Origin of the sequence: Derxia lacustris, from assembly GCF_002105195.1 — a bacterium.
Classification (GTDB): Bacteria; Pseudomonadota; Gammaproteobacteria; order Burkholderiales; family Burkholderiaceae_E; genus Derxia; species Derxia lacustris.
Window position 1 is genome coordinate 1 of the sequence record NZ_MUHU01000050.1, and the last position, 218,156, is coordinate 218,156.

The 218,156-nt window shown below is 69.4% G+C and carries 185 protein-coding genes, 2 tRNA genes and 2 pseudogenes; 99 read left to right on the forward strand and 90 right to left on the reverse strand.

Features of this window, described 5'->3' with window-relative positions; translation table 11 throughout:
- Positions 1-229 precede the first annotated feature (229 nt).
- The 4 genes from cysS to tilS all read left to right on the forward strand — a co-directional run bounded on the left by cysS (position 230) and on the right by tilS (position 4,711).
- Positions 230-1,606, forward strand: coding sequence for a cysteine--tRNA ligase (gene cysS, locus B9P64_RS21655; RefSeq protein WP_085318181.1), 1,377 nt, complete (start codon positions 230-232; stop codon positions 1,604-1,606).
- Positions 1,591-2,316 carry a DNA-3-methyladenine glycosylase family protein gene (locus B9P64_RS21660; protein ID WP_085318182.1) on the forward strand — a complete coding sequence of 242 codons (726 nt, stop codon included), beginning with the start codon at positions 1,591-1,593 and terminating at the stop codon, positions 2,314-2,316. The genes cysS and B9P64_RS21660 overlap by 16 nt, the downstream gene beginning before the upstream one ends.
- A 39-nt stretch (positions 2,317-2,355) precedes the next feature.
- Positions 2,356-3,324, forward strand: a complete 969-nt coding sequence (locus B9P64_RS21665; RefSeq protein WP_085318183.1) for an acetyl-CoA carboxylase carboxyltransferase subunit alpha — start codon at positions 2,356-2,358, stop codon at positions 3,322-3,324.
- 88 nt (positions 3,325-3,412) lie between these two features.
- Entirely contained in the window at positions 3,413-4,711 is a 1,299-nt protein-coding gene (tilS, locus tag B9P64_RS21670; RefSeq protein ID WP_176256926.1) for a tRNA lysidine(34) synthetase TilS, read from the forward strand.
- 18 nt (positions 4,712-4,729) lie between these two features.
- Here the strand turns inward: tilS and B9P64_RS21675 are convergent, their stop codons facing one another.
- The 4 genes from B9P64_RS21675 to ompR all read right to left on the reverse strand — a co-directional run bounded on the left by B9P64_RS21675 (position 4,730) and on the right by ompR (position 8,256).
- Entirely contained in the window at positions 4,730-5,254 is a 525-nt protein-coding gene (locus B9P64_RS21675; RefSeq protein ID WP_085318185.1) for a carboxymuconolactone decarboxylase family protein, read from the reverse strand.
- 99 nt (positions 5,255-5,353) lie between these two features.
- Positions 5,354-5,902 carry a peroxiredoxin gene (locus B9P64_RS21680; RefSeq protein WP_085318186.1) on the reverse strand — a complete coding sequence of 183 codons (549 nt, stop codon included), beginning with the start codon at positions 5,900-5,902 and terminating at the stop codon, positions 5,354-5,356.
- Between the two features lie 168 nt (positions 5,903-6,070).
- Complete coding sequence (locus tag B9P64_RS21685) at positions 6,071-7,429, reverse strand: ATP-binding protein (RefSeq protein ID WP_085318187.1); 1,359 nt, start codon at positions 7,427-7,429, stop codon at positions 6,071-6,073.
- Positions 7,430-7,524: 95 nt separating this feature from the next.
- Positions 7,525-8,256 carry an osmolarity response regulator transcription factor OmpR gene (gene ompR / locus B9P64_RS21690; protein ID WP_085318188.1) on the reverse strand — a complete coding sequence of 244 codons (732 nt, stop codon included), beginning with the start codon at positions 8,254-8,256 and terminating at the stop codon, positions 7,525-7,527.
- A gap of 179 nt (positions 8,257-8,435) precedes the next feature.
- Between ompR and B9P64_RS21695 the strand changes: the two genes are divergently transcribed.
- From B9P64_RS21695 to B9P64_RS21710, 4 genes are read left to right on the forward strand one after another with little or no spacing between them, the layout of a single operon-like run.
- On the forward strand, positions 8,436-8,819 hold the full coding sequence (locus B9P64_RS21695) for a hypothetical protein (RefSeq protein WP_085318189.1): 384 nt from the start codon (positions 8,436-8,438) through the stop codon (positions 8,817-8,819).
- Between the two features lie 27 nt (positions 8,820-8,846).
- A complete protein-coding gene (gene tsaB / locus B9P64_RS21700) occupies positions 8,847-9,566 on the forward strand; it encodes a tRNA (adenosine(37)-N6)-threonylcarbamoyltransferase complex dimerization subunit type 1 TsaB (RefSeq protein WP_085318190.1) in 720 nt (239 codons plus the stop codon).
- 8 nt (positions 9,567-9,574) lie between these two features.
- Positions 9,575-10,042 (forward strand): ribosomal protein S18-alanine N-acetyltransferase, encoded by a 468-nt coding sequence (gene rimI / locus B9P64_RS21705; protein ID WP_085318191.1) that lies wholly within the window; start codon positions 9,575-9,577, stop codon positions 10,040-10,042.
- Positions 10,039-10,896 carry a uracil-DNA glycosylase gene (locus B9P64_RS21710; RefSeq protein WP_085318319.1) on the forward strand — a complete coding sequence of 286 codons (858 nt, stop codon included), beginning with the start codon at positions 10,039-10,041 and terminating at the stop codon, positions 10,894-10,896. Before rimI ends, B9P64_RS21710 begins: the two co-directional genes overlap by 4 nt.
- 27 nt (positions 10,897-10,923) lie before the next feature.
- Here the strand turns inward: B9P64_RS21710 and lplT are convergent, their stop codons facing one another.
- Positions 10,924-12,240 carry a lysophospholipid transporter LplT gene (gene lplT, locus B9P64_RS21715; protein ID WP_085318192.1) on the reverse strand — a complete coding sequence of 439 codons (1,317 nt, stop codon included), beginning with the start codon at positions 12,238-12,240 and terminating at the stop codon, positions 10,924-10,926.
- A gap of 252 nt (positions 12,241-12,492) precedes the next feature.
- On the opposite strand from lplT, the gene alr reads away from it, so the two are divergent.
- From alr to B9P64_RS25905, 3 genes are all read left to right on the forward strand, one after another.
- Positions 12,493-13,572 carry an alanine racemase gene (gene alr, locus B9P64_RS21720; protein ID WP_085318193.1) on the forward strand — a complete coding sequence of 360 codons (1,080 nt, stop codon included), beginning with the start codon at positions 12,493-12,495 and terminating at the stop codon, positions 13,570-13,572.
- The gene (radA, locus tag B9P64_RS21725; RefSeq protein WP_085318194.1) at positions 13,572-14,987 is read left to right on the forward strand and encodes a DNA repair protein RadA; all 1,416 of its coding nucleotides are present in this window, start codon (positions 13,572-13,574) and stop codon (positions 14,985-14,987) included. Before alr ends, radA begins: the two co-directional genes overlap by 1 nt.
- Positions 14,988-15,054: 67 nt before the next feature.
- Positions 15,055-15,666 (forward strand): urease accessory protein UreE, encoded by a 612-nt coding sequence (locus B9P64_RS25905; protein ID WP_085318195.1) that lies wholly within the window; start codon positions 15,055-15,057, stop codon positions 15,664-15,666.
- A gap of 8 nt (positions 15,667-15,674) precedes the next feature.
- Here B9P64_RS25905 and dkgB read toward each other — a convergent pair whose 3' ends face one another.
- Together dkgB and B9P64_RS21740 are read right to left on the reverse strand one after the other, a co-directional pair.
- Complete coding sequence (gene dkgB / locus B9P64_RS21735) at positions 15,675-16,487, reverse strand: 2,5-didehydrogluconate reductase DkgB (protein WP_085318196.1); 813 nt, start codon at positions 16,485-16,487, stop codon at positions 15,675-15,677.
- A gap of 35 nt (positions 16,488-16,522) precedes the next feature.
- Complete coding sequence (locus B9P64_RS21740) at positions 16,523-17,725, reverse strand: MFS transporter (protein WP_085318197.1); 1,203 nt, start codon at positions 17,723-17,725, stop codon at positions 16,523-16,525.
- A 126-nt stretch (positions 17,726-17,851) separates the two neighbouring features.
- Here B9P64_RS21740 and B9P64_RS21745 point away from each other — a divergent pair, with 126 nt between their 5' ends.
- Positions 17,852-18,745: a LysR family transcriptional regulator gene (locus B9P64_RS21745; RefSeq protein WP_085318198.1), complete on the forward strand. Its 894-nt coding sequence runs from the start codon at positions 17,852-17,854 to the stop codon at positions 18,743-18,745.
- Between the two features lie 6 nt (positions 18,746-18,751).
- Here the strand turns inward: B9P64_RS21745 and B9P64_RS21750 are convergent, their stop codons facing one another.
- On the reverse strand, positions 18,752-19,759 hold the full coding sequence (locus B9P64_RS21750; protein WP_085318199.1) for an adenosine deaminase: 1,008 nt from the start codon (positions 19,757-19,759) through the stop codon (positions 18,752-18,754).
- 169 nt (positions 19,760-19,928) lie between these two features.
- On the opposite strand from B9P64_RS21750, the gene B9P64_RS21755 reads away from it, so the two are divergent.
- Complete coding sequence (locus B9P64_RS21755; RefSeq protein ID WP_176256927.1) at positions 19,929-21,047, forward strand: alpha/beta fold hydrolase; 1,119 nt, start codon at positions 19,929-19,931, stop codon at positions 21,045-21,047.
- On the opposite strand, the gene B9P64_RS21760 is transcribed toward B9P64_RS21755, so the two are convergent.
- Positions 21,037-23,433, reverse strand: coding sequence for a Tex family protein (locus B9P64_RS21760; protein WP_085318200.1), 2,397 nt, complete (start codon positions 23,431-23,433; stop codon positions 21,037-21,039). The two genes, B9P64_RS21755 and B9P64_RS21760, sit on opposite strands and share 11 nt — an antisense overlap.
- 48 nt (positions 23,434-23,481) lie before the next feature.
- Between B9P64_RS21760 and B9P64_RS24740 the strand changes: the two genes are divergently transcribed.
- Positions 23,482-24,186 (forward strand): hypothetical protein, encoded by a 705-nt coding sequence (locus B9P64_RS24740; RefSeq protein ID WP_139826463.1) that lies wholly within the window; start codon positions 23,482-23,484, stop codon positions 24,184-24,186.
- A 10-nt stretch (positions 24,187-24,196) separates the two neighbouring features.
- Here B9P64_RS24740 and B9P64_RS21775 read toward each other — a convergent pair whose 3' ends face one another.
- The gene (locus B9P64_RS21775; protein WP_085318203.1) at positions 24,197-25,006 is read right to left on the reverse strand and encodes a PP2C family protein-serine/threonine phosphatase; all 810 of its coding nucleotides are present in this window, start codon (positions 25,004-25,006) and stop codon (positions 24,197-24,199) included.
- Between the two features lie 115 nt (positions 25,007-25,121).
- Between B9P64_RS21775 and B9P64_RS24745 the strand changes: the two genes are divergently transcribed.
- Positions 25,122-25,325: a YdcH family protein gene (locus tag B9P64_RS24745; protein WP_139826464.1), complete on the forward strand. Its 204-nt coding sequence runs from the start codon at positions 25,122-25,124 to the stop codon at positions 25,323-25,325.
- A 110-nt stretch (positions 25,326-25,435) separates the two neighbouring features.
- Entirely contained in the window at positions 25,436-27,586 is a 2,151-nt protein-coding gene (locus B9P64_RS21785) for an ATP-dependent DNA helicase (protein ID WP_085318204.1), read from the forward strand.
- A gap of 61 nt (positions 27,587-27,647) precedes the next feature.
- Here the strand turns inward: B9P64_RS21785 and B9P64_RS21790 are convergent, their stop codons facing one another.
- A complete protein-coding gene (locus B9P64_RS21790; protein ID WP_085318322.1) occupies positions 27,648-28,433 on the reverse strand; it encodes an outer membrane protein assembly factor BamD in 786 nt (261 codons plus the stop codon).
- A 107-nt stretch (positions 28,434-28,540) separates the two neighbouring features.
- On the opposite strand from B9P64_RS21790, the gene B9P64_RS21795 reads away from it, so the two are divergent.
- From B9P64_RS21795 to B9P64_RS21840, 9 genes are all read left to right on the forward strand, one after another.
- A complete protein-coding gene (locus B9P64_RS21795; RefSeq protein WP_085318205.1) occupies positions 28,541-29,593 on the forward strand; it encodes an RluA family pseudouridine synthase in 1,053 nt (350 codons plus the stop codon).
- On the forward strand, positions 29,586-30,371 hold the full coding sequence (gene pgeF / locus B9P64_RS21800) for a peptidoglycan editing factor PgeF (RefSeq protein WP_085318206.1): 786 nt from the start codon (positions 29,586-29,588) through the stop codon (positions 30,369-30,371). Before B9P64_RS21795 ends, pgeF begins: the two co-directional genes overlap by 8 nt.
- Before the next feature lie 315 nt (positions 30,372-30,686).
- Positions 30,687-32,525 carry a class I poly(R)-hydroxyalkanoic acid synthase gene (gene phaC / locus B9P64_RS21810; protein ID WP_085318208.1) on the forward strand — a complete coding sequence of 613 codons (1,839 nt, stop codon included), beginning with the start codon at positions 30,687-30,689 and terminating at the stop codon, positions 32,523-32,525.
- A gap of 94 nt (positions 32,526-32,619) precedes the next feature.
- Positions 32,620-33,357 (forward strand): acetoacetyl-CoA reductase, encoded by a 738-nt coding sequence (gene phbB, locus B9P64_RS21815; protein WP_085318209.1) that lies wholly within the window; start codon positions 32,620-32,622, stop codon positions 33,355-33,357.
- A gap of 109 nt (positions 33,358-33,466) precedes the next feature.
- Positions 33,467-34,030: a polyhydroxyalkanoate synthesis repressor PhaR gene (gene phaR / locus B9P64_RS21820; protein ID WP_085318210.1), complete on the forward strand. Its 564-nt coding sequence runs from the start codon at positions 33,467-33,469 to the stop codon at positions 34,028-34,030.
- Between the two features lie 129 nt (positions 34,031-34,159).
- Positions 34,160-35,527, forward strand: a complete 1,368-nt coding sequence (rimO, locus tag B9P64_RS21825) for a 30S ribosomal protein S12 methylthiotransferase RimO (RefSeq protein WP_085318211.1) — start codon at positions 34,160-34,162, stop codon at positions 35,525-35,527.
- Between the two features lie 172 nt (positions 35,528-35,699).
- The gene (locus B9P64_RS21830; protein WP_139826465.1) at positions 35,700-36,551 is read left to right on the forward strand and encodes a ferritin-like domain-containing protein; all 852 of its coding nucleotides are present in this window, start codon (positions 35,700-35,702) and stop codon (positions 36,549-36,551) included.
- 223 nt (positions 36,552-36,774) lie between these two features.
- Positions 36,775-37,956 carry a beta-ketothiolase BktB gene (gene bktB, locus B9P64_RS21835; protein ID WP_085318213.1) on the forward strand — a complete coding sequence of 394 codons (1,182 nt, stop codon included), beginning with the start codon at positions 36,775-36,777 and terminating at the stop codon, positions 37,954-37,956.
- Between the two features lie 73 nt (positions 37,957-38,029).
- Positions 38,030-39,256, forward strand: coding sequence for a cystathionine beta-lyase (locus tag B9P64_RS21840; protein WP_085318214.1), 1,227 nt, complete (start codon positions 38,030-38,032; stop codon positions 39,254-39,256).
- A gap of 10 nt (positions 39,257-39,266) precedes the next feature.
- Here the strand turns inward: B9P64_RS21840 and B9P64_RS21845 are convergent, their stop codons facing one another.
- The 6 genes from B9P64_RS21845 to mfd form a co-directional block, all read right to left on the reverse strand.
- The gene (locus B9P64_RS21845; RefSeq protein WP_085318215.1) at positions 39,267-39,971 is read right to left on the reverse strand and encodes a hypothetical protein; all 705 of its coding nucleotides are present in this window, start codon (positions 39,969-39,971) and stop codon (positions 39,267-39,269) included.
- On the reverse strand, positions 39,968-40,165 hold the full coding sequence (locus B9P64_RS21850; RefSeq protein WP_085318216.1) for a hypothetical protein: 198 nt from the start codon (positions 40,163-40,165) through the stop codon (positions 39,968-39,970). The genes B9P64_RS21845 and B9P64_RS21850 overlap by 4 nt, the downstream gene beginning before the upstream one ends.
- Before the next feature lie 89 nt (positions 40,166-40,254).
- On the reverse strand, positions 40,255-40,629 hold the full coding sequence (locus B9P64_RS21855; protein WP_085318217.1) for a DUF4870 family protein: 375 nt from the start codon (positions 40,627-40,629) through the stop codon (positions 40,255-40,257).
- Between the two features lie 23 nt (positions 40,630-40,652).
- The gene (gene serB / locus B9P64_RS21860) at positions 40,653-41,510 is read right to left on the reverse strand and encodes a phosphoserine phosphatase SerB (RefSeq protein WP_085318218.1); all 858 of its coding nucleotides are present in this window, start codon (positions 41,508-41,510) and stop codon (positions 40,653-40,655) included.
- 36 nt (positions 41,511-41,546) lie between these two features.
- The gene (locus B9P64_RS21865) at positions 41,547-42,455 is read right to left on the reverse strand and encodes a DNA ligase (protein WP_085318219.1); all 909 of its coding nucleotides are present in this window, start codon (positions 42,453-42,455) and stop codon (positions 41,547-41,549) included.
- A gap of 39 nt (positions 42,456-42,494) precedes the next feature.
- A complete protein-coding gene (gene mfd, locus B9P64_RS21870; protein ID WP_085318220.1) occupies positions 42,495-45,989 on the reverse strand; it encodes a transcription-repair coupling factor in 3,495 nt (1,164 codons plus the stop codon).
- A 269-nt stretch (positions 45,990-46,258) separates the two neighbouring features.
- Here mfd and ispD point away from each other — a divergent pair, with 269 nt between their 5' ends.
- From ispD to B9P64_RS21910, 8 genes are all read left to right on the forward strand, one after another.
- Positions 46,259-46,954 (forward strand): 2-C-methyl-D-erythritol 4-phosphate cytidylyltransferase, encoded by a 696-nt coding sequence (gene ispD, locus B9P64_RS21875; RefSeq protein WP_085318221.1) that lies wholly within the window; start codon positions 46,259-46,261, stop codon positions 46,952-46,954.
- Positions 46,951-47,463, forward strand: coding sequence for a 2-C-methyl-D-erythritol 2,4-cyclodiphosphate synthase (gene ispF, locus B9P64_RS21880; protein WP_085318222.1), 513 nt, complete (start codon positions 46,951-46,953; stop codon positions 47,461-47,463). The genes ispD and ispF overlap by 4 nt, the downstream gene beginning before the upstream one ends.
- A gap of 352 nt (positions 47,464-47,815) precedes the next feature.
- Positions 47,816-48,403 (forward strand): pilus assembly FimT family protein, encoded by a 588-nt coding sequence (locus B9P64_RS21885; RefSeq protein ID WP_176256928.1) that lies wholly within the window; start codon positions 47,816-47,818, stop codon positions 48,401-48,403.
- Positions 48,403-48,999, forward strand: coding sequence for a type IV pilus modification protein PilV (gene pilV / locus B9P64_RS21890; protein WP_085318224.1), 597 nt, complete (start codon positions 48,403-48,405; stop codon positions 48,997-48,999). Before B9P64_RS21885 ends, pilV begins: the two co-directional genes overlap by 1 nt.
- On the forward strand, positions 48,996-49,904 hold the full coding sequence (locus tag B9P64_RS21895; RefSeq protein WP_139826466.1) for a PilW family protein: 909 nt from the start codon (positions 48,996-48,998) through the stop codon (positions 49,902-49,904). Before pilV ends, B9P64_RS21895 begins: the two co-directional genes overlap by 4 nt.
- A complete protein-coding gene (locus B9P64_RS21900; RefSeq protein WP_176256929.1) occupies positions 49,879-50,550 on the forward strand; it encodes a pilus assembly PilX family protein in 672 nt (223 codons plus the stop codon). Before B9P64_RS21895 ends, B9P64_RS21900 begins: the two co-directional genes overlap by 26 nt.
- 19 nt (positions 50,551-50,569) lie before the next feature.
- Positions 50,570-54,460, forward strand: coding sequence for a pilus assembly protein (locus B9P64_RS21905; protein WP_085318227.1), 3,891 nt, complete (start codon positions 50,570-50,572; stop codon positions 54,458-54,460).
- A 35-nt stretch (positions 54,461-54,495) separates the two neighbouring features.
- A complete protein-coding gene (locus tag B9P64_RS21910) occupies positions 54,496-54,930 on the forward strand; it encodes a type IV pilin protein (RefSeq protein WP_085318323.1) in 435 nt (144 codons plus the stop codon).
- A gap of 27 nt (positions 54,931-54,957) precedes the next feature.
- On the opposite strand, the gene B9P64_RS21915 is transcribed toward B9P64_RS21910, so the two are convergent.
- From B9P64_RS21915 to hppD (B9P64_RS21955), 9 genes are all read right to left on the reverse strand, one after another.
- A complete protein-coding gene (locus B9P64_RS21915) occupies positions 54,958-56,346 on the reverse strand; it encodes an MFS transporter (protein WP_235840099.1) in 1,389 nt (462 codons plus the stop codon).
- A gap of 172 nt (positions 56,347-56,518) precedes the next feature.
- Positions 56,519-57,595: a 4-hydroxyphenylpyruvate dioxygenase gene (gene hppD / locus B9P64_RS21920; protein ID WP_085318229.1), complete on the reverse strand. Its 1,077-nt coding sequence runs from the start codon at positions 57,593-57,595 to the stop codon at positions 56,519-56,521.
- A 31-nt stretch (positions 57,596-57,626) separates the two neighbouring features.
- Positions 57,627-58,151 carry a gamma carbonic anhydrase family protein gene (locus B9P64_RS21925; RefSeq protein ID WP_085318230.1) on the reverse strand — a complete coding sequence of 175 codons (525 nt, stop codon included), beginning with the start codon at positions 58,149-58,151 and terminating at the stop codon, positions 57,627-57,629.
- A gap of 10 nt (positions 58,152-58,161) precedes the next feature.
- The gene (locus B9P64_RS21930) at positions 58,162-59,319 is read right to left on the reverse strand and encodes a CaiB/BaiF CoA transferase family protein (RefSeq protein WP_085318231.1); all 1,158 of its coding nucleotides are present in this window, start codon (positions 59,317-59,319) and stop codon (positions 58,162-58,164) included.
- Between the two features lie 4 nt (positions 59,320-59,323).
- A complete protein-coding gene (locus B9P64_RS21935; RefSeq protein WP_085318232.1) occupies positions 59,324-60,271 on the reverse strand; it encodes a hydroxymethylglutaryl-CoA lyase in 948 nt (315 codons plus the stop codon).
- Between the two features lie 122 nt (positions 60,272-60,393).
- Positions 60,394-61,041 carry a maleylacetoacetate isomerase gene (gene maiA, locus B9P64_RS21940; RefSeq protein WP_085318324.1) on the reverse strand — a complete coding sequence of 216 codons (648 nt, stop codon included), beginning with the start codon at positions 61,039-61,041 and terminating at the stop codon, positions 60,394-60,396.
- Positions 61,038-62,369: a fumarylacetoacetase gene (gene fahA / locus B9P64_RS21945; RefSeq protein WP_085318233.1), complete on the reverse strand. Its 1,332-nt coding sequence runs from the start codon at positions 62,367-62,369 to the stop codon at positions 61,038-61,040. The genes maiA and fahA overlap by 4 nt, the downstream gene beginning before the upstream one ends.
- A gap of 57 nt (positions 62,370-62,426) precedes the next feature.
- Positions 62,427-62,972, reverse strand: coding sequence for a VOC family protein (locus B9P64_RS21950; RefSeq protein WP_085318234.1), 546 nt, complete (start codon positions 62,970-62,972; stop codon positions 62,427-62,429).
- A 53-nt stretch (positions 62,973-63,025) separates the two neighbouring features.
- Positions 63,026-64,060 carry a 4-hydroxyphenylpyruvate dioxygenase gene (gene hppD, locus B9P64_RS21955; protein WP_085318235.1) on the reverse strand — a complete coding sequence of 345 codons (1,035 nt, stop codon included), beginning with the start codon at positions 64,058-64,060 and terminating at the stop codon, positions 63,026-63,028.
- Between the two features lie 139 nt (positions 64,061-64,199).
- Between hppD (B9P64_RS21955) and B9P64_RS21960 the strand changes: the two genes are divergently transcribed.
- The gene (locus tag B9P64_RS21960) at positions 64,200-65,090 is read left to right on the forward strand and encodes a LysR family transcriptional regulator (RefSeq protein WP_085318236.1); all 891 of its coding nucleotides are present in this window, start codon (positions 64,200-64,202) and stop codon (positions 65,088-65,090) included.
- On the opposite strand, the gene B9P64_RS21965 is transcribed toward B9P64_RS21960, so the two are convergent.
- A complete protein-coding gene (locus tag B9P64_RS21965) occupies positions 65,087-66,004 on the reverse strand; it encodes a LysR family transcriptional regulator (RefSeq protein WP_085318237.1) in 918 nt (305 codons plus the stop codon). The two genes, B9P64_RS21960 and B9P64_RS21965, sit on opposite strands and share 4 nt — an antisense overlap.
- A 208-nt stretch (positions 66,005-66,212) precedes the next feature.
- On the opposite strand from B9P64_RS21965, the gene B9P64_RS21970 reads away from it, so the two are divergent.
- Together B9P64_RS21970 and B9P64_RS21975 are read left to right on the forward strand one after the other, a co-directional pair.
- A complete protein-coding gene (locus B9P64_RS21970) occupies positions 66,213-67,349 on the forward strand; it encodes a porin (RefSeq protein WP_176256930.1) in 1,137 nt (378 codons plus the stop codon).
- 20 nt (positions 67,350-67,369) lie between these two features.
- Positions 67,370-68,347 carry a 2-dehydropantoate 2-reductase gene (locus tag B9P64_RS21975; protein WP_085318239.1) on the forward strand — a complete coding sequence of 326 codons (978 nt, stop codon included), beginning with the start codon at positions 67,370-67,372 and terminating at the stop codon, positions 68,345-68,347.
- On the opposite strand, the gene B9P64_RS21980 is transcribed toward B9P64_RS21975, so the two are convergent.
- Genes B9P64_RS21980 through B9P64_RS22020 form a run of 9 tightly spaced genes read right to left on the reverse strand, consistent with a single transcriptional unit; the run spans position 68,332 to position 79,087 of the window.
- Positions 68,332-69,696, reverse strand: coding sequence for a VpsF family polysaccharide biosynthesis protein (locus B9P64_RS21980; protein WP_085318240.1), 1,365 nt, complete (start codon positions 69,694-69,696; stop codon positions 68,332-68,334). The two genes, B9P64_RS21975 and B9P64_RS21980, sit on opposite strands and share 16 nt — an antisense overlap.
- Before the next feature lie 17 nt (positions 69,697-69,713).
- On the reverse strand, positions 69,714-70,871 hold the full coding sequence (locus tag B9P64_RS21985; protein WP_085318241.1) for a glycoside hydrolase family 5 protein: 1,158 nt from the start codon (positions 70,869-70,871) through the stop codon (positions 69,714-69,716).
- On the reverse strand, positions 70,868-72,355 hold the full coding sequence (locus B9P64_RS21990) for a GumC family protein (RefSeq protein ID WP_085318242.1): 1,488 nt from the start codon (positions 72,353-72,355) through the stop codon (positions 70,868-70,870). Before B9P64_RS21990 ends, B9P64_RS21985 begins: the two co-directional genes overlap by 4 nt.
- Complete coding sequence (locus tag B9P64_RS21995; protein WP_085318243.1) at positions 72,352-73,068, reverse strand: polysaccharide biosynthesis/export family protein; 717 nt, start codon at positions 73,066-73,068, stop codon at positions 72,352-72,354. The genes B9P64_RS21990 and B9P64_RS21995 overlap by 4 nt, the downstream gene beginning before the upstream one ends.
- A gap of 21 nt (positions 73,069-73,089) precedes the next feature.
- Complete coding sequence (locus B9P64_RS22000) at positions 73,090-74,223, reverse strand: glycosyltransferase (RefSeq protein ID WP_085318244.1); 1,134 nt, start codon at positions 74,221-74,223, stop codon at positions 73,090-73,092.
- 8 nt (positions 74,224-74,231) lie between these two features.
- On the reverse strand, positions 74,232-75,416 hold the full coding sequence (locus tag B9P64_RS28295; RefSeq protein ID WP_085318245.1) for a glycosyltransferase: 1,185 nt from the start codon (positions 75,414-75,416) through the stop codon (positions 74,232-74,234).
- Positions 75,413-76,852, reverse strand: coding sequence for an oligosaccharide flippase family protein (locus B9P64_RS22010; RefSeq protein ID WP_085318246.1), 1,440 nt, complete (start codon positions 76,850-76,852; stop codon positions 75,413-75,415). Before B9P64_RS22010 ends, B9P64_RS28295 begins: the two co-directional genes overlap by 4 nt.
- A 3-nt stretch (positions 76,853-76,855) precedes the next feature.
- The gene (locus tag B9P64_RS22015) at positions 76,856-78,388 is read right to left on the reverse strand and encodes a glucosamine inositolphosphorylceramide transferase family protein (RefSeq protein WP_085318247.1); all 1,533 of its coding nucleotides are present in this window, start codon (positions 78,386-78,388) and stop codon (positions 76,856-76,858) included.
- Positions 78,389-78,397: 9 nt separating this feature from the next.
- On the reverse strand, positions 78,398-79,087 hold the full coding sequence (locus B9P64_RS22020) for a P-loop NTPase family protein (protein ID WP_139826469.1): 690 nt from the start codon (positions 79,085-79,087) through the stop codon (positions 78,398-78,400).
- A 521-nt stretch (positions 79,088-79,608) separates the two neighbouring features.
- Here B9P64_RS22020 and B9P64_RS22025 point away from each other — a divergent pair.
- The 5 genes from B9P64_RS22025 to B9P64_RS22045 all read left to right on the forward strand — a co-directional run bounded on the left by B9P64_RS22025 (position 79,609) and on the right by B9P64_RS22045 (position 81,583).
- A tRNA-Leu gene (locus B9P64_RS22025) sits at positions 79,609-79,697 on the forward strand.
- 40 nt (positions 79,698-79,737) lie between these two features.
- Entirely contained in the window at positions 79,738-80,217 is a 480-nt protein-coding gene (locus B9P64_RS22030; RefSeq protein ID WP_085318249.1) for a Crp/Fnr family transcriptional regulator, read from the forward strand.
- A 73-nt stretch (positions 80,218-80,290) separates the two neighbouring features.
- Positions 80,291-80,380: transfer RNA gene (locus tag B9P64_RS22035), tRNA-Ser, on the forward strand.
- 202 nt (positions 80,381-80,582) lie between these two features.
- Positions 80,583-81,215, forward strand: coding sequence for a BRCT domain-containing protein (locus B9P64_RS22040; protein WP_085318250.1), 633 nt, complete (start codon positions 80,583-80,585; stop codon positions 81,213-81,215).
- Positions 81,179-81,583: a hypothetical protein gene (locus B9P64_RS22045; protein ID WP_217808735.1), complete on the forward strand. Its 405-nt coding sequence runs from the start codon at positions 81,179-81,181 to the stop codon at positions 81,581-81,583. The genes B9P64_RS22040 and B9P64_RS22045 overlap by 37 nt, the downstream gene beginning before the upstream one ends.
- Positions 81,584-81,653: 70 nt before the next feature.
- Here the strand turns inward: B9P64_RS22045 and B9P64_RS22050 are convergent, their stop codons facing one another.
- The 4 genes from B9P64_RS22050 to B9P64_RS22065 are packed head-to-tail and all read right to left on the reverse strand — an operon-like array spanning position 81,654 to position 86,247.
- A complete protein-coding gene (locus B9P64_RS22050) occupies positions 81,654-83,243 on the reverse strand; it encodes a GMC family oxidoreductase (RefSeq protein ID WP_085317009.1) in 1,590 nt (529 codons plus the stop codon).
- 13 nt (positions 83,244-83,256) lie between these two features.
- Positions 83,257-83,850, reverse strand: coding sequence for a gluconate 2-dehydrogenase subunit 3 family protein (locus B9P64_RS22055; RefSeq protein WP_085317010.1), 594 nt, complete (start codon positions 83,848-83,850; stop codon positions 83,257-83,259).
- Between the two features lie 25 nt (positions 83,851-83,875).
- Positions 83,876-84,754, reverse strand: coding sequence for a transporter (locus B9P64_RS22060; protein WP_085317011.1), 879 nt, complete (start codon positions 84,752-84,754; stop codon positions 83,876-83,878).
- Positions 84,755-84,783: 29 nt separating this feature from the next.
- Positions 84,784-86,247, reverse strand: a complete 1,464-nt coding sequence (locus B9P64_RS22065) for a benzaldehyde dehydrogenase (protein ID WP_085317012.1) — start codon at positions 86,245-86,247, stop codon at positions 84,784-84,786.
- Positions 86,248-86,563: 316 nt separating this feature from the next.
- On the opposite strand from B9P64_RS22065, the gene B9P64_RS22070 reads away from it, so the two are divergent.
- Positions 86,564-88,468, forward strand: a complete 1,905-nt coding sequence (locus B9P64_RS22070) for a sigma-54-dependent Fis family transcriptional regulator (RefSeq protein ID WP_085317013.1) — start codon at positions 86,564-86,566, stop codon at positions 88,466-88,468.
- A 46-nt stretch (positions 88,469-88,514) separates the two neighbouring features.
- Here the strand turns inward: B9P64_RS22070 and B9P64_RS22075 are convergent, their stop codons facing one another.
- The 9 genes from B9P64_RS22075 to B9P64_RS22115 form a co-directional block, all read right to left on the reverse strand.
- Positions 88,515-89,720 carry a benzoate/H(+) symporter BenE family transporter gene (locus B9P64_RS22075; RefSeq protein WP_085317014.1) on the reverse strand — a complete coding sequence of 402 codons (1,206 nt, stop codon included), beginning with the start codon at positions 89,718-89,720 and terminating at the stop codon, positions 88,515-88,517.
- An 11-nt stretch (positions 89,721-89,731) separates the two neighbouring features.
- Entirely contained in the window at positions 89,732-91,063 is a 1,332-nt protein-coding gene (locus B9P64_RS22080; protein ID WP_085317015.1) for an MFS transporter, read from the reverse strand.
- 44 nt (positions 91,064-91,107) lie between these two features.
- On the reverse strand, positions 91,108-91,884 hold the full coding sequence (locus tag B9P64_RS22085; protein ID WP_085317016.1) for a 1,6-dihydroxycyclohexa-2,4-diene-1-carboxylate dehydrogenase: 777 nt from the start codon (positions 91,882-91,884) through the stop codon (positions 91,108-91,110).
- 54 nt (positions 91,885-91,938) lie between these two features.
- Positions 91,939-92,946, reverse strand: coding sequence for a benzoate 1,2-dioxygenase electron transfer component BenC (benC, locus tag B9P64_RS22090; RefSeq protein WP_085317017.1), 1,008 nt, complete (start codon positions 92,944-92,946; stop codon positions 91,939-91,941).
- A gap of 52 nt (positions 92,947-92,998) precedes the next feature.
- A complete protein-coding gene (gene benB / locus B9P64_RS22095; protein WP_085317018.1) occupies positions 92,999-93,487 on the reverse strand; it encodes a benzoate 1,2-dioxygenase small subunit in 489 nt (162 codons plus the stop codon).
- A gap of 8 nt (positions 93,488-93,495) precedes the next feature.
- Positions 93,496-94,848, reverse strand: coding sequence for a benzoate 1,2-dioxygenase large subunit (gene benA / locus B9P64_RS22100; protein ID WP_085317019.1), 1,353 nt, complete (start codon positions 94,846-94,848; stop codon positions 93,496-93,498).
- Positions 94,849-94,874: 26 nt separating this feature from the next.
- Entirely contained in the window at positions 94,875-95,774 is a 900-nt protein-coding gene (gene catA, locus B9P64_RS22105; RefSeq protein ID WP_085317020.1) for a catechol 1,2-dioxygenase, read from the reverse strand.
- A 61-nt stretch (positions 95,775-95,835) separates the two neighbouring features.
- Positions 95,836-96,126 (reverse strand): muconolactone Delta-isomerase, encoded by a 291-nt coding sequence (catC, locus tag B9P64_RS22110; protein WP_085317021.1) that lies wholly within the window; start codon positions 96,124-96,126, stop codon positions 95,836-95,838.
- Between the two features lie 56 nt (positions 96,127-96,182).
- Positions 96,183-97,310, reverse strand: a complete 1,128-nt coding sequence (locus B9P64_RS22115; RefSeq protein WP_085317022.1) for a muconate/chloromuconate family cycloisomerase — start codon at positions 97,308-97,310, stop codon at positions 96,183-96,185.
- Between the two features lie 100 nt (positions 97,311-97,410).
- Between B9P64_RS22115 and B9P64_RS22120 the strand changes: the two genes are divergently transcribed.
- Entirely contained in the window at positions 97,411-98,337 is a 927-nt protein-coding gene (locus tag B9P64_RS22120) for a LysR family transcriptional regulator (protein ID WP_085317023.1), read from the forward strand.
- 43 nt (positions 98,338-98,380) lie between these two features.
- Here B9P64_RS22120 and B9P64_RS22125 read toward each other — a convergent pair whose 3' ends face one another.
- The 9 genes from B9P64_RS22125 to B9P64_RS22165 form a co-directional block, all read right to left on the reverse strand.
- Entirely contained in the window at positions 98,381-99,115 is a 735-nt protein-coding gene (locus tag B9P64_RS22125; RefSeq protein ID WP_085317024.1) for an ABC transporter ATP-binding protein, read from the reverse strand.
- Entirely contained in the window at positions 99,112-99,897 is a 786-nt protein-coding gene (locus B9P64_RS22130) for an ABC transporter ATP-binding protein (protein WP_085317025.1), read from the reverse strand. The genes B9P64_RS22125 and B9P64_RS22130 overlap by 4 nt, the downstream gene beginning before the upstream one ends.
- Positions 99,894-100,928, reverse strand: coding sequence for a branched-chain amino acid ABC transporter permease (locus tag B9P64_RS22135; protein ID WP_085317026.1), 1,035 nt, complete (start codon positions 100,926-100,928; stop codon positions 99,894-99,896). Before B9P64_RS22135 ends, B9P64_RS22130 begins: the two co-directional genes overlap by 4 nt.
- Positions 100,929-100,939: 11 nt before the next feature.
- Positions 100,940-101,818 (reverse strand): branched-chain amino acid ABC transporter permease, encoded by an 879-nt coding sequence (locus tag B9P64_RS22140; RefSeq protein ID WP_085317027.1) that lies wholly within the window; start codon positions 101,816-101,818, stop codon positions 100,940-100,942.
- A gap of 11 nt (positions 101,819-101,829) precedes the next feature.
- Positions 101,830-103,020 (reverse strand): ABC transporter substrate-binding protein, encoded by a 1,191-nt coding sequence (locus B9P64_RS22145; RefSeq protein ID WP_085317028.1) that lies wholly within the window; start codon positions 103,018-103,020, stop codon positions 101,830-101,832.
- Between the two features lie 80 nt (positions 103,021-103,100).
- Positions 103,101-103,955 (reverse strand): alpha/beta fold hydrolase, encoded by an 855-nt coding sequence (locus B9P64_RS22150; protein WP_085317029.1) that lies wholly within the window; start codon positions 103,953-103,955, stop codon positions 103,101-103,103.
- Positions 103,936-105,531 carry a benzoate-CoA ligase family protein gene (locus B9P64_RS22155; RefSeq protein WP_085317030.1) on the reverse strand — a complete coding sequence of 532 codons (1,596 nt, stop codon included), beginning with the start codon at positions 105,529-105,531 and terminating at the stop codon, positions 103,936-103,938. Before B9P64_RS22155 ends, B9P64_RS22150 begins: the two co-directional genes overlap by 20 nt.
- A gap of 121 nt (positions 105,532-105,652) precedes the next feature.
- Positions 105,653-107,218, reverse strand: a complete 1,566-nt coding sequence (locus B9P64_RS22160) for a 3,4-dehydroadipyl-CoA semialdehyde dehydrogenase (RefSeq protein WP_085317031.1) — start codon at positions 107,216-107,218, stop codon at positions 105,653-105,655.
- A gap of 6 nt (positions 107,219-107,224) precedes the next feature.
- A complete protein-coding gene (locus tag B9P64_RS22165) occupies positions 107,225-107,692 on the reverse strand; it encodes a 4-hydroxylaminobenzoate lyase (protein WP_085317032.1) in 468 nt (155 codons plus the stop codon).
- A gap of 163 nt (positions 107,693-107,855) precedes the next feature.
- On the opposite strand from B9P64_RS22165, the gene B9P64_RS22170 reads away from it, so the two are divergent.
- The 9 genes from B9P64_RS22170 (at position 107,856) to B9P64_RS22210 (ending at position 118,087) form a co-directional block, all read left to right on the forward strand.
- Complete coding sequence (locus tag B9P64_RS22170; protein ID WP_085317042.1) at positions 107,856-108,815, forward strand: helix-turn-helix transcriptional regulator; 960 nt, start codon at positions 107,856-107,858, stop codon at positions 108,813-108,815.
- A 314-nt stretch (positions 108,816-109,129) separates the two neighbouring features.
- The gene (boxC, locus tag B9P64_RS22175) at positions 109,130-110,785 is read left to right on the forward strand and encodes a 2,3-epoxybenzoyl-CoA dihydrolase (protein WP_085317033.1); all 1,656 of its coding nucleotides are present in this window, start codon (positions 109,130-109,132) and stop codon (positions 110,783-110,785) included.
- 25 nt (positions 110,786-110,810) lie between these two features.
- A complete protein-coding gene (gene boxB / locus B9P64_RS22180) occupies positions 110,811-112,241 on the forward strand; it encodes a benzoyl-CoA 2,3-epoxidase subunit BoxB (protein WP_085317034.1) in 1,431 nt (476 codons plus the stop codon).
- A 33-nt stretch (positions 112,242-112,274) separates the two neighbouring features.
- On the forward strand, positions 112,275-113,495 hold the full coding sequence (gene boxA, locus B9P64_RS22185; protein ID WP_085317035.1) for a benzoyl-CoA 2,3-epoxidase subunit BoxA: 1,221 nt from the start codon (positions 112,275-112,277) through the stop codon (positions 113,493-113,495).
- Positions 113,496-113,497: 2 nt separating this feature from the next.
- Positions 113,498-114,292: an enoyl-CoA hydratase-related protein gene (locus B9P64_RS22190; RefSeq protein WP_085317036.1), complete on the forward strand. Its 795-nt coding sequence runs from the start codon at positions 113,498-113,500 to the stop codon at positions 114,290-114,292.
- Positions 114,289-115,815: a 3-hydroxyacyl-CoA dehydrogenase gene (locus B9P64_RS22195; RefSeq protein WP_085317037.1), complete on the forward strand. Its 1,527-nt coding sequence runs from the start codon at positions 114,289-114,291 to the stop codon at positions 115,813-115,815. The genes B9P64_RS22190 and B9P64_RS22195 overlap by 4 nt, the downstream gene beginning before the upstream one ends.
- On the forward strand, positions 115,812-116,618 hold the full coding sequence (locus B9P64_RS22200) for an enoyl-CoA hydratase/isomerase family protein (RefSeq protein ID WP_085317038.1): 807 nt from the start codon (positions 115,812-115,814) through the stop codon (positions 116,616-116,618). Before B9P64_RS22195 ends, B9P64_RS22200 begins: the two co-directional genes overlap by 4 nt.
- The gene (locus B9P64_RS22205; protein WP_085317039.1) at positions 116,615-117,058 is read left to right on the forward strand and encodes a MaoC family dehydratase; all 444 of its coding nucleotides are present in this window, start codon (positions 116,615-116,617) and stop codon (positions 117,056-117,058) included. Before B9P64_RS22200 ends, B9P64_RS22205 begins: the two co-directional genes overlap by 4 nt.
- A 15-nt stretch (positions 117,059-117,073) precedes the next feature.
- Complete coding sequence (locus B9P64_RS22210; protein ID WP_085317040.1) at positions 117,074-118,087, forward strand: zinc-dependent alcohol dehydrogenase family protein; 1,014 nt, start codon at positions 117,074-117,076, stop codon at positions 118,085-118,087.
- On the opposite strand, the gene B9P64_RS22215 is transcribed toward B9P64_RS22210, so the two are convergent.
- Positions 118,084-118,995 carry a helix-turn-helix transcriptional regulator gene (locus tag B9P64_RS22215; RefSeq protein WP_085317041.1) on the reverse strand — a complete coding sequence of 304 codons (912 nt, stop codon included), beginning with the start codon at positions 118,993-118,995 and terminating at the stop codon, positions 118,084-118,086. The genes B9P64_RS22210 and B9P64_RS22215 overlap by 4 nt on opposite strands.
- 127 nt (positions 118,996-119,122) lie before the next feature.
- Between B9P64_RS22215 and B9P64_RS22220 the strand changes: the two genes are divergently transcribed.
- The 11 genes from B9P64_RS22220 (at position 119,123) to B9P64_RS22270 (ending at position 132,784) form a co-directional block, all read left to right on the forward strand.
- Positions 119,123-120,238: an ABC transporter substrate-binding protein gene (locus tag B9P64_RS22220; protein WP_235840089.1), complete on the forward strand. Its 1,116-nt coding sequence runs from the start codon at positions 119,123-119,125 to the stop codon at positions 120,236-120,238.
- Complete coding sequence (locus B9P64_RS22225) at positions 120,238-122,121, forward strand: feruloyl-CoA synthase (RefSeq protein ID WP_085318252.1); 1,884 nt, start codon at positions 120,238-120,240, stop codon at positions 122,119-122,121. The genes B9P64_RS22220 and B9P64_RS22225 overlap by 1 nt, the downstream gene beginning before the upstream one ends.
- Entirely contained in the window at positions 122,118-123,068 is a 951-nt protein-coding gene (locus B9P64_RS22230; protein WP_085318253.1) for a 3-hydroxyacyl-CoA dehydrogenase NAD-binding domain-containing protein, read from the forward strand. The genes B9P64_RS22225 and B9P64_RS22230 overlap by 4 nt, the downstream gene beginning before the upstream one ends.
- Positions 123,069-123,117: 49 nt before the next feature.
- Entirely contained in the window at positions 123,118-124,053 is a 936-nt protein-coding gene (locus B9P64_RS22235) for a BKACE family enzyme (RefSeq protein ID WP_085318254.1), read from the forward strand.
- A gap of 51 nt (positions 124,054-124,104) precedes the next feature.
- Complete coding sequence (locus tag B9P64_RS22240; protein WP_407919701.1) at positions 124,105-124,863, forward strand: crotonase/enoyl-CoA hydratase family protein; 759 nt, start codon at positions 124,105-124,107, stop codon at positions 124,861-124,863.
- Positions 124,864-125,901 carry a branched-chain amino acid ABC transporter permease gene (locus B9P64_RS22245; RefSeq protein WP_085318256.1) on the forward strand — a complete coding sequence of 346 codons (1,038 nt, stop codon included), beginning with the start codon at positions 124,864-124,866 and terminating at the stop codon, positions 125,899-125,901.
- A 1-nt stretch (position 125,902) separates the two neighbouring features.
- A complete protein-coding gene (locus tag B9P64_RS22250; RefSeq protein ID WP_085318257.1) occupies positions 125,903-127,684 on the forward strand; it encodes a branched-chain amino acid ABC transporter ATP-binding protein/permease in 1,782 nt (593 codons plus the stop codon).
- Positions 127,685-127,694: 10 nt separating this feature from the next.
- On the forward strand, positions 127,695-128,531 hold the full coding sequence (locus B9P64_RS22255; protein ID WP_085318258.1) for an ABC transporter ATP-binding protein: 837 nt from the start codon (positions 127,695-127,697) through the stop codon (positions 128,529-128,531).
- Positions 128,518-130,284, forward strand: a complete 1,767-nt coding sequence (locus B9P64_RS22260) for an acyl-CoA dehydrogenase family protein (protein ID WP_085318259.1) — start codon at positions 128,518-128,520, stop codon at positions 130,282-130,284. The genes B9P64_RS22255 and B9P64_RS22260 overlap by 14 nt, the downstream gene beginning before the upstream one ends.
- 144 nt (positions 130,285-130,428) lie before the next feature.
- The gene (locus tag B9P64_RS22265; RefSeq protein WP_085318260.1) at positions 130,429-131,568 is read left to right on the forward strand and encodes a porin; all 1,140 of its coding nucleotides are present in this window, start codon (positions 130,429-130,431) and stop codon (positions 131,566-131,568) included.
- A gap of 358 nt (positions 131,569-131,926) precedes the next feature.
- Positions 131,927-132,784 (forward strand): SDR family NAD(P)-dependent oxidoreductase, encoded by an 858-nt coding sequence (locus tag B9P64_RS22270; protein ID WP_085318326.1) that lies wholly within the window; start codon positions 131,927-131,929, stop codon positions 132,782-132,784.
- A 76-nt stretch (positions 132,785-132,860) separates the two neighbouring features.
- On the opposite strand, the gene B9P64_RS22275 is transcribed toward B9P64_RS22270, so the two are convergent.
- The 3 genes and pseudogenes from B9P64_RS22275 to B9P64_RS22285 form a co-directional block, all read right to left on the reverse strand.
- Complete coding sequence (locus B9P64_RS22275; protein WP_235840091.1) at positions 132,861-133,394, reverse strand: winged helix-turn-helix transcriptional regulator; 534 nt, start codon at positions 133,392-133,394, stop codon at positions 132,861-132,863.
- Positions 133,378-133,944: pseudogene (locus B9P64_RS22280) on the reverse strand (SDR family NAD(P)-dependent oxidoreductase); the annotation flags it as partial. The pseudogene B9P64_RS22280 and the gene B9P64_RS22275, both read right to left, overlap by 17 nt.
- Positions 133,945-133,954: 10 nt before the next feature.
- Entirely contained in the window at positions 133,955-134,923 is a 969-nt protein-coding gene (locus B9P64_RS22285) for an FAD-dependent monooxygenase (protein WP_235840093.1), read from the reverse strand.
- On the opposite strand from B9P64_RS22285, the pseudogene B9P64_RS22290 reads away from it, so the two are divergent.
- From B9P64_RS22290 to B9P64_RS22355, 14 genes and pseudogenes are all read left to right on the forward strand, one after another.
- Positions 134,847-135,065: pseudogene (locus B9P64_RS22290) on the forward strand (aldehyde dehydrogenase family protein); the annotation flags it as partial. The gene B9P64_RS22285 and the pseudogene B9P64_RS22290 sit on opposite strands and share 77 nt — an antisense overlap.
- A gap of 620 nt (positions 135,066-135,685) precedes the next feature.
- Positions 135,686-136,018 (forward strand): 2Fe-2S iron-sulfur cluster-binding protein, encoded by a 333-nt coding sequence (locus tag B9P64_RS22295; RefSeq protein WP_085318262.1) that lies wholly within the window; start codon positions 135,686-135,688, stop codon positions 136,016-136,018.
- 3 nt (positions 136,019-136,021) lie between these two features.
- Positions 136,022-136,282, forward strand: a complete 261-nt coding sequence (locus B9P64_RS22300; protein WP_085318263.1) for a phenol hydroxylase subunit — start codon at positions 136,022-136,024, stop codon at positions 136,280-136,282.
- A gap of 31 nt (positions 136,283-136,313) precedes the next feature.
- Entirely contained in the window at positions 136,314-137,309 is a 996-nt protein-coding gene (locus tag B9P64_RS22305) for an aromatic/alkene monooxygenase hydroxylase subunit beta (protein ID WP_085318264.1), read from the forward strand.
- Positions 137,310-137,319: 10 nt separating this feature from the next.
- Positions 137,320-137,589: an MmoB/DmpM family protein gene (locus B9P64_RS22310; protein ID WP_085318265.1), complete on the forward strand. Its 270-nt coding sequence runs from the start codon at positions 137,320-137,322 to the stop codon at positions 137,587-137,589.
- Between the two features lie 30 nt (positions 137,590-137,619).
- The gene (locus B9P64_RS22315; protein WP_085318266.1) at positions 137,620-139,167 is read left to right on the forward strand and encodes a YHS domain-containing protein; all 1,548 of its coding nucleotides are present in this window, start codon (positions 137,620-137,622) and stop codon (positions 139,165-139,167) included.
- A 12-nt stretch (positions 139,168-139,179) separates the two neighbouring features.
- Entirely contained in the window at positions 139,180-139,539 is a 360-nt protein-coding gene (locus B9P64_RS22320) for a phenol hydroxylase subunit P4 (protein ID WP_085318267.1), read from the forward strand.
- A 13-nt stretch (positions 139,540-139,552) separates the two neighbouring features.
- The gene (locus B9P64_RS22325) at positions 139,553-140,617 is read left to right on the forward strand and encodes an NADH:ubiquinone reductase (Na(+)-transporting) subunit F (RefSeq protein ID WP_085318268.1); all 1,065 of its coding nucleotides are present in this window, start codon (positions 139,553-139,555) and stop codon (positions 140,615-140,617) included.
- Between the two features lie 139 nt (positions 140,618-140,756).
- On the forward strand, positions 140,757-141,680 hold the full coding sequence (locus B9P64_RS22330) for an acetaldehyde dehydrogenase (acetylating) (RefSeq protein ID WP_085318269.1): 924 nt from the start codon (positions 140,757-140,759) through the stop codon (positions 141,678-141,680).
- Positions 141,680-142,732, forward strand: a complete 1,053-nt coding sequence (gene dmpG / locus B9P64_RS22335; protein WP_085318270.1) for a 4-hydroxy-2-oxovalerate aldolase — start codon at positions 141,680-141,682, stop codon at positions 142,730-142,732. Before B9P64_RS22330 ends, dmpG begins: the two co-directional genes overlap by 1 nt.
- Before the next feature lie 30 nt (positions 142,733-142,762).
- Positions 142,763-143,695, forward strand: coding sequence for a catechol 2,3-dioxygenase (locus B9P64_RS22340; RefSeq protein WP_085318271.1), 933 nt, complete (start codon positions 142,763-142,765; stop codon positions 143,693-143,695).
- Positions 143,692-144,462, forward strand: a complete 771-nt coding sequence (locus tag B9P64_RS22345) for an SDR family NAD(P)-dependent oxidoreductase (RefSeq protein WP_085318272.1) — start codon at positions 143,692-143,694, stop codon at positions 144,460-144,462. Before B9P64_RS22340 ends, B9P64_RS22345 begins: the two co-directional genes overlap by 4 nt.
- Positions 144,463-144,485: 23 nt before the next feature.
- Positions 144,486-144,911, forward strand: a complete 426-nt coding sequence (locus B9P64_RS22350) for a tautomerase family protein (protein ID WP_085318273.1) — start codon at positions 144,486-144,488, stop codon at positions 144,909-144,911.
- Positions 144,908-145,339 carry a GlcG/HbpS family heme-binding protein gene (locus B9P64_RS22355; protein WP_139826471.1) on the forward strand — a complete coding sequence of 144 codons (432 nt, stop codon included), beginning with the start codon at positions 144,908-144,910 and terminating at the stop codon, positions 145,337-145,339. The genes B9P64_RS22350 and B9P64_RS22355 overlap by 4 nt, the downstream gene beginning before the upstream one ends.
- 9 nt (positions 145,340-145,348) lie before the next feature.
- On the opposite strand, the gene B9P64_RS22360 is transcribed toward B9P64_RS22355, so the two are convergent.
- Complete coding sequence (locus tag B9P64_RS22360) at positions 145,349-146,533, reverse strand: MFS transporter (protein ID WP_235840094.1); 1,185 nt, start codon at positions 146,531-146,533, stop codon at positions 145,349-145,351.
- The gene (locus B9P64_RS22365) at positions 146,534-147,652 is read right to left on the reverse strand and encodes an alpha/beta hydrolase (protein WP_235840095.1); all 1,119 of its coding nucleotides are present in this window, start codon (positions 147,650-147,652) and stop codon (positions 146,534-146,536) included.
- Between the two features lie 181 nt (positions 147,653-147,833).
- Here B9P64_RS22365 and B9P64_RS22370 point away from each other — a divergent pair, with 181 nt between their 5' ends.
- Entirely contained in the window at positions 147,834-148,721 is an 888-nt protein-coding gene (locus B9P64_RS22370; protein WP_085318275.1) for a LysR family transcriptional regulator, read from the forward strand.
- Positions 148,722-148,743: 22 nt separating this feature from the next.
- Here the strand turns inward: B9P64_RS22370 and B9P64_RS22375 are convergent, their stop codons facing one another.
- From B9P64_RS22375 to B9P64_RS22385, 3 genes are read right to left on the reverse strand one after another with little or no spacing between them, the layout of a single operon-like run.
- The gene (locus tag B9P64_RS22375; RefSeq protein WP_085318276.1) at positions 148,744-151,023 is read right to left on the reverse strand and encodes a xanthine dehydrogenase family protein molybdopterin-binding subunit; all 2,280 of its coding nucleotides are present in this window, start codon (positions 151,021-151,023) and stop codon (positions 148,744-148,746) included.
- The gene (locus tag B9P64_RS22380; protein WP_085318277.1) at positions 151,020-151,493 is read right to left on the reverse strand and encodes a (2Fe-2S)-binding protein; all 474 of its coding nucleotides are present in this window, start codon (positions 151,491-151,493) and stop codon (positions 151,020-151,022) included. Before B9P64_RS22380 ends, B9P64_RS22375 begins: the two co-directional genes overlap by 4 nt.
- Positions 151,490-152,539: an AraC family transcriptional regulator gene (locus B9P64_RS22385; protein ID WP_085318278.1), complete on the reverse strand. Its 1,050-nt coding sequence runs from the start codon at positions 152,537-152,539 to the stop codon at positions 151,490-151,492. Before B9P64_RS22385 ends, B9P64_RS22380 begins: the two co-directional genes overlap by 4 nt.
- A gap of 128 nt (positions 152,540-152,667) precedes the next feature.
- Between B9P64_RS22385 and B9P64_RS22390 the strand changes: the two genes are divergently transcribed.
- The 3 genes from B9P64_RS22390 to B9P64_RS22400 all read left to right on the forward strand — a co-directional run bounded on the left by B9P64_RS22390 (position 152,668) and on the right by B9P64_RS22400 (position 155,194).
- The gene (locus tag B9P64_RS22390) at positions 152,668-153,702 is read left to right on the forward strand and encodes a zinc-binding dehydrogenase (protein ID WP_139826473.1); all 1,035 of its coding nucleotides are present in this window, start codon (positions 152,668-152,670) and stop codon (positions 153,700-153,702) included.
- Positions 153,702-154,709: an XdhC family protein gene (locus tag B9P64_RS22395; RefSeq protein ID WP_085318279.1), complete on the forward strand. Its 1,008-nt coding sequence runs from the start codon at positions 153,702-153,704 to the stop codon at positions 154,707-154,709. Before B9P64_RS22390 ends, B9P64_RS22395 begins: the two co-directional genes overlap by 1 nt.
- A 122-nt stretch (positions 154,710-154,831) precedes the next feature.
- Positions 154,832-155,194, forward strand: coding sequence for a cyclophilin-like fold protein (locus tag B9P64_RS22400; protein WP_085318280.1), 363 nt, complete (start codon positions 154,832-154,834; stop codon positions 155,192-155,194).
- A gap of 17 nt (positions 155,195-155,211) precedes the next feature.
- Here the strand turns inward: B9P64_RS22400 and B9P64_RS22405 are convergent, their stop codons facing one another.
- Together B9P64_RS22405 and B9P64_RS22410 are read right to left on the reverse strand one after the other, a co-directional pair.
- Complete coding sequence (locus B9P64_RS22405) at positions 155,212-155,952, reverse strand: carboxymuconolactone decarboxylase family protein (RefSeq protein ID WP_085318281.1); 741 nt, start codon at positions 155,950-155,952, stop codon at positions 155,212-155,214.
- Positions 155,949-156,503 carry a flavodoxin family protein gene (locus tag B9P64_RS22410; protein WP_085318282.1) on the reverse strand — a complete coding sequence of 185 codons (555 nt, stop codon included), beginning with the start codon at positions 156,501-156,503 and terminating at the stop codon, positions 155,949-155,951. Before B9P64_RS22410 ends, B9P64_RS22405 begins: the two co-directional genes overlap by 4 nt.
- A 140-nt stretch (positions 156,504-156,643) precedes the next feature.
- Here B9P64_RS22410 and B9P64_RS22415 point away from each other — a divergent pair, with 140 nt between their 5' ends.
- Both B9P64_RS22415 and B9P64_RS22420 read left to right on the forward strand, forming a co-directional pair.
- Positions 156,644-157,600 (forward strand): LysR family transcriptional regulator, encoded by a 957-nt coding sequence (locus B9P64_RS22415; RefSeq protein ID WP_085318283.1) that lies wholly within the window; start codon positions 156,644-156,646, stop codon positions 157,598-157,600.
- Between the two features lie 46 nt (positions 157,601-157,646).
- Positions 157,647-158,471, forward strand: a complete 825-nt coding sequence (locus B9P64_RS22420) for a methyltransferase domain-containing protein (RefSeq protein WP_176256932.1) — start codon at positions 157,647-157,649, stop codon at positions 158,469-158,471.
- Between the two features lie 19 nt (positions 158,472-158,490).
- Here the strand turns inward: B9P64_RS22420 and B9P64_RS22425 are convergent, their stop codons facing one another.
- On the reverse strand, positions 158,491-159,405 hold the full coding sequence (locus tag B9P64_RS22425) for a LysR substrate-binding domain-containing protein (protein ID WP_085318285.1): 915 nt from the start codon (positions 159,403-159,405) through the stop codon (positions 158,491-158,493).
- 277 nt (positions 159,406-159,682) lie between these two features.
- On the opposite strand from B9P64_RS22425, the gene B9P64_RS22430 reads away from it, so the two are divergent.
- The 8 genes from B9P64_RS22430 (at position 159,683) to dmpH (ending at position 171,268) form a co-directional block, all read left to right on the forward strand.
- Positions 159,683-161,371 carry a DUF1302 domain-containing protein gene (locus tag B9P64_RS22430; RefSeq protein ID WP_085318286.1) on the forward strand — a complete coding sequence of 563 codons (1,689 nt, stop codon included), beginning with the start codon at positions 159,683-159,685 and terminating at the stop codon, positions 161,369-161,371.
- Between the two features lie 23 nt (positions 161,372-161,394).
- Positions 161,395-162,744, forward strand: coding sequence for a DUF1329 domain-containing protein (locus tag B9P64_RS22435; protein ID WP_085318287.1), 1,350 nt, complete (start codon positions 161,395-161,397; stop codon positions 162,742-162,744).
- Between the two features lie 20 nt (positions 162,745-162,764).
- The gene (locus B9P64_RS22440) at positions 162,765-163,853 is read left to right on the forward strand and encodes a WD40/YVTN/BNR-like repeat-containing protein (RefSeq protein WP_085318288.1); all 1,089 of its coding nucleotides are present in this window, start codon (positions 162,765-162,767) and stop codon (positions 163,851-163,853) included.
- Positions 163,850-166,306, forward strand: a complete 2,457-nt coding sequence (locus B9P64_RS22445) for an efflux RND transporter permease subunit (RefSeq protein WP_085318289.1) — start codon at positions 163,850-163,852, stop codon at positions 166,304-166,306. The genes B9P64_RS22440 and B9P64_RS22445 overlap by 4 nt, the downstream gene beginning before the upstream one ends.
- A gap of 73 nt (positions 166,307-166,379) precedes the next feature.
- The gene (locus tag B9P64_RS22450; protein ID WP_085318290.1) at positions 166,380-168,059 is read left to right on the forward strand and encodes a sigma-54-dependent Fis family transcriptional regulator; all 1,680 of its coding nucleotides are present in this window, start codon (positions 166,380-166,382) and stop codon (positions 168,057-168,059) included.
- 148 nt (positions 168,060-168,207) lie between these two features.
- Positions 168,208-169,668 (forward strand): 2-hydroxymuconic semialdehyde dehydrogenase, encoded by a 1,461-nt coding sequence (locus B9P64_RS22455; RefSeq protein WP_085318291.1) that lies wholly within the window; start codon positions 168,208-168,210, stop codon positions 169,666-169,668.
- 5 nt (positions 169,669-169,673) lie between these two features.
- Positions 169,674-170,471, forward strand: coding sequence for a 2-oxopent-4-enoate hydratase (gene dmpE / locus B9P64_RS22460; protein ID WP_085318292.1), 798 nt, complete (start codon positions 169,674-169,676; stop codon positions 170,469-170,471).
- A 2-nt stretch (positions 170,472-170,473) separates the two neighbouring features.
- On the forward strand, positions 170,474-171,268 hold the full coding sequence (gene dmpH, locus B9P64_RS22465; protein ID WP_217808738.1) for a 2-oxo-3-hexenedioate decarboxylase: 795 nt from the start codon (positions 170,474-170,476) through the stop codon (positions 171,266-171,268).
- An 8-nt stretch (positions 171,269-171,276) separates the two neighbouring features.
- On the opposite strand, the gene B9P64_RS22470 is transcribed toward dmpH, so the two are convergent.
- The 5 genes from B9P64_RS22470 to B9P64_RS22490 all read right to left on the reverse strand — a co-directional run bounded on the left by B9P64_RS22470 (position 171,277) and on the right by B9P64_RS22490 (position 178,153).
- Entirely contained in the window at positions 171,277-172,464 is a 1,188-nt protein-coding gene (locus B9P64_RS22470) for an acetyl-CoA C-acyltransferase (RefSeq protein WP_085318294.1), read from the reverse strand.
- Between the two features lie 10 nt (positions 172,465-172,474).
- Entirely contained in the window at positions 172,475-173,182 is a 708-nt protein-coding gene (locus B9P64_RS22475) for an SDR family oxidoreductase (protein ID WP_085318295.1), read from the reverse strand.
- Between the two features lie 53 nt (positions 173,183-173,235).
- On the reverse strand, positions 173,236-176,340 hold the full coding sequence (locus tag B9P64_RS22480; RefSeq protein ID WP_085318296.1) for an efflux RND transporter permease subunit: 3,105 nt from the start codon (positions 176,338-176,340) through the stop codon (positions 173,236-173,238).
- A complete protein-coding gene (locus tag B9P64_RS22485; protein WP_235840097.1) occupies positions 176,337-177,440 on the reverse strand; it encodes an efflux RND transporter periplasmic adaptor subunit in 1,104 nt (367 codons plus the stop codon). Before B9P64_RS22485 ends, B9P64_RS22480 begins: the two co-directional genes overlap by 4 nt.
- Positions 177,441-177,520: 80 nt before the next feature.
- Positions 177,521-178,153: a TetR/AcrR family transcriptional regulator gene (locus B9P64_RS22490; protein WP_085318298.1), complete on the reverse strand. Its 633-nt coding sequence runs from the start codon at positions 178,151-178,153 to the stop codon at positions 177,521-177,523.
- 86 nt (positions 178,154-178,239) lie between these two features.
- On the opposite strand from B9P64_RS22490, the gene B9P64_RS22495 reads away from it, so the two are divergent.
- Positions 178,240-179,685 carry an efflux transporter outer membrane subunit gene (locus B9P64_RS22495; RefSeq protein ID WP_085318299.1) on the forward strand — a complete coding sequence of 482 codons (1,446 nt, stop codon included), beginning with the start codon at positions 178,240-178,242 and terminating at the stop codon, positions 179,683-179,685.
- A gap of 30 nt (positions 179,686-179,715) precedes the next feature.
- Here the strand turns inward: B9P64_RS22495 and B9P64_RS22500 are convergent, their stop codons facing one another.
- From B9P64_RS22500 to B9P64_RS22540, 9 genes are all read right to left on the reverse strand, one after another.
- Complete coding sequence (locus B9P64_RS22500; protein ID WP_085318300.1) at positions 179,716-180,369, reverse strand: PEP-CTERM sorting domain-containing protein; 654 nt, start codon at positions 180,367-180,369, stop codon at positions 179,716-179,718.
- 37 nt (positions 180,370-180,406) lie between these two features.
- Positions 180,407-182,140, reverse strand: a complete 1,734-nt coding sequence (locus tag B9P64_RS22505) for a ShlB/FhaC/HecB family hemolysin secretion/activation protein (RefSeq protein ID WP_176256933.1) — start codon at positions 182,138-182,140, stop codon at positions 180,407-180,409.
- A gap of 36 nt (positions 182,141-182,176) precedes the next feature.
- A complete protein-coding gene (locus B9P64_RS22510) occupies positions 182,177-185,503 on the reverse strand; it encodes a filamentous hemagglutinin N-terminal domain-containing protein (RefSeq protein WP_176256934.1) in 3,327 nt (1,108 codons plus the stop codon).
- A gap of 149 nt (positions 185,504-185,652) precedes the next feature.
- The gene (gene modA / locus B9P64_RS22515; protein WP_085318303.1) at positions 185,653-186,507 is read right to left on the reverse strand and encodes a molybdate ABC transporter substrate-binding protein; all 855 of its coding nucleotides are present in this window, start codon (positions 186,505-186,507) and stop codon (positions 185,653-185,655) included.
- A gap of 578 nt (positions 186,508-187,085) precedes the next feature.
- Positions 187,086-190,415 (reverse strand): DEAD/DEAH box helicase, encoded by a 3,330-nt coding sequence (locus B9P64_RS22520; protein ID WP_085318304.1) that lies wholly within the window; start codon positions 190,413-190,415, stop codon positions 187,086-187,088.
- A gap of 8 nt (positions 190,416-190,423) precedes the next feature.
- The gene (locus B9P64_RS22525; RefSeq protein ID WP_085318305.1) at positions 190,424-192,142 is read right to left on the reverse strand and encodes an EH signature domain-containing protein; all 1,719 of its coding nucleotides are present in this window, start codon (positions 192,140-192,142) and stop codon (positions 190,424-190,426) included.
- Complete coding sequence (locus B9P64_RS22530) at positions 192,121-192,879, reverse strand: OmpA family protein (RefSeq protein ID WP_085318306.1); 759 nt, start codon at positions 192,877-192,879, stop codon at positions 192,121-192,123. The genes B9P64_RS22525 and B9P64_RS22530 overlap by 22 nt, the downstream gene beginning before the upstream one ends.
- 17 nt (positions 192,880-192,896) lie before the next feature.
- On the reverse strand, positions 192,897-194,705 hold the full coding sequence (zorA, locus tag B9P64_RS22535; RefSeq protein ID WP_085318307.1) for an anti-phage ZorAB system protein ZorA: 1,809 nt from the start codon (positions 194,703-194,705) through the stop codon (positions 192,897-192,899).
- A gap of 336 nt (positions 194,706-195,041) precedes the next feature.
- Positions 195,042-202,916 carry a type I secretion C-terminal target domain-containing protein gene (locus B9P64_RS22540; RefSeq protein ID WP_085318308.1) on the reverse strand — a complete coding sequence of 2,625 codons (7,875 nt, stop codon included), beginning with the start codon at positions 202,914-202,916 and terminating at the stop codon, positions 195,042-195,044.
- Between the two features lie 509 nt (positions 202,917-203,425).
- Between B9P64_RS22540 and B9P64_RS22545 the strand changes: the two genes are divergently transcribed.
- Complete coding sequence (locus B9P64_RS22545) at positions 203,426-203,731, forward strand: PsiF family protein (RefSeq protein ID WP_085318309.1); 306 nt, start codon at positions 203,426-203,428, stop codon at positions 203,729-203,731.
- A 10-nt stretch (positions 203,732-203,741) separates the two neighbouring features.
- On the opposite strand, the gene B9P64_RS22550 is transcribed toward B9P64_RS22545, so the two are convergent.
- On the reverse strand, positions 203,742-204,167 hold the full coding sequence (locus tag B9P64_RS22550) for a hypothetical protein (protein ID WP_139826475.1): 426 nt from the start codon (positions 204,165-204,167) through the stop codon (positions 203,742-203,744).
- A gap of 169 nt (positions 204,168-204,336) precedes the next feature.
- On the opposite strand from B9P64_RS22550, the gene B9P64_RS22555 reads away from it, so the two are divergent.
- Entirely contained in the window at positions 204,337-206,907 is a 2,571-nt protein-coding gene (locus B9P64_RS22555) for an ABC transporter permease (protein ID WP_139826476.1), read from the forward strand.
- A 21-nt stretch (positions 206,908-206,928) separates the two neighbouring features.
- Here the strand turns inward: B9P64_RS22555 and B9P64_RS22560 are convergent, their stop codons facing one another.
- The gene (locus B9P64_RS22560; protein WP_085318312.1) at positions 206,929-207,288 is read right to left on the reverse strand and encodes a hypothetical protein; all 360 of its coding nucleotides are present in this window, start codon (positions 207,286-207,288) and stop codon (positions 206,929-206,931) included.
- A gap of 99 nt (positions 207,289-207,387) precedes the next feature.
- Between B9P64_RS22560 and B9P64_RS22565 the strand changes: the two genes are divergently transcribed.
- Complete coding sequence (locus tag B9P64_RS22565) at positions 207,388-209,283, forward strand: AI-2E family transporter (RefSeq protein ID WP_085318313.1); 1,896 nt, start codon at positions 207,388-207,390, stop codon at positions 209,281-209,283.
- On the opposite strand, the gene B9P64_RS22570 is transcribed toward B9P64_RS22565, so the two are convergent.
- Entirely contained in the window at positions 209,262-209,990 is a 729-nt protein-coding gene (locus tag B9P64_RS22570) for a glutathione S-transferase (protein WP_085318314.1), read from the reverse strand. The two genes, B9P64_RS22565 and B9P64_RS22570, sit on opposite strands and share 22 nt — an antisense overlap.
- A gap of 233 nt (positions 209,991-210,223) precedes the next feature.
- On the opposite strand from B9P64_RS22570, the gene rmuC reads away from it, so the two are divergent.
- Complete coding sequence (rmuC, locus tag B9P64_RS22575; RefSeq protein WP_085318315.1) at positions 210,224-211,534, forward strand: DNA recombination protein RmuC; 1,311 nt, start codon at positions 210,224-210,226, stop codon at positions 211,532-211,534.
- 68 nt (positions 211,535-211,602) lie between these two features.
- Positions 211,603-214,254 (forward strand): cation-translocating P-type ATPase, encoded by a 2,652-nt coding sequence (locus B9P64_RS22580; protein ID WP_085318316.1) that lies wholly within the window; start codon positions 211,603-211,605, stop codon positions 214,252-214,254.
- A 142-nt stretch (positions 214,255-214,396) separates the two neighbouring features.
- Here the strand turns inward: B9P64_RS22580 and B9P64_RS25910 are convergent, their stop codons facing one another.
- Complete coding sequence (locus B9P64_RS25910; protein ID WP_176256935.1) at positions 214,397-214,543, reverse strand: hypothetical protein; 147 nt, start codon at positions 214,541-214,543, stop codon at positions 214,397-214,399.
- 136 nt (positions 214,544-214,679) lie between these two features.
- On the opposite strand from B9P64_RS25910, the gene B9P64_RS24750 reads away from it, so the two are divergent.
- Positions 214,680-215,465 (forward strand): hypothetical protein, encoded by a 786-nt coding sequence (locus tag B9P64_RS24750; protein WP_139826477.1) that lies wholly within the window; start codon positions 214,680-214,682, stop codon positions 215,463-215,465.
- Between the two features lie 130 nt (positions 215,466-215,595).
- Entirely contained in the window at positions 215,596-216,123 is a 528-nt protein-coding gene (locus B9P64_RS24755) for a hypothetical protein (protein ID WP_139826478.1), read from the forward strand.
- 265 nt (positions 216,124-216,388) lie between these two features.
- Here B9P64_RS24755 and B9P64_RS22585 read toward each other — a convergent pair whose 3' ends face one another.
- Positions 216,389-217,180, reverse strand: coding sequence for a class I SAM-dependent methyltransferase (locus B9P64_RS22585; RefSeq protein ID WP_085318317.1), 792 nt, complete (start codon positions 217,178-217,180; stop codon positions 216,389-216,391).
- 118 nt (positions 217,181-217,298) lie between these two features.
- A partial coding sequence (locus tag B9P64_RS22590; protein ID WP_085318318.1) for a coiled-coil domain-containing protein occupies positions 217,299-218,156 on the reverse strand: 858 nt, incomplete at its 5' end.

Sequence of the window (218,156 nt, forward strand, 5' to 3'; positions counted from 1 at the left end):
GGTTCGCCCTGGGGGCGCTGCTATACTTCGCGGCTTTCGCCCGATTCTAGCAACCCGCCCGAAGCGGTCCCGCCCGACGGAAATCCCCGCTTGCAGCAGGGCGTCGCGGCTGCGGTGGCCGAGCTGCACGGACGGGTCCGGAGCCCGGACCCGGCGGCTTTCGGCACTTGCCCGATCGGTCCCAAACTCCCATCGGCGGCGTCTCGCACCGCTGCCCACAGCACCCAACATGCTCCAGATCTTCAACACGCTGTCCCGGCGCAAGGAAATGTTCCGGCCCATCGTCGAAGGCGAAGTGCGCATGTATGTGTGCGGCATGACCATCTACGACTACTGCCACATCGGGCATGCGCGGATGATGCTGGCCTTCGACGTGATCCAGCGCTGGCTGCGCGCGTCGGGCTATCGCGTCACCTACGTGCGCAACATCACCGACGTGGACGACAAGATCATCCGGCGCGCGGTCGAGAACGGCGAAACCATCGGTTCGCTCACGTCGCGCTTCATCGATGCGCTGCACGAGGACTCGGCCGCGCTCGGCATCCAGCAGCCCGATGTCGAGCCGCGCGCCACCGACCACATCCCGCAGATGCTCGCGATGATCGGCACGCTGCAACAGCGCGGCCATGCCTATCAGGCCGGCTCGGGCGACATGAACTATGCGGTGCGCAGCTTCGACGGCTACGGAAAGCTCTCGGGCAAGTCGCTCGACGAGTTGCGTGCCGGCGAGCGCGTTGCGGTCGACGCCGACAAGCAGGATCCGCTCGATTTCGCCCTGTGGAAGCGCGCCAAGCCCGAGGAGCCGCCCGAGGCCAAATGGGAATCGCCCTGGGGCAGTGGTCGGCCGGGCTGGCACATCGAGTGCTCGGCCATGGCCTGCGCCGTGCTCGGCGACACCTTCGACATTCACGGCGGCGGCGCCGACCTCCAGTTCCCGCATCACGAGAACGAGATCGCGCAGTCGGAGGGCGCCAACGGCGTCACCTTCGCCAACTACTGGCTGCACAACGGCTTCGTCAATGTCAACGACGAGAAGATGTCGAAGTCGCTCGGCAACTTCTTCACCATCCGCGACGTGCTCAAGACGGTCGATGCGGAAGTGCTGCGCTTCTTCCTGCTGCGCACGCACTACCGCAGCCAGTTCAACTTCGCCGACACGCTGATCGACGACGCCAGGGCCGGGCTCGGCCGGCTCTACACGGCGCTCGGTGCGGTCGCGGCCGATGCCGAGCCGCTCGACTGGAACGACGCCTTCGCCCAGCGTTTCCGCGAGGCGATGGACGACGACTTCAACACGCCGGTCGCGGTCGCGACGCTGTTCGAGCTGGCGTCGGAAGTGAACCGCACCGGCAGTGCGGTGCTGGCGCGCCAGCTCAAGCAGCTGGCTGGCGTGCTCGGCATCGGCCAGCGCGAGCCGCGCGAATTCTTCCAGGGCGGCGCGGTCGCCGATGACGAGGCGGCAGAGATCGAGGCGGCCATCGCGGCGCGCATCGCGGCCAAGAAGGCGCGCGACTTTGCCGCCGCCGACCGCATCCGCGACGAGCTCAAGGCGCGCGGCATCCTCCTCGAAGACAGCCCGCAGGGAAGCACATGGCGACGCGCGTGAAGGCGACGGACGGTTCGGTCAAGTCGGTCGCGCTCAAGCGCTCCAAGATCATCGAGGCGGTCGAAACCGTCGCGCTGGTCACGCCGGTGGGCGTGGCGCCGGCCTACTGGGACGAGGCGCGCGAGGCGCTGATCGACCGCGACCGGATCATGCGCAAGCTGATTCCGCAGTACGCGGGCCTGCACCTCAGCTCGCGCGGCGAGCCCTTCACCACGCTGGCGCGGGCCATCGTCGGTCAGCAGATTTCGACCAAGTCGGCCGATGCGATCTGGGGCCGCTTCAGTGTCGCCTGCGGTGAAGTGGCGCCCGAACGCGTCGCGGCAATGACGCCCGAGGCGCTGGCCGGCTGCGGCCTGAGCAAGCGCAAGACCGACTACTTGCGCGACCTGGCGCTGCACTTTGCCGACGGCCAGATCCATGCGCACGACTGGCATGCGATGGACGACGAAGCCATCATCGGCGAGCTCACGTCCATCCGCGGCATCGGCCGCTGGACCGCCGAGATGTTCCTGATCTTCAACCTGATGCGCCCGAACGTCTTTCCCATCGACGATCTCGGGCTGCTCAAGGCCATCGGGCTGCACTACTTCAGCGGCGAGCCGGTCACGCGCAGCGAGGCGCGTGAAGTGGCCGCCAACTGGGAGCCGTGGCGTACCGTCGCCACCTGGTATCTGTGGCGCAGCCTCGATCCGATTCCGGTTGAATACTAATGAATTCGCAATTGCGAATCGTTGAATGAAAGGGGCCGTGTGAAAGCGACTTTTCTCGAATTCGAACAATCGGTTTCCGAGCTGGAAACCAAGATCGAAGAATTGCGGTTCGTGCAGAACGATTCCGCCGTCGATATCTCGGAAGAAATCCGCCGACTGCAAAAGAAGTCGGAAGGATTGACCAAGGAAATCTACAGCAAGCTCACGCCGTGGCAGGTTTCGCAGGTGGCGCGCCATCCGCAGCGGCCGTACACGCTCGATTACATCCGCGAAATCTTTACCGATTTCCACGAACTGCACGGCGACCGCAGCTTTGCCGACGACAAGTCGATCGTGGGCGGGTTGGCGCGCTTCAACGGCCAGTCGGTGATGGTGCTGGGGCATCAGAAGGGCCGTGACGTCAAGGAGCGCACGCTGCGCAACTTCGGCATGCCCAAGCCCGAGGGCTATCGCAAGGCGCTGCGGCTGATGCGTCTGGCCGAGAAATTCAATCTGCCGATCTTCACTTTCGTCGATACGCCGGGGGCTTATCCGGGTATCGATGCGGAAGAGCGCGGCCAATCCGAAGCCATTGGCCACAATCTCTATGCCATGGCCGAATTGCAGGTGCCGATCATCACCACCATCATCGGTGAAGGCGGTTCAGGCGGCGCGCTGGCGATTGCCATGGGCGACAGCGTGTTGATGCTGCAATTCGCCACCTATTCGGTCATTTCGCCCGAAGGTTGCGCATCCATTCTCTGGAAGAGCGCCGACAAGGCGCCCGAAGCGGCCGAAACCCTGGGCATTACCGCGCATCGCCTGAAGGCGCTCGGCCTGATCGACAAGATCGTCAACGAGCCGCTTGGCGGTGCGCATCGCGATCCGCAGGCGATGGCGCAATTGCTCAAGCGCGCGCTGGCTGATGCGTTGCGGCAATTCCAGGGCGTGAAGGTGAAAGACCTGCTCGCCGTGCGCCACGAACGCATCATGGGTTATGGAAAGTTCAAGGAAACCGGCGGCGTCTGATCCGCCCTCAGGCGCGCTCGGCGGCCGGGAGGGTGCCGGCGCGCTGCCCAGAGCCGTCGCTGCCGAGTGCGCGCGACGGCTTTTGTTTTTGCGCGAGCGCGGTGTCGCGGTGGCCTGCTCGGGCGGACGCGATTCGGCGGCGCTGCTGCATGCGCTGGCCGGGCCTGCGCGCGAGCATGGCTTCCGGCTGATCTGCCTGCATGTCGATCACGGCTTGCAGGAGCAGTCGGCGGGCTGGGTCGGGCAGGTGGCGCAGCTCGCGGCGGGGCTCGGCGTCGAGTTCGATCATCGTCGGGTGACGGTCGGCAGCACGCGCGGGCAGGGCCTGGAAGCGGCGGCGCGCAGCGCGCGCTATGCGGCGCTGCAAGCGATGTGCGCTGCGCATGGCGTGGGCGTGCTGGCGGTCGGGCATCACGCGCTCGATCAGGCCGAAACGCTGCTGATGCGGCTGCTGCGCGGCAGCGGTCCGCGCGGTCTGGCCGGCATGCGCGACTGGCGCGATCCGGCTGCCGACCGTCCGGCGCACTGGCGGCCGATGCTGGCGCTGCATCCGCAGGCGATAGCCGCCTATGCCGCCGCCCATGCCATCGCGCATGTCGACGATCCGACCAATGCGCTGCACGACCAGCTGCGCAATGCGCTGCGGCATCGGGTGCTGGCGCCGCTGCTCGACATCGCGCCGCATGCGCTCGACACGCTCGGTCGCAGCGCCCGGCTGCTCGGTGCCGCCGATGCCAGCCTCGAAAACCTCATCGCCGCCGATCTGGCCGCCTGCCGGCTGCCCGATGCCAGTGCGCCGACGCTCAGCCTGACCGCGCTGGCGGCGCTCGACAGTTACCGGCGTGGCAGCGTGCTCCAGCGCTGGCTCGAAGCGGCCGGCTGCGCGCCACCGCCCGAAGCCTGGCTCGATCAGGCCTGGCGCCAGCTGTCGCAGGCCGCCGCCGACAGCGCACCCGATCTGCGCTGGCAACAGCACCAGCTGCTGCGGCATCGCGACCGCGTCGCCTGTCTGCCGGCCTTCGAGCCGCCCGCAGCCGAAGCGCAACTGCGCTGGGACGGCGAACCGAGCTGGACGCTGCCGCAATGGCGCGGCGCCTGGCAGTTCGTGCCGGCAGCGGTCGGCATTCCGGGTGCGCTGCTCAGAACGGCGCCGTTGCGCGCCGTGGCGCGTTCGGGCGGCGAGCGGCTGCGCATCGATCCGCGCCGCCCGAGCCGCTCGCTGCGGCAGTGGTATCAGTCGCTCGACGTGCCGCCCTGGCAGCGGCAGCGCGCGCCGCTGCTCTGGCTGGGCCGCACGCTGCTGCATGTGCCCGGCGTGGGCAGCGCCTGTGAACCGGTCACAAGCGGCGACGACTGCTGGCAGCTCGGCTGGCGCAGCGACGCGTGAATCGCGCGCCGGCTGCGCTCAGAGCCCTTCGGCTGCCAGCACCTGCGCGGCGGCATTCACCACGGCGGCGATGCGGCCCACGTCCTTCAGCTGCTGCATGGTCAGACCGTTCTCGCGCAGCAGTTCGTAGTGGCTCTTGATGCAGAAATGGCACTTGCCCACCACCGACGCCGCCAGCGCGAACAGCTCGAAATTGACCTTGGTCGTGCCGCCATGCGAGGCGTAGGCGTTCATGCGCAGCTGGGCCGGCGAGCCTTGCAGCTCCTTGTCGCCGGTGAATTCGGCGAACGGGTAATAGGCGTTGTTCATGCCCATGAGCGCCGCCGCCGTGAGCGCGCCGTTCAGCTCGGCTTCGGGCAGCGCGCCCGAGGTGCGGATCGCGTCGGTGATGAACTTCGACTTGGCTGCGAATGCCGCCGCCAGTGCCGCGCCGACCGCCTGCTCGGGCGCGAGCGACGAACGCGCGATCACGCCGTCCAGATTCAGGCGAATGTCCTTCGCATAATCGGGAATGGCAGCCTTGATCGATGTCAGAAATTCCATTGCTATCTCCTATCGGGCGCAGATTAAAAAACCCGCCGGGGGCGGGTTGCGCGGCGAGCGACCACGGGATCGCTCGCAACGGGCTGGCGGTAAAGCCGATTACAGCGTGGCGCCGCCGACGCCGCGGTTGCAGGGGCAGAGCTCGTCGGTTTGCAGGCCGTCGAGCAAGCGCAGGATTTCTTCCGGCGAACGACCGACGTTCAGGCTGTTGACCGAAACGTGCTGGATGGTGTTGTCCGGATCGACGATGAAGGTGGCGCGCAGGGCGACGCCAGCCGACTTTTCACGCACGCCGAGTTGGTCGACCAGCGAGCCGGTCACGTCGGCGAACTGGTAGTGACCCAGCTTGTCGAGGTCCTTGTGCTCACGGCGCCAGGCCAGCTTGCAGAACTCGTTGTCGGTCGAGCCGCCGAGCAGCACGGCGTCGCGGTCGGCGAAGTCGGCAGCCAGCTTGTTGAAGCCGACGATTTCGGTCGGGCACACGAAGGTGAAGTCCTTCGGGTAGAAATAAATGATCTTCCACTTGCCGGCGAAGCTGGCTTCGGTGATCTCTTCAAACGCCGACACACCGTTTTCTTCGTGGTGATTGAAGCCGGGCTTGACGCCAACAACGCTGAAAGCTTCGAGTTTGTCGCCAACGGTTTTCATGGGCAGATCCTGATGATGTGGAAAAGGTGGCAAGACCGATGGCCTTGCCGGACTGCGGCCGCGCGCACCACTCAATCAGTGCCGCAGCGACGCGATGGCCGAATACTAAGCTATCGAAACACCTTGTCTAATTGATTTTGCATAAATCGCTCATAGAGCGTCGAGCCATCAGGCGGCGTCGTCTTCGGCGCCCTTGCGTGGCGGCTTGCGCGTCGCCGGCTCGCTGCCGATCGGCAGTTCGACCGTGATGGCCAGCCCACCTTGCGGCCGGTTCACCACCCGCCAGGCGCCGCCCATGCGCTGAATCACGCGCTCGACGATCGCCAGCCCAAGCCCGGCGCCGGTCGCTTCGGTGCGCGCGATCTCGCCGCGCGTGAACGGCCGCTTGATGCGCTCCAGATCCTCTTCCGCCACGCCCGGGCCGCTGTCGACCACTTCGAGCACCGCCATCTGCCCTTGTCGACGCAGCCAGACCTCGATCTGCGCCGGAGCATCGTCGCGCCGGCCGTACTTGCGCGCGTTGTCCACCAGATTGGCGACCAGACGTGTCAGATCGGTTTCATGGCCCATCACGATCACGTCCGGCGCGACATGCGGCTCGACCTGCGCGCCTTGCCGGGCGACCAGTTCGGCCTGGCCCAGCACGATGCTGCTCAGGTCGACCGGTGCGGCGCTGCCCGCCTTTTGCGGCCGGGCAAAGTCGAGAAACTGCGCCACGATCTTGTCCATCTGCATGATGTCGGCGGCCATCGCATCGCGCGTGTCGGCGCTGATCGGCGCCATCTCGATTTCGAGCGTGAGCCGCGCGAGTGGCGTGCGCAGGTCGTGCGAGATGCCGGCCAGGATCAGCGTGCGATCGGCCTCGATGCGCTGCAGGTCGTCGACCATGCGGTTGAAGCTGTCGTTCAGTTCGCGGATTTCGCGCAGATTGCTGCGACCGAGCGGCCGTGGGCGCTTGCCGTGCGACAGCTCGCGCACCGCACGGGTGAGCCGGGCGATTGGCTGATTGACCAGTCCGACGATGACCGCCGCGCCGGCCAGCGACAGCACCAGCGCCACGGCGGCCCAGAACGCCCATTGCACGCCCGGAAAACGCTCGATGCGGTCACGCGCCAGCACGACCCAGTAGTCGTCCTGGTCGATGGAAAAGCTCACCCAGAAACCCTGCACACCGTTGACCCGGCCGGCGATGTGCGTCGCCGGCCCGAGCTGCTCGACCATGTAGCGCTCAAGTCCGTCGAAGATGGGCTCGCGCGGCAGCGGCTCGATGACATCGTCGGGCTCGACGGCGTAGATGCGGATCGATTCGTTGTCGGCCAGATCGGCGAGCAGGGCGCCGCGATGCTTGGGCGCGGAATGCAGCACCGCCGCCCGCGTGATGTTGACGATGGAGGTGAGGTGCTGGCCAAGCTGCTCGATACGCGGTTCCAGCTCGATCGAGCGCAGCGTGAGCACCCAGGCCGTCAGGCTGAGCGTAAGCAGCAGGCCGATCAGCACGAAAGTGCGCCAGAACAGCCCGCCCGGCATGAGCGCCCGGAATCGGACGCGAAACGCGCGAATCAAGATCGATCAGCCTCGCTGCGGGGGCCGATCGACGATCAGGCAGATGGCCCGGGCCGGACTCATTCCTTGCCTTCCGGCACGAACACATAGCCCAGACCCCAGACGGTCTGGATGTACTTCGGCTTCGACGGATCGGGTTCGATGATCTTGCGCAGCCGCGAGATCTGCACGTCGAGGCTGCGGTCGAAGACTTCGTATTCGCGGCCGCGCGCCAGCTCCATGAGCTTTTCGCGCGACAGCGGAATCTTGGGATGACGCGCAAACACCTTCAGCACCGAGAACTCGCCGGTGGTGAGCTCGATCGGCACCTCGGTGTCGCCGGTCTTCTTCTTGAGCGCGCGGGTGGCGAGGTTGAGCGTGAAGTCGCCGAACACCACGGTGATGTCTTCCTGCGTCGGCGCGCCGGGCACTTCGGGCGGACCGCGCCGGCGCAGCACCGCATTGATGCGGGCCAGCAGTTCGCGTGGATTGAAGGGCTTGGGCAGGTAATCGTCGGCGCCCATTTCGAGACCGATGATGCGGTCCACATCCTCGGCCTTGGCGGTGAGCATGATGATCGGCGTCTTGTCGCCGGCACCGCGCAGGCGCCGGCAGATGGCCAGACCGTCCTCGCCGGGGAGCATCAGGTCGAGCACCAGCAGATCGAAGCGCTCGCGCATCCAGAGCTTGTTCATTGCCGTGGCGTCGGCCGCGACAAATACATTGAAGCCTTGCTCGGTCAGGTAGCGGCGGAGAAGGTCACGGAGTCGTTCGTCGTCGTCGACGACCAGCACGCGCTGGGACAAGGCCATATCGCCATCCTTTCTAGGTTTAGTCGCCCGATCCTACAAAGATAGCGATGCAGGTACGGGCAGGGGACAGTCAATCTGACAGGCTGTTACATGGCTTACCCGACTTGTGCCAGGGCTGGGAAAGGCCCCGCAAGTCGTCGGATAAACTCAAGCCATCGCAATTTTTCTCTCCTTTCGACATGAGCGACATGCAGGACTGCGAAGCTGTGACGGGCGGCGGATCGAAGGCGGGCGGCAGCGTCCGGGGGGTGATCGGCGCCGCAGTGGTCGCAATGATGCCGCTTGCCTCGGTTGGCGCCCAGCCGCCGGCGGATGCACGTCCCTGGGCCCAGGGCGAGCGCAGTGCGCTCCCGTCGGCAGCGGAGGCGATTGCGGCCCATGGCAGCAAGCTGATGCAGCGCACGCCGGGCAACCGGGTCGAAGGCGGCGAGCGTTCGGGATGGCGCCACGGCGATGCGATCGAGCCGCAGGCCCGGCCCACGCACGATTCGCTCAGCATCGAAGACCGGGCAATGCTCCGCCTTCACATCCGCGAACAGGGGCAGGCGGTCTACAAGCGCTGAGCGGGGCTCGCCTAGAATGGCGGGCTGATGTCCGACCACTCAACTTCCATCATTCTTGCGCTCGATACCTCGGGGCCCGTCACGGGTGTCGCGTTGCTCGCCGCCCACCGCCTGCGCGAACTCCAGCTTCCCGGCGGTCCCGAGGCTTCGCGGCAACTGCTGCCGCAGATCGTCGCCCTGCTGGCCGACGAAGCGCTTGCCCTCGATGCAGTCGACGCCATCGCCTACGGCGCCGGACCGGGCGCCTTCACCGGCATCCGCACTTCCGCCGCCGTGGCACAGGGTTTGGGCTTCGTGCTCGACGTCGATGTGCTGCCGGTCGGCACGCTCGATGCGCTGGCGAGTTCGGTCGCCGTCGGCGATCGGCGCTGGCTGCTCACCGTCATCGATGCGCGCATGGGCGAGCTCTATGCCGCGCTGTACCGGGCAACGCCCGGCGCAGGCGGCTGGCAGACGGTGCTCGATCCCTTCGTCGCCGCGGCTGATCGCGTGCTCGCCGAAATCGCCGACGCGATCGATCAACGCTGGGACGAGCTGGCCGTCGTGGGCGCAACCACGTTGTTGCCCGGGCTGTCGCCGCTGGCGCAAATTCATCCGGCATTGGGCGTGACGGCCGGTGCCATTGCCCGTCTGGCACGACAGATGCTGGCGGGCGGCCGCCGCTTCGCGCCCGAGTTTGCGCTGCCGGTGTATGTGCGCAACAAAGTCGCGCAGACGCTGGCCGAACGTTTCCCGCCGCAATCCTGAGATTTCGCATGGCCGCCGATCCGACCACCGTTCTGCCCGTGCTACGCGCGATGACCGAGGATGATGTGCCCGCCGTCATGCGCATCGAGAAGCAGGCCTATCCGTTTCCGTGGACCGCCGGCAATTTCGTCGACTCGATCCGCAATGGCTATCGCGCCGGCGTGGCCTGTCTCGGCGCCGATCCGATCGGCTATGTGGTGCTGCTGCCGGCGCTCGACGAGGCGCATCTGCTCAACATCACCATCGCGCCCGAGCACCAGCGTCAGGGTCTGGGTGGCTGGCTGCTGGAGCGCAGCATCGAGTTGGCGCGCGACGCCGGTGCCGCTTGCATGATTCTTGAAGTGCGGCCGTCCAACCTGCCGGCTCGGGCGCTCTACGACAAGCGCGGCTTTGCACAGATCGGCCTGCGCAAGGGCTACTACCCGAACGGCACCTTCCGCCGCGAAGACGCGATCGTGATGAGGCTGTGCTGGTGAGCGGCGATCCGCGCCGCGCCCGGCTGTTGGCGGAGCTGGGCATCGATGAATGGCAGCCGCGGGCGGTGCCGGCGAGCTTGGCGGCAGCGGTTCCGGTCGCGGCGGAGCTGGAGGTCTATGCGCCACCAGCGCCAGCCGAGCCTGTTGACGTCAGCGTCGCGGCGCAGGCCGATGCGATCGAGCCACCGCTGCCGGCCAGCGATCTGCCTGCCGACTTGCCTCCCGAGCCGCCGACCGTCGCCCCAGCCTCGGCCAGCGCGCAACGGCGCGCCGCCATCGCCGTCATGGACTGGTCGGCACTCGAAGCCGACGCCGCCGGCTGCACCGCCTGCTCGCTGTGCTCGACGCGCAAGAACGTGGTGTTCGGCGTCGGCACCCGACCGGCGCGGCTGCTGGTCATCGGCGAGGCACCCGGCGCCGACGAGGATGCGACCGGCACGCCCTTCGTCGGCCAGGCTGGCAAGCTGCTCGATTCGATGCTCGGCGCCATCGGCCTCGACCGCGCGCGCGACGTGTACATCGCCAACGTGCTCAAGTGCCGGCCGCCGCGCAACCGCGATCCACTGCCCGAGGAAGTGCAGGCCTGCTCGATGTATCTGGCGCGGCAGGCCGAGCTGCTGGCGCCGGCGGCGGTGCTGCTGGTGGGGCGGTTTGCCGCCCAGGCCATGCTCGGCAGCGATGCGCCAGTCGGCCAGATGCGCGGTCGCGTGCATCGGCTCGATCTGGGTGGGCGCCGCGTGCCGGCGGTCGTCAGCTACCACCCGGCCTATCTGCTGCGCAGCCCCGGCGAAAAGGCCAAGGCCTGGGCCGACCTGTGCCGCGCGGTCGAGGCGCTCAAGCAGGTCGGCGACTGACGCAGATGCGTCAGCGGCGCGATCCGCTCAGGAATGCCCGTCGGGGATCAGCGCCATCGCATCGTGCTCGCGCTGATTCTGCTGATGGCGCCGGATCACCATTTGCATGGCGGCGGCGACAAACAGCCCGAACACCGTGATGACCACGGTCACCGGCAGATCGAGCTTCACCAGCGCGGCATAGACGCAAAGCATGGTCAGCACACCGAGGTTTTCGTTGAAGTTCTGCACCGCGATGGAATGGCCGGCGCTCATCAGCACATGGCCGCGATGCTGGAGCAGCGCATTCATGGGCACGACGAAATAGCCGGCCATCACGCCGACCGCGAGCAGCAGCGCGCTGGAGATGACCAGCGCCCATTCGAAGGTCATGCCGCCGACGGTCCAGCCGCCGGCCGGCAGGATGCTGCGGTTGATGAGCGACAGCGCGATCACGCCAAAGCCCATCGCCGTGCCGACCGGCAGCACGCAGAGCGACTTGCGCAGCGGCACCCGCGCCGCCGCCCAGGCCGCGCCGAGCGCAATGCCCACCGCCACCACCGATTGCAGCATCGCGCCCTGCGACAGGTTGAGCCCGAGCGCCGACTCGGCCCAGGCCAGCACGATGAATTGCAGCGTCGCGCCAGCGGCCCAGAACAGCGTCGTCACCGCGAGCGAGATCTGCCCGAGCTTGTCGGCCCAGAGCACGCGGTTGCAATGCGCGAAATCGGCGATGAGCTTGAACGGATTGGTGTGCTGGCGTGGATAGCGCGCACCGGTATCGGGAATGCCGAAGTTGATCGCGGCGGCGGCCAGATACAGGAAGGCGACCACGCAGATCGCCGATTCGGCCGGCGAGTCGATGCCGGTATCGACGCCGGGCAGATCGAATGCGAGCAGCAGCGTGGAGATCTTGACCGACACCAGCGCGCCACCGACCACCACGCCGAGGATGATCGAGCTGACCGTCGTGCCCTCGATCCAGCCGTTGGCGGCCACCAGTTTTTCGGGTGGCAGCAGCTCGGTGAGGATGCCGTACTTGGCCGGCGAGTAGGCCGCTGCGCCCAGCCCCACCAGCGCGTAGGCGGCCAGCGGGTGGGCGCCGAAGAACATCGTGGCGCAGCCGGCGATCTTGATCATGTTGGTCCACAGCATGACCCGGCCCTTTGGGCGTGAATCGGCAAAGGCGCCGACGAAGGCCGCGAGCACCACATAGCTGAGGACGAAGGAGAACTTGAGCAGCGGGGTCATCCAGTCCGGCGACTCGGCCTCGCGCAGCAGCGCGATGGCCGCGATGAGCAGGGCATTGTCGGCAAGCGAACTGCAGAACTGCGCCGCCATGATGGTGTAGAAGCCACGCTTCATGAGGCGGAGTCGGGGGGAGAAAAGCGGAGGGCGCGCTGCAAGAGACGGGTCGGTATCGGGAGCGGTTGGAGCTGGGTTTGAGACCGGGCAGGGCGGCGTCGCGGCGTTATAGCACGAATGATGCGGCGTTCCGGACGGCGGCCGGCGCCGTTCCAGCATGCGCTGGCGGGCTCGGAAAATGCCTGAGGGACGGGGTCTAGAATCGGTTCCGCCTCACCTCCGACAACGCCGCTCGCACACGAAAACTCCTCCATGCCGCGTCCCATTCTTGCCACCGTCGACCCGGCTGCGGTCGCGCACAACCTGGCCCGCGTGCGGCAATGCGCGCCGCAATCGCGCGCCTGGGCCGTCGTCAAGGCCGATGCCTACGGGCACGGCATCGAAGCCGTCTACCCGGCGCTGGCCACGGCCGACGGCTTTGCCCTGCTCGAGATTGCCGAGGCGGCCCGGGTGCGCGCCTGCGGCTGGACCGGCCCGATCCTGCTGCTCGAAGGCTTCTTCGATGCCGCCGATCTGGCTGCCGTGCTGGAGCTGAAGCTCACGCCGGTCATCCATGACGATGCGCAGATCGATTTCCTTCTCGGCGCGCGGCCGGCGGCGCCGGTCGATGTGTTCGTCAAGTTCAATACCGGCATGAACCGGCTCGGCTATGCCGACGGTCGCGGCCGCAAGGCGGTCGAGCGGCTGCGCGCGGCCGGCAGCATCGGCACGGTCGGGCTGATGATGCATTTCCCAGAAGCCGATCTGCCCGACGGCGTCGTCGGTCCGCTGGCCCGTTTCGAGCGCGAGACCGCCGGGCTGCCGGGGCCGCGTTCGCTGGCCAATTCGGCGTCGGTGCTGCTGCATCCGGCCACGCATGCCGACTGGGTGCGGCCGGGCATCCTGCTCTACGGCGGTTCGCCGACTGGCGACCGCGACGGCCCGGCCTTCGATCTGCGGCCGGCGATGGAGCTGACCAGCGAGCTGATCGCGGTGCAGCAACTGGCGCCGGGCGAGGCGGTCGGCTATGGCCAGCGCTTCGTCGCGCAGCGGCCGACGCGCATCGGCATCGTGGCCTGCGGCTATGCCGACGGCTATCCGCGCCATGCGCCTGACGGCACGCCGGTGCTGATCGGCGGCGAGCGTTGCGCGCTTGCCGGCCGGGTGTCGATGGACATGCTGACGGTCGACATCACCGATGTGCCGCAAGCCGGCATCGGCAGCCGCGTGGAGCTGTTCGGTCGCGCGCTGCCGGTGGACGAGGTGGCGCGGCATTGCGGAACCATCGGCTATGAATTGATGTGCGCCGTCGCGCCGCGCGTGGCGCGGCGTGTGATTGCCGGAGGCAGCTGATGGCCAAGGCGCCGACCAAGCCCGGCAAGAGCCAGTACGTCTGCACCGAGTGCGGCGGCGTCGCGCCCAAATGGACCGGCCAGTGCCCGCATTGCCACGCCTGGAATTCGCTGAGCGAAGTGCCGGTCGAGGCGCCGGGCGCCAACCGCTTCGGCGGGCGCGGTCGGGCCGAAGGGCTGGTCGAGCCGGCGGCGGTGCAGCCGCTCGGCGCCATCGACGCGGTGGAAATGCCGCGCTTCTCCACCGGCAGCGAGGAGTTCGACCGGGTGCTCGGTGGCGGACTGGTGCCGGGCGGCGTGGTGCTGATCGGCGGCGATCCGGGCATCGGCAAGTCGACATTGCTGCTGCAGGCGCTCGCCTTCGTCAATGCCAACGGCCGGCGCGCGCTCTACATCAGCGGCGAGGAGAGCGGGGCGCAGATTGCGCTGCGCGCGCGCCGGCTCGGGCTGCTGGAAAGCACGGCCGGCGCGATGGAACTGCCGGTCGCATCCGAGATTCAGCTCGAGCGCATCGAGGCGACGATCGCTGCCCAGCGCGCCGAAGTGGTGGTGGTCGACTCGATCCAGACGCTGTTTTCCGAGGCGCTGAGCTCGGCGCCGGGCTCGGTGGCCCAGGTGCGCGAATGCTCGGCCCAGCTCACGCGCATGGCCAAGCGCGACGGCATCACCGTGGTGCTGGTCGGCCATGTGACCAAGGACGGCTCGCTGGCCGGGCCGCGCGTGCTGGAGCACATCGTCGACACGGTGCTGTATTTCGAGGGCGACACGCATTCGAGCTTTCGCCTCGTGCGCGCGTTCAAGAACCGCTTTGGCGCGGTGAATGAGCTGGGCGTGTTCGCGATGACCGATCGCGGCCTGCGCGGCGTGAGCAATCCGTCGGCGCTGTTTTTGAGCACGCACGACAAGCCGGTGCCGGGGTCCTGCGTGCTGGTCACGCAGGAGGGCACGCGGCCGCTGCTGGTCGAGATTCAGGCGCTGGTCGACAGCACGCATTCGCCGGCGCCGCGCCGGCTGTCGGTCGGGCTGGAGCAGAACCGGCTGGCGATGCTGCTTGCGGTGCTGCATCGGCATGCGGGCATTGCCGCCTTCGACCAGGATGTGTTCGTCAATGCGGTCGGCGGCGTCAAGATCAGCGAGCCGGCGGCCGATCTTGCGGTGCTCGCGGCGATCCATTCGTCGCTGCGCAACAAGCCGCTGCCGCGCGGGCTGGTGGTGTTCGGCGAGGTCGGGCTGGCCGGCGAAATCCGCCCGGCGCCGCGTGGCCAGGAGCGGCTGCGCGAGGCGGCCAAGCTCGGCTTCTCGATTGCGGTCATCCCCAAGGGCAATGCGCCCAAGGATGCGCGCGGCAAGTTCGAGGGGCTGGAAGTGCGCGCGGTCGACCGGCTCGACCAGGCGCTCGATGCGCTGCACGACTGAGCGCCGCGCCGCTTGAAACCGCCGGCCCGCGCCGCAACCTGAACGCATTCATCCAGAAAGAAGCCCCATGAGCGACACGATCAGCATCAAGAAGATTCTCGGCGGCAATGCGCGCCCGGCCGGCATCCTGCTCAAGCGGGCGCTGCCCATCGATCTCACGTCGGCCCAGCGCGCGACGCCGCAGCTCATAGTCGAGACGACTGCCGGCACGGTGGAACTGGCGCTCGAAGCGCCGGTGGCGGTCGGTGATGTGCTGCTCGACAGTCGCGGCGCGTTCTGGCTGGTCGGCGCGGCCGAGGAGGACGTGATCGCCATCGCCGGCCCGGCGCCGGCGCTGGCCCGACTGGCGGCGGCGCTCGGTGGCGAGCATGTGCCGCTGGCCGTCACCGACGACGGTCTGCTGATCCTGCCCGGCGTGGCGCCCGAGGCCTGGCTGGCCGGCTTTGGCGTGACCGCCAGCGCTGCCCGCGCCGCCTTCCGGCCCGAGGCGCCGGCGCCGATGAATCCGGTGCATGTGCATGACGAGCATTGCGGTTGCGGGCACGACCATGGGCACGATCACGCAGGGCATGACCACGGCCATGCCCATGCCCATGCCGATCACGGCCACCACGACCATGGTCACGAGCATCACGACCACGGGCACAAGCATCACGACCACGGCCACAAGCACGGCTGAGCCGGCGCTCAGTCCCAGACCGGCGCGAGACCCTCGGGATTGGTGAGGCGCTCGCCCCGGTCGAGGGCTGCGATGCTTGCCATGTCGGCATCGGTCAGCGCCAGTTGCTGCGCCAACAGATTGCTCGCGAGGTTCTCGCGCTTCGTCGACGACGGGATCACCGCATAGCCCAGTTGCAACGCCCAGGCCAGCACCACCTGTGCCGGCGTTGCGCCATGAGCTTCGGCAATCGCCAGGATGGCCGGCTCCTTCAGCGCCTTGCCGTAGGCCAGCGTCATGTATGACGTGATGTGGATGCCCTGGCTGCGTGCAAAGTCCACCAGCTTGCGGTTCTGCAGCACCGGATGCAGCTCGATCTGGTTGGTCGCGATGGCATCGGCGCCGACGGCGGCAATCGCCTCGCGCAGCAGCGCGATGTTGAAGTTGGACACGCCGATCAGCCGCGTCAGCCCTTCGGCCTTCGCCTGCGCCAGCGCACCCATGAACTCGGCCACTGGCACCGCATTGCCCGGTGATGGCCAGTGGATGAGCGTCAGGTCCACCTGGTCGGTCCTCAGCTTGGCGAGGCTGTCCTTCAGGCTCGGGATGAGCTTGTCGCCAGCGTAGTTGGCGGTCCAGATCTTGGTGGTGAGGAAGAGATCGGCCCGGGGCACGCCGCTGTCGGCAATGGCCTGGCCAACCTCGGCCTCGTTTCCGTAAATCTGCGCGGTGTCGATCAGGCGATAGCCGAGGTCGAGGCCGTTGCGCACCGAGTCGATGACGACCTGACCCGTGAGGCGGAAGCTGCCGAGGCCGAACGGCGGAATGAGGCTGGCTTGCATGGCATTTCCTTGCTGGTGGACGAGAGAAAAGGCGTTCAGTCGCGGGCCGGCATGAGGCGGGACCCGAGCGGAGCGGTGTCGCGGCGCCGGTCGAGCGCGCCGCTCCAGTACGTGAGGGCCAGTGCGAGCAGCACTGCGAGCGCGCCGATCCACGGCGTATGCATGAGCCCGAGGTGGGCCACGATCAGCCCGCCGACCCAGGCGGCGCCGGCGATCCCCAGGTTGAAGGCGGCGATGTTCAGCCCGGAGGCCACGTCCACGGCCTGCGGCGTGAAGCGCCCGGCCTGCTTCACCACATAGACCTGAAGCCCGGGCACGTTGCCGAAGGCCACCGCGCCCCAGGCCATCACGGTGATGAGCGCCAGCCACTTGTGCGGCGCGCTGAAGTTGAGCGCCAGCAGCACCGTCGCCAGCAGGCCGAAGATGATCTTGAGCGCCGGAATCGGCCCGAGCCGGTCGGCCAGCCGGCCGCCCCACAGATTGCCGGCCGCCACCGACACGCCGTACACCAGCATCACCCAGCCCACCGCGCCGGTGCTGAAGCCCGACACCTCGGTGAGGATGGGCGCGAGGAAGGTGAACGGAATGAAGCTGCCGCCGTAGCCGATGGCGGTCTTGGCGTACACCAGCAGCAGGCGCGGCTCGACCAGCACCCTGGCTTGCTGCGCGAGCGATGCCGGCGCGGCGTGGCGGATGTTGGCCGGCACGAACACCCAGCTGCCGACAAAGGCCAGCACTCCGAGTGCCGACACCGCCAGGAAGGTCTCGCGCCAGCCGAAGTGCTGGCCGATGAAAGTGCCGAGCGGCACGCCGGTGACGAGCGCCACCGTCAGCCCGGTAAACATGGTGGCGATCGCGCTGGCGGCTTTCTCCTTCGGCACCAGGCCGGTGGCGAGGGTTGAGCCGATCGAGAAGAACACGCCGTGCGCCAGGCCGGTAAGCACGCGCGCCGCGATCAGCGAGGCGTAGCCCGGTGCCTGCCAGGCCAGCAGGTTGCCGAGGGTGAACAGCGCCATCAGGCCGAGCAGCAACTGCTTGCGCGGCAGCCGGCCGGTGAGTGCGGTGAGCAGGGGCGCGCCGACCGCCACGCCAAGCGCATACAGGCTGACCAGCAGGCCCGCCGACGGCAGGCTGATGCCGAGGTCGGTGGCAACGGTGGGCAGCAGGCCGACGATCACGAACTCGGTCGTGCCGATGGCAAAGGCGCTGAGCGTCAACGCAAAGAGGGCGAGAGGCATGTCGAACTCCGAAGGAATGCGGCGGAGTGTGGGATGCGCTCTCTTGCAGAAACAGACGGTTGTCGGCAGATGACTCTTGCGTCAGAGTCAACAGTCAGCCAGTGCCGACGAGCTCCGATCTCCGCGATGAAAACCACGCTCGATGAATTGCAGGCCCTTGTTGCGGTGATCGATGCCGGCTCCATCACCGCCGCCGCGGCGCGGTTGAACCAGACCGTCTCGGGCGTCAGCCGTGCGCTTGGCCGGCTGGAGAACAAGCTCGATGCCACGTTGCTGCGCCGCACCACGCGACGGCTCGAACTGACCGAGGAGGGGAGCGCCTTCCTGGCCCATGCACGCACCATCCTCGCTGCGGTGGATGCGGCCGAGGAGCAGATGGCAGCGCGCCGCGAACAGCCCGCCGGCCGGCTGCGCGTGAATGCGGCGACGCCCTTCATGCTGCACAGCGTGGTGCCGCTGGTGCCGGCGTTCCGGCGCGCCTATCCGCGGATCGCGCTCGAACTCGATACCGATGAGCTCAACATCGACTTGCTCGAACGCCAGACCGACATCGCCATCCGCATCGGGCCGCTGCGCAATTCCACGCTGCATGCACGGCCGCTGGGCACCAGCCGGCTGCGCGTGCTGGCCAGTCCGGGCTATCTCGCCGAGCGCGGAACGCCGTTGACCGTGGCGAGTCTGGCCGACCATGTGCTGCTGGGCTTTACCCAGCCCGAGTCGCTCAACCGCTGGCCCTTGCGCAGCGAGCAGGGCGACGAATGGCCAGTGGCGCCGGCCATTCTGGCGTCGAGTGGCGAGACGCTGCGCCAGCTGGCCTTGCAGGACGCCGGCATCGTCTGCCTGTCCGATTTCATGACGGCTGCCGACCGCGAGCGCGGCGCACTGGTGCAGCTGCTGGGGCCCGACACCGCCGATGTGCGGCAGCCGATCAACGCCGTGTACTACCGCAACACCCAGCTCGCGGCGCGGATTGCCTGCTTTCTGGACTTTGTGGCCGAGCGGCTGGCCGCCATGCGCTGAAGCGCGTCAGCCGGCCGCCAGCAGCGCGTCGATGCGCGCGAGATGCGGCTGCTTCTCGGCCTCGGGCAGGAAGGCGGCCTCGATGGAATTGCGCGCCAGCTGCGCCACCTCGGCGCGCGTCAGGCCGAGCGCCGCGGCGGTCTGGCGATAGTTCTCCAGCACATAGCCGCCGAAATAGGCCGGGTCGTCGGAGTTGACCGTGACCGCCACGCCCTGGTCGAGCATGGTCTTGAGGTTGTGCTCGGCCAGCGTCCTGAACACGCAGAGCTTGACGTTGGACAGCGGGCAGACGGTGAGCGGCATGCGCTCGGCCACCAGCCGGGCCATCAGCGCCGGGTCTTCCAGGCTGCGCACGCCGTGGTCGATGCGGCTCACCTTGAGCAGATCGAGCGCCTCGTACACGTAGGCCGGCGGGCCTTCCTCGCCGGCATGGGCGACGGTCAGATAGCCGAGCTCGCGGGCGCGCGCGAACACGCGCTCGAACTTGCTCGGCGGATGGCCGACCTCGCTCGAATCGAGGCCGACGGCGGTGATCCAGTCGCGCCAGGGCGTGGCGGCCTCCAGCGTGGCGAAGGCGTCTTCCTCGCTCAGGTGGCGCAGAAAGCACATGACGAGCCGCGAACTGATGCCGAACCGGGCGGCGGCGGCGTCGAGCGCGCGCTTGAGGCCGGGCATGAACACCTCGAAGCCGATGCCGCGCGCGGTATGGGTCTGCGGATCGAAGAACAGCTCGGTGTGCACCACGCCGTCGGCCTGGGCGCGTTCGAGATAGGCCCAGGTCATGTCGTAGAAGTCCTGCTCGTCGCGCAGCACGTCGGCGCCGGCGTAGTAGATGTCGAGGAAGGACTGGAGATCGCTGAAGTCGTAGGCGGCACGCAGCGCCTCGACGCTCGGGTACTTGAGCGCGACGCCGTGCTTGCCGGCGAGGCGGAACACGGTCTCCGGTTCGAGCGAACCCTCGATGTGCAGATGCAGTTCGGCCTTGGGCAGGGCGCGCAGGAAGTCGTCGTTCATGGCTGGCTCGCGGAAGAGAAGGGCGGCGAAAGCGCGAAGTTTGCTTGAGCCGGACTGCGCATGGGCATCGGCCGACCGGCGTGCGCTGTCATCGATCGATACCGATGCCGCCTCGGCAGCTTGCGATGATGCGCTGCAACACCGCTCCTCCCTTCATAACGAGAACGCCATGCACGACTCACTCCTGCCGCACACCTTCAGCGCGCTGTCGATGACGGCGCACAGCTTTCACCGGCTGGCCGCGAGCCGCTGGGCCTGCGCCGAGCCGCAGGCGCGGCTGATCTGCGCCCACGGCCTCACGCGCAACCGGCACGACTTCGAGCCGCTGGCGCGCGCGCTGCAAGCCGAGATCGAGGTGCTGAGCTTCGATTTCAGCGGCCGGGGCGACAGCGACCGGCTGGCCGCGCCGAGCGATTACGGCTTTGCCCAGTACGAGATGGATGCGCTGGCGGTGCTGTCGGCGATCGAGCATCGCGCGGCGGCCTGGCCCACGGCGCAGCGGTCGCACGGCCCCGAGCCGCAGGCGCGGGTGCGCCATCACAAGCCCAACTGGTGGCAGCGGCTGCTCGGCTTTCGGCCGCCGCTGGTGCTGGGCGGCGAGGAGGCGCCCGAGCCGGCGCGTCATCCGCGCGGCCGGCTGCCGACGGTCTGGCTCGGCACCTCGATGGGCGGCCTGGTGGGCCTGATGCTGGCGGCGCGCGCCAACACGCCGATCGATGCGCTGGTGCTCAACGACGTGGGCCCGATGGTGCCGTGGACCGGCATCTCGCGGCTGGCCAGCTATGTGGGCCGGCACACGCGCTTCGACACCCAGGAAGAGGTCGAGGCGCATCTGCGCGACGTCTGCCGTGACTTCGGCCCGCTCACCGACGAGCAGTGGGCGACGCTCGCCGCCACCAGCGCCGAGGCCGACGGCAAGGGCGGCCATGCGCTGCGCTACGACCCGGCCATCGCGCGCGGGCTGGCGCTGGGCGGCGGGCTGTTCGGCCGTACCGGCCTGCGCTGGTGGGAGGGCGTCGACCTCTGGCATCTGTGGGAGCAGGTGCATTGCCCGGTGCTGGTGCTGCGCGGCGCCGAGTCGGACATCCTGCCCGAGGCGGTCGCGCGCGAGATGCAGCGGCGCAAGCCGCAGACGCGCGTCGTGGAGTTCGCCGGCGTGGGCCATGCGCCGGCGCTGGTCGATGCGGCGCAGATCGCCGAGGTGCGCCGCTTTGTGCTGGAGCAGGCGGCGCGGGCGCCGGCGCGCGCCGAGCCGCCGCTCGGTCAGCTGCGGCCGCTCAGCGCTTGAGCTTGGCGAAGGCCGCCGCCATCGCCGAACCGGCCGCCGGGCCGGCATCGCGCGAGCTGCGCTGTTGCGCGCCCGGGCCATCGCGGCGTGCGCCGCCGCCGTTGCGCGAACCGCGATCCTCGCCACGCGCGCCACCGGCCGCCGGCTTGGCGCCGATCTCGTCATCCAGCCGCATCGTCAGCGCGATGCGCTTGCGCGGCAGGTCCACTTCCATGACCTTCACGCGCACGATGTCGCCGGCCTTCACCACCTCGCGCGGGTCCTTGATGAACTTGCTCGACATGGCCGAGATGTGCACCAGCCCGTCCTGGTGCACGCCGATGTCGACGAAGGCGCCGAAGGCCGCCACGTTGGTGACGGTGCCCTCCAGCACCATGCCCGGCTGAAGGTCGCGCAGGTCTTCCACGCCTTCGCGGAACTCGGCCACCTTGAACGAGCCGCGCGGATCGCGGCCCGGCTTTTCCAGCTCGGTGAAGATGTCCTTCACCGTCGGCAGGCCGAAGCGCTCATCCACGAACTGCTCGGGCCGCAAGCCCGCCAGCGCCGCGCCCTGGCCCATCACCTCGCGCAGGCTTTTCTGGATGCGCGCGAGGATGCGTTCGACCACCGGATAGGCCTCGGGATGCACGGCCGACGCGTCGAGCGGCTGCTCGCCGTCGGTCACGCGCAGAAAGCCCGCCGCCTGCTCGAAGGTCTTGGCGCCGAGCCGCGACACTTCCTTGAGCGCGGCGCGGCTGCGGAACGGGCCGTGCTGCTCGCGGTGCGCCACGATGTTGCGTGCCACGGTCTGGTCGAGGCCGGACACATAGGCCAGCAGCGGCGCGCTCGCGGTGTTCACGTCCACGCCGACCGCGTTCACGCAATCCTCCACGACGGCGTCGAGCTTTTCGCCGAGCTGGCGCTGGTTCACGTCGTGCTGGTACTGGCCCACGCCGATGGCCTTGGGCTCGATCTTGACGAGTTCGGCCAGCGGGTCCTGCAGCCGCCGCGCGATGGAGACGGCACCGCGCAGGCTCACGTCCAGCTCCGGAAATTCCTTCGCCGCGAATTCCGACGCCGAGTAGACCGACGCACCGGCCTCGCTCACGACCACGCGCGTCAGATGCAGCTCGGGCAGCTTGGCGATGAGTTCATCGGCCAGCTTCACCGTCTCGCGCGAGGCGGTGCCGTTGCCGATCGCGATCAGCTCGGCGTTGAAGCGCCTGGCGAGCGCGGCGACGCTTGCGAGCGCGCCGTTCCAGTCGCGGCGCGGCTCGTGCGGATAGATGGTGTCGGTGGCCAGCAGCTTGCCGGTCGCATCGACGACCGCGACCTTGCAGCCGGTGCGCAGGCCCGGGTCGAGCCCGATGGTCGCGCGCATGCCGGCCGGCGCGGCCAGCAGCAGGTCCTTGAGGTTCTGACCGAACACGCGGATGGCCTCGGCGTCGGCCTTCTCGCGCAGTTCGCCGAGCAGTTCGGTTTCGAGGCCGGGTTGCAGCTTCACGCGCCAGGCCCAGCGCACGACGCTCGCCAGCCAGGCGTCGCCCGGGCGCACCGTGGCCGCGCGCCGTACGCCGACCACCGCCGCGACGATGGTTTCGCAGGGATGCGGCTGCTTGGCTTCGACCAGCGCCTCGGCCGCATCGTCGAGCGTGAGCGCAATGCCCAGCAGCCCGGCCTGCCGGCCGCGAAAGATGGCGAGCGCGCGGTGCGAGGGCACGGTGCGCCAGGTTTCGGCGTAGTCGAAGTAGTCGCGGAACTTGTCGGCGGCGGTGGCGTCCTCGGCGCGCTTGGCTTCGACCACCTTCGAGCGCACCACGCCTTCGGTGCGCAGCTTGTCGCGCAGGCGGGCGAGCAGGTCGGCGTTCTCGGCAAATTCCTCGGCCAGGATGTCGCGCGCGCCGTCGAGCGCGGCCTTGGCGTCGGCGACCGCCTCGGTGATGAAGGCGGCGGCCTCGGCTTGCGGATCGAGCGTCGGGTCGGCAAACAGCTTGCGCGCCAGCGGTTCCAGGCCGTTCTCGCGCGCGATCTGCGCCCGCGTGCGACGCTTGACCTTGTAGGGCAGGTAGAGGTCTTCGAGCGTCTGCTTGGTATCGGCGGCGGCGATGGCGGCCGTGAGTTCCGGCGTCAGCTTGCCCTGCTCATTGATGCTCGCCAGCACGGCGGCGCGGCGGTCTTCCAGCTCGCGCAGATAGACCAGACGCTCGGCCAGCAGGCGCAATTGCGTGTCGTCGAGCCCGCCGGTCACTTCCTTGCGATAGCGCGCGATGAAGGGAACGGTGGCGCCTTCGTCCAGCAGGCCGATCGCCGCCCGGGCCTGTTCAGGTCGCGCGCCAAGCTCGATTGCAAGCTGGGCGATAATCCGCGCCTCGGTCTGTTCCGGTCTGCGATCTTGTTCCTGAGCCATCCAATACCTCTTTCCCGTCGGGCTGCTGCAAAGGGCGCGCATTGTGCCATGGCGGTTTTGGCCGTTTTTGCGCTCGTTTCCCCTGCGCAGGCGGCCGCCGAAGGCGATCCGATCCAGGCCCCGGCCACGGTCGTGAGCCGCGATTTCCCGCCCAACAGCTTTGGCGGCGAAGGCCGCATCGCCGCCGCGCGCGCCGCGGTCGAGCAGGCCCGGCACAGCGTCGCCTGGGCTGTCTACGACGCCGAAGTCGCCTGCCACCGCCGCTTCCTCGTCTCGAACTGCCTGCGCGACGTCAAGCTGCGCGCCCGCAGCGCCTATGGCGAATTGCGCGAGGTGGAGCTGGGCGCCGTCCGCACCGAGCGCGAGGCCGCCGACCGTGATCGCCAGCAGGCGCGCGACCGTGCCGCCGCCGAGGCCCTGGCCGGCAGCGAAACCGCCCGCGTCCGGGCCGAGCAGGATCAGGCCGATCTGGCGCGGCGCCAGGCCGAATCCGAACGCGCCCGGACCGAATTCGACGCTGCCGCGCCGGCGCGCGAACGCAATGCCGATGCCGAACTGCGCCGCCGCGCCGAGCGCGAGGCCGCGCGCGACAAGGCCATCGCCGAGCAGGCCGCGCAGCGCGCCGCCGCCCAGCGCGACTACGAGCGCAAGCAGACCGAGGCCCGCGCCCGGCAGGAAGAAATGGCGCGCCGCCGCGCCGAGCGTCAGGGCAATGCCAGCCCGGCACCCGCCGCCTCAGACGCGCAGCAGTGAGCGAGTCGATTCAGGCAGCGTCGTTTTCCAGCAACTTCACGATGGCAAAGGTGCAGTTGTCACCCTTGCCGCGGGCTCGGTAGCGCGCGTGCTCGATCAGCGATTCGGACGCTTCTCGGGCCGATCCGGCGGTGACCATCTGGCCGAGTTCCTCGTCGGAAAAGTAATGCCAGAGCCCGTCGGTGCAGAGCAGAAAACTGTCGCCGGCGGCAATGTCGCGGGTTTCTCCGAAATCGATGACCGGCGGCTTTTCGGTGCCGAGCGCACTTGTCAGTACGTGCCCCATGCGATGGTGGGCCGCGCCTTCGCGATCGAGTTTTCCAATCCGGATCAAGTGCTCGACATAGGAATGATCGGTGGTGCGGAATTCGAGCTTCGATCCCTTGAAGTAGTACAGGCGCGAATCGCCGACATGGGCCCAACTCACCAAATCGGGCTGGATCACCATTGCGGCGAAAGTGCTGTGCGGTTCTTTCTCGGCGGTGGCGCCCGTCAGCTGAATGACGGTATGCGCTTCGCGGATGATTTCGGCGAGAAGATCGGGAACCGACTGATGCGCCGGATTGAAGTCGTCGAAAAGCGTGCGCGAGGTGGAAAGCACTTGCTCTGCCGCCAGCGCACCGCCGGTGCGCCCGCCCATGCCGTCGGCCACCACGGCCAGCGCGCAGCCCGAGGCACGGCGGCTGGTGAACACGCCGGCCCGATCCTGCTGCTCGCGCCGATCGCCGATATGCTGGCCGATGCACGCCGACAACAGAAAACGCGCCGAACCCAGTCGTGACGGAAGATGTTGCGGCGTGGTGCGACGCAGCGAAGGCATTACGCTTTCCTCACCGGGCACAATTGCGGAGTTGGACGGATATTGTCGGGGCGCCATCATTGGCACAGCGTTTCCAGCATGGCAGTCAATCAAATACACGAACCGGAGGCCGGTCTTGGCAAAAGATCTGGATGCAATCGCGAAGCAAATCATCGAATTGCAAATCGAGCACCGCGATCTCGACGATGTGATCACGCGGCTTTGCGCTACGCCGGTCCAGGATGAACTTCAAATTCGTCGCCTGAAGAAGAGAAAACTGCAAATCAAGGATCAGATCACCTGGTTGCAGATCCAGTTGACGCCGGACATTCCAGCATAGCGATGCCCGGTCGCGCGTGATTTCGCTCACTAGGCGTTGCGACGATTAAAACGTGATTCGACCGCTTTTCAAACAATCGCTTCGCCCGTAAGGGGTATAGCCACCGCCGACTGGAAAACTCCCTGGTGACCGATTCGGAACTTCCTCCCAGCGAAACCGCTCCGCCGCCTGTCGTGTCGCCCGGCGCGCACGATGCGGAGGTCGAGCGGCTGTTCGCCGCCGACGGTCCAGTCGCGCAGGCCGCAGGTGGTTATCGGCCGCGTGCGGCACAACTGGAGCTGGCCAAGGCGATCGCCGAGGCGATCGCGCAGCGCGGCGCGCTGGTGGCCGAGGCCGGCACTGGCACCGGCAAGACCTTCGCCTATCTGGCGCCGGCGCTGCTGTGGGGCGGCAAGGTCATCGTGTCGACCGGCACCAAGACCTTGCAGGACCAGCTCTATCACCGCGACCTGCCGGCGGTGCGCAAGGCGCTCAACGTGCCGGTGACGGTGGCGCTGCTCAAGGGGCGCGCCAACTATGTGTGCCACCACCATGCCCGGCGCGCGCTCGACAGCGGCCAGTTCGGCACCCGCGAGGAAGTCGCGCAGCTGCGCCGCATCCGCAGCTTCATGCTCACCACGCTCACCGGCGACAAGGCCGAACTGGCGTCCGTGCCCGAAGGCTCGCCGGTCTGGGCCCAGGTCACCTCCACGCGCGACAACTGCATCGGCACCGAATGCGCCGATCACAAGGACTGCTTCGTGATGAAGGCGCGCCGCGAGGCGCAGCAGGCCGATGTGATCGTCGTCAACCATCACCTGTTCTTCGCCGACCTGATGCTGCGCGACGAAGGCATCAACGAGCTGCTGCCGGCGGCCAACACGGTCATCTTCGACGAGGCGCATCAGCTGCCCGATACCGCGACGCTGTTCTTCGGCGAGTCGCTCGGCAGCTCGCAATTGCTGGAGCTGTGCCGCGACACGGTCGTCGAGGGGCTGGCGTCGGCGCGCGACGCGGCGCGCTGGCCCGAGCTGGTGGCGCCGCTCGAAAAGGCGGTGCGCGATCTGCGCCTGAGCCTGCCCGGACCGACCGGTGGCCAGACCCGCGCCGCATTCAAGCTGGCCGCGAGCCAGGTGGCGGTCGCGTCGCCGTTCTGGCCGGCGCTCGACGAGCTGAGCCGCCAGCTCAGGAACGTGTGCGCTGCGCTCGACGATCAGGCGGTGCGCAGCGAGGAGCTGGAAGCGCTGGCGCGGCGCGCCAACGAGCATGCCGCCCGGCTCGCGCAATGGCGCAGCGAAGCCGGCCTGCCCGCTGAGCCGCCCGAAGACGAGAGCGAAGCGCCGACCGCCGTGCTGCCGCTCGAAGGCGGCGAGGCCGCTTCCGACGACCCCGACGACGCGGCCGACGACGACAAGCGCAGCAACTGGGTCTGCTGGATCGACGTGTTCGCGTCGAGCATCCAGCTGCACCGCTCGCCGCTGTCGGTGGCGCGCATCTTCCGGCGCGAGCGCGAGGGCTCGCAGCGCGCCTGGATCTTCACCAGCGCCACGCTCGCGGTGAAGCGCGACTTCAGCCATTTCACGCGCCGCATGGGTCTCGACGACGCGCGCGCCGAATCCTGGCCAAGCCCGTTCGACTATCCGAACCAGGGCCTGCTCTATGCGCCGCCCGGTCTGCCCGAGCCGCAGCATCCCAATTACATCGAGGCGGTGGTCGAGGCTGCCTGGCCGCTGATCGAGGCGGCGGGCGGGCGCGCCTTCTTGCTCTGCACCACGCTGCGCGCGGTCGACAAGGCGGCCGATCTGCTGCGCATCCGGCTGGAGGAGGCGCGCATCCGGCTGCTCAAACAGGGCGACCTGTCGCGCGGCGAGCTGCTCGAGACTTTCCGCAAGTCGGAGCGCGCGCTGCTGATCGGCAGCCAGAGCTTCTGGGAAGGCATCGATGTGCGCGGCGATGCGCTGTCGCTGGTCATCATCGACAAGCTGCCGTTCGCGCCGCCCGACGATCCGGTGCTGGCGGCGCGACTGGCCAAGCTCACCGCCGACGGCGGCAACGCCTTCGCGCACTGGCAGCTGCCAGAGGCGGTCATCACGCTCAAGCAGGGCGCCGGCCGACTGATCCGCAGCGAAACCGATTGCGGCGTGCTGATGATTTGCGACCCGCGGCTCATCTCGAAGCCCTATGGCAAGCGCATCTGGCAGAGCCTGCCGCCGTTCCGTCGCACCCGGGTGCGCGACGAGGCCATCGGCTTCCTGCGCGACTGCCTCGCGCCACGCGGCTGACAACAAAAAAGCCGCGCCATGACAGCAGCGGCTTTTTCGGGGGTGGCTCAGGCGCGACGCCTTACCAGAACTGCCACCAGCGCTTGTCCGGCGTCGGCAGGCCGTTCTTCAGATACAGGCTGTTCGGGAAGTTCTGCGCCAGCACGCGGCCCACGTCGTCGCGCTGCTGTTCCATGCCGAGTCGCTCGTAGGACGCGAACATGAGATAGAGCGCCTCCTCGTTCGACAGCGTGGTCTGGAAGTCGCTGATCGCGGTCTGCGCGCGGTTGAGCGCCGCCACATAGGCACCGCGCCGGTAGTAGTAGCGCGCCACATGCAGCTCATAGGCCGCCATCGCATTGACCAGCCAGCGCATGCGCGCGCGGCCATCGTCGGAGTAGCGCGAGTCGGGATAGCGCTCGACCAGTTCGCGGAAGGCGTCGAAGGAATCGTGCAGTGCCTTGGTGTCGCGCTCGGTCGGATCCTGGCGCGAGATGCGGCTGAGGAAGCCGCTGCCGTCATTGAAATTGACCAGCCCGCGCAGATAGAACATGTAATCGGCGTTGGGATGGTTGGGGTACTGCTTGACGAAGCGGTCGATGGTCGCGAGCGACTGGGCGATGTCGCCGCTTTTCCACTGCGCATAGGCCTGATCCATCATCGACTGCTGCGCAATGCGCCCGAAGGGATAGCGCGACTGGATCTGGTCGTACTTCTTGCTCGCTGCATCCCAGGCGCCGCCGCTCAGGTCTTCCTTGGCGTCGGCATACAATTCCTCGGCGCTCTGGTTTTTCTTGGGTGTGCTGCCGCAGGCGCCCAGGCCCGCAATCATCGCGACAACCAATACCGCCCGCGCCGCGCTGCGCATCCAGATTGCCTGCCGCGCCTTGTCGGACCGGCTTGCGCCGCCCCGCGTGATCCGCTCCGCCATTCGAGTACAACCCGTTCAACAAAAGCGCCGAGTATAGAGGACCGATGGTGATCAATTTCGGCACGGCTAGCGCCGCAATTCCGGGCCCCGACGATGCCGAAAGCGACGACGACCAGGTCTGGTCGGCCAGCGCCCACGGCGTCGCGCCGCTCATTGCGCTTGCCCCCATGGACGCCGCCGGCGAGCGCATCGACCGCATCGCCGCCCAGCTGTTCTCCCAGCATTCGCGTGCCCGCATCCAGGCCTGGATCGAGGACGGCCGCCTGTCCATCGACGGCAAGCCGGCCAATGCCCGCAGCAAGCTGCGCGGCGGCGAGCAGCTCAGCCTCGATCCGGCGCCCGATCCGGCGTCGATGGCCTTTTTGCCCGAGCCGATCGACTTTCCGGTGCTGTACGAGGACGCGACGGTCATCGTCATCGACAAGCCGGCCGGGCTGGTCGTGCATCCGGCGGTCGGCAACTGGTCGGGCACGCTGCTCAATGGACTGCTGCACCGCTATCCCGAGCTGCGCGCGCTGCCGCGCGGTGGCATCGTCCACCGGCTCGACAAGGACACGTCGGGGCTGATGGTGGTGGCGCGCACGCCCGAGGCCCAGACCGATCTGGTGCGCCAGTTGCAGGCGCGCAGCGTGTCGCGGCGCTATCTGGCGCTGTGCTGGGGCCGACCGGCCAGCCGCAGCGTCGATGCCGCCATCGGCCGCGATCCGCGCGAACGCACGCGCATGGCCGTGGTGTCGCACGGCAAGCCGGCGGTCACGCACATCAACTGCGTCGCCACGGTCGATTTCGACGCGGCCGGCGGGCCGGTCAGCCTGATCGAATGCCGGCTCGAAACCGGTCGCACGCATCAGATCCGCGTGCATGCGTCGCATATCGGCTTTGCGCTCATCGGCGACCCGGCCTACGGCAATCCGCGCCGCACCCGGCTCGACCGCGAACTGCTGCCGCATCAGGCGCTGCATGCCTGGCGGCTCGCCTTCGATCATCCGGCCGACCAGTCGCGGCCTGAACTCCACACCGCGCCCCCGGCCGACTTCGTCGCGCTGGCCGAGCGTCTGGGCCTTGCTTCGGCGCTCGCCGCCCTCGGCGATGACTGAGCACAGCGCGCCGCCGCTGCTGCATCCCGACTGGCCGCTGCCTGACCGTGTGCGCGCCTGCTGCACCACGCGGATCGGCGGCGTCAGTACCGGCGCCTATGGCGGTGCGGACGGGCAGGGCGGACTCAACCTCGGTACGCATGTCGGCGATGCCCCGGCGGCGGTGGCGGCCAACCGCCAGACCGTGACCAGGCTCGCACTCGACGGTGCGCAGCCGGTCTGGCTGGAGCAGGTACACGGCACCGAGGTGATCGAACTGGACGGCAGCAGGCCGGCAGCGCCGCCGCGCGCCGACGGCGTGTGGACGCGGCGTCCCGGTCTCGCCTGCACGATCATGACTGCCGACTGCCTGCCGGTGCTCATCGCCGACCGTCAGGGGCGTGCGGTCGGCGCGGCGCATGCCGGCTGGCGCGGGCTGGCAGACGGTGTGCTTCAGGCCACCGTCGCCGGCATGCGGGCAGGCCTTGCGCCGTTGTCGCTCGATCTCGTCGCCTGGATCGGTCCGCACATCGGCCAGCCGGCCTTCGAGGTCGGCGGAGAGGTGCGCGAAATCTTTCTGGACCGCATGGCGGATTGCGATGCCGCATTCGTGCCCGGCATCGGCGGACGCTGGCACGCCGATCTCGCCGCGCTCGCGACCCGGGCGCTGAGGGAGGCCGGCGTGACCGTCGTGCTGCGCGACAAGGCTTGCACCGTGCGCGACAAAGAACATTTCTATTCGTACCGGCGCGATGGAACGACTGGACGGATCGCGAGCTTCATTTGGCTGGCGACTTGATCTTTCTCACGCGCCGGCTTCGTCATTCTGGTTAGTGTCCGCCTCGCGACTTCGGCGTGCCTGTTGCAAACGCCGATGTGGACCGCCAAAGATATACATGAATATCCCGAGTGGCAGCGCGCCATAAAAGACGAAAGTCAGTACCCCACCGACTACCGACGTGGTGATTGCTTCCGCACTCCCCATCAGGAGCGTTACGAATAACCATGCAATTGCAATGATGTACATTTATCTTGGAATGACTCTTGTTCCGCACATGCCGCCGGCCATCCTGCGCAGCAGCTAATTCGCGTAGTACAACACGGAGACGACCGCATGGCCAACCCGCACACCGCTTCCTCCGAAGCCACGCCCAAGGCATCCACTTCCGCTTTTGGCGCATTTCCCGCCAATCCCTTCAAATTCGATGCGGCAGCCATGACGGCGCCATGGTCGCAATTCACGCAAATGGTCGGCAGCGCCGGCACGCCCGGCGGCCCGGCCGCCCAGGACTGGCTCAAGAAACTCATCGAGCCGTCCAAGCTGGCGGAAATCCAGTCCGATTACATGCGCGAGCTGGGCGAGCTGATGCGCGCCAACTGGCCCGCCGGCAATGCTGAAAACACTGCTGCGCCCAAGGGAAAACCCGTCGCCGACCGCCGTTTCCAGGCGCCCGAGTGGAACGACGGCGGAACCTACGAAATGCTGTCGCGCATCTACATGCTCAATGCGCGCACGCTCACCCGGCTGGCAGAAGCCGTCGATGCCGAGCCGCGCGTCAAGCGCCGCATCAGTTTTGCGGTCAGCCAATGGGTCGATGCAATGTCGCCAGCCAATTTCCTCGTGACCAATCCGGAAGCGCAGCGAAAGTTGGTGGAAACGCGCGGTGAAAGCCTGCGGTCAGGAATTGCGAATCTGATTGGCGATGTTTCAAAGGGTCGCATTTCAATGACCGACGAATCCAAATTCGAGGTCGGCGTCAATGTGGCGACCACTCAGGGCTCGGTGGTATTCGAATCCGAGCTGTTCCAGCTGATTCAATACACGCCGCTCACCGGAGAAATCGACAAGCGTCCGCTTCTCATGGTGCCGCCCTGCATCAACAAGTTCTACATTCTCGATCTGCAACCCGAGAATTCGATTGTCCGTTACATGCTTGAGCAGGGTCATCCCGTATTCATGCTCAGCTGGCGCAATCCCACCAAGGAATGCGGCAACTGGTCCTGGGCTGATTACGTGGAGCGCGGCGTGATTTCCGCGATCGAGACCACGGCGGCAATTGCGGCCGAAACCACCGGTGCCGACAAGATCAATCTGCTGGGCTTTTGCGTCGGCGGCACCTTGTCGGCGTCGGCGGTGGCGGTGCTGGCCGCGCGTGGCAGGCAGCCGGTGGCCAGCCTCACGCTGCTGACCACGCTGCTCGATTTCTCCGATTCGGGCGTGCTCGATGTGTTCATCGATCCGGCCATCGTCGCGCTGCGCGAGGAGCGCATCGGCAAGGGCGGGCTGCTGCCGGCCTCCGATCTCGCCACCACCTTCAATTTCCTGCGCCCCAACGATCTGGTCTGGCCCTACATCGTCGGCAACTATCTCAAGGGCGAAAAGCCGCCGGCCTTCGACCTGCTGTACTGGAACAGCGACAGCACCAACCTGCCGGGCCCGATGTACTGCTGGTATTTGCGCAACACCTATCTCGAAAACAAGATCCGGATCCCGAATGCCACGTCGGTCGGCGACACACCGCTCGATCTCGGCAAGATCAAGCTCCCGGTCTATTTCTACGGCTCGCGCGAGGACCACATCGTTCCCTGGGAATCGGCCTATGTGTCGATGAACGTGCTCGGCGGCATCGATCGCCCGCGCTCCTGCTTCGTGCTTGGCGCTTCCGGCCATATCGCGGGCGTCATCAATCCGGCGTCGAAGAACAAGCGCAACTACTGGGTGCACGAAGGCGTCGGTTTCGGCGGCAAGGGCAAGCGCGGCGATTTCCCCGCCACGCCCCAGGAGTGGTTCGACGGCGCGACCTCGGTGGTCGGCAGCTGGTGGCCAAACTGGTCCACCTGGCTCGACCAGTTCGGCGGCGGCAAGGTCGCCGCACCGGCAGCGCTCGGCAGCCGCAGCTACACCCCTCTCGAACCCGCCCCGGGCAGCTACGTCAAGGTCCGCGTCGTCTGACCGCACCGACCACTGCTCTCAACCCCGCCTCGCGCGCCTGCCATCTACCCAACCCGGGCAGGCCGCGAAGGAACATCCACCACAGGAGATGAAAATGGCTCAGAAACTCGCTTACGTGACCGGCGGCATGGGTGGTATCGGCACCGCGATGTGCCAGCGCCTCGCGACCAACGGCTTCAAGGTCATCGCCGGCTGCGGCCCGAGCCGCAACTTCGAGGAATGGCTCAGCGAGCAGCGCAAGCTCGGCTACGACTTTTATGCGTCGGTCGGCAATGTGAGCGACTGGCAATCGACGGTCGAAGCCTTCGAGAAGGTGAAGGCCGAGCACGGTCCGGTCGACGTGCTGGTGAACAACGCCGGCATCACGCGTGACGGCGTGTTCCGCAAGATGACGCTCGACGATTGGGCGGCCGTCATCGACACCAACCTGAACAGCGTGTTCAACGTGACCAAGCAGGTCATCGGCGACATGATCGATCGCGGCTGGGGCCGGATCATCAACATCTCGTCGATCAACGGCGAGAAGGGCCAGTTCGGCCAGACCAACTACTCGGCTGCCAAGGCCGGCATGCACGGCTTCACGATGGCGCTGGCGCAGGAAGTGGCCAACAAGGGCGTCACGGTCAACACGGTTTCGCCGGGCTATATCGGCACCGACATGGTCCGCGCAATTCGCCCCGATGTGCTCGAAAAGATCGTCAGCACCATTCCGGTCAAGCGTCTTGGCGCGCCCGAGGAAATCGCCTCGATCGTCGCCTGGCTTGCATCTGATGAAAGCGGTTTTGCCACCGGCGCCGATTTTTCGCTCAACGGCGGTTTGCACATGGGCTGAAGCGGCATAGTTCGCTCAGGCTGGGCGCTCGCCAAAGAGGGGCGGGCGCCTTTTTGCATTCAGGCATATCTGCTTTCGGCCAGACTGGCCGGCTTCAAACGAGGACACCATGGCGGCAAACGGCATGCGCATGATCAAGAAGTACCCGAACCGGCGCTTGTACGACACCGAGACCAGCACCTACATCACGCTTGCAGACGTGAAGCAACTGGTTCTCGATCACGAAACCTTCCAGGTCATCGACGCCAAGTCTTCGGAAGACCTGACGCGCAGCATCCTGCTCCAGATCATCCTGGAAGAAGAATCGGGCGGACTGCCGATGTTTTCGGCCGAAATGCTGGCCAACGTGATCCGTTTCTACGGCCACGCAATGCAGGGAATGATGGGTTCGTATCTGGAAAAGAATATCCAGGCGTTCATCGAAATCCAGGCCAAGCTGCAAGAGCAATCGAAGGCACTCATCGACAACAAGGCATTCGCGCCCGAGGTCTGGACGCAATTCATGAATGTGCAGGCGCCGATGATGCAAGGGATGATGACCAACTACATCGAGCAGTCGAAAAACCTTTTCGTGCAGATGCAGGATCAGATGCAGCAGCAGGCGCGCACCATGTTCAGCGCGTTTCCGTTTCCGGGCCAGCAGCCCGGCGGCAAGCCTGACGAAACCGATTGATTGCGGGCCGCGATTCGGTCTCGCCTAGAATCGCGGCTTTCCAACCTGGTCGGCAGTGCAGTCCCGCCGGCCCGGCAAACCCGCACAAATGAATACGCGCTCGCCCAACGGCGGGCGCGTTTTGCTTTCATGGCCCAAGAAAACCCTGCTGATCGCCCCGTCAATGCCACGCCGCGCGTGGGCTTCGTTTCGCTCGGCTGCCCCAAGGCGCTGAGCGATTCGGAGCAGATCCTCACGCAGTTGCGCGCCGAGGGTTACGACACCGCGCCCGACTACCAGAGCGCCGACCTCGTCATCGTCAACACCTGCGGCTTCATCGACGCGGCGGTGCAGGAATCGCTCGACGCCATCGGCGAGGCGCTCGACGCCAATGGCAAGGTGATCGTCACCGGCTGCCTCGGCGGCAAGAAGGACGCGGGCGGCGACGAGATGGTGGCCAAGGTCCATCCCAAGGTGCTGGCCGTGACCGGCCCGCATGCCACGACCGAGGTGATGAACGCGGTGCATCTGCACCTGCCCAGGCCGCACGATCCGCATACCGATCTGGTGCCGCCGCAGGGCGTGCGGCTGACGCCGCGCCATTACGCCTATCTGAAGATCAGCGAGGGCTGCAATCACCGGTGCAGCTTCTGCATCATCCCGAGCCTGCGCGGCGATCTGGTCTCGCGCGACATCGGCGACGTGATGCGCGAGGCCGAGGCGCTGAAGAACGCCGGCGTTAAGGAGCTGCTGGTCATCTCGCAGGACACCTCGGCCTATGGCGTGGACCTGAAATACCGCGCCGGCTTCGTCAACGGCCGGCCGGTGCGCACGCGCATGACCGAGCTGGTGCAGGAGCTGGCCCAGCTCGACCTGTGGGTACGGTTGCATTACGTGTATCCGTATCCGCATGTGGACGAGGTGATTCCGCTGATGGCTGAGGGCAAGCTGCTGCCCTATCTCGACGTGCCGCTCCAGCACTCGCACCCCGATGTGCTCAAGCGCATGAAGCGGCCGGCGTCGGGCGAGAGCAATCTCGACCGCATCCGCGCCTGGCGCGCGATCGCGCCCGACATCACGCTGCGCTCGACCTTCATCGTCGGCTTTCCGGGCGAGACCGAGGAGCACTTCGCGCATCTGCTCGACTTTCTGCGCGAGGCCGAGCTGGACCGCGTCGGCTGCTTCGCCTACTCGCCGGTGGACGGGGCGGCGGCCAATGCGCTCGACGGCGCCGTGCCCGAGGAAGTGAAGCAGGAGCGGCTCGCGCGCTTCATGGAAGTGCAGGCGGCGATCTCGCAGCGCCGGCTCAGGAAGAAGGTCGGCCGCACGCTCAAGGTGTTGATCGACGAGGTGAACCAGGACGGCGGCGTCGGGCGTTCCTCGGCCGATGCGCCCGAGATCGACGGCGTGGTCTACGTCGCACCGGCCGACAAGCCCTGGAAGCGCTACAAGGCCGGCGACATCGTCAGCGTGAAGATCGAAGGCGCCGACGAGCACGACCTCTGGGGCTCGGTCTGACGCGGTCCACCGCCGCGTTACCGCCAGCGCTCGTTTGTAAGCGCCCCTGGCGCGAAAGCCGATCGCGCCCGGGCGCGCGCTAGCTTGGGCCTCCGTTCAATTCCGAGGGCGAGCAGGCGAGCCAGCTGAATCCCGTCCGGCGCCGCAGCGTCGCCCTTGCATGGAGGCATGCATGGCCGCTGAGCTGGCAACCGCAGACGCGCCCGCGCTCGATTCATCCCTGCCCTGGCACTGGGCCGACCTCGACTGGCGGACGCTCGATGCGCCGCGCGCGCATGACGAGACGCTGGTGGCGCTGATTGCCGCCGCGTCCTTCGTCGAGAGCACGACCGCCGTCTACACCCGCAATCTCGTCGAGCATTTCGGCGATCAGCCCGAGGTGCGCGACTGGCTCGATGCGCACTGGCGCGACGAGGAATTGCAGCACGGCGCCGCGCTGCGCGCCTTTGTCTGCCGCGCCTGGCCCGACTTCGACTGGCCGGCCGCTTACGCCGACTTCCGCGCCGACTATCTGCAACGCTGCACGATGGACGAGCTCAATCCCGATCCGGTGCTGGAGCTGGTGGCGCGCTGCGTGGTCGAGACCGGTACCGCGACGCTCTACCGCGCGCTGCGCGAACTGGCGCTGGAGCGCGACGAGCCGCTGCTGGCCGATCTGGCTGGCCGGATCATGCGCGACGAGGTGCGGCACTTCCGCCATTTCTATCGCTTCTTCGAGCGGCGCATTGCCGTCGAGCCGCGCTCGCGGCTGGCCTGCCTGCGCGTGATCGCCGCCCGTGCCGCCGAGGTGCGCGACGACGATGCCGCCTGCGCGCTGCGCCATGTGCATGCGCATCGCCAGGCGCGCCAGCCCGGCGACCGCGGCTTTGCCGCGTTGCGCGAGCGAGGCGCCCATCTGCTGCGCAGCCGCTATGCCTTCGACATGGCGGTGCGCATGGCGATCAAGCCGCTCGCGCTGCCGGAGCGCATCGGCGCCGCCATCGAGCGACCGGCGGTCTGGCTCATGCGCCGGCTCATGCACTGAGCGCCATGCGCTGCCACCGTCGCCCTACCGTCGGCTGACGCGCGGGCAAGCCCCTAGCGCCGGCCGCCACGATCGACGCGGGTTTGCGGGCAAACACCCAAGCCCGGCGTCACGCATCGGTGAAAAGATCGAAGATTCACATGCGCTGCCGTACGGGCTCCCGGCCCCGGGGCGCGCGGCGGGTCAGGCCCGCTTCCATCGCGCCGGGATCAGGGAGAAATCGATGAGCCGAGAAGTCGTAGTTGTCAGCGCCGTGCGCACCGCCATCGGCGAATACAACGGCGGACTCAAGGATGTGCCGCCGACCGAGCTGGGCGCACTGGTGGTCAGGGAGTCGGTCGCGCGCTCCGGTCTGGCGCCGGAAGAGATCGGCCATGTGGTGTTCGGCCATGTCATCAACACCGAGCCGAAGGACATGTACCTGTCGCGCGTCGCGGCGCTGAACGGCGGCCTGAGCAAGGACACGCCGGCCTTCAACGTGAACCGCCTGTGCGGCTCGGGCCTGCAAGCCATCATCAACGCCTCGCAGTCGATCCTGCTCGGCGATTGCGATTACGCACTGGGCGGCGGCGCCGAGAGCATGAGCCGCAGCCCCTACATCCTGCCGACGGCACGCTGGGGCGCGCGCATGGGCGACACGCCGATGATCGACATGATGGTCGGCGCGCTGACCGATCCGTTCGAGCGCTTTCACATGGGCGTGACGGCCGAGAACGTGGCGACCAAGTACGGCATCACGCGCGAGGAACAGGACGCGCTGGCGGTCGAGTCGCATCGGCGCGCGGCGGCGGCGGTGGCGGCCGGCTACTTCAACGATCAGCTGGTGTCGGTGCTGGTCAAGAGCCGCAAGGGCGATGTCGAGTTCCGCACCGACGAGCATGTGCGCGCCGGTGCCTCGATCGAGGATCTGGCCAAGCTGCGGCCGGCGTTCAAGAAGGACGGCACGGTCACGGCCGGCAATGCGTCGAGCCTGAACGACGCCGCCTCGGCGGTGGTGCTGGCGGAGCGCGGCGCGGCCGAGAAGCGCGGGCTCAAGCCGCTGGCGCGGCTGGTGGCCTACGCGCATGCCGGCGTCGAGCCGTCGATCATGGGCATCGGCCCGGTGCCGGCGTCGCAGAAGGTGCTGGCGCGCGCCGGCCTGCGCGCCGACCAGCTCGACGTTATCGAGGCCAACGAGGCGTTCGCGGCCCAGGCGCTGGCGGTCACGCGCGGGCTGGAGCTGGACCCGGCCAAGGTGAATCCGAACGGCTCGGGCATCTCGCTCGGCCATCCGATCGGCGCGACCGGCGCGATCATCACCACCAAGGCGATCCATGAGCTGCATCGCATCGGCGGTCGCTATGCGCTGGTGACGATGTGCATCGGCGGCGGGCAGGGCATCGCGGCGATCTTCGAGCGGCTGTGAGCCGGGGCGACGGCGCGCGCCGATTTAAGCTGCGCGCTCCGTCGCCCGTCCGGGTGCGTCTTCCTCCGCCGTCATGAGCCACCCCCAGAACGATTCCTCCGCAGCGCCCGAGGGCAGCGCCAATGCCCTCGACACCCGACTCGCCCAGGCCGGCTATCAGGCGCCGGGCAGTTTCGAATCGCTGGTGGCGCCGATCCATCACGCGTCCACCGTCGTCTTCCCCAATCTGGCCGAGATGCGCGCCCGCAATTGGGAGCGCGACGATGTCTACACCTACGGCCTGCACGGCACGCCGACCACGCGAGAGCTGGAAGACCGGCTCGCCGACATCGAGGGCGGCCGGCATTGCGTGCTGGCGCCGAGCGGTCTGGCGGCGATCTCGATGATCGATTTCGCCTTCCTCAAGACCGGCGACGAGCTGCTGCTGCCGCACAACGTCTACCTGCCCAACCGCGAACTGGCGCGCACCTTGCTGGCCGATCTGGGCATCGTCGCGCGCCACTACGATCCGCTCGATGCGGCCGCGCTGAGCCTGCTCATCACGCCGCGCACGCGGCTGGTCTGGCTGGAGTCGCCCGGCTCGGTGACGATGGAAGTCGCCGATCTGCGCGGACTGGTGGCGGTGGTGGCCGCCGCCAACGCCCGGCGCCCGGCCGCCGAGCGCATCGTCACCGCGCTCGACAACACCTGGGGCGCGGGCCTGGCGCTCAAGCCCTTCGAGCTGGGCATCGACGTGTCGATGCAGGCGCTGACCAAGTACCAGTCGGGCGGCTCGGATGTGCTGATGGGCGCCGCCATCACGCGCGATCAGGCACTGCATCTGCGGCTCAAGACTTCGCACATGCGCACCGGCCTGGGCGTGGGCGCCGACGATGCCTGGCTGGTGCTGCGCGGGCTCAAGTCGCTGCCGCTGCGCTATGCGGCGCACGACCGCGGCGCGCGGGCGCTGGCGCACTGGCTGGCGGCGCGGCCCGAGGTGGCGCGGGTGCTGCATCCGGCGCTGCCGTCCTGCCCGGGCCATGAGTTCTGGCTACGCGATTTCAGCGGCGCGGGCGGGCTGTTCTCGGTGGTGTTCGATGCGCGCTACGGCACCGCCCAGGTCGAGCGCTTTGTCGAGGCGCTGAAGCTGTTTCCGCTCGGCTATTCGTGGGGCGGCGCGTCGAGCCTGTCGATGATCTACCCGCCGTCGCGCACCGGCACGCTGAGCGAGAAGGGCGCGGTCGTGCGCTTCAACGTGGGGCTGGAAGCGCCGGACGATCTGATCGCCGACGTGGCGCAGGCGCTGGCCCAGCTGGGCTGAAGCGCGCGGCTCAGTTGAGCCCGTGCGCCGCCACGCCGCCGAGCGACAGCCGGCTGAGCGCGACCGCCATCCCGGCCGGGCCGCTGCCGCGATACAGCACGCAGGGCTTGCCGGCATGACGGCAGCGGTCGCGCAATTGCGTGAGGCCGGCATCGTCGACCGCATGGCTTGGGCAGAGCACCACGTCGGCGGCGGCGAGCGCATCGGCGCCGGCATCGTTGCGCTGCACCAGCGCAAAGCCCAGGCGGCGCGCAAAGCCGTCGCAGATGCGCGCCAGCCCGGGCTCGGCGCCGACGCAGAGCACGCGCGGGCCGGCATCGGCGCCGCTGTCGCCGGTCTGGGCGGCGAGCAATTCTTCAAGTGCGGTGCGTTCGTCGAGCAGCTCGTCGCGTTCGCGCGCAAACCGGCTGGCTTCGGCGCGGGCGTCGGCGAGCGTGCGCGTGAGTTCCCAGATGCGGCCGACGCCGGCGGCGAGTTCGCGGTTGGCATGACCGAGCTGTTCGGCACGGTCGCGCTGGGCGGCGGCATCGGCGCGGGCGGCGTCGGCCCGCGCTTCGGCGGCATGGCGTTGCGCTTCGCTCAGCAGCAGCTGCTCGCGCAGCGCATCGATCTGGCGCAGCAGGACGGCTTCGCGCTGGCCGTGGCGACGGCGTTCGCGTACCAGGCGTTCGAGCAGATGCGCCTGTTCGCGGCGCGGCGGCGTGGTGGCGTTCATGCGGGCGCTCCGGCCTGATCGAGCAGCCGCTCGGTCATGGCTTCGCAGAGCGACTTGAGTTCGGCATCGAGATCGCCGCTGTCGACCAGTCGTTCGAGCAGCAGCGCCGCGCGGCGCGCCGCATGCCGGCAGCCGGTGAGGTCGTGCCGCAGCAGCTGGTCGAAGCTGCCGATCCAAAGTTCCGGGTGAGTCATGCCGCTCTCCGAGTCGCGCCGATTGCGCTGGCGGCAATCTTAAATGCGAACGATTCTCATTAGCAAGCGAAACGCGCCGGAGCGGCGATTCAGCGCGGCGGCGGCAGGTTCATGGCCCGGCCATCGCTGAGATAAAGCCAGCCCTTGACGATGCGGTAGATGAGCCAGACCACCAGCACCGCATGCGGAATCCACACCACGAACAGCCCGAGCCCGAGCGTGACCACCACAAAGACCGCCAGCACCGCTGCCCACAGCAGCCCGAACCAGAAGCTGCGCATCTGCCAGCGGAAATGGCTTTCGAGCCAGGTGCCACGCACCTCGTCGAGCTTGAGGTAGTTGACGATCAGCGCCGCGACGGCGGTGACCAGCGTGAACCAGCCGAGCGCATACAGCGCATAGAGCAGGCCGGCGAGCTTGCGATTGGCAGCCTCGCGGTCATCGACGATCAGTACCTGGGACATGGCTCGGCCTTGGAGAAAACGCGTCAGGACAGCACGCGCAGCAGACCGTCGAGACCGCCGTGGTTGATCGCCACCTTGGCCTGCTCGCGCACCTTGGGTTTGGCGTGGAAGGCGACCGACAGGCCGGCGACGCCCATCATCCTGAGGTCGTTGGCGCCGTCGCCGACCGCGATGGCCCGGGTCGCCGGCACGCCCAGCTCGGCGCAAACCTCCTGCACCGTGCGCGCCTTGACCTCGGCATTGACGATCTCGCCCACCACGCTGCCGTCGAGCTTGCCGTCGGCAATGCCGAGCGTGTTGGAGCGCGCGTAATCGAGTGCAAGCCGCGCCTTGAGCTTGTCGGTGAAGAAGGTGAAGCCGCCCGACACGACCATGGTCTTGAGGCCGGCGCGCTTCGCCGCGTCGAGCAGCGTCTCGGCGCCGGGCGTGAGCTTCATGCGCTCCTCGTAGACGCGCTCCAGCGCCTCGGTGCCGAGGCCGTCGAGCAGCGCGACGCGGCGGATCAGCGACTCGTTGTAGTCGGTGATCTCGCCGCGCATCGCGGCTTCGGTGATGGCCGCGACCTGTTCCTTGCGGCCGCAGTAGTCGGCGATCTCGTCGATGGTCTCGATGGTGACCAGCGTCGAATCCATGTCGAGCGCCAGCAGCGCGAAGTCGGCCAGACGCGGCAGCTCGGCGAGCCAGACGTGGTTGAGCCGGTAGGCGGCGCAGAGCTCGGCCAGCGCCTGACGCGGGCCGGCCGTGTCGGGCGCATCGGCAAACAGAAAGCTGCGGCCGTCGTCGAGCAGGCCGTGCGGCCTGGGCGCGGCCACGCGCAGGCGGGCGCGGATGGCGTCGATGGCAAAGGGATCGACCTGGGGGCCGTGGACGACGAGATTCATGGGCTTGTGTGTGGGCAGGGTTGAACGGGGGCGGCGTCAGCGCAGTTCGTCGCGGTCGTCGCGCGGGCGCAGATAGCTCGCAAAGCGCGGCAGCTTCTGCTTCTCGGTGAAGCCGCTGTAGCGGTAGGTGATCCAGCTGCCGAGCGCCGGCGGCGTGCGCCGGTCGGCATCGCTCAGGCCGCTGCCGATGGCAAAGCGTTGGCCGTCGGGCGTCTCGACCAGCAGCGCGCCGACCTGGCCGGTGTACTTGCCGCGCCCGGGCTGATAGCCGATCACGCGCGCATCGGCATCGGGATGCAGCTTGAGCTTGAGCAGATCGTCGCTGCGGTCGGGCCGGTAGAGCGAATCGCCGCGATGCAGCATCAGCCCCTCGCCGCCGGCGCGCACGGTGCGGTCGAGCAGCACCTGCAGCGATTCCTGATCCTCGACGCGGAACTGGTCGACCAGCCGCACCCAGTCGGACTTGATCTCGGCCAGCACCTGCTTGAGCGCCGAGCGCCGGCGATCGAAGCTGACCGGATGCGCCGGCAGGTCGAACACCATGAAGCGGACATTGCGCCAGCTCGCGTCATCGGGCTTGCTGCGCCGGGCCAGCGCCGACATGGCCTCGAACTGGCCGCGCCCGAGCCAGAGCTCGCCGTCGAGCGGCATGTGCGGCAGTTCCTCGGTGAACCAGGCCGGCGCGGCAATTACCTGGCCGCTGCGCGTGAGAAAGCGTTCGCCGTCCCACCAGGCGCGCACGCCGTCGTACTTCTCGCTCACCCAGTAGTCGGGCAGGTTCACGTCGGCATGAAAGTCGTTGGCCAGCATCACCGGCGGCGGGCTGCCTTCCCACGGCGCCAGCGCCGCGCAATCGTGGCTGGCCATCAGCCCGGCGGCGCCGGCAAGGGTGAGCGCGAGCGCCAGGTTGCGCAGGCGGGCGGACGGGAGCGGGCGGTCGGTCATGGCGGGCGTCTCGGCGAAGGGGAGCGAGCGGATGCTGCCTCAGCGCAGTTCGGCCAGCAGCGAGCGGATCAATTTCGTCCGCTCATCCACCTTGGCCGCCGACTGGCCGATGCGCAGCCGATCCTGGCCGGCCAGCCGCACATGCTTGTTGCGCTGCATCAGCGCGACGATGCGGGCCGGATCGACCGGCGCGTCCTTCTCGAACTGGATGACGATGGCTTCGTCGCTCGCATCGATCTTCTGGATGCCGTAGGGCTTGGCCGCGATGCGCAGCTTGTGCACGTCGATCAGCGCCTGGGCCTGATCGGGCAGCTTGCCGAAGCGGTCGACCAGCTCTTCGCGCAGGCCGTCGATGCCGTCCGCGTTCTCGCAGTTGGACAGCCGCTTGTAGATCGTCAGCCGCTCATGCACATCGCCGCAGTAGTCGGACGGCAGCAGCGCCGGCGTGTGCAGGTTGATCTCGGTGACGGCGCCGAGCGGGCGTTCGAGATCGGGCTCCTTGCCCTTCTTCAGCGAGCGCACCGCCTCGTTGAGCATGTCGATGTAGAGCTGGAAGCCGATTTCCTGCATCTCGCCGGACTGCTTGTCGCCCAGCACCTCGCCGGCGCCGCGGATCTCCAGATCGTGCATGGCGAGGAAGAAGCCCGAGCCCAGCTCCTCCATCTTCTGGATCGCGTCGAGCCGCAGTTGCGCCTGCTTGCTCAGGCCCTGCGGATCGTGGACGAGCAGGTAGGCATAGGCCTGATGGTGCGAGCGGCCGACGCGCCCGCGCAGCTGGTGCAGCTGGGCCAGACCGAACTTGTCGGCCCTGTGCATGATGATCGTGTTGGCGTTCGGCACGTCGATGCCGGTCTCGATGATGGTCGTGCACAGCAGCACGTTGAAGCGCTGGTGCGTGAAGTCGCGCATCACCCGCTCCAGCTCGCGCTCGTGCATCTGGCCGTGGCCCACGCCGATGCGCGCCTCGGGCAGCAGCTCTTCAAGCCGGATGCGCCGGTTCTCGATCGTCTCGACCTCGTTGTGCAGGAAGTAGACCTGGCCGCCGCGCTTGATCTCGCGCAGCACCGCCTCGCGGATGACCGAATCGCTCTCGCGCCGCACAAAGGTCTTGATCGCCAGCCGCTTCTGCGGCGCGGTGGCGATCACGCTGAAATCGCGCAGGCCTTCCATCGCCATGCCCAGCGTGCGCGGGATCGGCGTGGCGGTCAGCGTCAGCACATCCACCTCGGCGCGCAGCGCCTTGAGCGCCTCCTTCTGGCGCACGCCGAAGCGGTGTTCCTCGTCGATGATGACCAGCCCGAGCCGCGCGAACTTCACGTCCTCGCTCAGCAGCTTGTGGGTGCCGATCACGATGTCGACCGTGCCGTCGTTGATGCCCTTGATCGCCGCCGACGCCTCCTTGCCGGTCTTGAAGCGCGACAGCTCGGCGAGCTTGATCGGGAAGTTGGCGAAGCGGTCGCTGAAGTTCTGGAAATGCTGCTCGGCCAGCAGCGTGGTCGGCGCCAGGATGGCGACCTGCTTGCCGCCCGCCACCGCCATGAAGGTCGCGCGCATCGCAACCTCGGTCTTGCCAAAGCCCACGTCGCCGCAGACCAGCCGATCCATCGGCGCGCCCGAGGTCATGTCCTGCTGCACGGCGGCGATCGCGGCGGCCTGGTCGGGTGTTTCGTCGAAGCCGAAGCCTTCGCAGAACAGCTCGTAATCGGCGGCGCTGAACTCGAACTTGTGGCCCACGCGCACCGCGCGCCGCGCATAGAGGTTGAGCAGCTCGGCGGCGGTATCGCGGATCTGGCCGGCGGCCTTGCGCCGCGCCTTCTCCCACTGGCCCGAGCCGAGCTGATGCAGCGGCGCCGATTCCGGATCGGCGCCCGAGTAGCGCGAGATGACATGCAACTGCGCCACCGGCACGAATAGCTTGGCCTCGCCCGCGTATTCCAGATGCAGCAGCTCCATCGGCCCGTCGCCGAGGTCCATCGTCTCCAGCCCGCGATAGCGGCCGATGCCGTGCTGAACATGCACGACCGGATCGCCGATCTTCAGCTCGGACAGGTCCTTGATGATCGAATCGACCGCCGTGACCTGCTCTTGCCGGCGGCGCCGGCCGCGCCGGCTGGCGGTGCCGCCCGCGTACAGCTCGCCCTCGGAAACGAGATGCACCGCAGCGTCGCCCTCGCCAGCCGAAAAGCCCTGCGAAAGCGGCGCGACGCCGAGCGTGATGGCGGCCGAGCCGGTGGTGAAGTCTTCCCACGAGTCGGCGTTGACCGCCTTCAGACCGTGGTCGCGGAACAGCTCGGCGATGGTCTCGCGCCGGCCGGCCGATTCGGTGGCGATGTAGATGCGGCCCGGCGTGGTGGCTGCAAATGCGCGCAGCGCGCCGAGCGGATCGGTCGCGCGCCGGTCGATGGTGAGCGGCGGCAGCGGGCGGGCGAGGGCGCTGCGCTCGCTGTCGGTATGCAGCGCCAGCCGCGCATGCGGCTTGGCCAGCGTGAAGAAGTCCTCGGCCGTCAGGTAGATCTCGTCGGGCGACAGGATCGGCCGCTCGGGGTCGGCACGCAGAAAGCGGAAGCGCGAGCCGGTATCGGTCCAGAACTTGCGGATCGTGCCGTCGATGTCGCCGCACAGCACGATGCCGGCATCGGCCGGCAGGTAGTGCAGCAGCGTCGAGGTGCCGTCGAAGAACAGCGGCAGGTAGTACTCGATGCCGGCGCCGGCCACGCCGTTGCCCATGTCCTTGTAGAGCGTGGAGCGCGACGGATCGCCCTCGAAGCGCTCGCGGTAACGCTTGCGGAAGGTGGTACGCGCGTTCTCGTCGAGCGGGAATTCGCGGCCCGGCAGCAGCCGGATGTGCTTGACCGGGTAGAGGCTGCGCTGCGTGTCCACGTCGAAGGTGCGCAGCGTCTCGATCTCGTTGTCGAACAGGTCGATGCGGTAGGGCACGACCGAGCCCATCGGGAACAGATCGATGATGCCGCCGCGCACCGCGTACTCGCCGGGCGACATCACCTGACTCACGTTCTGGTAGCCGGCCAGCACCAGCTGGCCGCGCAGCTTGGCTTCATCCAGCTTCTGGCCGGCGCTGAACTCGAAGCTGTAGGCCGCCATGAACTCGGGCGGCGCAAGCCTTTGCAGCGCGGTGGTCGCGCCGACCAGCAGCACGTCGACCTTGTTGTCGGTGAGCGCCGACAGCGTGGCCAGCCGCCGGCTCACCAGATCCTGATGCGGCGAGAAGCTGTCGTAGGGCAGGGTTTCCCAGTCGGGAAAGTCGTGCACCGCGAGCGTCTTGCCGAGCTGCTCGGCCCACCACGGAATCTCGTCCAGCAGGCGCTGGCTTTCGGCGGCCGAGGCGCTCACCACCAGCATGGTGCGGCCCGGCGTGGCCAGCCGCGCGAGCGCCAGCGCATCGGCCGAGCCGGCCAGCGCCGGCGCCACGAAGCGCTGGCCGGCGGGCGGAAAGGCGATGCCGAGATCGAAGGCCGCCGGCAGCACGGCAGCGGCGGCGAGGGCGGGGCTAGCGGATTTGGGGCTTGGGGTCATGGACTTGGCCGTGAAGGCATCGGCCCGGTCGCGGCCACCCGCTCAGGCCGGCGGGCAGCCCCCTTGGGGCGCCAGGAAAGCGGCCGATTGTGCCATGCGCAATTTGTCCGACGTGGCCCGGCCGGCGCTGGCCGCGAAGGCCGAATCGCGCACATTTCGGCGGCCGAAACCAGCGCATCCCCGGGCTTTCTCCCCCGATTGCGCGAGGAAGCGCGTGCGAGAATCCAGCCCCGTTTTTCGTCCCGCCATCGACGCGAGCGCACACCCACATGACGCCATCCGCCAGCCCGGCCCGTTTCATCGCCCTCATCCCGGCCGCCGGCGGCGGCAGCCGTGCCGGGCTCGATCTGCCCAAGCAGTACGCCGACCTGGCCGGGCGCAGCATGCTCGACCGCACGCTCGACGCCTTCCGCGCCTCGCCGCTGATCGACGCCACCTATGTGGTGCTGGCGCCCGACGACCGCCGCTTCGACCTCGCTACCGAGGAAGTGCGGCCGCTCTATGTCGGCGGCGCGAGCCGGCGCGACTCGGTGCTGGCCGGGCTCGACGCCATCGCCGCCGTGCATGCGCCGACCGACTGGGTGCTGGTGCATGACGCCGCCCGGCCCGGCCTCACGCCGGCGCTGATCGCCGACCTGATCGACGCCTGCCGCGACGACGCGGTCGGCGGCCTGCTCGCGCTGCCGCTCGCCGACACGCTCAAGCGCGCCCGCGGCGACGCCGACAGCGCCCGCGTCGCCGCGACCCTGCCGCGCGACGGCCTCTGGGCCGCGCAGACGCCGCAGATGTTCCGGCTCGACCTGCTCCGGCGCGCCTATGCCGCCGCGCCCGAGGCCACCGACGAAGCCGGCGCCATCGAGGCGCTCGGCCTCGCGCCGCGCCTCGTGCCCGGCAGCCAGCGCAATTTCAAGCTCACCTGGCGCGAGGACTTCAACCTCGCGCGCCACCTGTTCAGCCAGCCATGACCGCCATCAGCAATCCCAGCGCGCCGCCGCCGTTCCGCATCGGTACCGGCTTCGATGTTCACGCCCTCGTGGCCGACCGCAAGCTCATCCTCGGCGGCGTCGAGATTCCGTTCGAGAAGGGCCTGCTCGGCCATTCCGATGCCGACGTGCTGCTGCACGCCATCACCGACGCGCTGCTCGGCGCCGCCGGCCTCGGCGACATCGGCATGCACTTTCCCGATACCGACGAGCGCTATCGCGGCGCCGATTCGCGCGTGCTGCTGCGCGAGGCGGTGGCCCGGGTGCACAAGGCCGGCTGGTTCGTCGGCAACATCGACGCGACCATCATTGCCCAGGCGCCGCGCATGGCGCCGTTCATTCCGATCATGGTCGGCCGCATCGCAACCGACTGCGGCATCGCGCTCACGCAGGTGAACGTCAAGGCCAAGACCACCGAGAAGCTCGGCTTCACCGGCCGCGGCGAAGGCATTGCCGCCGAGGCGGTGGCGCTGCTGCTGGCGGCGCGCTGATCGCAACCCCAGACGGCCGGCCCGAGTCAAGCGGGTCGGCGCAAGCCGTCCGGGGGCAAATCCAGGATTTCTTGCCTGGGGGCTAGAAAGTTCGCCTGCCAGTCACTAGAGCTTCGTTCTAGAAGCCGGGTTGGCAAGCGCTTGCGCGCGGTGCTGGCGCAACAGCGCAAGGACGCGATTTTTCCGTTGGTCGGGGCCGAGCGGCGCAGCCGTCGCGCCTGTCGCCGATAAGCGGAAGTGGCCGTCCGCGTCATGAAATTGGCTGAGCGAATCAAGCCAATTCGTGCGATTCCGCCTGTTTTCGGCACCTATGATCGCCAGGACACACAGTCTCAACTGTCCTGGGGACCCCTTGACCAAGCTTCAGAAACGTCGGAGCGGCTTCACGCTGATCGAGATGCTGGCGGTCATGGCCATCACCGCCGTGCTGGCCGCGATCGCCGTGCCGCCGATGTCGCAGTTCATCGTCCGCAATCGCATCGCCAGCCAGTCCAACGACCTGCTGGCGCTGCTGGCCGGTGCGCGTCTGCAAGCCATCCGCCAGCGCACGCCGGTCGGCATCTGCGCGACTGCCAATCCCAAGGGTTCGGCTGCCTGCGCCACCAGCAGCGACTGGAACAGCGGCGTTGCCGCCTATGTCTTCGATGCGCTCGGCAACCGCGCCAGCGACGCCAGCGGCACGCCGCTCGCGCCGCTGCGCATCCTGCAGGCCAGCGACGACGGCAGCGTCATCGTGCGCAACGGCAGCGGCGCGCCGATCCGCTTTGGCCAGACTGGCCGCTGGCTCGACTTTGCCGGCAACGCCAACACCGCCTTCATCGTTTCCTCCTCCAACACCGATGCGCCGAGCGAGCAGCGCGCCGTCTGCCTCTATCCGGGCGGCAATGCGCGCATCGTCGCCACGCGCAGCCATGGCCAGGCCACCGGAGCGAGCTGCTGATGCGCCTGCCGTCGTCCGGGTCCGGCGCCGCAGGCCGGCGCGGCTTCTCGCTGATCGAGGTGCTGATCGTGCTGGTGGTGGTGTCGCTCGGGCTGATCGGGCTGGCCGGCCTGCAGGTCAACGCCATGAGCTACAGCAAGACCGCCGTGTCGCGCTCGGCCAGCGCCGCGCTCGCCTACGACATGGCCGATCGCATCCGCGGCAATCTCAACGGCCTGATCAACGGCCGCTATGTGCTCGACCAGACCTGGAGCGGCAGCAGCGCCGTGCCCGAGCTGCCGAGCTGCTACAACGCCAGCCGCGGCATCACCAGCGGCAACTGCAATGCGGCCCAGATCGCCGCCATCGACCTGAACCGCTGGAGCGCCCTGGTGGCCGACCAGCTGCCGAGCGGCCGCGCCCGCATCGAGGCGCTCGACGGCAGCGGCAAGAGCGCCAAGTTCCAGTTCGGCGTGCGAATCATCATCGGCTATGCCGAGCGCAACAGCGCCATGAATCCCCTCGGCAACGATTCCGAACACGCGGCGACCAACTGCCCGTCCAGCTTCACCACCGACACCTCCGTCCAATGCTTCCAGCTCGACGTCGCGCCATGAGCGCCGGCCGCCGTGCGCGCCAGACCGGGCGCAGCCTGGTCGAACTGCTCATCACGCTCGGCATCGGCCTGCTGATCTCGCTGTTTCTCGTCGGCCTGTATCTGCTCGGCAGCAGCAGCGGCCGCGCGCTCGACGAAGCCCAGCAGCTGGAGGAGGGCGGGCGCTTCGTGCAGCAGCTGATCGCGCGCCAGCTGCGCGAGGCCGGCTATTCGCCGGTGGTCGGCACCGGCCGGCCGCGCATGTACAGCTGGAGCGACCTGGGCCTGAACGCGCCGGTCTACGGCTGCACCGGCAGCTTCACCACCGCCATCAACGTGGCCGGCGGGCTGGTGGCGCCGACCTGCACCGCCAACGGCGACAACGACCGCGAGGCCATCGAGATCCGCGCGCTCACCGTGGCCGCCAATGCCGCGACTGGCGAGGGCCAGACCTGCCTCGGCACCGATGCGCCGGCGCTCGGCCGCAATCCGCTGCCGGCCCAGCCGATCGTCGTCAATCGCTACTACCTGGCCACCGGCAGCAGCGGCCGCAGCGAGCTGTTCTGCTCGGCCAATGGCAGCACCGACACCCAGTCGCTCGCCGTCGGCGTGGAGCAGCTGGTGTTCTGGTTCGGCAGCAACGGACTGAAAGACGCGCGCCAGAGCGTCAGCCGCTGGGACCGGGCCGCCAACGTGCCCGACTGGACCCTGGTGAGCGCGGTGCGCTTCTGCTTCGTGATGGCCTCGCCCGACAGCGCCGCGCTCAGCGCGCGCACCGGCAGCGGCAGCGGCGCCGGCATCACCACCTATACCGATTGCCTCGGCACCGTCCGCGACTCGTCGACCGATGGCCGGTTGAGGCGCGCCTACTGGACCACCGTCACCCTTCGCAATGTCGTCAATGGATCGAGTACGCCGCTGCTCTGAAACCCGCGCTGCGCGCTCGCGCGGGCCGGTCGGCCGGCGCCGGCGGCGCGGCGTCATCCTCATCATCGCGCTGGTCTTCCTCGTGGTGCTGACCTCGCTCGCGCTCAACGAGATGCGTCGCACCACGGTGCAGCAGAGCGTGGCCACCGGCGAGCGCGACCGGCTGTTCGCGCAGCAGAACGCCGAGCTGGCGCTGCGCGATGCCGAGCGCGATGTGCTCGGCGTCGACTATCTCAACCGCAGCTGCGTCAAGGCCACCTACTCCTACTGCCGCGATGTGCTCGATGCGCGCACCGGCGCCGACGGCACCGCCTTTGCCAGCGCCGCCTCGCGCTTCACCGAGGACTGCACCGACGGCCAGTGCGGCGGCGCGGCGGCACCGGCCGACGACAATCCGGCCGATCCCAACTGGATCGCCTTCCGCAACTGCGTGACCTATGGCCGCTATACCGGCGCCAGCGGCGAATCCGGCAGCGGCAATGCCGTGGCGCCGGCGCGCCAGCCCTGCTACGCGCTCGAATGGCTGACCGCCAACAACGGTGGGCGCCAGTCGGTGCCGATCATTCGCATCACCGCCTGGGGCTGGGGCAAGGACGGCAGCGCGCCGGTCGTGATCCAGGAAGTCTTCAATCGCGGCGCCTACTGAGCGCCCACGGACAATCGCCATGAACGCCATGCTCCGCACGCTCGCACTGGCTGCCAGCCTGCTCGTCCCGCTGGTCGCCCAGGCCCAGTCGTCGTCCATCGCCCAGTCGCCGCTGACGGCGGCGCTGCAACCGCCGGCCAATCTGGCGCTCGCGCTGTCGGTCGAGTTCCCGACCGCCGGCTATGCCTACAACGGCGTGGGCTACTCGCGTACCAAGGAGTTCGCGGGCAACTGGAACTCCAACCTCTGCTACAGCTACGACTCGAGCAAGCAGTACTTCACGGCCTATGGCGCGGTCACCAGGACCACGTCCAACTACTTCAGCTGCGACAGCACGCACTGGTCGGGCAACTTCCTCAACTGGGCCGCCACCTCGTCGCTCGACCTGTTCCGCATGGTGCTGGCTGGCGGCTGGCGCGTGCTCGACCAGACCTATGCGGAAGGCGGCCTCACCGTCGTCAGCCGCGCCTTCCTGCCCGACGTGGCGCGCAACAGCGTGCCGAGCTTCTATGCGAGCGGCAATTTCCCGCGCCTGTCGCTGAGCGCCGCCAATGCGGCCGGCACCATTCCCACCAGCGTGCTCGGCGGCAACACCTCGGTCGTGATCGTCAACTGCCGCGACAAGATCTACATCGGCAGCGCCAGCAACAGCAGCGGCACCTGCGCCGCGCCCGGCACCGACGGCGACCGCTTCCAGGGCTATGCGCGGGTTTCGATCTGCGACAGCAATGAAGTGACGGCCGGCCGCGCCAGTCTCTACTCGGGCTCGCTCAGGCTCTGCACGCGCTACGGCAGCAGCGGCAGCTATGTGTACAAGCCCGAAGGCGTGATGCAGTTCAACCGCAACGACGTCAATTACGCGGCGCTCGGCTATCTGACCGATCCGAGCCAGTCGCGCTTCGGCGGCGTGCTGCGCGCGCCGATGCGCCGCATCACCGACGAGTACAGCCAGACCACCGGCGTGGCGCTGCTCAATCCGCTCGGCGACTCGGCCGGCGTGAGCGGCGTGCTCAACTATCTCAACCGCTTCGGCCTGGCCTCGCCGACGCTGTCGCCCTACACCTCGGGTGGCGATGTCGACGGCACCTGGGACAGCAACCAGACCCATTCGTACAAGGTCTACGACCAGTTCGGCGAGCTCTACTACCAGGCCTTCCAGTACCTGCGCGGCAAGGCTGCCGACGCGCTCGCCACCAGCGGCATGACGGCCACGATGAAGTCGGGCTTCCCGGTCTACTCGGCCTGGAACGGCTCGGGCCTGAGCGGCGCGCTGGCCGATCCGGTCACCTCGGCCTGCCAGAACAATTTCATCTTCACCATCGCCGACACCAACACCTGGTGCGACCGCTATCTGCCCGGCAACACCACCACCAACAGCGGCTGCGGCGATGCGCCGCGCTCGGTCGCCAGCGGCGAGGTCGATGCCTATGCCGCCACCTCGGCGCTGGGCAATGCGCTCGCCACGCTGAGCGCCGAACGCAGCGCCGGCGCGCTGGCCAACCGCAGCACGCTGGCCACCGATCTGACCGGCGTGGGCAATGCCGGCTATCTGGCTTCGGGCCTGGCCTACTGGGGTGCGACCAACGCCTTCCGCTCCGACCTGGGCAGCTCGCGCCCGCTGGTCACCTTCGCCTTCGACGTGATGGAGAGCAGCGGCATCGCGACCGAGAACCGCCAGCTCTATCTGATGGGCCTGGGCGGCGGCGCCAAGCTGGTGAACGGCAGCTATCGCTCGCCCTATCTGAGCAACGGCCTGCCCAACAACTACTTCCAGGCCAAGGATCCGTTCGTGATGTTCGCGGCCATGCAGTCGGCGTTCGCGCAGGTGGTGGCGGCGCAGACCAGCGGCTCGGTGCCGGCGGTGAGCGCGGCGCGCGCCTATGCCGGTTCGCTGGCGTTCCAGCCGGTGGCCGATACCGGCACCTGGCAGGGCACGCTGCGCGCCTATGCCCAGCAGGCCTTCAGCAGCTACTCGGCGGGGCAGGTGGTGTGGAATGCCGGCCCGCTGCTCACCAGCGACAGCGGCCGCAAGATCATCACCTGGAACACCGAACTCAAGCGCGGCGCGGCCTTTACCTGGAGCACGCTGAGCACCGCCCAGCAGACCCTGCTCAACAACAACGAGAGCGGCACCGCCGACGCCCGCGGCTCGGCGCGGCTCGACTGGCTGCGCGGCGTGGCGACCAACGAGGGCACGAGTTCGACCAGCTTCCGCCAGCGCACCAACTCCAACACGCTGTACGGCAACACCAAGCTCGGCGACATCATCAATTCGAGCCCGGCCTATGTGGGCACGCCGGCCAGCGCCATCTCCGATTCGGGCTATGGCACGTTCCGCAGCCTGCGCGCCAACCGCACGCCGGTGCTGTGGATCGGCGCCAACGACGGGATGCTGCACGGCTTCAATGCCAGCACCGGCGCCGAAGTGCTGGCCTATGTGCCGGGCGCGGTCTACGCCAATCTGAGCAAGCTCACCTCGGTCAACTACAGCCACCGCTACTACGTGGACGGCTCGCCGATCGTGGCCGACGCCAACATTTCGGCCACCAGCACGCCCAACTGGGCCACGGTGCTGGTGAGCCCGCTGGGCGCCGGCGGCAACGGCGTGTTCGCGCTCAACGTGAGCAATCCGGCGGCGTTCAGCGAGGCCAACGCCGCGTCGATCGCGCTGTGGGAATTCACCGATGCCGACGACAGCGACCTGGGTGTGATCGTCGGCCAGCCGACCAAGGCCAGCGCCACCGGCGTGCCCGAGCAGATCGTGCGGCTCAAGGTCAGCGGCCGCACGCGCTGGGCGGTGCTGCTCGGCAACGGCTATGGCAGCAGCGGCGGCAAGCCGGTGCTGTATGCGCTGTTCCTCGACAAGACCAGCACCGGCTGGACCGCCGGGACCGACTACATCAAGATCGTCGCCGCCGCGACCGGCAGCGAGGCCAGCGGCAACGGCCTGTCGATGCCGGTGCCGGTGGACGTGAACAACGACGGCATCACCGACGTGGTCTACGCCGGCGACCTGCGCGGCAACCTGTGGCGCTTCAACCTGAGCACGGCGGCCGGCGATGCCACCGTGACCGACGCGCCCTCGACCTGGAAGGTGGCCAACGGCGGCGCACCGCTGTTCACCGCGCTCGATACCGCCGGCACGGTGCGCCAGCCGATCACCGGCGCGCCGGTGGTGGTGCCCAATCCGGCCACCGACACCGGCTGGATGGTGGCCTTCGGCACCGGCCAGCTGTTCGCCACCGGCGACCAGAGCACGACCGCCGAACAGGCGCTCTACGGCATCTGGGATGCCGACGGCGCCACCACCGTCAGCTTCAGCCGCATCAAGAAGCTGAGCTTCTCGACCACCACCACCACGGCGGCGGGCTCGACCACCCAGCTGCTGCGCGATCTGTCGGCCCAGGTGTTCTGCTTCACCACCACCCAGACCTATGGCGGCAGCACCTGCGGCAGCAACAGCACGCTGTACCAGGGCTGGCGCGTCAAGCTGCCGGTCAGCGGCGAGCGGGTGACCGGCAATGCCGAGAACGTCGGCCGCTACTTCGTCATCACTTCCTTCGTGCCGCCGGCGGCCAACTGCACCACGCCGGGCCAGACCTGGGTCAATGCGATCGACATCGTGTTCGGCGGCAAGTACCAGCCCACCTTCGAGAGCAGCACCGCCGGCGTCTACTACCCGTCCGAGACGCTCGAAAGCGGCCAGCTGGCGCTCGGCATGGCCTTGCAGGGCACGGTCCTCCCGCAGAATGGCAGCGGCACCTGTACCGGCAGCAACTGCGGCTCGGCCACCTGCCGCCTGGGCGTGAACGTGGTGACCGGCAGTGCCAACGGCGTGCAGACCGCCGCCCAGCTGCCGGCCTGCGACCACCTCGGCCGGCTCAGCTGGCGCGAATTCGGCCGGCCCTGATGCGGCCGCCACTCCTCACCGAAAGACTGCCCGCCATGCGCCTGCCTGTCCGCCGCGATGCCGGCTTCACGCTCGTCGAACTGATCGTCACGGTCGCCATCGTCGGCATCCTGGCTGCGGTCGCGGTGCCGAGCTATACCGAGTACGTGCGCCGCGCCAATCGCGCCGAGGCGCGCAGCGCGCTGGTGGATGCGGCCTCGTGGATGGAGCGCCATTACGGCGAGAGCAACACCTTCCTGCTCGGCAATGCCGACCAGGTGTTCAGCACCCGCTACTACAACGTGCCGGCGAGCGGCAGCGCGCGCTATCACATCAGCCTGAGCAGCGTGACCGCCAGCAGCTACACCCTGACCGCGACGCCGACCGGCAGCATGACCGGCGACGCCTGCGGCAATTTCACGCTCGACAGCTATGGCGTGAAGGGCATCAGCAGCACCGCGCGCACCGTCAACGACTGCTGGGGGCATTGAGGTCTGTCCGAGCCACCGAGTGCTGGCTCAGTGCGAGATCTCGTCGAGCCGCAGGCCGGTGGTGCGCGGCCCGAACACGCCGATGGCGAGCGCCACGATCAGCATGCAGCTCGTGATGCCGGCAAACACGCCCACCACGCCGAAGTCACGCAGCAGGAAGGCGATGAGAAAGCCCGACAGCATCGCGCCGACGCGGCTGGCCGAGTACACCAGCCCGTTGGCGCGGCAACGCACGCTGGTCGGGAACAGCTCGGCCTGATAGGCGTGGTAGCTCGCCGAGATGGTCTGGCCCGACAGGCTGATGAGCACACCGAAGAGCGTGAGCCAGAGCGGGTCTTTCATCTGGCCGAATGCCAGACCGAAGATCACCACCGAGACGGCCGGCACGACGATCAGCCACTTGCGCTGCACCCGGTCGGCGATGCTCATGACCAGCAGCGGACCGATCGGCAACGCGAAGGCGATCACGAAGGAATAGAACAGGCTTTTCGTCACGGTGATGCCCTGGCCGATCAGCAGCGTGGGCACCCAGTTGGCAAAGCCGTAGTAGCCGATGGCCTGGAAGAAATTGAACACCAGCAGCATCGCCACGCGCGATCGATAGGGCGGATGCCAGATCTCGCGGAAGGCCTGCGTGGGCGGGCGGTCGGTGACGACCGGCGGCTGCGGCGCGGGCAGCGGCAGGCCGTGCTCGGCGGCCACCTTCGCCTCGATGTCGAGCACGATGCGGTTGGCCTCGTCGAGCCGGCCCTGCTGGGCCAGCCAACGCGGGCTCTCGGGCAATGCGCGGCGGATGAACCAGACCACGACTGCGCCAGCACAGCCGATCAGCACGACCCAGCGCCATCCATCGACGCCGAACAATGTGATCGGCACCAGCCAGTACGACAGGATGGCGGCGACCGGCGCGGCCGCGAACATGACCGACTGGTTGAACGCGATGGCCCGGCCGCGCATGCGCTGCGGCACCAGCTCGGTGATGTACGAATCGATCGTCACGATCTCCACGCCGACACCGATGCCGGTGATGAAGCGCCAGAACACGATGCCCTCGCCGCTGCTCTGGAAGGCCATGATCGCCGAGCCCACGCAATACCAGAGCAGCGAATAGGTGAACACCGAGCGGCGGCCGAAGCGGTCCGGCAGGAAGCCGAGGAAGAAGGTGCCGACGAACAAGCCGGCGAAGGTTGCTGCAATGAAGCCGGCGATGCCCTGGAAGCCGAAGAAGGTCTCGGTGGTCGTGGCGAGAACGCCGCTCCTGGCCATGCCGGGTGCGATGTAGCCGGTGAAGACCAGGTCGTAGACCTCGAAGAAGCCGCCGAGCGAGATCAGCAGCACCAGCAGCCACAGATGGCGGGTGGCAGGCAGGCGATCCATGCGCGCGGTAACGGCGAGGGGCGTGCTCTCGAACTGCATCGAGGGCTGGGAGGTGGCGCGCAAGGGCGCCGCTGCAAGTGTGGTTGACATGGCTTGTCTCCGATGGCCGAGCCGGGCCACGCGCGGTTCACATATCGCGCGGGCAAGGGAGTGCCGGCGGCTCTGTGGCCGCCTGGCACGCGGGAAAGAAAGTGGGAAGAGGGGCGGCGGATCAGGCGGGCTGCAGCACGCCGCGCTCGATCTGGTCGCGTTCCAGCGATTCGAACAGCGCCTTGAAATTGCCTTCGCCGAAGCCGTCGTCGCCCTTGCGCTGGATGAACTCGAAGAACACCGGGCCGAACAGCGTGCCCGAGAAGATCTGGAGCAGCAGGCGCGGTCTGTCGCCGCCAGTGCTGCCGTCGAGCAGGATGCCGCGCGTCTGCAGCGCGGCGGCGTCCTCGCCGTGGCCGGGCAGGCGCTCGTCGAGCATGCGGTAGTAGGTGGCCGGCGGCGCCTTCATGAGCGGCACGCCAGCCGCGAGCAGGCTGTCGACGCTGGCCGGCAGGTCGTCGCTGAACAGCGCGATGTGCTGGATGCCTTCGCCGTTGAAGGCCATCAGGTATTCCTCGATCTGGCCTGAGCCTTTCGACGATTCCTCGTTGAGCGGAATGCGGATGCGGCCATCGGGCGCGGTCATCGCCTTCGACGTGAGGCCGGTGTATTCGCCCTTGATGTCGAAGTAGCGGATCTCGCGAAAGTTGAACAGCCGCTCGTAGAACGCGGCCCAGTAGGCCATGCGGCCGCGATAGACGTTGTGCGTAAGGTGGTCGATGAGCTTGAGGCCGTGACCGACCGGATGGCGGTCGACGCCCGGCAGAAACTCGAAGTCGATGTCGTAGATCGACTTGCCGTCCTCGAAGCGGTCGATCAGGTAGAGCGGCGCGCCGCCAATGCCCTTGATGGCGGGCAGCCGCAATTCCATCGGCCCGGTCGGCAGATCGACCGGCTGGGCGCCGAGTTCGAGTGCGCGGGCATAGGCGCGATGCGAATCCCTGACGCGGAAGGCCATGCCGCAGGCCGACGGTCCGTGCTCGGCGGCGAAGTAGGCCGCGACCGTCCTCGGCTCGCGATTGACGATGAAATTGATGTCGCCCTGGCGGTAGAGCACCACGTCCTTGGAGCGGTGACGAGCCACCGGCGTGAAGCCGAGCAGCTCGAACGCGGCTTCCAGCACGCCCGGCTCGGGCGATGCGAACTCGACGAACTCGAAGCCCATCAGTCCCATCGGATTGTCGAAAAGATCAGCCATTGCAAGCTCCGTACGAAGGGAGGGTTCGGGATCAGTCGAGGCGCTGGAGCGAGACGCGGAAGGTCGCGCCGCGCGCCGCGTAGTCGTCGGCGCCGGCGGCCAGGCCGGCCAGCTCCGCCGCCGTGAGTTCGCGCACCGCCCTGGCCGGGGCGCCGAGGATGAGCGAGCGGTCGGGGAAGGTCTTGCGTTCGGTGACGATGGCGCCGGCACCGACCAGCGATTGCCGACCGATCACCGCGCCGTTGAGCACCACGGCCTGGATGCCGATGAGCGCGCCGTCGCCGATCGTGCAGCCGTGCAGCATTGCCTGATGGCCGACCGTCACGCCGGCGCCGATGTCGAGCGGAAAGCCCGGATCGGCATGCAGCACCGCGCCTTCCTGCACATTGCTGGCGGCGCCGATGCGGATCGGCTCGTTGTCGCCGCGGATCACCGCGCCCGACCACACGCTCGCGCGCTCCCCGAGCACGACCTGGCCGATCAGCGTGGCCTCGGCCGCCACATAGGCCGACGCGGGAACTTGCGGCGCGTGGCCGCCAATGCCGTAGATCGCCATGCGGATCTCCTCAGCCCTGCGTCGGGCCGGTCAGGCGCGACAGCACTTCCTGGGTGTGCTCGCCGATGCGCGCGAGCGGCTGGCGCACGCCGGGGCGCCGGCCGCCGAGCGTGAGCGGCAGCAGGACCACGTCGGTGCTGCCGCCGTCGTCGGTCTGCATCGGCACCACGCCGCCGCTGGCGCGCAGATGCGGATCGGCCACCAGCTGGTCCGGCCGCACGATCGGCGCATAGGGCAGGCCGGCGGCTTCGAGCCGGGGCGCGAGGTCTTCGATGCGGTGCTGGCGCAGCACCGCGCCCAGGCGTTCGAGCAGGGCCGGGCGCAGCGCCACGCGTTGCTCGTTGGTGCCCAGGGCCGGATCGGTGGCCAGTTCGGGCGCGTCGATCACGCGGCACAGCGTGAGGTACTGCTTGTCGCTGACTGCGCCGATGAACAGCTGTTCGCCATCGGCGAGCGTGAACACGTCGTACACGCTCCAGGCCGACACGCGCGAGGGCATCGGCGGCGGCGGCTCGCCGGTCATGGAGAACTGCTGCATGTGCTGGGCCGAGAGGAAGGCGCAGTTCTCGAACAGCGCGCTCTGCACCTCCTGGCCGAGCCCGGTGCGGTCGCGCTCGCGCAGCGCGGCCAGCACGCCGATGGCGCCGAACATGCCGCCCATGATGTCGTTGACCGAGGTGCCGGCGCGCAGCGGCCGCCCGACCGGGCCGGTCATGTACGACAGCCCGCCCATCATCTGCACCACTTCGTCGAGCGCCAGCCGGTTCTCGTAGGGGCCGGGCAGGAAGCCCTTGTGCGACACGTAGATGAGCCCGGGATAGCGCTTCGACAGCGTGGCGTGATCGAGACCGAGCGCGGTCATCATGCCGGGCCGGAAGTTCTCGAGCATCACGTCGCACTGGCCGATCAGCTCCTCGGCCGTGGCCCGGCCCTCGGGCGTGGCGATGTCGAGCACCACGCTCTTCTTGTTGCGGTTGAAGCTGCGGAAGAAGCCGATGCCGAGGCCGGGCAGCCTGCGGGTCTTGTCGCCGCCCGGCGGCTCGATCTTGATGACCTCGGCGCCGAGGTCGGCCAGGATCATTCCGCAGGTGGGACCCATGACCATGTGGGTGAATTCGATGACGCGGACGCCTTCGAGCGGCAGGCCGGTGGATGCGCTGTTGTCCATGGATTCAGGCCGCGATGGCCGGTGTCGATGCTGCGTTGAAGGTGCGTGGCAGGCCGGCGCGCCACAGCGTGCCGTGCAGGGCCTCGCTGCCGAGCCAGTCGGCCATCCGGGCGCGCAGGGCAAGCAGGCGCGGCAGGTCGATGCCGGTGTCGATGCCCATGCTGGCGAGCATGAAGACGAGATCCTCGGTGGCGGCATTGCCGCTCGCGCCGGGCGCATGCGGACAGCCGCCGATGCCGCCGAGCGAGGCGTCGAAGCGCGTGACGCCGGTCTGGAGCGCGGCATGCACATTGGCCAGCGCCAGGCCGCGCGTGTCGTGGAAATGGCCGCACCAGAAGCGCTCGCCGGCGAGCGCGCGGGCCTGCTCGAACAGCCGCGCCACCGCCGCCGGATCGGCGAAACCGACGGTGTCGGCAAGGCTCACGCGGTCGGCGCCGGCGTCGAGCAGCGCCTGCATGCAGCGCAGCACCTCGGCCGGGGCGACCGCGCCTTGCAGCGTGCAGCCGAAGGCCGTGCCGATGCCACCTTCGATCAGCGTCCTGGCGCCGGCGGAATCGCGGGCCGCGCGGATGCGCGCCACCTCGGCGACCACTTCGTCGGGCGTCTTGCGCAGGTTGGCCAGGCTGTGTTCATGGCTGGCCGACAGCGGCACCAGCAGCAGGTCGGCACCGGTCTCGATGGCACGCTCGGCGCCCTTGAGATTGGGCACCAGCACCGACACGAACAGGCCGGGCAGGGTCTTGGCGAAGGCCACGAGTTCTGCGGTATCGGCGAGTTGCGGCAGCAGCCGCGCCGGCACATGGGAACCGACCTCGATCTCGCGCTGGCCGGCGTCGTAGGCGCTGCGGATCCAGTCGAACTTGCGTTCGGTGGCCAGTACCTGAGGCAGGCTTTGCAGGCCGTCGCGCAATCCGACTTCGCGGACGACGACTCTGGCGGGAAGGCAGGGCATGACTTGTCTCCGGTGGCATGCCGGTCTGACGCCGGCGATGAAGCCACTTTAGACATTCCGAACCATGCTTTCAGTGGTCTTTTGGAACGCAAAACGTTCCGGTTGGGAACGTTTTTGGGGGATTAGCGGAAGTCGGGTTGGCGGTCCCATTGCGACTCCGCGAACGCTGGCAAGGTCATGCAGCGCTCGAACACGGCGATCAGCAGCGGAACGTGATCGAGCTGCGCCTCGAAGCGGCGGGCGTTGAAGATCTGCGGCACCAGGCAGATGTCGGCCACGGTGGGCGAGTCGCCCTCGATGAAGTCGCCGTGACCGCCGCCGGCGCGCACCAGCGCTTCGAGCTGGCCGAGCCCCTGCTCGCACCAGTGCCGATACCAGTCGCCGCGCGCCGCGGGTTCCAGCTTGAGCCGGTGCTTCAGGTGGTTCAGCACGCGCAGGTTGTTGACCGGATGGATGTCGCAGGCCACCGCGAGTGCGGCGGCGCGGGCGCGCGCGCGGGCCGCCGGATCGGGCGGCAGCAGCGGCGGCGCGGGACGGGTCTCCTCCAGGTAGTCGAGGATGGCGAGCGACTGCGTGAGCCGCAGTCCGTCGATGTCGAGCGTGGGCACGAGGCAGGACGGGTTCACCGCGCGATAGGCCGGGCCACGCTGCTCGCCGGCGAGCAGATCGACGCCGACATATTCGTAGTCGATGCCCTTGAGCCGGAGCGCGATGCGCACGCGGAATGCCGCCGACGAGCGTGCCGCGCTGTAGAGCCGGACCGCGCTCATGCGGCCGCCGCGCGCGCCGGCAGCACGGTGCCGATGCAATCGCCAAAACCGATGGCGCGGGCGCCGTCGGCCTCGCAACGGCCGCGCAGCACGATGCAGTCGCCGTCGAGCAGAAAGGTGCGCGTCTCGCCGTTGGGCAGGGCGAGCGGCTGTCGGCCGCCCTGGCTCAGCTCCAGCAGCGAGCCGGCCTCGTCCGCGCCGGGGCCGGACTGGGTGCCGCTGCCGAGCAGGTCGCCGGGCTGGAGGTTGCAGCCGCCCACGGTGTGATGGGCGAGCATCTGCGCCAGCGTCCACCAGGCGTCGCGGAAATTGCTGCGCGACAGCCGTACCGGCGCGGCGCCGTGCTCGCGCATCTGCGCGGTCTGGATCAGCACCTCGAAATGCAGATCGAGCGCGCCGCGCTCGCGGTTGGCCGCGCCATCCAGATAGGGCAGCGGCGCCGGCTCGCCCTCGGGCCGCGTGAACGGCACGCGGAACGGCGCGAGCGCCTCCATCGTCACGATCCACGGCGACACGGTGGTGGCGAAGTTCTTGGCCAGAAAGGGGCCGAGCGGCTGGTATTCCCAGGCCTGCACATCGCGCGCCGACCAGTCGTTGAGCAGCACCACGCCGAACAGGTGGTCCTCGGCATCCGCCAGCGCCACCGGCTCGCCGAGAGCGTTGGGCTGGCCGACGAAGGCGCCCAGTTCAAGCTCGTAGTCGAGCCGGCGGCTCGGCGCGAGCACCGGCACCTCGGCCTCGGGCAGCTTCACCTGACCGAGCGGACGATGAAAGCGCTGGCCCGACACGCCGATCGATGAGCTGCGGCCGTGGTAGCCGATCGGTACCCACTTGTAGTTGGGCAGCAGCGGGTTGTCGGGCCGGAACAGCTTGCCGACCGTGGTGGCGTGGTGGATGCCGGTATAGAAATCGGTGTAGTCGCCGATGTGGCAGGGCAGGGCGTACTCAGCCTCGGCCTGCGGCAGCAGTGCGCCCGCGAGTGCGGCCTGCTGCGCGCTGCCCTGCGCCAGCGCGCGCGACAAGGCAGCGCGCAATTCCCGTCGCACGGTGACGCCGGCCGCCATGAAGGCATTGAGATCGCCGCGCGCGAGCGGTTCGAGCGCAGCGCGCGCCGCCTCGCTCCAGCCCTCGGCGGTCGCCGCGAGTGTCAGGTCGAGGATGGCGTCGCCGATGGCCACGCCGACGCGCCAGGGCGCTTTGCTGCCGGCGTGGCGAAAGCGCCCGTAAGGCAGGTTCTGGATCGGAAAGTCGCTGGCGGGATCGTTGGCCGACGCGACCCAGCTGGTGAGTGTCGGCGCATGGGTGGCGTCGGGGAGGTAGGCGGTCATGGCGCGTTCCTGGAGAGGGAGCGGAAGCCGGCCGGCATGCGCCGGCCGGGCATCGGTTCAATGGCGGTCTGCAAACTCGTCCTCGTGCAGGAAGGCCGCATGCCTGACGGCGCGCCGCGTGCGGCTCCATTCCTCGATCATGGCCGGGGCCAGGTCGTGCAGCTTTTCGAGCGTGCCGGGCTTCGCAAGATCGACCGCCAGCTCGAGCCGGTGGCCGTCGGGATCGCGGAAGTAGATCGACTTGAACACGCCGTGGTCGGTCGGGCCGAGGACCTCGATGCCGAGCGCCGCGATCTTCGCCTTGGCCGTCAGCAGCGTTTCCATGTCGGCGACCTTGAAGGCGATGTGCTGCACCCAGTCGGGCGTGTTCTCGTCGCGGCCCATGGCGGGCGAGTTCGGCAGCTCGAAGAAGGCCAGCACATTGCCGGCGCCGGCGTCCAGAAAGATGTGCATGTAGGGATCGGGTGCCTTGGTCGACGGCACGCGGTCTTCCGAGATGGCGAGCACCAGGTCCATGCCCAGGGTGTCGCGATAGAACTCGACGGTGCGGCGTGCGTCGCCGCAGCGATAGGCGGCGTGATGAATCCCTTGCAGCAGGCTCATGAGATGTCTCCTCGATGCTTCTTTGATGGAATGGGACTGGCGTGGCGCCCGGTTCAGATCACGCCGCGGCGTTCCTGATCCTTCTCGATCGAGCGGAACAGCGCGCCGAAATTGCCTTCGCCGAAGCTGAGGTTGTTCTCGCGCTGGATGATCTCGATGAAGATCGGCCCGATCAGGTTGCGGGTGAAGATCTGGAGCAGATAGCCCTCCTCGTCGCCATCGACGAGCACCTGATGCGCCCGGATGCGGCTGCGGTCCTCGCGCACCTGCGGCACCCGCTTGTAGACCGCGTCGTAGTAGTCGTCGTCGATGTCGAGCATCTCGATCGGGCTGCCCTTGAGTGCGTCGAGCGAGGCCAGGATGTCGTGAGTGCTGAAGGCCAGGTGCTGCACGCCGGGGCCGTTGTATTCGCGCAGGTACTCGGCGATCTGGTCCCGGTCGTCCTTGGGCTGGTTGATGGGGATGCAGAAGCTGCCGTCCGGCGAACGCAGCGCATGACTGGTCAGGCCGGTCTTGGCGCCCTTGATGTCGAAGTAGCGCACCTCGGTGAAGCCGAAGATGTCCTTGTAAAAAGCGGACCACATGTCCATCTGGCCGGGGGGCACGTTGTTGGTCAGATGGTCGATCGCCAGAAAGCCCTTGTCCGCCTGCACCTGAGGCAGTGCGAGCGGCGCGAAATCGGCTTCGTAGATCGAGCCACGCGGTCCGTGGCAATCGATGAAATAGACGAGGCTGTCGCCGATGCCGTGAATGGCCGGATAGGCGTGATCGCAGCGCGCCGGATCGGCCGCCACGGCACCGCGCCGCACTGCCTCGGCGAGCGCGGCCGATGCGTTTTCCACGCGCCAGCCCATCGAGCAGATCGACGGCCCGTGGGTCCGGGCAAACGCGCCCGAGAAGCCGTCGCGCTCGGCGTTGAGCAGGAAGTTGATGTCGTTCTGGTGATACCAGGTGATGTCGCGACTGCGGTGGCGGCGCAGCTTGGAGAAGCCGAAGGCCCAGAACAGCGCATCGAGCTGGTCGAGCGACCCGCCGGTGAATTCGGTGAATTCGATGCCTTGCAGGCCGATCGGATTGAGTGGGTTCATGGTCGTGTCTCCTGGGGGCGTTCGCCGGTTGCAGCGAGGAATGACGCGACTCTAGAAAGCCCGACCAATCAAAAAAAGCGGAATTAAACGAAACTGAACGACTAGGATTTCGATCATTTGACCGACTTGCGGCTTACCCATGATCGATCTCGATTCCCTTGCCGCGCTCGACGCGGTCGTGCGCCACGGCGGCTTTGCGCGTGCTGCCGAGCAGCTGCACAAGGTGCAGTCGGCGGTCAGCTATCAGGTGCGCAAGCTGGAGGAGCAGCTCGGTCTCGCGCTGCTCGACCGCGACGGCTACCGGGTCAAGCTGACGCCTGCCGGCGCGGCGCTGCTGGCCGAGGGCCGCCGCCTGCTGCTGCATGCCGAGCAGTTCGGTGCGCTGGCACGCCAGTTCACCGAGGGCTGGGAGCCGCAGCTGATGCTGGTGGCCGACGGCATCCTGCCGCTCGATGCGGTGTTCTCGGCTCTCAAGACGCTCTCCGATGAGCGCGTCCCGACGCGGGTGCAGGTGAAGGTCGAGTTCCTGCATGGCGTGCAGTACCGCTTCGAGAAGGAGCAGGCCGATCTGATGATCGTGAAGGACTACGCGCCCGATGCCAGGCTGCTGGCCGAGCCGCTGGTCGAGATCGAGTGCGTGCTCTGCACCGCGCCCGGCCATCCGCTCGCGCGCGCCGGCGCAGTCGACCTGCCCGAGCTTCAGGAGCATGTGGAGCTGACGGTGCAGGACAGCAGCGAGCGTGGCGACGATCAGCACATGTTCGGCGGCGAGCGGGTGTTCTACCTGTCGGGCTTCACGGCCAAGAAGCAGGCGCTGCACATGGGGCTCGGCTTCGGCTGGATGCCGCGTCATCTGGTCGACGATGCGCTGGCGGCCGGCAGCCTGTGCGAGGTCGGCTACCGGGGCGGTTCGCGCTACCGCTTCACGCCGGTGCTGGTGCATCGGCGCGACCGGCCGCTCGGCCGGGCCGGGCGGCGGCTCGCCGATCTGCTGCGCGGCGGCAGCGCGCCGGGCATGACCAGCGGCTAGCCGCCGCGATCCTCGCGCTGGCGCGCCTGTGCGCAGAGGTAGTCGACCAGTTCGCGCGCCGTCGCTGACAGCGCGGCGCTGGAGCGCATGACCACCACGAAGCGGCGCTGCGCCCAGGCGTCGGTCAGCGGCAGCATGCGCAGGCCCAGCGTGCTCACCAGCGGCGCCGCGACCTCGCCCGGCAGGATCGCGATGCCGAGGTTGGCCGCCACCGCGCGGCAGGCCGCGTCGAAGGTCGACACCACGATGCGCGGCACCCGGAGCTTGCCCTCGGCGGCCGTGAGACGGCGCAGCATCGTCTCCATGATCGAACCCGGCAGCACGCCGATGCTTTCGTAGTCGAGCGTGTCGCGGAAGGCCAGGCTCTCGCGTCCGGCCAGCGCATGACGCGGATGCGCCACCAGCCAGACGCGGTCGGTGCGGTAGTCGCGCGTCTCCAGGCCGGCCAGGTCGCTCGCGTTCCAGCACACGCCGAAATCGGCCGTGCCGTCGCGCACCGCGCGGGTGATCTCGGCGCTGGTCTGCTCCTCCAGGTTGATGTGTACCTGCGGATGCGCGGCAAGGAAGGCGCTGATGTCGTCGGGCAGGCTTTCCGAGATGACCGACAGGCTCACCAGCACGCGCAGGTTCACCTGCACGCCGGCGCCAAATTCGCGCAGCTCGGCATGCATGCGCTCCATCAGCAGCAGCACCTCGCGCGACTGGCGCAGCAGCGCCTCGCCGGCCGGCGTGGGCGCCAGTCCGCCGCGGGCGCGGGCCAGCAGGGTCACGCCCACGTCGTCCTCCAGTGCGCCGAGTCGCTTGCTGATGGCGGACGGGACGATGGCCTCGCGCTCGGCGGCACGGGCGATGTTGCCCTCCTCGCAGACCGCCACGAAAAGCCGCAGCGAAACCGGGTCGAAAACGCGTGCCATGCAGGACCTCTGTTTGCGGGTTAACCCAAGAACGGTTCCGGAATGGAACGAAGTGGCTTCCAAAATAGCGCGAACGAGCTGTGTCGGCAGCTTCATCCTTGGTGCGCATCACATCCGGGCCGGCGACAGGCATGTCGCGCGCGGCCCGTCATCCGCGACCGCGACGCAGATCCGCAAGCCGACCGGCGCCAACCAAGGAGGAGAAAACATGCAGACGGAATTCCGCGCGGGACGGATTGCAAGGGCTTGCAGGCTCGCCGCGATCGCCACCGGCATCGCGACGGCGGCTCAGGCCGGGGCGCAGACGAGCAATGTCACGCTTTACGGCGTGGCGGATGTGCAGGTCGACGACGTGCGCGTCAGCGGCACCACGGCGGCACCCTTCGCCAGCCGCAGCATTGCTCGTGTCACCTCGAGCAGCTCGCTGCTGGGCTTTCGCGGCAGCGAGGATCTCGGCGATGGGCTGAGTGCCATCTTCCAGCTCGAATCCGGGCTCCAGTTCGATACCGGCGCCCAGACCAGCAGCAGCGCGCTCTGGGGCCGCGATACCTATGTGGGCTTGCGCGGCGGATTCGGACAGCTGCGCGTCGGCCGGCTCAGCGGGCCGTATCGCGTGGCGGAAGGGCGCTTCGATTTCAATCCGGGCGCCACCGGCACCGCCTTCAATGCGGCGCTGCTGTCGTTTTTCGGTGCCACGGCAACCGATCTCGGCTTCGGCAACCGGCTGTCGAATGCGGTCTTCTACGAGACGCCCAAGGTCGGCGGCTTCGTCGCCTCGGCGATCTGGAGCGCCAACGAGTCGAATGCCGGCGTGCCCAACAGCGGCGCGGTCGGCGGCGGCCTGCGCTATGACGAGGGGCCCTGGCTGGTCGCCTACGCCATCGAACGGCGCAACGGCACCGGCGGGGTCGGCCGGCACGACACCGGTCAGCGCGCCGGCGTCAGCTACAAGGGCTCGGGCTGGCGCCTGGGCAGCGAATTCGACCGCCAGACGCGCGACAACGATGCCGGCACGGCCGGCGGCAGCAGCGCCAGCCGCAATGCGTTCTCGGTGATGAGCGGCGTCGATCTGGGGAGTGGCGAGCTGGTGAGCGAATTCACCCAGGCCAACAAGCTGTCGGGCAGCCTGTGCGGCAGTCGCTGCGACGACACCGGTGCGCGGATGCTGTCGGTGGCCTACTACTACCCGCTCAGCAAGCGGACGCTGCTCACCTTCCGCTCGACACGCATCTGGAACCAGGACCGCGCGAGCTACGAGCTGCATCCGTCGGCGCCGGGCCTGATCGGCATCGCGCCGGGGGCGCAGATCGGTGCCTACGCGGTGGGTGTGCGGCACAGTTTCTGAAATCGGTGACAGGGGCAGGCATGAAGACATGCATCGTCGGCGCGGGCGCCATCGGCGGATTGATCGGAGCAAGGCTGGCGGCGGCCGGGGTGCCCACCAGCGCGCTGGCGCGTGGCGCGACGCTGGCCGCGTTGCGCGAGCACGGCTGGCGGCTGGCGACGGCACAGGGACCGGTCACCGGCCCGGTGCTGGCCAGCGACGATGCCGGCGCGCTCGGGCAGCAGGACCTGGTGATCGTCGCGGTGAAGGCGCCGGCGCTGGCGGCGGTGGCGGCCGGCATCGCGCCGCTGCTCGGTCCCGGCACGCTGGTGCTGCCGGCGATGAACGGCGTGCCGTGGTGGTTCTGCGCCGGGCTGCCGGGCTTCGAGGCGCCGCTCGACAGCGTCGATCCGGGCGGCGCGATCGCGCGCGCCATTCCGCAGCGCCAGGTGCTTGGCTGCGTCGTGCATGCGAGCGCGTCGGTGCGCGAGCCCGGCGTGGTCGAGCACGGCATGGGCGCCGGACTCATCGTCGGCGAGCCGGCCGGCGGGCAGTCGGCCCGGGTGCAGGCGGTGGTCGAGCTGCTGGCGCGTGGCGGTTTCGACGTTCGGCCGTCCGGCAATGTGCGTCAGGACGTCTGGTTCAAGCTCTGGGGCAATCTCACGATGAACCCGGTCAGCGCCATCACCGGCGCCACCGTCGACCAGGTGCTGGCCGACCCGCTGGTGCGTGAATTCTGCTCGGCGGTCATGCGCGAGGCGGCAGCCATCGGCGGGCGCCTCGGCTGCGCGATCGCCGACAGCCCGGACGACCGCCATGCGATCACCGCAAGGCTGGGTGCCTTCCGCACCTCGATGCTTCAGGACGTCGCCGCCGGTCGCGCGATCGAGCTCGATGCGCTGGTCGGCGCGGTGCACGAGATCGGCCGGAGGTTGGGCATGCGCACACCGAATGTCGATGCGCTGCTGGGGCTTGCGCGGCTGTTCGGCCGCGCGCACGGGCTTTATCCGAAGGCTTGAGGTCGAGCGGCACACCGGTCAGGCAGCACGCCGGCTGCACCGGCCGGCGCAGCCTCGCCCGGTTCGGCCGCGGTGCGGCGCGCGCGGCGCCGTTCGAGCCTGCGGTCGCGCCGTCGGCTGGCATGGCAGACCAGCGCCGCCACCACCGTCGTCAGCATCGAGCCCTTGGCCGACAGCGAATTGTTGGACGACGACACCACCACGAAGATCAGGATCGACACCCGCGCAGGCCCCGGTGCCAGCCGCCACAGCCAGCGCAGCAGCCCGACCATGGCCGCCACGAAGGGCAGGAAGCCGATGGCGCCGAACTGCAGGTACATGTTGATCCAGAAGTTCTCGATGGTTTCGAGCGGGTCCTGCAGCGCCAGCTGAAAGATGAAGTGCGCGATCTCGGCCGGCGAGGCACCGGCGATCAGCTGCTGCTCGCTCATCAGCCCGAACACCGACCAGATGCGCGCCCGCACCTCGGCGCTGTCGTCGACCTTGAGCTTGGTGAAGATGCGTTCGCCCAGGCCGGCGCCCATCACCACCGCCACCAGCAGGCCGATGCCGAGCAGCACGACCACGCTGCCGCCGGTGATCTGCGCATAGGTGAAGCGCCCGCGCGTCAGCTTGACCGCCGCCGTCAGCGCCAGATAGCCGCCCAGAAACAGCAGCGTGAGCAGGAAGGAGGTGCGTCCGCCATAGGCCAGCAGCGCCAGCACCACATAGCCCAGCAGCAGCGCGCGCGCGCCGGCCGGAATGCGCAGCGTGAGCAGCAGCGGCGCCAGCGTGCCGGTGACCAGCGCGCCGTTGAGCGGATGGCCGGTCAGCGCGGTGGCGCGGAACAAGTCCTCATGCGGCTCGATGCCGCCCACGGTGTAGAGCACGAAATGCTCATGGCGCGCGGTCTCCACCAGCGCCATCGCGGCGTTGAACAGCATCAGCCCGATGACCAGCCTGAAGGCCGTCGCGCGGCGCTGCGGCGCCAGCGCCAGCAGGGTGACGGCGGTGACCGCCGGCATGATCAGCGTGTCGATCAGGAAGGCGGCGCCCGACGGGCCGTAGCGCGCGATCGAATAGCCGAGCAGAAACACGATGGCGCCGAGCCACAGCCCGAGCGGCGGATGGCGCCGCAGCGCCGCCGCCAGCACCGCGACCGGATTGCCGTGCGCCGCCAGCGCCACCACGAAGGCCAGCAGCCCGACCCAGGTGCCCGGATGCAGCTTGACCAGCAGCGAGCCGCCCGCCGACGTGTACGGAATGCCGAGCTGGAACAGCAGCGCATCGGCGATCAGCTGGTACAGCGCCAGCGAGCTGAAGACCAGCGCGGCGGCCAGGTCGCCGAGCAGCGGATTGGCGGATCGCATGCGGCGCGCTCCGTCGGTCAGCGGGCGGCGCCGAGGCCGAGCGCGGCCAGCGCGGGCGCGTCGAACACCGGCGCGGCACCGGGCGCCGGCCGGGTGGCGATGCCGAAGCCCGAGGTGTACGACCACACGGTCCAGCCGATGCCGTGACGCTCGGCGGCGCGCCGCACATCGCCGATCCAGCGCCAGCGCGAGGCGTCGTCGACATTGGCGCGGATCACGCCGAACTCGTTGCACAGCACGCGCACGCCCTTGCCGCGGGCCCAGGCCGCGACCTCGGCGAAATAGGCGTCGACGCGGGCGGCATTCCAGTTCTCGTCGCGGTAGGCGCCCAGCTCGCGCGCGGCACGCGGATGCGGCCGGGTGAGCGTCGGCGGATGCGCGACCAGCTCGCTCGCCGGCCAGCGCACATCGCGCATGAAGCCGACGGCGGTGTGCTCGTTGTCGAGCCAGTTGGCGCCCTGATGCGTGAAGACGTAAGGCAGGTAGAAGTGCACCAGCCAGACGCAATTGGCATCGGGCAGCAGCTCGGTGGCCTTGAGCCCGTCGAAGCTGCCGCCCTGATGGCCGGTGAGCAGCACCCGGTGGCGCGGCAGCGATGCGCGCACCGCCGCCAGCAGCCGCGCCTGGACCGCGCTCCATTGGCGCGCGGTCCAGCCGTAGTACTGCGGCTCGTTGTAGGGCTCGATCGCCACATGCTCGGGCGGCGTGTCGGCGAGGCGCCGGGCCAGCGCCTGCCACAGCGTGACGAAGGCGGTCTCGTCGCTGCGCGAGGCCTCCATGCGCTCCTTGAGCTGGCGCCCCGGATGCATGTCGACCACCACGTCGAGCCCGACGGCCAGCGCCGAATCGATGGCGGCGCGGTAGCGCGGCCAGCCCGGCATGGCGCTGCCGGCGCCGGGCGTCCAGCCGAGCTTTTCCGGGTCGAAGGGAATGCGCACATGGTCGAAGCCGACGCGGCGCAGCGTCAGCAGCTGCTCGGGCGAAAACGGCTCGTCCATCTCCAGCTCGAACCACTGGCTCAGGTTGACGCCGCGCAGCAGCGCCGGACCGACCGGATCGGCGGCGGCCGCATGCGCGCTGCGCTGGCCGGCGCTGCCGCAGGCCGCAAGGCCGGCCGAGGCGAGCGCGCCGGCCAGCACGCGCCGGCGTGTACCGCCCGCGTTCGGTCGGCTCATTGCAGCCGCTCCGGAATCGCCGCCAGCACCGGCAGCTTGAGCCGGCGTTCCACCTGCTCGGGCATCGCGAAGCTGTCGTTGAACAGCTCGGCGAAGCAGGCGATGGCCAGCGCGACCGCGATGCTCAGCACGAAGCCCACGCCGATGATGATCGGCTGGAGCCGCTTGGCTTCGAGCGGAATGCGCGCCGGCTGCACCACGCTCACGCTGGTCTGATGCTCCTTGTCGAGCGCGTCGAGCACGCGGGCTTCATCGAGCCGGCGGCGCGCGATGCCGTAGGCGTCGTCGACCAGCTTGCGTTCGCGTTGCAGGTCGAGCATCTCGCGCTCCTGCGCTGAAAGCCCTTGCAAGGCGCGCTCGGCCTGGCGCGCGAAGGCGGCGGCCTTGGCGCGCGCGGCGACCGCCGCCTCGTAATCGGCGCGGGTGTGGAGCAGGTCGCTCTCGACCGTGTCGCGCACCGGGCTGCGGCCCACGCGCTCGGTCTTGGGCGGCGCCTTCTCGGTATCGGCGATGAAGGCTTCGGTGCGCGCGATGTCGGCGCGCACATCGCCCACGAAGGGATGCGTGTCGACGTAGCGCGAGCTGAGGTCGCGTTCCTTCAGGCGCAGGTCGAGCAGGGTCTTGCGCGCGGCCTCGACCGCATCGCTGCGCGCGGTCTCGGAATAGATGACCACGTCGCCCGACACGCCGCCAAAGCTGCGGTCGAGAGCCTTGAGCCGGCCGCCCGATTGCGCGACCGCCAGATCGCCGGCGTCGAGCCGGTCCTGCGCATCCTGCAACTGCTTGAGCAGGATGGCCTGCTGCTCGCCGAAGGACACGATGCCGTGCTCGCGCTTGAAGCCTTCGACCTTGGCCTCGATCGCATCGAGCCGGGCGCGCAGCTGCTCGACGCTGCGTTCCTCCTCGGCGCCGTAATGGCGGCCAAAGATGGCGCGCCGGCGCTCGATGTAGGCCGCGACCAGCTCGTTGGCCACGCGCGCCGCCAGTTCGGCGTCCTGGTGCTTGAAGGTCACCTGCACGGTGTTGCTTTCCTTCAGCAGCAGCGCGGTCAGCGCGTCCTGCATCAGCAGCAGCGCGGCATTGACCTTTTCCTCGGGCTCGGCGCTGCCGCGCGCGATCTTGGGATAGAGCTGCTCCAGGCCGATCTTGTCGAGCACCGCTTGCAGGTTGTCGCGGCTGGCCAGGATTTCCACCTCGGAGCGCAGCGTCTGCTCGCGGTCGTAGGCGACCGGCGCGGCATTGCTGATGTCGCCGGTCTCGGGCCGGTAGACGTATTCGCGGCCCAGCCGCAGCAGCAGCGTGGTGTCGGCGGTGTAGCTCGGCTTGGGCACGAAGCTCACGCTGACCGCCAGCGTGAAGGTGAGGAAGAAGCCGGTCAGGATCTTGCGGCGGTCGCGGAAGGCGATGACGAGGAACTCGCGCAGCGTGAGGCGCCGGCTGCGGTCGTAGTCGATGCCGATGACGTCGGGGAGGTAGGCGCTCATTTGGCGATGCTCGTCGTCGGGGTGATGTTGTAGTTGATGCCGGCGTTGATCGGCAGGTTCTTGCGCAGGTACTGGTCGATCCACAGGTTGACGTTGGCGACGCCGCTGCGCGGCACCAGCAGCATGTCGTCGCCGCGCAGCGCCACGTCGGCGCCGGGCTCGCTGCCGTCGAGGATGCCGCGCAGGTTCACGCTGTAGGCGAGCGGCGCGGCGCCCGGCTGGGGCCGCAGCAGCACGACCTTGTCGGCGGCGGTTTCGCGCAGGCCCTCGGCCAGCAGGATGGCCTGCATCACGGTCACGCGGCCGGTCACCGGCACCGAGCCGGCGCGGAACACCTCGCCGCCGACGAACACGCGCTGGGCGGTGGCGGCGGCCAGATTCACGCTGGTCTCGGGCCGCTTGAGCACGCTGCGATAGCGCTCGGTCAGGTCGCGCGACACCTCGTCGAGCGTGCGGCCGGCCAGCATCTGCCAGCCGATCCAGGGCAGCGTGGCGCCGCCGTCGGGCGCCACCTGGATCGTGGCCGACTGGTCGGGCTGGTAGTCGAAGCGCAGCGCCAGCTGGTCGCCGGCGACGATGCGATAGGTGGCGCCGGCCTCGGTGGCGACGGGCGCGGGCGGCTGTGCCGGCGCCTGCGGCAGCGCCGGCAGATCGCGCGTGGCGCAGCCGGCCAGCAGGGCGGCGCAGGCGAGGGCGGAGAGCTTGGTTTTCATGGCGTGTGCGCTCGCGGCAGGTCAGCCGCCGCTCGGCGCGCGGGTGCGGCCGAACAGCAGCGATTCGAAGAGGGCGAGATAGCGGCCGACGGCGCGCTCCTCGGTGAAGCCCATGGCGTGCTCGGTCGCGCCTTCGGGATGCTCGTCATGGTCGACGGCATGGGTGATGGCGCGGCGCATCGCCTCGATGTCGCCGACCGGCACCAGCGCGCCGTACTTGCCGCCTTGCAGAATCTCGCGCGGGCCGACCGGGCAGTCGGTGCTGATGACATGCGTGCCGGCGGCCATCGCCTCGACCAGCACATTGCCAAAGCCCTCGAACAGCGACGGCAGCACAAACACCTTGGCCCGGTGCATGTAGGCGAACGGGTTCTCGACATTGCCCAGCAGCTGCACCTTCCGCGTGAGATCGAGCTTGTCGATCATGGCTTCGATGCGCGGTCGGTCGGGGCCTTCGCCGGCGATCAGCAGGCGCAGCCGCGGCCGGCGGCGCTGGGCGCGGTTGAAGGCGCGCACCAGCGTCAGCACGCGCTTCTCGCGGCTCAGGCGGCCGACGAACAGCACGGTGTCGTAGTTGTCGCGGTCGAGCCAGGGATGGTCGATCGGCTCGGCGCAGAGCTCGTCCACATCCTCCGGAATGATCGGATTGAAGATGAGCTTGGCGCGGAACTGCGGCGCGATCATCGCGGTGAGATCGAGCTGCACGCCGCGCGACACCGCCACCACCGCATCGGCCAGCGGATAGCCGCGCCGGATCAGCGTCGGCAGCAGCTTGAAGCGCCAGCCGCCCTCGGCACGGATCTGGTTGGTGATCGGCGCGTGCTCGGTCAGCACCAGCCGGCACGGCGAGCGCGCCAGCCGGCGTGCCGCGAGCGCGGCCAGGTTGTTGTGCGGCAGGCCGGCCAGCAGCACGTCGGGCTTCTCGATGGCGAGAAAGCGCGCCAGCTGGCGCACCGCGGCAAAGGTGCGGTTCACGTCGAGCGACACCACCTCCAGGCCGGCGGCCAGATGCAGCGTGGACGGATCGGTGTCGTGCACCACCAGCAGCACCTGCGGGCCGCGCCGGGCCATGCCGCGTGCCAGCCGGATGAGCGACAGCTCGGCACCGCCGACGCGGATGTCGGGCAGATAGACGGCGATCTTGTAATCGGACATGGGTGAGTTCAATGCGCGACCGGTTCGGGCAGGCGGGTGTCGAAGGCCGAGGGCAGGTCGTCAAGGAACTCGCGCGCCTTGGGGCTGACGCGGGCAAACAGTTCGAGGTAGTTGCGCGCCACGGTGTCGACGTGCTGCAACTGGGCCCGGCGCCGCAGCGCCGCCGTGGGCCAGGGCGAGGCGAGCTGGCGTTCCATCGCGGCGGCCAGCGCGGCCACGTCGCCGACCGGCACCAGCTGGCCGTAACGGCCGCCGTCGAGGATTTCATCGGGGCCGTAGGGGCAGTCGGTGCTGATGACGGCGGTGCCGCAGCCCATGGCCTCGATCAGCACATTGCCGTAGCCCTCGTAGATCGACGACATCACCAGCGCCTCGGCGCGCGCGATGTAGGGCAGCGGGTTGTGCTTGAAGCCGGCGAACTGCACCCGCTTTTTCAGGCCCAGGCCGTGCGCCAGTTCCATCAGCGCGCGGCGCTCGGGGCCGTCGCCCAGGATGACGAGCCGGGCCTCGGGCGCCCGCACCCGGGCGAAGGCGCGCAGCAGCGTCGGAAAGTCCTTCTGATGCACGAGGCGACCGGCGCCGACGAATACCCGCAGCATCGGATTGTCGAGCCAGGGGTGATGCGCCGGCTGGGCCGCGCGCCTGTCGAAGCCGACATCGAGCACCGGGTTGTAGACGGTGTCGATGCGGTCGAGCGGAATGCCGGTGTGCTCGGCCATGTCGATGCGCACGCCCTCCGACACCGCGATGATCGCGTCGGCCATGTGACCGAAGCGGCGGTACAGCCCGGGCATCGAGCGGTGCTGCCAGTTGCCCATCTCCACGCTTTCGCGGCTGAGCGCGTTGTGCTGGCTGATGATGACCCGGGTGTCGGTGCGCGCCAGCGCCCGCGCCCACAGCGCCACGATGTTGTTGTGGCCCATGCTCGACAGCAGCACATGCGGCTTGAGCGCGCGCAGGAAGCGGATCATCTTGGGCAGCGCCTGCACCGTGCGGTTCACTTCCAGCGGCACCACATGCACGTCCTCGGGGAGCATGTGCAGCAGCTCGCCCTCGCGCTTGTGGATCGCCACCACCACGTCGATGCCCATCTTGATGAAGGCGTCGATCAGCACGAGCTTCATCCGCTCGACGCCGCCGCCGTCGAAGTTGGGCAGATAGATCGCCAGCCGCAAGGGTTCGCTCATGCTCATGCCAACCTTCCTGCGCGCCGGCCAGCCAGCCAGGCGCGCGCGTTCCTGATGTTGATTAGTAGTTGTATTGCCCAGTAGATGGCCACGCCGGCGCCGATGGCCAGCACCAGTTCGAGCACGCCCTCGGCCGGCGCCCACCAGCTCAGCGCCGCCCACATCGCGGCCGAGGCCAGCAGCGCGCCGCCGATGGCGCCGAGTGGCAGCGGCACCGACAGCACCTGCCGGCCGATCAGCGCGCTGAGCGCCGCGCCGAGCGCATAGGTGGCCACCGTGACCCAGGCCGCACCGGCCAGCCCAAAGCGCGGCAGCGCCCACAGATTGGCCAGCACGTTGAAGGCCGCGCAGGGCAGCAGGCTCCAGAGCAGGCCGGTCGTCTTGCGCGACAGGTGAAAGGCGTGATCGAAGTAGTGCACCTGGAAGCCCGCCAGCAGCGCGCCGAGCGCGATCGGCGCCATCAGCGGAATCGCGCCGGCGCGGAACCGGTCGCCGATGAGCACGCTGGCCAGCGGCTCGGCCAGCGTGGCGATGCCGATGCAGGACGGGATCGCGACCATCGCCAGCAGGCCGCCGTTGCGGCGCAGCTGGGCCCGCGCGGCCGGAATGCCGCCGGTCTCGATGGCCTTCACCGCCAGCGGAAAGGCCGCGAAATTGATCGCGATGAAAATCGACGCGAGCGAGCGGTCGACCAGGCTGTAGGCGACCGAATACACGCCGACCGCCTCGCTGCCGAGCACCCGCTCGATGAGGAAGCGATCTACCGACGACAGCACGAAGTTGAGCGCATAGGCGCCGGTGAGCGGCGCGCCGTAGCGCAGGTAGTCGCGGATGCGGCGCAGATCGAGCAGGCCGGCGCTCAGCCGCGCGACCCGGCCAAGCCCCGGCAGCGCCGCCAGCAGCGAGGCCAGCGTGGCGCCGGCCAGCAGGCCGATGGCCGGATTTGCAAACGCATGCACCAGCGCCACGCCGAAGGCCACGCTGCCGATGGCCTGGCCGGCTTCGACCAGGTTGAAGCGCAGCACCCGCAGCCGGCTGCGGTTGAAGGCCTGCTGCACGCTCACCAGCCCGCGCAGCACCACCAGCGGCAGCAGCAGCAGCAGCACATCGCGGTCGAGGCCGGGAAAGCGGAAGCAGGTGACCAGCGGCAGATAGAGCGCCACGAAGCCCAGCACCATCAGGCACCACGACTGGTAGATGGCGCCTTCCACCTTGGCATCGCGCAGCGGATCGCTGATCTGGCCCGGGCGCGAGAAGCGCATGGCCGAGACCTGCACCCACTGAAACACGGTCGATTGCAGCAGCAGCGCCAGCGCCAGCGCCAGCGCGTAGGCGCCATAGACCGCCGGACTGGTCAGCCGCGTGAAGGCATACACCGCCAGGAAGGCTGCCAGCCCCGGAACGATCTGGGCCGGCGCAAAGCCGGAAACGAGCTTCAGCACCGCTCAGCTCCCGCGCACCGGGCCGCGCGCGCGCAGCCGCAACAGCCACTTGCGCTTGAGCACCACCGGGTTGAGCACCATGCGCTTGCCGTCCACCAGCGTGAACCGGCCCCAGGCCGACACGGTGTGCAGGCCGTCGGGATTGGCGCCGAAGGGGTCGGGCTGCCAGACCCGCACGATCTCTTCCTCGTAGCGGTCGGGCGTGCAGACCAGGATGCGCCGGATCGATACCGCGCCGCCGTAGGTGCGCGAGCAGTCCTGCGCCGGCCGGTACAGCCCGCCGTCATGCCAGAACGGCGTGCCGCCGCAGCGCGCGCCGCGCACATCGACCAGCACCGGATTGTTCTGGTGCGCATGCCAGGGGCCGATGAGGCTTTCGGAAAAGCGCAGGCAGAGGTTGTCGAACGGGCCGGCGTCGGCATCGGTATAGGCGAGCCAGTAGAAGCCGTTGCAGCGAAAGATGACCGGATCGGCGGCGGCCACGCCTTCGAGCAGGCAGGCCACGCGCTGCCAGCGGCCGCGCTCGTCCAGTTCGTGCAGCCAGCATTCGCGCGTGGCGGCGGTCTCGGCGATGGCCCATTGCCGGCCCTCGGCCTCGAACACGAAGGGGAAGGAGACGTGTTTGTCGCCGGCGGGGTTGAACTTGCTGACCACCTCCAGGCCGTCGGGCACGATCTTGAGCCGGCGCAGATGGCCGACGCCGCTGCGCTCGTCGAAGTACTCGGCAAAGAATTCGCGCGTGCTGCCGGGCAGACCGAAGGGATCGGCCAGATAGCCGGTCGATTCGCGCTGGCCGAGCCATTCGACGCGCTGGCCGATGCGTTCGTCGAACGCGGCCTTGCCGATGGGTTCGCGCACCCAGCCGACCATCCACGACTCGGCCAGGAAGATCGAGGCGAGCTTGCTGCGCAGCGCGCGCGCCTTGCCCTGCACCAGCCGCGCCAGCGGCGCGATGCGGCGCGGCGGCGGCGCGACCTCGCCGACCGCATGCAGCGGCACGCCGGCCTTGAAGTCGCGCAGCGTCTGCACCAGCAGCGCGGCGGCGGTGTCGAGATAGCGGTCGAGCGAACCGGTCCAGCCCGGGCCGGCGGCGATGCGCGCGGCGCGCAGCACGCGGGCGCTGTTCGGGCCGTCGGCCACCACGAACACCGTGCCCACGCCCGTGCGCGCAATGCCGTCTAAGCCGGGGAAGGCGCCGCTCACCGGCCGGCCGCATTCGTCCACCAGCCGCCAGCAGGGCCAGCTCTGCGCGCCGTCCTCGTCGCTGCCGCCGGCCAGATCGATCACCAGCTCGTTGCCGGCGGGATTGCGCCCGACCGGGCGCTGGCGCGGAAAGCTGTCGTCGGCGCCGCGCGCCAGTGCCGGCACGCGTCGCCGCAGCGCCGGCAGCGCCAGGCGCCAGCCGAGCGAGGAATGCGCGGTCCCGGCTTCGAGCACGACCAGCGGCGTGGGCACCATGTCCTGGAGGCGGTCGAGCAGCCGCGCGAGCCAGTCGGGCAGCGGGCCGGGCGGGAGGATGACCTGGAGGCGATGCACGGCGCGCGATCAGAGACGGCGGTAGACCGCGTCCGGCACATAGAAGCGCCGCTTGTTCAGCACCGTGCCCACCACATTGGCGCGCAGCGCGCGCAGGTTGGCGACCAGCTTCTCGGCCACCGGCGCGCGGGTGCGCTCGGCTTCGAGCACCACCAGCACAGCATCGGCAAACGGCGCGCAGACCAGCCCGAGCTTGGAGCGCGAGGCCGGCGGCACGTCGAGCACGATCTCGTCGAAGCGCGCGCGCAGCAGGCGCCAGGCCGACACGTCGGTCAGGTCGGCGGCGGTACGGCGGCGCGAATGGCCGGCCGGCACCAGCGCGCCGGCATGCAGGTTGTGCCCCACTTCCGACACCAGATCGTCGACCGCGATGCCACCGCGCAGCGCCTCGAACAGCGGCCGGTGCCGGCTCGCCGCATCGCCCAGCACCTCGGGCGAGATGCCGAGCACCAGCACGCGCCGGCCGTAGAGCGTGGCCGCCACCTCGGCAAACGACCAGGCGACGGTCGACACGCCTTCGCCGCCGCTCGGCGCGATGAACTCGGTCACCCGGCCGGCGCTGGCCGGCACCAGGGCATCGAGCCGCAGCACCAGATCGATGACCGCCTGGCTCACGGCCTGGTCGGCATGCTCGCCGGTCAGGGCGTCGACCGGCGGGCGCGCCACGGGTTGAAGGTCGATACGGGAATCCAGAGGCATGTTGCGTTCGGGCATCGGCAGGCCGGACCCCGAGACGACCGGGAACGGCATCGTCGTGGGCGGTTTCCGCTCAAGGAGGTCTATTGGTGATTGCCCGTAGTCAAGCCGTGACGGGCAGCGTTGCTGACGCTGACTAGGAATTTAACTTAGGAAAATTTGATCCTCACAGCTTTCCGACTGGCGGCAAAAGCAGCCTGCGAGCCCGCCTACACCAGAGAAAGTGTGAAGTATTTCACTAAAAATTTTTATAAAGCAGATTGGACGGGCTTTTTGCGCTGCGAACCGCAAGAAGCGACCGTTCATCGATTGACCACTGAACCTAGGTTTTCTTAGCTGGCTGAAGCCATCGACTTGTATCGCTATGTGATGTGCATTGCAGTCAAGAGCGGCTTGTCATCAGCCGACGGACGGACGCTTGTCGGCGCGGAAAGCCGATGCGGGCACCGTTGTTCACCGTCTTGCCAGGGGAGCGCCGGTCCGGCGGGCACTTGGCGCTAACATCCCGCTCCGCTTCCCGCCAGGCCCGGGTGGTGAAACAGGTAGACACAGCGGACTTAAAATCCGCAGCCCCTAACAGGGCGTACCGGTTCGATTCCGGTCCCGGGCACCAACCTTCCGATGCGCCCAGGCGCCGAGGTGCGCGCCGACAGATGGACAGCCACAGCTTGATTCACCGTTTTGCCGCCGCCGCGAGCGCCGCCCGGGCCGACGACAGCCTGCTGCCCGCCGGCTGGAGCGCGGCCGACTGGACCAGTCTGGCTGCCTTGGCGCAGCCGATCGGCATCGAGGCCGGCGATGCGCTCATCACCAGCGGCAACACCGAGCAGTCGCTGTTCCTGGTCTGCAGCGGCTCGGTCGAGGTGGCCTATGTGGCGCGTCAGACGCTGACGATGTCGATCATGTCGCACGTACCGGCCGGCTCGATCGTCGGCGAGCAGTCGTTCTTCGATGCCTCGCCGCGCTCGGCCAATGTGTGGGCGGTCGAGGATTGCGCGCTGCTGCGCATCGACCTGCGCGACTTCGAGCGCTATGCGCTCGCCGAACCGCGCCGCGCCTTCGAGCTGTCGTTCGCGCTCGGCCGGGTACTGGCGCTGCGGCTGCGCGCGACGACGGCGCGCATCGGCGTCTGACCGCCAGCACAACGCCGCGCGCTCGGCATGGCCGAATCCGCTGCGGCGCAGCTAGAATGCGCACCCGCCCGAAGGAAGCGTGCCAGAGCGGTTTAATGGACCGGTCTTGAAAACCGGCGATGGGGTAACCCATCCGTGAGTTCGAATCTCACCGCTTCCGCCAATGCCTCAGTCGAGCCCTTGACCTTCAAGGGCTTTTTTGTTGCCCGCGCGCAGGGGATGGCCTGGTCGCTGTCGCACGGCGTTCTCGGCGGCGGGCGCTTCGTGCCGATCTTCTCGGACAGCCATATCCACGCCGCCAGCCGTGAGCGCACACCGCGACAGCCTGCAAGCGGGCCAATCCGGCCCGCTTCGGGATACAGGCGATGGCTTCCAATTTCTTCGCCCGGCAGGGCGCCGCATTCAAGAACGATCTCAACCGCTCCCTGGGCGCGCTCGTCGGCATCGCTCAGGGCCTGCTATGCGATGGCGTGCTCAACGACGACGAAATCCGCTTCCTCGATCGCTGGCTTGTCGCCAACGAGAGCCTGTCGCTCACCTGGCCCGGCGACGTGCTGCACGCCCGGGTACGCGCGGTCCTCGCCGACGGCGTCATTGCCGAGGAGGAGCGGGCTTACCTCGTGGCGACCTTGCAGTCCCTCATCGGCGGTAGCCTTGAAGAGCTGGCCGAGCCCACGCACGTCACTGCGCTGGCGTTCGACCACACGGCGGAAGTCACCTTCGAAGGTCGGCGCTTCGTGCTCACCGGCGACTTCGTGTTCGGGCCGCGCAAGACCTGCTCCAGGGTGATCGAGCTGCACGGCGGCGAGGTCGCGTCGAGCATCACGCGCAAGGTCGATTACGTGGTCGTCGGTGGCCTCGGCAGCCCGGAATGGAAGCACGGCAGTTTCGGCATCAAGATCGAAACGGCGATGCAGCTGCGCCGCGACGGCTTGCCCATCGCGCTCGTGCAGGAAGACCAGTGGGCGAACGCGATCCCGCGCACGGCGGCGGCCTGATGCGCTGGCAACGCGAAGTCAGCGAGCCAGACCGCGCCGGCCTGTCGTGGCCGGAGCTTTGGGCCGGGCCCGATTGCGGCCTCATCGCCAGCTGGGAACGCGGCAGGCAGAAGGCCGGCGAGACACCGGAGCTCGCCGCTGCGGCAGGCGCCGGCGAGCTGGTTCTGTTGCCGTGGAAGGGGGGCGTGGAGCAGCCGACGAAGACCGGGCGCAAGGTCGGGAGCCTGCTCTACCTGGCCATGTGGCAAGGGCTGCGCGGCGAACCGCTCGACGTCGATTTGGCGTGCGATGTGCAGCTCACATGCAGCCGTCACGGCGTGATGGTGACCTTCACCGGTGATTCGGTGCGCATTGCCAAGGCTCGCTGACGGCGCGTCCACACCGTCGGCCCTCATGAGCGTATGAGGCAGGCAACGAAGCCGCCCCAACCCGCCCGACCTAAGCCGCCCTCCGCCGCCCCGCCGGATGCGCCGCATTCAACCCATCGGCGATGTAGTGCGCCAGCGCATACACGGTCTCCGACGGGTTGTAGCCGATGGACGTCGGCAGCAGGCTCGCATCGGCGATGTAGAGGTTCTTCACGTCATGCGTCTCGCCGCGCGGATTGACCACCGTCCTGGCCGGATCGGCGCCCATGCGGCAGGTGCCTTGCGGATGGAAGGACGTGTAGCGGTAGCGCGAGCGCTCGTTCTTCAGCCCGGCGATCACGCCGTCCACCGCCTCGACGCTGTCGATCTCCAGCTTCTGCGACGACGGGATGTACAGCCGCCGCGCGCCGGCCGCGAACAGCACCTTGCAGGTCGTCGCGAGCCCCTTCTTCATCGCCTCGAAATCCTCGTCGTCCACGTCGTAGCGGATCGACTTGGCGCCGTCCTTCCAGCTCACCTCGCCCACGTTCTTGTCGTGGATCAGGCTGATGAGCCGAGTCGTGGACTTGTAGCGGCTCATGAAGTCGACATAGGGCTTGCCGGTGCCCGGCTCGACCTGGGTGCTGGCCTCGACCGGGTCCTGCACCGCGTTGAGCAGCAGATAGCCGCCGTTTTCCGGCAGCGTGTCGCGGTCCATGTAGAGCGAATGCGTCGCGCCGTGAAAGTCGTAGACCGGCTGGTCGAACATCGCGGTCACCGACATCGTCGGATGGCACGCGAAGTTCTTGCCGACCTGGCCGCTGCCGTTGGCGAGCTGGCTGCGCAGCAGCAGCAGCGGCGTCTGCACCGGGCCGGCGGCCAGCACCACGATCGGCGCATCGACGCGCAGCCGCGCCTTCGGCTTGCCGGTCTGCTGGTCGACCACCTCGGCCTCGACGCCGGTCGCCTTGCCGTCGCGCGCCAGCACCTGCGTGACCCGCGTGTCGGAATGGATGGTTGCGCCGTGCTGCACCGCCCACGGCAGATAGGTCACGAGCATCGACTGCTTGCGGTCCGAGGCGCAGCCCGCGAAGCACATGCCGGTCAGCACGCAGTCGCGCACATTGCGGCGCGCCTCGCCGCGCGGCAGGCCGAGCTTGGCCATGCCGGCAGCGATCAGTTCGGCGCCGCCGCTGGTCTCCTGCGGCGTGACCGCGCGGATGCCGAGGTTGCGCTCGACCTTCTCGAAATAGGGCCGCAGGGTCGCCGGCGTGAGCGCGGTCAGGCCGAACTCGCGGCCCCACAGGTCGAGGTAGTAGTCGGGCGTGCGAAAGCACAGCGCGGCGTTGACCACCGTCGAGCCGCCGACGCAGGCGCCCTGCAGGATCGCGATGTCGCCGCTGTCGTTGTTCTGGCCGCCGTGGTCGGCGTAGAGCGTGCCCATGCTGATCGCGAGCATCTCGGTGAATTTCTCGGACGGCACATAGGGGCCGGCTTCGAGCACGATCACCTTCTTGCCGGCCTTGGCCAGTTCATAGGCCATCACCGCGCCGCCCGCGCCCGAGCCGACCACGACCGCGTCGGCTTTCAGGTGCAGATGGGCGCCGGCGGCGATGTCGCTGGCCTGGGTCACGGGCAGGCCGTGCTTCGGCACTTCGACCGGAATCGTCTTGTTGGTCATGTTGCTGGTCTCCTCAAGCCTGGGGCAGCGGCTGGTTGCCGAGCGACGGAATGCGGTTGCGGCGCGTGACCGGGCCGTCGTAGCCGAGCGGTCCCCAGGTCGGCGGATTGGCGAAGTAGGCGAGCGCGACGAGCTTCTTGAGGCCCAGGCTCAGCGCGCGCTGCGGCACTTCGGTGCCATTGGCCCAGGCGTCGCAGAAGGCGATTGCGTCGGCATCGCCGAGGTCGACGAAGGCCTTGCCGTAGCCCGCCTTCGGGCCGTCGTTGAAATAGCCGATGCCGCCGCGCAGCCCGGCGAGGATGTGCGGCGGCATGGTCGCGAGCAGCGCCGCGTCGAGCGTCTGGAGCACCGGCACCTGGGCCGGCGGCAGCAGCGCGCTGCCCTCGGTCGGCAACATCACGTCGAGCAGGCGCTGGAACACGCGGGCCTCGGTCGCGCCGACGAATTTCATCGGCGCGGGCGCGGCGGCGCGCAGCGTGGCGGGCGCGCCGGCGGTCAGGCCGAGCGCGGCGGCGGCGAGCAGGAACTGGCGCCGCGTGAGGCCGCCGGCGGCGGTCATCGCAGGCAGGGCGGCGGCGCCGCGCGGATCGGGCGTGGAAATGCGCATGGTTGTCTCCTGAATCGGATGGCGGTCAGAAGACCTGGAGCAGGCGCAGGTTCACGCGCGCGCTTTCCTTGAAGCCGTTGTCCACCCGCAGATCGCGGCCGACGTTGACGAGCAGTTGCGTCGCCGGCCCGACGAAGGCGGCGGTGCCGAGCTGGAACTTGGTGACATTGGCCGCGTCGTTGCGCGACACGCCGGCGACCTTGGTCTCGCCCAGATGCGCGTAAGACAGCCCGCCGCGCAGGTCCCAGGTCGGGCTCATCGCATAGCGCGCAAAGCCCTGGAGCTGGGTCGTGGCCGATTGTTCGAGCGAGGCGCCGGCGGCATTGGCCTTGTCGTTCTTGCCGTAGGCCGTCACGTCGGCGGCGAGGTCGATGGTCCACTTGTCGCCGAGGCCGAACAGCCAGGCGGCTTGCAGCGCGGTCTTCCAGCGGTTCTCGCCGAGGTTGAGCGGCTTGTTCGCGTCGTAGGTGCCGGTGGGCGCGTAGACGAACGGCGTGATGCCGAAATAGCTGCGCTTCGCCGCGTCCTCATGCAGCCAGACGGTGGCGGCGAGGATCAGGTCGCCGACGCCGCTGCGGTTGCCGAGTGCCGGCGCCAGATCGTTCTTGGCTTCGAGCCGGCCGAAGGGCAGCAGGAATTGCGGATCGACCGTGAAGCCGGCGATCTTCATGAAATGGATCATCCGCAGGATGCCGATGTTGGAGTCGAGGCCGTAGCTGCCGGCCGGGCGCTTGCCGTTGGCATAGAGCTGGTCGCGCTGGGCGGTCTGGGCGTAGAGCGCCGCGATGTTCGTGCCCTCGGGCAGGGCGGTGTAGTCGCCGGCGTCGATGTCGATGGCGTGGGCGGCAGTGCCGGCAAAGGCGAGCGTGGCGCCGAGCAGGGCGGTGCGCAGGGACGGGTTCATGTGGGTCTCCTCTTGGGTCTTGTTGTTGGTCAGAACGGGTACTGGATGCCTTGTTCGAGCACGCTGACCCACTGCGTCTCGGTGAACTCATGCAGGTTGGCCGGGCCGCCAAAGCGCCCGCCATTGCCCGACGCGCCCATGCCGCCGAAGGGCACCTGGAATTCGTTGTTCACGGTCTGGTCGTTGATGTGGACCATGCCGGTGTGCAGCCGCGCCGCGAGGGCGAGGCCGCGTTGCACGTTGCGGCTGTGGATCGCGGCCGCGAGGCCATAGGGCGAGGCGTTGACCAGCGCGACCGCCTCGTCGTCGCTGTCGAACACGGTGATGGGCGCGACCGGACCGAAGATTTCCTCGCTGAACGCCGCCATGTCGGGTCGCACGTCGGCGAGCACGGTCGGGCGGTAGAACAGGCCGGACTGCGGGCCGCCGGTGAGCAGCCGGGCGCCGTCGCGCAGCGCGCCCTGCACGATGGCGTCGATGCGCGCGAGCTGCCTGGCGTTGATGATCGGGCCGAGATGGACCGGCTCGGTGAACGGGTCGCCGACCGCGAGCTTGCCGGCGCGCTCGGCGAGCAGCTCGGCATAGCGCGCCGCGACGCTGCGATGCACGAGATGGCGCCCGGCCTGCATGCAGATCTGGCCCTGATGCAGAAAGGCGCCCCAGGCGCCGCTGGAGCTGGCGGCGTCGAGATCGGCATCGTCGAGCACGACCAGCGCGTTGTTGCCGCCGAGTTCGAGCGCGCACTTCTTGAGCAGCTGGCCGCAGGTGGCGCCGATGCTGCGGCCGACGCCGGTCGAGCCGGTGAAGGCGATCATCGACACCGCCGGATGGCGCACGACGGCGTCGCCGGTGTCGGGACCGCCGGGCAGCAGTTGCAGCAGGCCGTCGGGCAGGCCGGCATCGGCAAACAGCTGGGCGATCAGCGCGCCGCCGATCACGGCGGTCTGCACATCGGGCTTGAGCAGCACGGCATTGCCGAGCGCCAGCGCCGGCGCGATCGAGCGCATCGACAGCAGCAGCGGGAAGTTCCACGGCGAGATCACGCCGACCACGCCAATGGGCACGCGGCGCCAATAGTTGGTGCGGCCCGGCATGGCCGACGGAAAGATCTCGCCGGTCGGCTGCATCGGCAGGCTTGCGCTCATCAGCAGCTGCTCGTAGGTGGCGTGCAGCTCCCAGTCGGCCTTGAGCGGCACCGAGCCGGCTTCGCGGACGTTCCAGTAGCGAAAGCTGTCGGCGCGCTCCTTGAGCAGGCGCGCGGCCTCGCGCAGCACGGCGGCGCGCCGGTCGAAGGGCGTGGCGGCCCAGGCTTTCTGGGCGAGCGCGGCGGCGCGGGCGGCCTCGTCCACATCGGTGGCGTCGGCGATGCCGGTGCGGCCGAGCACGGCGCCGGTCGCCGGCTCGCGCACCTCGGCGCTGCCGCCGTGGGCTTCGCGCCAGCCCGAGCTGTAGATCAGGCCGCTCGACGGAAGCGGAAGTTCGTGGATGTTCATGCCGGTCTCCTCGGTGGTGGCTGAGGGCGGGTCTGGGCCCGCCGCGTTTGCCTAGGGCAAGCGGCGTACCGCCCCGGCCGGCGGCGCTGGCGACGGCGCTTGTCCCTGCCAAATCAAGCGCTTGCGAAGCGGCGCGCGCTGGCGGCGGCGTCTCGCGCGTCCCGCTGCGGGATGCGCCGGTCTCATTGCGGGACGCCGAGACGCCGAAACCACAGTCGGGCGACGGACGGCGCTAGGGGTTTGGTCGCGTTGACGCTGGCGCGCCCGCGTCGCTAGGGTCGGCGCACTTTTTCATCCGCGCGTGTGAACCTGAATCGTGGCTACCTCTTTTGCAACTGGCGGCGGCTATGCACCGGAGACCATCCGGCGCGCCCGCCATGCCTTCTTCAACGACGGCCAGTGCGCCGACGGGCTGGTCGAGGACGCGGTCCTGCGCTCCTGGACCCGCTGCCGCGACGGCGGCCGCCGCATCGACGAGCCGATCGAGTTCACCTCGCTCGACCGCGCCGCGGCCAGCCTGCTGATCGAGCGCAACCGGGCGCTGCTCGACGCGGCCCGGCCCGAACTCGTGGCGCTCGCGCGCTCGATGCAGGACGCCGGCTATGCCGTGCTGCTCACCGATGCCCACGGTCACACGCTGGCGGTGGAAGGCGCGATGCCCACGCACTGCGCCACCTTCCGCAACGCCTTCCGGCCCGGCGTCGATCTGTCGGAGCGCGCCATCGGCAGCAATGCCATGAGCATCGCGATGGCCGAGCAGCAGACGGTGCGGCTGTTCGGGCCGGAGCATTTCTTTGCCGATACCCAGCTGTTTCATTGCTGCGCGGCGCCGGTGTTCGATCCGCAGGGCAATGTGGTCGGCGCGGTCGATGTCGGACATGACGCGCCGAACATGTCGCAGGCCGCGCTCTGGCTCGCGCAGCGCTGCGCCCAGCGCATCGAGCGACGCATGTTCATGGAGCTGCCGGCCTATGTGCGCATCGGCATCGATGTCGGCGACGAGCTGCCGGGCGCCGGCGCGGCCAGCACCGCCGCCTGGCTCGCGCTCGATGAAGACGGCCAGCTGATCGCGGCCTCGCGCGCCGCGCGCCAGCTCATCGGGCTGCCGCCGAGTCTGGTCGGGCTCGATTTCGGCGCGCTGTTCGATGCGCGCTTCCATGCCTGGGCGCCCGGGCTGCGCCTTGCGCCCGAGCTGCCGTTGCGGCTGCAGAACGGCATGCGGCTGCGCGCCCAGCCGCTTGCGCCGGCACTGGCACGCGCCGCGATTGCGCCCGCACGCTCGGTGCCATCTGCCGCCGCGCGGCCCTGCTTCGGCGATGCCCGGCTCGATGCCGGCTTCGACCGGGCGGCGCGCGCGCTGCGGGCCGCGCTGCCGGTGCTGCTCAGCGGCGAGACCGGCTGCGGCAAGGACGTGACCGCGCGCGCCCTGCATCAGGCCAGCGAGCGCGCGGCCGGCCCGTTCGTCGCGCTCAATTGCGCCGCCATTCCGGGCGAGCTGCTGGCCGGCGAACTGTTCGGCCATGTGGATGGCGCCTACACCGGCTCGCGGCGCGGCGGCGCGCCCGGCAAGATCGAAGCCGCTGCCGGCGGCACGCTGTTCCTCGACGAGATCGGCGACATGCCGCTGGCGCTCCAGGCCACGCTGCTGCGTGTGCTCGACAGCGGCGAGGTGGTGCGGCTGGGCAGCACGCGGCCGGTGACGGTCGATCTGCGCATCGTCTGCGCAACCCACCGCGATCTGCGCGCCCAGGTGGCCGACGGGCGCTTCCGCGAAGACCTGTACTACCGCATCGCCGGCCATCCGTTCCGGCTGCTGCCGCTGCGCGAGCGGGCCGACTTCGATGCGCTGCTCGACGCGCTGGTACTGGCCGCCGGCGAGGCGCCGGAGCGCATCGGCGGCGCGCTGCGCCAGACGCTGCGCGCGGCACCGTGGCCGGGCAATGTGCGCCAGCTCGCGCATGCGCTGCGGCGCGCGTTTGCGCTGGCCGAGCCGCAGGCGCCGCTGACCCGCGCCGACTTCGACGATGAACTGGCGGCCGATGCGCTGGCCGCTGCACCCAGGCTTTCCGGTGCCGAAGGCGGCCTGCTGCAACGCGCCGAGGACAGCGCGATCCGGCAGGCGCTGGACGAGGCTGGCGGCAACGTGACCGCCGCCGCCCGGCTGCTCGGCATGGGCCGGGCCACGCTCTACCGCCGGCTCGGGCGGCAGCGTTCAGCCTGAACGACAAGGCTCGCCTGGGCCGGATCGGCGCAGGCGGGTTGCAAGCTCAGCCCGGCCGGCTCGTTCGCGCGGCCCGCGCCAGCCACGGCGCGCTGAACGGCCGATGCAGCACCAGCCACGCCAGCGACCCGAGCGCCACGCCCCAGAACGCCGAGCCCAGCCCGAACAGCGACATGCCGGACGCCGTCGCCAGGAAGGTGATGACCGAGGCCTCGCGCTGGTCCGGCTCGCTCATCATCCCGAGCAGGTTGTTGCCGATGGCGCCGACCAGCGCCAGCCCCGCGAGCACCGCGACGAAGGTCTTGGGCAGCGCGGTGAACAGCAGCACGATGGTTCCGGCAAAGCTGCCGCCCAGCAGATAGAAGACGCCATTGGCGAGCCCCGCCACATGGCGCCGCGCCGGGTCCGGATGCGCCTCGGGGCCGGTGCACAGCGCGGCCGTGATCGATGCCGTGACCAGGGTGATGCCGCCGAACAGCGCCGCCGGCAGCGACACCAGCCCGAGCACGCCCAGCACCGGCCGTGCCGGCACGTCATAGCCGGCCTGGCGCAGGATCGCCAGGCCCGGCATGAACTGCCCGGTCAGGCTCACCAGCACCAGCGGCAGCGCCAGCCCGAGGGTGGCGCGCGCGGTCCATTCGGGCGCGATGAACATCGGCGTCGCCAGACTCGGCCGCAGGCCGTGCAGGCTCGCGCCTTCGACCCCCACGGCCAGCGCAATGCCGGCAATGAGCAGCAGCACCAGGCAATGGCGCGGCAGCAGCCGGCGCAGCAGCAGATAGACCGCGATCATCCCGAAGGCCAGCGTCGGCGCCAGCTCGGCCGCCGTGAAGGCGCCGACGCCAAAGCGGAACAGGATGCCGGCCATCATCGCGCTGGCCACGCCGCGTGGGATGAGCCCGACCAGCCGGTCGAAGCCGCCCGACAGCCCGATCGCCACCAGCACCGCCGCCGCCACCAGATAGGCGCCGACCGCCTCGTTGAGCGAGATGGCCGGGAACAGCGCCACCAGCAGCGCCGTGCCCGGCGCCGACCAGGCGGTGATGACCGGCGCGCGAAAGCGCCAGCTCAGCAGCAGCCCCGACAGGCCGGCGCCGATGGAGATGGCCCAGACCCAGGAGGCGATCATTTCCGGGGCCGCGCCGGCGCGCTGAGCGGCCTGGAAAAAGATGACGAGCGGCCCCGAGTAGGAAATGAGCACCGCCATGAAACCGGCGGTCAGGGCTGAGAGCGAGAAGTCCCTGAGCGGCATCGCCGGCGCGCTCAGGCGGTGGCTGCAAGCGCTGGCAGATCGGGCGCGCGATGACCGGCCGCAAACACCGCCATCGCGGCGCAGGCCAGCACGCCGGGCAGTGCGAAGGCATAGAAGTTGTAGTCGAGCGGCAGCTCCATGCCGAGCAGCGCGCCGCCCAGGATCGGGCCCAGGATGGCGCCGTTGCGGCCCACGCCCGAGGCCCAGCCGAGGCCGGTCGAGCGCATGGCCATCGGATAGAACTGGGCGCCGAGCGCATACAGCAGGATTTGCGAACCGATGGTGGTGGCGCCGGCCACGGCGATCAGCGCATTGAGCAGCCAGGCCGGTTGCGGATGGCCGAGCAGCCCGATCGACAGTGCCGCCAGCGCAAAGAACGCCGCCAGCACGCGCGGCAGATTGATGCGGTCGCCAAGCCAGCCGCCGCCCACCGCGCCGAAGATGGCGCCGAAGTTGAGCACCAGCAGAAAGCTCAGGCTGGAGCCGAGGTCGTAGCCGGCCTTGACCATCAGCTTGGGCAGCCAGGAGTTGAGCGCATAGACCATCAGCAGGCAGGCGAAGAAGGCGGTCCACAGCATCAGGCTGCGCAGCGCCCGGCCCTCGCGGAACAGCGCGAACAGCGGCGCGCCCCGGGTGATGGCGGCCGGCATGCGCAGCGGCACGCCGGCCGGCGCGGCAAAGTCCGGATCGAGCCGCGCCAGGATGTCGCGCGCCTCGTCCTCGCGGCCGGCGCGCAGCAGAAAGCCGACCGACTCGGGCAGGAACAGCAGGATCGCCGGCAGCAGCAGCAACAGCGCGCCGGCCACGAAGAACACCCACTGCCAGCCGAGCGTCGGCATCAGCAGCATGCCGAGCGTGGCCGACAGCATGCCGCCGACCGAATAGCCGCTGAACATCACCGCCACCAGCAGGCTGCGGATGCGCTTGGGCGCGTACTCGCTGATGAGCGCGACCACATTGGGCATGACGCCGCCGATGCCAAGCCCCGCGATGAAGCGGCAGACGCCAAACTGCCCCGGCGTGGCGGCGAAGCCGTTGAGCACCGTGAAACCGCTGAACAGCAGCACGCAGGCGGCGATGACCTTCTTGCGGCCAAAGCGGTCGGCGAGCGGGCCGAACAGCATCGCGCCGGCCATCATCCCGAACAGAGCATAGCTGCCGAGCGCGCCGGCCTCGATCGGGCTCAGGCCCCATTGCTTCATCAGCACCGGCAGCACCACGCCGTAGATGACCAGGTCGTAGCCGTCGAACACGATGATGAGTGCGCACCAGAACAGCACGCTCCAGTGAAAGCGGTTGAAGCGCGCGTTGTCGATGACGCCGGAAATGTCGGTGGACTGCATGTCTCCCCCTTTGCGGGTGGTTGTGGTGATCGCGCCGTGACGGCTCAGCCGAGGTCGCCGCCGCCGATGGGCAGCACGACGCCGGTGATGTAGCTGGCCTCGTCCGAGGCCAGGAAAAGGATGGCGCCGGCCTGCTCGTCGATGCTGCCGTAGCGCTTCATCAGGCTGGAGGCGACGGTCTGGTCGACGATCTGGCGGTACCAGCGCTGCTCGTCGGCGCTCGGCGTTTCGGTGTTGCGCGGCACGCGACGCGGCGGCGCCTCGGTGCCGCCGGGCGCGGTGGCGTTGACGCGGATGCCGCGCTCTGCGGTCTCGAAGGCGAGGCAGGCGGTCAGCGCATTGACGCCGCCCTTGGCCGCGCCATAGGGCACGCGGTTCACGCCGCGCGTGGCGATCGACGACACGTTGACGATGGCGCCCTGGCCGCGCTCAAGCATGTGCGGCAGTGCCGCATGGCAGCACCACAGCGTGGGGAACAGCGAGCGCCGCACCTCGGCTTCGATCTCGTGCTCGCGGTAATGCTCGAAGGGCTTGGCCCAGATCGTTCCGCCGACGTTGTTGACCAGCACATCGAGCTTGCCGAAGCGCTCGACCGCCTGCGCCATCACGCCTTCGCAATCGGCATGGCGCTCAAGATCGGCGGTGAGGGTCAGGATGCGGCCGTCGGCGCCGGGCAGGGCGCGCAGCTCGTGGATGAAGTCGGCGCGGTCGACCGCGACCAGGCTTGCACCTTCCTCCAGCAGCCGCTCGGCGACGCGGCGGCCGATGCCCTGGGCCGCGCCGGTGACGACGGCAACCTTGTTCTCGAATCTCTGGCTCATGAACGGCCTCGCAAAAAAAGGCCCACGCGCCTGGAGACGCGACGGGCCGGGAAATCAGACGCTCGCGGCGAACTTCTCGTAGTGGAAGCCGGCGCCGTCGAGCGCGCGTTCGCGGATGAAGCGGCTCACCGCCTCGACCATCGGCGGCGGGCCGCAGAGGTAGATGTCGACTTCGCCGGCATTGAGATGCGCCGGCTCGATGTGCTCGGTGACATAGCCGGTGCGCGGATGGGCGCTTTCGCGATTGGCGACGCAGGTCGCGAACGTGAAGTTGGGGATGCGCGCGGCCAGCTCGGCGAGCCGGTCGGTCGCCACCAGATCGGCGTCATGGGTCACGCCGTAGATCAGGTGGATCGGATGGGCGCTGCCTTGCGCCGCGATGCGGTCGAGCATCGCGGTGAAGGGCGCGAGGCCGGTGCCGCCGGCCAGCATCAGCACCGGCCGGCGGATGTCGCGCAGATAGAAGCTGCCGAGCGGGCCTTCGAGCCGCAGCGCGTCGCCGGCCTTGGCCGACTGCGTGAGCCAGCCGCTCATGAGGCCGCCGGGCACGTTGCGGATCAGGAAGGCCACGCGGCCGTCCTGCGGCATCGAGCTGAACGAGTAGGCACGCGTCTCGGTCGTGCCGGGCACGCCGAGCTTGACGTACTGCCCGGGCAGAAAGGACAGGCCGCGCAGCGACTCGCCCTCGATGGTGAGCGCCAGCGTGCTCGGCGACAGCGCTTGCAGCTCGGCGACGCGGGCGTCGAACACGGTCGGCGCGGCGCGGCAGAGGTCGGACGTGACCGGCACGCGCAGCACGCAATCGCTCGCCGCGCGCATCTGGCAGGTGAGCACATAGCCCTGCGCCGCCTCGTCCTCGCTGAGCGCGTCCTCGATGTATTCGCCCATCGTGAAGCTGCCCGACTCGGCGAAGCACTTGCAGGTGCCGCAGGCGCCGTCGCGGCAGTCGAGCGGCACATTGATGCCTTGGCGGAAGGCCGCGTCGGCCACGGTCTCGTCGGGCGTGGCGGCGATGAAACGCGTCACGCCGTCCTCGAATTGCAGGGCGATCTGGTGATTCATGGGGGCTCCGCGCGGGCCGGCGCGCAGTGGGCCGGCCGCAATTGCGCTGGGCTCAGACGTGATAGACGTCGAGCACGTGATGGATGTAGTCGTTCTTGAGCACGACGACCTTGCGCTTGATGAGCGGCTCGGCGCCCGCCGTGTCGATCACATAGCGCGACATGCCGAAATAGCTGTCGGTGATCCTGTAGCGGTAGCTGAAGGTGTGCCAGTTGAAGCGCAGCGTCACCAGGCTGCCGTCGCGCGACTCGACTTCCACATTGCTGATGTTGTGGCTGGTGCGGGTGTCGGGCAGGGTCGCGGCCGAGCGCTCGGTCTTGATGCGGAACACGCGGTCTTCGAGGCCGCCCCGGTTGGGGTAGTAGATGAGCGAGATCTCGCGCTGCGGATCGACGGTGAGCTCGTCGTCGTCGTCCCAGGCCGGCATCCAGAATTCGGCATCGGGCGCATAGCAGGTGAGCCATGCGTCCCATTGCCGGTCGTCGAGCAGGCGCGCTTCGCGGTAGAGGAAGGCCGTGAGTTGTTCGGTGCTGATCGTCATGGCGGTCCTCAGGCCTGGCCGGTTTCGCTGTCGAGCGCATGCCGCATCTGTTCGAGCCAGTAGCGGTGCTGCTCGGTGTAGAGGCCCTCGTCCTCGGTCTTGATGCCGCTCAGGCGCGGATGCAGATCGATCTCCTTCGCGGCAGCGTCGGCGCCGTGCACCCAGTGGGTTGCGCCGCGGCACATGTCGTTCCACTCCAGCGCGATGCCGGCATAGCCCTGCTGGCAGGCGCGGAACTCCTCCAGGTCGTCGGGCGTGGCCATGCCGGTGGCGTTGAAGAAGTCCTCGTACTGGCGGATGCGGCGCGCGCGGGCCTCGGCCGATTCGCCCTTGGGCGCGATGCAGTAGATGGTGACTTCGGTCTTGTCGACGGCGATCGGTCGCAGCACCCGGATCTGCGAGCCGAACTGGTCCATCAGATAGACGTTGGGATAGAGGCAGAGGTTGCGCGAGTGGCCGATCATCCAGTCGGCGCGGGCCTGGCCGAACTTGCTCACCAGCTCGTCGCGGATCTGGTAGGCGGGCCGGTCCTCGGGATTGGCCCACTTGGTCCACAACAGCATGTGGCCATGCTCGAAGGAGTAGAAGCCGCCGCCCTGCTTGGCCCAGCTGCCGGCGTCCATCGCCTTGATCTGGTCGCCGGCCGCCGCCTGCTTGCGGTGGTTGGTGGTGGCGGCGTAGTTCCAGTGCACCGAACTGACGTGATAGCCGTCGGCGCCGTTCTCGGTCTGGAGTTTCCAGTTGGCGTCGAAGGTGTAGGTCGAGGCGCCGCGCAGCACTTCGAGTCCGTCGGGCGACTGGTCGACGATCATGTCGATGATCTTGGTCGCCTCGCCGAGGAACTCGGCCAGCGGCTTGACGTTGGCATTGAGGCTGCCGAACAGAAAGCCGCGATAGCTCTCGAAGCGCGCCACCTTCTTGAGGTCATGGCCGCCGTTCCTGTTGAAGCCGTCGGGATAGCCGGCGTCGGTCGCGTCCTTGACCTTGAGCAGCTTGCCGCTGTTGTTGAAGGTCCAGCCGTGAAAGCTGCAGGTGAAGTTGGCGCGGTTGCCCTTCTTGTGCCGGCACAGCGTCGCGCCACGGTGCGAACAGGCGTTGATGACGGCGTTCAGCTCACCGGCCTTGTTGCGCGTGATGACGATGGGTTGACGCCCCATGAACGTCGTCAGGTAGTCGTTCGGATTCGGGATCTGGCTTTCATGCGCCAGATAGATCCAGTTGCCCTCGAAGATGTGCTTCATCTCCAGCTCGAACAGCGCCTCGTCGGTGAAGGCCGAGCGGTGCAGGCGGTAGTCCTGCCGTTCGCGGTCCTCGATCAGCAGGCTGTCGAGGCGCGGCTTGCCGCCATCGAAATTGCTCATGTGCGTCTCCCCTGGGTGAAACCGGATCAGGCGGCGGCGCGCAGGCGCTCGAAGTCGGTGCGCGGCGCGGCAGCCACTTCGGCATGCAGGTCGAAGTCGAATTCGATCTCATGGCAGAGCTGGTCGACGCCATAGGCCGGCAGCGATTCGGCACGCCTGATCGGCGGCACCAGGCCGTCGCGGGTGCCGAAGGCGAAGTCGTCCCAGAGGTGGGGATCGCTCTCGATGTTGATCTGCGTGGTCAGCTTGCGAAAGCCGGGCGCGGTCACGAAGAAATGGATGTGCGCCGGACGATGGCCGTGGCGGCCGAGCGCGGTGAGCAGCCGTTCGGTCGTGCCGCCCGGGGGCACGCTATAGCCCACCGGCATGATGGTGCGGAAGCTGTAGCGGCCTTCGGCATCGGTGACGATGCCGCGGCGCAGATTGAATTCGGCCTGGTTCTTGTCGAAGTGCGAGTAGTTGCCGAGATGGTTGGCATGCCAGGCCTCGACCAGCGCGCCCGCGACCGGCTTGCCGTCGCTGCCGCGCACCACGCCATGCATCACCACGATGTCGCCGGGCTGCGTCCCGTCGTCGAGCCGCGCATGGCCCTGGGCGACCGGCGCGCCGGCCACGTAGAGCGGGCCTTCGATGGTGCGCGGCGTGCCGCCAGCCAGACCGGCCCTGGCTTCGGCCTCGTCCATGCGCAGATCGAGGTAGTGCTCAAGCCCGGTGCCGGCCGCGATCAGGCCAAGCTCGGGGCCGGCTTCGGCCAGAAAATTGAGGCCCGACCAGAACTCGCCGGGCTGGATGTCGAGGTCTTCGATGGCCAGCATCAGGTCGCCGAGCAGGCGGTTCACGACGGTCTTGATGCGTTCGTCGCCGGGGCCGGTGACGCCGGTGCTGGCGAAGCGGGCGACGAGTGCGTCGATGGTCTTGCGGTCCATGAGTGTCTCCTCTTGAGTGCTCTGTGGCGGTGGGTAAAAGGCGGGTTGCGGCGCGGCCGTCTCAGCGGTCGTCTTCGCGGATCGAGGACGGATGGCGGCACAGCGCCGTCACCTCGATCTGCATGTAGGGAAACAGCGGCAGCGTCGAGATGAGCTGGTGCAGCTCGTCCACGCTGTCGACATCGAAAACGCTCACGTTTGCGTAGCGGCCGGCCACGCGCCACAGATGGCGCCACTTGCCGCTGCGTTGCAGGCCTTGCGCGATCTCGCGCTCGGTCTTCTTGAGGGCGTCGGCCTCGGCTGCTGCCATGTCGGCCGGCAGCCGCACATCCATTTCCACCTTGAACAGCATGGGAAGTCCTTCCGGGCCCGGTGCGCGGGTCCGCTTGCGGATTGAAGGGGGAGCGATCAGCGGTCGCGGCGCAGCCGGGCCAGCTTTTCCTCGTCGATGTCGATGCCGAGGCCGGGCCGGCGCGGAATCGCGAGCGCGAAGTCGCGGTACTCCAGCGGCTCGCGCAGGATTTCCTCGGTGAGCAGCAGCGGCCCGAACAATTCGGTGCCCCAGGCCAGCTCGTGGAAGGTGCTGAAGAGATGGGCCGAGGCCAGCGTGCCGACGGCGCCTTCGAGCATGGTTCCGCCGTAGAGGTCGATGTTGGCGGCCTTGGCGATGGCGGCCACCTGGGCCGCGCCGATCAGTCCGCCCGACTGGTTGATCTTCACTGCAAAGATGTCGGCCGCCTGCATCTTTGCGACGGTGAAGGCGTCATGCGGGCCGTGCAGCGCCTCGTCGGCCATCACCGGCAGGATGTTGGCCTGGGTCAGGCGCTGGAGCCCTGCCTTGTCGTGCGCGGCGATCGGCTGCTCGACCATGTCGACGCCGGCGGCGGCCAGCATCGTCATGCCTTCGAGCGCCTGGGTCACGGTCCAGGCCTGGTTGGCATCGATGCGCACGCTGGCGCGGTCGCCGAGCGCGCGCTTGATCGCGGCCACATGACGCACATCGTCCTTCACCGGGCGCAGGCCGATCTTCAGCTTGAAGATGTTGTGCCGGCGCAGGTCGAGCACCCGCTCGGCCTCGGCGATGTCGCGGGCGGTGTCGCCGCTGGCCAGCGTCCAGGCCACCGGAATGCTGTCGCGCACCCGGCCGCCGAACAGGTCGCCGAGCGGCACGCCGAGGCGCCGGGCCTGGGCGTCGTAGAGCGCGGTTTCCACCGCGCAGCGGGCGAAGCGGTTGCCCTGGATGCGGTCGTCGAGCGTGGCCATCAGCCAGGCCACATCGCCCGCCGCCGCGCCCACCAGCAGCGGCGCGAAATAGCTGTCGATGTTGACCTTGATGCTCTCCGGGCTCTCCTCGCCATAGGCCAGGCCGCCGATGGTCGTGCCTTCGCCCCAGCCGACGATGCCGTCGTCGCTTTCGATGCGCACCAGCACGAGGGTCTGGTGATTCATGGTGGCGACCGACAGCCGGTGCGGGCGGATCGTGGGCACATCCACGAGCAGCGCTTCGACCGACAGAAGCTTGGCGTTTGAACTCATTCGAGCCGTCCGGCGTGTGATTGGGTGACGCCATGTTCGGCAAACGCGTGCGCCAGGTCCAAGACGGTTTTAGACTGGTTCAATACCTTCAAGGCATCGTATGGAACTGAGACACCTGCGCTACTTCGTGGCCGTGGCCGACGAGCAGAACTTCACCCGCGCGGCCGAGAAGCTGCACATCTCGCAGCCGCCGCTGAGCCGGCAGATCCAGGATCTGGAAGAGGAACTCGGCATGCCGCTTTTCGAGCGCGGCTCGCGGCCCTGCCGGCTGACCGAGGCCGGGCGCTTCTTCTACGCCCAGGCCACGCGGCTGCTCGAACAGGCCGATCAGGCGGTGCGCACCACGCAACGCGTGGCCCAGCTGGAACGCCGGCTGGTCATCGGCTTCGTGTCTTCCACGATGTACGGCGCGCTTCCACGACTGGTGCGGCTGTATCGCGCGGCGCGGCCACAGGTCGGTCTGGCGCTGCATGAAATGACCACGGTCGAGCAGCTGGAGGCGCTCAAGACCGGTCGGATCGATGTCGGCTTCGGGAGAATCCGACTTGACGATCCGGCGGTGAAGCGCGAGGTATTGCGCGAGGAAAGGCTGGTTCTGGCGATACCCAGCGAGCATGAACTGGCTGCCAGCACCGATCCGGTCAGCCTGGTCGAGGCGGCCCGGCACGAGAATCTGGTGTACCCGCGCCTGCCGCGGCCGAGCTATGCCGACCAGGTGCTGTCGCTGTTCCGCGACCTGGGCGTGCAGCCGGCGGCGGTGCACGAGGTGCAGGAAATGCAGATCGCGCTCGGGCTGGTGGCGGCCGGCATGGGCGTGTGCGTGGTGCCGGTCAGCGTGCACCGGCTGCGACCCGACGAGATCGTCTACCGGCCGATCTCCGAGCCGCAGGCGGTGTCGCCGATCATCATGAGCTCGCGGCTGCACGACAGCTCACCCGAGATCGGCGTGCTGCGCGGGCTCATCGACGACATCTATCAATGCCAACGCACGCTGGGCGAATGGGCGTCGTCGACACGCGACCGCTAGACCGGCGAGCAGTCGCGGCATCGGGGAGGGCGGCCGATCCCGGTCAGACGCCGAGATGGCGGTGCAGCTGCGCCGCGTCGGCGGCCAGCGCGGCCGACTCGCCCGCGACCGCCACCTGGCCCTTGTCGAGCACGACGCAGCGGTCGGTGTTCGCGAGTACCGCGCGGTAGTCGCGGTCGACGATGAGCGAGGCGATGCCGGTGTCGCGGATCGCCGCGATCACCTTCCAGATCTCTTTCACCACCAGCGGCGCGAGGCCTTCGGTCGCCTCGTCGAGGATGAGCAGATCGGGATTGGTCATGAGCGCGCGGCCGATGGCCATCATCTGCTGCTCGCCGCCCGAGAGCTGGCCGCCGCCGTGGTCGAGCCGCTCGGCCAGCCGCGGAAAGGTCGCGAGCACGCGGTCGAGCGTCCAGTCGCGGCGGCCGTCGGGGCCGGGGCGCGCGGCCATGACCAGGTTCTCGCGCACGCTCAGGTTCGGGAACACGCCGCGCCCCTCGGGCACATAGCCGATGCCGAGGCGTGCAATGCGCTCGGGCCGGGCGCGCGTCATGTCCTGGCCGGCGATGGTCACGCTGCCGCGCGCCGCGCGCACGAAGCCGAGCAGGCTGCGGATCAGCGTGGTCTTGCCCATGCCGTTGCGCCCGAGCAGGCCGAGACTCTGGCCGCGCGCGATGCCGATCGACACGCCGTGCAGCACATGGCTCTGGCCGTAGAACGAATGGATGCCGTCGGCGACGAGCAGCGGCGCGGCGACGGGTTCTGCAAGCGCGTTCATGCCGCCTCCACTTCATGGCCCAGATAGGCTTCCTGCACCGCCGCGTCGCGCCGGATTGCGTCGGGCGGGCCGCTCGCGATCACGCGGCCGTTGACCATCACCGTGATGCAGTCGGCGATGCGGAACACCGCGTCCATGTCGTGCTCGACCAGCAAAATCGCGTGGTCGCGCTTGAGGTCGGCCAGCAGCGCCAGCATGCGTTCGGTCTCCTCCGCGCCCATGCCGGCGAGCGGTTCGTCGAGCAGCAGCACGCGCGGCGCGGTTGCGAGGCACATCGCGATTTCGAGCTGGCGCTTCTGCCCGTGCGACAGCTCGGCCGCGCGGCGCCGCGCGACCGCGCCGAGGCCCACGCGCTCGATGACGGCGGCGGCGCGTTCGCGCGCAAGCCGGCAGCGCGCGGCCGGCGTGATCCAGTTCCAGGCCCGCTGCCAGCGCGATTGCGCCGCGAGCCGGCAGTTCTCGGTCACGTCGAACTCCGGAAAGATCGTGTTGCGCTGATAGCTGCGGCCGAGCCCCGCGCGCGAGCGGCGCGACTGGTGCCAGCCGGTGATGTCGCTGCCCTCGAAGACGATCTTTCCCGAGCTGGGCGGGAACTCGCCGGTCAGCAGGTTGATGAGCGTCGACTTGCCGGCGCCGTTGGTGCCGATGACCGCATGCACGCTGGCCGCGTTCACGGTGATGTCGACATGATCGACCGCGACCAGCCCGCCGAAGGCGCGCGTGAGTCCGGCCGCGATCAGCGCCGGCTGCCCGGCGTGCGTGTGATGGATGACGGGCTTCATGCCGAGGCTCCCGGCGCGCGGCGCGCCAGCCGGTTGACCAGGTCGCCCGCGAGATGGACCAGCCCGCGCGGCATCGCCGCCACGCAGGCGATGATCGCCAGCCCGAAACCGAGCTGCCAGTGGCGCGCGAAATCGCCGAACAGCGCCTCGCTCTGGAACAGCTCCTGCAGCGCCACGAAGGCGACCGCGCCCAGCACCGCGCCGCGCAGGCTGCCGAGCCCGCCGAGGATGCACATCACCAGCACCGCGCCCGACTGGTGCCAGCTCAGGCTTTCGGGGCTCACGAAGCCGTCCTTCACGGTCTGGAAGAAGCCGGCCAGCGCGGCCAGCACGGCGGCCAGCACGAAGATCGCGACCTTGTACGGATAGGTCGCGTAGCCGGTCGCGCGCATGCGGGTCTCGTTCACGCGCACGCCGGCCAGCGCGCGGCCGAAGCGGCTGTGCAGCACGAGGTTGAGGAAGACCAGCGTCGCGACCAGCGCCGCGAGCACCAGCCAGTAGAGCTGGGTGCGGTCCTCGGTATCGACCAGCGTGCTGCCGGCCACTTGCAGCAGCGGACGGAAGTAGAGATAGATGCCGTCGGTGCCGCCGGCCAGCCGGGTGTCGTGCGCGAGGTGGTAGGCCAGCTGCCCGAAGGCCAGCGTGACCATGATGAAGTAGATGCCCTGGGACCGGAGCGTGAGCAGCCCGACCACGAGCGCATAGCCGGCCGCCGCGAGCATGGCCGCGCCCGCCAGCGTCAGCAGCGCGCCCGGCCCGGCGTCGGACGCGAGCAGCGCCGGCACATAGGCACCGATGCCGAAGAAGGCCGCATGGCCCAGCGACACGAGGCCGCTGTGGCCGACGAGCAGTTCGAGGCTCACGGCAAACAGCGCGAGCACCAGCACCTTGAGCACGAGGTCGATCTGCCAGCCCGGCGCGAGCAGCGGCAGCGCGACCAGCGCCAGCAGCGCCAGTGCATCGAAGCTGCCGCGACCGAGCCTGAACCACGGCAGGCCCGGCGGCGGCACGGGGGAGGAAAGGGTGTTCATCGTGGCTCCGTTCAGAACTGCTTGACGAGGCCCTGGGGCTTCCAGAGCAGGATCATGGCCATCGCCACATAGACCAGCGCACCGGCCAGCGAGGGAAAGAAGACCTTGCCGAAGGTGTCGACGAAGCCGACCAGCAAGGCCGCGATCAGCGCGCCGCGGATCGAGCCGATGCCGCCGATCACCACCACGACGAAGCACACGATGAGCACCTGCGCGCCCATGTTCGGGTACACCGACGACACCGGCGCCGCGATCATTCCGGCAAAGGCCGCGAGCGCCACGCCAATCGCGAACACCACGCGGTAGAGCCGCGCGATGTCGATGCCCATGGCCTGCGCCATCGGTCGGTTGCTGGCGCCGGCGCGTACCTGCATGCCGAGCCGCGTGCGCGACAGCAGCAGATGCAGCGCCACGATCAGCGCCAGGCACACGGCCGAGATGAACAGCCGGTAGACCGGATAGGTCATCGTCTCGCCGAGGCTGATGCTGCCGGCGAGCCAGGGCGGCGGGCTCACGCCATGCACGTCGTTGCCGGCGATCAGGCTGCGCAGCTCCTCGAACACGAGGATCAGGCCGTAGGTCATCAGCACCTGCTGAAGATGGTCGCGCTGGTACAGAAAGCTGAAGAAGCACCACTCCAGCAGCGCGCCGATCGCGAGCGACAGCACCAGGCCGACCAGCAGCGTCAGGCCGAAGCCGCCGCCCATGCGCTCGACCACCGGCCCGAGCCCGAAGGCCAGATAGGCGCCGAGCATGTAGAAGCTGCCGTGCGCGAGATTGATGATCCCCATGATTCCGAAGATCAGCGTCAGCCCGCTCGCCACGAGGAACAGCAGCAGCCCGTACTGCACCGCGTTCAGGCTCTGGATGAGGAAGGTCGCCAAGTCCATCGCCGCGCCTTTTACGAAGCCGCGGGCATGCGGCAGCCGCGCGCCGGATCGGCGAGCGCCTTGATCGCCACGCCCTGCGACTTGTTCACGTTGCCGTCCACGCGGCGCAGATACACGTCCTGCACCGGGTTGTGCGCCTTGCTGAACACGAAGGCGCCGCGCGGGCTGTCGATCCTGGCGGCTTCCATCGCGGCGATGAGTTCGCGCCGCTTGCTCGCGTCGCCGCCCACGGCCTTGAAGCCGACCGCGAGCGCCTGCGCCGCGTCATAGCCCTGCACCGCGTACACGTCCGGTTGCAGCTTCCAGGTCTTGGCGTAGGCGAGGCGGAAGGCGTCGTCGCGCGGCGTGCCGAGCGCATCGGCGTAGTGCAGCGTGGTGAACATTCCCTGCGCCGATTCGCCCTGCGCTTCGAGCGTGCCGTCGGTGAGGAAGCCCGGGCCGTAGAGCGGGATCGTCTTGCCGAGGCCGGCGGCGGCGTAGTCCTTGACGAACTTGACCGCGCCCGCGCCGGCAAAGAAGGCGTAGACGGCATCGGGCTTGGCGGCCGCAATCTCGGTGAGGAGTGCCTGGAACTCGGCATTGGGGAAGGGCACGGTCAGGTCCTTCACGACCTCGCCGCCGCTCTTCTGCAAGCCTTCGGCGAAGCCCTTGACCGACTCGTCGCCGGCCGCGTACTTCCAGGTGACGGTGACGACCTTCCTGTGCCCGCGCTGGCCGACGACCGTGCCCATCGTGTAGGCCGGCTGCCAGTTGCTGAACGAGGTGCGGAAGATGTTCGGCGCGCACATCGGCCCGGTGATCGCGTCGGCGCCGGCGTTGGGGATGACCAGCAGCGTGCCGCTTTCCTTTGCCGCGCGCGCCATCGCCATCGCCACGCCCGAATGCACGGTGCCGACGATCACGTCGACCTGATCGCGCTTGATGAGCTTGCCGACGTTGTCCACCGCCTTCGACGGATCGGACTCGTCGTCGACGCGCACGTACTCGACCTCGCGGCCGCCGAACCTGCCGCCCTGTTCCTGCACCTGGAGCCGGAAGCCGTTCTCGATGGCGGTGCCGAGCGCGGCATAGGTGCCGCTGTAGGGCAGCATGAAGCCGACCTTGATTTTGGCCGGCGCGGTCTGCGCACCGGCAGCCGACGACAGCGACAGGCAGATCGAAAGGGCGAGCGCGGCTCGCCGGCGCCCGAAGGTGCTGGTCATGGTTGTCTCCTCTTGGGTGGCTTGGGTCGGCGGCCGGTCTGTGCCGGCTCGCCGGGGTGCGGCTTGCGTTGCGGTGGAAATCAGCAGGGCGGCGTGGCGCTTGCAACCGAGCCCACGCCGTGGCGGCGCAGGAAGGCGACCGCCGCGCGTTCGAGCGCGTCGGGCTGGTCGCGGTGCGGCGAATGGCGGCAGTCGGGGATTTCAAGCAGCTCGGTCTGCGGCGCGTACTTGGCGATGTCGCGGATCTGCGCCAGCGAGCCGTACTCGTCGTCGACGCCCTGCACCGCGAGCAGCGGGCAGGCGATGTGTGCCAGCAGCGGCTCGATGTTCCAGTCGCGGAAGGCCGGGTCGAGCCAGATGTCGTTCCAGCCGAGAAAGGCCGAGGCCGGATCGGCGTGATGCCTGGCGAGCTTGTGGCGCAGGTCGGTCGCATGCCAGGCGTCGCGCGCCTGCTCGATGCTGGCGATGGTCAGGTCCTCGACGAAGATGTGCGGCGCCACCGCGATCACGCCGCCGACGAGATCGGGAAACGTCGCCGCGTGGATCAGCGCGATCGAGCCGCCGTCGCTGTGGCCGAACAGCCAGGGCGGCTTGCGCGCGGCGTCGATGCCGACGGCCGCGAGCAGCTGCGGCAGCACCTCGACCGCTTGCACTTGCAGGAAGTCCGGCCCCCAGCGCTCGTCGGCCGGGCGCGGCGTCGATTGGCCGTAGCCGGCGCGCGACCAGACCAGCCCGCGCAGGCCGGCGGCGCGGCACAGGCGCTCGGGCCAGTCGCGCCACAGCGACAGCGAGCCGAGCCCTTCATGCAGAAAGACCATCGCCGGCGCGGCCGCATCGTCGACGCCGACCCATGCGGCCTCGACCTCGACCGCGCGGCCGGTCTGCGCCAGCGTCACGCGGAACGGCGCACGCGCGTCATTCAACGTGATGGACATCGTGGCTCTCCTGCTCGCGCAGCTTGAAGCGCTGGATCTTGCCGGTCGCGGTCTTGGGCAGCTCGGCCACGAATTCGAGATAGCGCGGGTACTTGAACGGCGCGAGCCGGTCCTTCACGAAGGCCTTCAGCTCGGCTTCGAGCTCGGGCGTCGCGGTCTTGCCGGCGCGCAGCACGACGAAGGCCTTGGTCTTGACGAGGCCGTCGCGGTCGATCTTGCCGATGACCGCGACCTCGAGTACCGACGGATGCTCGATCAGCGCGCCCTCGACCTCGAACGGCGAGACGTAGAGGCCGCTGACCTTGAGCATGTCGTCGCTGCGGCCGGCGTAGACGTAGTAGCCGTCGGCGTCCTGCAGGTATTTGTCGCCGCTGCGCAGCCAGTCGCCGAGGAAGGTGCAGCAGGTCTTCTCGCGGTTGCTCCAGTACATGAGCGCGCTGCTCGGGCCCTTGATGTAGAGGTCGCCGACCTCGCCGCGCCTGACCGGTTGGCCATCGTCGCCGCGCAGTTCGAGTTCGTAGCCGGGCACGGGCTTGCCGGTGGTGCCGTAGCGCAGGTCGTCGGCGCTGTTGCTCAGGAAGATGTGCAGCATCTCGGTCGAGCCGATGCCGTCGAGGATCTTGGCGCGGTAGCGCGCGGTGAAGCGCTCGCCGATGTCGCGCGGCAGCGCTTCGCCGGCCGAGGCGCAGACGCGGAGCGCGACCGTGGCCGGATCGGGCGCATCGGCCGAGGCGAGCATCGACGCGAACAGCGTCGGCACGCCGCAGAACACGGTCGGCCGGTGATCGACCAGGCGCTTGAACACGGCGGCCGGCGTGGGCCGGTCGGGCAGCAGCACGACGGTGGCGCCGGCGGTCAGCGGAAAGGTCAGGGAGTTGCCGAGGCCGTAGGCGAAGAACAGCTTCGCGGCCGAGAACACGATGTCGTTCTCGTTGAGCCTGAGCACCTGCTTGCCGTAGGTCTCGGCGGTCCACCACGGGTTGGCGTGGGTGTGGACCGTGCCCTTCGGCCGGCCGGTCGAGCCCGACGAATAGAGCCAGAAGCCGATGTCGTCGGGCCCGGTTGCGGCGGGCTCGATGCGCGGCAGCGCGGCCGCGACGAGCGAGCGGAAATCGTGGAAGCCCGGACCGTGACGCGTGGCCTCGGCGCCGTCGGCCGCGACGATCACATGCCGCACCTCGTGCTCGCCGGCGGCCATCGCCTCGCGGAAGATCGGCACCAGCGCATCGCAGGTGACGATGGCCTGGGCGCGCGAATGCCGCAGCATGTAGGCGTAGTCGCCGACGGTCAGCAGCGTGTTGACGGCCACCGGCACGACGCCCGCGTACATCGCGCCGAGGAAGGCGACCGGCCAGTCGCGCGTGTCGGGCAGCGCGAGCATCACGCGCTCCTCGCGCCGGATGTCGAGCTGGCCGAGCGCGGTCGCAAAGCGCCGGATGCCGTCGGCCAGGCGGCCGTAGCTCAGGCTGCCGCGGTCGTCGATGTAGGCCGGCTTGTCGGCGCGGCCCGCGTTCAGGTCGATCAGGTGCTGCGCGAAGTTGAACGCATCGGGCAAGGCGGCGTGCGGGTTGGACATGGCTCCTCCAATCTCTCTTTGGCTTGCGGTCCGGACCGGTCTGGCGCCGCTCTCGGGGTGCTGCATGGGATTTGCGATGCGCTCGTCCGGCGCCGGAGTGCGGCGGGCGAGCGCTGCGGCGTCAGGCGGAGGTGGCGAGCGGCGCGATCGCGTCGAGCACGCCGGTGGCGGCCTGGATTGCGCAGCGTCGGTGATAGAAGCCGAGCCCGCGCAGGCCGCCCAGTTCCTCGCCGCCGCCCGCGCGGCCCGGGCCGCCGTGCAGCGATTGCGGCATCACGTTGCCGTGGCCAGTGTGGAGCGATCCGGCCTCGGGCGACACGACATGCAGACGACCGTGCGCGTCGGCCAGTTCGAGGCAGCTCGCGCCGAGCGTGGCCGCGTCGGCGCCGTAGAGCGACGCGACCAGCGAGCCGCCGCCGCGCCGGATCAGCGCATGCGCGTCGGCGAGGCTGCGATAGGGCAGCAGCGTCGCGACCGGGCCGAACACTTCCAGATCGTGGACGAGGCTTGCGGCCTGCGGATCGCGCGCGCCGAGCAGCGTCGGGCCGACGCAGGCGGCGATGGCCGGATCGGCATCGACGAGTTCGTGCGTGGCGCCGTCGTGCAGCAGCTCGGCCACCTCGCGCAGCGCGGCGATGCCGTTGCGCACCGTCGCCGCCTGCTCGCGGCTCACGAGCGAGCCCATGCGCGTGGCTTCGTTGCGCGGATTGCCGACCTTGATCGCGGCGAGCTTCGCGCCGATGGCCTGCGCCGCCGCGTCGTAGTGCTCCGCCGGCACGAACACGCGGCGGATCGCGGTGCATTTCTGGCCCGCCTTCACCGTCATCTCGCGCACGACCTCGCGCACGAACAGGCCGAAGGCTTCGCTGTCGGGCGCGGCGTCGGGCATGAGCAGCGCCGAGTTCAGGCTGTCGGCCTCGACGTTGAGCCGCACCGACTGCTCGCGGAACGCGGGGTGCTGGCGGATGGTCGCGCCGGTCGCGGCCGAGCCGGTGAACGACACCACGTCCTCGCCGGCGAGCGCATCGAGCAACCCGGCCGAGCCGCCGCAGACGATGGACAGCGCGCCCGCGGGCAGCACGCCGGCCGCGATCACGTCGGCGACCATCTTCTGCGTGAGCCAGGCGGTTGCGGTCGCGGGCTTGACGATGACCGGCACGCCCGACAGCAGCGCGGGCGCGGCCTTTTCCCACAGACCCCAGGCCGGGAAGTTGAACGCGTTGATGAACAGCGCCACGCCGCGCAGCGGCAGCAGCACATGCTGCGAGCGGAAGCCGTCTTCCTTGCCGAGCTTCACCGCCGGCCCGTCGAGCAGCGCGCGCGCCGGGCCGAGCGCCGCGCCCGTCTTCGCGTACCAGCCGAGCGTGAAGATCGCGCCGTCGATGTCGACCGCGTTGTCGCCCCGGGTGCCGCCGGAGTTGGCGGTCGCGATGGCTTCGTACTCGGCGCGGTGCGCCTGCAAGACCTTGACGACGGCGCCGAGCATGGCCGCGCGCTCGCCGTAGGTCATTGCGCGCAACGCGGCGCCGCCGGTCTCGCGCGCAAACGCGAACGCCGCCGGCAGGTCGAGCCCGGCGTTCGACACGCGCACCAGTTCGTCGCCCGTCACCGGATCGAACAGCGCCGTGCCGGCGCCTTCGCCCGCGACCCAGCGGCCGCCGACGTGATTGGAAAGCAGTTCGCTCATGACGGCTCAGCTCCGGTGGAATTCGATGGCGCCTTCCGGCAGCAGATAGAGCACCAGCGCGCGTCCGCCCGAGACGGTCGGGCGGTGCTGGCTGCCCGGGCCGTAGACGACCCAGCCGGCGCCGTGGCCGTCGAAGCGCGCATCGCCGTCGAGCGGCATGACGAGATCGATCTCGCCATTGGGATGCGTGTGCAGCGGGCCGGCCAGATCGGTCATGTCGACCACGTCGACCGAGAAGCGGTGGGTCGCGTCGTCGGCCCTGAGGACGCGGCCGTACCTGAGGCCGCCGCCTTCGCGGTCGCACATCCAGCCTTCGGCGATGCCTTGCCGGCAGGCATCGAGCACGGCGCGGTAGCCGGGGCTGGCCGGACCCAGCTCGGCATTGAGCCGGGCCGCCAGCGCCGCATCGAGCGGCGCGCCGGAAAGGGTGGAAGTGATGCCCTGAATCAGTGTGCGAAACTCTTCGACTGCCATTTGAGTGCCTTGCGCGAGTGGATTCGACGCTGGCAGCCCCTTGGTTTATGCAAGATACTGCCTGTCGTTCGCTGCAATTTAGGGCCTTGGTTTGAGATGCGTCAAGCACTATAGTGCATAAACCGATCAGGATTCACCCTTGCTCCCGCGCCCCGCTCCCGTGCTGAATTCCTCCCGCCCCGATACGAATGGCGCCACCGCGCCGCTGGCCGGCGCCACCGAGCCCGAGGGCAACGGCCGCGCCGAACGCGATCCCTTCCTCGTCGCGCTCGGCGAGCGGGTGAAGGTGCTGCGCGCGCGCAAGGGCATGCCGCGCCGCGTGCTGGCCGAGACCGCCGACGTGTCGGAGCGCCATCTCGCCAACCTGGAAACCGGCCTCGGCAACGTGTCGGTGCTGGTGCTGCGCCAGGTGGCACAGGCGCTCGAATGCCCGATTGCCGAACTGCTCGGCGACGAGACCACGTCGAGCGCCGAATGGCTGCTGATCCGCGACCTGCTGCACGGCCGCGACGCCGCCGACCTGAGCCGCGCGCATGCGGCGCTCAGCGGCCTGTTCGGCGAGCCCTCGCCCGAGGCGCGGCGCAATCACCGCATCGCGCTCGTCGGCCTGCGCGGCGCGGGCAAGTCCACGCTCGGCCGAATGCTCGCCGAGGCGCTGAACTGGCCCTTCATCGAGCTGAGCCGCGAGATCGAGCGCATCGCCGGCTGCACGCCGAGCGAAATCCACGCGCTCTACGGCGCCAACGCCTACCGCCGCTACGAGCGCCGCGCGCTCGAAGAGGCCATCGAGATCTATCCCGAAGCCGTCATCGCGACGCCGGGCGGCATGGTGTCGGAGGCCGCCACGTTCAACGTGCTGCTCGCGCACTGCTTCACGCTGTGGCTGCGCGCCCAGCCCGAGGAGCACATGAACCGCGTGCTCGCCCAGGGCGACATGCGGCCGATGTCGAACAACGCGCAGGCGATGGAGGATCTGAAGCTGATCCTCGCCGGGCGCGAGGCCTTCTACGCCAAGGCCGATCTCACCTTCGACACGAGCGGGAAGACCGTCGCGCAGACCTTCGACGGCCTGAAGGCGGCGGTCGGCGCGGCTTTGCCGGGGACGGTTTCGGCGCTGCGCTGAACCGCGCGACCCCAGGCGTCCGGCAAGTCCGATCCGGGAATGGGACGCGGCCGCCGCGCGCCATTCCGACGCACCGATTCTGACCGACAAGCCCGCGCAACCACGCGTCGCGCTGCAACGGGCAACGCTGTCCGGCCAACCGCGGACCCGCCCTCGATTCGAGGGACATCCCTCACCCGCAACTGCACTATCCTGCTTGACGACATGCACAACAGTGCAGCATATTGCGCCTAACGAACGGCGCACTGCACTATTTTGCATGTAGCGCCTCGACTTACGGATCGGCCTTCCGGCCATCTCAACAAGGAGCGCGCATGAGCCACGATTCCCGCGTCGATTACCAGATCGACCCGAGCCACTACAAGCACTGGAAGGTCAGCTACGACGGCTCCATCGCCACGCTCGCGATGGACACGGCCGAGGACGGCGGCCTGCGCCCCGGCTACAAGCTCAAGCTCAATTCCTACGATCTCGGCGTCGACATCGAGCTGCACGACGCGCTTCAGCGCATCCGTTTCGAACACCCCGAAATCCGCACCGTGGTGCTGACCAGCGCCAAGGAACGCATCTTCTGTTCGGGCGCCAACATCTTCATGCTGGGTCTGTCGTCGCACGCCTGGAAGGTCAACTTCTGCAAGTTCACCAACGAGACGCGCAACGGCATCGAGGATTCCAGCCGGCATTCGGGCCTCAAGTTCCTCGCCGCGATCAACGGCGCCTGCGCCGGCGGCGGCTATGAAGTGGCGCTCGCCTGCGACCACCTGCTGCTGGTCGACGACCGGTCCTCGGCCGTGTCGCTGCCCGAAGTGCCGCTGCTCGGCGTGCTGCCCGGCACCGGCGGCCTGACCCGCGTCACCGACAAGCGCCGTGTCCGCCACGACCACGCCGACATCTTCTGCACCACGACCGAAGGCGTGCGCGGCCAGCGCGCCGTCGACTGGCGGCTGGTCGACGAGATCGCCAAGTCGGCGGTCTTTGCCGATGCGGTGAAAACGCGCGCCCTCGCGCTCGCCGAACAGAGCGACCGCCCGGCCGACGCCCAGGGCGTCAAGCTCGTGCCGCTCGATCGCGGCATCGACGAGAAGGGCCTGCACTATGAATTCGTCGATGTGCAGATCGACCGCAGCAAGCGCCACGCGACCTTCACCGTGAAGGCCCCGAGCGCGCCGCAGCCGACCGAGATCGACGCCGTCGTCGCCGCCGGCGCGCACTGGTGGCCGCTGCAATTCGCGCGCGAACTCGACGACGCCATCCTGTCGATGCGCACCAACGAGCTCGACATCGGCACCTGGATCTTCAAGACCGAAGGCGATGCCGCCGCCGTGCTCGCCGCCGACGCGACCCTGCTCAGGCACGAGAGCCACTGGTTCGTGCGCGAGACGCTCGGGATGCTGCGCCGCACGCTGGCGCGCATCGACGTGTCGTCGCGCTCGATCTTCGCGCTGGTCGAGCCGGGTTCGTGCTTCGCCGGCACGCTGCTCGAACTCGCGCTCGCCGCCGACCGCAGCTACATGCTCGCCGCCGGCGACATCTCGAACGCCGCCTTCCTGACGCTCGACGCGACCAACTTCGGCCGCTATCCGATGGTCACGGGCCAGGCGCGCATCGCCCGCCGCTTCTACGAGGAAACCGGTCCGCTCGACGCGGCGCGCGCCGTCATCGGCGAGCCGGTCGATGCCGACACCGCCAACCGCCTCGGCCTCGTCACCGCCACGCCCGACGAACTCGACTGGGCCGACGAGGTGCGCATCGCGCTCGAGGAGCGTGCCGCGCTGTCGCCCGATTCGCTCACCGGCCTCGAAGCCAACCTGCGCTTCAACGGCCCCGAGACGATGGAGACGCGGATCTTCGGCCGCCTCACCGCCTGGCAGAACTGGATCTTCGTGCGGCCCAACGCCTCGGGCGAAAAGGGCGCGCTGAAGCTCTACGGCAAGGGCGAGAAAGCCCAGTTCGACCTCAACCGCGTCTGACCCCATCACAGCACAGGAGACCGCCATGTCCGCCGTCATCGATTACAGCGAACGCATCCCCAACAACGTCGATCTGTCCAGCGACCGCACGCTGCAACGCGCGCTCGAACACTGGCAGCCCGGCTTCCTCAACTGGTGGGGCGACATGGGCCCGGACGGCTCGAAGAATTTCGACGTCTATCTGCGCACCGCCGTCAGTGTCGATCCGCAGGGCTGGGCCCAGTTCGGCCACGTCAAGATGCCCGACTACCGCTGGGGCATCTTCCTGAATCCGAAGGAGGAGGGCCGCAAGGTCAACTTCGGCGAGCACCTCGGCGAAGCCGCCTGGCAGGAAGTGCCGGGCGAGCACCGCGCCAACCTGCGCCGCATCATCGTCACGCAAGGCGATACCGAGCCGGCCTCGGTCGAGCAGCAGCGCCATCTGGGCCTGACCGCGCCCTCGCTCTACGACCTGCGCAACCTGTTTCAGGTGAATGTGGAAGAGGGCCGCCACCTGTGGGCGATGGTCTATCTGCTGCACCGCTACTTCGGCCGCGACGGTCGCGAGGAAGCCGATGCGCTGCTCGAGCGCCGCTCGGGCGACCAGGACCATCCGCGCATCCTCGGCGCGTTCAACGAGAAGACGCCGGACTGGCTCAGCTTCTTCATGTTTACGTACTTCACCGACCGCGACGGCAAGTTCCAGCTCTGCGCGCTGGCCGAGTCGGGCTTCGATCCGCTGGCCCGCACCAGCAAGTTCATGCTGACCGAGGAAGCGCACCACATGTTCGTCGGCGAGTCGGGTGTGTCGCGCGTGATCCAGCGCACCGTCGACGTGATGAACCAGCTCAAGACCGACGACGTGGCCAAGCTGCGCGCCGCCGGCGTCATCGACCTGCCGACAATCCAGCGCTACCTCAACTTCCACTTCAGCGTGACGATCGACCTGTTCGGCGCCGACGAGTCGAGCAATGCCGCGATCTTCTACAACTCGGGCCTCAAGGGCCGCTACGAGGAAACCAGGCGCGGCGACGACCACCGTCTGCAAGGTGCCTCGTACAAGGTGCTGCAAGCCCTGGACGGCAAGCTGACCGAGAAGGATGTGCCGATGCTCAACGCGCTCAACGAAGTGCTGCGCGACGACTACATCAAGGACAGCGAATCGGGCGTGCAGCGCTGGAACCGCGTCATCGAGAAGGCCGGCATCCCGTTCCGCCTGACCACGCCGCACAAGGCCTTCAATCGCCGCATCGGCGCGCTGTCGAACGTGCGCGTCGCGCCGGACGGCCGCGTGGTCAGCGAAGCCGAATGGAACGCCAACGTCGACGACTGGCTGCCGAGCGTCGAGGACCGCGCCTATGTGGCCTCGCTGATGGGCCGCTGCGTCGAGCCGGGCAAGTTCGCCAACTGGATCGCGCCGCCGGTCATGGGCATCAACAAGCAGCCCGTCAACTTCGAGTACGTGCGCTTCGCCTGATCGCAACCTTGCCCGTCACCGCAGGACCCCGACATGAACGCACCCTTGCCCGACGTGCTCAAGCAGCACCTCATCGATCCCGAAATCTGCATTCGCTGCAACACCTGCGAAGACATTTGCCCGGTCGATGCGATCGAGCACGACAGCCGCAACTACGTCGTCAAGGCCGACGTCTGCAACGCGTGTGGCGCGTGCATCTCGCCCTGCCCGACGGGCGCCATCGACAACTGGCGGCTGATGCTGAAGGTCGACGCCTTCAGCCTCGCCGACCAGTATTCCTGGGACGAACTGCCGCCCGACCAGCCGCCGCTCGACGCGGCCGGCGAGGTGCTGGTGGCGGAACAACCGGTCGTGCTCGAACAGCTGCAGGACGAGCCGAAAAGCTCGCGCCGCGCACCGTGGTCGGCCGCGCATCCCTATGTGAATCTGTACGGCCAGCAGCAGCCGGCCGTGGCGACGGTGGCCGGCAACTACCGCGTCACTGGCGAGGACTGCGACAGCGACGTGCATCACATCGTGCTCGACTTCGGCACCGGCTTCTTCCCGGTGCTCGAAGGCCAGTCGATCGGCGTGATCCCGCCCGGCACCGATGAAAAAGGCCGCGCCCATTACGCGCGCCAGTACAGCATCGCCAGCCCGCGCGACGGCGAGCGGCCGGGCTACAACAACCTGTCGCTGACCGTGAAGCGCGTGACCACCGATCACGCGGGCAAGCCGGTGCGCGGCGTGGCCTCGAACTATCTGTGCGACCTGAAGAAGGGCGACGCGGTGCAGGTGATCGGCCCGTTCGGCAACAGCTTCCTGATGCCGAATCACCCGGGCTCGAACCTGCTGATGATCTGCACCGGCACCGGCTCGGCGCCGATGCGCGCGATGACCGAGCACCGGCGCCGCGAGGGCGCGCGCAACACCGGCCGGCTGATGCTGTTCTTCGGCGCGCGCACCCAGGCCGAGCTGCCCTACTTCGGCCCGCTGATGAAGCTGCCGAAGGACTTCATCGACGTGAATCTCGCGCTGTCGCGCGCGCCCGGCGAGCCGCGCCGCTATGTGCAGGATCGCCTGCGCGAGCGCTCGGCCGACGTGGCCGCGCTGCTCAAGAGCGCCGACACCTGCCTCTACGTCTGCGGCCTGCGCGGCATGGAAGCCGGCGTGCTCGACGCGCTGCGCGACATCTGCGCCGCCCACGGCCTGGACTGGGGCGCGACCGCGCAGGCGATGCAGGCCGAGGGCCGCATCCATCTCGAAACCTACTGAGGATGACCGCGATGGAGACAGTCGCACTCGCCGTCGATGAACGCGGCGTGGCCCGGCTCGACATGAACCGGGCCGAGGTTTTCAACGCCTTCGACGAAACGATGATTGCCGAGCTGGCCGCGAGCTTCGACGAGCTGGGCCGGCGCGACGATGTGCGCGTGGTGGTGCTCGGCGCGCGCGGCAAGGCCTATAGCGCCGGCGCCGACCTGCAATGGATGAAGCGCCAGAGCGCGAACGACGAGGCGACCAACCGCGCCGACGCGCGCCGCTTCGCCGAGATGATGCGAGCCGTGGCCGAGTGCCCGAAGCCGACCGTCGCCCGCGTGCAGGGCTCGGCCTTCGGCGGCGGCGTGGGGCTGATGGCGGCCTGCGACATCGTCGTCGTGGCCGAGCACGCGCGCTTCGCGGTCAGCGAGGCGAAGTTCGGGATTCTGCCGGCGGTGATCGGGCCTTATGTGGTGAATGCGGTCGGCGTGCGGCAGGCGCGGCGGCTCGCGCTGACGGCGACGCCAATCGATGCGCGCGAGGCGCTGGCGCTGGGGCTTGCGCATCGCGTGGTGGCGGCCGATGCGCTCGACGCGGCGGTCGATGCGGTGCTTGCCGAACTGCTCGGCAACGGGCCGGGCGCGCAGGGCGAGATCAAGCGGCTGTTCGCGCAGCTGGAGGTCGGGCCGATCACGGCCGAGGTGCGCGAGCTGACTGCCGCGACGATCGCGCGCGTGCGCTCGACCGACGAGGCGCGCGAAGGCTTTGCCGCCTTCCTCGACAAGCGCCGCGCCAGCTGGAGCCGCGCATGAACGCCGACGCCACGATGATTGTTGGCGTGATCGGCGCCGGCACGATGGGCGCGGGCATCGCGCAGATTGCGGCGGTCGCCGGCCATGTCGTGCGGCTGCACGATGCGCGCGAGGGCGCGGCCGGCGAGGCGATCCGCCGCCTCGGCCAGACCTTCGACACGCTGGTCGGCAAGGGCCGCATGACGCCCGAAGCGGCGCAGGCGGCGCGCGGCCGGCTGGTCGCGGCGAGCGGGCTCGGCGACCTGGCCGATTGCGGCCTCGTCGTCGAGGCCATCGTCGAGAACCTCAAGGTCAAGAACGATCTCTTCCTCGCGCTCGAAGCCATCGTCGCGCCCGACGCGATCCTCGCGACCAATACGTCGTCCATTTCCGTGACGGCAATCGGGCGCGGGCTCGCGCATCCGGAGCGACTGGTAGGCATGCACTTCTTCAACCCGGTGCCGCTGATGAAGCTGGTCGAGATCGTCTCGGGCCTTGCGACCGACGCGACCGTGGCTGAGCGGCTGCTGGCGCTCGCGGCGCGCTGGGGCAAGACGCCGGTGCGCGCGCGCTCGACGCCGGGCTTCATCGTCAATCGCATCGCGCGGCCGTTCTATGCCGAGGCGCTGCTGCTGCTCCAGGAGTCGCGCGCGACGCCCGAGGTCATCGACGCGGCGCTGCGCGCGGCGGGTTTCCGCATGGGGCCGTGCGAGCTGATGGACCTGATCGGCCATGACGTGAACTTTGCGGTCACGTCATCGGTGTTCGAGGCCTTCCATTACGACCGGCGCTTCCAGCCGTCGATCGTGCAGCGGGAGCTGGTCGAGGGCGGGCGCTTCGGGCGCAAGAGCGGGCAGGGCTTCTATCGCTACGGCGAGGGTGGGGCGGAACGTGACGCGACAGCCGCCGCGTCGCCCGCCGGCGCCTTGCCCCGCGCGGCCGTCGTCCACGGCGACGGCGAACTCGCCGGGCGCATCGCGGCGGCGCTGACTGCGGCCGGCTGCGTGGTCGAGCGCCGCGCCGGGGCCGACACCGGCATCGCCGCCGACGGCCTGAATCTCTGGCTCACCGACGGCCGGCCCGCGAGCCAGCGCGCCGCCGCCGACCGTCATCCGGCGACCGCCGTGTTCGACGAGCCGCTGGCCGCGTCCGGCGCGCTCGCCTTCGCCTGCGCGCCCGGCTGCGACGACCGCCAGCGCCAGCTCGCCGGCGCGCTGCTCGCGAGTCTCGGCCATGCGCCGGTCGAGATCGGCGATGCGCCGGGCCTCGTCGTCGCGCGCACCGTCGCGATGCTGGTCAACGAAGCCGCCGACGCCGTGCAGCAGGGCGTCTGCGCCGAGGCCGACGCCGACATCGCGATGAAGCTCGGCACCAACTACCCGGCCGGGCCGTTCGAATGGCTGGCGCGGCTCGGCGCGCGCCGCGTGGTCGGGCTGCTCGATGCGCTCGCCGCCACGGCCGGCCCGGAGCGCTACCGCGCCAGCCCCTGGCTGCGCGAGCGCGTCTGGTCGCGCGCCAGCGTCGCCCAGGAGGCCTGCGCATGAGCCCGCGCCTGCTCCCGCTCGACACCGAGGATTTCCGCGTCGAGATCGCCGACGGCATCGCCCACGTCGTGCTCGGCCGCCCCGGCGCCATGCCGGTCACCGACGCGCGCGGCCACGGCGAACTGGCCCGCATCTGGCGCCTGCTCGACGCCGATCCCGAGGTGCGCGCCATCCTCGTGCGCAGCGAGGGCAAGGGCTTCTGCGCCGGCGGCACGCCCGAACTCGTCGCGGCGCTGGTCGAGCACGAGGCCGACCGGCTGCGCGTGATGCGCGAGGCGCGCGAGCTCGTCGTCGGCATGATCGATTGCGACAAGCCCATCGTCTCGGCGATCAACGGCGCGGCGGTCGGCGCGGGCTTGGCGGTCGCGCTGCTGGCCGACGTGTCGGTCGCGGTGCGCGGCGCGAAATTGATCGACGGCCACACCAGGCTCGGCCTCGCAGCCGGCGATCACGCGGTCGCAATCTGGCCGCTGCTGACCGGCATGGCGCGCGCCAAGCAGGCGCTGCTGCTCTGCGACACCATCACCGGCGAGGAGGCCGAGCGCATCGGTCTCGTCAGCCGCTGCGTCGAGGCGGATCAGCTCGACGCCGTCACGCGCGACCTCGCGGCACGGCTCGCCGCATCGAGCCCGACCGCGATGGCCTGGACCAAGCGCACGCTCAACCACTGGCTGCGCGCCGCGCTGCCGGCCTTCGAGCATTCGCTCGCGCTCGAAATCCTCGGCTTCGCGGGCCGCGACGTGCGCGAGGGCCTTGCCGCGCTCGCCGAACGGCGCGCGCCCGACTTCAAGGGACACGCATGAACTTTTCCGACCTTCACGCCGGCCAGGTCATCGAGCACGGCCCGGTCTCGCTCACCGAGGACGAGATGATCGCCTTCGCGCGCGCCTACGACCCGCAGTGGTTCCACGTCGATGCCGAGCGCGCGCGCGCCGGCCGCTGGGGCGGGCTGATCGCGAGCGGCTGGCAGACCTGCGGCCTCGCGATGCGGCTTGCGACCGAAGCCGTGCTGTCCGATTCCGAGTCCTTCGGCTCGCCCGGCCTTGCGTGGCTGCGCTGGCCGTCGCCAGTGCGCGCGGGCGACCAGCTCACCTTCCGCGCCGACGTGATCGAGGCGCGCGTCTCGGCCAGCAAGCCCACGCTCGGCATCGTGGTCTGGCGCTGGCGCCTGCTCGCCGACGAGGGCCGCGAAGTGCTCGACCTCGAAGCCACGAGCTTCTTCGACCTCGGCCCCAGGCCGTAAACCGGGAGAACCGCGATGCGCGTCTGGCAGGTCGAAGGCCAATGGTCGATGGACAACGTGAAGCCGGCGCTGCGGCCCGACCCGCAGCCGGGCCCGCGCCAGATCCGCCTTGCGATGCGCGTCTGCGCGCTCAACTACCGCGACCTCGTCGTGCCGCTGCGCGGCTACGGCGCACGCATGAAGGAACTGCCGCTCGTCATGCTCTGCGACGGCGTCGGCGTGGTCGATGCGGTCGGGCCGGGCGTCACGCGCTTTGCCGTCGGCGACCGCGTCTGCCCGACGTTGTTCCCGCGCTGGATCGACGGCCCGCCCGACAGCACCAAGCTGTCGCTCAGCCTCGGTTCCGAGCTCGACGGCACGCTCGCCGAGGCGATGGTCGTGGACGAGGACGCGGCCTGCGCCGTGCCCGCGCACCTCACCGACGCCGAGGCCGCGACGCTGCCGACCGCCGCCGTCACCGCCTGGCATGCGCTCGTCACCGAGGGGCGGCTCGCGCCCGGCGACACGGTGCTGGTGCAGGGCTGCGGCGGCGTCTCGCTGTTCGCGCTGCAATTCGCGCACATGCTCGGCGCGCGCGTCATCGTCACCTCGTCGTCCGACGAAAGACTCGAACGCGCGCGGGCGCTCGGCGCCGACGCCGGCATCAACTACGTGAGCGATCCGGACTGGAGCAAGCGAGTGCGCGAGCTGTCGGGCGGGCGCGGCGTCGATCAGCTCATCGAGGTCGGCGGCAGCGGCACGCTCGCGCAATCGCTGCGCGCGGTGCGCACCGGCGGCACGGTGAGCCTGATCGGCGTGCTGGCCGGCGCCGAGCTGACCGGCTCGCTCGGCCTTGTCGTCACGCGCCATGTGCGGCTGCAGGGCATCACCGGCGGCAGCCGCGCCGACTTCGAGGCGATGGCGGCGGCGATTGCCGCGCACGGCATGCGGCCGGTCGTCGACCGCGTGTTCGACTCGGGCCAGCTGCTCGAGGCGCTCGCGCTGCTGCGCAGCGGCCGGCAGTTCGGCAAGATCGCGCTGCGCGTCTAGAGCAGCGCCGCGACGGCCCGCACCACCTGCAAGGCATCGAGCCGCGTCGTGTCCACGCTGTGGTCGGCCATCGAATACAGGTCCTCGCGCGCGGCGAGCGTGCGGGTGATGTTGCTCATCGCGTCGTGGCGCAGCCGGGGATTGGCGATGCGCGCGTCGTTCTGCGCCAGCACCCGCGCGAAGTGATGCCCGGCCTCGGCCTTGAGCCACACGGTCTTGAAGTGGCGCAGCAGCAGCTCGTAGGTCGGGCGCTCGGCCACGATGCCGCCGGCCGTCGCCAGCACCATCGAGCGATGCGTGCTCAGCACGCGGTCGAGGCAGCGCCGCTCGAACTGCCGGAAGCCGGTCTGGCCGTAGAGCGTGAAGATCTCCTCGACCTTCAGGCCGGCCTCGCGCTCGACCTCGCGGTTCATCTCCAGGAAGGGAATCTCCAGCCGCTCGGCCAGCAGCGCGCCGACGGTGGACTTGCCCGCGCCGCGCAGCCCCACGAGCGCGATGCGTCGCTCGCCGTCCATCGGCTGGCTCGCGTATTCCTCGACCAGCCAGCGCCGGATGCCGGGAAGCCGTTCCGCCGGCTGATGGCGCAGGAACTCGTGGATGAGCGCCAGATCGTCGTCGGCGCGGCCCTCGGCCACGAGCTGCGAGACCGGGCAGCTCAGCGCCTGCGCGAGCTTGTCGAGCAGCAGCACCGAGACATTGCCTTCGCCGCCCTCGATGCGCGCGATGTGCGGCAGCGACACGCCCGACTGCTCGGCGAGCTGGCGCCGCGTCATGCCGCGCTCGGCGCGCAGATGGCGCAGGCGCTGCGCGAGCCGTTCGAGCAGCGGCGCGTCATCGTTGCAGTCGGTTGGCTTTCGGTCGGAGGGCTCGGCGCCGGCGGCCGGCAATGCGGGCTTGTACGAAGTCATATCAGATGTGATAGCCGTCAATCGTCAAAGTATCTTTTAGCATTCTCTCGCACCGGCAGCAGACCGGCCCACAGCAAAGAGATTGGAGAGAGACATGGCGATGAGTTTGAGGCGCGCGGCGCTGGCAATGACTGCCGCGCTGGCCTGTGTCACGGCGCAGGCCGAGATCCGCATCGGGATCTCGGTATCGGCCACCGGCCCGGCCGCGGCGCTGGGCATTCCCCAGCGCAACATGGCGGCGCTGCTGCCCGCGAGCATCGGCGGCGAGAAGGTCGAGATCGTGCTGTTCGACGATGCGACCGACCCGAGCGCGGCCAACCGCAACGCGCGCCGGCTCGTCACCGAGAACAAGGTCGATGTGCTGATCGGCTCGTCGAACGTGCCGGGCTGCGCGGCCATCGCCGAGGTGGCCGCCGAGGCCAAGGTGGCGCAGGTGGCGATGTGCCCGGTCGAGGTGCCGGCGGCGTCGGCGCCCTGGGTGTTCCGCTCGCCGCAGAGCAATGCGCTGATGGCCGGCGCGCTGGTCGCGCACATGAAGCAGAACGGCGTGAAGACGCTCGGCTTCATCGGCTTTGCCGATGCCTACGGCGAAGGCTGGCTGCGCGACATCCGCAAGACGCTCGAAGGCAGCGGCATCACGCTCGGCACGGTCGAGCGGTATGCGCGCAACGACACCGCCGTGACCGGGCAGGTGCTCAAGCTCGCGGCGGCCGCGCCCGACGCCATCCTCATCGTCGGCTCGGGCGCGCCGGCCGCGCTGCCGCACACCGCACTCGTCGAGCGCGGCTACAAGGGCCGGCTGTACCAGACCCACGCGGCCGCGAATGCCGACTTTCTGCGCGTGGGCGGCAAGGCGGTCGAGGGCGCGATCCTGCCGGTCGGGCCGGTGGTGGTCGCGGCGCAATTGCCGCCCGGCCATCCGCTGCGCGCGCCGGGCGTGGAGCTGGCAAAGCGCTATGACGACAAGTACGGCGCGGGCAGCTTCAACCAGTTCGCGGCCTATCTCAACGATGCCTTCGTGCTGGTGCAGCGCGCCGTGCCCGAGGCGCTCAAGACCGCGAAGCCCGGCACGCCCGAGTTCCGCCAGGCGCTGCGCGATGCGCTCGAAGGGCTGCGCAATGTCGAGGCCACGAACGGCGTCTTCAGCATGAGCCCGACCGACCACTTCGGGCTCGACGAGCGCGCCCGCGTGCTGGTGCGGGTCGAGAACGGCGGCTTCCGTCTGCTGACCGGGAGCTTCTGATGCGCGCGCCGATCCGTCATGTGGTTGTGGAGCGCGATCCGGCCGTGCTGTTCGCCGAGCCGAGCGTGATCGTGAACCGTCGCGCCGGCGGCGAGCTGGTGCTCGAATCGGGCATCGAGCTGCCCGCACCGAGCAGCAGCCTGGGCGCGCGGCTGGAGCACTGGGCGCGGGTCACGCCCGACGCGGTCTTCCTCGCCGAGCGCGGCGCCGATGGCGGCTGGGTCGAGCTGAGCTATGCCGAGAGCCTGCGCTGCGTGCGCAGCGTCGCCGGCTGGCTGCTCGCGCACGGCGCCTCGGCGACGCGGCCGCTGGTCGTGCTGTCCGACAACAGCGTCGAGCATGCGCTGCTGATGCTCGGCGCGATGCATGTCGGCGTGCCGGTGTCGTCGATCTCGGCGGCCTATTCGCTGATGTCGCGCGACCACGCCAAGCTGCGCCAGCAGATCGCGCTGCTCGCGCCCGGCGTCATCTATGCCGCCGACGGCGCGCGCTATGCGGCGGCGCTGAACGCGGTGGCCGATCTTCACGATGCGCATGTCGTGACCGGCGACGGCGAGGGGCCGCGCGGCGCGTTTCCGTGCGCGCAGCTGCTGGCCTTCGCGGCCGGCGCCGGGGTCGACGAGGCGTTTGCGCAGGTCGGCCCCGACAGCGTCGCCAAGCTGCTGTTCACCTCGGGCTCGACCGCCACGCCGAAGGCCGTGGTCAACACCCAGCGCATGCTGTGCAGCAACCAGGCGGCGCGCGCGCGGCTGTGGCGCTTTCTGGAAACCACGCCGCCGGTCGTGGTCGACTGGCTGCCGTGGAGCCACACCTTCGGCGGCAACCACAACTTCAACCTCGTGCTGTGCAACGGCGGCGCGCTCTACCTCGACGCCGGCCGGCCGACGCCGCAGGCCTTCGACCAGACGCTGGCCAACCTGCGCGACGTGAAGCCGACGGTCTATTTCAACGTGCCGCGCGGCTTCGACATGCTGGTCGCGGCGCTGCAACGCGACGACGCGCTGCGCGACGCCTTCTTCGCGCGCCTGCAGGTCATCTTCTACGCGGCGGCGGCGCTGCCCCAGCACCTGTGGAGCGCGCTCGATGCGCTCGCGCATGCGAGCGTCGGCTGCACGGTGCCGATCGTGTCGGGCTGGGGCTCGACCGAGACCGCGCCGCTGTCGGCCGACGCGCATTTCGTCGCGCACCGCGCCGGCGTCATCGGCGTGCCGGTGCCGGGCACCTCGCTGCGACTGGTGCCGGTGGCCGACAAGTACGAGATCCGCGTGCGCGGCCCGAACGTGATGGGCGGCTATCTGCGCAACCCCGGGCTGACGGCCGAGGCCTTCGACGACGAGGGCTACTACCGCATCGGCGACACGGTGCGCTTCGCCGACCCGGCGCGGCCCGAGCGCGGCCTGCTGTTCGAGGGCCGGCTGGCCGAGGATTTCAAGCTGTCGAGCGGCACCTGGGTGCGCGTCGGCAACCTGCGGCTCGCGGCCATCGACGCGCTCAAGCCGATCGCGCAGGACGTGATCGTGGCCGGCCACGAACGCGACGAGATCGGGCTGCTGATCGTGCCCAACCTGGCCGAATGCCGGCGCCTCGCGCACGACCTGCCGGCCGACGCGCCGGTGGCCGAGCTGCTCGCGCATCCGGCGCTGCGCGCGGTGGTCGGCGACGGGCTCGCGAAGATGCGCGCGGCGGGGGGCGGCAGCGCCTCGCATGCGACGCGCGCGCTGCTGCTGGAGGTGCCCATGTCCATCGACGCCGGCGAGATCACCGACAAGGGCTACATCAACCAGCGCCGCGCGCTGGAGTTGCGCGCGGCGCTCGTCGAGCGGCTCTACGACGACGATGCGGACACCGACGCGGCGGTGATTCCGCTCGGGGTGGCGGCATGAGCGCGCCTGCGATCCGCCGCGTGGCGGTCGTCGGCACCGGCGTCATCGGCGCGAGCTGGGCCGCGTGCTTTCTGGCCGCCGGCCTCGACGTGACCGCGACCGATCCCGCGCCCGATGCCGAGGCGAAGCTGCGCGCCGCCGTCGCGCGGCACTGGCCGGTGCTGACGCAACTGGGCCTCGCGCCCGGCGCGTCGCCCGAGCGGCTGCGCTTCGACGCCGACCTCGGCGCCGCGCTCGCCGACGCCGATTTCGTGCAGGAGAACGGCCCCGAGCGCGAGGATTTCAAGATCGACTTCTTCGCGCGCATGGATGCGCTCGCGCCGCCCGAGGCCATCCTCGCGTCGAGCTCGTCGGGCCTGCTCGTGAGCCGCGTGCAATCGGCCTGCCGGCATCCCGAGCGTGTCGTGCTCGGCCATCCGTTCAACCCGCCGCACCTGATTCCGCTGGTGGAAGTGATTGGCGGCGAGCGCACGTCCGAGGCCTGCGTCGAGCGCGCGATGGCCTTCTACGCCGGCATCGGCAAGCGGCCGATCCGCATTCGCAAGGAGGTGAAGGGCCATGTCGCCAACCGGCTTCAGGCGGCGCTGTGGCGCGAGGCATTCCATCTGGCCGAGCAGGGCGTGGCGAGCGTCGCCGACATCGATACCGCGATCGCGCAAGGCCCCGGCCTGCGCTGGGCGCTGCTCGGGCCGTTCATGAACCTGCACCTGTCGGGCGGCGCGGGCGGCATGGCCCACCTGCTCGATCACCTCGGCGGGCCGATCGAGCAGTGGTGGCTCGACCTCGGCGATCCGCGCATGACGCCGGCGCTGAAAGCCGCCGTCGTCGCCGGCGTGGCCGAGGCGCAGCAGCAGCCGCGCGAGCGCATCGAGGCGGCGCGCGACGCGCTGCTGATCGAGCTGCTGCGCGCCAGGACGCGCCTCGGCGAACCCAACCGGCCGGACTGATCCGGCGCCCCGCAACACCCCGATCCATCCGCGTCGCCCAGGAGTCTTCATGAGCAGCAACAAGGTCATCGTCACCATCGCACCGACCGGCGGCATGGCGAGCAAGCAGCAGAACCCGCATCTCCCGACCCAGCCCGACGAGATCGCGCGCGACGTTGTCGACTGCCACAACGCCGGCGCCAGCGTCGTCGCGATCCACGCGCGCCGGCCCGATGGCGAGGCCACCTGCAATCCGGCCATCTACCGCGACATCAACCGCCGCATCCGCGAGCGCTGCGACATCGTCATCAACAACTCGACCGGCGGCGGCGTCAACGGCGACATGGTGCGCAAGGCCGACAACGGCTACTGGGAAATCCTCTGGGAGGAGCGCATCAAGGGCATGGAGGCCGGCGCCGAGATGTGCACGCTCGACGCGACCACCATCAACGCCAGCTTCGAGGGCCGCGAGCTGCTGATGAACACGCCGCCGTCGCGCTGCCGCGAACTGGCGCTCGGCATGAAGCAGCGCGGCATCAAGCCCGAGTGGGAGGTGTTCAGCCCGACCCACATCCTTCAGGACGTGACCGCGCTGATCGAGGCCGGCTTCGATGAGCCGCCCTACTTCATCAACCTCGTGCTCAACGTGCATCGCGGCTTCCAGAACGCCATGCCCTACAGCCCGCGCGTGCTCCAGATGATGGTCGACTGCCTGCCCAAGCAATCGATCTTCTGCGTCAGCGGCATCGGCCCGGCGCAGCTGCCGGCGGCGATGAATGCGCTGCTGCTCGGCGGCCATGTGCGCGTGGGGCTGGAGGACAACCTGTACTACCGCCAGGGCGAACTCGCGACCAACGTCCAGCTCACCGAGCGCGTCGTGCGGCTGGTGCGCGAGCTGGGCTTCGAGCCGGCCACGCCCGCCGAGGCGCGCGAGATCATGGGCCTGCCGCGCCGCGACGCCGCCGTGCTGCCCGAGTTCGCGCCCGGCGCCGCGGTCGAGGCCTGAGCCATGGACGACCGCAACCCGCAAGCCGCGTCGATCCTCGACTCGCTCGACATGCTCAGCATCGACGCGAGCGGCCCCATTGCCCAGGTGCGCCTGCAACGCCCCGACAAGCGCAACGCGATCAGCGACGCCTTCATCGCGCAGATCCACACCTGCTTCCTCAACCTGCCGGCCAGCGTGCGCGTGGTCGTGCTGAGCGGCGCCGGCAAGCATTTCTGCGCCGGGCTCGACCTGTCGGAGATGGGCGAGCGCAGCGTCGCCGAGGGCATCGCGCATTCGCGCGCCTGGCATGCCGCCTTCGACGCGATCCAGTCCGGCCGCGTGCCGGTCATCGCGGTGCTGCACGGCGCGGTCGTGGGCGGCGGGCTGGAACTGGCCAGCGCCTGCCACATCCGCGTGGCCGAGGCGACGACCTATTACGGCCTGCCCGAGGGCCAGCGCGGCATCTTCGTGGGCGGCGGCGGCTCGGCGCGGCTGCCGCGCCTGATCGGCACGGCGCGCATGACCGACATGATGCTGACCGGCCGCGTGATCGACGCCGAGCTCGGCGAGCGCATCGGGCTGTCGCAGTACGTGGTGCCGGCCGGCGAGGGCCTCGCGCGCGCCAGCGAGCTGGCGGCGCGCATCGCGAGCAATGCGCCGATGTCGAACTTTGCCGTCATGCATGCGTTGCCGCGCATCGCCGAGCTGCCGCAGGCCGAGGGCCTGTTCGTCGAGGCGCTGATGTCGTCGATCACCCAGGCCGAGCCAGACGCAAAGGAGCGCGTGCGCGCCTTTCTCGACGGCCGCGCGGGCAAGGTCGGGGTCTGAATGGACGCCTCCATCGCCGGCATCCTCGCGTTCGACGGCGTGACCAGCGGCGCGGTCTATGCGCTGCTGGCCATCGCGACCGTGCTGGTGTTCGCCGTCACGCGCGTGATCTTCCTGCCGCAGGGCGAGTTCGTCGCCTACGGCGCGCTCACGCTCGGCATGTTCCAGACCGGCCACACGCCGGGCACGGTGTGGCTGCTGCTGGCGCTGACCGCGTTTGCCGCCGTCACCGATTGCATCGGGCTGTGGCGCGCGGGCCAGCGGCTTGCCGCGCTGGCGCGCCATCTGCGCACGCTGGCGCTGTGGCCGCTGCTGATCTCGGCGCTGTCGATCTGGGCCGCGCCGCGCCACTGGCCGCTGCTCGCGCAGGCGGCGCTCACGCTCGGCCTGGTCACGCCGCTCGGCAGCCTGGTCTGGCGCATCGCCTTCCGCGCGCTGGCCGATGCAAGCGTGCTGGCGCTGCTCATCGTCTCGGTCGGCGTGCATTTCATGCTGACCGGGCTGGCGCTGCTGTTCTTCGGCGCCGAGGGCTATCGCAATCCGAGCTTCTGGGACGAGCGCTGGTCGCTCGGCGCGCTGACGCTGTCGGGTCAGACGCTGATCATGCTGCTCGCATCAGCCGCGCTGATCGCGCTGCTGGCGGTCTTCTTCGACCGCACGCTGGTCGGCAAGGCGCTGCGCGCGACCGCCGTCAACCGGCTCGGCGCGCGGCTCGTCGGCATCTCGACCGAGACCGCCGGGCGCGTGAGTTTCATGATGGCCGCCTTCATCGGCGCGCTGTCCGGCCTGCTCATCGGGCCGACGACGACGGTGTTCTACGACACCGGCTTCCTCATCGGGCTCAAGGGCTTCGTCGCGGCGGTGTTCGGCGGGCTGGCGAGCTATCCGCTGGCCGCGCTCGGCGCGGTGCTGCTCGGGCTGGTGGAGTCGTTCGGCGCCTTCCAGGCCAGCGCCTACAAGGAAGTCATCGTCTTCACCGCGATCCTGCCGGTGCTGCTGTGGCGCTCGCTGCGCGACCCCGGGCACGAGGAGCACTGAGATGGCCTTCGCTCCCTCGCGCCGCGCGCTCGCGGTCGGCGCGGTCGTGCTGCTCGCGCTGCTGCCGCAACTGCCGCTGCCCGATTTCTGGATCACCCAGCTCGACGCCATCGGCCTGACCGCGCTTGCGGTGCTGGGCCTCGTGCTGCTCACCGGCGTCGGCGGCCTGACCTCGTTCGGGCAGGCGGCGTTCGTCGGCGTCGGCGCCTACACGAGCGCGCTGCTGACCACGCGCTATGGCGTGTCGCCCTGGCTCACGCTGTTCGCAAGCGTGGCGGTCGCGGTCGCGGCGGCGCTGCTGCTCGGCTGGCTCACGCTGCGCATGTCGGGCCATTACCTGCCGCTCGCGACGATCGCCTGGGGCCTGGTGGCCTATTACCTGATGGGCAATGTCGAGGCGCTCGGCAAGTACGACGGCCTGCTCGGCATTCCGCCGCTCAGCCTGTTCGGCGTCGAGCTGCGCGACAACCGCAGCCTCTACTACCCGATCTGGACGCTGGCGCTGCTGGCGGCCTGGGGCGTGGTCAACCTGCTCGATTCGCGGCCCGGCCGCGCGATCCGCGCGCTCAAGGGCGCCACCACCATGGCCGAGGCGATGGGCGTGCCGACCTTCCGCTACAAGGTCGCGATCTTCGTGCTCGCGGCGGTGTTCGCGGCGCTGTCGGGCTGGCTGTTCGCGCACTTCCAGCGCACGGTCAATCCGTCGCCGTTCGGCATGCACATGGGCATCGAGTACCTGTTCATGGCGGTGCTCGGCGGCGTGGGCGAGGTCGGCGGCGCCTTCGTCGGCGCGGCGGCGGTCAGGCTGCTGGAGGACCGCTTGCAGGTGTGGCTGCCAAGCCTGCTCGGCACCGGCGGCAGCGCCGAGATCGTGGTGTTCGGCGCGGTCATCATCGCGATGCTGCGGTTCGCGCCGCAGGGGCTGTGGCCGATGCTCGCGGCGCGCCTGCCCGCCGCGACTCGCCCGCGCGACCGGGACGGGGCTGCGCCGCTCGCGCGCCATGCGGCGCCGGCCGCCGCCGGCAGCGGACCGCTGCTCGACGTGAAGGCCATCCGCAAGCAGTTCGGCGGGCTGGTCGCGGTCAACGATGTGAGCTTCAGCGTCGGGCGCGGCGAGATCGTCGGGCTCATCGGCCCCAACGGCGCGGGCAAGTCCACCACCTTCAACCTGCTGACCGGCGTGCTGTTCGCGAGCGGCGGCGAGGTGCGGCTCGCGGGTCGGCGCATCGACGGCCTCAGCTCGCGCGCCATCGCGGCGCTCGGCGTGTCGCGCAGCTTCCAGCACGTCAAGATGATTCCGGGCATGACGGTGCTGGAGAACGTCGCGCTCGGCGGCCATCTGCGCAGCGGCGGCGGCATCGTGCGCGCGATGCTGCGGCTCGACCGCGCCGAGGAACGCAGCCTGCTGGCCGAGGCCGGGCGCCAGCTCGACCGCATCGGCATGGCGGCGCTGGCCGGCGAGCCGGCCGGCAATCTCGCGCTCGGCCAGCAGCGGCTGATGGAGATCGCCCGCGCGCTGATGACCGACCCGGCGCTGCTGCTGCTCGACGAGCCGGCGGCCGGCCTGCGCCATCAGGAGAAGCAGGCGCTCGGCCGCGTGCTGGCGCAACTGCGCGGCGAGGGCATGAGCCTGCTGCTGGTCGAGCACGACATGGATTTCGTGATGGGCCTGACCGATCGCATCGTGGTGATGGAGTTCGGCACCCGGCTCATCGAGGGCACGCCGGCCGAGGTGCGCGCCAGCCCGGCGGTGCGCGCCGCCTATCTCGGCACCGAGCATTGAAGGGGGCGGGATGAATCCAGTGAATAGGCGCGGCAGTGTCGAAGCAAGCGTGCCGAAGCCCGCGCCGGCGCTGCTGAGGGTGGAGGAACTGCGCGCCGGTTACGGCAAGGCCGAGGTGCTGGCGGGCCTGAGCTTCAGCGCGCGCGCCGGGTCGGTCGTGACCATCATCGGGCCGAACGGCGCCGGCAAGTCGACCACGCTGAACGCGCTGATCGGCGCGATTCCGGCGCAGGGCCGCATCGTCTTCGACGGCAGCGACCTGACGCGCGCCACGCTCGAAGAGCGCGTGATGCTCGGCATGGCGCTGGTGCCCGAGCGCCGCGAGCTGTTCGGCACGATGCCGGTCGAGGACAACCTGCTGCTCGGCGGCTGGCGCCAGATGCGGCTGCGCAACCACGGCTGGCGCGGCGCGCTCGACGAGGTCTACGAGCGCTTTCCGCGCCTGAAGGAACGCCGCGCGCAGGCCGCCGGCACGCTGTCGGGCGGCGAGCGCCAGATGCTCGCGATCGGCCGCGCGCTGATGGGCCGGCCGCGCCTGCTGATGCTCGACGAGCCGAGCCTGGGCCTCGCGCCGCGGATCACGCGCGAGATCTTTTCCATCGTCGAGGCGCTGCGCGCGACCGGCGTGACGATCCTGCTGGTCGAGCAGAACGCGCGCGCCGCGCTCGCCGTCGCCGATCACGCCCATGTGCTGGAGACCGGCGCCTTCGCGCTCCAGGGCCCGGCCGCGCAGCTCGCCGACGACCCGCGCGTGATCGAGACCTATCTCGGCGCCGCCGGCGGCCAGGGCTCGGTCGCGCCGGCTGCCATCCCCACCGAATCCGGAGCCCGTCATGTGGCGCTATGAACCCCCGCTGCGCGACATCCGCTTCGTCATCGACGAGGTGCTGGCCGCGCCGGCCGACTGGGCGCGGCTGCCGGCCTGCGCCGAGCTCGACGCCGACACCGCCGCCCAGGTCATCGGCGAGGCCGGCCGTTTCGCCGCCGAGGTGCTGGCGCCGATCAACGGCCCGGCCGATCTCGAAGGCTGCCGCTGGCGCGACGGCGCGGTGACGACGCCGGCCGGGTATGCAGAGGCATGGCGCGGCTTCGTCGACGCCGGCTGGCCCGCGCTCGCCTGCGACGCGGAGCTGGGCGGCCAGGGACTGCCGCAACTCGTCAACGCCGCCGTCTACGAAATGCTGACCGCCGCCAACCACGCCTGGACCATGTATCCGGGCCTGCTGCACGGCGCCTATGAATGCCTCAAGGCGCACGGCAGCGCCGCGCTGCGCGAACGCTGGCTGCCCGGCATCGTCAGCGGCGAGACGCTCGCGACCATGTGCCTGACCGAGCCGCAGGCCGGCAGCGATCTGGGCCAGGTGCGCACGCGCGCGGTGCCGCAGCCCGACGGCAGCCTGCGCATCACTGGCGGCAAGATTTTCATCAGCGGCGGCGAGCACGACCTGACCGACAACATCGTTCACCTCGTGCTGTGCCGGCTGCCCGACGCGCCGGCCGGCAGCCGGGGACTGTCGCTCGCGCTCGTGCCCAAGCTGCTCGACGACGGCAGCCGCAACGCGCTGCGCTGCGACGGCATCGAAAAGAAGATGGGCATCAAGGGCAGCGCCACCTGCGTCATGAGCTTCGAGGGCGCGACCGGCTGGCTGATCGGCGAGCCGGGCCGTGGCCTGAACGCGATGTTCCTGATGATGAATGCGGCGCGACTGCTGGTCGGATTGCAGGGCCTCGGGCATCTGGAGATGGCGGCGCAGAACGCACGCTGCTACGCGCACGAGCGGCTGCAATCGAGGGCGCCCGGCAGCGACAGCCCGGCCGGCGATCCGATCGCGCTGCATCCGTCGATGCGCCGCGTGCTCAACCGCTTGCAGGCGCTGGTCGAGGGCCAGCGCGTGCTGGCCTATGCGACCGCGCACTGGCTCGATCTGGCCGGGCACGACGCCGATCCGGCGGCGCGCCGGCGCGCGCAGGACCGCGCCGATCTGCTGACGCCGGTCGTCAAGGCCATGCTCACGCGCAACGGTTTTGCCGGCGCGAGCGAGGCCCTGCAGGTCTGGGGCGGCTACGGCTACATCCACGAATACGGCATCGAGCAGACGCTGCGCGACAGCCGCATCGCGCTCATCTACGAGGGCACGAACGAGATCCAGGCGCTCGACCTCGTGCAACGCAAGATCCTCGGCGACGAGGGGCGGCGGCTCGGCGAGCTGCTCGACGAACTGGCCGGCGAGGCGGTCGCGCCCGCGTCCGCGCCGGAAGAGCTGCAAGCCTTTGCGGGCGCGCTCGCCGCTGCCATCGGCGATTTCCGCTCGGCCATCGGCGCGCTTGCCGATGCGGCGCGCACCGATCCAACCCATGCGCAGGCGGTTGCCGGCGAGGTGCTCGACGCCTTCGGTCTGGTGCTGCTCGGCTGGGCCTGGGCGCGCAGCGCGCGCATTGCGCTGGCCGCCGCCGAACGCCCCGGTGCCGACCGCGCCTGGCTGGCGCGCAAGCGCGCGACGGCCGCCTATGGCCGCGACTGGCTGCTGCCCGAACTCGCCACGCCGCTGCGGCTGATCCGCGCGCGCGGCCTGCTGCTGCCATCGGCGGCGCAAGCCTGACGCGCCCGCGAACCGCATCGCATCCGGCCGCGTGCCGTTCCCCGTCGTCGATGGCGGCGAAGGGAGCGGCGCGCGGCCATCACAGGGCCATGCCGGCGCAGACCCGGCGTGCCCATCGCCACCAGAGAGACGGAGACAAGACAGATGGCCAAGACCAACAAGCCAGGGCGCGCCGGCCCCACCCTGATCGCGGCGGCGCTGCTCGCCGGCGCAAGCGCGGGCGCCGCCGCGCAGCAGGTCACGCTCTACGGCTCGATCGATACCGGCATCGAGCACATCACCAATGCGCGCGGCGACGGCGGCAGCTTCACGCGCGTGCCGTCGATCACCGGCACGCAGGCGTCGCGCGTGGGCGTGCGCGGCGAGGAGGAGCTGGGGGATGGCCTCAAGGCGCTGTTCGTCATTGAGAACGGCTTCAACGCCGACACCGGCGCGGCCGGGCAGGGCGGGCGTACCTGGGGCCGCCAGGCCTTCGTCGGCGTCAGCTCGGCGGCCTGGGGCCAGCTCAGCGTCGGGCGCCAGTACACGATGATCAACTACCCGCTGCTCAGCGGCGACATCATGGGACCGAACATCTACGGCCTCGGCTCGCTCGACAGCTATCTGCCGGCGGCGCGCTCGGACAACACGCTCGCCTATCGGCACAAGCTCGGCGGCCTGGGCTTCGGCGCGACCTATTCCACCGGCCGCGACACGGTCGGCACCGGCACCACCAGCTGCGCCGGCGAGGGCGCGGCCGGGCCGGTCGCCTGCCGGCAGATGTCGGCGATGGCGCAGTACGACGGCGCGGCCTGGGGCGTGGGCTATGCCTATGACGAGATGCGCGGCGGCGGCACGCTGGGCGCGACCTTCTACAACGGCGCGGCCGGCATCGCGATGCCGCTGTCGAGCGACAAGGACGCGCGCCATCTGCTCACGGCCTATGTGAAGTTCGGCGGCACCAAGGTGGCCGGCGGCGTGCTCGCGCGGCGCGTCAACACCAGCGTGACCGATGTCGATTCCAATACCTGGTTCATTGGCGCCTCGTATCCGCTGACCGCCGCGTGGACCGTGGATGCCGAGGCGATCCGCATCCTCAACACCGACCAGAACCGCAGCGGCTCGATGCTCGCGGCGCGCGCGCTGTATGCGTTCAGCAAGCGCACGGCGGCCTATGCCCAGCTCGGCTTCCTCGACAACAACAAGGGCGCGCAGTACCAGGTCAGCTCGGGCGGTGGCGGCACCGTGCCGGCGCCCGGCGACAACCAGCTCGGCAGTTTCGTGGGCCTGCGCCACACGTTCTGATTCGCAGTGCGCGCCGCGTGGCGGGCGCGCCATAAGCCCGATCCACCCGCAGCGCCGAGGGGCGCTTGCGCGGTGGCCCGCCCGTCAGGCGCGGCAGATGGATCGCATCGAGCACCTCCAGCATGTGTGCCAGGTCGGCGCACTGGCCGGCCGTCTCGATCAGCCGTGCGCCGCTCGCGCTGCGACGGGCCTTGATGTGCGTGGCGTCGAACGCCGCACCGTCCCAGTCGCCCATCGCAGGACGGCGGCCCGGGCACATTCTTGTCCTCATGGCAGGCCCGACTGACGCCACGCGCGCCGCCTGCCTAGTCTGGCCATGAAGGCGGCGCAGCCCGCGCCGCTCCATGCCGCCCTGACCATGACCGCTTCCCATGCCTGCGCGCAGGTTCTCCGGCCCGCGCTCGATCCCACCCCCGACCAGCTCGCCGCCACCGCCGCGCGCGCCCGTCACCAGCAACGTCTCGCCGGCAAGGTCGCGGTCGTGACCGGCATCGGCAGCGGCATCGGGCGCGGCATCGCGCTGATGTTCGCGCGCCAGGGCGCACGCGTGGTCGGCTGCGACATCGACGCCGCCGCGCTCGCCGCGACACTGGCCACCGCCAAGACCGAAGGGCTCGACCTGCAAGGGCATGCGGCGCTCGACCTCACCGTCGAGGGCGGGGCCGACCGACTCATGGCCGCCGCCGTCGCACGCCATGGCGGCATCGACATCCTGGTCAACGCCGCCGCCTTCTGCGTGTTCGAGCCGGTCGATCGCATGTCACTCGACGGCTGGCGCAATTCGCTGCGCGGCGAGCTGGACATCGTCTTTCTCGCCTGCCGCGCGGCCTGGCCGCATCTGGTCGCGCGCGGCGGCGGTGCGATCCTCAATTTCGCCTCGGTGAATGCGTACATGGCGCTCGACGGCTCGGCCGCCGTCGCGCATTGCGCCGGCAAGGGCGGCGTGCTGGCGATGACGCGCCAGCTCGCGATGGAAGGCGGACCGCACGGCATCCGCGCCAACACGATTTCGCCGGGCTTCATCGTCACGGGCGCGACGCGGCGCCATCTGGACGCGGTGCCGACGCTGGTGGACGAGGTGCTGCGCAAGAAGATGATCCGGCGCGTCGGCCAGCCCGACGACATCGCCTGGGCCGCGACCTTCCTGTGCTCGGACGAGGCGTCGTGGGTGACGGCGTCGGATTTCGGCGTGGATGGCGGAGCGCGGGCCTGGTGAGCCGGGCGCCGCCGGTCGCGGCGGCGGGCGCGTGCGGCAGCCGGGCGGCGGTCGGGCCGTGACCGGCGCGCGTGGCTCAGCCGGCGCGCGGGCCCGGACCGTTGCCGGCGTCGAAGGCTGCGCGCGCGGCGCGGATCGCGGGCGTCGCGGCCTCGGTCCAGCGCAGCAGCGCGAGGTAGTGCGCATGCGCCTCGGCGCCGAGCGCGGTGAGCGCGTATTCGACGCGCGGTGGCGTCTCGGCGGTGATGCCGCGCGCCACCAGCCCGTCGCGTTCCAGCAGCCTCAGCTTGAGCGTGAGCATGCGTTGCGAGATCCCGCCCTCGCTCGACACCGCGCCGATCAGCCGGCGCAGCTCGCCATGCCTGAGCATGCCGCCCGCGAGCAGGTTCATGACGAGCGAACTCCAGCGGTCGCCCAGCAGCGCGGGCACGGTGCGGACCGGGTCGTCGCGCTCGCGGCCGTGGGCGGCCATCGCGCGCAGCAGGCCGGCGAGGTTGTCGGCATGGCGCCGGCGCGCGGCGGCGTCACGGCCGGGGCCGAGCGCGGCGAGCGCCCGGTCGGCCGGGTCGGCCATGTCGGCCGACGCCGTCACCTCAGAAGCCGAAGCCACCGCCGTCCACGTTGAACACCTGCCCGGTCATGAAGCCGGATTCCTCGCCCGCGAGGAAGGCCAGGATGCCGACCAGATCGCCCGGTACCTCGGTGCGCGGAATGAACTGGCGCGCGCGCACCGCCTCGAAGGCCGGCTCGGGCAGGCTCGCGGCGCTGCCGGCGTGCTTCGTCAGCCCCGGCGAGATCGCGTTGACGGTGATGCCCTGCGGTCCCAGCTCGGCGGCGAGCGCGCGCGTCAGCCCGATCACGGCCATCTTGCTCGCCACATAGCCGACCATGCGCGGCGGCGGCCCCCAGACCGTGCTCGACGCGAGGTTGACGATGCGGCCCCAGCCGCGCTTCGCCATGTCGGGCGCGAAGGCCTGGGCCAGCAGCATCGGCGCCTCGACATTGACGGTCTGGATCTCGCGCCAGAGCTTGGGCGTGAGTTCGGCCAGGCCGGCGAATTCCATGTAGGCGGCGTTGTTCAGCAGCAGGTCGACGCGGCCGGTCTGGGCCAGCACGCTGGCTGCAAACGCCTGCACGTCGTCGACGTCGGCCAGGTCGGTTTCCTTGTGGTCAGAGCGGCGCGCGCAGCGCCTCCTGGGCGTGCAGCATCACGCGCGTGTGTTCCTCCAGCGAGCCACCTTCCTGCTCGATCTGGCCCATGCGGCCCGAGGCCGTCACCACCAGCTGCGCGCGGTCGTAATGCCGGCCGGCGTAGGCGAGCAGGGCGCCTTCGAGCGAGTGGCGCCGGCCCAGTTCCTCGGCCAGCACCAGCGCGCCCTCGATGGCAATGCCGGCGCCCGAGGCCAGATGCGGCGTGGTCGCATGCACTGTGTCGCCGAGCAGCACGATGCGGCCCTTGTGCCAGGGCCCCGCGATCATGTGGCCGGCGAGCGGGCGGTAGAGCACGCGCGGGTTCGGCAGGGTGCCGGCGCGGATCTGCTCGCGCAGCTGGCCCAGTTCGCCGCCGAATTCGTCGAGCAGGCCGGCGAGCTGGGCCGGCCAGTCGGCCGGGTCGATGAAGTCCATGCCCGCGCGCTTGTCGAGCACGAACAGGTAGCACTCGGTCGCGCTGATCGGGTTCATGCCGGCCTTGGTCGTGCGGCCCATGCAGATGACCGAGTTCTCGCGCAGCCTCGGCACCACCGCGCGCCACGAGCCCTGGCCGCTGAACTTCGGCCCGGGGAACTCCGGCTTCACCCAGGCGCGCACCTTCGAATTGACGCCGTCGGCGCCGATCGCGAGGTCGTAGCGGCCCCGGCTGCCATCGGTGAAGGCCACGTCCACGCCGTCGGCGTCCTGCTCCATCGACGTGAAGCTCATGCCGAGCCTGACGGTCGCGCCGGCGTGCAGCGTGGCCCGGCCGAGGATGTCGGCCAGCACCGGGCGCAGGATGCCGCCGGCGGGCGGCAGGTCGTCGGCACCGGCCGCCGCGATCATCGGCACCGTGCGCGCCACGCGGCCGTCGGCGTATCTGTACAGCCGGGACGCCGCCCGCATCTGGCGCACCGCCGCCCGGCTCCAGTCGGGCATGGTGGGCATCAACTGCGGCCTCATTTCGAGCGAGGTGGCGCCGTTCGGCGGAGTGAAGCAGAGCGGCCTGGGCCGCGAGGGCTCGCACCTCGGGATCGATGAGTACGTCGAGGTCAAGTACCTGTGCTGGGACGGGCTGGAAGCGAGCTGACCGACCGCCGCGCGGCCATCGGCGCGAGCTGTGCGAAGAGCCGATGCGGTCCATCGCGCAATGCGATTTCCGCCGCGCCGGCGCGCTGCCGGGCGGCAAGGTCGCCTGCTGGCCTGAGCGACTGTCGCCCGGGATGCCTGAGCTTCGCGCCGGCGTCAGAACATGTGGCGCACGCCCACGCCGAAGGCGGCCACCCGCGCCCACAGGCTGCCCGACAGGTCGCGCGCCTTCGACGTGTTCGACGCGCGGCAGCCCGCAGCGCCCGGATGTGACCAATTGGTCGAGCGACTCCGCCATCGCAGGGCGCAATTGCGCGCGCATTGCTCAGTGCTTTCCCGCAATCGGCGCCGGCAATCGCGTCCGATTCGCTCCATCCCCCTCGGCTAAACCCGCAATTCGGCAGCGCGCCGGCAATCGGCGCGGACGCGCAATCGGGCCGAGGGCAATTCTGCTGCGCCGCAGCTTTACGTTTTGGTCAAGGCGGGCGCGGCATTGCCCCAGAGCGTCAAGCGCGCTGGCGCGGCAAATCGGCGGCGCCGGCGCGATTTCCTGCCAAATCAATCGCTTGGCTTCGGTGGCACAGCCGCTGCGATAGCTCGTCCCGCAAGGGGGGCGAAGCGATGCACAACTCAGGGCAACACCGAATCACGATTGCCAATACCGGCGAAAGCTATGACTGCCGCAGCGACGAAACGCTGCTGCTGGCGCTGGCACGCGTCGGCAAGCGCGGCATTCCGCTCGGCTGCCGGGGTGGCGGCTGCGGCATCTGCAAGGTCGAGGTGGTGTCGGGCGACTACTCGACCTGCGCCATGAGCGCCAGCCAGGTCGACAGCGCCGAGCGCCAGCAGCGGCGCGCGCTGGCCTGCTGCGTCTTTCCGGCCGGCGCGCTGGTGGTGAAAGTGATTGGCCGGCTCGAAAAGAACATTTGCCGGCCATTGCCCGGGCAGGGCTGAAACATGGCCGCCGATTCCCGCCTTTTCGATCCCAAACGCAAATTCGTGCGCCTGCGCCAATTGCGCCCGGACGGTTTTGTCGAATTCGATTTCGCCATCGGCGAGCCCGAATTGTTCGTGGAAATGATTCTGGGCGCCGCCGCCTTCGACGATTTCTGCGCCAGCAATGGCGTGCAATTCCTTGCGCCCGAATCGGCCGCGTCACCGGCACTCGATGCCGGCTTCGACTGGCGGCTGCGCAATGCGGCGCGGCCGCATTCCTGATTTCAATTCAATCCAATTACCGAGGACTCAAGTGCAAATCGATCTTCGCACCGTCGCCATCGAGCCGCAGCGCCAGACTTTCGATCATCTGGCGCGGCGTTTCGGTGCCGGCAAGCCGGCCAGCCGCTATCAGGAAGGCAGTTACGACCTTCAGCCGACGCACAACTTTCACTACCGGCCGAGCTGGGACCCGGAGCGCGAGCTTTACGACGCGCGTCGCACCGCCATCGTCATGGCCGACTGGTATGCGCTGAAGGACCCGCGCCAGTTCTATTACGGCAGCTACACCCAGGCGCGCTCGCGCCAGCAGGAGGCGGCCGAGGCGAGCTTCGAATTCGTCGAATCGCGCGGGCTGGCCGAGCTGCTGGCGCCCGAGCTGCGCGACGCCGCGCTCGGCCTGCTGCTGCCGCTGCGCCATGTGGCCTGGGCCGCCGACCTGAACAACTGCGCCATCTGCGCCGACGGCTACGGCACGGTGCTGACCCAGGCCGCGATGTATCAGGCGATGGACAACCTGGGCATCGCGCAATACCTGACCCGCATCGGCCTGCTGCTCGGCGATGTGGAATCGCTGGCGGTGGCCAAGCGCGAATGGCTGGCCGCGCCGCACTGGCAGCCGCTGCGCCGGCTGGTCGAGAACATGCTGGTGCAGCGCGACTGGTTCGAGCTGTTCGTGGCGCAGAACTTCGTGCTCGACGGGCTGCTGTATCCGCTGGTCTACCGCGAGGCGGTCGATCAGCGCATGGCGGCGCACGGCGGCGCGGCCATCGCGATGCTCACCGCCTTCATGACCGACTGGTTCGCCGAGACCTCGAAGTGGACCGATGCCGTCATCAAGACCGCCGCCGCCGAGTCGGACGCGAACCGCGCGCTGCTGAGCGGCTGGACCGCCAACTGGCGCGACCGCGTGCTGGCAGCGCTCGAACCGCTTGCCGCGCACAGCCTCGGCGCCGACGCCGGCGAGCTGCTCGGCAACCTGGCGCAAGCCTTTGCAAGCCGCGCCGCCAAGGCCGGTCTGGCGATCTGAGGAGCGCGCGATGTCGAACGTATTCATCGTGCTTCAGGCCAACGAGGACAGCCGCGTAATCGTCGAGGCGATTGCCGACGACAACCCCGGCGCCATCGTCGACCACCAGCCGGCGATGGTGAAGATCGACGTGCCACGGCGCCTCGTGCTGCGCCGCGCGACGGTCGAGGAAAAGCTCGGCCGCGACTTCGATCTGCAGGAAATGCAGGTGCATCTCATCTCGCTGTCGGGCCATGTGGACGAGACCGAGGATGAATTCACGCTGCACTGGAACGACTGAACCCAATCACGACGCGCGAGGAGACAACACATGGACATGAAGGTGAAGCGCAAGCTCGGCCTCAAGGAAAAGTACGCGCTGATGACGCGCGACCTCGGCTGGGAGCCGAGCTATGAAAGCCCCGAGGCGATCTATCCGCTGCTGCATTACGAGGGCATCCGCATCCACGACTGGGACCGCTGGGAAGACCCGTTCCGGCTCACGATGGATGCCTACTGGAAGTACCAGTCGGAGAAGGACCGCAAGCTCTACGCCATCGTCGACGCGTTCAACCAGAACAACGGCCACCTCGGCGTGACCGACGCGCGCTATATCAATGCGCTCAAGCTGTTCATCTCGGCCGTGCCCACGCTCGAATACAACGCGCATCGCGGCTTTGCGCGGCTCGGCCGGCAACTCGGCGGCGTGGGCGCGCAGGTGGCCTGCCAGATGCAGGCGATCGACGAGATCCGCCATGCGCAGACGCAGATCCATTCGCTGTCGAACTACAACCGCTTCTACGAGGGCATGCACGACTGGCGCCACATGAACGACCGGCTCTGGTACCTGTCGGTCACCAAGTCGTTCTTTGAAGATGCCTGCACCGCCGGGCCGTTCGAGTTCGTGATCGCGATCGGCTTCTCGTTCGAGTACGTGCTGACCAATCTGCTGTTCGTGCCCTTCATCTCGGGCGCGGCCTACAACGGCGACATGGGCGCGATGACCTTCGGCTTCTCGGCCCAGAGCGACGAGGCGCGCCACATGACGCTCGGGCTCGAAGTCATCAAGTTCATGCTGGAGCAGGACCCGGCCAACCTGCCCATCGTCCAGGGCTGGATCGACAAGTGGACCTGGCGCGGCGTGCGCCTGCTGTCCATCGTCGCGATGATGATGGACTACATGCTGCCCAAGCGCGTGATGAGCTGGAAGGAAGCCTGGGAGGTCTATTTCGAGGACAACGGCATGGCGCTGTTCAAGGACCTGGCGCGCTACGGCATCACCGTGCCGCCCTGCGTCGAGCAGATCCGCAAGGAGAAGGACCACATCTCGCATCAGGCCTGGGCCGCGTTCTATTCGGCGACCGAGATCAGCAATTTCCATACGTGGATGCCGACCGACGACGAGCTGGATTGGCTGTCGTCGAAGTACCCGGACAGCTTCGACAAGTACTACCGCCCGCGCTTCGACTTCTGGCGCGAGCAGCTGGCGAAGGGCGAGCGCTTCACCAACTCGACGATCCCGATGCTGTGCCAGGTCTGCCAGATCCCGATGCTGTTCACCGAGCCCGACGACCCGACGCAGACGGCCTATCGCGAGACGACCTATCACGGCATGAAGCATCACTTCTGCTCCGACCATTGCCAGCACATCTTCGAGCGCGAGCCCGAGAAGTACGTCGAGGCCTGGCTGCCGGCGCATCAGATCTTCCAGGGCAATTGCTTCCCGGAAGGCACCGATCCGACGGCCGAAGGCTTCGATCCGATGAAGGCGGTGCTCGACTACTGGCATCTGATCCCGGGCCGCGACAACGGCGATTTCGAGCAGTCGCTCGACAAGCAGCGCTTCGCCGACTGGCGCGCGCGTGCCACCCGCAACTGACCGGAGCAAGCCATGAGCTACACCACCCTGCGCCCCTTCGCGCCGGTCGTGAAGGACCGCGTCGAGAACTTCCACGGCCAGCAGCTGCTGTTCGTCGGCTGGGACCGGCACCTGATGTTCTATGCGCCGATGACGCTCTGCGTCGCGCCCGACCTGCGCTTCGGGGAGCTGCGCCGGAACGTGCTGCCGACGCTCTGGGGCAAGCATCCCGACTTCGCGCGCATCGACTGGGCGACGGCCGAATGGAGCAGCTCCGGCGAGCGCATCGTGCCCGACGATGCGAGCACGCTGGCCGAGCTGGGCCTCTGTCACAAGTCGCTGCTGCGGCTGCGCACGCCGGGCCTCGACGGTCTGGCCGGCGCGGGCTTCTGAGCGGGGCGGGCGCATGACCTACCAGCTCACCATCGAGCCGCTCGGCCAGACCATCGAGGTCGCCGAGGGCCAGACCATTCTCGATGCCAGCCTGCGCGCCGGCATCTATCTGCCGCATGCCTGCTGCCACGGCCTGTGCGCGACCTGCAAGGTGCAGATCACCGACGGCGAGGTCGAGCACGGCGCGGCATCGACCTTTGCGCTGATGGACGTGGAGCGCGAGGACGGCAAGTGCCTTGCGTGCTGCGCGACGCTGCAAGGCGACCTGACCATCGAGGCCGACATCGACGAGGAGCCCGACGCGCGCGTGCTGCCGGTGCGCGACTTCGACGGCAGCGTCAGCCGCATCGAGTCGCTCACGCCGACCATCAAGGGCGTGTGGATCGAGCTCGACGCGCCCGGCGGCATGGACTTCCAGGCCGGCCAGTACGTGAACCTGCAACTGCCCGGCGGCGAAGAAAGCCGCGCCTTCTCCATCGCCAGCCCGCCGTCGCAGCGCGGCGAGATCGAGCTGAACATCCGGCGCGTGCCGGGCGGACGCGGCACGACCTGGGTGCATGACGAGCTGAAGGTTGGCGACCGCGTGCGGCTCACCGGGCCTTACGGCCGCTTCTTCGTGCGGCGCTCGGCGGCGCGGCCGATGCTGTTCATCGCGGGCGGCTCCGGGCTGTCGAGCCCGCGCTCGATGATCCTCGACCTGCTTGCCGACGGATGCAGCGAGCACCTCACGCTGGTCTACGGCGCCCGCTCGCGCGACGAGCTCTACTACCACGCCGAGTTCGAGGCGCTGGCGGCGCGGCATGCCAACTTCAGCTACGTGCCGGCGCTGTCCGATGCCGGCGCCGATGCGGGCTGGACCGGCGCGCGCGGCTTCGCGCATGAGGTGGCGCGCGCGCGCTTCGACAACGACTTCCGCGGCCTCAAGGCCTATCTCTGCGGCCCGCCCGCGATGATCGAAGCCTGCATCGCGACGCTGATGCAGGGCCGCCTGTTCGAGCGCGACATCCACACCGAGAAGTTCCTCTCGGCCGCCGATGCGGCCGGCGCGGCGCGCAGCCCGCTGTTCCGCTCGCTCTGAAAGTCCGATGGCCCGCCCGGGCCGGCGCTCGCGCCAACCCATACCTGCTACGCATTAAACCGAGGTTGCAAAGGTATTGGACGGTATCGAGCGCCATTTCCAGACTGCTGCATCGCCTTCCCTGCAAGAGGACTCATTGATGAGCAAGAAAATCAGATGCGCCCTGATCGGCTCCGGCAACATCGGCACCGATCTCATCTACAAGATCCGGCGCAGCCCGCTGCTCGAACCGGTCTGGATGGTCGGCGTCGATCCGCAATCGGAAGGCCTGGCGCGCGCCCGCGACCTGGGCCTGAAGACCACCGCCGACGGCATCGAAGGGCTGCTGCCGCACATCGAGGAAGACGGCATCCAGATCGCGTTCGACGCGACCTCGGCCTATGTGCATGCCGAGCATTCGCGCAAGCTCAATGCGCTCGGCGTGATGGTCATCGACCTGACGCCGGCCGCCATCGGCCCGCTGTGCTCGCCGCCGGTCAACCTGAGTGAACACGCGGCGCGGGTCGAGATGAACGTCAACATGATTTCCTGCGCCGGCCAGGCCACGATCCCGATGGTCTACGCGGTATCGCGCGTGCAATCGGTGGACTACGCCGAGATCGTCGCGAGCCTGTCGTCGCGCTCGGTGGGTCCGGGCACGCGCAAGAACCTGGACGAGTTCACCTTCACCACGTCGAGCGCGCTGTGCAAGGTCGGCGGCGCGCGGCGCGGCAAGGCGATGGCGGTGGTCAATCCGGCCGACCCGCCGGTGATCATGCGCAACACCGTCTACTGCCTGACCGACGACGAGCCGGACCAGGCGCGCATCCGCGACTCGGTCGCAAGGATGATTGCCGACGTGCAGCAATACGTGCCCGGCTACCGGCTGGTCAACGGCCCGGTCTTCGACGGCAAGCGCGTGTCGATCTATCTGGAGGTCGCCGGTCTTGGCGATTACCTGCCGCGCTACGCCGGCAACCTCGACATCATGACGGCGGCCGCGACGCGCACCGCCGAGATGTTCGCCGAGGAAATCCTGGCCGGCAGCATCGCGCTCAAGCCGGTCCTGGCGGAGGCCGCGTGATGACGACCGCGCTCGATCTCAAGGGCCGCAAGGTCAGGCTGCACGACATGTGCCTGCGCGACGGCATGCACGCCAAGCGCCATCAGATGACGCTCGACGAGATGGTGCGCGTCGCCACCGCGCTCGACGATGCCGGCATTCCGCTGATCCAGGTCACGCATGGCGACGGCCTCGGCGGCTCGACGCTCAACTTCGGCTTTGCGCGCCACAGCAACGAGGAGTATCTGAACGCGGTCGTGCCCAGGCTCAAGCGCGCCAAGGTGTCGGTGCTGCTGGTGCCGGGCATCGGCACCATGCGCGAGCTGCAATCGGCCTTCGACTGCGGCATTGGCAGCGTGCATGTTGCAACCCATTGCACCGAAGCCGACGTGGCCGAGCAGCACATCGGCCTCGGACGCAAGCTCGGCCTCGACACGACGGGCTTTCTGATGATGGCCCACCTGAACGATCCGGCCGGCATCGCCGCCCAGGGCAAGCTGATGGAGAGCTTCGGCGCGCACACGGTCTACGTGACCGACTCGGCCGGCTACCTGCTTCCCGACGACGTGACGGCGCGCGTCGCGGCGCTGCGCGCGGTGCTGCGACCCGAGACCGAAATCGGCTTCCACGGCCATCACAACCTCGGCATGGGCATCGCCAATTCCATTGCCGCGATTGCGGCTGGCGCGTCGCGCATCGACGGCTCGGTCGGCGGACTGGGCGCGGGCGCCGGCAACACGCCGCTCGAAGTCTTTGCGGCGGTCTGCGAGCGCATGGGCATCGAGACCGGCGTCGATCTGTTCAAGGTGATGGACGTGGCCGAGGACGTGATCGTGCCGCTGATGGACCGGCTGGTGCGCGTGGACCGCGAGTCGCTGACCATCGGCTATGCCGGCGTGTACTCGACCTTTCTGCTGTTTGCCAGGCGCGCGGCCGAACGCTACGGCGTGCCGGCGCGCGACATCCTGGTGGAGCTGGGCCGCAAGAAGATGGTCGGCGGCCAGGAAGACATGATCGAAGACACCGCGATGACCCTCGCCAAAGAGCGCGGGCTGCTGGCTGTCGGCGCCTGAAATTCATTCACGACTTGAGGAGACAAAGTCATGGCCATGCGTGGATTGCTGCGACTGGGCGAGGTTGCCCTGAGAGTGCTCGACATGAAGGCGGCGCTTGAGCATTACGACAAGCGGATGGGCTTGCAGGTGACGCTCACCGACGACAGCGGCCGGGTGTACTTCAAGGCCTGGGATGAGCACGACCATCACTGCCTGGTGCTGCGCGAGGCCGACGCGCCGGGCATCGACTACTTCGCGTTCAAGGTGTCGGACGATGCGGTACTCGACGAGATGGCGCTCAAGCTGCGCGACCGCGGGTACGCGGTGAAGCACATCGAGGCCGGCGTCCATCCCAGGAGTGGCCGGCGCATCGAGTTCACGCTGCCGAGCGGGCATGCAATGCAGCTGTATGCGCACAAGGATCAGATCGGCAATCACCTGCCGCTGCGCAACCCGGGCGTGCTGCCCGACGAAGGCGTGATCCGGGGCTTTCGCATCAACCGGATCGACCATCTGCTGCTCGGCGGGCCGCGCATCGACGAGTCGGCGCAACTGTTCCGCGAGCTGTTCGGCTTCGACCTGAGCGAGCGGCTGATCGATGCCGACTCCGAGGCTTCGCTGGCGCTGTTTCTGAGTTGCTCGACCAAGCCGCATGACGTGGCCTTCGTGCTCCAGCCCGAGCCGGGGCGCTTCCATCACGTCTCCTTCCTGCTGGAGAGCACCTACGACGTGATCCATGCGGCCGACATGATCGGCAAGTACCGCATCCCGGTCGATGTGGGGCCGAACCGCCATGGCGTCACGCGCGGCGCGACGATCTATTTCTTCGACCCGTCGGGCAATCGCAACGAGGTGTTCTCGGGCGGCTATGTGCATTACCCCGACACGCCGACGCTGACCTGGGACACGAGCGAACTCGGCAAGGCCACCTTCTCGCAGGACAACACGCCGCGCGAGAGCTTTCTGACGGTGCTCACATGAGCGGGCGCGAGCTTGCGGTGCTGGTCGGCGCGAGCGGCGCCTTCGGTGCGGCGATTGCCGGGCGGCTGCTCGGCGCCGGGCTGGATGTGGTCGCGGTCGGCCGGCGCGCCGGCGCGCTCGACGAGCTGCGCCAGCGCTTGCATGCGGCGGGCGGGCAGGGCGAGCTGATCGCCTGCGCCGCCGACATCGGCGACGACGCCGCCATCGATGCGATCCGGGCCAGCCTCGACCGGCCGGTGCGCGCCGTGGTCCACGGGCCCGGCGTGGCGGTGGCCGGCGGCATTCTCGATGCGCCGACGGCGGCGCTGGTGGATGCGGTCAACCTCAAGTGCGGCGGGCTGATCCGGCTGGTGCGCGCCGCCGACGCGCGGTTTGCCAAGGGCGCGCGCATCGTCGCCATCGGCGGGCATTACGGCTTCGAGCCGACCGCCTATGCGGCCGCGCCCGGGATTGCCAATGCGGCGCTGGTCAACCTCGTGCGCCAGCTGAGCCTGGTGTACGGCACGCGCGGCATCACCGCCCACCTCATCGCGCCCGGCCCGGCCGATACCGAGCGGCTGCATCGCGTCGCCGCCGAGCGTGCGCGCCAGCGCGGCGTCGGCCTTGACGCGGTGCTCGACGAGCTGCGCGCCGAATCCTCGACCGGCAGCTTCACCACGCCCGACCAGGTGGCCTGGGCGGTGCAGATGCTGCTCGACCCGGCCGCCGACGCCATGACCGGATCGACGCTGATGCTCGACTCGGGCCGGCGACGCGGCCTGCCCTGAACCGTCCAAAAGGAGAATTCCGCATGCCTCTCATCCAGTTTCATCTCGTCGAGGGCGAGTACAGCGACGCCCAGCTGAGCACGCTGCTCGAACGCGGCAGCGCGGTCTATGCCGAGGTGCTCGACTCGCCGGTCGACCGCATCCGCGCCTTCGTGACGCTGCACCGGCCGGCGCTCTGGGCCGTCGGCGGCAAGGCCGATGCGGCGGCGCATCGCTCGCCCTATTTCAGCGCGGTGATGATGGCCGAACGCCCACCCGAGCAGCGCCGGCGCGCGCTCGCGGCGATGACCGATCTGGTCGTGGAAGTGCTGGCGGTCGAGCGTGACCGGGTGCGCGGCAGCATCAACCTCGTTCAGGCGCAGGACTGGGGCATCGGCGGCGTGCCGGCCAGCGTGATCCGTGCGGCCGAGGTGGAGGCGCGTCGCGCGGCAGGCGCGACGGGGTCGTGAGTGGTGCGGTGTTCGTCACGCGGCGGCAGATCGATGCGCAGGCGGCGCATGCCGCCGTCGGCGCCGCGATGCACCGCGCTGCCGAGCTGGGCGTGGCGGTGAATGTCGCGGTGGTCGACGGCGCCGGGCTGCTGGTGGCGTTTGCGCGCATGAACGGCGCCTTCTTGCATTCGGCCGACATCGCCATCGACAAGGCCTACACCGTTGCGGGCTTCGGCTTTGGCACGGGCGAATGGGATCGGGTGCTGGCAGGCGCGAGCGAAGCGGTACGGCGCGGCCTGATGCAAAGGCCCAGGCTGGTCGGCTTTGGCGGCGGCGTGCCGATCAGGATCGAGGGCGAGCTGATCGGGGCGATCGGCGTGTCGGGCGGCAGCGAGGCGCAGGACGAGGATTGCGCGACGGCGGGGATTGCGGCGCTGGCCGGCTGAGCTGCGCATTCAATCGGCACGCGCCGTCCACCACGCCAGCCCGGCCGCCAGAAGCAGCAGCACTGCGCTGCTGCCGAAGGTGGCGCGATAGCCGGCCGCATCGAACAGCAGGCCGCCCAGGGTCGAGCCCGAGCCGATGGCCAGTTGCACCACCGCCACCATCAGCCCGCCGCCGGCCTCGGCATCGTGCGGCAGGCTGCGCGCCAGCCAGTTCCACCAGCCGACCGGCGCGGCCGTTGCGACCAGCCCCCACAGGCCCAGCAGCGTCACCACGGTCCACAGCGAGCTGCCAAACGCGATCAGCGCCACCGCCAGCGCCGCCATCAGCAGGGGGATGGCGACGAGCGTGCCGTAGAAACGGCGGCGCAGGCAGGCGCCGATCAGCAGCGTGCCGACCACGCCGGCCAGACCGATGGCCAGCAGGATCAGCGACAGCGTCGCGCCCTGCACCTGCGTGACCCGCTCCAGATACGGCCGCAGATAGGTGAACAGCATGAACTGGCCCATGAAGAACAGGCCCAGGGCCGCCATGCCGCGCCGCACCCGCCGCTGCCGCAGCAGCCCGAACACCTGGCCGGCCGCCGGAGCGCGCTCGGTCGCCGGCATCGACGGCAGGCTGATCGCCTGCCAGACCAGCGTGGCCAGCGTCACCGGCACCAGACAGAAGAAGGCGCCGCGCCAGCCAATGACCGACCCCAGATAACTGCCCAGCGGCGCCGCCACCACGGTGGCCAGCGCATTGCCGCCGTTGAGGATGGCGAGCGCCTGCGGCAACTGCGCCGGCGGCACCAGCCGCATGGCCGTGGCCGCCGACAGCGACCAGAAGCCGCCGACCACCACGCCGATCAGCGCACGGCCGGCCAGATACATCGCATAGCCCTGGGCCAGCGCCACCACCGTGCCCGACAGGCACATCACGCCGGTCAGCCACAGCAGCAGATCCTTGCGATCGATCGGCCCGGCCAGCGACGCAATGAACAGGCTGGTGAGCAGCGCACACAGGCCCGAGATCGCCAGCCCCTGACCGGCCAGCCCCTCGCTCACCTGGAGCGCCGCCGCGACCGGCGTGAGCAGGCTCACCGGCATGAACTCCGACGCCACCAGCGCAAAGGCACAGAGCGACATCGCCAGCACGCCGCTCCAGGCCGGCGCGCGGTCGCCGGTGGCGGCCCCCGCGCAGATTCCGGTCGTCATTTACGCCAGCGCCCGGTCGAAGAAGGCCGTGAGCTTGTCGAAGGGGATCAGGTTCACCCGGTCGTAGAGATCGACATGGCCGGCGCCCTTCACGTAGTACAGCTCCTTCGGCTCGGCGGCGCGGCGCCAGGCGTCCTCGCTGAATTCGCGCGAGTGCGCGGCGTCGCCGGTGATGAACAGCAGCGGGCGCGGCGAGATCGTCTCGATGTCGTTGAACGGGTAGAAGTTCATGAACTTGACCGCGCCGGTCAGCGTCGGATGCGTGGTGGTCAGCGGCGACGCGCCCTTGGGCGTGAACTCGCCGCGTGGCGTGCGATAGAAGTCGTAGAACTCGCGCTGGATCGGATGCGTCGTGGCCGTCAGTTCGTGCTCGGTGCCGCTGGTGTAGCTGACCGGGCCGCCGGCAAATTCCACGTTGCGCTGGGCCGCCGCCTCGGCGATGAATTGCTTGCGCTGTTCGAGGCTGAGCGAATGGTTCAGCGCCTGCCGGTTGACCGCGCCCATGTCGTACATGCTGACTGTGGCGATGGCCTTCATGCGCGGATCGATCTTGGCCGCGCTGATGACGAAACCGCCGCTGCCGCAAATGCCGATCACGCCGATTCTTTCGCGATCGACAAAGGCCTGGCTGCCCAGGAAATCGACTGCCGCGCTGAAACTCTCCGAATACAGATCGGGCGCTACCGCATTGCGCGGCTGGCCTTCGCTTTCGCCCCAGAACGGCAGATCGATGGACAGCGTGACGAATCCGCGCTCGGCCATCCTGGTGGCATAGAGATTGGCGCTTTGTTCCTTCACCGCACCCATCGGATGCCCGACGACAATTGCGCGCGCCGGCTTGCTGCGGTCGAGATTGTTGGGCGTGAACAGATTGCCAGCCACCGCCATGCGGTATTGGTCTTGAAACCTGACGGCTGCGACACTTACCTTGTCGCTGACATAGAAATTATCTGCGCCTTCAATCATTTTCGGTCTCCAATTCAGTTCGGTGGCAAATGCTGCCGGGCTGCCGAGCGCGACTCCGCTCATGGCAGCAAGGCCGGCGGCTTTAAGGAACTGGCGGCGTTCCGGCGAAATCTCGTCGTCGCTGTCGGCGGGTGCTGCAGGGGGGTGATGCATCTGGCTCTTCTTCACGATCGCAAATGAATGGCAAATCCCGCGTGCACAAAAGCCGGCAATTGCCGGGCGCAATTGCACGCGTCCTGAAAGCAGTGTGGTCTGCCGGCTTTACATTGACTAGCTAATCGATGCTCATTAGATTTGTGAGCTGAATTCATCAGTCATTGCCGGGGCAGCCAGGATGCGACGCAATCTCAACGACCTGCTGGCCTTCGTGACCGTGGCGCGCGAAGGCAGCTTTACCCGGGCAGCGGCCGTGCTGGGCGTGACCCAGTCGGCGCTCAGCCATGCCATTCGCGGGCTGGAAAAGCGGCTCGACATCCGCCTGCTCACGCGCACCACGCGCAGCGTGGCGCCCACCCCGGCGGGCGAGCGGCTGATGCTGGCCATTGGCCATCGTTTCGATGAAATCGAGGCCGAACTCGATGCGCTGACCGAATTGCGCGACAAGCCGGCGGGCACGGTGCGCATTACCTGTGGCGACCATGTATTGCGGGCATTGCTCATGCCAAAACTCATGCCGCTGCTGCGCGAATATCCGGATATCCGGCTGGAGCTGGACGTGAATTACGGCTTTCGCGATATCGTGGCCGACCGTTTCGATGCCGGCGTGCGGCTCGGCAGCACCATCGACAAGGACATGATTGCCATGCCCATCGGCAGACCGTTGCGGATGGCCGTGGTGGCCTCACCCGATTATTTTGCGCGGCATCCGCAGCCGCAAACGCCGCACGATCTCACCGGCCACAATTGCATCAATCAGCGCATGCCGACATCGGGCGGGCTTTATGTGTGGGATTTCGCGCGCGATGGAAAACCGGTGAATGTGCGGGTCGACGGTCAGCTCATCTTCAATACCGCAGCACCGCAAATCGATGCGGCGCTGGCCGGAATGGGCATTTGCCTGCTGCCCGAAGATGAGGTCGCCGATGAAATGCGGGACGGACGATTGATCCGGGTGCTGGAGGAATGGTGCCCGGCCTATGCGGGCTACCATTTGTATTACCCGAGCCGGCGCCAATTGTCCCCGGCGTTTTCAATGGTGCTGAAAGCCTTGCGGCTCGAATGAAAACGCCGGGGCGGCCGGCGCCTCAGGCCATGCGCCGCAGCGGCAGCTCGCGCAGCCGTTCGCCGGTGGCGGCAAAGATGGCGTTGCACAGCGCCGGCGCCACCGGCGGCACCGGCGGTTCGCCCACGCCACCGGGCGGCAGCGCAGGGTTGTCGTTGACGAGATGGGTGCGCAGCAGCGGCGGCGCATCGCCATGGCGCAGCACCGCGTAATCGTGAAAATTGCTCTGCACCACGCGACCCTTGTCGAAGCCGATCTCGCCGAGGAAGGCGAGGCTCAGGCCCATGACCGCCGCGCCTTCCAGCTGGGCCCGGATGCGCTCCGGGTTCACCTGCGGGCCGCAGTCGATCGCCATGTCGACCGCCAGCACCCTGACCTTGCCGTCGGCCGCCACCGCCACCTCGACCACGGTGGCGGTGTAGCTCATGAAGCTGTACGCAAAGGCGAGCCCCAGTCCGTGGCGCGGTGCCAGCTTGCGGCCCCAGCCTGCGCCGCGCGTCGCCGCCTCGATGACGCCGCGCAGCCGGCCGGTGTCGTACGGGTATTGCACGGGCGATTCGCTGTAGTTCCAGTCGTCGGCCAGCCGGCCCGGATCGAGCTTGCGCGGCGGCCCGAGCAGATCGAGTGCAAACGCTTTCGGATCGCGGCCGGCACGGTGCGCCAGCTCATCCAGAAAGCACTGCTGCGCGAACACATGCGGAATGTTGGAGACCGAGCGGAACCAGCCGATGCGTGCATGCGCCTCGACCTGGGCGCCCTCGATGCGCACGCTGGGGATGGCGAGCGGCAGATTGACCTGCGACATGCCGGCCTCGAAGGGTTGCGGCCCCGTGGCGCCGGGCGCGAACAGCGAGGCGATGGACGGCGCGGCATTGCGATGCAGCCAGCTCAGCGGCCGGCCGTCGGGCCGCAGCGCCGCCTCGATGCGCTCGACCGACACCGTGTGCAGATAGTCGTGGCGGATGTCGTCCTCGCGCGTCCACACCAGCTTGACCGGCGTGCCGGCCATGGCTTTGGCGACCAGCGCCGCCTCGGCGACGTAATCGGGCTTGCTCTTGCGGCCGAAGCCGCCGCCCAGCAGCAGCACATTTACCTTGACCTGCTCGGGCTTGAGTCCGAGCTGGGCCGCGACGATCGCCACGGCGGCGGCCGGGTTCTGCACCGAGGTCCAGATCTCGCAGCCGGCGGCGCGAACCAGCGCGGTCGCGGCCGGCGGCTCCATGCTGGCGTGGGCCAGATGCGGCACGAAGTATTCGGCGGCATGGCGGCGTGCGGCCGGCGCGGCGTTCCAGGCCGCGAGCGCATCGCCGTCGTTGCGCAGCAGCTTGCCCGGTGCGCGCGCCGCGGCGTCGAGCTCGCGGCGACAGGCGGCCGAGCCGTAGCCGGCGTTGGGGCCGTCGTCCCAGTCGAGGTCGAGCGCCTCGCGGCCCTTGAGCGCGGCCCAGGTGCTGGTGGCGACCACGGCAATGCCGCCGAGCGGCTGGAACAGCAGCGCCCCCGTCGGCGCGCCGATCTCGACCACGCGCAGCACGCCGGGCAGGGCCAGGGCGCGCGTCGCGTCATGCGAGCGCAGCCGGCCGCCGACCACCGGCGGCCGCGCCACCACGGCGTAGACCATGCCGGGCAGCCGCATGTCGATGCCGTACTGCGCGCGGCCGCGACCGATGGCCTCGGCATCGACCGGCCGGATCCGGCCCTTGCCCACATAGCGGTATTCGGCCTGCGTCTTGAGGCGCAGCCGGTCGGCCGGCGGCAGCGGCTGGCGCATCGCGTCGGCGGCCAGCTCGCCATAGCCCAGGCGCCGGCCACTGGCCGCATGCAGCACCTCGTGGCGCACCGCCTTCACTTCGGCGACCGGCACCTGCCAGCGCGCGGCGGCGGCGGCTTCCAGCATCTGGCGCGCGGCGGCGCCGACGCGGCGCATCGGCAGCAGGAAGTGCCGCATGCTGCGCGAGCCGTCGACATTCTGGTTGCCGTAGCGCGCCTCGTCGGCGCCGGCCTGCACCACGGTCACGCGTTCCCACAGCGCTTCCATTTCGTCGGCCACGACCATCGGCAGGCTGGTGCGCACGCCGGTGCCCATCTCGGCCCGGTGCGCGACGATGGTCACGCTGCCGTCGGCGGCAAGGGTCACGAAGACGAGCGGATTGTCGACCGTGCCGCCGGGCATGGTGGCGGCGCCGAACTTCTTTTCCTCGGCATGCGCGAGCTGGCCGGCGCCGGTCACGGCAAGCGCCAGACCACCGAGCGCGGCCTTGAGCAGGCTGCGGCGCGTCGGTTGTGCGAGTTGGGCGGCGTTCATGCAGTCACCTTGTCGGCGAGGCGGGTCGAGGCGAGCTTGATGGCGGCATGGATGCGACCGTAGGTGCCGCAGCGGCAGAGGTTGCCGCTCATCGCTTCATCGATCTGGCGGTCGTCGGGCCGGGGCGTGGCGCGCAGCAGCGCGACCGCCGACATGATCTGGCCGGCTTGGCAATAGCCGCACTGGGCCACGCCAAGCTCGATCCAGGCGGCCTGGAGCACGCGGCCGACGGCGTCCTGCTCGGCGCCCTCGATGGTGGTGACGGCCTTGCCGGCCAGACTTTCCAACGGCGTCATGCAGGCGCGGGCCGGCTCGCCGTCGACATGGACGGTGCAGGCGCCGCACAGCGCCATGCCGCAGCCGAACTTGGTGCCGGTCATGCCGATCTCGTCGCGCAAGACCCAGAGCAAGGGAGTGTCGGGAGGCAGCTGGCTGTCGTGCGCAGCGCCGTTCACGGTGAATCGCGTCATGGTTGTGATGGGGCAGGGCTGGTGGAGGGACGGCGCATGACGGCCGGTGGCGGGCCGGCCTGCTGGCGCAGCGTTTCGACATCGCGGCGCGGCGGCGCGCCGAACAGCCGCGCGTATTCGCGGCTGAACTGGGATGCGCTCTCGTAGCCGACGCGGTAGGCGGCGGTCGCCGCATCGAGGTCTTCGGCCAGCATCGAATGGCGTGCGGCGGTCAGGCGCAGCCACTTCTGGAACTGGATCGGGCTCATCGCGGTGAGCTGGCGGAAGTGGTGATGGAAGGTCGACAGGCTCATCTGCGAGCGCTCGGCCAGCGCCTCCACCCGCAGCGGCTCGGCGTAATGCGTCTTGAGCCATTCGATGGCATGCGCCACGCGGTGGCCCTGGCTGCCGACCGAGACGATCTGGCGCAGCCGCGCGCCCTGTTCGCTGGTCAGCACGCGCCAGTAGATCTCGCGCTGGATCATCGGCGCCAGCACCGGGATCGAGGCCGGTTCGTCGAGCAGCGCCAGCAGCCGGGTGAAGGCGTCGAACAGCGCCGGCGTGGTCTGGCCGACCACCATGCCGCGCTCGGTCGCTACGTCGTCGCGCGCCAGCCCGGCGCGGGCATGCAGCAGCAGCTCGCTCATCACGCGCAGATCGAGCCGCAGCGCCAGGCCGAGATAGGGCCGCTCGGGGCTGGCGCTCAGCACCTGCATCGTGGCCGGCAGATCGAGCGAGGTGACGAGGAAGCGGCTCGGGTCGTAGTGGTAGTGGTCGTGGCCGAGCGACATGCGCTTGGCGCCCTGGACCACCAGCGCCACGCAGGGCTCGACGACGCAGGCGCAGCTTTCGGTCGGCGTTTCGCGGCGGTAGAAGTTGAGGCCCGGAATGGCGGTCGCGGCCTCGATCGCGCCTTCGGTGCGGCGGGCGACGGCGCGCGCCAGCGGTGCGCTCAGTTCGGCGATCGGATCGGTGGCGGGTGGCACATTGACCTCGGATGACAGGGGGCAGGACCGGCCGGTCCCGACGACCTTGGCGAGACTAGCGCCGCGCGTGCCGCCTGCCATCCGATCGGCCGCCGGTTCGCAGGATCGGGCAAGCAATCCGCAGGATTCGGCTACCCCGATGCGGCGGCCGGCACCAAGAATCGCCGCACCGGGCAGCCCGCCCGGCCAGTGCCAGAAGGAGCAGCCAGATGAAAGCCACGGTCATGTACGGCGCCAGGGAAGTGCGCGTCGAGAACGTCCCCGACGCCGCGCTGGTCGATGCCGAGGATGCGGTGGTGCGCGTGGTGCGCTCCTGCATCTGCGGCAGCGACCTGTGGCCCTACCGCGAGCCGCAGCGCAACGACGCCGGCCAGCGCATCGGCCATGAGGCCATCGGCATCGTCGAGGCCATCGGCCGCAGCGTGACCCGCATCCGCCCGGGCGACTTCGTCATCATGCCGTTCGCGTTTTCGGACGGCCGCTGCGAGTTCTGCGACGAGGGCCTGCAAACCGCCTGCCGCCACGGCGGCTTCTTTGGCGTGGGCCCGGTGGCCGGCGCTCAGGCCGAGGCGGTGCGCGTGCCGTTTGCCGACGGCACGCTCTACCGCCTGCCGGGCGGCCACGACACGGCGCTGCTCGGCTCGCTGCTGACGCTGTCGGATGTGATGGGCACCGGCCATCACGCGGCGAAGGTGGCGCGCGTGGCCAAGGGCAAGCGTGCGGCCGTCATCGGCGGCGGCGCGGTCGGCTTGTGCGGCGTGATCGCCGCCAAACGCCTCGGCGCCGAGCAGATCATCCTGCTCGACCGCCATCCCGACCGCATCGCGCTGGGCCGTGAATTCGGCGCCACCGACGTGGTCAGCGAGCGCGGTGCCGAGGCCATCGAGCGGGTGCGCGAGCTGACCGGCGGCGACGGCGTGCACTCGGTGCTCGAATGCGTCGGCACCGACGACGCCATCCTCACCAGCGTCGAAATCGCCCGGCCCGGCGGCGCCATCGGCCGCGTCGGCGTGCCGCATTACGAGGCCATCCCGGCCTCGCTGCCGGCCTTCTTCAAGAACCTGACAGTCGGCGGCGGCCCGGCGCCGGTGCGCGCCTACATCGAGGAACTGCTGCCCGATGTGCTCGAAGGCCGCATCCAGCCCGGCCGGGTGTTCGACCGCAGCATCGGCATCGACGCCATGGTCGAGGGCTACCGCCTGATGGACGAGCGCCAGGCCATCAAGGTGATGGTCGAGTTGTGATGCAGAGCGTCGATCTGCAAGTACTGGCGACCGTATGCCGCTGGGCCGCTGCCGGCCATCGCTTTGCGCTGGTGACGGTGGCGCGCACCTGGGGCTCGGCGCCGCGCCCGCCGGGCGCCTGGCTGGCGCTGCGCGACGACGGTCTCGTGGAGGGCTCGGTCTCGGGCGGCTGTATCGAGGACGACCTGATCGCCCGCATGCGCGACGGCCGTCTCGGCAGCGCCGCGCCGTTCGCGCTCAGCTACGGCCTCACGAAGGACGAGGCCACGCGCTTCGGCCTGCCCTGCGGCGGCACGCTCGAACTGGTGGTGGAGCCGGCGCCCGACGCCAGCCTGCTCGACGCGCTGGCCGCGCGGCTCGCGGCGCGCCGGCTGGTGCGGCGCGAGGTCGATCTGGCGCGCGGCACGGTGCGCCTGCTCGACGAGCAACGCGGCGCCGCGCTGCACTGGGACGGCAGCCGGCTGACCACGGTGCACGGCCCGCAATGGCGGTTGCTGATCGTGGGCGCCGGGCAGATCGCGCGCTATCTCGCGCCGATGGCCCAGGCGCTCGACTACGAGGTGACGGTCTGCGATCCGCGCGAGGAATACACGACCGGCTGGCAGCTGCGCGGCACGCGGCTCGTCACCACCATGCCCGACGACACGCTGCTCGACCTGCAACCGGACGGCCGGCTCGCCGTGGTTGCGCTCACGCACGACCCCAAGCTCGACGACATGTTGCTGCTGGAGGCGCTGAAATCGCCCGCGTTCTACGTCGGCGCCATCGGCTCGCGCGCCAACACCGCGCGCCGGCGCGAGCGCTTCGAGCAGCATTTCGACCTGACGCCGGAAGAACTTGCGCGGCTGCACGGCCCGGTCGGGCTGGCCATCGGCAGCCGCACGCCGCCCGAGATCGCGGTGGCGATCGTGGCCGAGCTGACGGCGCTGCGAAACGGCGTGGCGCTGCCGCTGCGGACCGAAGCGCCGCTGCCCGCAGCCGCCACTGCCGTCTGCACCGCAGCATGAGCCCCGAGCGTCGACGTCGCCGCAGCCTGCAATCGCTTGCAGCTGCACTGGCTTGCGTGCTTGCGGGCCGGTCGCGGGCCGTCCTGGCCGCAGCCCAACTCTCGGACCGCAAGGCAGCCAGCATGAAGATCCGCCTCATCCTCGATGGCCGCACGCTCACCGCGACCCTCGACGACACGCCGACTGCGCGCGACTTTGCCGCGCTGCTGCCGCTGCGCCTGCGGCTCGACGATTACGCCGCCACCGAAAAGATCGCCGACCTGCCGCGCAAGCTGACGACCGAGGGCGCGCCGGCCGGCCACACGCCGTCAGCCGGCGACCTGGCCTATTACGCGCCCTGGGGCAATCTCGCGATCTTTCACCGCGACTTCCGCTATTCGGAGCGGCTGGTGCGGCTTGGCCGCCTGGAGGGCGATCTGGCGGCGCTGCGTGCTCCGGGGGCGCTGAATGCGACGCTGGAGCGCATCGAGGCGGCCGGCCGCTGACGGCGACCGGCCGCCGCTCAGGCCTGCTGCGCGAAGAAGGCTTCCAGCACCGGCAACGCCGCCACCGTCACCGGCCAGCCGGCGTAGAAGGCCAGCTGCGCCAGCACTTCCGACAGCTGCTCGCGCGTCACGCCGGCCAGCAGCGCACGCGGCAGATAGCGCGGCAGCAACTGCGCCTGCCCGCCCGCAATCAGCGCCACCAGCGTGGCCAGATTGCGCAGATGGGGCGCCAGCCCGGGTCGGCGCCACACCTCGTCATGCAGCAGCGTGGCGGTGAAATGGCCCAGCCCCGGCGAAACCGCGCCGATCCCTGCGGTCGTTGCGGCGCGGCTGTCCGCAGCGTCGGGCAGTGCCACGTTTACCGGCAGCAGCGGCAGCGTCGCCGCCGGCAGCTGGTCGGCGCCGATGCCTCGCTCGTCGAACAAGTCCTTGAGCGGCGCCACCGCCTCGAAGGCATTGGGCCAGCCGGCATAGAAGGCCAGATGCGTGACCAGCTCGGACAGCTCGGCCGGCGTCAGGCCGCTGTCGAGCGCCAGCCGGAAGTAGTGCGGCAGGCCGATGGTCTGGCCGCGCGCGATGAAGGCTGCAAGCGTTGTCACGCGACGCTCGCGTGCGTTCAGCCCCGGCCGCTGCCACACCCCCTGCACGATGGCCGTGGCCGTGTAGTGCGCCAGCACCGGCGTCACCGCCGCGATGTCGTCGAGCGACACCGGCGGGCGCCGATGCGGTGCCCGCGTCTCGGTCGACGCCGCCGTCATGCGCTGGCGCCCAGGCGGGCAGCGATCTCGGCCACGCGCTGGCCCAGATGGGCTGCGGTCGCCAGATCGCTGGCAATCGGCGACAGCTCGGGCGCCACATCGTCCGACTGCGCCATCGCGCCGAGCCAGCCGCCGATGCGGTTCGGCTCCTCGGCGCTGCGGCCCGGAAACAGATCGAGCCCGACCCAGATCATTCCGTGCTGGGCTGCGAACAGCGCCAGCGTCACCAGCGAATTGAGCTTGTCGCCATGCATCGCGCCCGAGTTGGTGAAACCGGCCGCCACCTTGTTGCGCCAGGCCAGCGGCAGCCAGGCCGGCCGGGTCGCGTCCTCCATGAACTTCTTGAGCCGCGAACTGACGCTGCCGTTGAAGGTCGGCGAGCCGAACACGATGCCGTCGCTCGCGGCCAGCGTCTCCCAGGGAATGTCGCCGTCGGCGACGCTGACCAGTCGGGCTTCGGCACCCGGCACCCGGCTGATGCCCTCGGCGATGGCCTCGGCCTGCTTCTTGGTGTGGCCGTGAACGCTGTCGTAAACGATGCAGATCAGCATGCGATTGCTCCTGTGTGTTGAACGCGACTGGCATGCTGCGCGGCCCAATCCGCTACCGGAAGTCGGCAATCGGTTGAATCGCTCCCAACCTTGAGTTGAGAATCGGCGCGTCCCTCAACTCACTCGCCACCGCGCTCCGCATGGATTCCTCGCATCGCATCCGCGCCATCCTTTCCTTCGTGCAGGCCGCCGATGCCGGCAGCTTTGCGGCGGCCGCGCGGGCGCTCGGCATCAGCTCGGCCGCCGTGAGCAAGAACATCGCGAATCTAGAAAAGGCGCTCGGCGCGCGCCTCATGAACCGCACCACGCGCTCGCTCAAGCTCACCGACGAGGGCGGCGCCTTTCTGCGCCAGGCCCGGGTCGCGCTCGATGCGCTCGATGCCGCCGTCGACACCGTGGCGGCCCAGCGCGGCCAGGGGGAAGGGCGGGTGCGCATCTCGACCAGCACCTCGTTTGGCCAAGGGCAGCTGATGCCGGTGCTGCCCGGACTGCTGGCGCGCCATCCGGGGCTGGCGGTGGAGGTGGATTTCGACGACCGCATGGTCGATCTGGTGCGCGACGGCTACGACCTGGCACTGCGCGGCGGCAGCATCCGCAACTCGGCGCTGGTATCGCGCCCGGTGTGCCGGCTGAACATGGTGCTGGTGGCCGCGCCCGACTATCTGGCGCGCCACGGCGTGCCGGCCACGCCGGCCGAGCTGGGCCGGCACCGGCTGCTGGCGCGGCGCTTTCTCGACGGGCATGTGGCGCAATGGAATTTCGATGCCGGCGACGGCAGCATCGTCACGGTCGACCCGGCCGCCAGTGCGGTGATGACGCTGTCCGCGCCCGAGACGCTGGTGCAGGCCGCGCTCGACGGCTGCGGCATTGCCCAGGTGGGGCTGCATCTGGCCTGGGCGCCGCTACGCGCCGGCCGGCTCAGGACGCTGCTGCACCGCCAGCATCGCCCCGGCAATTACGAGCTGGTCATCCAATACCCGCACCGTGCGCTGCTTGCGACCCGGGTGCGGCTCACGCTCGATTACCTGCTGGAGGCGCTGGGGCGGGATGCGGCGCTGCATGTGCCGCTGGAGGCGTTGGCGGGGTTTGCGGCGTGAGATATCGAATACTTGCAGCGCCAATCACAACCTTCGTTTCAACGACATGTCCTCCGATTACATCCACGGCTTTTCCGCTTCCGAACAATCGCGACTCGTGGAGCAGGCCGAAATCCTCGGCCCGGCTGTCTTTGGCGGCCTCGATTTCCAGCATTGCGAAACGCTTCTTGAAATCGGCTGCGGCGTCGGCGCGCAAACGATGCAATTGCTCAAGCGCTGGCCGCAATTGAAGATCGATTCGATCGACCGGAATCCGGTTCATCTGGCCGCGGCGGCAAATCATCTGCAAGACAGCATCGCCCGCCGGCAGGTGAGTCTGACCAGGGCAAATGCCGAGGATCTTCCGTTTGAATCGAACCGGTTCGATGCGGCCCTGACGATCTGGGTGCTCGAACATGTGGCGCGGCCGGAATCGATTCTTGCCGAAGCGGTCCGGGTGCTGAAACCGGGCGGTCGGCTCGTGCTGACCGAGGTCGACAACGACACTTTCCGGTTCTTTCCGGCCAATGCGGTCATCGAGGATTGGTGGCGCAAATTCAATGAGTTGCAGCAGCGTGGCGGTGCCGATCCCTTTGTCGGTCAGCGTCTTGAGCGATTCGCCAGTGCGCTCGGGCTCGAAGCGATCCGGCAGGAATTTCTCGCCATCGTGTCGAGCCAAAACGAGCCGCAGCGCCGGCTGGAGTTGCTGCGCTATTCCCGCGATCTTCTGCTGTCGGGCGCCGATGCGATGAAATGTGCCGGTCTCGTCGATGCCGCCGACGAAGCGCGACTGAAAGCCGAATTCGAATTGCTGGAATCGCGCCCGGAAGTCGATTTCCAGTATCTGGCGGTGCGTCTTTCGGCGATCAAGCCATTGCCGCGCACGAATTGATTCGCCGGGCGGGCCCGGTTCAGCCGCCCGATTCGGTCGTGCCGATTCCCGCCCCCCGACACCCCCGCATCACCTCCAGAAACGTCCCCAATATCGGCGACTCGTCGTCCACCCGATAAATGCAGCTCAGATCGATCGTCGCCGGCTTCTTGGTCCTGAGCCGCCGGTAGACCACCGACGGCAGCGTCAGCGCCATCGCCGATTCCGCGACCAGACACACGCCAAAGCCACTGGCCACAAACGCCACCGCCGTCACCGCATCGCCGACCTCATGCGCGACCGTCGGATGCAGCCGCTCGGTCGCGAACAGCTGATGCACCTTGTCGACGAAGTTGGGCCGGCCGCTGCTCGGGTACATGACCATCGGCTTGCCGGCGAGGTCGCGGATGCCGATCTCGTCCTGCGCGGCGAGCGGGTCGAGCGCGTTGATCGCGACCATTACCGGTTCGATCGCGAACAGTTCCGAGGCGATGTCCGGCTCGGGCGCCAGCAGCCGGTTGAAGCCGACCGTGATGCGGCGCTGGCGCAGCGCCTCGATCTGCTCGGTCTTGCCCATCGTATGCACCGCCATCGTCACGCCCGGATGCGCGGTGCGGAAGGCCAGCAGCACGCGCGGAATCAGCAGCAGCACGCCCGAGCCGAACACCGCCACGTCGAGCCGGCCCAGATGGCCCTTGGCGGCGCGCTGCACGCGGTCGACGGTCTGGCTCACCACGGTCTGGATGTTCTCGGCCTCGGCCAGCATCAGCCGGCCGGCCTGGGTCAGCTCCACGCCCTTGGGCGTGCGCACGAAAAGCTGTACGCCCAATTCCTCTTCGAGCTGCTGGATCTGGCGCGTGAGCGGCGGCTGCGAGATGTGCAGCCGGGCGGCGGCGCGGCCGATGTTGAGTTCGCGCGCGACGGCGATGAAGTACTTGATGTGGCGGAGTTCCATGGCGTCCTGACGGTGGCTGCGCGGCGTCGGTGTTTGCCCGCAGTCATGCCCGCGCGGCTCGGATCGGCGCGGGCTCGATGCGTGGAGCGTATCGCCAAGCCATGCGCCACAGGTATCGGGTCTGGCCGGCATCGGTATTGGACGCTATGGCGTCGGCCTCCTTAGCGTATGTCTGCCGCCCGTGCCCGGCGCCCCGCGAGTGGGGCCGCTTCCGGCGCAGCGAGTGCGGCGCGCTGCCTGCGGGCGGCGACCACAACAGCACCGAGAGGAGACAGGAATGACGACTGGCCGCCATCGCGGGCCGGGGCGCCCGTGCGCCTGCGCGCTTGCCATTGCCGCGCTGCTGGGCGCCGCGCCCGGCGCCCGCGCCGCAAGCATCGATACCGGCAATCCCGACATCAGGCTGCGCTGGGACAACACTTTCAAGGCCAGCGCCGGCTGGCGCGTCGGCTCGCCCGACCAGAAGGTCGCGGCGTCCGCGCTCAATCCCAATGTCGATGCCGGCGATCTGGCCTTCGACCGTGGCCTCATCAACAGCCGGCTCGACTGGCTGTCGGAAGTGGACCTGGCCTGGAAGGGCATGGGCGCGCGGCTGTCGGGCGTGGCCTGGTACGACAGCGTCTACCAGCGCGACGGCAACGACTTTGCCGGCAGCACGCCCAACACCACGTCGGCGCTGACCGGTGGCCGCAACAACGTGTTCACGCCCGACACCAGGCGTTTGATGGGCAAGTACGCCGAAGTCTCCGACGCCTTCGTCTACGGCAGCACCGATCTCGGCGACGACCACAAGCTCACCGTGCGCGCCGGCCGCCATACCCAGCTCTACGGCGAGACGCTGTTCCTCGGCGCCAACGGCATCGCCTATGCGCAGGGGCCGGTGGACCTGATCCGCGCCTTCTCGCAGCCCAATGCGCAGTTCAAGGAAGTGGCGCTGCCGGTCGGCCAAGTGTCGGCCAACCTGTCGCTGAGCGAGAACGTCTCGGTCGGCGCCTACTACCAGTTCCAGTGGCGGCCGCTGCGGCTGCCGGCAACGGGCAGCTATTACAGCCCGGCCGATTTCGTCGGCGATGGCGCCGATCTGCTGCTCACGCCCACCGGCGGCGCGGCCAACCGCAGCGGCGACCGGCGCGGCAGCAATACCGGCCAGTTCGGCGGGCGCGTCAAGTTCAGGCTGCCGGGCAGCGATACCGAGTTCGGCCTGTACGCGGCGCGCTATCACGAGAAGTCGCCGATCCCGGTGCTCGACGCGAGCACGCCGGGCGCCTTCAACGGCGGCAGCTATGCGCTCTACTACCAGAAGGGCATCGAGACCTATGGCGCGAGCGCCTCGACGCTGGTCGGCGAGACCAATGTGGCGGGCGAGGTATCGGTGCGCCGGCGCACGCCGCTCGCGCCGCTCGGCGATCTGGTGGTCACGCTCGACCCCAGTGCCAACAACAGCGGCAATGCGCCCTATGCGCTCGGCAACACGCTGCATGCCAATGTGAGCGCGATCAGCGTGTTCCCGGCCACGGCGCTGTGGCAGGGCGCCAGCGTGGTCGGCGAGCTGGCCTACAACCATCTGATGGCGGTCACGCACAACCCGGCCACGCCGGTCACGCCGGCCGGCGCGCTCAATGCCACGCACACGCGCGACCACTTCGGCGCGCGCGTGGTGTTCCAGCCCGAGTACTTCCAGGTGCTGCCCCAGCTCGATCTGCAAGTGCCGATCGGCCTGGGCTACGGACTGGCCGGGCGCTCGGCGGTGTTCCAGCTGTTTCCCGAGCATGCGGGCGACCTGAGCGTGGGCCTCAACTTCGAGTACCAGAAGCTCTGGCGCTTCGGCCTCCAGGCCACGCATTACGTCGGCAGCGCCGGCGCCGCGCCCACCACCGACGACCCGACCAAGGGCCTGATGGCCAGCTACCGCCAGTACTACCGCGACCGCGACACCGTGAGCCTCTGGCTCCAGCGCAGCTTCTGAATCCGCCCCGAGGAGACCTCCGCATGAACAACCGAATCACGCTCGCGGCGGCCGCGATCTGCGCCGCCTTCGCGCTGCCCGCGCACGCCGCCGTCACCGCCGACGAAGCCGCAAAGCTCAAGACCACGCTCACGCCGCTCGGCGGCGAGAAGGCCGGCAATGCCGACGGCAGCATCCCGGCCTGGGACGGCGCCGGCCTCAAGGGCTATGCCGGCGCCAAGGTCGGCGACATCCCCGCCGCGCCGTTTGCCGACGAGAAACCCGCCGTGCAGATCGGCGCGAAGAACGCCGCGCAATACGCCGAGCGCCTGAGCGACGGCACGAAGGCGCTGATGCAGAAGTACCCCGACAGCTTCCGCATCGACGTCTATCCCACGCACCGCACCGCCGCCGCGCCCGACTACGTCATCGCCAACACCTTCGCCAATGCCACGCGCTGCAAGACGAAAGCCGGCGGTTTGTCCGTCGAAGGCTGCCAGGGCGGCGTGCCCTTTCCGGTGCCCAAGGAGGGCATCGAGCTCTACTGGAACTACATGCTGCGCATCGAGAGCGAGGCGGTCGAGCATGGCTTCAAGAACATCGTCGTGTCGGCCGACGGCTCGCGTGCGCTGGCCACGCGCAATGACGAGTCGTGGAACTTTCCGTACTTCTACAAGGACGGCTCGCCCGAGAAGTGGAGCGGCAAATACTTCCTGCAGCGCTTCAACACCACCGAGCCGCCGTTCAAGGCCGGCGAGTCGCTGGTCATCCACGACAGCATCGATGCGAGCGAGCCGCGCCAGGCCTGGCAATACCTCGTGGGCCAGCGCCGCGTGCGCCGCGCGCCGACGGTCGGCTACGACACGCCCGACTTCGTCGCCTCGGGCGCCAACTATTTCGACGAGGTGATGGGCATCTTCGGCGCGCCCGACCGCTACGACTGGAAGCTGGTCGGCAAGAAGGAGCTCTACGTTCCGTACAACACCAATGCGCTGGTCACGGCCAAGGTGGATGCGGCCTTTGCCAAGCATCACCTCAACCCCGACAAGCTGCGCTGGGAGCTGCACCGCGTGTGGGTGGTCGAGGCCACGGTCGCGCCGGGCAAGCGCCATGCCGTGCCCAAGCGGCGCTACTACTTCGACGAGGACAGCTGGCTGCTGCTGCTGGCCGACGGCTATGACGCCGAGGGCAAGCTCTGGCGCACGACGCAGATGCTGCCGTTCGCGGTGCCGGCGGTGCCGGCCGTCACGGTCAAGCCGGCGGCGGTGTTCAACCTGCAGGCCGGCACGCTGAGCGCGGTGCAGTTCCTCAACGAGGAAACCTACCGCGTGGTGGCGCGCAAGCCCGAGTCCTTCTACACCGGCGACGCGGTCGCGGCCGACAACGCGCGCTGATGCGGCCGGGGAGCTGGGACATGAACCGAATCCTTCGGCTGCGGCCGGGCCGGGTCGCGCTGGTACTGGCCGCCGCGCTGGTGCTTGCGAGCGCGGCGGTGGTCGCGGCGTCGGCGCCGGCGGCCGATCTGCTCGACCGCGCCAGCCAGCCGCGCCTGCATGCCGAAAGCGCGGTGCTGATCAGCATTGCGCGCGCCGGCGACCGGCTGGTCGCGGCCGGCGAACGCGGCACGCTGCTGCTGTCCGACGACAACGGCGCGCACTGGCGTCAGGCGCCGATGCCGGTGAGCGTGGCGCTGACTGCGCTGGCGTTTCCCACGCCGCAGGCCGGCTGGGCGGTGGGGCACGGCGGCGTCATCCTGCACAGCGCCGACGGCGGCGAGCACTGGAGCCGCCAGCTCGACGGCCGCCAGCTCGGCGCGCTCGAACGCGCGGCCGCCGAAGCCAGCGGCGATGCGCGCGCCCTGGCCGACGCCCGCCGCCTCGCCGACGAAGGCCCCGACCAGCCGCTGCTCGACGTGGCCTTTGCCGATGCGCAGCGCGGCATCGCGGTCGGCGCCTTCGGCCTCGCGCTCGCCACCGCCGACGGCGGCCGCAGCTGGCAGTCGATCCGCGCGCGCCTGCCCAACAGGCTCGGCAAGCATCTCTACGACGTGAGCTTCGACGGCGAGCGCGTGCTGATCGCCGGCGAGCAGGGCGCGCTGTTCCGCTCGACCGACGGCGGCGCGCATTTCGAGGCGGTCGCCACGCCCTATGCCGGCAGCTTCTTCGGCGTGCTGGCGGGCGAGGGCGGCGCGCTGCTGCTCTACGGCCTGCGCGGCACGGTGCTGCGCAGTAGCGACGACGGCGCGAGCTGGACCCGCATCGATCTGGGCCAGCCGACCACCGTCAGCGCCGGCCTGCGGCTCGCCGACGGCAGCCTGCTGCTGGCCGACGAGACCGGCCGCGTGCTGCTCAGCCAGGACGGCGGCGCCAGCTTTGCGCCGCGCGCCATCGAGCAGCCGTTCGCATTCACCGGCGCTGTCCAGGCCGGCGACGGCAGCCTCGTGCTGTCGGGCGTCCGTGGCCTCGCGCGCCTCGCTTCCCCTGTTGCCAAGGCCCAGCCATGAGTCATGCCCCCCAAGCCGGCGCGGCCGAACCTGTCGTCGCAAACCTTGCCGATTTCGACCGGCGCTCCGGCTCGCTGCTGGAGCGCGCGCTGTTCAACCATCGGCACATCGTCGTGCTGCTGTGCGCGCTGGTCACGGCGCTGCTCGGCTGGCAGACGCGCCAGCTCGAATTGCAGGCCGCGTTCGAGAAGATGATCCCGACCCGCCACCCTTACGTGGCCAACTGGCTCGCCAACAAGGACCAGCTCGCGGGCCTGGGCAACACGCTGCGCATCGCGGTCGAGGCGAAGGCCGGCGGCGCGATCTTCGAGCGCGACTATCTCGACACGCTGCGGCGCATCAACGACGAGGTCTTCCTGTATCCGGGCGTGGACCGGCCCTACATGAAATCGCTCTGGACGCCGGCGGTGCGCTGGACCGGCGTGACCGAGGACGGCCTTGATGGCGGCCCGGTCATCCCAGACGACTACGACGGCTCGGCGCGCGCGCTGGAACAGGTGAGGCTGAACGTCGAGCGCTCGGGCGAGATCGGCATGCTGGTCGCGCCCGATTTCCGGTCGAGCGTCGTGCTGCTGCCCTTGCAGGACGGCGTGGCCGACTACCACGCGCTGTCGCAGCGGCTCGAAGCGCTGCGCGCCAGGTACGAGGCCGAGGGCGTGACCCTGCACATCACCGGCTTTGCCAAGGTGGTCGGCGATCTGATCGACGGGCTGCGCCAGGTGCTGGCGTTCTTCGCGATGGCGATCGCGATCTGCACGGCGGTGCTGTGGTGGTACACGCGCTGCGTGCGCAGCACGGCGCTGGTGGTGCTGTGCTCGCTGGTGGCGGTGGTGTGGCTGCTCGGGCTGCTGCCGACGCTGGGCTATGCGCTCGATCCCTATTCGGTGCTGGTGCCCTTCCTGGTGTTCGCCATCGGCATGAGCCACGGCGCGCAGAAGATGAACGGGATCATGCAGGACATCGGGCGCGGCACGCACCGGCTGGTCGCGGCGCGCTACACCTTCCGCCGGCTGTTTCTCGCGGGGCTGACCGCGCTGCTCGCCGATGCGGTCGGCTTCGCGGTGCTGATGGTGATCGACATCCGCGTGATCCAGGACCTGGCCGTGACCGCCAGCCTCGGCGTCGCCGGGCTCATCTTCACCAACCTCGTGCTGCTGCCGATCCTGCTCAGCTATACCGGCGTCAGCGCCACGGCCGCCGCGCGCAGCCTGCGCGCCGAGCAGGCCGGCGGCGCCGATGGCGACAGCAGCGGCGCGCAGACGCGCCATCCGTTCTGGGCCTTCCTGGACCATTTCACGCGGCCGCGCTGGGCCCGCGTGGCACTCGGCGCGGCACTGGCGCTCGGCGTGGCCGGCTTCGCGGTGAGCACGCATCTGCGCATCGGCGATACCGACCCCGGCGCGCCCGAGCTGCGGCCCGACTCGCGCTACAACCGCGACAACGCCTTCATGGTCGAGCACTACGGCGCCAGCAGCGACACCTATGTGGTGATGGTCAAGACGCCCGAATTCGGCTGCGCCAGCTACGCCACGCTGGCCCGCGTCGATGCGCTGGAAGACGCCTTGCAGCAGCTGCCCGGCGTGGTCGCGACCAACTCGCTCGCCACGCTGGCCAAGCGCGCCGCCACCGGCATGAACGAGGGCAGCCTCAAGTGGTACGAGATTCCGCGCACCCAGGACCTGCTCAATTCCATCGTCACGCGGGCTCCGCGCGAGCTGTTCAACCAGCGCTGCGATCTGCTCACGGTCTATGCCTGGCTCGCCGACCACAAGGCCGACACGCTCGACAGCGTGGTGCGCACGGTCGAGGGCTTTGCCGCCGCCAACGACGGCGCCGACATCCGCTTTCTGTCGGCCGCCGGCAATGCCGGCATTGAGGCGGCGACCAACATCGTGGTCAGGCGCGCCAACGTCCAGATGCTGGCGCTGGTGTATGCGGCGGTCACGCTGCTGGCCTTCGTCACCTTCCGCTCCTGGCGCGCGGTGGTCTGCGCGGTGCTGCCGCTGATGCTCACCTCGGTGCTGTGCGAGGCGCTGATGGTGGGCTTGGGCATCGGCGTGAAGGTGGCGACGCTGCCGGTCATCGCGCTTGGCGTCGGCATCGGCGTCGACTACGCGCTGTACGTGCTGAGCGTGACGCTGGCCTGCCTGCGCGCCGGCATGACGCTGTCGCAGGCCTACTACCGGGCGCTGCTGTTCACCGGCAAGGTGGTGGTGCTGACCGGCATCACGCTCGGCATCGCGGTCGTCACCTGGGCCTGGTCGCCCATCAAGTTCCAGGCCGACATGGGGCTGCTGCTGGCCTTCATGTTCGTGTGGAACATGCTTGGCGCGCTCATCCTGCTGCCGGCGCTCGGCCGCTTCCTGCTCGTGTCCGACCGTCCGGCGGCGCGGTCGCGCGAGGCCGGCGCCGAGGCCGGCTTCACGCCGTCGGCACGCGAGGTCAGCCCCTAGAATCGCCCGGCGCCGGCGGCATCTGCCAGCCGGCGCGGTCACGAGACGGCGGAGTACCGCCGCAGGAGGAGACATGACCGGCGTGAATCTGAGCGAGCGCTACGACCTGCGCTCGCGGCTGCGTTTCGAGCCCCGGCAGGGGCTGATCTGGCTCGGCGAATACAAGATGCAGCTGCTGCATGCGCGGGCGCTGAGCGCGCTGCGCTGCGAGCTGATCGAGTCGCTCGGCATCGAGCGCGCGCGCGGGCTGCTGGTGCGCATGGGCTTCGCCTCGGGCCAGCAGGATGCGGCGCTGGTCAAGCGCATGGTCGGCGACGGCGATCCGGCCGACGCCTTCCTGCTCGGGCCCGAGATGCATGCGCTCGAAGGCGCGGTGCGCACGCGCACGCTGCGCTCGGTCATCGATGTGGCGCGCGGCCGCTTCGACGGCGAATTCGCCTGGGAGCATTCGGCCGAGGCCGACGGCCATGTGCAGCATTTCGGCGTCGGCGACGACCCGGCCTGCTGGATGCAGATCGGCTATGCCTCGGGCTATGTCACCACCTTCATGAACCGCTTCGTGGTGTTCCGCGAGACCCAGTGCATCGCCTGCGGCAGCGCGGAGTGCCGCATCGTCGGCAAGCTGGCCGAGGCGTGGAACGACCCGGCCTATCTGGCCTATTTCGAGCCCGACAACTTCCAGGGCGAGATCGCCCAGCTGCGCGAGCAGGTCGAGCGGCTGCAAGCCTCGCTGCGCGCCAAGGCGCCGTGCGACGGGCTGATCGGCGCCTCGCCGGCATTCACGCGCGCGCTCGATCTGGCCGGCCGCGCCGCGCCGGGGCAGATCACCGTGCTGCTGCTTGGCGAAACGGGTGTGGGCAAGGAGCGCTTTGCGCGCTGGGTGCACGACCACAGTCCGCGCGCCGCCGCGCCCTTCGTGGCGGTCAATTGCGCCGCCATCCCCAACGAGCTGATCGAGGCCGAGCTGTTCGGCGTGCAGAAGGGCGCCTACACCGGCGCCCAGCAGTCGCGGCAAGGCCGGTTCGAGCGCGCGCATGGCGGCACGCTGTTCCTCGACGAGGTCGGCGATCTGTCGCCGTCGGCCCAGGTGAAGCTGCTGCGCGTGTTGCAGACCGGCACGGTCGAGCGGCTTGGCGGCAGCGAGGCGGTGCAGGTCGATGTGCGGCTGGTCGCGGCGACCAATGTCGATCTGACGCGCGCGATTGCCGAGGGCCGGTTTCGCGCCGACCTGTACTACCGGCTCGGCGCCTATCCGGTCACGCTGCCGCCGCTGCGCGAGCGGCGCGCCGACATTCCGCTGTTCGTCGACGCGCTGCTGCGCAAGTTCGAGCGGCTGTACGACAAGCGCGTCGCCGGCCTCACCGACCGCGCCCGGCTGATGTTCGAGCAGTACGCCTGGCCCGGGAACATCCGCGAGCTGGAGAACGCGCTGGAGCGCGGCGTGCTGCTGGCGCCGCCCGGCGGCGAGATCGAGATCAGCCATCTGTTCGCCGGTCTCGACGATCCGCAACTGGCCGGCGTGATGCTGGGCAGCGACGGCCGGCTCGGCGCCGGCAATGCGCTGGCGCAGGAGCGCGTCTGCGAGCAGCTGCTGGCCGACGACTTCGACCTCGAAGCGCATGAGCACCGGCTGCTGGATCTGGCGGTGCGCAAGGCCGGCGGCAATCTGGCCAAGGCGGCGCGGATGCTGCGCATCACCCGGCGCCAGCTCGCCTACCGCCTGCAATCGCGCCCGGCGGCCGACGCCGCCTGATACTCGCCACGCATCGACTTGCCCCCCGGAAAGTATTGGACGGTATGACGGGCGGCTTCCTATCCTGCCCTTCACCGACGGCCCCGGCAGCCCAGCGCGCCGGGCGGCACGGCGGACCCACACCACCGAACACGAGGACCGGGACGACATGCGGCAGATCAGGCACTTCATCAACGGCGAGTTCAGCGCCGACCCGGGCGGGCGCGTTTTCGACAAGCGCTCGCCGCTCGACAACCGGGTGATCGCGACCGTGGCCGAAGCCACGCGCGCCGAGGTGGACGCGGCGGTACGTGCGGCGCGCGCCGCGCTCTCCGGCCCCTGGGGCCGCCTGAGCACCGACGAGCGCTGCGCGCTGCTGCACAAGCTGGCCGACGAAATCACGCGCCGCTTCGACGACTTCGTGGCGGCCGAAATGGCCGACACCGGCCAGCCGCATCACGTCATGACCCAGGCCTTCATCCCGCGCGGCGCGGCCAACTTCCGCGTGTTTGCCGACACCGTGAAGAACGTGCCGACCGAGGCCTTTTCGATGGCGACGCCCGACGGCGCCGGCGCGCTGAATTACGGCCTGCGCCTGCCCAAGGGCGTGATCGGTGTCATCAGCCCGTGGAACGCGCCCTTTCTGCTCATGACCTGGAAGGTCGCGCCGGCGCTGGCCTGCGGCAATACGGTCGTCGTCAAGCCGTCGGAAGAATCGCCGCAGACCGCGGCTCTCCTCGGCGAGGTGATGAATGCGGTCGGCATTCCGCGCGGCGTCTACAACGTGGTGCAGGGCTTCGGGCCCGACTCGGCCGGCGAATTCCTGACCCATCACCGCGAGGTCGATGCAATCACCTTCACCGGCGAGACGCGCACCGGCACGGCGATCATGAAAGCCGCCGCCGACGGCATGCGCGACGTGAGCTTCGAGCTCGGCGGCAAGAACGCCGGCATCGTGTTCGCCGATGCCGACTTCGACGCGGCAGTGGACGGCATCTTCCGTTCGGCCTTCCTCAACAGCGGCCAGGTCTGCCTCGGCACCGAGCGCGTCTACGTCGAGCGGCCGATCTTCGAGCGCTTTGTGCAGGCGCTCAAAGCCAAAGCCGAGGCGGTGAAGTTCGGCCGGCCCGACGACCATGCGAGCAACTACGGCCCGCTCATCAGCCAGGAGCATCGCGCCAAGGTGCTCGGCTACTACGCCCGCGCGGTGGAGGAGGGCGCCACGGTCGTGACCGGCGGCGGCGTGCCCGACATGCCGGGCGAACTCGCCGACGGCGCCTGGGTGCAGCCGACGATCTGGACCGGCCTGCCCGAAACCGCCGCCGTCGTGCGCGAGGAAATCTTCGGCCCCTGCTGCCACATCCGCCCGTTCGACAGCGAGGCCGAAGTGATCGCGCTTGCAAACGACAACGACTACGGCCTCTCGACCACGATCTGGACCACCAATCTGGCGCGCGCGCACCGCGTCGCGGCCAGGGTGGAAGTCGGCATCACCTGGGTCAACAGCTGGTTCCTGCGCGACCTGCGCACGGCCTTTGGCGGCAGCAAGCAGTCGGGCATCGGCCGCGAAGGCGGCGTGCATTCGCTCGAGTTCTATACCGAGACCCGCAACGTCTGCATCAAGCTCTGAGCGCCATGGACACCACCGCCCACCACCGCTATGGCGACGAGCTTTATCGCGCCCTGATTGAACGCCGCACCGTCGAGCCGCTGCGGCTGCGCGAGCCCGACATCACGCTCGACGACGCCTATCGCATCCAGCTGCGCATGGTCGAACGGCGCCTGGCCGCCGGCGAAACCATCGTCGGCAAGAAGATCGGCGTGACTAGCAAGCCGGTGCAGGACCTGCTCGGCGTGTTCCAGCCCGACTTCGGCATCCTCACCTCGGGCATGGTGCGCCGCGAGGAGGAGGCCATCGACCTCGGCGACCTGATCCAGCCCAAGGCCGAGGCCGAACTCGCCTTCGTGCTCAAGCACGATCTCAACGGCCCCGGCATCACGCCGATGGACGTGATCCGCGCGACCGACTACGTGACGCCCTGCTTCGAGATCGTCGATTCGCGCATCACCAGCTGGAACATCCGCATCCAGGACACGGTCGCCGACAACGCTTCCTGCGGCGTCTATGTGCTCGGCAAGGCCAAGGCCGATCCGCGCCGCGTCGACCTGACGCTGGCCGGCATGCTGCTGGAGAAGAACGGCGAGCTGGTCTCGACCAGCGCCGGCACCGCCGTGCAGCGCGCGCCGGCGACGGCGGTGGCGTGGCTCGCCAACACGCTCGGCGCGCTCGGCATTCCGTTCCGGGCCGGCGAGGTGATTTTGTCGGGTTCGCAGTCGGTACTGGTCGGCGTCGCCGATGGCGACCGGCTCGCCTGCACCATCGGCGGCCTCGGCAGCTGCCGCATTTCCTTCACCGGCAGGAGCGCCGCATGAGCATGGAACTCACCCTCGACCACGACGCCGTCGTGCGGCTGTGCGAGCGCATCGAAGGCGCGCAGCTGCGTGCGCACGCGATCCCCAAGCTCACCGACGAATACCCGGGCATGACCATCGGCGACGGCTATGCGGTGCAGCTTGCGCTGCGCCAGCGCTGGCTCGCGCGCGGCGTGCGGCAACTGGGCTGGAAGGCCGGCCTCACCTCGCGCGCCAAGATGAAGCAGATGGGCGTCGACGTGCCGAGCATCGGCTTCCTGATGTTCGACATGTTCCGCAGCGAAGGCTCGGAGATCGGCACCGCCGACCTCGTCCATCCGCGCGTGGAATGCGAGGTGGCCTTCGTGACCAAGGCCGAGCTGCGCGGCCCGGGCTGCACTGGCGCCGATGTGCTGGAGGCGACCGACTTCGTGCTGCCGGCGGTCGAGGTCATCGATTCGCGCTTCTCGGGCTTCAAGTTCGATCTGCCGAGCGTGGTGGCGGACAACGGATCGAGCGCGCGGTTTGTCGCCGGCGGGCGCGCGCGCATCGCCGCCGAGCTCGATCTGCGCACGCTCGGCGTGGTGCTGGAGAAGAACGGCGAGCAGGTCGCGATGGGCGCGTCGGGCGCGGTGCTCGGGCATCCGGCGGAGGCGGTCGCGATGCTGGTCAACATTCTTCACGAGCTGGGCGAGACGCTGCCCGCCGGCAGCTTCGTGATGAGCGGCGGCATCACCGAGGCGGTCGCGGTGAAGCCGGGCGACAACGTGATCGCCCGGTTTCAGGAGCTGGGCAGTGTGGCGATGCGCTTCGTCTGAAGCGCCGCTCAGTCGGCGAGTTCCAGCGCCACTGCGGTGGCTTCGCCGCCACCGATGCACAGCGCCGCCACGCCGCGCCGGCCGCCGCGGGCCTTGAGCGCATGCAGCAGCGTCACGATCAGCCGCGCGCCGGTCGCACCGATCGGATGGCCGAGCGCGCAGGCGCCGCCATTGATGTTGAGCCGGTCGCGCGCAATGCCGAGTTCCTTCGCGGCGGCCATCGCCACGACGGCAAACGCCTCGTTGATCTCGAACAGATCGACATCGGCGACCCACCAGCCGACCCGCGTCAGCAGCTTGCCGATGGCCGGGATCGGCGCCGTGGTGTATTGCGCCGGCGCCTGGCTGTGGGTGGCGTGGCCGACCAGCGTGGCCAGCACCGGCAGGCCGAGCTGCCGGGCGGTCGAGCGGCGCACCAGCAGCAGCGCCGCCGCGCCGTCGGCATTGGCCGAGGCGCTCGCGGCGGTGATCGTGCCGTCGGGCCGGAATGCCGGCCGCAGCGTCGGGATCTTGTCGGGCGAAACCTTGAGCGGATGTTCGTCATGCTCGATGCGCTTTTCGCCGCCCTTGACCGCCAGCACCACCGGCGCGATCTCGGCCGCGAAGGCGCCGGTCTCGATGGCGCGGCGTGCGCGCGTGAGCGTCTCGACCGCATAGGCGTCCTGCTCGGCGCGACCGAAGCCATAGGCCGCCGCCGTCACCTCGCCGAAGTCGCCCATCGACCGGCCGGGCTCGTAGGCGTCTTCCAGACCGTCGAGCATCATGTGATCGAACACGCGGTCATGGCCCATGCGGTAGCCGGCGCGCGCCTTGGCCAGCAGATAGGGCGCGTTGCTCATCGATTCCATGCCGCCGGCCACGACGATCTCGGCGCTGCCCGCCAGCAGCAGGTCGTGCGCCAGCATCGTCGCCTTCATGCCCGAGCCGCAGACCTTGTTGACGGTGGTCGCGCCGGCGGCATCGGGCAGGCCGGCGCCGCGTGCGGCCTGCCGCGCCGGCGCCTGACCCTGGCCGGCGGGCAGCACGCAGCCCATCAGCACTTCGTCGACGCGGGCCGGATCGAGGCCGGCACGGTCGAGCACCGCGCGGATCGCATGCGCGCCCAGGGCCGGCGCGGCGAGGGCGGCCAGCTCGCCCTGAAAACGGCCGAGCGGCGTGCGCGCGGCGGCAACGATGACGACGGGATCTTCGGTCATGGCTCTCTCCTCAGGAACGCAGATCGCGCAGATAAATCCCCGGTTCGGCCGCCAGCCCCTGCTTGACCTGGCGCGTGAGGTCGTCGGCCAGCACCTCCAGCGCGCCGGCCTCCAGTCCGTCGAAGGCGCTGCGCACCACGTCTTCGGGCTTGAGCTTGGGCAGGTCGATGTCGGCGGTGAGGTCGGTATCGACGAAGCCGACATGCAGCGCGGTCACCTGCGTGCCCTGGGCGGCCAGCTCCTGGCGCACGCCGTTGGTCATGCCCCAGGCGGCCGACTTGCTGGCCGCGTACACGCCCAGCAGCGGGCCGCTGATCCAGCTCGCGACCGACAGCACATTGAGCAGCGCGCCGCCGCCATTGGCCGCGAGCACCGGCGCGAAGGCGCGCGTGACTTCGAGCGGGCCGATCACGTTGGTCTCGATGTGCCGGCGCAGCGAGGCCGCGCTGTCCTCGACCAGAAAGCCGCCGAACGCCGCGATGCCGGCGTTGTTGACGACCAGCGTGACATCGGCGCAATCGCGCGCGGCGGCGGCGATCTGTGCCGGGTCGGTCACGTCGAGCCGCAGCGGCAGCACGCCGGGCAGCGTGACGGTCTCGGGCCGGCGCGCGGCGGCGTAGACCTTGCGGGCGCCGCGCGCCAGGGCTTCACGCGCAAATGCGAGGCCGAGGCCGCGATTGGCGCCGGTGACGAGAACGACAGCATCCTTGAGCTTCATGGACCTTCTCCTTGGGCGGACGGCCGGGCGGCCGTCCTGGTTGAACACGGCGATCAGTCGGCGGCGAGCGCCTGCGGTGCGTTGGCGTGGTCGTGCACGGCCTCTGTGGCCGGCGCCTTCACGCGGAACCAGATGGCGTAGAGCGCCGGCAGGAACAGCAGGATGAGCAGCGTGCCGACGGCGGTGCCGCCGATCAGCGTGTAGGCGAGCGAGCCCCAGAACACCGATTCGGTGAGCGGCATGAAGGCCAGCACCGCCGCGAGCGCGGTGAGGATCACCGGCCGGGCGCGCTGCACCGTGGCCTCGACCACCGCGTCGAAGGGCGCGAGGCCGGCGGCGCGGTTGCTGTCGATCTGGCCGATCAGGATCAGCGTGTTGCGCATCAGGATCCCGGACAGCCCGATCAGCCCGAGGATGGCGTTGAAGCCGAACGGCTGATTGAAGGCGACCAGGATCGGCACCATGCCCACCAGACCGAGCGGCGCGGTCAGCAGCGTCATGCCGGTGGCGGCAAACGAACGCGTTTGCAGCATCAGCACGATCAGCGTCAGCACCAGCATCACCGGGAAGATCGGCGCGAGCGCGGCATTGGCCTTGCCGGCTTCCTCGATCGAGGCGCCCATCTCGATGCGATAGCCGGCCGGCAGCGCGGCGCGCACCGGCGCGAGCGCGGCGTCGATCTGGAGCGAGACCTCGGGCGGTTGCAGCCGCTCGTCGATGTCGCCGCGCACGGTGAGCGTGGGCAGGCGGTCGCGCCGGCGCAGGATCGGCTCCTCGGCGCGCAGCTCGATGTGGCCGATCTGGTCGAGCGGAATCGCGCGGCCGTCGCGGCCGATGAGCTGGAAGTCGCCCAGCCGCGACGGGTCGAGCCGCTCGCCGCCGGCGCTGCGCGCGACCAGCTCGGCGGTGCGGATGCCGTCGCGCAGCTGCGTGACCGGCGTGCCGCTGACCAGGAACTGGAGCTGCTCGGCGGCGTCCTGCGGCGTGAGGCCGATCAGCGCGAGCCGGTCCTCGTCAAAGCTCAGATGCAGCTGCGGCTGGCGCTCGCCCCAGTCGAGGTTGACGTCGCGCATCGACGGATTGGCGCGCATCACGCCGGCCACGTCATTGGCGATGCGGCGCAGCGTGTCGGCATCCGGCCCGGTCACGCGGAAGGCGACCGGGAACGGCGACGGCGGGCCGAACACCAGCTTGCTGGCGCGCACCCGCGCCTCGGGCGCGAGGCCGTCGGCGACGCGTTCGCGCAGGCGTTGCAGCAGGGCGTCGCGCGCCGTGTGGTCGTCGGTCAGCACGATGATCTTGGCGAACGACGGATCGGGCAGCTCGGGGTTGTAGCTCATGAAGAAGCGCGGCGCGCCCTGGCCCACATAGGCGGTGACGATGCGCGTCTCGGGCTGCTCGTGCAGCCAGGCTTCCACCTTGGCCGAGGCGGCGCTGGTGGTCTCGATGCTGCTGCCATACGGCAGTTGCAGCTCGACGAGCACCTCGGGCCGGTCGGACGTGGGGAAGAACTGCTGGCGCACCGCGCCCATGCCCACGCCGGCCGCCACGAACACCAGCATCACCACGGCGGCCACCAGCCATTTGCGGCGCACCGCAAACGCGATGGCACTGCGCAGCTGGCGATAGCGCGGCGTGTCGTAGATGGCGGCGTGGCCGCCCGCGACCGGCGCGATCTGCGGCAGCAGCTTCACGCCCAGGTAGGGCGTGAACACCACCGCCACCACCCACGAGGTGATGAGCGCAAAGCCGACGATCCAGAAGATGTTGCCCGCGTACTCGCCGGCGGTGGACTTGGCAAAACCCACCGGCAGAAAGCCGAGCACCGTGACCAGCGTGCCTGCCAGCATCGGCGCGGCGGTGTGGCTCCAGGCGTAGGCGGCGGCTTGAACGCGGGCCATGCCTTCCTCCATCTTCACCACCATGATCTCGATGGCGATGATCGCGTCGTCGACCAGCAGGCCGAGGGAAATGATCAGCGCGCCCAGCGTCACGCGGTCGAACACCCGGTCGGTGAGCAGCATGATCACGAACACGGTTGCCAGCGTGAGCGGCACCGCCGCCGCCACCACGATGCCCACGCGCCAGCCCATGCTCACGAGGCAGACCAGCATCACCACCGCCAGCGCGACGACGAACTTGAGCATGAACTCGCCGACCGCGCCGCTGATGTTGACGGCCTGATCGGTGATCTTGCTCAGGCTGATGCCGAGCGGCAGTTCGGCGCGGATCGCCTCGGCTTCGGCGCCGAGCGCGCGGCCCAGTTCCAGGCCGTTCCAGCCTTCCTGCATCACCACCGACAGCGCCAGCGCCGGCTCGCCGTCATGGCGGATCAGGAAGGTGGCCGGGTCTTCATAGCCGCGCGTGACGGTCGCCACATCGCCGAGCCGCAGCACGCGACCGCCGGCCGCGACCGGGATGTTGCGCAGGCTGGCCAGATCGTCGGGCACGCCGTCGAGCCGCAGCACGGCTTGCGGACCGCGCGTCTCGATGCTGCCGGCCGGCGTGACCGTGTTGTGCTGCTGGAGCGCCGCGAACAGCTCGCGCGCGGTGATGCCCAGCGTGGCCAGCCGCTGCCACGAGAACTCGACGAACACGCGCTCCGGCCGCTCGCCGACGATGTCGACCTTCTTCACGCCGGGCACGCGCAGCAGCCGCTGGCGCAGCGGCTCGGCTTCGCGCACGAGATTGCGCGGCGCCAGACCCGGCGCCTTCAGCGCATAGAGCGCGAAGGACACGTCGGAATACTCGTCGTTGACGAAGGGGCCGAGCACGCCGCGCGGCAGCTTCAGGCCCTGGTCGCCGAGCTTCTTGCGCGCCTGATAGAACTGCTCGGGCACGGCGGCCGGCGGCGTGCTGTCCTTGAGCGTGAGCGTCATCAGCACGAGGCCGGGCCGCGCGATGGTTTCGACCCGGTCGTACCAGCGCAGCTCCTGCAAGCGCTTTTCGAGCGGCTCGGCGACCAGGTCCTGCATCTCTTTCGCGCTGGCGCCGGGCCAGGCCGCGCTGACCGTGAGCAGCTTGATGGTGAAGGCCGGATCCTCGGCGCGACCCAGCTTGAAGAAGGCGAACAGCCCCGAGCCTGCGAGCACGAGGATGAGGAAGAGCGTCACGGCGCGTTCGCGCACCGCGAGCGCCGACAGATTGAAGCGGTTCATTGCGCCACCGCCTTCTCGGCGCCGAGGCGCACGTTGTCGCCGTCGTGCAGCAGATGGGCGCCGAGCGCGACCACCGTGTCGCCGGGCGCGAGGCCCTGCGACAGCAGCACGCTGTCGGCGCCGAGGCGGGCGACGGTCACCGGCCGGAAATTCACGCGCGCGGCGGCACGGTCGACGACGAACACGCCCGGACCGGGGCCGGCGTCGTGCAGCGCGCCGATCGGCACCACCACGCCGGGCTGGTGGCCCAGCGCAAGCCGCAGGCTCACGGTGCTGCCGATCGGCGCCTCGGCCGCCGCGCCGCCGAGCGTGTAGCGGGCGGCAAAGCTGCGCGTGCGCGGATCGGCGGCGGCGGCCAGTTCGCGCAGGGTGGCGCTGCCTTCGGCGCCGCCCCAGACGCTGGCCTGCGCGGTCGAGCCCAGCGCCGGCCGCAGGCCCTCGGGCAGATCGACGCGGGCTTCGCGCGCGCCGTCGCGGGCCAGCCGCAGCACCGCGTCGCCGGCCTTCACTACCTGACCGGGCTCGGCCAGCGTGGCCAGCACCACGCCGTCGGCATCGGCGCGCAGCTCGCTGTAGCGGTCGGCGTTGAGCGCGACCTCGGCCTGGGCCTGAGCGGCGGCGAGCCGGGCGCGCGCGCTGCGGTCGGCGGCGCGGGCCGCGTCGAGCGTTTGCGCCGACACGGCGCCGGCTTCGACCAGGCCGTCGAGCCGGGCCAGATCGGCGGCGGCCTGCTCGGCCTGGGCATGGGCGGCGCGCACCAGCTCGCGCTGGGCGGCGGCGCCGAGGCCGACGTCGCTGGCGTCGAGCCGCATGAGCAGGTCGCCGCGCTTGACGCGCTGGCCGGCGTCGACGCGGCGCTCGACCACCTTGCCGTCGATGCGGAAGCCCAGATCGCTCTCGACCCGCGCGGCGACCACGCCGGTAAAGCTGCGCTCGACCGCGCCATCGGCGACGGCGCGCGCCAGGCTGACCAGCGGCGGCTGGGTGCGCGGATCGGCCGGCTCGCTGCTGCCGCAGCCGGCAAGCGCCGACAGCAGCGCGAAGGCGCCGGCGGTCATCGGCCAGGCCGGTGCGCGACGCGGAAAACGGATGGAAAACATGGCGGGCTCCTCGAACGGTGGAGCCCATGTTAGTTAACGAGTTAAGAAAACGTCAACTCATAACTTGCGAAGCGGCAGCGCTAGACCGACAGGCTGCGCAGCACCAGGCCGACGATGGCGGTGCAGGCTTCCTGCAACTCCTCGGGCTCGCGCTGCTCCAGCATCATCGGATGGGCGAACAGCCACATCGCCTCGTCGATGCCGCTGCACACCTCGTCGAGCGGCGTCTTGCGCTCGAACTCGCCGCTCGCGCGCCCGTCGCTGACGATGCGCCGGATCGCGGCCTGCTTGGCGAGCTTGTAGCGCGGTACCGAGCCCCATTGCGTCTCGACCGCCACCAGCACGATGTCGTGCAGCTTGCGTTCGTTGAAGAACAGTTCAAGCCCTTGATCCAGCACGGTTTTGAACAGCTTGCGCAGGCGCTTGGTGGCGCTCTCGTCGCTGCTCGCAACCGCCTCCATCGCATCGATGATGCGGCCCAGCGTCATGCTGCAGATGGCTTCGCCGATGGCCTGCTTGGACTCGAAGAAGCGGTAGAGGTAGGCGCTCGACACGCCGATTTCCTTGGCGATGTCGGCGACCGAGGTCTTGTCGTAGCCGTAGCGGCGGAAGTGGGCGTCGGCGACGGCGATGATCTGCTCGCGCCGTTCGTGCTGGGCCGGGCCGCGCTGGCCGCTACTGTCGGCCTGCGCTGGAATGTCGGAATCGGTCATGGGGGGTCTGGTGGGTGGAATCGGGCTTGGCAGTTTCGATGAGTTATGAAAACATGAATTCATAACCAACGCTCGGAGTTGCCGTCATGTCTATCGCCGTTCATTTTCCCCCGCGCCTGCTGCCGCTGCTGGCGACGGCCTTGCTGTCGGCCTGCGCGGTCGGGCCGGAGCATGTCGCGCCCGAGCTGCCGCGCGTGGCCGAGGCGTCGGCGGCGGCGCGGGTTGCCGCGCGCGTGGCCGCGCCGGCGCCGCCGCTCGACCGCTGGTGGACCGGCTTCGGCGATGCCGATCTCGACCGCGCGGTCGAGCGGGCGCTGTCGGCCAGCCCCACGCTCGAACAGGCGCTGGCCCGCGTCGATCAGGCGCGCGCCGGGCTGGGCGCCGCCAATGCCGCGCTGCTGCCGGCCGGCGACGCGGGCGCCTCGGCGGCGCGCGCCCACACCACGCAGCAGGACGCGCTCGGCCGCGTGCGCACGGCGCTCGGCGACCGTTCGCGCGACAGCAGCCTGTACGCGCTCGACGCCCGGGCGCAGTGGGAGATCGATCTGGCCGGCGGCCTGCGCCGCAATGCCGAGGCGGCGCGCGCCGATTACGCCGCCACGGCTGCCGACGCGACCGCCGCGCGGCTCGCGGTCATCGCCGCCACCGCCGACGCCTATGTGCTGGTGCGCACGCTCCAGGCGCGGCTGGCGCTGGCGCGTGAGCAGGTCGACACGCGCACGCGGCTGGTGGCGCTGGTCGAGCGCCAGGTGGCGCGCGGCATTGCGCCGCAGCGCCAGCTCGATGCGGCGCGCGGCGCGCTCGCCGAGATCGCGGCCAGCGTGCCGGTGCTCGACGCCGGCCTCGACGCCAGCTTTGCCGCGCTCGACCTGCTCGAAGGCGAGCCGGCCGGCAGCGCGCGCGTTGAGCTGGCCGCAGCCCAGCCGATCCCGGCGCCGCCCGGCATCGACAGCGCCGGCGGCACCGCCGCGATGCTGCGGCGCCGGCCCGACGTGATCGCCGCCGAGCGCCGGCTGGCCGCTGCCGACGCGCGCATCGGCGTGGCGCTGGCCGACTACTACCCCAAGCTGTCGCTCGGCGCGCTGGTCGGCAGCACGACCACGCTGGCCGGCAATCTGCTGGCGCCGGGCGCGGGCGTGGCCCAGGCCAGCGCCGGCCTGCGCTGGCGACTGTTCGATTTCGGGCGCGTCGATGCCGAGGTGGCGGCGGCGCGCGGCCGGCGCGCCGAGGCGCTCGCGGCCTGGCGCCAGACCGTGCTCGGCGCCACCGGCGAGGCCGAGTCGGCACTGTCGGCGCTGGTCAACAACGAGGCGCGGCTGCAAGCGCTGGCCGACGGCGAGACCGCCGTGCAGCGCGCCCGCGCCGCGACCGCGCTCGCGTATGAACGCGGCGTGGTCGCGCTGAGCGAAGTGCTCGATGCCGACGAGCGCCTGCAACGCCTGCGCGACGGCGTGATCCTGGCGCGCTCCGACAGCGCGCGCGCCGCGATCGGCTCGTTCAAGGCGCTTGGCGGCGGCTGGCAGGCGCAGTGAGCCCGCGCCGGCCGGTCGCCGGGGCCGGCTTCAGCCGCGCTGCCGCTTGAGCTGGCGCCGCCGCAGCAGCGCCAGCGCGCCCAGGCTCAGGCCCATCAGCGTCAGCGCATCGGGTTCGGGCACCGGCGACAGCGTGAAGCTGTCGAGCGTGGTGGTGAACCGGGTCGGATCGAGCGCCGTATAGGCCTCGGGCGCCGAGAAGCTGATGCTGTCGATGTTGGTCCAGTTGAAGCTGACGAGCTGGGCCGTGGTGCCGAGCGCGATGTCGGCGCTGTAGACCACCTCGCCATTGCGCAGCCCCTGAAAGGTCTCGACGCCGGCGCTGTACACCCGGCCCAGATAGGCGCTGTTGAAATTGAACGCGCCGGTGGTGCTGATGAGCATCGCGCCGAGGCCGAACGAGTCGTAGGCCACGTTGGGCGAGCTGGCCGTGCCGGCGGCAAAGCCACCGGTCGAGGCCAGCACCAGCGGATTGCTGCCGGTCACGTAGTTGAGGTTGAGATAGTTGAAGCCGGCATAGCCGTCGGGCACCACGGTGTCGACCGGGGTTTCGGTCGGCAGGCCGTTGATGACCGTGGTGGTCGTGCTGGTGGTCGGCAGATCGTCGAAACCGACGACGGTGGCGCCGGCCTGGGCGGCCAGGGCAAGGCCGGCCAGCGCGATGGCAGCGTGAAGCGTTTTCATGGTTTGGGTCCTCGGCGTGGTGAAAGCGGGTGCGGCGTCAAAAGCTGGTGCCGAGCTGGAACAGCAGGCGCTGGCGGCTGCCGGTCGGCTCGCTGGCGGGGCGCGGGCCGATGGCGCGGGCCCATTGCAGCTGCATCAGCGCCGGGCCCCAGTCGGCGCGCCAGGCCAGGCCGGCGTCGCTCAGACGGCTGCCGTCGGGCGCCGCGCTCCAGAGCTTCTGGCTGCGCACCCGGCCGCTGTCGGCGAACACGCCGATCCAGTGCGCGGCCGGGCCGAGCGCCGGCAGCGCGCGGCGCAGCGTCGCGCTGGCGAGCCAGCCGTTGTCGCCGCTGATCCATTCGCGATAGGCGCGCACGCCGTTGGCGCCCGAGGCGGCGAACTGCTCGCTCGCATCCAGGTTCTTGCCGTGCAGCGCCTTCTGGCCCGACAGCTGGCCGACCACGGTCCAGCCCGCCAGCGGCTCGATGCTGCCGCCGAGATTGGCGGCCAGCCGCGCATAGCTGCCGGCGGTGTCGGCGCCCTTGCGGTTGTCGGCCAGCTGGGCCGCATCGTCGAAAGCCAGGTGGCCTTGCAGATAGCTGAGGCTGGCATTGCGGCGCGCGGGCCGGCCGAGCGCCTCGGCCCAGTCGTCATAGCCGAGCGTGAGGCTGCCGGTCTGGGCGCGCTTGGGCGTCCGGCTCTCGTCGGTCTCGACCTTGTCGACCAGATGGCGCGTGGCCAGGCCCAGCTTCAGGTCGATGCGGCTGTCGCGGCTGCGCAGCAGCGCCTGGGCCAGATTGACTTCGGCGCCATGCGATTCGCCGCTGGCGCGCAGCGAGTTGAATTCGGCGCCAAGCTCGTAAGTGGTCTTGCTCGCGGCGACTTCGGCACGCAGGCCGTCGCTGTTGAGCGGCAGCGAATAGGCGGCGCGGCCGCTGAGCAGCCGGCTGCCGGCCGCGACCATGGCGCTGGCCGAGAGCCGGTCGCCCAGCCCGAGCGGCGAGTTGACGCCGCCGCCCAGCCCGAGCCGGTTGTGGCCGGTGAAGCGCGAGCCGTAGTTGTCGCCGAGCGCATAGCCGTCGAAGCGCGGGCCGGCATCGACCTCGACCAGAAAGTCGCTGCTGCCGGCGGTTTCGCCGGGCCGCACCGTCACGCGCGGCAGGCTGGCGCCGGGCAGTTCGCCGGCCAGCAGCATGGCGCGTTCGAGCGCGGCACGGCTGACGGCGGCCTGGCTCTCGGGCAGGCGCTCGAACGGCGCGGCGATCAGGGAGTCGCGCACCGGCGTGGCATTGCGCACCGTCACGACGCCAAACCGGCCGGCCAGCACCTGGATCGTCAGCGTGCCGTCGCTCGCGTCCTGCTGCGGCAGATAGGCGCGCGCCAGCAGCAAGCCGTGGCGCCGGTAGAGCGCGGTGATGCGCAGCGCGGCGTCCTGCAATTGCGCAAAGCTCAGGTCGCGGCCGCGCAGGCTGGCGAGTTCGGCCTGGGCCTCGTCGTCGGCCACGCTCGCGTCGCCCTCGATGCGAAAGCGCTCGACATGCAGCGTGGCGCCGCCGGGCAGGGCCAGCGGCGCCTGATCGGGCTCGCCGATGCGCAGGCGCGGCGGCGTGCGCTCGACCGGCAGCCCTTGCGGCTGGCCTTCCTTGAGCGCATCGCCGATGCCGAAGCCGGGCGCGGCCGGCGCGGCGGCGGGCGCGTTCTGGGCTTGGGCGGCGCTGGCGAGCAGCAGCGGCGACAGGGCGCCGAGCAGCGCCGCGCGGCGCCGGAGTGGGAGGCGGTTGTTCTTGTTCACTGGGCGGATGCGGGAGAGGGAGGTTGCCGGGCCCGATCAGCGCGGCGGCTTCGGCGCTTCGTCGTCGTCGATCTCGTAGATCTGGCCGTTGACCTCGATGCGCGACACCGAGGCCGAATAGCCGCGCACGTTCTTGAACAGCAGGTTGGCGTCGAGCCGCGGAATGCGCAGCGCCGGGCCTTGCGCATCGAGATCGGCCGGCGTGCGCACGGCGGCTTGGCGGGCGTCGGCGGTCTGCTGCGCGCCGAGGGCGGCGGCGGTGCTGGCGCGGGCGGCGGCGGCCTGGGCGGCTGCGTCGGCGGCGGCGCGGGCTGCGGCTTCTGCGGCGGCGCGCGCGGCTGCATCGGCGGCGGCACGGGCGGCGGCTTCGGCCGCTGCCTGCGCTGCGGCTTCGGCAGCTAGACGGGCGGCTTCCGCGGCGGCGAGACGCGCGGCTTCCTCGGCCGCGAGGCGGGCGGCCTCCTCGCGCGCCAGCCGGGCCGCTTCCTCGGCGGCGAGCCGGGCGGCTTCTTCGGCCGCCACGTCGCGATAGCTGCTGTTGACGACGCTGCCCGGACCTTCGCCCACAAGCTTGCCGACCGCGCCGCTGGCGAGATGGACCGAGCCCGTGGCGCTGGAGTCGATGACGGCACCGCCGTTGTAGCCGACGAGTCCGCCGCCCACGCCTTGTGATGTCACATCGCCGCTGGCCGTGACTCCGCGCACTTCGCCGGATGTGTCTTCGGTGTCGTTGCCGGTCTGGACGAAATTGCTGCCGACCGCGCCGCCCGCATTGTTCTTTGCGGTGACATTGGCCGTCGTGCTGGCGCGGTCGATGATTCCGTAGTTCTGCCCGGCGATGCCGCCAGCATCGTTGCCGGTGGCCACCACAGTCACGGTCTGCCCGTCTGACCTCCCGACAGTCACATTGGTCAAGACGCCGCCGTTGGCGCCGACAAACCCGCCCACCGTCGAATCGCCAGTCACGTTGCCGGACGCCGACGAGTTGCTGATGTTGCCCCCGGCGTTGTTGCCGGCGAAGCCGCCGACCCAGCCGGCATTGCCGCTGGCGTAGACGTTCCCGCTTGCATGCGAGCCGGTGATGGTGCCGAAGGCGTTGTTGCCGACCAGCCCGCCTACATAGTCGAAGGCGTACTTCGACAGCACGGTCACATTGCTTGTGCTGTAGCTGTCGCTGATCGGAACTTCTGAGTTCTTGCCTACGAGGCCGCCAGCATTGTTTCCGATGGTCGACGTAAGGTTCCAGTAGATGGTGACCGGGCCCGTGGAGTAGCTCGACTCGATCCGGGTCTTGTAGTCGGGGGTATCCCAGCCGGTATCGTCCGCGCCTATCAGGCCGCCGACGTTATAGCCATTGGTGACGGTGACTGCGCCGCTGGCCCAGGTGCGTACAAGGCTGGTGCTCGATCCATATCCGACCAAGCCGCCAATGAATGCAATGGGCGTGTCGCCGCCAGTGGCTGTTACGGCACCGGTTGCATACGAGTCGGTGATGTTTCCGATGCTGCTTCCCACCAGACCACCGGCGCTGCCGCCGCTGGTGTTGGTGGTGAGCGTCACGCTCCCGGTCGCGTGACTGCCGACAATGCTGGTGTAAGGCCCTTGCGAGCCGACCAGTCCGCCGACAGTGTCGCTGCCGCTCACGGTCACGTCGGCCGAACTGTCGGCGATGAAGCCGTCGGACCTCAGAACAAGGCCGGCGGCACTCAATTTGCCGCTCGCTTCGCCGCTGGCGTGCGCATTGCTGACCAAGCCGGAGTTCTGGGCCAGGAGCGTCGCCGCGCTGCCCTGCGATGAACTGACCTTGGCGTCAACCAGTGCGATGTCGCGCACCACGCTGAGCGGTTCGTCGTACATGCCCCAGCCGACCTGGGCGATGAGGGCGACGGCAGCGTCCTGCTTGTCGGTACCGATCCTCAGCCCGGAAATCGTGTGCCCGAGCCCGGCCAGCGTGCCGACGAGCGTGCCGGCCAGAACCGAATCGCTCCAGGTCCGCCCCGACGCATCGATGTCGTTGGCGAGCGCGAAATTGCCGGTCGCCGTCAGGTCGGGCGCGACCGTCGCCGCCAGCTCGTCGAGGTTGTGGATCAGCGTGTACGGCGCGCCGTCGATGCTCAGCGCCGCATGCGCGCCGGGCAGCGCGATGGCTGCACCCTTGCTCATGTCGATGCCGTAGCCGCTGCCCGCATCGATGCTCAGGCTGGCCGCATCGCCGCTCGCGCCGAGCGGCGCCGCAAAGGCCACCGCGCCGCTCGCGCGCAGCCCCAGCGCCGTGTCGGCCGACCAGGCGACCGCATCGTTCAGCGCCAGATCGCCGGCCGTCGCGTCGAGCGCGATGTTGTTGCTGGCCAGCAGCCGGCCCAGCGTCGCGCCGGTGACCGTGCCGCCGCTGCCGACGGTCACGCTGTCGGCCGCAAGCGTCCAGCTGCCGGTCGCGCCCGCATCGGCATGTGTGCTGACGATGGCGCTGTCCGTCACCGTCACCGTCTTGCCGCTGGTGGCGATGCTGCCGCCGGCGCCGCTCGCGGCGCTGGCCAGCAGACTGCCGCCCACGGTCACCGCGCCGCCCGGCGCGCTCAGCTCGATGCTGCCGCGCAGCTCGTCGAGGCTGCGCGCCTGGAGCACGCCGCTGTTGTTGACCTGACCGGCCAGCAGCGCATCGGCTGCGCCGGCGGTCAGCACGATGCGTCCGCCGTCGGCCTGGATCGCGCCGCCGTTCTCGACCAGCGCCGCCAGCACGCCGGCGTCCACGCTCAGGCCGAGCAGGCTGTCGCCCTCGAAGCGCAGGGTCACGCGCTTGCCGGCCGCCAGCGCCACCGTGCCCTGGCTGGCCGCGATGCTGCCGGTGTTGCTCACATTGGCGCCGATCAGCGCCACATAGCCGCCGCTGGCCGCAGCGAGGCTGCCGGCATTGCTCACGCTGGCCCCCGAGCTGCCGCCGAAGCTGCGGCTGCCGGCGGCAAAGTCGGCCGGCAGCAGATCGAGCGTGCTGGCCACCAGACCGGCGGTGTTCACGCTCGCGCCCTGGCCAAACAGCACGCCATTGGCATTGACCAGAAACACCTGGCCATTGGCCGTGAGGCTGCCGTCGATGACGCTCTTTTCATTGCCGACCACGCGGTTGAGCGCGATGGCGCTGGCGCTCGGCTGGTGGAACACCACCGCATTGCCGGCGCCGATGTTGAAGCTCTGCCAGTCGATGCCGAGCCTGGCGCTGCTCTGTTCGATGACCACGGTTTTGGCGTCGCCGCCGATGGACGCGCTGCCCACGGTGACGCTGCCGCCGCTGGGCAGGCCGCCGGCCCGGGCAGCGGCCATGCCGCCGAGCGCGGCGGCCAGCGCCATGCAGAGGGTGCGCAGCACCGGAGCTCCGCGCGGGCGCAGTGCGCCGGGTCGTCCGTGCCGCAGGCTGCCGGCCGCAGCCGATTCGCTGCGCTCCCGGGTCTTGACCGCCGGTTGCGCAAGCTTTCGCCAGCTATTTCGATTCATGACGAACTCCCCGGCGCGCTGGATCACTTCGTATAGCAGTAGCGAAGAATGATTGCGGTCGCGGTCGGCGAGCTCAGGAAGGTGACGAAGCTGTTGCGCAGCGTGGTATCGGCGGCCACGGTATTGGCCGCGCTGCGCTTGAGCTTGACGCCCGCCTGAAGAATGGAAATGGCGGAATAGGTGTAATGCGAAGTGCCGGTATAGCTTTCGACACCGGTCGCACTGCGTTGGCAAACCTGGGATTTGGCGACAAAGCCGATCTTGTTGACGCCGTTCTTGACCGCGAGATAGGTGTTGTCGATGTTGTTGTAGACGCTGATGAGCGTGGGATAGGGATTGCTCGCCGTCGTGACATTGGTGGCGGTCAGGCTGAACGGCGCGACTTTCAAAACACCGTTATAGGAAGCGGTGCCATAGGGCGCGGCGCTGGTATCGGCCAATGCCACCGTGCCGTAAAGCGTATTGAAATTGGCCGGCAGGCCGGTGCCGATATTGACGCCGGCGGTGTTGGACCACAGCACCGGATAGCCGGTGGCGTAATTGAAGGCTGCACCGTCATCGACCAGCGGATACGAGGCGACGATGGTGGCCGGCCGGGTGGCATCGGCCGACAGGAAGATGTCGTAGCTGCTGGGGTTGATCGTCGTGGGGTAGCCGCTGGTGATGGCGCTCAGCAGCGTGCCGCTCGACCCGGACACGAAGGTGATGTTGTTGGTCGCGCCATAGGCCGTCTTGTAGGCCGTGATGATGTCGGCGAGCGGCGCTGCGAAATTGGCCGCGACCGCGATCTTGATGCTCGCCGCATTTGCACCATTGCAGCCCAGCGCGGCAATGACCAAGGCGCTTGCGAGCGCCAGTTGCTTCTTCTTGAAATTCATGGGATTTCGCCTTTGGAATTGGCGGTGCGGTCAAATGAACCCGCGCCGCATTTGCTGCCGATGTGAAATCAATGTCGCGCCAGATGAATGGAGCGGAAATGCAGGCGACCGGGTCGGCGCCCACCTTGCCGGGATTGACGACGCAATCGGCCGCAATGCCGGCTGAACAAAGACGCAATCGCCAGTGGCCCCGGCAAGTCGGTCTGGCCGCCTTGACTGATCTTTCTATATTGCTTCAGATATAACGTAATGCAACGGCCATGCCATGAAGTCAGACAATCGGGCAGAGCGCGATCCTTGCGCTGTTGCGGCGGCGGGTGCCGGGCTGAACGGTTACATTGCGGAGAGGAACGGAGCGATGAGGCGAGAAGTGCGGGCCAGCTGCCGCGTTGCGTTATGTATGCAAGGCTACAAAAGCAACAAATCAGCCATTGCGGCTGCCTTGCAAAATATAGGAATGGGTATTGCGGAATCGATGTCAGGCATCGATCCGTTTTAGTACGCGAAGCGATGAGCGCTCCGCGCCGGACGACGGCGGCGACCAGCTCAGAGATGGGGAGCGGAGATCGGCTGCGCGACTAGCCGGGGAGCGGCTCCAGCGCCAATTCGCCGAAGTCGCGGATCGAAAGGTCGCCGGAGGCATTCAGCATGTTCTGAGCGATGCCGCGCTTCCACTCCAGCAAGCCGTGCAACACCTCGTCGAAGGACTTGAAGCCGGTGCCGGTGACGCTTGGGTAGTAGACCGTCACATCGCGTTGCTGGCCGATTCGGTAGGCACGGTCGGTGGCCTGGTCTTCCTTGGCCGGATTCCATGTGCGCGTGAAGTGCACGACATGATTGGCCTGCTGGATGTTGACCCCGAAGCCCACCGCCAGCGGCGACAGGATGATGACGTTGAAGCCGGTCGCACGCTGGAACCGATCGATCAGCTTCTGGCGGCTGTTTTCCACATCGAGCGAGGCCGAGGTGGCACCGTTGACCACATGGGCGTCGAGCTGGAAGCGCTCGCGCAGCACCCGCTGCAACAGGGTTTGCAGATCGAGGAATTCGCAGAAAACGATTACCTTCTCGCCCGGCCCGTCGACCGAGCGCTGGCGCAGTTGCTCCAGCAGCTCGACCAGCCAGCGCAGCTTGGGCGAGTCGTCCAGCAGCTGGGCGAGCGGCATGCGCAATGCGCTGTCGGGCTCCTGCCAGTACGGATCGGAGCAGATGCGGCGGATGCTGTGCAGCGTCTGGAGCTGGGCTGCGGGGTCGCTGTCCTTCTGGCGCTTGAGCGTTTCGAGTGCGGCCCAGTACATCGTCAGCTGGCGTTGCGACATCGGCAGCGCGCGGCAGGCATCGTCGACCAGCTTGCGCGGCAGGATCTTGCTGGCCACTTCCTGCTTGGTGCGGCGCAGGGTCTGCGGCTCGATCAGGTCGCGCAGTTCGCGCACGCGGGCCTGCTGTTCTTCGGTGCTGGCCTCGATCGGCTGGCGATAGCTGCGGCTGAAATGGCTCAGCGCGCCGAGCAGCCCGGGCTGGATGAAGTCGAACAGGCACCACAGGTCGGCCAGCGAGTTCTCCACCGGCGTGCCGGTGCAGGCCACGCGGAACCGCACTTTCTGCTTCTTGGCGGTACGCGTGACCATCGCGCCGGGGTTCTTGATCTTCTGGGCCTCGTCGCAAACCATGATCGACCAGGGCTGGAGCGCCAGCGTGAATTCCAGGTCGCGCAGGGTTTCGTAGGTGGTCAGCACCACGCGCGCATTGCCGATCCAGCCCTTGCGCAACAGCTTGCCGACCTGCTGGTCGGCCAGTTCGGCATCGAGCTCGCGCTGCGGCACGCGCAACTCGCGCAGCGTCGCGCCGTAGAGCGTCAGCAGCGGCAGGGCGCCTGGCTGGAAGAACTTGTCGATTTCGGCGCGCCAGTTTTCGAGCAGTGCGAGCGGTGCCACCACCAGCACCGGGTCGAGCCCGGGTTCGCGCTCGATGCACCAGGCCATGAAGCTGAGCAGTTGCAGCGTCTTGCCCAGCCCCATGTCGTCGGCCAGCAGGGCGCCACGGCAGGCCTGCGGCGAGTGGCGCCAGAGCTGCTGCAACCAGGCGATGCCGTGGCGCTGATGCGGCTTGATCTCGATTTCGGGGCGCAGCGCTGCCGGCAGTTCGGGCACGGCGTCGGGCCCGACGGCCAGCAGCGTGCTGCGCTGCTCGGCATGCTCGACCTGATCGATGTTGGGCTTGACGATCAGCCGGGTGCGCGCCTGGGGATCGGGCTCGGGCGGTTCGGGCTCGAAGCGGGCGTCGTCGACCTCCCGGCGCGCCCGGGCGAGGCTGTCGACGGCACGCTGGGCAGCGTCGAGCGGAATGGGGAAGGGCGCGCCGGGCAGCTGAACTTCGCTGGCGCCGGCGGCGCGTGCTGCCGCCACGGCACGAGCGGCGGCGTCGATGTCGTCGGGCTCGAAGCTCACGAAACCGGTCTGGCCGCCGGCCGGCGAGCGCAGCGTGATGCGGTACATCACGTTGTGCGCAAACCAGTCGAGCTCGACCGCCTTTCTGGCCACCACCGGCACGGCATAGGGCTGTTCGACGCCGATCTCGGCGATCCGGTCGGAGTAGTGCGACAGGTCGAACAATTCGGCAGCCGACCAGGCCGGCGCCGCGCGCCACTCGGCTGCCCAGGCGCGCAGCTCGCGCAGCTGATCGGCGGTCTCGGCGACGATTTCCAGGTCGTTGCCCTGCCAGCCGCAGCACTGGTGGCCGGCATCGATGCGCGCTGCCAGCCGATCGCAGAAGCGCCCGAGTTCGGCCGCATCGGCAAACGGAAGCTCCTCGACGCTGGATGCGTCGCCGAGCAGCGATTCGACCCGCAGCAGCACGCCGGCGATGCCGCCCTGGGCATCGCGTTGCAGCAGCGGTGCAAACCGTTGCAGCGCCAGCCCGGACTGGGTCAGCTGTTCCTCGATCTGGGCCTGATCGAGCGCTTCGGCCGCAGCCGGGCCGAGCACCGCGCCGGGATTGCGCATGAAGGCTTCGGCACGCGCGCCCACCACGCGCCGGCCCGGCATGCGCTTGATTTCTTCCAGCACTCGCCTGACTGGCGCATCGAGCACCACCTTGGTCATCGAGTTGCCCGCCGGCACGTTGTAGACATCCTGCGTCGGCATGCGGTCGAACTGTTCCAGCCAGCCCGGCGGCGCATTGTCGAAGCCGGGCACCACTTCGATGACCTTGTCGTCGCCGACCCGGCGCGCATTGAGATCGAGCCGCAGCTTGTCGGGCGTCAGCACCACCGTCTTGTCGAGGTAGTCCGACATCGGCGCATGCGATGCCACCGCCCAGCGCCGCAGCTGGCCCCAAGCGCGCTCGTTGGCGGCCGGGCTGCGCTCGGCGGCCGGCGTGGCGTGGAACTGGCGCAGCTGCTGGAGCAGCGCCCAGACCGGCTGCGCCAGCAGCCGCTTGCTGCCGTCGATCTCGGCCACCGCGCCGGCGAGTTGCGGCGACTGGCGCAGTGGCAGTCCCGCGCCGTCGACCCAGCGCTCGATCGCCACCACAAAGTCGGCATCGCCGAGCGAGCCGCGCGACACCAGCTCGGGCCGATGCCCGGACAGCGGCGGAATGCCCAGGCGCGGCGCCGCATCGGCATGGACCGGATCGGCCAGCAGGGCATAGACGTTCTTCCACGGCAGCAAGAAGTGGCTGCCGTGCAGCTCGCCGCAATTGTCGAGAAACAGCTGGCCCAGTCGCGCACCCAGCTGGGCCGCGCCGGGCTGGGCAAATGGCTCGGCCAGCCAGCGCTCGGCGTCGACGCCCGGCAAGCGGTAGCGAATGCCGTCGTCGGCGAATTGCAGATCGACCGCCGGCGCAATGCCCGGCGCCGGCACCGGGGCTGCCGGCGCGGGCGCGATGCGGGAGAACAGTTTCTTGAACATGCTGCGATTCACTCCTCGGCCGCGAGCCAGTAGCCGCGGCCGGGTTTGTATTTGAAACCCTGGCGGATCAATTGCAAAACCACGTCTGCATTGGCAACCGGATCGGCACGAACCCAGAGCGATCCACCCTTCGGCCGCAAATCCTCCACCGGAATCGAACTCGCTCGGCACCATTCGAGCAAGGCCCACAAGCCCTCATCGGCATATTTGTGCGCGGCGGTCGATTCGTGCGCCGAGCGCAGCGGCCGCGCCGAACCTTGCGGAACGGAAATTGCCGGCTCGCTGTAATGGCGCGGTTTGCCATCGGGCCAGAAACCGATCTTCGGGCAGATGGCCTGATCGAATTTGCTTTCCCAGGAACTGGCGTGTGAATAACGCTCGGCATTGCTGCGTGGCTTCAACACATAGATATCGAGCTGGCGCTGATCCAGATTGCCCGTGAACTTGTCGACCGGAATGGCAAAGCAGGCATTGCCGGTCACGCCAAATTCAATCAGATACCAGCTGCCGATCCGCATCACGAAAGCATTGTTCTCGCGCGTAGTGCTGCCGACCAATATCCGATCCTGTCCGGCCATGCGCGCACGCAATTGCCGGAATTCGGCGCTGCGGTTGTTGAGGGCATCGCTGCCGAGCACGAACCACATCTGCTCGATGGCATCCGCGAAACGCAGCCAGTAATCGAGCCGGCGGGTATCGCTGCGGCCGCTGTCGGACAGCAATTCAAAAAAGTCGTGGATCAGCCGGCGCTTGAGCCAGCCGTCGACCATCTGGCGCGCCGCTTCGTCCTGCACCCAGGCATCCCAGGCGGTGCGCCTGAGCCAGGGATTGCCGATGTGCTCGACGGCCAGATCGCGCAGGCGCGGATGTTCGGGACGCTCGCTGGCGCGCCGGTAGCGCCTGAGCAATTCGGCCAGCACATCGCGCCGGGTGGCGGCGCTGGGCTGCAAGTCGGTCAGGCCGGCGGCGAGCTTGAGCGCTTCAGGCAGGGCCAGCTTGAAGGCCGGATCGGTGCGCCGGCAGATGTCGCGCAGATAGGCGTGGATCACCTCCTGCCACAGCCACGACTGGCGGCTGACGCCAAGCTCGGCGCAGACGCTGGCGAACTGGCTCGACTCGCCGTGATGCAGATCGGCCACATAGGGTGCGCAGGGGTCGTCGCCGAGCAGGCTCCGATGCTCGACCAGCATCAGCACCCAGCCCGGCGCGGCCCGGCCGCCGACCGACGTGGCCACGATCGACAGGCCGGCCGACAGATAGGCCCGCAGCGACCGGAAATTGCGCTCGGTGGCCGGACCCGGCGACTCGATCCGCTCGAAGCTGAAATACGACTGGAGCAGCGCCTGATAGCAGCGCCGGAAGCGGCGTGGCTCGCTGCGCTGCCGGTCGACATCGCCCAGCACCCGGTCGATCTGGCCGGGCTCGTCGATCAGCCGCAGGCCGCCATTGCGCGGCGCCAGCGTCAGGCCGTAGCACAGGTATTTGAGCTGGTTGAAACCGGCCGGCGGGCGGCCCTGGCGAAACGCGGTCACCACATCCTGGATGCTGGCCAGCGGCGGCGCCGAGGCCATGCCGTCAAAGCTGCGCTCGACCTTGCGCAGCACCTGCGTGAAGGCCTGCGGATCGCCCCAGGGTGTGGCGCCAAACACTTGTTCGGGCGCCATCGCAGCATCGAGCCGGCGCCGCAGCGCTTCGAGCTCCGGGCTCAGTGGTCTTGGATCGGGCATCGCTCTTGCGGGTTGAGCGCCGCATCGAGTGCGGCTTCATCGACGCCGGCCGGCGCGGCGCCAGCCGCCTCCAGTTGTCGCTCGTCGCGGGTCTTGAATTCGAGCTTGAACTCGATGCGCCGGCTTTCGGCCGGGTTGTCGCGCAGCGAGTTGAACGAAGCGCCGCCGACGAAAAAGCGCTGGGCAATCATGCGGCGGTCGTCGCTGCCGAGCGGCGCGTCGGGTGGCGCGGCGGTGAGCAGGGTGCACAGCACCCGCTCCGAGCGTTGCAGGCTCAGATTCAGATTGAACAGATAGCTGCCGCTGCGGCTGGCATAGCCCTCGACCACGGCGCGCTTGAACCAGTGCTTGCCGGCCTCGCTGCTGCGCAGCCGGTCGAGTAGCAGCGGCGTGAAGCTGCGCAACAGCGCGTTCTGGGCCGGCGATAGCGTGTTCTGGCCCTCGCGTTCAAAGGTGGCGCGCGGACCGAAGTCGATGGTGGTGCCGACGACCTTCACGCCCTCGAACTGCGCCGCGACCAGCCTGACCTCCTGCATCAGCGCTTCGATGTCGGCGTGGCGCTGGGCCTCGCCGCGGTCGACCTCGGAAATCTTCTTGGTCACGGCGAGCAGGGCGACGCTCATCACCACCAGAAACAGCACCATCAGCGCCGACATCAGATCGGAGAAGGAAATCCAGAACGGCTTTTCGCCGTCGTCGCGCGGCTTGCGCGCCACCGGTGTTTGCAGATTCAGCATGGCTCAGGCCCTTGGGCTCAGGGACGGCGCGGCAGGCCGTCGAGCGTGTCGCCCAGATCCTGAATCGCGCCGCGCAGCGCTTCGACCGCCTTGCCCAGCTCCTGATGGAAGCTGGCATTGCCCTGGCGCAGGGTTTTTTCCATGCCGCTGGCAAATGCCGCGTGGCTGGCGACCAGGGTGTCGCTCACGCTCTTGAGATAACTGTCGGCCTGGGTCTGGGCCTGGGCCAGCTTGCCGGCTGCCGACTCCAGGCTGCCGACCAGCTGGGTGTTCATGCCGGCGTCGCGGCGTACGCCGTCCACCAGTGCGCGCAGCTCGCTCACCATGCCGGCCACGGCGCTGCGGGCTTCGCGCTGCTCGCCGAGGGCTTGCTGGGCGGCAGCGGTCACGTTGGCGAGCGATTTGGCCGCTGTCGTCAGCGACTCGATGCCGGCATCCACCGCATCGGCGGCCGAGCTCATGGCATTGAGGCTGGATTCCAGCCGGATCGAGGCGCCGTTCAGCCGCTCGGCGCCGCTGGCCATGCGGCCCACGTTTTCGTCCACGCCGCTGCGCATGCGCTCGACCGACGTCTGCATGGTCTGGGCGGCGGCCTCGACTGCCTGGGCCAGCGCGCCGAGCTGCTTGCCCTGGGCCGCGAGCGCCTGCTCGGCTTCGGTCGCCAGCTTCTGGGTGCGTTCGGCCACGTCGGCATTCGAGCGCTCGGACTGTGCCTGGAGCTGACGCACCAGCGCAGCACTGGTTTCGCCGAGCTCCGCAAAGGTCTTGACCATCAGCTCGGCGGTCTGGCCCTGGCCTTCCTGAACCATGCCGCGCAGCTGATCGACGAAGGTCAGCATCCGCGCATCGCTCTCGGCCTGGCGCGCGGCCATGCTTTCCATCAACGCCTCCATGCGCAGTGCCATCTTGTCGGCCGCGCCCGAGCCGGCCTGCTCGATGCGCCCGGCCAGCTGGTCGAAGCGCTGCGCCGTGGTCTGCATGGTCTGCGCGGTTTCCTTGAGCAGCTCGCTCATGCCCGACAGCTGGCCGCCGAACATGCCTTCCATGCGGCTGGCGAAGCTGGCCAGCACATCGGTGAGCAGCCGGTTGACCGCATCGCCCTGCTGGCTGCTCACGTTCTTGACCGCACCCGAAATCTCTTCCAGCGGCGCCTTGAGTCCCTCGGTGATCGAGCTGGCAATGGTCTGCGCCATCTGCGCGCTGCTGGCGGTGAGGGTGGCCATCTGCCGCTCGGTCAGCTCGGTGAGGATGGTCTTCAGATCGCTGACCAGGGCCTCCTTGATGTGCATGGCCTGGGTCGCCGAGGTCTCGCTGGCGTTGGCCAGACGCTGGAGATATTCGGCGCCGGAACCGCTTTCGAACAACTCATCGATGGCGCCGCAAAGCTTTTCGACTGCGGCATAACAATGATTGATCCACCATTTCTCGATGCCGGTCGCCAGGATGGCCAGAAAGATCGCCGAGGCTGAAACGATGAATGCATGACCGACGGCATCGAGCAATGCCTTGAGGCTTGCGCCGACTTGTTCCGGCTCGACAGCGGCATCGAAGCCCTGGAGTCCGTGAATCAGTCCAAAAAACGTGCCGATGATTCCCAGCCCGGTCATCAGGCCGGGCAAATGCTTGAAGAATTCTGAGTTGATGCGTGAGTCGATCAGGACCGATTCATTGAAGAAGGTGCTGGCAAGCGCAGTGGCACGCCAGCGCGAAACCACGAGCATGCCATCGGCGGACAGCGTCTTTTGCGGATCGAGCGTGTGCTTGTATTCATGCCAGCAATGCCGCAGCGTTTCCGATTGCTTGAATGCACTGTCGATCCGATCCATATCCACAGGGCTGCCGCCGGTGGCCGATGAAGCGAGCAGCTGGATTGCCTGGCTCAGTTCCCGAAACGTACGCCGAGCGGGAAGCAGAAAGTAGCCAATGAATGCAATCGACAAGGCGGCAAGAAATGCACCGATGATCCAAGGCACTGCGCTGAGAAAAAATTCGGACATGAATTCAGGCTGACGAATAAAGGTTAGGCAATTGCGCACAAATTGAAGTCGAAGGGGGATGAATCGCTTGCCGACTCATCCCCCTTCGCGTTTCGTGCCCGGAAATGTACGCGAAACCTTCCGCAATTCCCCGCCGAACCTCATCGAATCGCCGCGTTGGCGCAATCAAACGATGAAGATGTCCCCCGCCGTCACCGTCGCGCCGCCGAGCAGCGTGGCGACCAGCACCGCCGCATGCGCGCCCGTGCCGTCGTCGTCGTAGAACAGCTTGCCGCTGGCGGCGTCGAAGATGACGCGGTCGCCGGCATCGAGCGCTGCCTTGCCGGCGACGAAGGCCGCGGCATCCAGCGCGCCGACCGAGCCCAGGGCCGAGTAGGCGCTGCGCGCGAATTCGAGCCGGTCGTCGACCGAGCTGAAGTCGGTGATGCGGTCGGCATTGGTCGTGGCATCGGCGGCAGTGGTGAAGCGGAAGGCGTCGAGCCCGGCGCCGCCCGCGAGCGAGTCGAGGCCGGCGCCGCCGATCAGCGTGTCGTCGCCGAGGCCGCCGAGCAGCGTGTCGGCGCCGCTGCCGCCATCGAGCAGATTGGCCGCCGCATTGCCGGTGATGCGGTTGTCGAGCGCATTGCCGCTGCCGTCGATGGCGGCGCTGCCGGTGAGCACCAGCCATTCCAGATTGGCGCCGAGCTTGAAGCTGACCGAGGCCTGCACCGTGTCGATCTCGTCGGCCACAGTTGACGAATCGCTGACCACGTCGCCGAGCGAATCGACCACATAGGTATCGGCGCCGGCGCCGCCCATGAGCGTGTCGTTGCCGGCGCCGCCGTTGAGCACATTGGCCGCCGCATTGCCGGTGATGCGGTTGTCGAGCGCATTGCCGGTGCCGTTGATCGCATCGCTGCCGGTCAGGAACAGGGTCTCGACATTGGCGGTGAGCTTGTAGCTGACGCTGGCGCGCACCACGTCGATCTCGTCGGTCAGGGTCGAGGTTTCGCTGACCAGATCGCCGGCCGAGTCGACGTAATAGATGTCGTTGCCGAGGCCGCCGATCAGCGTGTCGGCGCCGGCGCCGCCGTTGAGCGTGTTGTCGGCGGCGTTGCCGGTGATGCGGTTGTCGAGCGCATTGCCGCTGCCGTTGATCGCGTCGGTGCCGGTGAGCAGCAGGTTCTCGACATTGGCGCCGAGCGTGTAGCTGATGGATGAGCGCACGGTGTCGATCTCGTCGAGCGCGGCCGAGGCTTCGATGACGACATCGGTGCTGGCATTGACCGTGTACACATCGTTGCCGCTGCCGCCGTCGAGCGTGTCGCTGCCGGCGCCGCCGTCGAGCGAATCGTTGCCGGCGCCGCCGATCAGCAGGTCGTTGCCGGCGTCGCCGCTCAGCACGTTGTCGGCCGCGTTGCCGGTGAGCGTGTTGGCCAGCGCGTTGCCCGAGCCGTTGAGCGCGCCGGCGTCGAGCACCAGGTTTTCCACATAGCTGCCGAGCTTGATGCTGACGCTGCTGCGCACGGTGTCGGTGCCGCCGCCGGCCACTTCGGCGATGGCGTCGTCGGCCGAGTCGACGAAGTACAGGTCGTCGCCGGCGCCGCCATAGAGCGAGTCGTCGCCGCTGCCGCCGTCGAGCGTGTCGTTGCCGTCGGCGCCGAACAGCCGGTCGTCGCCGCTGCCGCCGGCGAGCGCATCGTTGCCGGCACGGCCTTCGAGCCGGTCGGCGCCGGCACCGCCGTCGAGCCGGTCGTCGAACGAGCCGCCGTAAAGCGTGTCGGCGCCGTCGCCGCCGCTGCGCACCAGGGCGCCGCCGTTGGCCAGCGTGAAGCTGGCGCTGGCCGTGCCGCCGTCGGGATCGGTCACGCCGATCTCGACGAGGTAGCTGGCGACGCTGCCCGCCGGCGCAATGCCCGACAGCACATGCGTGGTGGCGTCATAGCCGAGCCAGCTCGGCAGCGGCTGGCCGCCGTCGACGGTGACGCTGAAGTTGAGCGCGGCATCGCTTTCCACATCGCGCGCCACGTCGTCGAGATCGATGCTGAAGAGCAGATCGCCGCTGTCGAAGTAGAGCTTGTCGGCCAGCGTCAGCACCGGCACGTCGTTGACCGGCGTCACCTCGAAATGCACCTGGCGCGTGGCCAGGCTGCCTTCATCGTCGGCCACGGTGTAGCTGAACACGCTGCTGCCGTTGGCATCGGCCGTGGGCGTGAACAGCAGGCCGGCGAGCTGGCCGGCGCCGATCCATTGCCCGGCCGCGAGTGCCGTGCCGTCGGCCAGCGTCAGGCTGCCGCCGGCCGGCAGGCCGTCGATGCGCACGCTCGGCGTGCCGCCGTCGGCGTCGGCGGGTGCGGTCAGGCCGAGCGGCGTGGCGCCGGCGTCTTCCAGCAGCGTGACGGTCTTGTCGTCGGGCAGCGTGGGCAGCGCGGCATTGCCGACCAGCGGCTGCACCGCCTGCACGAAATTGGCGGCGCGCAGCGTGCCCGGTGCAATCCCTTGCAGCAGCGCCAGCGTGACAAAGCCGGCGCCGTCGGCCGCGCCAGTGGCGTCCACCTCCAGCACCGTGTCGCTGCCGGAGCCGGCCAGCCGCAGATGGCCGCTGGCGAAGGGATCGCTGCCGGCCGCGAGGCCCAGCTGACTGAGGATGGCCGACAGATCGAGCCGGTCGCCGCCCGTGCCGGCGGTGAAGTCGGTGACCGTCACCGGCGCCAGCCCGGCCTGCAAGGCGGCGAGCGACAGCCGCAGCGTGTCGCTGCCGGCGCCGGTGGTGACCGTGGCGCTGGCGCCGCCGTCGAGTGCCAGATCGATGCTGTCGCTGCCGGCACCGGCGTCGATGACCAGCGCGCTGCCGCTGGCCGCGATGCTGTCGTCGCCGAGGCCGCCGAGCACGCTCGTGCCGAGCGCGGCATGCAGCGTGAGGGTGTCGTTGTCGGCGCCGCCGTCGAGCAGGCCGCCGGCGCTGGCGCCGCCGAGGTAGTCGATGACGTCGTTGCCGTTGTCGCCGCGCAGCGTGTCGTTGCCGCTGCCGAGCAGGCTGTCGGCGCCGTCGCCGCCGCTGGCGCTGTCGGCATCGGCCAGGCTGGATGGATTGGCCAGCGCATCGAGCGTGTCGTTGCCGGCGCCGCCGATCAGCGTGTCGTTGCCGCTGCCGCCGTTGAGGCTGTCGCGGCCGTCGCCGCCGTCGAGATAGTCGTCGCCGGCATCGCCGTTGAGGCCGGCGCCGGCGTAGTGCAGGCCGCTGCGGTCGGCCTCGAAGGCGGCCGTGTCGTCGCCGGCACTGCCGTAGACGGTGTCGTTGCCGGCGCCGCCAAACACCGCGTCGTCGCCGTAGTTGCCCATCAGCAGGTCGTCGCCGCCCAGGCCGAGCAGGGTGTCGCTGCCGTCGCCGCCGGCCAGCGTGTCGTTGCCGCCAAAGCCGCCGTCGAGCAGATCGTCGTCGCCCAGGCCGGCGAGGTAGTCGCCGCTGTCGCCGCCGATCAGGGTGTCGGCATCGAGGCTGCCGTTGATGCCGCGCACCGCGCTGTCGCCGGCCGGCGCGATCGCATCGACGAAATTGGCCGCGACAAAGCCGCCCGGCGCGGTGTTGGCCAGCTCGGCCACGGTGAGCCATTGCGTGCCGTCGGCCGGACCGCCGAGGTCGGCCTGCAACAGCGTGCCGCTGCCGCCCGCGACCAGCCGCAGCCAGCCGGTGGTGAAGGGATTGCCGTAGTCGTAGCCCAGCTCCGCCAGCCGGCCGAGCACGCCCGACAGGTCGATGCGGTCGCCGCCGGCGCCGGTGCTGAAGTCGGTGATGACGCTGGCGGCGAGGCCGGCCTCGACGGCACGCAGCGACAGCCGCAGCAGATCGCTGCCGGCGCCGGTCGTGACCGTGGCCGAGGCGTTGTCCCAGGCGGCCAGATCGATGGTGTCGGCACCGGCGCCGGCGTCGATGACCAGCGCCGCGCCCGAGGCCACGATGCTGTCGTCGCCCAGGCCGCCGATCAGCGTGCTGGCGTCGAGCGCGCCGGCGCCGGCCAGCAGGCTGTCGTTGCCGTCGCCGCCGTCCACGCTGAGCGCGGCGCCGCCGTCTTCGAGCGCGATGCTGTCGTTGCCGGCGCCGCCCAGCACCGTGCTGTTGCGCGCGCCGTGCAGGCTGATCGCATCGTCGTCGGCGCCGCCGTCGATCAGGCCGCCGCTCAGGCCGCTGCCGCTGTAGACGATCCAGTCGCTGCCGGCGTCGCCGCGCAGCGTGTCCTGGCCGCCGCCAAACAGCTGGTCGGCGCCGTCGCCGCCGCTGACCGAGTCGATGTCGGGCAGGCCGGCGGTCTCGTGATTGGCCCAGAGCAGGTCGTCGCCGCTGCCGCCAATGAGCGTGTCGTTGCCGGTGCCGCCGTCGATCTGGTCGCTGCCGCTGCCGCCGTCGATGAGGTCGTCGCCGGCATCGCCGTTGAGGCCGGCGGCGGCGTATTGCACGCCCTTGTAGATGTCGCCGAACCAGGCCACGTCGTCGCCGGCGCCGCCGAGCAGCGTGTCGTTGCCGGCGCCGCCGATGAGCACGTCGTTGCCGTCGCCGCCGTCGAGCGAATCGGCGCCGCCAAAGCCGAGCAGGCTGTCGTCGCCGTCGCCGCCGGCCAGGGTGTCGGCGCCGCCAAAGCCGCCGTCGAGCAGATCGTTGCCGCCCAGGCCGCTCAGGCTGTCGCTGCCTTCGGCGCCGAGCAGGCGGTCGGCGTCGCCGCTGCCGGCCAGCGTGCGCGGCGTGGTGATGCCGGTCGGCGCGATCGCGTCGACGAAGTTGTCGGCCTTGAAGGCCGAGGGCGCGAGGTTCTGGAACAGCGCCAGCGTGATCCATTGGCTGCCGTCGGCCGGCCCGCCCAGATCGGCCTGCAACAGCGTGCCGCCGTCCGCGGCCACCAGCTTGAGCCAGCCGGTGGTGAAGGGATTGCCGTAGTCGTAGCCCAGCTCGGCGAGCCGGCCCAGCACGCCCGACAGATCGATGCGGTCGCCGCCGACGCCGGCGGTGAAATCGGCGATGACGCTGGCGGCATGGCCGGCCTCGACGGCGCGCAGCGACAGCCGCAGCAGATCGCTGCCGGCGCCGGTGGTGACCGTGGCCGAGGCGTTGTCCCAGGCGGCCAGATCGATGGTGTCGGCGCCGGCGCCGGCATCGATGACCAGCCCGTCGCCCGAGGCCACGATGCTGTCGTTGCCGAGGCCGCCGATCAGCGTCGCGGCGTCGTTGGCGCTGCCGCCGGCCGCGATGCTGTCGTTGCCGTCGCCGGCATCGACGCGCAGGCCGCTGCTGCCGCCGAGCAGGCTGATGCTGTCGTTGCCGCTGCCGCCCAGCACCGTGCCGCCGAGCGCGCGCGTGATCGCAATCACGTCGTTGTCGGCGCCGCCGTCGACCAGGCCGGCGTACTGGCCCGCGCCATCGAAAGCGATCCAGTCGTCGCCGGCGTCGCCGCGCAGCGTGTCGTTGCCGCCGCCGCCGGAAATGAAGTCGATGCCGTCGCCGCCGCTGGCCGAATCGGCATCGGATTCGCCAAGGCCGCCGTGATCGACCGAGAGCGTGTCCTCGCCGGCGCCGCCGAGCAGGGTGTCGTTGCCGCTGCCGCCGTCGAGCCGGTCGGCGCCGTCGCCGCCGTCGATCAGGTCGTCGCCGGCCTCGCCGTTGAGACCGGCGCCGTTGTACTGGCGGCCCTTGTAGTCGCCGCCAAACCAGAACGCGTCGTCGCCATCGCCACCGCGCAGCGTGTCGTTGCCGGCACCGCCAAACAGCGCATCGTTGTCGGCGCCGCCGAGCAGCGAATCGGCATCGCCCATGCCGAGCAGGGTGTCGTCGCCGGCGCCGCCGTCGAGCGTGTCGGCACCGCCGCTGCCGCCGTCGAGGAAATCGTTGCCGCCCAGGCCGGCGATGCTGTCGCTGCCCGAGGTCGAGCGCAGTTCGGCGGTCGGCAGCAGGTCGGTGATGCTGTCGTCGCCATCGCTGCCGGTCACGCTGCGGCCGGCGGCGCTGCCGAACGGCGGGATGAAGTTGGCGCTGTAGTCGAAGGCGCCCGGCGCAACGCCGGCGAGGCGCGCCAGCGTGACCCACTGGCTGCCGTCGCCGGGGCCGCTCAGGTCGGCTTGCAGCAGCGTGTCGGCGCCCGACCCGGTCAGGCGCAGCCAGCCTTCGTTGAACGGATTGCCGTTGTCGAAGCCAAGCTCGGCCAGCCGGCCCAGCACCGGCGCCAGATCGAGCCGGTCGCCGCCGGCGCCGGCCGCAAAGTCGGTCACGATGCTGGCCGCATGGCCGGCCTCGATGGCGCGCAGCGACAGCCGCACGGTGTCGCTGCCGGCGCCGCCGCTCACCGTGGCCGAAGCCGCGTCGCCGAGCACGATCAGATCGGCGCCATCGCCGCCGGTCACCACCAGCGCATCGCCGCTCAGCACCAGGCTGTCGTCGCCGAGGCCGCCGGCGAGCGTGCTGGCGTCGGCACTCGACACGATGCTGTCGTTGCCGGCGCCGCCGTCCACGCTGGCGCCACTGCCGCCCGCGATGGCGAGCGTGTCGTTGCCGCTGCCGCCCAGCACCGTCGTGCCGAGCGCATCGGTGACAGTGATGCAGTCGTCGTCGGCGCCGCCGTCGGCAATGCCGGCGCCGTGCAGCGACAGCGTGTCGTTGCCGGCGTCGCCGCGCAGCGTGTCGTTGGCATCGCCGTCGAGCAGGTCGTCGCCGTCGCCACCGCTGGCCGAGTCGGCATCGGTTTCGGTCGCGGTGGCGCCGTTGGCGGCGTGCAGCGTGTCGTTGCCGGCGCCGCCGATCAGCGTGTCGTTGCCCGTGCCGCCGTCGAGATAGTCGCTGCCGGCGCCACCGTCGAGGTAGTCGCGGCCGGCTTCGCCGTTCAGGCCGGTCACGGCCCAGTCCGTGCCCTTGTAGCTGCCGCCGTAGAAGGCCGCATCGTCGCCGTCGCCGCCGAGCAGCGTGTCGTTGCCGCTGCCGCCGAGCAGCACATCGGCATCGGCGCCGCCGTCGAGCGAATCGTTGCCGGCAAAGCCGAACAGCGTGTCGTCGCCGTCGCCGCCGGCCAGCGTGTCGGCGCCGCCAAACGCGCCGTCGAGCAGATCGTTGCCGGCCAGCGCGACCAGGCTGTCGTTGCCGTCGGCGCCGGTCAGGGTCTCGGCGCCGGTCGTGCCGGTCAGGCTGCGCGCGGTGGTGTCGCCGTTCTGGTCCAGCGTGAAGACGAAGCGGCTCTTGGTCAGTGCGCTCGGCGCGATGTTGTCGAGCTGGGCGATGGTCAGCCATTGGCCGCCGTCGCCGGGGCCGTTCAGGTCCACCTGCACCAGCGTGCCGGTGCCCCAGGCCGCCAGCCGCATCCAGCCCGAAGTGAAGGGATTGCCGTAGTCGTAGCCCAGTTCATGCAGCCGGCCCAGCACCGAGGTGAGGTCGATGCGGTCGCCGTCGGCCGAGCTGAAATCGGTGATGCGCGCCGCCGCCCGGCCGGCCTCGCGCGAGCGCAGCGACAGCTCGATGGTGTCGGCACCCGTGCCGAGAGTGATGGTGCCGGTGCCGCTCAGGCCGGCCGACTGCTCCAGGTCGATCACGTCGACGCCGGCGCCGCCGTCGACCGTGTTGCCGTCGTCATGCACATAGATGCGGTCGTTGCCGGCACCGCCGATCACGGTCGACGAGCCGCCCACGTCGACGGTGTCGTTGCCGGCGCCCGCGTCGATGTAATGCGCGCTGCCCTCGGCCACGATCACGTCGGCGCCGCCGTTGCCGAAGGCCACCAGCTGGCCGCTGCCGCCGTCGAGCGTGTCGGCGCCGTCGCCGCCGATCAGGGTGTCGCTGCCGTCGCCGCCGGCCAGGTAGTCGCCAAGCGTGTCGCTGCCGAGCACCGTGTAGGTCACGGCGCTGCGCGTGCTGCCAAAGCTCACGCCGGTCACGCCAGCCCAGAGCCGGTCGTCGCCGGCGTCGCCCATCAGCGTATCGGCGCCGCTGCCGCCGTCGAGGCTGTCGGCGCCGGCGGCGCCGGACAGCCAGTCGTTGTCGCTGCCGCCGGCGAGTGAGTCGGATTGCGCGCTGCCATTAAGAGTCGTCATGACCGTCCGCTACCTGTTTCTTCTAGAGAGGAGTAGGGAAGAGTGCGGACTCACAGCAAATAGGCTCAGATTGGCTGGAGTTAGACGCAGTTCGCCCTTTCAGACAGGCTAACGGCGGGTCTTCGGTTTATTTGAGGGCAGCTGGCACGTTCATTCGAACGAGTGAGGTCTGTTTTGCAGCAGATGCGGCAGATGTCACTTGCCTCGGCTGAGTGCGGGACCGCTCAGGCGCTGCGTCCGGTACGCGTTTCGGGGCCGATTCGAGCACTAGCCTAAGCTCACAAATCCGATTCAGGCCAGTCAAAGGCCGTGCTTTCGCGCACGCGACTGCAACTGCGCAAGGCGAAGCGGTATCCAGGAAGAGGGCAGGTCTGCGTTCGTCGCGCGGCAACGACCGGCTGGCCCGGCCAGGGGCGAGCGCCGGCGGCGTGTGCCAGCATTTCCCGGTCAGTCCACCTGCTTGCGTTGCGACTGCGGCAGGAAATCACCGATCACAGAGGAATGCCGCCATGAACTTCCGCTTCGCCTTCGCCGTGCTTGCGCTCCTGCTCGGCAGCGCCCAGGCCGCCGACAAGCCGCCCACCTCGCAGCAGCAGCGCTTTGGCGCGTGCAGCAAGGAAGCCAGCAGCAAGTCGCTGGCCGGCGATGCGCGCAAGGCCTTCATGTCGGATTGCGCCAGCGGCAAGACGGCAGTCGCCGCCGCGCCCAGGACGCCACAGGAACGCATGACCGCCTGCAACAAGGACGCCGCCGCCAAGCAGCTCAGCGGTCAGCCGCGCAAGGACTTCATGTCGAGCTGCCTCAAGGCTGGCTGAGGCGCGCGGCTCAGCGCGGCGCCACCTCGTACCAGAGCTGGGCCGCCGCGATGATCGCGGTGAGCAGCAGCCCGGTGCCCAGCAGCAGCACCGCCATCGCCAGGAACACGCAGTTCCAGCCATTGCGGCTGCGCTGTCCCGAGGCCGCATTCCAGCGCGCATCCCAGCGCGCATCGGGCGTCACGCAGATGGCCAGGCTTTCGCACCAGGCAATCCACACCGGCAGCAGCGCCAGCACCGCGAGCCAGGCATGGCGCGCACTGCCCACGGCCGCAAACAGCGCCAGCCCGGCCAGCAGCGCGAGCGGATAGAGCCAGCCGCCGCGCGCCCCCAGATACCAGCGATGCGCCCCGAACGGCGCGCCGGCAAATGCCAGCGCCGCCGCAACAAAGCGCTGCCGATGCGGCACGACGGGGGAAGAAACATTGGCAGTCATGGCAGCCCGCAGGTCTGGCGCACCCGGCGCCGATGGCCGCGACTGTCGCATGCGGTTACGCGCCGACCCACGCGGGAAAGCGCGCGGCGGAACCGCAAACCGCGGCTTGGCTCTACCCTCGCGAGCCGGCGCGCCGCGCCGCAACATCCGCTCCCTTTCCGCCCGGCCCATGACCGCGATCCTGCCTGCCCGACTCCCGTCCCCTCATTCACACCGCGCGCCCGGCTGGCTGCGACTGGGCCTGCGCGACAGCTGGCGCGACTGGCGCAGCGGTGAGTTGCGCGCGCTGGCCTTCGCGGTGCTGATCGCTGTGGCGGCGCTGGCCTGCGTGGGCTTTGCCGCCGACCGCATCCGGCTGGCGCTGGAGACGCAGGCGGCCCAGCTGCTTGGCGGCGATGCGGTGCTGTCGGCCGACCATCCGCCACCACCCGCGCTGGCCCAGGCGGCGCGCGCCGCCGGACTGGCCACGGTCGATGTGGCGCAATTTCCGTCGATGGCGCTGGCGCATGACGACAACCCGGCGATTGATCCGCGCAGCCTGCTCATCTCGCTCAAGGCGGTGTCGGGCGGCTATCCGCTGCGCGGCAGCCTGCAGACGCGCGATCTGGTCGGCCCGGCCGCCAGCGTGCCGGCGCCGGGCAGCGTCTGGATCGATCCGCAGGTGGCCAGCGCGCTCGATGTGCGGCCGGGCGACCGCATCACGCTTGGCGAACGCCGGCTGCTGGTGGCCGGCCTGCTGCTGCTCGAACCCGACCGTGGCGCCGGCTTCGGCATGCTCGCGCCGCGCGTGCTGATGCGCATCGAGGACCTGCCGGCGACCGAGCTGGTCCAGCCCGGCGCGCGGGTCGGCTATCGGCTGCTGGTGGCCGGCGATGCCGCCCGGGTGCGCGATTGGGCCGATGCCGCCCGGCCGCAGCTCGCGCGTGGCGAGAACCTCAACGCCATCGCGGCAGTCGGCGGCGACAGCGCGGCCGGCGAGGGCGGTGGCGCGGCCAATGTGGGCATGGACCGGGCCCAGCGCTATCTGGGGCTGGCGGCGCTGTCGGGCGCGGTGCTGGCCAGCATCGCGATGGCGCTCGGCGCGCGCCGCTTTGTCGAGCGCCGCATCGACACGGTCGCGGTGCTGCGCTGCCTGGGCGCGACCCGGCCGCTGGTGCTCGGCGCCATGCTGGTCGAGTTCGCGCTGGTCGGGCTGCTGGCCGGCCTGGCCGGCGTGGCGCTCGGCTATGCGGCGCATCTGCTGCTGATCGAAAGCGTGCTGCCGCTGGTCAGCGTGGCGCTGCCCCAGCCCTCGGTCTGGCCGGCGCTGCGGGCGCTGGCGGCCGGCGCGGTGCTGCTCGCCGGCTTTGCGCTGCCTGCGCTGCTGCGGCTCGGCGAGGTGAGCCCGCTGCGCGCGTTGCGGCGCGAACTCGCCGTGCCGCAGGCGCCGGTGCTGCTCACGCTGGCGCTCGGCGCTGCCGCCTATGCGGCGCTGATGGTGTGGTTTGCCGGCGGCCTCAAGCTGGGGCTGATGGTGGCCGGCGGACTGGCGGTGGCGCTGGCGCTGTTTGCCGGGCTGAGCTGGCTGGCGCTGCGCGGCGCGGCTGCGGTTGGCGCGCGGCTGGCGCCGGGGCGGGTGGCCTGGCGCTTTGCGCTGCTGGGCATGGCGCGCCGGCCCGGGCCGACCGTGGTGCAGATCACCGCGCTGGCGCTCGGCCTGTTTGCGCTGCTGCTGCTCGGCATCACCCGCAGCGATCTGGTCGACAGCTGGCGCCGCACCGTGCCGGCCGATGCGCCCAACCGCTTCGTCATCAATCTCCAGCCCGAGCAGACCGAGGCCTTCAACGCCGCGCTGCTGCGCAACGGCCTGCCGGCGCAGGAGCTGCAACCGATGATCCGCGGCCGGCTGGTCGCCATCGACGGCAAGCCGGTCAAGCTCGACGACTGGCCCGACGACCGTGCCCGCCGGCTGCTCGACCGTGAGTTCAACCTAAGCTCGCGCAATGACCCACCCAAAAACAACGTCATCAGCGAGGGGGCCTGGGCCAAACCCGGCACGACCGAAATCTCGGTCGAGGCCGGGCTCATGAAGACGCTCGGCCTCAAGCTCGGCAACACGCTGCGCTTCGACATCGGCGGGCAGATCGCCGAAGGGCGCATCGGCTCGGTGCGCAAGCTGGACTGGAACTCGATGCGGGTGAACTTCTTCGTGATGTTTCGGGCGCCGCAGCTCGACGACATGCCGCGCAGCTACATCGCCGCGTTCCAGATGCCGGCCGACCGCGACATCGGGCCGCGGCTGGTGGCCGAGTTCCCCAACATCACGCTGATCGATACCGGCGCCGTGGTGCGCCAGATCGCGGCGATGGTCGACCAGCTGATCGCGGCGGTGCAGTTCCTGTTCGCCTTCACCGTGATCGCCGGGCTGCTGGTGCTTCAGGTCGCCATCGCCAGCACGCTCGATGCGCGCATGACCGAGGCGGGATTGCTGCGCGCGCTGGGCGCGACGCGCAGCCAGCTCGGTCGGGCGCAGGCGCTGGAACTGCTGCTGACCGGCGGACTGGCCGGGCTGCTGGCGGCGCTGGCGGCCGCCGGCATGGCGGCGGTGCTGGGGCGCGAGGTGTTCGACCTCGACACGCGGTTTCAGGCCGGCGCGGTGGCGATCGGCGTGGCGCTTGGCGCCGGGCTGGCGCTGGCGGCCGGGGCGTGGTTGATGCGCGGGGTGCTCAACCGGCCGCCGCTGGAGAGCTTGCGCGGCTGACGCTGGCTTGGCAGCGCCCGGTCAACCCAGCAAATAGCCACACCAGCTCGCGCTGGCAGTAAATGAAAGCCGCGCGCCGCCCGTCACTTCGGTGAATGCGTCGACGCGAAATTCCAGCTCCGCCGGCATCGGCCAGGCCTGGGTCTGCGCCTGCAACTTGATCGCTTCGACCAACTGCCGACTGAGCGCGACGGCGTCGAAGCGTTCGCAAGGCAGCAGCGCGACCGGCATGCGCATGACTTCCCCGGTTGGCCCGAGCGTCTGGCAGAGCGTGGCTTCGAGTCGCAGGTACTGAGCATCGGCGGCGGGGAGGGCGGTCAGCCAGCCGGTCAGGGCTATCGCCAGATCGGAGGCGGCAAGGCGGGTCGGGGCGGACGTCATGGGCGGTCTCGGGCGGGAGAGAAGGAAGGAGGCGGGCACCATCCAGTCTGAACCCCGACTACCCTTGCGCGCTTCCACCGCCGCCCGCTTCCGATCCCAATGCGCACTCCCGCCCTGCCGCAACTCCTGCCGCCGCACTGGCTGCTCACCGGTTCCTGCCTGATCGCCTTGCTGCATTTCGGGCGCGAGGTGTTGCAGCCGCTGGCGCTGGCGGCGGTGCTCAGTCTGGTGCTGTCGCCGCTGATCCGGCGGGTGCGGCGGCTGGGCCTGGGGCATACGCCGGCGACGCTGGTGTCGGTGCTGCTGGCCGGCGCGGTGCTGGCCTGGGCCGGCATTGCGCTGGCGGTGCAGGTGGCGGCGGTGGTCGCCGATCTGCCCGGCTATCGGGAGGGCATCCGCATCAAGATCGAGCAGGTGCGCGAGACCACTGTGCGCCCGTTCGAGCGCTGGGAGGCCGATCTGATCCGGCTGGCTCCGTCGGGTGCCGGCGCCGGCACGGAGGCGGCGCGCGCGCCCGGCCTGACCGGCGCGCCGGCGCCGGGGCAGACGCAGCAGCCGGTGCCGGTCCAGATCCGCGAGCCGCGTCCGACGCCCAGCGAAGCCTTGTCGCGGCTGCTGGCGGCGCTGTCGGGGCCGCTCGGCATGGCCGGCATCGTGCTGGTGCTGACCGTGTTCATGTCGCTCGAACATGAATCGCTGCGCGACCGCATCCTGCGTCTGACCGGCGAAGCCGAACTGGCCAGCACCGTGCAAGCGCTGGCCAATGCGGCGGAAGGCGTGTCGCGCTTCTTTGCGACGCAGTTCGTCGTCAATTTCTGCTTTGCGGTGGTGCTGGGGCTGGCGCTGTGGCTGCTCGGCGTGCCGCATGCGGTGCTGTGGGCGGCGCTCGGCGGGCTGCTGCGCTTCGTGCCCTATGTCGGCATCCTGGTCGCCGGCGGGCTGGTGGCGCTGTTCACCGGGGCGGTCGCGCCGGGCTGGGCACTGATGTTCGCGAGCGTCGCGGTGCTGCTGCTGCTGGAACTGCTGCTGGCGCATGTGATCGAGCCGCAGGTCTATGGCCACAGCAGCGGCCTCACGCCGCTGGCGGTGATCGTGGCGGCGCTGTTCTGGGGCGCGCTCTGGGGACCGGTCGGGCTGCTGCTGTCCACGCCGCTCACGCTCTGTCTGGTGGTGGCGGGGCGGCATGTGCGGGCGCTGGCGCCGATCGCCATCCTGCTCGGCGACACGCCGGGCAGCAGCCAGGGCCAGCGCTTTTACCAGCGGCTGCTGGTGCGCGATACCGACGCCATCCTGCGCGACGCCTGTCTCTATCTGCGGCGCGGCAGCATCGCCAAGTATTGCGACCACGTCCTGCTGCCCGGAGTGGCGCTGGCGGCGGCCGATTACGGCGCCGGGCGCATCGGCGCGCCGCAGCGCGAGCAGCTGCGCGCCACCATCACCCAGCTGGCGGCTACGCTCGGCGAGCTGCCGACCGGCGGCGGGTTCTGGCGCCGGCGCGCGACGGTGTCCTTCATCGATGCCAGCATCGGCGCCCATCTGCGCCGCATGCGCGAGGAGCGGCTTGGCCGCTGGCAGGGCTCGCTCGATGTGCCGGCCGGCTCGGTGGTGATCTGCGCCGGTTTTTCAGCGGAGCGCGACGAGCTGCTGACCGAGCTGCTGGTCTGGTCGCTGCGCAGCGCCGGCGTCGATGCGCGCAGCGTGGCGCTCGACCGGCGCGGCGAGACGCCCGAAACCGACAGCGGCAATCTGGTTTCGACCGTCTTTCTCACCTGGCCGCAGCCGGACCGGCTCGACGACTGGCAACAGACCTGCCGGGCGCTGCGGCAGGAACTGCCGCGGGCACTGCTGGTGACGGTGCGGCCGACGCTCGACGCCAGCCCGGCCGACGAGAGCGCCGCCGCCGGCAGCGTGGATCTGGTGCTGCATTCGTTCTCGGAGGCGGTCGCCTTCGTGCTCGATACGCGCGCCGGCGCTCAGGCATCCAGCTCGGGGTAGTGGCGGAAGATGCCGCCCTCGCTGAACGCGATCCGCCGGCCGCTCTCCAGATAGGCCTTGATGCGCGGCCGGGCGGCGACCGCCGCATGCAGCGCGACCACCTTCGGGCATTCGGCCAGGGCGCGCGCCGTGGCCTTGGGATAGGCGAAGCTCAGCCCCTCGACCAGCTGGAACAGCGACAGATCGGCATAGGTCAGCGCGTCGCCGATCAGGAATTGCGGGCCGGCCGGATTGCGCGCCATCAGCGTCTCGAACCAGCGCAGGAACTTGGGGATGCGCGCCTCGCGGAAATCGATGGCGCGGCGCTGGGCCTCGGCGCGCTGGTCCTCGGAATACAGGCCGGCCGAGACCGGGTGATGGCTTTCATGCGCCTCGACCACCGCGTCGGCGATGGTGAGCTGCACCTGATGGGTCCAGAGCCGGCTCGGCTCGTCCTTGGGCGCGAGGCCGTAGTGCTCGCCGATCCACATCAGGATCAGCGCGCTCTGGCCGATCACCCGGTCGCCGACGCGCAGGAAGGGCGGCGCGAACGGCGGCCGCTCCACTTCGGCGCCATCGAGCCAGTGGGTGATGGACGGCACGCCGCGGCCCTGGGTCTCGTTGCCGGCGCCCATCTCGATGTATTCGACGCCGGCTTCCTCCAGCGCAAGCCGCACGAATTCGCCGCGGCCCTGCACGCCGGGCCAGTAGAACAGTTCGAGTGCCATGTCTTCTCCTCTTGGTAGCTTGTGATCGTTCGGTCTCCGCCCGCCAGCATGGCCGGCCGGGGCGCGCGGCGTTGTCATGAATTGCGCCCGCTTAACGCGGCAATCGGCGGGTTCGCGGCGCGCGTGCGGCAACGGGCAGCGGACGGCCAGGCGCGCGGCCGGGCGGCTGCGGGCGGCTAGAGTCTGGCCGGCCCGGACTTGCCGGGCGCAGCCCTTTCACTCGCAGCCCTGCCATGACCGATTTCCTGCTCGCCGCCGTCCTCGTCCTGTTGCTTGCCGTGCTGATCGCGCTGGCGCTGCTGTTGCGCCGCGCCGGCGGCGGGCCGGCCGCGCTCGCGGCGCTGGCCGCGTCGGAGGCGGCGGCCGAGCAGCGCGCCAGCCAGCTCGCCGGCCGGCTTGAACTGATCGGGCGCGGGCTGGAACGCACCGAGCGCGAACTGCGCGACGCGGTCGCCAGCAGCGCCGGCCAGCAGCGCAATGAGCTGGGCCAGCGCATCGCGCAGTTGCAGCAGCTGGTCAACGCCCAGCTCGGCGTACTGGCCGAGCAGCAGCAGACCCGGCTGCGCGACCTGGGCGAACAGCAGCACGCCCGCCTGCGCGAGATGACCGAGACGCTTGAACGCAAGGTCGGCCAGCTCCAGGCCGACAACGGCCGCCGGCTCGATGAAATGCGCCAGACCGTCGACGAGAAACTCAACGCCACGCTCCAGGAGCGGCTCGGCGAAGCCTTCCGTCAGGTGAGTGAGCGGCTGGAGCGGGTGCATCAGGGCCTGGGCGAGATGCAGACGCTGGCCCAGGGCGTGGGCGACCTCAAGCGCGTGCTCGGCAATGTGAAGACGCGCGGCAATGTCGGCGAGGTGCAGCTCGGCGCGCTGCTCGACGATCTGCTGGCGCCGGAGCAGTTCGCGCGCAACGTCTGCACCAAGCCCGGCTCACGCGACGTGGTCGAGTTCGCGCTCAGGCTGCCCGGGCGCGGCGAGGCGCCGGTCTGGCTGCCGATCGACGCCAAGTTTCCGGTCGAGGATTACGAGCGGCTGCTGGCGGCGCAGGACGCGGCCGATCCGGCGGCGGCCGAGATCGCGGCCAAGGCGCTGGAAAACCGGCTGCGGGGGGAGGCGCGCTCGATCGCCGACAAATATCTGGCGCCGCCCGCCACCACCGACTTCGCGATCCTGTTTCTGCCGACCGAAGGCCTCTACGCCGAATGCCTGCGCCGGCCCGGTCTGGCCGAGGAGTTGCAGCGCAAGCACCGCATCACCGTGGCCGGGCCGACCACGCTGGCGGCCATGCTCAATGCCTTGCAGATGGGCTTTCGCACCCTGGCCATCGAGCGCCGGTCGAGCGAGGTATGGGCGCTGCTCGGCACGGTCAAGACCGAGTTCGGCAAGTTCGGCGATGTGCTGGCGCGCAGCAAATCGCAGTTGCAGACGGTGCTCAACACCATGGATGCGGCCGAGGTGCGCACCCGCGCCATCGAACGCAATCTGCGCGAGGTGCAGGCGGTGCCGGTCGACGGCGCCGCTGCGCCGGGCCTGCCGGAGTAGGCAGGGCGCGCGCAACCGCTTGCGACGCATCAGCACGGCTGCCTTGCGCCGGCAGCATCATCGTTTTCATGAAGCCTTCAATCCCGCCCGCCCGCGACTGGCATGCCGACGCACCGCCCGCCGCCACCGCCCGGCTGCAAGTCGATCCGGCCACCGGTCTGAGCAGCGCCGAGGCCGCAAGCCGGTTGGCCCAGCACGGCCCCAACACGCCCACGGCTGCGCCCGGCACGCCGGCCTGGCGCCGGCTGCTGGCGCAACTGCTGTCGCCGCTGGTGCTGGTGCTGATCGCGGCCGGCGTGGTCACCGGCTGGCTCGGCGAATGGGTCGATGCCGGCGTGATCCTGGGCGTGGTCGCGGTCAATGCGGCGGTCGGCTTCCTGCAGGAAGGCAAGGCCGAGGCGGCGCTGGCAGCGCTGGCGCGCGCGGTCTCGGCCGAGGCGACGGTGCTGCGCGATGGCGCGCGCTGCCGGCTCGATTCGGCAGGGCTGGTGCCGGGCGACATCGTGCTGCTGGCCGCCGGCGACAAGGTGCCGGCCGATCTGCGCCTGCTGCATGGCCGCGAGCTGCGCGCCGCCGAAGCCGCGCTCACCGGCGAATCGGCGCCCGTCGGCAAGCATTGCGCGCCGCTGGCCGCCGACACGCCGCTGGCCGAGCGCCGCAACATGGCCTACGCCGGCTGCCTGGTGGTCGGCGGCCAGGGCAGCGGCGTGGTGGTCGCCACCGGCGACGCGACCGAAGCCGGCCGGCTGTCGGCGCTGATCGCCGGCGCCCCCGATCTGGCCACGCCGCTCACGCGCCAGATCGCCGCCTTCACGCACAAGCTGCTGCTCGCCATCGTCGGGCTCACGGTGCTCACGTTTGCCGTCGGCATTGCGCGCGGCGAGCGGGCGGTCGACATGTTCATCGCGGCAGTGGCGCTGGCGGTCGGCGCCATCCCCGAAGGGCTGCCGGCGGCGGTTACGGTCACGCTGGCCATCGGCGTGGCGCGCATGGCCCGGCGCCGCGCCATCGTGCGGCGGCTGCCGGCGGTGGAAACGCTGGGCAGCACCACGGTCATCTGCACCGACAAGACCGGCACGCTGACCGAAAACGCCATGACCGTGCGTGCGCTGCTGGTGGCCGGCAGCCAGCGCAGCGTGACCGGCCAGGGCTATGCACCCGAAGGCGAACTGACCGGCGCCGCCAACCCGGCGCTGCACCGGCTGCTGCTGGCCGGCGTGCTGTGCAACGACGCGCGGCTGCGGCGCGAGGATGAGCGCTGGTGCGTGGTCGGCGACCCGACCGAAGCCGCACTGCTGGTGCTGGCGCGCAAGGCCGGGCTCGACGACGCCGAGCTGCGCCACGCCCATCCGCGCCGGGACGAGCTGCCGTTCGACTCGGCGCGCCAATCGATGGCGACGCTGCATCGTCTGGAAGACGCGCCGCAGCTGCTGGCCAAGGGCGCGCTCGAAAAACTGCTGCCGGCCTGCGCGCGCCAACTGGCCGCCGACGGCAGCGCCGTGCCGCTCGACGCCGCCGCCCACGACGCGATCCAGCTTGCCGCCGCGCGCATGACCGGCGACGGCCTGCGCGTGCTGGCCTTTGCACAGCGCGCCTGGCCCGAGGCCGACGCCGCGCCGCTCGCCGACGCCGCGCTCGAACGCGACCTCGTGTTTCTGGGCCTCGTCGGCATGATCGATCCGCCGCGTGCCAGCGCCCGCGCCGCCGTCGCCGCCTGCCATGCCGCCGGCATCGACGTGAAGATGATTACCGGCGACCACCCCGGCACCGCGCTCGCCATCGCGCGCCAGCTCGGCATCGTCGATGACGAGCATGCCGGCGCGCTCACCGGCCGCGACCTCGCGCGGCTCGACAAGTACGCGCTCGGCGACGCCGCCGCCCACACCCGCGTGTTCGCGCGCGTCGAGCCCGAGCAGAAGCTGCGGCTGGTCGAAGCGCTCCAGGCGCGCGGCGAAGTCGTGGCCATGACCGGCGACGGCGTCAACGACGCGCCGGCACTGCGCCAGGCCGACATCGGCATCGCCATGGGCTGCGGCGGCACCGAGGTGGCCAAGGAAGCGGCGGCCATGGTCCTCACCGACGACAACTTCGCCACCATCGAGGCGGCGGTGGAGGAGGGCCGGTCGGTCTACGACAACCTGGTGCGCTTCATCCTCTGGACCGTGCCGACCAACATGGGCGAGGGGCTGGTGATCCTGGCCGCCATCGTCGGCGGCACGCAGCTGCCGATCACGCCGCTGCAAGTGCTGTGGATCAACATGACCACCGCCGTGCTGCTCGGCATGACGCTGGCCTTCGAGCCGGCCGCGCCGGGGCTGATGCTGCGGCCGCCGCGCAAGCCCGGCAGCGCGCTGCTCGACGGCCGGCTGCTGTGGCGCACGCTGTTCGTGAGCGTGCTGCTGCTGGTCGGGGCGTTTGGCGGCTTTGAGTTGGCGCTGCGGCTTGGCCGCCCGGTCGACGAGGCGCGGACGATTGCGATGAACGTGTTTGTGCTGGTCGAAACGGCTTATCTCTTCAATTGCCGCGCGGGCGGGCGCGGCAATGCCTGGGTAATGCGCGGCGTGCTGGCAATGCTGGGATTGCAGGCGGCGATGACTTATTTGCCGTGGTTCAACCGCATTTTCGGCACAGCGCCGCTGGGGCTGGCGGAGTGGGGCGCGATGGCGGGGTTTGCGATGTTGTGCTGGGGGATGGTGGAGATTGAGAAGCGGCGGTTATGACTGCCGAGGGAAGGCGATTCGTGTGGGCTGTACGCATGGCGCCGACAACATGCCAAATCTGATGGCAATCATCGGGCCGTATCGCCAAACTGCTCAAATTGCCACGCCCAGAAATGCGTGCTAGAGCAAGTGTCCATACCAATTACATCCAATTAAAAGCGCCGATGATACCGAGCCGTTTTTTCCTGCTGACCTTCGATCCCGCCGTAATCGTCGCCCCAGATTTATCGGCAGCATGAAATGCCAAAATTTGCTCGGCAAGATCGATACCAACTTGCAAAACTTTCATCGATTCCCCTTTTGAAAGGGCACGCGATAACTATGAGAATCTCATGACGGTAGGTAGTGCCATTTAGCGGCTTCTGTGCCCAGCTTCAGGGCTGAGAAGTTCCTTTCCTTCATTAGACATTATCTATCGTTTGCGTATGACCGTCATTACTCCGCTGGCCGCAATCTCCGATACATTTCATAAGCGAGTCTGCCCCCTCTATTCATTCGATATTGCGGGCAAGCCCTTTCTTATTGGATCATCGGTGCCATTCTTGGTTGGTGAAGATGCGTTCCTGCTAACAGCCGCCCACGTCTGCTTCGACAAGAGGTGCCAGCCGGTTCCATTATTTACGTGGGCAGATATGACACCTGTTTCACTTACCCACCGGCGCGTTGCGTGGAACTACTTGGCTGGCAAGACACCAGATACAGATGTTGCCTTGATTGCCCTTTCAAGATCTGACGCCGCAACCCTCAAAGACAACTACTGGTTCTCCGATATCAGTTCCGTGTCTACAACTAGGCCAAAAACACCGGGCGTGCACTACCTACTTGCTGGTTATCCTTTCGCTCAAAACAAGGTCACAACGACCTGCATGTCCCCCCCTGCACTGGCGACACACTTGATCACGGGGCATATTGAATCGCTCAAGATAACCAAACTTCGCGACAAAACCCATGAGTGCCACTTCGCTTTGGCATTCCCTGCAAGCCCACTCACCGACCTGAATGGCAAGTCGTTTCGTATTCCCAAGCCTCAAGGCATGAGTGGCGGCGGAGTGTGGCGCTTGAACATTGACACTGTTAGTAAGGAGGCATCGACGCCACAGCTGGTAGGCATCGGCATTGAATGCCATGTAAGTAAGAGTTCTCGTGTGTTCATAGCGACGCGAGTTCAAATTGCTCTTGCCCTCGCGCCAGACTTAGCGCGTCTTTCGTAAAATGCTACGAGCAAGACCATCAGTGACGCTTGACCCCACATCGAGTAGGCGGCTTTGAACTGGCTAAGCTAGCTAAAAGCCATCGCTCATGTCGAACATTAGGCCTCACAAACAGACCCCTCCCGCGCAGATGCAGCCCAAGTCCAAATCCGCGCTTCACGCGAAGAAGTACGAACCAATCAAATTAGTTGAGATGTTCAGACTCGCCGCCGAGTTACGGGCCCGGATGATCGCTGGCGGATTCACCGATAACGGCGGCGCGATCCATAGCGCCGAGCGAATCCTGAACATCCTTGGGTTGCGGCTGTGCTATCCGGAACTGTCCCACATCCAAAATCTTTGCACGTTGAAATATGCACCGTTCTCAGAGGATGCGCTAGTTGCTCATGAGTCAGGACAGAAGGTCTTGATTGAACATGTTAATCCACATCGAGCATTAACTCGACTTGCTATTGAAAAGATTGAGAGTGGTGTAACTGACCCAGAGTTTCTGGACTTCGTGCGAACTCATTTCCAGCTCGCACTTCTCACCAAAGACGAGACTACTAGGCTGAACAAACTTAATCGGTCGCGAATTGATTCAGAGCGTCTTTCTAGAGCCGGCATTCAACTCGTCAATCATGAAGATAACGACTCCCATTTCGCAAGTGAAGCCTAAACCCCTATTCTGCATTCACCCAAATTACCACGTCGCTTGAGCAAAAAATATCAGTGAAATTCGAAAGAAGCTTCGGAGGTTGCGTCTATCGAGAAGCTTCTATAATTTCCCAGCGCTTATGATCGCTCTATTTGCTGCCAACGCTCTTATTCTTCCGTTGCCCAGTCAATCGCTATGCGCTTTTCAAACTCACTCTCGTTCGCAATGACCGATAAAGTGCGATAAATTGATTTTTCGGCGCAAGAATTTCACTCGCAATTAACTTTCAATCCCCCGGAGCCACCGCCACCGCCTGCAACGTAATCCCGTCATGCCGGATTCCGTCATGCATGCGCAGCCGCTCCAGCCCCTGCCGAATCTCCTCGCGCGCCAGAAACCGCAGATGCGCCGGCAGATGGTCGAGGAAGCGGCCCCAGCTGCGCGCCTGGGCTGATTCGATGGCCGCATCGGCGCTGGCGAATACCGACGGCTCGGCCAGCGCATCGATGGTGTAGCTGGCAAAGCCGGCGCCATCGAGCAGCGCCGCCAGCTGGGCCTGATTGACCGGAAATTCCTCGGCCTCGGCAGGCAGCGGGTGGGCCGCGAAGGGCGCGCGCGCGAACACCACGCGCTTGATCTCGTCGACCGGATGCGGCCGATCGGCGCTCGGCGTGACGATGCCCAGCCGCCCGCCCGGCTTGAGGATGCGGCGCAGCTCGGCCAGCGGCCCGGCTTTTTCGGCCAGCTTGTGCAGCCCGCCGTTGAACACGATGGCGTGGAAGCAGCCGGCCGGAAAACGCCGCAGATCGGTCGGGGAGCCGACCTGGAAGCGCAGGTTGCGGCGTGAAATCTGCTGCGCCATCGAGATGCGCAGAGCCATCGGATCGAGGCCGAGCACATCGCCGTTCATGCCGACCATGCGCGCCAGGATGTCGGACAGCAGGCCGGTGCCGCAGCCCAGATCGAGCAGCGAATCGCCCAGATTGAAGTTGAGCGCCTCGGCGACCGCGCGGCCTTCGCGCACCGAGCGGTCGAGCGCGAGCTGTTCGTAATGACGGGCAAGGCTGGGCGTGGACATGGTTGGGGCCGGTGTCGGAAATGTCGGTTGCGATGCTGCAACCGGGCCATGCAGCAGTTGCCGTGCCTGCCGCTGCGTGTCGGTGTTTCTGGCCGGCTATCGCGCTCGCCGGGCCCGGTCAGCCGCGCGCCGGTCGCAGGCTGCGCACCCGGCTGGCGGCGGCGGGCCGGGCGGCCGAGCTGCCGGCGCCGGGCCGGCGCAGCGCAGCCTGAAGCCGGTCGCGCAAATCGTCGGCGCGGGCTTCGGCGGCGACGGCGCGCTCGGTCTGGGCCGCGAGCAGGCCGGATTGCGCTTCGAGCCGCGCGGTCAGCGCATCGAGCCGGGTTTGCAGCGCCGCGAGTTCGGCGCGCTGGCGTTCGGCGGCGCGCTCGCGGTCTTCGCGCGCATCGCGGGTGTCGGCTTCGGCGCGCCGGGCGGCCTCGCGCGCTTCGTTGAGTTGCAGCAGTACGTGCTTCTGCACGCCCTCCAGTCGTTCGGTGGCGCGCGCGAATTCCTCGCGGAAGGCGGTTTCGCGCGCGGCATGGTCGCGGTCGAGCGCGGCCAGCGCTTCGGCGTGGCGGCTGCGTTCGGCGGCGAGCGCGTCCGTCAGCTCGGTGCGTTCGGCGGCGGTCTTGGCTTCGGCGTCGAGCCGGCGGGCTTCCTCGGCGGCCAGCCGGGTGTCGGCGCGCGCGCGGCTGGCGCCATGCGCCTCGCGCTCGGCCGCGAGGTCGGCGCGCAGCAGCGCGATCTGGCCGTCGCGGTCGGCGAGGGCGCGGCGCAGTTCGGCCAGCTCGGTCTGCATGGCGTCGGCGCGCGCCTGGGCGGCGGCGCTGTCGGCCTGGGCCTGTTCCAGCGCCTGCGCAAATGCGGCGCGGTCTTCGTCGAAGGCCGCGCGGCCCTGATCGAGCGCGCTTTGCCACATGGCCAGCGCCGCCTGGGTCACGCCATCGGGCAGGGACGGCGCCAGCGCCGCGCCGCGCGCCTGCTCGTCCTTCCA

What these genes read in the sequence shown, in the direction of transcription:
- B9P64_RS22165 (WP_085317032.1), bottom strand. Translation starts at nt 107,692, where the DNA reads ATGGCAGTCGAAGAGTTTCGCACACTGATTCAGGGCATCACTTCCACC.
- B9P64_RS22235 (WP_085318254.1), top strand. Translation starts at nt 123,118, where the DNA reads ATGAGCAGCAACAAGGTCATCGTCACCATCGCACCGACCGGCGGCATG.
- B9P64_RS22395 (WP_085318279.1), top strand. Translation starts at nt 153,702, where the DNA reads ATGCAGAGCGTCGATCTGCAAGTACTGGCGACCGTATGCCGCTGGGCC.
- B9P64_RS21675 (WP_085318185.1), bottom strand. Translation starts at nt 5,254, where the DNA reads ATGGAATTTCTGACATCGATCAAGGCTGCCATTCCCGATTATGCGAAG.
- B9P64_RS21865 (WP_085318219.1), bottom strand. Translation starts at nt 42,455, where the DNA reads ATGACCGACCGCCCGCTCCCGTCCGCCCGCCTGCGCAACCTGGCGCTC.
- B9P64_RS22075 (WP_085317014.1), bottom strand. Translation starts at nt 89,720, where the DNA reads ATGCCGCTCAGGGACTTCTCGCTCTCAGCCCTGACCGCCGGTTTCATG.
- B9P64_RS22240 (WP_407919701.1), top strand. Translation starts at nt 124,105, where the DNA reads ATGCTCAGCATCGACGCGAGCGGCCCCATTGCCCAGGTGCGCCTGCAA.
- B9P64_RS22415 (WP_085318283.1), top strand. Translation starts at nt 156,644, where the DNA reads ATGGATTCCTCGCATCGCATCCGCGCCATCCTTTCCTTCGTGCAGGCC.
- B9P64_RS22150 (WP_085317029.1), bottom strand. Translation starts at nt 103,955, where the DNA reads ATGTCCATCACGTTGAATGACGCGCGTGCGCCGTTCCGCGTGACGCTG.
- B9P64_RS22470 (WP_085318294.1), bottom strand. Translation starts at nt 172,464, where the DNA reads ATGACCGAAGATCCCGTCGTCATCGTTGCCGCCGCGCGCACGCCGCTC.
- alr (WP_085318193.1), top strand. Translation starts at nt 12,493, where the DNA reads ATGCCGCGTCCCATTCTTGCCACCGTCGACCCGGCTGCGGTCGCGCAC.
- dmpE (WP_085318292.1), top strand. Translation starts at nt 169,674, where the DNA reads ATGGACACCACCGCCCACCACCGCTATGGCGACGAGCTTTATCGCGCC.
- B9P64_RS22315 (WP_085318266.1), top strand. Translation starts at nt 137,620, where the DNA reads ATGGACATGAAGGTGAAGCGCAAGCTCGGCCTCAAGGAAAAGTACGCG.
- B9P64_RS22050 (WP_085317009.1), bottom strand. Translation starts at nt 83,243, where the DNA reads ATGACCAACAAGACGATTCCGGTCGAAGTGCCGAAGCACGGCCTGCCC.
- B9P64_RS22455 (WP_085318291.1), top strand. Translation starts at nt 168,208, where the DNA reads ATGCGGCAGATCAGGCACTTCATCAACGGCGAGTTCAGCGCCGACCCG.
- B9P64_RS22450 (WP_085318290.1), top strand. Translation starts at nt 166,380, where the DNA reads ATGACCGGCGTGAATCTGAGCGAGCGCTACGACCTGCGCTCGCGGCTG.
- B9P64_RS22430 (WP_085318286.1), top strand. Translation starts at nt 159,683, where the DNA reads ATGACGACTGGCCGCCATCGCGGGCCGGGGCGCCCGTGCGCCTGCGCG.
- B9P64_RS22405 (WP_085318281.1), bottom strand. Translation starts at nt 155,952, where the DNA reads ATGACGGCGGCGTCGACCGAGACGCGGGCACCGCATCGGCGCCCGCCG.
- dmpH (WP_217808738.1), top strand. Translation starts at nt 170,474, where the DNA reads ATGGAACTCACCCTCGACCACGACGCCGTCGTGCGGCTGTGCGAGCGC.
- B9P64_RS21740 (WP_085318197.1), bottom strand. Translation starts at nt 17,725, where the DNA reads ATGCCTCTCGCCCTCTTTGCGTTGACGCTCAGCGCCTTTGCCATCGGC.
- B9P64_RS22435 (WP_085318287.1), top strand. Translation starts at nt 161,395, where the DNA reads ATGAACAACCGAATCACGCTCGCGGCGGCCGCGATCTGCGCCGCCTTC.
- B9P64_RS21930 (WP_085318231.1), bottom strand. Translation starts at nt 59,319, where the DNA reads ATGGACAACAGCGCATCCACCGGCCTGCCGCTCGAAGGCGTCCGCGTC.
- ispF (WP_085318222.1), top strand. Translation starts at nt 46,951, where the DNA reads ATGACCGCCATCAGCAATCCCAGCGCGCCGCCGCCGTTCCGCATCGGT.
- B9P64_RS22225 (WP_085318252.1), top strand. Translation starts at nt 120,238, where the DNA reads ATGCGCGCGCCGATCCGTCATGTGGTTGTGGAGCGCGATCCGGCCGTG.
- B9P64_RS22265 (WP_085318260.1), top strand. Translation starts at nt 130,429, where the DNA reads ATGGCCAAGACCAACAAGCCAGGGCGCGCCGGCCCCACCCTGATCGCG.
- B9P64_RS22055 (WP_085317010.1), bottom strand. Translation starts at nt 83,850, where the DNA reads ATGCGCATTTCCACGCCCGATCCGCGCGGCGCCGCCGCCCTGCCTGCG.
- B9P64_RS22230 (WP_085318253.1), top strand. Translation starts at nt 122,118, where the DNA reads ATGAGCGCGCCTGCGATCCGCCGCGTGGCGGTCGTCGGCACCGGCGTC.
- B9P64_RS22060 (WP_085317011.1), bottom strand. Translation starts at nt 84,754, where the DNA reads ATGAACCCGTCCCTGCGCACCGCCCTGCTCGGCGCCACGCTCGCCTTT.
- B9P64_RS21775 (WP_085318203.1), bottom strand. Translation starts at nt 25,006, where the DNA reads ATGCCTTCGCTGCGTCGCACCACGCCGCAACATCTTCCGTCACGACTG.
- B9P64_RS21970 (WP_176256930.1), top strand. Translation starts at nt 66,213, where the DNA reads ATGCAGACGGAATTCCGCGCGGGACGGATTGCAAGGGCTTGCAGGCTC.
- B9P64_RS21910 (WP_085318323.1), top strand. Translation starts at nt 54,496, where the DNA reads ATGCGCCTGCCTGTCCGCCGCGATGCCGGCTTCACGCTCGTCGAACTG.
- radA (WP_085318194.1), top strand. Translation starts at nt 13,572, where the DNA reads ATGGCCAAGGCGCCGACCAAGCCCGGCAAGAGCCAGTACGTCTGCACC.
- B9P64_RS22040 (WP_085318250.1), top strand. Translation starts at nt 80,583, where the DNA reads ATGGCTTCCAATTTCTTCGCCCGGCAGGGCGCCGCATTCAAGAACGAT.
- B9P64_RS21965 (WP_085318237.1), bottom strand. Translation starts at nt 66,004, where the DNA reads ATGGCACGCGTTTTCGACCCGGTTTCGCTGCGGCTTTTCGTGGCGGTC.
- B9P64_RS21755 (WP_176256927.1), top strand. Translation starts at nt 19,929, where the DNA reads ATGCACGACTCACTCCTGCCGCACACCTTCAGCGCGCTGTCGATGACG.
- B9P64_RS22530 (WP_085318306.1), bottom strand. Translation starts at nt 192,879, where the DNA reads ATGCTGAATCTGCAAACACCGGTGGCGCGCAAGCCGCGCGACGACGGC.
- B9P64_RS21975 (WP_085318239.1), top strand. Translation starts at nt 67,370, where the DNA reads ATGAAGACATGCATCGTCGGCGCGGGCGCCATCGGCGGATTGATCGGA.
- lplT (WP_085318192.1), bottom strand. Translation starts at nt 12,240, where the DNA reads ATGAAGCGTGGCTTCTACACCATCATGGCGGCGCAGTTCTGCAGTTCG.
- B9P64_RS21850 (WP_085318216.1), bottom strand. Translation starts at nt 40,165, where the DNA reads ATGACTCACCCGGAACTTTGGATCGGCAGCTTCGACCAGCTGCTGCGG.
- serB (WP_085318218.1), bottom strand. Translation starts at nt 41,510, where the DNA reads ATGAATCTCGTCGTCCACGGCCCCCAGGTCGATCCCTTTGCCATCGAC.
- mfd (WP_085318220.1), bottom strand. Translation starts at nt 45,989, where the DNA reads ATGACCCCAAGCCCCAAATCCGCTAGCCCCGCCCTCGCCGCCGCTGCC.
- B9P64_RS22385 (WP_085318278.1), bottom strand. Translation starts at nt 152,539, where the DNA reads ATGGCAGGCGGCACGCGCGGCGCTAGTCTCGCCAAGGTCGTCGGGACC.
- B9P64_RS22255 (WP_085318258.1), top strand. Translation starts at nt 127,695, where the DNA reads ATGAATCCAGTGAATAGGCGCGGCAGTGTCGAAGCAAGCGTGCCGAAG.
- B9P64_RS22325 (WP_085318268.1), top strand. Translation starts at nt 139,553, where the DNA reads ATGACCTACCAGCTCACCATCGAGCCGCTCGGCCAGACCATCGAGGTC.
- zorA (WP_085318307.1), bottom strand. Translation starts at nt 194,705, where the DNA reads ATGGATCGGATCGACAGTGCATTCAAGCAATCGGAAACGCTGCGGCAT.
- phaR (WP_085318210.1), top strand. Translation starts at nt 33,467, where the DNA reads ATGGCGGCAAACGGCATGCGCATGATCAAGAAGTACCCGAACCGGCGC.
- tsaB (WP_085318190.1), top strand. Translation starts at nt 8,847, where the DNA reads ATGTCCGACCACTCAACTTCCATCATTCTTGCGCTCGATACCTCGGGG.
- benB (WP_085317018.1), bottom strand. Translation starts at nt 93,487, where the DNA reads ATGACGATCAGCACCGAACAACTCACGGCCTTCCTCTACCGCGAAGCG.
- B9P64_RS22445 (WP_085318289.1), top strand. Translation starts at nt 163,850, where the DNA reads ATGAGTCATGCCCCCCAAGCCGGCGCGGCCGAACCTGTCGTCGCAAAC.
- B9P64_RS22125 (WP_085317024.1), bottom strand. Translation starts at nt 99,115, where the DNA reads ATGAACGCGCTTGCAGAACCCGTCGCCGCGCCGCTGCTCGTCGCCGAC.
- B9P64_RS22080 (WP_085317015.1), bottom strand. Translation starts at nt 91,063, where the DNA reads ATGCAGTCCACCGACATTTCCGGCGTCATCGACAACGCGCGCTTCAAC.
- B9P64_RS22000 (WP_085318244.1), bottom strand. Translation starts at nt 74,223, where the DNA reads ATGTCCGATTACAAGATCGCCGTCTATCTGCCCGACATCCGCGTCGGC.
- B9P64_RS22520 (WP_085318304.1), bottom strand. Translation starts at nt 190,415, where the DNA reads ATGTTCAAGAAACTGTTCTCCCGCATCGCGCCCGCGCCGGCAGCCCCG.
- B9P64_RS22145 (WP_085317028.1), bottom strand. Translation starts at nt 103,020, where the DNA reads ATGACCAGCACCTTCGGGCGCCGGCGAGCCGCGCTCGCCCTTTCGATC.
- B9P64_RS21790 (WP_085318322.1), bottom strand. Translation starts at nt 28,433, where the DNA reads ATGCGCAGCGCGGCGCGGGCGGTATTGGTTGTCGCGATGATTGCGGGC.
- B9P64_RS22500 (WP_085318300.1), bottom strand. Translation starts at nt 180,369, where the DNA reads ATGAAAACGCTTCACGCTGCCATCGCGCTGGCCGGCCTTGCCCTGGCC.
- B9P64_RS22585 (WP_085318317.1), bottom strand. Translation starts at nt 217,180, where the DNA reads ATGTCCACGCCCAGCCTTGCCCGTCATTACGAACAGCTCGCGCTCGAC.
- B9P64_RS21915 (WP_235840099.1), bottom strand. Translation starts at nt 56,346, where the DNA reads ATGCAGTTCGAGAGCACGCCCCTCGCCGTTACCGCGCGCATGGATCGC.
- B9P64_RS22545 (WP_085318309.1), top strand. Translation starts at nt 203,426, where the DNA reads ATGAACTTCCGCTTCGCCTTCGCCGTGCTTGCGCTCCTGCTCGGCAGC.
- phaC (WP_085318208.1), top strand. Translation starts at nt 30,687, where the DNA reads ATGGCCAACCCGCACACCGCTTCCTCCGAAGCCACGCCCAAGGCATCC.
- dkgB (WP_085318196.1), bottom strand. Translation starts at nt 16,487, where the DNA reads ATGCAAGCCAGCCTCATTCCGCCGTTCGGCCTCGGCAGCTTCCGCCTC.
- B9P64_RS22115 (WP_085317022.1), bottom strand. Translation starts at nt 97,310, where the DNA reads ATGAGTTCAAACGCCAAGCTTCTGTCGGTCGAAGCGCTGCTCGTGGAT.
- B9P64_RS22130 (WP_085317025.1), bottom strand. Translation starts at nt 99,897, where the DNA reads ATGAAGCCCGTCATCCATCACACGCACGCCGGGCAGCCGGCGCTGATC.
- B9P64_RS22475 (WP_085318295.1), bottom strand. Translation starts at nt 173,182, where the DNA reads ATGAAGCTCAAGGATGCTGTCGTTCTCGTCACCGGCGCCAATCGCGGC.
- B9P64_RS21680 (WP_085318186.1), bottom strand. Translation starts at nt 5,902, where the DNA reads ATGAAAACCGTTGGCGACAAACTCGAAGCTTTCAGCGTTGTTGGCGTC.
- catA (WP_085317020.1), bottom strand. Translation starts at nt 95,774, where the DNA reads ATGGACCGCAAGACCATCGACGCACTCGTCGCCCGCTTCGCCAGCACC.
- B9P64_RS22285 (WP_235840093.1), bottom strand. Translation starts at nt 134,923, where the DNA reads ATGCCCACCATGCCCGACTGGAGCCGGGCGGCGGTGCGCCAGATGCGG.
- B9P64_RS21895 (WP_139826466.1), top strand. Translation starts at nt 48,996, where the DNA reads ATGAGCGCCGGCCGCCGTGCGCGCCAGACCGGGCGCAGCCTGGTCGAA.
- B9P64_RS21750 (WP_085318199.1), bottom strand. Translation starts at nt 19,759, where the DNA reads ATGAACGACGACTTCCTGCGCGCCCTGCCCAAGGCCGAACTGCATCTG.
- dmpG (WP_085318270.1), top strand. Translation starts at nt 141,680, where the DNA reads ATGACGACCGCGCTCGATCTCAAGGGCCGCAAGGTCAGGCTGCACGAC.
- benC (WP_085317017.1), bottom strand. Translation starts at nt 92,946, where the DNA reads ATGAATCACCAGATCGCCCTGCAATTCGAGGACGGCGTGACGCGTTTC.
- B9P64_RS22380 (WP_085318277.1), bottom strand. Translation starts at nt 151,493, where the DNA reads ATGACGCGATTCACCGTGAACGGCGCTGCGCACGACAGCCAGCTGCCT.
- boxC (WP_085317033.1), top strand. Translation starts at nt 109,130, where the DNA reads ATGAGCCACGATTCCCGCGTCGATTACCAGATCGACCCGAGCCACTAC.
- B9P64_RS25905 (WP_085318195.1), top strand. Translation starts at nt 15,055, where the DNA reads ATGAGCGACACGATCAGCATCAAGAAGATTCTCGGCGGCAATGCGCGC.
- B9P64_RS21840 (WP_085318214.1), top strand. Translation starts at nt 38,030, where the DNA reads ATGAGCCACCCCCAGAACGATTCCTCCGCAGCGCCCGAGGGCAGCGCC.
- B9P64_RS21995 (WP_085318243.1), bottom strand. Translation starts at nt 73,068, where the DNA reads ATGAAAACCAAGCTCTCCGCCCTCGCCTGCGCCGCCCTGCTGGCCGGC.
- B9P64_RS22120 (WP_085317023.1), top strand. Translation starts at nt 97,411, where the DNA reads ATGGAACTGAGACACCTGCGCTACTTCGTGGCCGTGGCCGACGAGCAG.
- benA (WP_085317019.1), bottom strand. Translation starts at nt 94,848, where the DNA reads ATGAGCAATTTCGATGGCGGCAAGCCGCGCCTCGACAGCCTGCTGATC.
- B9P64_RS28295 (WP_085318245.1), bottom strand. Translation starts at nt 75,416, where the DNA reads ATGAGCATGAGCGAACCCTTGCGGCTGGCGATCTATCTGCCCAACTTC.
- B9P64_RS21660 (WP_085318182.1), top strand. Translation starts at nt 1,591, where the DNA reads ATGGCGACGCGCGTGAAGGCGACGGACGGTTCGGTCAAGTCGGTCGCG.
- boxB (WP_085317034.1), top strand. Translation starts at nt 110,811, where the DNA reads ATGTCCGCCGTCATCGATTACAGCGAACGCATCCCCAACAACGTCGAT.
- B9P64_RS21905 (WP_085318227.1), top strand. Translation starts at nt 50,570, where the DNA reads ATGAACGCCATGCTCCGCACGCTCGCACTGGCTGCCAGCCTGCTCGTC.
- B9P64_RS22260 (WP_085318259.1), top strand. Translation starts at nt 128,518, where the DNA reads ATGTGGCGCTATGAACCCCCGCTGCGCGACATCCGCTTCGTCATCGAC.
- rimI (WP_085318191.1), top strand. Translation starts at nt 9,575, where the DNA reads ATGGCCGCCGATCCGACCACCGTTCTGCCCGTGCTACGCGCGATGACC.
- B9P64_RS22555 (WP_139826476.1), top strand. Translation starts at nt 204,337, where the DNA reads ATGACCGCGATCCTGCCTGCCCGACTCCCGTCCCCTCATTCACACCGC.
- B9P64_RS21855 (WP_085318217.1), bottom strand. Translation starts at nt 40,629, where the DNA reads ATGTCCCAGGTACTGATCGTCGATGACCGCGAGGCTGCCAATCGCAAG.
- phbB (WP_085318209.1), top strand. Translation starts at nt 32,620, where the DNA reads ATGGCTCAGAAACTCGCTTACGTGACCGGCGGCATGGGTGGTATCGGC.
- B9P64_RS22330 (WP_085318269.1), top strand. Translation starts at nt 140,757, where the DNA reads ATGAGCAAGAAAATCAGATGCGCCCTGATCGGCTCCGGCAACATCGGC.
- B9P64_RS22420 (WP_176256932.1), top strand. Translation starts at nt 157,647, where the DNA reads ATGTCCTCCGATTACATCCACGGCTTTTCCGCTTCCGAACAATCGCGA.
- B9P64_RS22525 (WP_085318305.1), bottom strand. Translation starts at nt 192,142, where the DNA reads ATGCCCGATCCAAGACCACTGAGCCCGGAGCTCGAAGCGCTGCGGCGC.
- B9P64_RS21760 (WP_085318200.1), bottom strand. Translation starts at nt 23,433, where the DNA reads ATGGCTCAGGAACAAGATCGCAGACCGGAACAGACCGAGGCGCGGATT.
- B9P64_RS24750 (WP_139826477.1), top strand. Translation starts at nt 214,680, where the DNA reads ATGACCGTCATTACTCCGCTGGCCGCAATCTCCGATACATTTCATAAG.
- B9P64_RS22370 (WP_085318275.1), top strand. Translation starts at nt 147,834, where the DNA reads ATGCGACGCAATCTCAACGACCTGCTGGCCTTCGTGACCGTGGCGCGC.
- modA (WP_085318303.1), bottom strand. Translation starts at nt 186,507, where the DNA reads ATGAATTTCAAGAAGAAGCAACTGGCGCTCGCAAGCGCCTTGGTCATT.
- B9P64_RS22570 (WP_085318314.1), bottom strand. Translation starts at nt 209,990, where the DNA reads ATGGCACTCGAACTGTTCTACTGGCCCGGCGTGCAGGGCCGCGGCGAA.
- B9P64_RS22215 (WP_085317041.1), bottom strand. Translation starts at nt 118,995, where the DNA reads ATGACTTCGTACAAGCCCGCATTGCCGGCCGCCGGCGCCGAGCCCTCC.
- maiA (WP_085318324.1), bottom strand. Translation starts at nt 61,041, where the DNA reads ATGAGCGCGGTCCGGCTCTACAGCGCGGCACGCTCGTCGGCGGCATTC.
- bktB (WP_085318213.1), top strand. Translation starts at nt 36,775, where the DNA reads ATGAGCCGAGAAGTCGTAGTTGTCAGCGCCGTGCGCACCGCCATCGGC.
- B9P64_RS22410 (WP_085318282.1), bottom strand. Translation starts at nt 156,503, where the DNA reads ATGCTGATCTGCATCGTTTACGACAGCGTTCACGGCCACACCAAGAAG.
- B9P64_RS24740 (WP_139826463.1), top strand. Translation starts at nt 23,482, where the DNA reads ATGGCGGTTTTGGCCGTTTTTGCGCTCGTTTCCCCTGCGCAGGCGGCC.
- B9P64_RS21745 (WP_085318198.1), top strand. Translation starts at nt 17,852, where the DNA reads ATGAAAACCACGCTCGATGAATTGCAGGCCCTTGTTGCGGTGATCGAT.
- pgeF (WP_085318206.1), top strand. Translation starts at nt 29,586, where the DNA reads ATGACTGAGCACAGCGCGCCGCCGCTGCTGCATCCCGACTGGCCGCTG.
- B9P64_RS22480 (WP_085318296.1), bottom strand. Translation starts at nt 176,340, where the DNA reads ATGAACCGCTTCAATCTGTCGGCGCTCGCGGTGCGCGAACGCGCCGTG.
- B9P64_RS22550 (WP_139826475.1), bottom strand. Translation starts at nt 204,167, where the DNA reads ATGACTGCCAATGTTTCTTCCCCCGTCGTGCCGCATCGGCAGCGCTTT.
- B9P64_RS22490 (WP_085318298.1), bottom strand. Translation starts at nt 178,153, where the DNA reads ATGACCGATTCCGACATTCCAGCGCAGGCCGACAGTAGCGGCCAGCGC.
- B9P64_RS21935 (WP_085318232.1), bottom strand. Translation starts at nt 60,271, where the DNA reads ATGCCCTGCCTTCCCGCCAGAGTCGTCGTCCGCGAAGTCGGATTGCGC.
- B9P64_RS22205 (WP_085317039.1), top strand. Translation starts at nt 116,615, where the DNA reads ATGAACTTTTCCGACCTTCACGCCGGCCAGGTCATCGAGCACGGCCCG.
- B9P64_RS22560 (WP_085318312.1), bottom strand. Translation starts at nt 207,288, where the DNA reads ATGACGTCCGCCCCGACCCGCCTTGCCGCCTCCGATCTGGCGATAGCC.
- B9P64_RS22580 (WP_085318316.1), top strand. Translation starts at nt 211,603, where the DNA reads ATGAAGCCTTCAATCCCGCCCGCCCGCGACTGGCATGCCGACGCACCG.
- B9P64_RS22540 (WP_085318308.1), bottom strand. Translation starts at nt 202,916, where the DNA reads ATGACGACTCTTAATGGCAGCGCGCAATCCGACTCACTCGCCGGCGGC.
- B9P64_RS21695 (WP_085318189.1), top strand. Translation starts at nt 8,436, where the DNA reads ATGAGCGACATGCAGGACTGCGAAGCTGTGACGGGCGGCGGATCGAAG.
- B9P64_RS22200 (WP_085317038.1), top strand. Translation starts at nt 115,812, where the DNA reads ATGAGCCCGCGCCTGCTCCCGCTCGACACCGAGGATTTCCGCGTCGAG.
- B9P64_RS22210 (WP_085317040.1), top strand. Translation starts at nt 117,074, where the DNA reads ATGCGCGTCTGGCAGGTCGAAGGCCAATGGTCGATGGACAACGTGAAG.
- B9P64_RS22135 (WP_085317026.1), bottom strand. Translation starts at nt 100,928, where the DNA reads ATGAACACCCTTTCCTCCCCCGTGCCGCCGCCGGGCCTGCCGTGGTTC.
- B9P64_RS21960 (WP_085318236.1), top strand. Translation starts at nt 64,200, where the DNA reads ATGATCGATCTCGATTCCCTTGCCGCGCTCGACGCGGTCGTGCGCCAC.
- B9P64_RS22155 (WP_085317030.1), bottom strand. Translation starts at nt 105,531, where the DNA reads ATGTCCAACCCGCACGCCGCCTTGCCCGATGCGTTCAACTTCGCGCAG.
- B9P64_RS22485 (WP_235840097.1), bottom strand. Translation starts at nt 177,440, where the DNA reads ATGTTTTCCATCCGTTTTCCGCGTCGCGCACCGGCCTGGCCGATGACC.
- B9P64_RS22425 (WP_085318285.1), bottom strand. Translation starts at nt 159,405, where the DNA reads ATGGAACTCCGCCACATCAAGTACTTCATCGCCGTCGCGCGCGAACTC.
- B9P64_RS22400 (WP_085318280.1), top strand. Translation starts at nt 154,832, where the DNA reads ATGAAGATCCGCCTCATCCTCGATGGCCGCACGCTCACCGCGACCCTC.
- B9P64_RS22085 (WP_085317016.1), bottom strand. Translation starts at nt 91,884, where the DNA reads ATGAGCCAGAGATTCGAGAACAAGGTTGCCGTCGTCACCGGCGCGGCC.
- B9P64_RS21845 (WP_085318215.1), bottom strand. Translation starts at nt 39,971, where the DNA reads ATGAACGCCACCACGCCGCCGCGCCGCGAACAGGCGCATCTGCTCGAA.
- B9P64_RS21990 (WP_085318242.1), bottom strand. Translation starts at nt 72,355, where the DNA reads ATGAGCGCCTACCTCCCCGACGTCATCGGCATCGACTACGACCGCAGC.
- B9P64_RS22195 (WP_085317037.1), top strand. Translation starts at nt 114,289, where the DNA reads ATGAACGCCGACGCCACGATGATTGTTGGCGTGATCGGCGCCGGCACG.
- cysS (WP_085318181.1), top strand. Translation starts at nt 230, where the DNA reads ATGCTCCAGATCTTCAACACGCTGTCCCGGCGCAAGGAAATGTTCCGG.
- B9P64_RS22065 (WP_085317012.1), bottom strand. Translation starts at nt 86,247, where the DNA reads ATGAACATCCACGAACTTCCGCTTCCGTCGAGCGGCCTGATCTACAGC.
- B9P64_RS24755 (WP_139826478.1), top strand. Translation starts at nt 215,596, where the DNA reads ATGCAGCCCAAGTCCAAATCCGCGCTTCACGCGAAGAAGTACGAACCA.
- B9P64_RS22345 (WP_085318272.1), top strand. Translation starts at nt 143,692, where the DNA reads ATGAGCGGGCGCGAGCTTGCGGTGCTGGTCGGCGCGAGCGGCGCCTTC.
- B9P64_RS22565 (WP_085318313.1), top strand. Translation starts at nt 207,388, where the DNA reads ATGCGCACTCCCGCCCTGCCGCAACTCCTGCCGCCGCACTGGCTGCTC.
- B9P64_RS22360 (WP_235840094.1), bottom strand. Translation starts at nt 146,533, where the DNA reads ATGACGACCGGAATCTGCGCGGGGGCCGCCACCGGCGACCGCGCGCCG.
- B9P64_RS22390 (WP_139826473.1), top strand. Translation starts at nt 152,668, where the DNA reads ATGAAAGCCACGGTCATGTACGGCGCCAGGGAAGTGCGCGTCGAGAAC.
- B9P64_RS25910 (WP_176256935.1), bottom strand. Translation starts at nt 214,543, where the DNA reads ATGAAAGTTTTGCAAGTTGGTATCGATCTTGCCGAGCAAATTTTGGCA.
- rimO (WP_085318211.1), top strand. Translation starts at nt 34,160, where the DNA reads ATGGCCCAAGAAAACCCTGCTGATCGCCCCGTCAATGCCACGCCGCGC.
- B9P64_RS22495 (WP_085318299.1), top strand. Translation starts at nt 178,240, where the DNA reads ATGTCTATCGCCGTTCATTTTCCCCCGCGCCTGCTGCCGCTGCTGGCG.
- B9P64_RS22250 (WP_085318257.1), top strand. Translation starts at nt 125,903, where the DNA reads ATGGCCTTCGCTCCCTCGCGCCGCGCGCTCGCGGTCGGCGCGGTCGTG.
- B9P64_RS22190 (WP_085317036.1), top strand. Translation starts at nt 113,498, where the DNA reads ATGACCGCGATGGAGACAGTCGCACTCGCCGTCGATGAACGCGGCGTG.
- B9P64_RS22160 (WP_085317031.1), bottom strand. Translation starts at nt 107,218, where the DNA reads ATGAGCGAACTGCTTTCCAATCACGTCGGCGGCCGCTGGGTCGCGGGC.
- B9P64_RS21900 (WP_176256929.1), top strand. Translation starts at nt 49,879, where the DNA reads ATGGATCGAGTACGCCGCTGCTCTGAAACCCGCGCTGCGCGCTCGCGC.
- ompR (WP_085318188.1), bottom strand. Translation starts at nt 8,256, where the DNA reads ATGGCCTTGTCCCAGCGCGTGCTGGTCGTCGACGACGACGAACGACTC.
- B9P64_RS22310 (WP_085318265.1), top strand. Translation starts at nt 137,320, where the DNA reads ATGTCGAACGTATTCATCGTGCTTCAGGCCAACGAGGACAGCCGCGTA.
- B9P64_RS22375 (WP_085318276.1), bottom strand. Translation starts at nt 151,023, where the DNA reads ATGAACGCCGCCCAACTCGCACAACCGACGCGCCGCAGCCTGCTCAAG.
- pilV (WP_085318224.1), top strand. Translation starts at nt 48,403, where the DNA reads ATGCGCCTGCCGTCGTCCGGGTCCGGCGCCGCAGGCCGGCGCGGCTTC.
- B9P64_RS22270 (WP_085318326.1), top strand. Translation starts at nt 131,927, where the DNA reads ATGACCGCTTCCCATGCCTGCGCGCAGGTTCTCCGGCCCGCGCTCGAT.
- B9P64_RS21985 (WP_085318241.1), bottom strand. Translation starts at nt 70,871, where the DNA reads ATGAGCCGACCGAACGCGGGCGGTACACGCCGGCGCGTGCTGGCCGGC.
- B9P64_RS21830 (WP_139826465.1), top strand. Translation starts at nt 35,700, where the DNA reads ATGGCCGCTGAGCTGGCAACCGCAGACGCGCCCGCGCTCGATTCATCC.
- B9P64_RS22030 (WP_085318249.1), top strand. Translation starts at nt 79,738, where the DNA reads ATGGACAGCCACAGCTTGATTCACCGTTTTGCCGCCGCCGCGAGCGCC.
- B9P64_RS22295 (WP_085318262.1), top strand. Translation starts at nt 135,686, where the DNA reads ATGCACAACTCAGGGCAACACCGAATCACGATTGCCAATACCGGCGAA.
- boxA (WP_085317035.1), top strand. Translation starts at nt 112,275, where the DNA reads ATGAACGCACCCTTGCCCGACGTGCTCAAGCAGCACCTCATCGATCCC.
- fahA (WP_085318233.1), bottom strand. Translation starts at nt 62,369, where the DNA reads ATGACCGCCTACCTCCCCGACGCCACCCATGCGCCGACACTCACCAGC.
- B9P64_RS22245 (WP_085318256.1), top strand. Translation starts at nt 124,864, where the DNA reads ATGGACGCCTCCATCGCCGGCATCCTCGCGTTCGACGGCGTGACCAGC.
- B9P64_RS22220 (WP_235840089.1), top strand. Translation starts at nt 119,123, where the DNA reads ATGACTGCCGCGCTGGCCTGTGTCACGGCGCAGGCCGAGATCCGCATC.
- B9P64_RS21950 (WP_085318234.1), bottom strand. Translation starts at nt 62,972, where the DNA reads ATGAGCCTGCTGCAAGGGATTCATCACGCCGCCTATCGCTGCGGCGAC.
- B9P64_RS22300 (WP_085318263.1), top strand. Translation starts at nt 136,022, where the DNA reads ATGGCCGCCGATTCCCGCCTTTTCGATCCCAAACGCAAATTCGTGCGC.
- B9P64_RS21980 (WP_085318240.1), bottom strand. Translation starts at nt 69,696, where the DNA reads ATGCGATCCGCCAATCCGCTGCTCGGCGACCTGGCCGCCGCGCTGGTC.
- B9P64_RS22020 (WP_139826469.1), bottom strand. Translation starts at nt 79,087, where the DNA reads ATGCCTCTGGATTCCCGTATCGACCTTCAACCCGTGGCGCGCCCGCCG.
- B9P64_RS21685 (WP_085318187.1), bottom strand. Translation starts at nt 7,429, where the DNA reads ATGCCGGGCGGGCTGTTCTGGCGCACTTTCGTGCTGATCGGCCTGCTG.
- B9P64_RS22365 (WP_235840095.1), bottom strand. Translation starts at nt 147,652, where the DNA reads ATGCATCACCCCCCTGCAGCACCCGCCGACAGCGACGACGAGATTTCG.
- B9P64_RS22140 (WP_085317027.1), bottom strand. Translation starts at nt 101,818, where the DNA reads ATGGACTTGGCGACCTTCCTCATCCAGAGCCTGAACGCGGTGCAGTAC.
- B9P64_RS22350 (WP_085318273.1), top strand. Translation starts at nt 144,486, where the DNA reads ATGCCTCTCATCCAGTTTCATCTCGTCGAGGGCGAGTACAGCGACGCC.
- B9P64_RS21795 (WP_085318205.1), top strand. Translation starts at nt 28,541, where the DNA reads ATGGTGATCAATTTCGGCACGGCTAGCGCCGCAATTCCGGGCCCCGAC.
- B9P64_RS22340 (WP_085318271.1), top strand. Translation starts at nt 142,763, where the DNA reads ATGGCCATGCGTGGATTGCTGCGACTGGGCGAGGTTGCCCTGAGAGTG.
- ispD (WP_085318221.1), top strand. Translation starts at nt 46,259, where the DNA reads ATGACGCCATCCGCCAGCCCGGCCCGTTTCATCGCCCTCATCCCGGCC.
- B9P64_RS21925 (WP_085318230.1), bottom strand. Translation starts at nt 58,151, where the DNA reads ATGGCGATCTACGGCATTGGCGGCCACGCGCCGCAAGTTCCCGCGTCG.
- rmuC (WP_085318315.1), top strand. Translation starts at nt 210,224, where the DNA reads ATGACCGATTTCCTGCTCGCCGCCGTCCTCGTCCTGTTGCTTGCCGTG.
- B9P64_RS22440 (WP_085318288.1), top strand. Translation starts at nt 162,765, where the DNA reads ATGAACCGAATCCTTCGGCTGCGGCCGGGCCGGGTCGCGCTGGTACTG.
- hppD (WP_085318229.1), bottom strand. Translation starts at nt 57,595, where the DNA reads ATGGCTGATCTTTTCGACAATCCGATGGGACTGATGGGCTTCGAGTTC.
- hppD (WP_085318235.1), bottom strand. Translation starts at nt 64,060, where the DNA reads ATGAACCCACTCAATCCGATCGGCCTGCAAGGCATCGAATTCACCGAA.
- B9P64_RS22320 (WP_085318267.1), top strand. Translation starts at nt 139,180, where the DNA reads ATGAGCTACACCACCCTGCGCCCCTTCGCGCCGGTCGTGAAGGACCGC.
- catC (WP_085317021.1), bottom strand. Translation starts at nt 96,126, where the DNA reads ATGCTGTTCAAGGTGGAAATGGATGTGCGGCTGCCGGCCGACATGGCA.